This window comes from Pseudooceanicola sp. NS-SX9 (assembly GCF_057380705.1).
On record NZ_CM170818.1, the window covers coordinates 3,205,226 to 3,415,000 of the forward strand.

Annotated in this window: 203 protein-coding genes, 1 tRNA gene, 2 rRNA genes, 1 other RNA gene, 3 pseudogenes and 3 riboswitches (2 of these 213 only partly in view); of the genes and pseudogenes, 102 read left to right on the top strand and 108 right to left on the bottom strand. The window is 67.2% G+C overall.

The window, feature by feature from the left end:
- Positions 1 to 853: the 5' portion of a DUF808 domain-containing protein gene (locus AC2ITM_RS15225; protein ID WP_486467475.1), read on the bottom strand. The gene continues 83 nt to the left of window position 1, outside the view; the window shows 853 of its 936 coding nt (coding positions 1–853); the start codon lies at positions 851 to 853; its stop codon lies off the left edge, out of view.
- Between the two features lie 235 nt (positions 854 to 1,088).
- Between AC2ITM_RS15225 and AC2ITM_RS15230 the strand changes: the two genes are divergently transcribed.
- Positions 1,089 to 1,490 carry an acyl-CoA thioesterase gene (locus AC2ITM_RS15230; protein WP_486467476.1) on the top strand — a complete coding sequence of 134 codons (402 nt, stop codon included), beginning with the start codon at positions 1,089 to 1,091 and terminating at the stop codon, positions 1,488 to 1,490.
- A gap of 106 nt (positions 1,491 to 1,596) precedes the next feature.
- On the opposite strand, the gene AC2ITM_RS15235 is transcribed toward AC2ITM_RS15230, so the two are convergent.
- Together AC2ITM_RS15235 and AC2ITM_RS15240 are read right to left on the bottom strand one after the other, a co-directional pair.
- Positions 1,597 to 2,142, bottom strand: a complete 546-nt coding sequence (locus AC2ITM_RS15235) for a sugar O-acetyltransferase (RefSeq protein ID WP_486467477.1) — start codon at positions 2,140 to 2,142, stop codon at positions 1,597 to 1,599.
- Positions 2,143 to 2,281: 139 nt separating this feature from the next.
- Complete coding sequence (locus tag AC2ITM_RS15240; RefSeq protein WP_486467478.1) at positions 2,282 to 3,058, bottom strand: 23S rRNA (adenine(2030)-N(6))-methyltransferase RlmJ; 777 nt, start codon at positions 3,056 to 3,058, stop codon at positions 2,282 to 2,284.
- A gap of 193 nt (positions 3,059 to 3,251) precedes the next feature.
- Here AC2ITM_RS15240 and AC2ITM_RS15245 point away from each other — a divergent pair, with 193 nt between their 5' ends.
- From AC2ITM_RS15245 to AC2ITM_RS15270, 6 genes are all read left to right on the top strand, one after another.
- Complete coding sequence (locus tag AC2ITM_RS15245) at positions 3,252 to 4,298, top strand: rod shape-determining protein (protein WP_486467479.1); 1,047 nt, start codon at positions 3,252 to 3,254, stop codon at positions 4,296 to 4,298.
- A 105-nt stretch (positions 4,299 to 4,403) separates the two neighbouring features.
- Complete coding sequence (mreC, locus tag AC2ITM_RS15250; protein ID WP_486467480.1) at positions 4,404 to 5,327, top strand: rod shape-determining protein MreC; 924 nt, start codon at positions 4,404 to 4,406, stop codon at positions 5,325 to 5,327.
- Positions 5,320 to 5,868 (top strand): rod shape-determining protein MreD, encoded by a 549-nt coding sequence (locus AC2ITM_RS15255; RefSeq protein ID WP_486467481.1) that lies wholly within the window; start codon positions 5,320 to 5,322, stop codon positions 5,866 to 5,868. The genes mreC and AC2ITM_RS15255 overlap by 8 nt, the downstream gene beginning before the upstream one ends.
- The gene (gene mrdA / locus AC2ITM_RS15260) at positions 5,865 to 7,808 is read left to right on the top strand and encodes a penicillin-binding protein 2 (protein ID WP_486467482.1); all 1,944 of its coding nucleotides are present in this window, start codon (positions 5,865 to 5,867) and stop codon (positions 7,806 to 7,808) included. Before AC2ITM_RS15255 ends, mrdA begins: the two co-directional genes overlap by 4 nt.
- The gene (gene rodA, locus AC2ITM_RS15265; protein WP_486467483.1) at positions 7,805 to 8,944 is read left to right on the top strand and encodes a rod shape-determining protein RodA; all 1,140 of its coding nucleotides are present in this window, start codon (positions 7,805 to 7,807) and stop codon (positions 8,942 to 8,944) included. The genes mrdA and rodA overlap by 4 nt, the downstream gene beginning before the upstream one ends.
- A 61-nt stretch (positions 8,945 to 9,005) precedes the next feature.
- Positions 9,006 to 9,935, top strand: a complete 930-nt coding sequence (locus AC2ITM_RS15270; protein ID WP_486467484.1) for a 2-hydroxyacid dehydrogenase — start codon at positions 9,006 to 9,008, stop codon at positions 9,933 to 9,935.
- A 181-nt stretch (positions 9,936 to 10,116) separates the two neighbouring features.
- On the opposite strand, the gene proS is transcribed toward AC2ITM_RS15270, so the two are convergent.
- A complete protein-coding gene (proS, locus tag AC2ITM_RS15275) occupies positions 10,117 to 11,454 on the bottom strand; it encodes a proline--tRNA ligase (protein ID WP_486467485.1) in 1,338 nt (445 codons plus the stop codon).
- 138 nt (positions 11,455 to 11,592) lie between these two features.
- Here proS and AC2ITM_RS15280 point away from each other — a divergent pair, with 138 nt between their 5' ends.
- From AC2ITM_RS15280 to AC2ITM_RS15290, 3 genes are all read left to right on the top strand, one after another.
- A complete protein-coding gene (locus AC2ITM_RS15280) occupies positions 11,593 to 12,675 on the top strand; it encodes an AI-2E family transporter (RefSeq protein ID WP_486467486.1) in 1,083 nt (360 codons plus the stop codon).
- A 125-nt stretch (positions 12,676 to 12,800) separates the two neighbouring features.
- Entirely contained in the window at positions 12,801 to 14,981 is a 2,181-nt protein-coding gene (locus AC2ITM_RS15285) for an RNA degradosome polyphosphate kinase (RefSeq protein WP_486467487.1), read from the top strand.
- A gap of 52 nt (positions 14,982 to 15,033) precedes the next feature.
- Positions 15,034 to 16,581 carry a Ppx/GppA family phosphatase gene (locus AC2ITM_RS15290; RefSeq protein ID WP_486467488.1) on the top strand — a complete coding sequence of 516 codons (1,548 nt, stop codon included), beginning with the start codon at positions 15,034 to 15,036 and terminating at the stop codon, positions 16,579 to 16,581.
- Positions 16,582 to 16,932: 351 nt separating this feature from the next.
- On the opposite strand, the gene AC2ITM_RS15295 is transcribed toward AC2ITM_RS15290, so the two are convergent.
- The 4 genes from AC2ITM_RS15295 to AC2ITM_RS15310 all read right to left on the bottom strand — a co-directional run bounded on the left by AC2ITM_RS15295 (position 16,933) and on the right by AC2ITM_RS15310 (position 20,095).
- Positions 16,933 to 17,397 carry a hypothetical protein gene (locus tag AC2ITM_RS15295; RefSeq protein WP_486467489.1) on the bottom strand — a complete coding sequence of 155 codons (465 nt, stop codon included), beginning with the start codon at positions 17,395 to 17,397 and terminating at the stop codon, positions 16,933 to 16,935.
- Positions 17,398 to 17,786: 389 nt separating this feature from the next.
- On the bottom strand, positions 17,787 to 18,809 hold the full coding sequence (locus tag AC2ITM_RS15300; RefSeq protein ID WP_486467490.1) for an endonuclease/exonuclease/phosphatase family protein: 1,023 nt from the start codon (positions 18,807 to 18,809) through the stop codon (positions 17,787 to 17,789).
- Positions 18,810 to 18,858: 49 nt separating this feature from the next.
- Positions 18,859 to 19,539 carry a TerB family tellurite resistance protein gene (locus tag AC2ITM_RS15305; RefSeq protein ID WP_486467491.1) on the bottom strand — a complete coding sequence of 227 codons (681 nt, stop codon included), beginning with the start codon at positions 19,537 to 19,539 and terminating at the stop codon, positions 18,859 to 18,861.
- 61 nt (positions 19,540 to 19,600) lie between these two features.
- The gene (locus AC2ITM_RS15310; RefSeq protein WP_486467492.1) at positions 19,601 to 20,095 is read right to left on the bottom strand and encodes a GNAT family N-acetyltransferase; all 495 of its coding nucleotides are present in this window, start codon (positions 20,093 to 20,095) and stop codon (positions 19,601 to 19,603) included.
- 189 nt (positions 20,096 to 20,284) lie between these two features.
- Here AC2ITM_RS15310 and AC2ITM_RS15315 point away from each other — a divergent pair, with 189 nt between their 5' ends.
- Positions 20,285 to 20,926: a TetR family transcriptional regulator C-terminal domain-containing protein gene (locus AC2ITM_RS15315; RefSeq protein WP_486467493.1), complete on the top strand. Its 642-nt coding sequence runs from the start codon at positions 20,285 to 20,287 to the stop codon at positions 20,924 to 20,926.
- A 694-nt stretch (positions 20,927 to 21,620) separates the two neighbouring features.
- On the opposite strand, the gene scpA is transcribed toward AC2ITM_RS15315, so the two are convergent.
- The 7 genes from scpA to AC2ITM_RS15350 form a co-directional block, all read right to left on the bottom strand.
- The gene (scpA, locus tag AC2ITM_RS15320) at positions 21,621 to 23,750 is read right to left on the bottom strand and encodes a methylmalonyl-CoA mutase (protein WP_486467494.1); all 2,130 of its coding nucleotides are present in this window, start codon (positions 23,748 to 23,750) and stop codon (positions 21,621 to 21,623) included.
- Entirely contained in the window at positions 23,747 to 24,637 is an 891-nt protein-coding gene (locus tag AC2ITM_RS15325) for a hypothetical protein (RefSeq protein WP_486467495.1), read from the bottom strand. The genes scpA and AC2ITM_RS15325 overlap by 4 nt, the downstream gene beginning before the upstream one ends.
- A gap of 147 nt (positions 24,638 to 24,784) precedes the next feature.
- Positions 24,785 to 26,830, bottom strand: a complete 2,046-nt coding sequence (locus tag AC2ITM_RS15330; RefSeq protein ID WP_486467496.1) for an acetyl-CoA carboxylase biotin carboxylase subunit — start codon at positions 26,828 to 26,830, stop codon at positions 24,785 to 24,787.
- A gap of 156 nt (positions 26,831 to 26,986) precedes the next feature.
- Positions 26,987 to 27,202 (bottom strand): hypothetical protein, encoded by a 216-nt coding sequence (locus AC2ITM_RS15335; protein WP_486467497.1) that lies wholly within the window; start codon positions 27,200 to 27,202, stop codon positions 26,987 to 26,989.
- 355 nt (positions 27,203 to 27,557) lie between these two features.
- Complete coding sequence (locus AC2ITM_RS15340; protein ID WP_486467498.1) at positions 27,558 to 27,956, bottom strand: hypothetical protein; 399 nt, start codon at positions 27,954 to 27,956, stop codon at positions 27,558 to 27,560.
- A gap of 117 nt (positions 27,957 to 28,073) precedes the next feature.
- Positions 28,074 to 28,430 (bottom strand): hypothetical protein, encoded by a 357-nt coding sequence (locus AC2ITM_RS15345; protein ID WP_486467499.1) that lies wholly within the window; start codon positions 28,428 to 28,430, stop codon positions 28,074 to 28,076.
- Between the two features lie 7 nt (positions 28,431 to 28,437).
- Positions 28,438 to 29,970 (bottom strand): acyl-CoA carboxylase subunit beta, encoded by a 1,533-nt coding sequence (locus AC2ITM_RS15350; RefSeq protein WP_486467500.1) that lies wholly within the window; start codon positions 29,968 to 29,970, stop codon positions 28,438 to 28,440.
- A 224-nt stretch (positions 29,971 to 30,194) separates the two neighbouring features.
- Here AC2ITM_RS15350 and AC2ITM_RS15355 point away from each other — a divergent pair, with 224 nt between their 5' ends.
- Together AC2ITM_RS15355 and AC2ITM_RS15360 are read left to right on the top strand one after the other, a co-directional pair.
- Entirely contained in the window at positions 30,195 to 31,418 is a 1,224-nt protein-coding gene (locus tag AC2ITM_RS15355) for a multidrug effflux MFS transporter (protein WP_486467501.1), read from the top strand.
- A gap of 82 nt (positions 31,419 to 31,500) precedes the next feature.
- The gene (locus tag AC2ITM_RS15360) at positions 31,501 to 32,901 is read left to right on the top strand and encodes a helix-turn-helix domain-containing protein (RefSeq protein ID WP_486467502.1); all 1,401 of its coding nucleotides are present in this window, start codon (positions 31,501 to 31,503) and stop codon (positions 32,899 to 32,901) included.
- Here the strand turns inward: AC2ITM_RS15360 and AC2ITM_RS15365 are convergent.
- The 3 genes from AC2ITM_RS15365 to AC2ITM_RS15375 all read right to left on the bottom strand — a co-directional run bounded on the left by AC2ITM_RS15365 (position 32,886) and on the right by AC2ITM_RS15375 (position 35,197).
- Positions 32,886 to 33,137: an HP1242/YdcH family protein gene (locus AC2ITM_RS15365; RefSeq protein WP_486467503.1), complete on the bottom strand. Its 252-nt coding sequence runs from the start codon at positions 33,135 to 33,137 to the stop codon at positions 32,886 to 32,888. The two genes, AC2ITM_RS15360 and AC2ITM_RS15365, sit on opposite strands and share 16 nt — an antisense overlap.
- A 144-nt stretch (positions 33,138 to 33,281) precedes the next feature.
- A complete protein-coding gene (locus AC2ITM_RS15370; RefSeq protein ID WP_486467504.1) occupies positions 33,282 to 34,187 on the bottom strand; it encodes a DMT family transporter in 906 nt (301 codons plus the stop codon).
- 146 nt (positions 34,188 to 34,333) lie between these two features.
- A complete protein-coding gene (locus tag AC2ITM_RS15375) occupies positions 34,334 to 35,197 on the bottom strand; it encodes a glycosyltransferase family 2 protein (protein WP_486467505.1) in 864 nt (287 codons plus the stop codon).
- 111 nt (positions 35,198 to 35,308) lie between these two features.
- On the opposite strand from AC2ITM_RS15375, the gene miaB reads away from it, so the two are divergent.
- From miaB to trmB, 9 genes are all read left to right on the top strand, one after another.
- Entirely contained in the window at positions 35,309 to 36,637 is a 1,329-nt protein-coding gene (gene miaB, locus AC2ITM_RS15380) for a tRNA (N6-isopentenyl adenosine(37)-C2)-methylthiotransferase MiaB (RefSeq protein ID WP_486467506.1), read from the top strand.
- 103 nt (positions 36,638 to 36,740) lie between these two features.
- Positions 36,741 to 37,352 carry an OmpA family protein gene (locus tag AC2ITM_RS15385; protein ID WP_486467507.1) on the top strand — a complete coding sequence of 204 codons (612 nt, stop codon included), beginning with the start codon at positions 36,741 to 36,743 and terminating at the stop codon, positions 37,350 to 37,352.
- Positions 37,353 to 37,361: 9 nt separating this feature from the next.
- Positions 37,362 to 37,703, top strand: coding sequence for a hypothetical protein (locus AC2ITM_RS15390; RefSeq protein ID WP_486467508.1), 342 nt, complete (start codon positions 37,362 to 37,364; stop codon positions 37,701 to 37,703).
- Positions 37,704 to 37,913: 210 nt separating this feature from the next.
- On the top strand, positions 37,914 to 38,924 hold the full coding sequence (locus AC2ITM_RS15395) for a PhoH family protein (RefSeq protein WP_486467509.1): 1,011 nt from the start codon (positions 37,914 to 37,916) through the stop codon (positions 38,922 to 38,924).
- 78 nt (positions 38,925 to 39,002) lie between these two features.
- On the top strand, positions 39,003 to 39,527 hold the full coding sequence (gene ybeY, locus AC2ITM_RS15400; protein WP_486467510.1) for an rRNA maturation RNase YbeY: 525 nt from the start codon (positions 39,003 to 39,005) through the stop codon (positions 39,525 to 39,527).
- A 195-nt stretch (positions 39,528 to 39,722) separates the two neighbouring features.
- Positions 39,723 to 40,604 carry a hemolysin family protein gene (locus tag AC2ITM_RS15405; RefSeq protein ID WP_486467511.1) on the top strand — a complete coding sequence of 294 codons (882 nt, stop codon included), beginning with the start codon at positions 39,723 to 39,725 and terminating at the stop codon, positions 40,602 to 40,604.
- 9 nt (positions 40,605 to 40,613) lie between these two features.
- Positions 40,614 to 42,110, top strand: a complete 1,497-nt coding sequence (gene lnt, locus AC2ITM_RS15410) for an apolipoprotein N-acyltransferase (RefSeq protein ID WP_486467512.1) — start codon at positions 40,614 to 40,616, stop codon at positions 42,108 to 42,110.
- Positions 42,111 to 42,151: 41 nt separating this feature from the next.
- Positions 42,152 to 42,203: riboswitch (SAM-SAH riboswitch) on the top strand.
- 7 nt (positions 42,204 to 42,210) lie between these two features.
- Complete coding sequence (gene metK, locus AC2ITM_RS15415) at positions 42,211 to 43,392, top strand: methionine adenosyltransferase (RefSeq protein ID WP_486467513.1); 1,182 nt, start codon at positions 42,211 to 42,213, stop codon at positions 43,390 to 43,392.
- A 281-nt stretch (positions 43,393 to 43,673) separates the two neighbouring features.
- Entirely contained in the window at positions 43,674 to 44,411 is a 738-nt protein-coding gene (gene trmB, locus AC2ITM_RS15420; RefSeq protein WP_486467514.1) for a tRNA (guanine(46)-N(7))-methyltransferase TrmB, read from the top strand.
- Positions 44,412 to 44,656: 245 nt separating this feature from the next.
- Here trmB and AC2ITM_RS15425 read toward each other — a convergent pair whose 3' ends face one another.
- Together AC2ITM_RS15425 and mce are read right to left on the bottom strand one after the other, a co-directional pair.
- Entirely contained in the window at positions 44,657 to 44,929 is a 273-nt protein-coding gene (locus AC2ITM_RS15425; RefSeq protein ID WP_486467515.1) for a DUF1467 family protein, read from the bottom strand.
- Positions 44,929 to 45,333: a methylmalonyl-CoA epimerase gene (gene mce, locus AC2ITM_RS15430; RefSeq protein ID WP_486467516.1), complete on the bottom strand. Its 405-nt coding sequence runs from the start codon at positions 45,331 to 45,333 to the stop codon at positions 44,929 to 44,931. Before mce ends, AC2ITM_RS15425 begins: the two co-directional genes overlap by 1 nt.
- 153 nt (positions 45,334 to 45,486) lie before the next feature.
- Here mce and AC2ITM_RS15435 point away from each other — a divergent pair, with 153 nt between their 5' ends.
- Entirely contained in the window at positions 45,487 to 46,194 is a 708-nt protein-coding gene (locus AC2ITM_RS15435) for a response regulator (RefSeq protein ID WP_486467517.1), read from the top strand.
- 318 nt (positions 46,195 to 46,512) lie between these two features.
- Here AC2ITM_RS15435 and AC2ITM_RS15440 read toward each other — a convergent pair whose 3' ends face one another.
- From AC2ITM_RS15440 to AC2ITM_RS15455, 4 genes are all read right to left on the bottom strand, one after another.
- A complete protein-coding gene (locus AC2ITM_RS15440; RefSeq protein ID WP_486467518.1) occupies positions 46,513 to 47,106 on the bottom strand; it encodes an NAD(P)H-dependent oxidoreductase in 594 nt (197 codons plus the stop codon).
- Between the two features lie 105 nt (positions 47,107 to 47,211).
- Positions 47,212 to 47,766, bottom strand: a complete 555-nt coding sequence (locus tag AC2ITM_RS15445; RefSeq protein ID WP_486467519.1) for a 2OG-Fe(II) oxygenase — start codon at positions 47,764 to 47,766, stop codon at positions 47,212 to 47,214.
- Between the two features lie 151 nt (positions 47,767 to 47,917).
- Positions 47,918 to 48,220 (bottom strand): ScoMcrA-related endonuclease, encoded by a 303-nt coding sequence (locus tag AC2ITM_RS15450; protein ID WP_486467520.1) that lies wholly within the window; start codon positions 48,218 to 48,220, stop codon positions 47,918 to 47,920.
- A 193-nt stretch (positions 48,221 to 48,413) separates the two neighbouring features.
- Entirely contained in the window at positions 48,414 to 50,072 is a 1,659-nt protein-coding gene (locus AC2ITM_RS15455; RefSeq protein ID WP_486467521.1) for an NAD+ synthase, read from the bottom strand.
- 196 nt (positions 50,073 to 50,268) lie between these two features.
- Between AC2ITM_RS15455 and AC2ITM_RS15460 the strand changes: the two genes are divergently transcribed.
- On the top strand, positions 50,269 to 51,834 hold the full coding sequence (locus tag AC2ITM_RS15460; protein WP_486467522.1) for an MORN repeat-containing protein: 1,566 nt from the start codon (positions 50,269 to 50,271) through the stop codon (positions 51,832 to 51,834).
- 645 nt (positions 51,835 to 52,479) lie between these two features.
- Here the strand turns inward: AC2ITM_RS15460 and AC2ITM_RS15465 are convergent.
- Entirely contained in the window at positions 52,480 to 53,220 is a 741-nt protein-coding gene (locus tag AC2ITM_RS15465) for a YebC/PmpR family DNA-binding transcriptional regulator (protein ID WP_486467523.1), read from the bottom strand.
- Positions 53,221 to 53,380: 160 nt separating this feature from the next.
- On the opposite strand from AC2ITM_RS15465, the gene AC2ITM_RS15470 reads away from it, so the two are divergent.
- The 3 genes from AC2ITM_RS15470 to AC2ITM_RS15480 all read left to right on the top strand — a co-directional run bounded on the left by AC2ITM_RS15470 (position 53,381) and on the right by AC2ITM_RS15480 (position 55,833).
- Positions 53,381 to 55,153, top strand: coding sequence for an SLC13 family permease (locus AC2ITM_RS15470; protein ID WP_486467524.1), 1,773 nt, complete (start codon positions 53,381 to 53,383; stop codon positions 55,151 to 55,153).
- Positions 55,154 to 55,266: 113 nt separating this feature from the next.
- Complete coding sequence (locus AC2ITM_RS15475) at positions 55,267 to 55,527, top strand: DUF6455 family protein (protein ID WP_486467525.1); 261 nt, start codon at positions 55,267 to 55,269, stop codon at positions 55,525 to 55,527.
- A 51-nt stretch (positions 55,528 to 55,578) separates the two neighbouring features.
- Positions 55,579 to 55,833, top strand: a complete 255-nt coding sequence (locus AC2ITM_RS15480; RefSeq protein ID WP_486467526.1) for a DUF6455 family protein — start codon at positions 55,579 to 55,581, stop codon at positions 55,831 to 55,833.
- A gap of 335 nt (positions 55,834 to 56,168) precedes the next feature.
- Here the strand turns inward: AC2ITM_RS15480 and rimO are convergent, their stop codons facing one another.
- Complete coding sequence (rimO, locus tag AC2ITM_RS15485) at positions 56,169 to 57,569, bottom strand: 30S ribosomal protein S12 methylthiotransferase RimO (protein WP_486467527.1); 1,401 nt, start codon at positions 57,567 to 57,569, stop codon at positions 56,169 to 56,171.
- A 171-nt stretch (positions 57,570 to 57,740) separates the two neighbouring features.
- Between rimO and AC2ITM_RS15490 the strand changes: the two genes are divergently transcribed.
- Positions 57,741 to 58,916 (top strand): mechanosensitive ion channel family protein, encoded by a 1,176-nt coding sequence (locus AC2ITM_RS15490; RefSeq protein WP_486467528.1) that lies wholly within the window; start codon positions 57,741 to 57,743, stop codon positions 58,914 to 58,916.
- 50 nt (positions 58,917 to 58,966) lie between these two features.
- Here the strand turns inward: AC2ITM_RS15490 and AC2ITM_RS15495 are convergent, their stop codons facing one another.
- The 4 genes from AC2ITM_RS15495 to meaB all read right to left on the bottom strand — a co-directional run bounded on the left by AC2ITM_RS15495 (position 58,967) and on the right by meaB (position 63,237).
- Entirely contained in the window at positions 58,967 to 59,560 is a 594-nt protein-coding gene (locus AC2ITM_RS15495; protein WP_486467529.1) for a GcrA family cell cycle regulator, read from the bottom strand.
- A gap of 145 nt (positions 59,561 to 59,705) precedes the next feature.
- The gene (argF, locus tag AC2ITM_RS15500) at positions 59,706 to 60,632 is read right to left on the bottom strand and encodes an ornithine carbamoyltransferase (RefSeq protein WP_486467530.1); all 927 of its coding nucleotides are present in this window, start codon (positions 60,630 to 60,632) and stop codon (positions 59,706 to 59,708) included.
- A gap of 62 nt (positions 60,633 to 60,694) precedes the next feature.
- Positions 60,695 to 61,870, bottom strand: coding sequence for an acetylornithine transaminase (locus tag AC2ITM_RS15505; protein ID WP_486467531.1), 1,176 nt, complete (start codon positions 61,868 to 61,870; stop codon positions 60,695 to 60,697).
- Positions 61,871 to 62,256: 386 nt separating this feature from the next.
- A complete protein-coding gene (gene meaB / locus AC2ITM_RS15510) occupies positions 62,257 to 63,237 on the bottom strand; it encodes a methylmalonyl Co-A mutase-associated GTPase MeaB (protein ID WP_486467532.1) in 981 nt (326 codons plus the stop codon).
- A 182-nt stretch (positions 63,238 to 63,419) separates the two neighbouring features.
- On the opposite strand from meaB, the gene hrpB reads away from it, so the two are divergent.
- The 4 genes from hrpB (at position 63,420) to AC2ITM_RS15530 (ending at position 67,244) form a co-directional block, all read left to right on the top strand.
- The gene (hrpB, locus tag AC2ITM_RS15515; RefSeq protein WP_486467533.1) at positions 63,420 to 65,846 is read left to right on the top strand and encodes an ATP-dependent helicase HrpB; all 2,427 of its coding nucleotides are present in this window, start codon (positions 63,420 to 63,422) and stop codon (positions 65,844 to 65,846) included.
- 145 nt (positions 65,847 to 65,991) lie between these two features.
- The gene (gene rpmB / locus AC2ITM_RS15520; protein ID WP_486467534.1) at positions 65,992 to 66,279 is read left to right on the top strand and encodes a 50S ribosomal protein L28; all 288 of its coding nucleotides are present in this window, start codon (positions 65,992 to 65,994) and stop codon (positions 66,277 to 66,279) included.
- A gap of 93 nt (positions 66,280 to 66,372) precedes the next feature.
- Positions 66,373 to 66,717: a hypothetical protein gene (locus AC2ITM_RS15525; RefSeq protein ID WP_486467535.1), complete on the top strand. Its 345-nt coding sequence runs from the start codon at positions 66,373 to 66,375 to the stop codon at positions 66,715 to 66,717.
- Positions 66,718 to 66,746: 29 nt separating this feature from the next.
- A complete protein-coding gene (locus AC2ITM_RS15530; protein ID WP_486467536.1) occupies positions 66,747 to 67,244 on the top strand; it encodes a copper chaperone PCu(A)C in 498 nt (165 codons plus the stop codon).
- Positions 67,245 to 67,300: 56 nt separating this feature from the next.
- On the opposite strand, the gene AC2ITM_RS15535 is transcribed toward AC2ITM_RS15530, so the two are convergent.
- The 5 genes from AC2ITM_RS15535 to AC2ITM_RS15555 all read right to left on the bottom strand — a co-directional run bounded on the left by AC2ITM_RS15535 (position 67,301) and on the right by AC2ITM_RS15555 (position 71,338).
- Positions 67,301 to 67,996 carry an N-acetylmuramoyl-L-alanine amidase gene (locus tag AC2ITM_RS15535; protein ID WP_486467537.1) on the bottom strand — a complete coding sequence of 232 codons (696 nt, stop codon included), beginning with the start codon at positions 67,994 to 67,996 and terminating at the stop codon, positions 67,301 to 67,303.
- A gap of 3 nt (positions 67,997 to 67,999) precedes the next feature.
- Positions 68,000 to 68,770 (bottom strand): hypothetical protein, encoded by a 771-nt coding sequence (locus tag AC2ITM_RS15540; RefSeq protein ID WP_486467538.1) that lies wholly within the window; start codon positions 68,768 to 68,770, stop codon positions 68,000 to 68,002.
- 84 nt (positions 68,771 to 68,854) lie between these two features.
- A complete protein-coding gene (gatA, locus tag AC2ITM_RS15545; RefSeq protein ID WP_486467539.1) occupies positions 68,855 to 70,333 on the bottom strand; it encodes an Asp-tRNA(Asn)/Glu-tRNA(Gln) amidotransferase subunit GatA in 1,479 nt (492 codons plus the stop codon).
- Positions 70,334 to 70,375: 42 nt separating this feature from the next.
- The gene (gatC, locus tag AC2ITM_RS15550; RefSeq protein ID WP_486467540.1) at positions 70,376 to 70,663 is read right to left on the bottom strand and encodes an Asp-tRNA(Asn)/Glu-tRNA(Gln) amidotransferase subunit GatC; all 288 of its coding nucleotides are present in this window, start codon (positions 70,661 to 70,663) and stop codon (positions 70,376 to 70,378) included.
- A 33-nt stretch (positions 70,664 to 70,696) separates the two neighbouring features.
- The gene (locus AC2ITM_RS15555; RefSeq protein WP_486467541.1) at positions 70,697 to 71,338 is read right to left on the bottom strand and encodes a ceramidase domain-containing protein; all 642 of its coding nucleotides are present in this window, start codon (positions 71,336 to 71,338) and stop codon (positions 70,697 to 70,699) included.
- Between the two features lie 70 nt (positions 71,339 to 71,408).
- On the opposite strand from AC2ITM_RS15555, the gene AC2ITM_RS15560 reads away from it, so the two are divergent.
- A complete protein-coding gene (locus AC2ITM_RS15560) occupies positions 71,409 to 72,101 on the top strand; it encodes a metal-dependent hydrolase (protein ID WP_486467542.1) in 693 nt (230 codons plus the stop codon).
- 138 nt (positions 72,102 to 72,239) lie between these two features.
- Here the strand turns inward: AC2ITM_RS15560 and AC2ITM_RS15565 are convergent, their stop codons facing one another.
- From AC2ITM_RS15565 to AC2ITM_RS15595, 7 genes are all read right to left on the bottom strand, one after another.
- Positions 72,240 to 72,587, bottom strand: a complete 348-nt coding sequence (locus tag AC2ITM_RS15565) for an H-type lectin domain-containing protein (protein ID WP_486467543.1) — start codon at positions 72,585 to 72,587, stop codon at positions 72,240 to 72,242.
- Positions 72,588 to 72,718: 131 nt separating this feature from the next.
- Entirely contained in the window at positions 72,719 to 73,147 is a 429-nt protein-coding gene (locus AC2ITM_RS15570; protein WP_486467544.1) for a F0F1 ATP synthase subunit epsilon, read from the bottom strand.
- An 11-nt stretch (positions 73,148 to 73,158) separates the two neighbouring features.
- The gene (gene atpD, locus AC2ITM_RS15575) at positions 73,159 to 74,580 is read right to left on the bottom strand and encodes a F0F1 ATP synthase subunit beta (protein WP_486467545.1); all 1,422 of its coding nucleotides are present in this window, start codon (positions 74,578 to 74,580) and stop codon (positions 73,159 to 73,161) included.
- 20 nt (positions 74,581 to 74,600) lie between these two features.
- Positions 74,601 to 75,473: a F0F1 ATP synthase subunit gamma gene (locus tag AC2ITM_RS15580; protein ID WP_486467546.1), complete on the bottom strand. Its 873-nt coding sequence runs from the start codon at positions 75,471 to 75,473 to the stop codon at positions 74,601 to 74,603.
- Between the two features lie 18 nt (positions 75,474 to 75,491).
- Positions 75,492 to 77,030 carry a F0F1 ATP synthase subunit alpha gene (gene atpA / locus AC2ITM_RS15585; RefSeq protein WP_486467547.1) on the bottom strand — a complete coding sequence of 513 codons (1,539 nt, stop codon included), beginning with the start codon at positions 77,028 to 77,030 and terminating at the stop codon, positions 75,492 to 75,494.
- Positions 77,030 to 77,596 (bottom strand): F0F1 ATP synthase subunit delta, encoded by a 567-nt coding sequence (locus AC2ITM_RS15590; RefSeq protein WP_486467548.1) that lies wholly within the window; start codon positions 77,594 to 77,596, stop codon positions 77,030 to 77,032. Before AC2ITM_RS15590 ends, atpA begins: the two co-directional genes overlap by 1 nt.
- Positions 77,597 to 78,171: 575 nt before the next feature.
- Positions 78,172 to 78,933 (bottom strand): class I SAM-dependent methyltransferase, encoded by a 762-nt coding sequence (locus AC2ITM_RS15595; protein WP_486467549.1) that lies wholly within the window; start codon positions 78,931 to 78,933, stop codon positions 78,172 to 78,174.
- A 60-nt stretch (positions 78,934 to 78,993) separates the two neighbouring features.
- Between AC2ITM_RS15595 and gloB the strand changes: the two genes are divergently transcribed.
- Complete coding sequence (gloB, locus tag AC2ITM_RS15600) at positions 78,994 to 79,758, top strand: hydroxyacylglutathione hydrolase (RefSeq protein ID WP_486467550.1); 765 nt, start codon at positions 78,994 to 78,996, stop codon at positions 79,756 to 79,758.
- Between the two features lie 173 nt (positions 79,759 to 79,931).
- On the top strand, positions 79,932 to 82,271 hold the full coding sequence (clpA, locus tag AC2ITM_RS15605) for an ATP-dependent Clp protease ATP-binding subunit ClpA (RefSeq protein WP_486467551.1): 2,340 nt from the start codon (positions 79,932 to 79,934) through the stop codon (positions 82,269 to 82,271).
- Between the two features lie 233 nt (positions 82,272 to 82,504).
- On the opposite strand, the gene AC2ITM_RS15610 is transcribed toward clpA, so the two are convergent.
- The 3 genes from AC2ITM_RS15610 to AC2ITM_RS15620 form a co-directional block, all read right to left on the bottom strand.
- The gene (locus AC2ITM_RS15610; RefSeq protein WP_486467552.1) at positions 82,505 to 84,385 is read right to left on the bottom strand and encodes a peptidoglycan -binding protein; all 1,881 of its coding nucleotides are present in this window, start codon (positions 84,383 to 84,385) and stop codon (positions 82,505 to 82,507) included.
- A gap of 3 nt (positions 84,386 to 84,388) precedes the next feature.
- Entirely contained in the window at positions 84,389 to 85,576 is a 1,188-nt protein-coding gene (locus AC2ITM_RS15615) for a magnesium transporter CorA family protein (RefSeq protein WP_486467553.1), read from the bottom strand.
- A 67-nt stretch (positions 85,577 to 85,643) separates the two neighbouring features.
- Positions 85,644 to 86,174, bottom strand: coding sequence for a gamma-glutamylcyclotransferase (locus tag AC2ITM_RS15620; RefSeq protein WP_486467554.1), 531 nt, complete (start codon positions 86,172 to 86,174; stop codon positions 85,644 to 85,646).
- 63 nt (positions 86,175 to 86,237) lie between these two features.
- On the opposite strand from AC2ITM_RS15620, the gene AC2ITM_RS15625 reads away from it, so the two are divergent.
- A complete protein-coding gene (locus AC2ITM_RS15625; protein WP_486467555.1) occupies positions 86,238 to 87,245 on the top strand; it encodes a DUF2125 domain-containing protein in 1,008 nt (335 codons plus the stop codon).
- A gap of 145 nt (positions 87,246 to 87,390) precedes the next feature.
- Here AC2ITM_RS15625 and AC2ITM_RS15630 read toward each other — a convergent pair whose 3' ends face one another.
- From AC2ITM_RS15630 to AC2ITM_RS15650, 5 genes are all read right to left on the bottom strand, one after another.
- The gene (locus AC2ITM_RS15630; protein WP_486467556.1) at positions 87,391 to 88,314 is read right to left on the bottom strand and encodes a prephenate/arogenate dehydrogenase family protein; all 924 of its coding nucleotides are present in this window, start codon (positions 88,312 to 88,314) and stop codon (positions 87,391 to 87,393) included.
- Positions 88,311 to 89,402, bottom strand: a complete 1,092-nt coding sequence (gene hisC, locus AC2ITM_RS15635) for a histidinol-phosphate transaminase (protein ID WP_486467557.1) — start codon at positions 89,400 to 89,402, stop codon at positions 88,311 to 88,313. Before hisC ends, AC2ITM_RS15630 begins: the two co-directional genes overlap by 4 nt.
- Positions 89,403 to 89,648: 246 nt before the next feature.
- Positions 89,649 to 90,269, bottom strand: a complete 621-nt coding sequence (gene rpsD, locus AC2ITM_RS15640; RefSeq protein WP_486467558.1) for a 30S ribosomal protein S4 — start codon at positions 90,267 to 90,269, stop codon at positions 89,649 to 89,651.
- 192 nt (positions 90,270 to 90,461) lie between these two features.
- Positions 90,462 to 90,710, bottom strand: a complete 249-nt coding sequence (locus AC2ITM_RS15645) for a hypothetical protein (protein WP_486467559.1) — start codon at positions 90,708 to 90,710, stop codon at positions 90,462 to 90,464.
- Positions 90,711 to 90,808: 98 nt separating this feature from the next.
- Positions 90,809 to 90,994, bottom strand: coding sequence for a PLDc N-terminal domain-containing protein (locus tag AC2ITM_RS15650; RefSeq protein WP_486467560.1), 186 nt, complete (start codon positions 90,992 to 90,994; stop codon positions 90,809 to 90,811).
- 123 nt (positions 90,995 to 91,117) lie between these two features.
- Between AC2ITM_RS15650 and AC2ITM_RS15655 the strand changes: the two genes are divergently transcribed.
- Entirely contained in the window at positions 91,118 to 91,255 is a 138-nt protein-coding gene (locus tag AC2ITM_RS15655; protein ID WP_486467561.1) for a hypothetical protein, read from the top strand.
- 385 nt (positions 91,256 to 91,640) lie between these two features.
- Here AC2ITM_RS15655 and uvrB read toward each other — a convergent pair whose 3' ends face one another.
- Positions 91,641 to 93,827, bottom strand: coding sequence for an excinuclease ABC subunit UvrB (gene uvrB, locus AC2ITM_RS15660; RefSeq protein ID WP_486467562.1), 2,187 nt, complete (start codon positions 93,825 to 93,827; stop codon positions 91,641 to 91,643).
- A 171-nt stretch (positions 93,828 to 93,998) separates the two neighbouring features.
- Here uvrB and AC2ITM_RS15665 point away from each other — a divergent pair, with 171 nt between their 5' ends.
- From AC2ITM_RS15665 to AC2ITM_RS15685, 5 genes are all read left to right on the top strand, one after another.
- Positions 93,999 to 94,310, top strand: coding sequence for an ETC complex I subunit (locus tag AC2ITM_RS15665; protein ID WP_486467563.1), 312 nt, complete (start codon positions 93,999 to 94,001; stop codon positions 94,308 to 94,310).
- A 599-nt stretch (positions 94,311 to 94,909) separates the two neighbouring features.
- The gene (locus AC2ITM_RS15670) at positions 94,910 to 95,842 is read left to right on the top strand and encodes an IS5 family transposase (protein ID WP_486466497.1); all 933 of its coding nucleotides are present in this window, start codon (positions 94,910 to 94,912) and stop codon (positions 95,840 to 95,842) included.
- Positions 95,843 to 95,898: 56 nt separating this feature from the next.
- Entirely contained in the window at positions 95,899 to 96,294 is a 396-nt protein-coding gene (locus AC2ITM_RS15675; RefSeq protein WP_486469448.1) for an alpha/beta family hydrolase, read from the top strand.
- Between the two features lie 404 nt (positions 96,295 to 96,698).
- Entirely contained in the window at positions 96,699 to 96,824 is a 126-nt protein-coding gene (locus AC2ITM_RS15680) for a hypothetical protein (RefSeq protein WP_486467564.1), read from the top strand.
- A 45-nt stretch (positions 96,825 to 96,869) separates the two neighbouring features.
- A tRNA-Arg gene (locus tag AC2ITM_RS15685) sits at positions 96,870 to 96,946 on the top strand.
- Positions 96,947 to 97,026: 80 nt separating this feature from the next.
- Here AC2ITM_RS15685 and AC2ITM_RS15690 read toward each other — a convergent pair.
- Positions 97,027 to 98,193, bottom strand: a complete 1,167-nt coding sequence (locus AC2ITM_RS15690; RefSeq protein WP_486467565.1) for a DUF2793 domain-containing protein — start codon at positions 98,191 to 98,193, stop codon at positions 97,027 to 97,029.
- Between the two features lie 221 nt (positions 98,194 to 98,414).
- On the opposite strand from AC2ITM_RS15690, the gene AC2ITM_RS15695 reads away from it, so the two are divergent.
- Positions 98,415 to 98,978 carry a L,D-transpeptidase gene (locus tag AC2ITM_RS15695; RefSeq protein WP_486467566.1) on the top strand — a complete coding sequence of 188 codons (564 nt, stop codon included), beginning with the start codon at positions 98,415 to 98,417 and terminating at the stop codon, positions 98,976 to 98,978.
- A gap of 43 nt (positions 98,979 to 99,021) precedes the next feature.
- On the opposite strand, the gene AC2ITM_RS15700 is transcribed toward AC2ITM_RS15695, so the two are convergent.
- Entirely contained in the window at positions 99,022 to 99,450 is a 429-nt protein-coding gene (locus AC2ITM_RS15700) for a thioredoxin family protein (protein ID WP_486467567.1), read from the bottom strand.
- Positions 99,451 to 99,541: 91 nt separating this feature from the next.
- Between AC2ITM_RS15700 and AC2ITM_RS15705 the strand changes: the two genes are divergently transcribed.
- The 3 genes from AC2ITM_RS15705 to AC2ITM_RS15715 all read left to right on the top strand — a co-directional run bounded on the left by AC2ITM_RS15705 (position 99,542) and on the right by AC2ITM_RS15715 (position 101,898).
- Positions 99,542 to 100,429: an alpha/beta fold hydrolase gene (locus AC2ITM_RS15705; protein ID WP_486467568.1), complete on the top strand. Its 888-nt coding sequence runs from the start codon at positions 99,542 to 99,544 to the stop codon at positions 100,427 to 100,429.
- Between the two features lie 6 nt (positions 100,430 to 100,435).
- Entirely contained in the window at positions 100,436 to 101,584 is a 1,149-nt protein-coding gene (locus AC2ITM_RS15710; RefSeq protein ID WP_486467569.1) for a geranylgeranyl reductase family protein, read from the top strand.
- Positions 101,585 to 101,694: 110 nt separating this feature from the next.
- The gene (locus AC2ITM_RS15715) at positions 101,695 to 101,898 is read left to right on the top strand and encodes a cold-shock protein (RefSeq protein ID WP_486467570.1); all 204 of its coding nucleotides are present in this window, start codon (positions 101,695 to 101,697) and stop codon (positions 101,896 to 101,898) included.
- Here the strand turns inward: AC2ITM_RS15715 and AC2ITM_RS15720 are convergent.
- Entirely contained in the window at positions 101,879 to 102,502 is a 624-nt protein-coding gene (locus AC2ITM_RS15720; RefSeq protein WP_486467571.1) for an arylesterase, read from the bottom strand. The two genes, AC2ITM_RS15715 and AC2ITM_RS15720, sit on opposite strands and share 20 nt — an antisense overlap.
- Positions 102,503 to 102,575: 73 nt before the next feature.
- Between AC2ITM_RS15720 and AC2ITM_RS15725 the strand changes: the two genes are divergently transcribed.
- The 4 genes from AC2ITM_RS15725 to AC2ITM_RS15740 all read left to right on the top strand — a co-directional run bounded on the left by AC2ITM_RS15725 (position 102,576) and on the right by AC2ITM_RS15740 (position 107,109).
- On the top strand, positions 102,576 to 103,247 hold the full coding sequence (locus AC2ITM_RS15725; RefSeq protein WP_486467572.1) for an ABC transporter ATP-binding protein: 672 nt from the start codon (positions 102,576 to 102,578) through the stop codon (positions 103,245 to 103,247).
- Positions 103,244 to 105,766, top strand: coding sequence for an ABC transporter permease (locus AC2ITM_RS15730; RefSeq protein WP_486467573.1), 2,523 nt, complete (start codon positions 103,244 to 103,246; stop codon positions 105,764 to 105,766). The genes AC2ITM_RS15725 and AC2ITM_RS15730 overlap by 4 nt, the downstream gene beginning before the upstream one ends.
- Before the next feature lie 98 nt (positions 105,767 to 105,864).
- Positions 105,865 to 106,074, top strand: a complete 210-nt coding sequence (locus tag AC2ITM_RS15735) for a hypothetical protein (RefSeq protein ID WP_486467574.1) — start codon at positions 105,865 to 105,867, stop codon at positions 106,072 to 106,074.
- Positions 106,075 to 106,101: 27 nt separating this feature from the next.
- The gene (locus tag AC2ITM_RS15740; RefSeq protein ID WP_486467575.1) at positions 106,102 to 107,109 is read left to right on the top strand and encodes a DUF6976 family protein; all 1,008 of its coding nucleotides are present in this window, start codon (positions 106,102 to 106,104) and stop codon (positions 107,107 to 107,109) included.
- Positions 107,110 to 107,215: 106 nt separating this feature from the next.
- Here the strand turns inward: AC2ITM_RS15740 and gcvP are convergent, their stop codons facing one another.
- The 4 genes from gcvP to AC2ITM_RS15760 all read right to left on the bottom strand — a co-directional run bounded on the left by gcvP (position 107,216) and on the right by AC2ITM_RS15760 (position 112,473).
- Positions 107,216 to 110,065 carry an aminomethyl-transferring glycine dehydrogenase gene (gene gcvP, locus AC2ITM_RS15745; RefSeq protein WP_486467576.1) on the bottom strand — a complete coding sequence of 950 codons (2,850 nt, stop codon included), beginning with the start codon at positions 110,063 to 110,065 and terminating at the stop codon, positions 107,216 to 107,218.
- A 152-nt stretch (positions 110,066 to 110,217) separates the two neighbouring features.
- A complete protein-coding gene (gene gcvH, locus AC2ITM_RS15750; protein ID WP_486467577.1) occupies positions 110,218 to 110,577 on the bottom strand; it encodes a glycine cleavage system protein GcvH in 360 nt (119 codons plus the stop codon).
- A 19-nt stretch (positions 110,578 to 110,596) separates the two neighbouring features.
- A complete protein-coding gene (gene gcvT / locus AC2ITM_RS15755; RefSeq protein WP_486467578.1) occupies positions 110,597 to 111,727 on the bottom strand; it encodes a glycine cleavage system aminomethyltransferase GcvT in 1,131 nt (376 codons plus the stop codon).
- 150 nt (positions 111,728 to 111,877) lie between these two features.
- Positions 111,878 to 111,966, bottom strand: a riboswitch (glycine riboswitch).
- 57 nt (positions 111,967 to 112,023) lie between these two features.
- Positions 112,024 to 112,473 carry an RrF2 family transcriptional regulator gene (locus tag AC2ITM_RS15760; protein WP_486467579.1) on the bottom strand — a complete coding sequence of 150 codons (450 nt, stop codon included), beginning with the start codon at positions 112,471 to 112,473 and terminating at the stop codon, positions 112,024 to 112,026.
- Positions 112,474 to 112,616: 143 nt separating this feature from the next.
- Here AC2ITM_RS15760 and AC2ITM_RS15765 point away from each other — a divergent pair, with 143 nt between their 5' ends.
- Entirely contained in the window at positions 112,617 to 113,174 is a 558-nt protein-coding gene (locus tag AC2ITM_RS15765; protein WP_486467580.1) for a gamma-glutamylcyclotransferase family protein, read from the top strand.
- Positions 113,175 to 113,275: 101 nt separating this feature from the next.
- Here the strand turns inward: AC2ITM_RS15765 and gltX are convergent, their stop codons facing one another.
- The 4 genes from gltX to mgtE form a co-directional block, all read right to left on the bottom strand.
- Complete coding sequence (gene gltX / locus AC2ITM_RS15770) at positions 113,276 to 114,607, bottom strand: glutamate--tRNA ligase (protein ID WP_486467581.1); 1,332 nt, start codon at positions 114,605 to 114,607, stop codon at positions 113,276 to 113,278.
- 27 nt (positions 114,608 to 114,634) lie between these two features.
- Positions 114,635 to 115,693, bottom strand: coding sequence for a zinc-binding metallopeptidase family protein (locus AC2ITM_RS15775; protein ID WP_486467582.1), 1,059 nt, complete (start codon positions 115,691 to 115,693; stop codon positions 114,635 to 114,637).
- A 143-nt stretch (positions 115,694 to 115,836) separates the two neighbouring features.
- A complete protein-coding gene (locus AC2ITM_RS15780; RefSeq protein ID WP_486467583.1) occupies positions 115,837 to 116,397 on the bottom strand; it encodes a 5-formyltetrahydrofolate cyclo-ligase in 561 nt (186 codons plus the stop codon).
- Positions 116,394 to 117,785, bottom strand: coding sequence for a magnesium transporter (gene mgtE, locus AC2ITM_RS15785; protein WP_486467584.1), 1,392 nt, complete (start codon positions 117,783 to 117,785; stop codon positions 116,394 to 116,396). The genes AC2ITM_RS15780 and mgtE overlap by 4 nt, the downstream gene beginning before the upstream one ends.
- 135 nt (positions 117,786 to 117,920) lie before the next feature.
- On the opposite strand from mgtE, the gene guaD reads away from it, so the two are divergent.
- Positions 117,921 to 119,216, top strand: a complete 1,296-nt coding sequence (gene guaD / locus AC2ITM_RS15790; RefSeq protein ID WP_486467585.1) for a guanine deaminase — start codon at positions 117,921 to 117,923, stop codon at positions 119,214 to 119,216.
- 86 nt (positions 119,217 to 119,302) lie between these two features.
- Here the strand turns inward: guaD and AC2ITM_RS15795 are convergent, their stop codons facing one another.
- From AC2ITM_RS15795 to AC2ITM_RS15810, 4 genes are all read right to left on the bottom strand, one after another.
- The gene (locus tag AC2ITM_RS15795; RefSeq protein ID WP_486467586.1) at positions 119,303 to 119,689 is read right to left on the bottom strand and encodes a CAP domain-containing protein; all 387 of its coding nucleotides are present in this window, start codon (positions 119,687 to 119,689) and stop codon (positions 119,303 to 119,305) included.
- Positions 119,686 to 121,026, bottom strand: a complete 1,341-nt coding sequence (locus tag AC2ITM_RS15800) for an 8-oxoguanine deaminase (protein WP_486467587.1) — start codon at positions 121,024 to 121,026, stop codon at positions 119,686 to 119,688. The genes AC2ITM_RS15795 and AC2ITM_RS15800 overlap by 4 nt, the downstream gene beginning before the upstream one ends.
- The gene (gene hisN / locus AC2ITM_RS15805) at positions 121,026 to 121,841 is read right to left on the bottom strand and encodes a histidinol-phosphatase (protein ID WP_486467588.1); all 816 of its coding nucleotides are present in this window, start codon (positions 121,839 to 121,841) and stop codon (positions 121,026 to 121,028) included. The genes AC2ITM_RS15800 and hisN overlap by 1 nt, the downstream gene beginning before the upstream one ends.
- A gap of 125 nt (positions 121,842 to 121,966) precedes the next feature.
- Positions 121,967 to 122,335 (bottom strand): helix-turn-helix domain-containing protein, encoded by a 369-nt coding sequence (locus AC2ITM_RS15810; protein ID WP_486467589.1) that lies wholly within the window; start codon positions 122,333 to 122,335, stop codon positions 121,967 to 121,969.
- A 333-nt stretch (positions 122,336 to 122,668) separates the two neighbouring features.
- On the opposite strand from AC2ITM_RS15810, the gene AC2ITM_RS15815 reads away from it, so the two are divergent.
- Complete coding sequence (locus AC2ITM_RS15815; RefSeq protein WP_486467590.1) at positions 122,669 to 123,625, top strand: NADPH:quinone oxidoreductase family protein; 957 nt, start codon at positions 122,669 to 122,671, stop codon at positions 123,623 to 123,625.
- Positions 123,626 to 123,631: 6 nt separating this feature from the next.
- Here the strand turns inward: AC2ITM_RS15815 and AC2ITM_RS15820 are convergent, their stop codons facing one another.
- Positions 123,632 to 124,609, bottom strand: coding sequence for a LysR family transcriptional regulator (locus AC2ITM_RS15820; RefSeq protein ID WP_486467591.1), 978 nt, complete (start codon positions 124,607 to 124,609; stop codon positions 123,632 to 123,634).
- Positions 124,610 to 124,734: 125 nt separating this feature from the next.
- Between AC2ITM_RS15820 and AC2ITM_RS15825 the strand changes: the two genes are divergently transcribed.
- Both AC2ITM_RS15825 and AC2ITM_RS15830 read left to right on the top strand, forming a co-directional pair.
- The gene (locus tag AC2ITM_RS15825; RefSeq protein ID WP_486467592.1) at positions 124,735 to 124,953 is read left to right on the top strand and encodes a DUF1127 domain-containing protein; all 219 of its coding nucleotides are present in this window, start codon (positions 124,735 to 124,737) and stop codon (positions 124,951 to 124,953) included.
- 286 nt (positions 124,954 to 125,239) lie between these two features.
- On the top strand, positions 125,240 to 125,977 hold the full coding sequence (locus AC2ITM_RS15830; protein WP_486467593.1) for a Bax inhibitor-1/YccA family protein: 738 nt from the start codon (positions 125,240 to 125,242) through the stop codon (positions 125,975 to 125,977).
- A 127-nt stretch (positions 125,978 to 126,104) separates the two neighbouring features.
- Here AC2ITM_RS15830 and AC2ITM_RS15835 read toward each other — a convergent pair whose 3' ends face one another.
- From AC2ITM_RS15835 to rnpB, 4 genes are all read right to left on the bottom strand, one after another.
- Positions 126,105 to 126,701: a GNAT family N-acetyltransferase gene (locus AC2ITM_RS15835; RefSeq protein WP_486467594.1), complete on the bottom strand. Its 597-nt coding sequence runs from the start codon at positions 126,699 to 126,701 to the stop codon at positions 126,105 to 126,107.
- 106 nt (positions 126,702 to 126,807) lie between these two features.
- Entirely contained in the window at positions 126,808 to 126,975 is a 168-nt protein-coding gene (gene rpmG, locus AC2ITM_RS15840; protein ID WP_007799108.1) for a 50S ribosomal protein L33, read from the bottom strand.
- A 198-nt stretch (positions 126,976 to 127,173) separates the two neighbouring features.
- On the bottom strand, positions 127,174 to 127,848 hold the full coding sequence (locus AC2ITM_RS15845; protein WP_486467595.1) for a PRC-barrel domain-containing protein: 675 nt from the start codon (positions 127,846 to 127,848) through the stop codon (positions 127,174 to 127,176).
- Positions 127,849 to 128,069: 221 nt separating this feature from the next.
- Positions 128,070 to 128,483: RNase P RNA component class A (gene rnpB, locus AC2ITM_RS15850), an RNA gene on the bottom strand.
- Positions 128,484 to 128,604: 121 nt separating this feature from the next.
- Here rnpB and AC2ITM_RS15855 point away from each other — a divergent pair.
- The 10 genes from AC2ITM_RS15855 to AC2ITM_RS15900 all read left to right on the top strand — a co-directional run bounded on the left by AC2ITM_RS15855 (position 128,605) and on the right by AC2ITM_RS15900 (position 137,617).
- A complete protein-coding gene (locus tag AC2ITM_RS15855) occupies positions 128,605 to 129,060 on the top strand; it encodes a universal stress protein (RefSeq protein ID WP_486467596.1) in 456 nt (151 codons plus the stop codon).
- Positions 129,061 to 129,148: 88 nt separating this feature from the next.
- The gene (locus AC2ITM_RS15860) at positions 129,149 to 129,712 is read left to right on the top strand and encodes a NifU family protein (RefSeq protein WP_486467597.1); all 564 of its coding nucleotides are present in this window, start codon (positions 129,149 to 129,151) and stop codon (positions 129,710 to 129,712) included.
- A gap of 76 nt (positions 129,713 to 129,788) precedes the next feature.
- A complete protein-coding gene (gene tsaB, locus AC2ITM_RS15865; protein WP_486467598.1) occupies positions 129,789 to 130,427 on the top strand; it encodes a tRNA (adenosine(37)-N6)-threonylcarbamoyltransferase complex dimerization subunit type 1 TsaB in 639 nt (212 codons plus the stop codon).
- Positions 130,424 to 130,837 (top strand): GNAT family N-acetyltransferase, encoded by a 414-nt coding sequence (locus AC2ITM_RS15870; protein ID WP_486467599.1) that lies wholly within the window; start codon positions 130,424 to 130,426, stop codon positions 130,835 to 130,837. The genes tsaB and AC2ITM_RS15870 overlap by 4 nt, the downstream gene beginning before the upstream one ends.
- Positions 130,838 to 130,994: 157 nt before the next feature.
- Positions 130,995 to 132,002, top strand: coding sequence for a BMP family lipoprotein (locus AC2ITM_RS15875; protein ID WP_486467600.1), 1,008 nt, complete (start codon positions 130,995 to 130,997; stop codon positions 132,000 to 132,002).
- A 115-nt stretch (positions 132,003 to 132,117) separates the two neighbouring features.
- Positions 132,118 to 133,722: an ABC transporter ATP-binding protein gene (locus AC2ITM_RS15880; protein WP_486467601.1), complete on the top strand. Its 1,605-nt coding sequence runs from the start codon at positions 132,118 to 132,120 to the stop codon at positions 133,720 to 133,722.
- Complete coding sequence (locus AC2ITM_RS15885) at positions 133,715 to 134,809, top strand: ABC transporter permease (RefSeq protein ID WP_486467602.1); 1,095 nt, start codon at positions 133,715 to 133,717, stop codon at positions 134,807 to 134,809. The genes AC2ITM_RS15880 and AC2ITM_RS15885 overlap by 8 nt, the downstream gene beginning before the upstream one ends.
- Position 134,810: 1 nt before the next feature.
- The gene (locus tag AC2ITM_RS15890) at positions 134,811 to 135,776 is read left to right on the top strand and encodes an ABC transporter permease (protein ID WP_486467603.1); all 966 of its coding nucleotides are present in this window, start codon (positions 134,811 to 134,813) and stop codon (positions 135,774 to 135,776) included.
- 153 nt (positions 135,777 to 135,929) lie between these two features.
- A complete protein-coding gene (locus AC2ITM_RS15895) occupies positions 135,930 to 136,838 on the top strand; it encodes a sulfite exporter TauE/SafE family protein (RefSeq protein ID WP_486467604.1) in 909 nt (302 codons plus the stop codon).
- Positions 136,835 to 137,617 carry a TIGR02186 family protein gene (locus AC2ITM_RS15900; RefSeq protein WP_486467605.1) on the top strand — a complete coding sequence of 261 codons (783 nt, stop codon included), beginning with the start codon at positions 136,835 to 136,837 and terminating at the stop codon, positions 137,615 to 137,617. Before AC2ITM_RS15895 ends, AC2ITM_RS15900 begins: the two co-directional genes overlap by 4 nt.
- A 129-nt stretch (positions 137,618 to 137,746) precedes the next feature.
- Here the strand turns inward: AC2ITM_RS15900 and AC2ITM_RS15905 are convergent, their stop codons facing one another.
- The 7 genes from AC2ITM_RS15905 to AC2ITM_RS15935 are packed head-to-tail and all read right to left on the bottom strand — an operon-like array spanning position 137,747 to position 143,057.
- Positions 137,747 to 138,622: a lysophospholipid acyltransferase family protein gene (locus AC2ITM_RS15905; RefSeq protein ID WP_486467606.1), complete on the bottom strand. Its 876-nt coding sequence runs from the start codon at positions 138,620 to 138,622 to the stop codon at positions 137,747 to 137,749.
- Positions 138,623 to 138,669: 47 nt separating this feature from the next.
- A complete protein-coding gene (locus AC2ITM_RS15910) occupies positions 138,670 to 138,948 on the bottom strand; it encodes an HPr family phosphocarrier protein (RefSeq protein ID WP_486467607.1) in 279 nt (92 codons plus the stop codon).
- A 10-nt stretch (positions 138,949 to 138,958) separates the two neighbouring features.
- On the bottom strand, positions 138,959 to 139,351 hold the full coding sequence (locus tag AC2ITM_RS15915; RefSeq protein WP_486469449.1) for a PTS sugar transporter subunit IIA: 393 nt from the start codon (positions 139,349 to 139,351) through the stop codon (positions 138,959 to 138,961).
- 32 nt (positions 139,352 to 139,383) lie between these two features.
- Positions 139,384 to 140,283 (bottom strand): RNase adapter RapZ, encoded by a 900-nt coding sequence (gene rapZ, locus AC2ITM_RS15920; RefSeq protein ID WP_486467608.1) that lies wholly within the window; start codon positions 140,281 to 140,283, stop codon positions 139,384 to 139,386.
- Positions 140,284 to 140,322: 39 nt separating this feature from the next.
- Positions 140,323 to 140,739, bottom strand: coding sequence for an HPr kinase/phosphorylase (locus tag AC2ITM_RS15925; protein ID WP_486467609.1), 417 nt, complete (start codon positions 140,737 to 140,739; stop codon positions 140,323 to 140,325).
- Entirely contained in the window at positions 140,739 to 142,340 is a 1,602-nt protein-coding gene (locus AC2ITM_RS15930; RefSeq protein WP_486467610.1) for a sensor histidine kinase, read from the bottom strand. The genes AC2ITM_RS15925 and AC2ITM_RS15930 overlap by 1 nt, the downstream gene beginning before the upstream one ends.
- Before the next feature lie 12 nt (positions 142,341 to 142,352).
- A complete protein-coding gene (locus AC2ITM_RS15935) occupies positions 142,353 to 143,057 on the bottom strand; it encodes a response regulator (RefSeq protein WP_486467611.1) in 705 nt (234 codons plus the stop codon).
- Between the two features lie 394 nt (positions 143,058 to 143,451).
- Here AC2ITM_RS15935 and AC2ITM_RS15940 point away from each other — a divergent pair, with 394 nt between their 5' ends.
- The gene (locus AC2ITM_RS15940; protein WP_486467612.1) at positions 143,452 to 145,050 is read left to right on the top strand and encodes a phosphoenolpyruvate carboxykinase; all 1,599 of its coding nucleotides are present in this window, start codon (positions 143,452 to 143,454) and stop codon (positions 145,048 to 145,050) included.
- 131 nt (positions 145,051 to 145,181) lie between these two features.
- Positions 145,182 to 145,736: a DUF3859 domain-containing protein gene (locus tag AC2ITM_RS15945; protein ID WP_486467613.1), complete on the top strand. Its 555-nt coding sequence runs from the start codon at positions 145,182 to 145,184 to the stop codon at positions 145,734 to 145,736.
- Positions 145,737 to 145,831: 95 nt separating this feature from the next.
- Here AC2ITM_RS15945 and AC2ITM_RS15950 read toward each other — a convergent pair whose 3' ends face one another.
- Positions 145,832 to 146,596 carry a sulfite exporter TauE/SafE family protein gene (locus AC2ITM_RS15950; protein WP_486467614.1) on the bottom strand — a complete coding sequence of 255 codons (765 nt, stop codon included), beginning with the start codon at positions 146,594 to 146,596 and terminating at the stop codon, positions 145,832 to 145,834.
- Between the two features lie 154 nt (positions 146,597 to 146,750).
- Here AC2ITM_RS15950 and AC2ITM_RS15955 point away from each other — a divergent pair, with 154 nt between their 5' ends.
- On the top strand, positions 146,751 to 148,439 hold the full coding sequence (locus AC2ITM_RS15955; protein ID WP_486467615.1) for an acyl-CoA dehydrogenase family protein: 1,689 nt from the start codon (positions 146,751 to 146,753) through the stop codon (positions 148,437 to 148,439).
- Positions 148,440 to 148,804: 365 nt separating this feature from the next.
- The gene (locus tag AC2ITM_RS15960) at positions 148,805 to 149,914 is read left to right on the top strand and encodes a Hint domain-containing protein (RefSeq protein ID WP_486467616.1); all 1,110 of its coding nucleotides are present in this window, start codon (positions 148,805 to 148,807) and stop codon (positions 149,912 to 149,914) included.
- Here the strand turns inward: AC2ITM_RS15960 and AC2ITM_RS15965 are convergent.
- The 7 genes from AC2ITM_RS15965 to AC2ITM_RS15995 form a co-directional block, all read right to left on the bottom strand.
- Positions 149,826 to 150,176, bottom strand: a complete 351-nt coding sequence (locus AC2ITM_RS15965) for a hypothetical protein (RefSeq protein ID WP_486467617.1) — start codon at positions 150,174 to 150,176, stop codon at positions 149,826 to 149,828. The two genes, AC2ITM_RS15960 and AC2ITM_RS15965, sit on opposite strands and share 89 nt — an antisense overlap.
- Before the next feature lie 101 nt (positions 150,177 to 150,277).
- The gene (cobM, locus tag AC2ITM_RS15970) at positions 150,278 to 151,060 is read right to left on the bottom strand and encodes a precorrin-4 C(11)-methyltransferase (RefSeq protein WP_486467618.1); all 783 of its coding nucleotides are present in this window, start codon (positions 151,058 to 151,060) and stop codon (positions 150,278 to 150,280) included.
- A 166-nt stretch (positions 151,061 to 151,226) separates the two neighbouring features.
- Entirely contained in the window at positions 151,227 to 153,041 is a 1,815-nt protein-coding gene (gene cobJ, locus AC2ITM_RS15975; protein ID WP_486467619.1) for a precorrin-3B C(17)-methyltransferase, read from the bottom strand.
- On the bottom strand, positions 153,032 to 153,733 hold the full coding sequence (cobI, locus tag AC2ITM_RS15980; protein ID WP_486467620.1) for a precorrin-2 C(20)-methyltransferase: 702 nt from the start codon (positions 153,731 to 153,733) through the stop codon (positions 153,032 to 153,034). The genes cobJ and cobI overlap by 10 nt, the downstream gene beginning before the upstream one ends.
- 43 nt (positions 153,734 to 153,776) lie before the next feature.
- The gene (gene cbiE / locus AC2ITM_RS15985) at positions 153,777 to 154,973 is read right to left on the bottom strand and encodes a precorrin-6y C5,15-methyltransferase (decarboxylating) subunit CbiE (RefSeq protein WP_486467621.1); all 1,197 of its coding nucleotides are present in this window, start codon (positions 154,971 to 154,973) and stop codon (positions 153,777 to 153,779) included.
- Positions 154,970 to 155,608, bottom strand: coding sequence for a precorrin-8X methylmutase (locus tag AC2ITM_RS15990; RefSeq protein ID WP_486467622.1), 639 nt, complete (start codon positions 155,606 to 155,608; stop codon positions 154,970 to 154,972). The genes cbiE and AC2ITM_RS15990 overlap by 4 nt, the downstream gene beginning before the upstream one ends.
- 65 nt (positions 155,609 to 155,673) lie before the next feature.
- Positions 155,674 to 156,861: a sirohydrochlorin chelatase gene (locus tag AC2ITM_RS15995; RefSeq protein WP_486467623.1), complete on the bottom strand. Its 1,188-nt coding sequence runs from the start codon at positions 156,859 to 156,861 to the stop codon at positions 155,674 to 155,676.
- 440 nt (positions 156,862 to 157,301) lie between these two features.
- Between AC2ITM_RS15995 and AC2ITM_RS16000 the strand changes: the two genes are divergently transcribed.
- Complete coding sequence (locus AC2ITM_RS16000) at positions 157,302 to 158,300, top strand: glutathione S-transferase family protein (protein WP_486467624.1); 999 nt, start codon at positions 157,302 to 157,304, stop codon at positions 158,298 to 158,300.
- Between the two features lie 15 nt (positions 158,301 to 158,315).
- Here the strand turns inward: AC2ITM_RS16000 and AC2ITM_RS16005 are convergent, their stop codons facing one another.
- A complete protein-coding gene (locus tag AC2ITM_RS16005; RefSeq protein ID WP_486469450.1) occupies positions 158,316 to 158,711 on the bottom strand; it encodes a response regulator transcription factor in 396 nt (131 codons plus the stop codon).
- Positions 158,712 to 158,957: 246 nt separating this feature from the next.
- On the opposite strand from AC2ITM_RS16005, the gene AC2ITM_RS16010 reads away from it, so the two are divergent.
- From AC2ITM_RS16010 to AC2ITM_RS16025, 4 genes are read left to right on the top strand one after another with little or no spacing between them, the layout of a single operon-like run.
- Positions 158,958 to 159,335 (top strand): DUF1636 family protein, encoded by a 378-nt coding sequence (locus tag AC2ITM_RS16010; RefSeq protein ID WP_486467625.1) that lies wholly within the window; start codon positions 158,958 to 158,960, stop codon positions 159,333 to 159,335.
- Entirely contained in the window at positions 159,335 to 160,270 is a 936-nt protein-coding gene (locus AC2ITM_RS16015; RefSeq protein ID WP_486467626.1) for a threonine-phosphate decarboxylase, read from the top strand. The genes AC2ITM_RS16010 and AC2ITM_RS16015 overlap by 1 nt, the downstream gene beginning before the upstream one ends.
- Positions 160,267 to 161,178 (top strand): adenosylcobinamide-phosphate synthase CbiB, encoded by a 912-nt coding sequence (gene cbiB / locus AC2ITM_RS16020; RefSeq protein ID WP_486467627.1) that lies wholly within the window; start codon positions 160,267 to 160,269, stop codon positions 161,176 to 161,178. The genes AC2ITM_RS16015 and cbiB overlap by 4 nt, the downstream gene beginning before the upstream one ends.
- Before the next feature lie 57 nt (positions 161,179 to 161,235).
- Positions 161,236 to 162,420, top strand: coding sequence for a lytic murein transglycosylase (locus tag AC2ITM_RS16025; RefSeq protein WP_486467628.1), 1,185 nt, complete (start codon positions 161,236 to 161,238; stop codon positions 162,418 to 162,420).
- Positions 162,421 to 164,598: 2,178 nt separating this feature from the next.
- On the opposite strand, the gene AC2ITM_RS16030 is transcribed toward AC2ITM_RS16025, so the two are convergent.
- Positions 164,599 to 168,054 (bottom strand): chromosome segregation SMC family protein, encoded by a 3,456-nt coding sequence (locus AC2ITM_RS16030; protein ID WP_486467629.1) that lies wholly within the window; start codon positions 168,052 to 168,054, stop codon positions 164,599 to 164,601.
- A 215-nt stretch (positions 168,055 to 168,269) separates the two neighbouring features.
- Positions 168,270 to 168,492, top strand: a riboswitch (cobalamin riboswitch).
- 34 nt (positions 168,493 to 168,526) lie between these two features.
- Here AC2ITM_RS16030 and AC2ITM_RS16035 point away from each other — a divergent pair.
- The 6 genes from AC2ITM_RS16035 (at position 168,527) to AC2ITM_RS16060 (ending at position 175,547) form a co-directional block, all read left to right on the top strand.
- Positions 168,527 to 169,204 carry an energy-coupling factor ABC transporter permease gene (locus AC2ITM_RS16035; protein WP_486467630.1) on the top strand — a complete coding sequence of 226 codons (678 nt, stop codon included), beginning with the start codon at positions 168,527 to 168,529 and terminating at the stop codon, positions 169,202 to 169,204.
- Positions 169,205 to 169,287: 83 nt separating this feature from the next.
- The gene (gene cobW, locus AC2ITM_RS16040; RefSeq protein WP_486467631.1) at positions 169,288 to 170,367 is read left to right on the top strand and encodes a cobalamin biosynthesis protein CobW; all 1,080 of its coding nucleotides are present in this window, start codon (positions 169,288 to 169,290) and stop codon (positions 170,365 to 170,367) included.
- A complete protein-coding gene (locus AC2ITM_RS16045) occupies positions 170,367 to 170,825 on the top strand; it encodes a GNAT family N-acetyltransferase (protein ID WP_486467632.1) in 459 nt (152 codons plus the stop codon). Before cobW ends, AC2ITM_RS16045 begins: the two co-directional genes overlap by 1 nt.
- A 100-nt stretch (positions 170,826 to 170,925) precedes the next feature.
- The gene (gene cobN, locus AC2ITM_RS16050; protein WP_486467633.1) at positions 170,926 to 174,660 is read left to right on the top strand and encodes a cobaltochelatase subunit CobN; all 3,735 of its coding nucleotides are present in this window, start codon (positions 170,926 to 170,928) and stop codon (positions 174,658 to 174,660) included.
- A 24-nt stretch (positions 174,661 to 174,684) separates the two neighbouring features.
- Positions 174,685 to 175,092 (top strand): GFA family protein, encoded by a 408-nt coding sequence (locus tag AC2ITM_RS16055; RefSeq protein WP_486467634.1) that lies wholly within the window; start codon positions 174,685 to 174,687, stop codon positions 175,090 to 175,092.
- Positions 175,089 to 175,547, top strand: coding sequence for a GNAT family N-acetyltransferase (locus AC2ITM_RS16060; protein ID WP_486467635.1), 459 nt, complete (start codon positions 175,089 to 175,091; stop codon positions 175,545 to 175,547). The genes AC2ITM_RS16055 and AC2ITM_RS16060 overlap by 4 nt, the downstream gene beginning before the upstream one ends.
- A gap of 85 nt (positions 175,548 to 175,632) precedes the next feature.
- Here the strand turns inward: AC2ITM_RS16060 and AC2ITM_RS16065 are convergent, their stop codons facing one another.
- A complete protein-coding gene (locus AC2ITM_RS16065; RefSeq protein ID WP_486467636.1) occupies positions 175,633 to 175,944 on the bottom strand; it encodes a hypothetical protein in 312 nt (103 codons plus the stop codon).
- Between the two features lie 79 nt (positions 175,945 to 176,023).
- Between AC2ITM_RS16065 and AC2ITM_RS16070 the strand changes: the two genes are divergently transcribed.
- The 4 genes from AC2ITM_RS16070 to AC2ITM_RS16085 are packed head-to-tail and all read left to right on the top strand — an operon-like array spanning position 176,024 to position 178,539.
- Positions 176,024 to 176,380: a CidA/LrgA family protein gene (locus tag AC2ITM_RS16070; RefSeq protein ID WP_486467637.1), complete on the top strand. Its 357-nt coding sequence runs from the start codon at positions 176,024 to 176,026 to the stop codon at positions 176,378 to 176,380.
- A complete protein-coding gene (locus tag AC2ITM_RS16075) occupies positions 176,377 to 177,093 on the top strand; it encodes an LrgB family protein (protein ID WP_486467638.1) in 717 nt (238 codons plus the stop codon). Before AC2ITM_RS16070 ends, AC2ITM_RS16075 begins: the two co-directional genes overlap by 4 nt.
- A 10-nt stretch (positions 177,094 to 177,103) precedes the next feature.
- The gene (gene cobO, locus AC2ITM_RS16080) at positions 177,104 to 177,712 is read left to right on the top strand and encodes a cob(I)yrinic acid a,c-diamide adenosyltransferase (protein WP_486467639.1); all 609 of its coding nucleotides are present in this window, start codon (positions 177,104 to 177,106) and stop codon (positions 177,710 to 177,712) included.
- 56 nt (positions 177,713 to 177,768) lie between these two features.
- Positions 177,769 to 178,539, top strand: a complete 771-nt coding sequence (locus tag AC2ITM_RS16085) for a FadR/GntR family transcriptional regulator (protein WP_486467640.1) — start codon at positions 177,769 to 177,771, stop codon at positions 178,537 to 178,539.
- 157 nt (positions 178,540 to 178,696) lie between these two features.
- Here AC2ITM_RS16085 and AC2ITM_RS16090 read toward each other — a convergent pair whose 3' ends face one another.
- The 5 genes from AC2ITM_RS16090 to AC2ITM_RS16110 form a co-directional block, all read right to left on the bottom strand.
- On the bottom strand, positions 178,697 to 179,269 hold the full coding sequence (locus tag AC2ITM_RS16090; protein ID WP_486467641.1) for a F0F1 ATP synthase subunit B: 573 nt from the start codon (positions 179,267 to 179,269) through the stop codon (positions 178,697 to 178,699).
- Between the two features lie 5 nt (positions 179,270 to 179,274).
- A complete protein-coding gene (locus AC2ITM_RS16095) occupies positions 179,275 to 179,817 on the bottom strand; it encodes a F0F1 ATP synthase subunit B' (protein ID WP_486467642.1) in 543 nt (180 codons plus the stop codon).
- 92 nt (positions 179,818 to 179,909) lie between these two features.
- Positions 179,910 to 180,146, bottom strand: a complete 237-nt coding sequence (locus tag AC2ITM_RS16100) for a F0F1 ATP synthase subunit C (RefSeq protein WP_486467643.1) — start codon at positions 180,144 to 180,146, stop codon at positions 179,910 to 179,912.
- An 87-nt stretch (positions 180,147 to 180,233) separates the two neighbouring features.
- Complete coding sequence (locus tag AC2ITM_RS16105; protein WP_486467644.1) at positions 180,234 to 181,004, bottom strand: F0F1 ATP synthase subunit A; 771 nt, start codon at positions 181,002 to 181,004, stop codon at positions 180,234 to 180,236.
- Positions 180,994 to 181,344: an AtpZ/AtpI family protein gene (locus tag AC2ITM_RS16110; RefSeq protein WP_486467645.1), complete on the bottom strand. Its 351-nt coding sequence runs from the start codon at positions 181,342 to 181,344 to the stop codon at positions 180,994 to 180,996. Before AC2ITM_RS16110 ends, AC2ITM_RS16105 begins: the two co-directional genes overlap by 11 nt.
- Positions 181,345 to 181,664: 320 nt before the next feature.
- On the opposite strand from AC2ITM_RS16110, the gene AC2ITM_RS16115 reads away from it, so the two are divergent.
- Positions 181,665 to 182,006, top strand: a complete 342-nt coding sequence (locus AC2ITM_RS16115; protein WP_486467646.1) for an ArsR/SmtB family transcription factor — start codon at positions 181,665 to 181,667, stop codon at positions 182,004 to 182,006.
- Between the two features lie 7 nt (positions 182,007 to 182,013).
- On the opposite strand, the gene AC2ITM_RS16120 is transcribed toward AC2ITM_RS16115, so the two are convergent.
- Complete coding sequence (locus tag AC2ITM_RS16120) at positions 182,014 to 182,901, bottom strand: LysR family transcriptional regulator (RefSeq protein WP_486467647.1); 888 nt, start codon at positions 182,899 to 182,901, stop codon at positions 182,014 to 182,016.
- A gap of 154 nt (positions 182,902 to 183,055) precedes the next feature.
- Between AC2ITM_RS16120 and AC2ITM_RS16125 the strand changes: the two genes are divergently transcribed.
- The 12 genes and pseudogenes from AC2ITM_RS16125 (at position 183,056) to rpmE (ending at position 190,569) form a co-directional block, all read left to right on the top strand.
- Positions 183,056 to 183,211 carry a hypothetical protein gene (locus AC2ITM_RS16125; RefSeq protein WP_486467648.1) on the top strand — a complete coding sequence of 52 codons (156 nt, stop codon included), beginning with the start codon at positions 183,056 to 183,058 and terminating at the stop codon, positions 183,209 to 183,211.
- 280 nt (positions 183,212 to 183,491) lie between these two features.
- Positions 183,492 to 185,021, top strand: coding sequence for a signal recognition particle protein (ffh, locus tag AC2ITM_RS16130; protein WP_486467649.1), 1,530 nt, complete (start codon positions 183,492 to 183,494; stop codon positions 185,019 to 185,021).
- A gap of 139 nt (positions 185,022 to 185,160) precedes the next feature.
- Positions 185,161 to 185,715, top strand: a complete 555-nt coding sequence (locus AC2ITM_RS16135; protein ID WP_486467650.1) for a GNAT family N-acetyltransferase — start codon at positions 185,161 to 185,163, stop codon at positions 185,713 to 185,715.
- Positions 185,712 to 186,269 (top strand): GNAT family N-acetyltransferase, encoded by a 558-nt coding sequence (locus AC2ITM_RS16140; RefSeq protein WP_486467651.1) that lies wholly within the window; start codon positions 185,712 to 185,714, stop codon positions 186,267 to 186,269. Before AC2ITM_RS16135 ends, AC2ITM_RS16140 begins: the two co-directional genes overlap by 4 nt.
- A gap of 105 nt (positions 186,270 to 186,374) precedes the next feature.
- A complete protein-coding gene (locus AC2ITM_RS16145) occupies positions 186,375 to 186,695 on the top strand; it encodes a chorismate mutase (RefSeq protein WP_486467652.1) in 321 nt (106 codons plus the stop codon).
- A 73-nt stretch (positions 186,696 to 186,768) separates the two neighbouring features.
- Complete coding sequence (gene rpsP, locus AC2ITM_RS16150) at positions 186,769 to 187,131, top strand: 30S ribosomal protein S16 (RefSeq protein WP_486467653.1); 363 nt, start codon at positions 186,769 to 186,771, stop codon at positions 187,129 to 187,131.
- Between the two features lie 67 nt (positions 187,132 to 187,198).
- The gene (locus AC2ITM_RS16155; protein ID WP_486467654.1) at positions 187,199 to 187,351 is read left to right on the top strand and encodes a hypothetical protein; all 153 of its coding nucleotides are present in this window, start codon (positions 187,199 to 187,201) and stop codon (positions 187,349 to 187,351) included.
- Between the two features lie 20 nt (positions 187,352 to 187,371).
- Complete coding sequence (rimM, locus tag AC2ITM_RS16160) at positions 187,372 to 187,866, top strand: ribosome maturation factor RimM (protein ID WP_486469451.1); 495 nt, start codon at positions 187,372 to 187,374, stop codon at positions 187,864 to 187,866.
- Between the two features lies 1 nt (position 187,867).
- Positions 187,868 to 188,659, top strand: a complete 792-nt coding sequence (locus AC2ITM_RS16165) for a hypothetical protein (RefSeq protein WP_486467655.1) — start codon at positions 187,868 to 187,870, stop codon at positions 188,657 to 188,659.
- A 29-nt stretch (positions 188,660 to 188,688) separates the two neighbouring features.
- Positions 188,689 to 189,465, top strand: a pseudogene (gene trmD / locus AC2ITM_RS16170) (tRNA (guanosine(37)-N1)-methyltransferase TrmD); the annotation flags it as partial.
- A 499-nt stretch (positions 189,466 to 189,964) separates the two neighbouring features.
- Positions 189,965 to 190,336, top strand: a complete 372-nt coding sequence (gene rplS / locus AC2ITM_RS16175) for a 50S ribosomal protein L19 (RefSeq protein ID WP_486467656.1) — start codon at positions 189,965 to 189,967, stop codon at positions 190,334 to 190,336.
- Between the two features lie 11 nt (positions 190,337 to 190,347).
- Positions 190,348 to 190,569, top strand: a complete 222-nt coding sequence (gene rpmE / locus AC2ITM_RS16180) for a 50S ribosomal protein L31 (protein ID WP_486467657.1) — start codon at positions 190,348 to 190,350, stop codon at positions 190,567 to 190,569.
- Positions 190,570 to 190,782: 213 nt separating this feature from the next.
- On the opposite strand, the gene AC2ITM_RS16185 is transcribed toward rpmE, so the two are convergent.
- Entirely contained in the window at positions 190,783 to 191,985 is a 1,203-nt protein-coding gene (locus AC2ITM_RS16185) for an APC family permease (RefSeq protein ID WP_486467658.1), read from the bottom strand.
- A gap of 361 nt (positions 191,986 to 192,346) precedes the next feature.
- On the opposite strand from AC2ITM_RS16185, the gene AC2ITM_RS16190 reads away from it, so the two are divergent.
- Positions 192,347 to 193,156, top strand: coding sequence for a division plane positioning ATPase MipZ (locus AC2ITM_RS16190; protein WP_486467659.1), 810 nt, complete (start codon positions 192,347 to 192,349; stop codon positions 193,154 to 193,156).
- Here the strand turns inward: AC2ITM_RS16190 and AC2ITM_RS16195 are convergent.
- From AC2ITM_RS16195 to AC2ITM_RS16205, 3 genes are read right to left on the bottom strand one after another with little or no spacing between them, the layout of a single operon-like run.
- The gene (locus tag AC2ITM_RS16195; protein WP_486467660.1) at positions 193,153 to 193,956 is read right to left on the bottom strand and encodes a metal ABC transporter permease; all 804 of its coding nucleotides are present in this window, start codon (positions 193,954 to 193,956) and stop codon (positions 193,153 to 193,155) included. The genes AC2ITM_RS16190 and AC2ITM_RS16195 overlap by 4 nt on opposite strands.
- Positions 193,953 to 194,741 (bottom strand): ATP-binding cassette domain-containing protein, encoded by a 789-nt coding sequence (locus AC2ITM_RS16200; protein ID WP_486467661.1) that lies wholly within the window; start codon positions 194,739 to 194,741, stop codon positions 193,953 to 193,955. Before AC2ITM_RS16200 ends, AC2ITM_RS16195 begins: the two co-directional genes overlap by 4 nt.
- Positions 194,738 to 195,220, bottom strand: coding sequence for a transcriptional repressor (locus AC2ITM_RS16205; RefSeq protein ID WP_486467662.1), 483 nt, complete (start codon positions 195,218 to 195,220; stop codon positions 194,738 to 194,740). The genes AC2ITM_RS16200 and AC2ITM_RS16205 overlap by 4 nt, the downstream gene beginning before the upstream one ends.
- Positions 195,221 to 195,318: 98 nt before the next feature.
- On the opposite strand from AC2ITM_RS16205, the gene AC2ITM_RS16210 reads away from it, so the two are divergent.
- A complete protein-coding gene (locus AC2ITM_RS16210) occupies positions 195,319 to 196,242 on the top strand; it encodes a zinc ABC transporter substrate-binding protein (protein WP_486467663.1) in 924 nt (307 codons plus the stop codon).
- A 66-nt stretch (positions 196,243 to 196,308) separates the two neighbouring features.
- Here AC2ITM_RS16210 and AC2ITM_RS16215 read toward each other — a convergent pair whose 3' ends face one another.
- Positions 196,309 to 196,980: a hypothetical protein gene (locus AC2ITM_RS16215; protein ID WP_486467664.1), complete on the bottom strand. Its 672-nt coding sequence runs from the start codon at positions 196,978 to 196,980 to the stop codon at positions 196,309 to 196,311.
- A gap of 227 nt (positions 196,981 to 197,207) precedes the next feature.
- Here AC2ITM_RS16215 and AC2ITM_RS16220 point away from each other — a divergent pair, with 227 nt between their 5' ends.
- Positions 197,208 to 200,486 (top strand): chemotaxis protein CheB, encoded by a 3,279-nt coding sequence (locus AC2ITM_RS16220; RefSeq protein WP_486467665.1) that lies wholly within the window; start codon positions 197,208 to 197,210, stop codon positions 200,484 to 200,486.
- Positions 200,487 to 200,517: 31 nt separating this feature from the next.
- Here the strand turns inward: AC2ITM_RS16220 and AC2ITM_RS16225 are convergent, their stop codons facing one another.
- From AC2ITM_RS16225 to ectA, 4 genes are all read right to left on the bottom strand, one after another.
- A complete protein-coding gene (locus AC2ITM_RS16225) occupies positions 200,518 to 201,942 on the bottom strand; it encodes an aspartate kinase (RefSeq protein WP_486467666.1) in 1,425 nt (474 codons plus the stop codon).
- A gap of 89 nt (positions 201,943 to 202,031) precedes the next feature.
- Complete coding sequence (locus AC2ITM_RS16230) at positions 202,032 to 202,430, bottom strand: ectoine synthase (protein ID WP_486467667.1); 399 nt, start codon at positions 202,428 to 202,430, stop codon at positions 202,032 to 202,034.
- Between the two features lie 5 nt (positions 202,431 to 202,435).
- Positions 202,436 to 203,713 carry a diaminobutyrate--2-oxoglutarate transaminase gene (gene ectB, locus AC2ITM_RS16235; protein ID WP_486467668.1) on the bottom strand — a complete coding sequence of 426 codons (1,278 nt, stop codon included), beginning with the start codon at positions 203,711 to 203,713 and terminating at the stop codon, positions 202,436 to 202,438.
- Positions 203,714 to 203,749: 36 nt separating this feature from the next.
- On the bottom strand, positions 203,750 to 204,265 hold the full coding sequence (gene ectA, locus AC2ITM_RS16240; RefSeq protein ID WP_486467669.1) for a diaminobutyrate acetyltransferase: 516 nt from the start codon (positions 204,263 to 204,265) through the stop codon (positions 203,750 to 203,752).
- A gap of 241 nt (positions 204,266 to 204,506) precedes the next feature.
- On the opposite strand from ectA, the gene AC2ITM_RS16245 reads away from it, so the two are divergent.
- Positions 204,507 to 204,980 carry a MarR family winged helix-turn-helix transcriptional regulator gene (locus AC2ITM_RS16245; RefSeq protein ID WP_486467670.1) on the top strand — a complete coding sequence of 158 codons (474 nt, stop codon included), beginning with the start codon at positions 204,507 to 204,509 and terminating at the stop codon, positions 204,978 to 204,980.
- A gap of 51 nt (positions 204,981 to 205,031) precedes the next feature.
- Here the strand turns inward: AC2ITM_RS16245 and AC2ITM_RS16250 are convergent, their stop codons facing one another.
- On the bottom strand, positions 205,032 to 206,378 hold the full coding sequence (locus AC2ITM_RS16250; protein ID WP_486467671.1) for a hypothetical protein: 1,347 nt from the start codon (positions 206,376 to 206,378) through the stop codon (positions 205,032 to 205,034).
- 293 nt (positions 206,379 to 206,671) lie between these two features.
- Between AC2ITM_RS16250 and AC2ITM_RS16255 the strand changes: the two are divergent.
- A pseudogene (locus tag AC2ITM_RS16255) lies at positions 206,672 to 206,851 on the top strand (helix-turn-helix domain-containing protein); the annotation flags it as partial.
- Between the two features lie 32 nt (positions 206,852 to 206,883).
- Here the strand turns inward: AC2ITM_RS16255 and AC2ITM_RS16260 are convergent.
- The 3 genes and pseudogenes from AC2ITM_RS16260 to AC2ITM_RS16270 form a co-directional block, all read right to left on the bottom strand.
- Positions 206,884 to 207,868 (bottom strand): annotated as a pseudogene (locus tag AC2ITM_RS16260) (IS3 family transposase); the annotation flags it as partial.
- A gap of 480 nt (positions 207,869 to 208,348) precedes the next feature.
- Positions 208,349 to 208,463, bottom strand: a 5S ribosomal RNA gene (gene rrf, locus AC2ITM_RS16265).
- 78 nt (positions 208,464 to 208,541) lie between these two features.
- Positions 208,542 to 209,775, bottom strand: a 23S ribosomal RNA gene (locus tag AC2ITM_RS16270) (it continues 1,593 nt past the right edge of the window).

Below are 209,775 nucleotides of genomic sequence, written 5' to 3' on the forward strand. Positions count from 1 at the left end.
CGATCCAGTCGACCGCGCCCGCCGCCACCGGCACAGCCCCAGAGGCCGCTTCGGCCAGGTGATGGATCGTCTCGTAGGGCAGGCCCCAGCCCAGATCATGCAGACCATGCACGATGATCGAGCCCCCGACCCAGATCATCGCGGCCGTCCCCACCACCACCAGCAGCGCCAGGAACCGCGGCATGCCGCGCACGATCGCCCGGCCCAGGGCCCGCGTCGCCGCCAGCCGCCCGCGCTGCGCCATCGCCAGCCCCAGATCATCGGCCTTCACGATGATCCCCACCGCGCCATAGACCGCGATGGTGATCAGGATCCCGGCAATGGCCAGCGCCCCGGCCTCCTTCCAGACACCCAGCGTCTCGGGCAGGGCCGACAGGGTGATCGTCATGATCTCGGCCGACAGGATGAAATCGGTCTTGATGGCCCCCTTGACCTTCTCGGCCTCCAGCCCCGCGCCCGCAGCCTTCTCCTCCTCTAGGGCAGGGCCGTCATGCGGCCCGGGCCGCAGCACGTGCCAGACCTTCTCGGCGCCCTCAAAGCTCAGGTAGGCGCCGCCCAGCATCAACAGCGGAGAGATCGCCCAGGGCGCGAAATTCGCCAGCAGCAGCGCCAGCGGCAGCAGGATCACCAGCTTGTTGACCAGCGAGCCCCCGGCGATCTTCGCCACGATCGGCAGTTCCCGGTCGGCCGCGAAGCCCTGCACGTATTTCGGGCTGACCGCGGCATCGTCGATCAGCGCCCCCGCCGCCTTCCCCGAGGCCTTCACCGCCTGCCCCATCACGTCATCGACCGAGGCCGCCGCCACCTTGGCGATCGCCGCCACGTCATCGAGAAGTGCCAGAAGTCCGCTCATGCCTGCCCTTTCCTGCCGCGCATCCGCGCGGGCCCTGTCGAAACACCCCGATAAAACATCCCGGCCGCAGGGTGGTTCCCCCGCAGGCCAAGGCGGCAAGACCTGCGAAAACCGCTCCGTTTCACGGCCTTGCCCGTCGCCAGACGCATATCACACTTGCACGTACCGGCCTTGCCGCGACCCGGTGTCGCGCTCTATCTGGTCCGCAACGGGGGGAACGACAAGGAGAAAGACCATGGACACGAATACCCCCGAGGGGATGGAACTGACCCTGCGCACCTTCGCCATGCCGGCCGACACCAATGCCGCGGGCGACATCTTCGGTGGCTGGGTGATGTCGCAAATGGACCTCGCCGCCGCCGTGCGCGCGAACGAACGCTGCAACGGCCGCACCGTGACGGTGGCCGCCGACCAGATCGTCTTCCGCAAACCGGTCAAGGTGGGCGACACGCTCTGCGTCTACACCGCCGTCGACAGCGTCGGCCGCACCTCGATGACCATCCGGATCGAGGTCTGGGCCCGCCGCGGCCAGACCGGTCTGCGCGAACATGTCACGGAAGCCAAGTTCAAGATGGTCGCCGTCGACGAAGAAGGCCGTCCGCGCGCCGTCGACACCCCCCTGACCCGCGCCGCCTGAGCCCCCGAAGACCCACAGGTTCTTTCATCTGACCGGAAATACTCCCGCCGGAGGCTGGCGCGGCCCGCAAGGGACGCGCCATTTTCGCATCGCGACGGCCGCCGCCTCAGGTCATGACCCGGGCCGGAACGCCGGCCACCTTGGCACCGGGCGCCACGTCGCGCGTCACCACGGCCCCCGCCCCCACGATGGCCCCGCTGCCGATGGTCACACCCCCCAGCACCGTGGCGCCGCCGCCGATCCAGACGTCCTCGCCGATGGTGATCGGGCGGGCGATCTCCTGGCCGGCGGCGCGCAGGACCGGATCGTGGTGATGCTCCGGGCACAGCAGCCGCACCTGCGGCCCCAGCATGCTGCGCGCACCGATCCGCACCGGGGCGCTGTCCAGTACCACGCAGCCCGCGTTCAGGTAGACCCCGGCGCCAAGGTGCAGGTTGATCGCATAGGCACAGCTGAACGGCGCCTCCAGATAGGCGCGCGGCCCGAAACCGCCCAGCAGCTCCCGCAGCGCCGGAGCCGCCCCGCCGCGCAGGTCGGGATGCATCTGGTTGTGCTCCCAAACGGCACGGCGCGCCACGTCGCGCAGCCCGTCGACCTCGGGGTCGAAGGTGTTGAACCACGCCCCCGCGCGCATCTTTGCCAGTTCGCTCATCGCCCGTCTTCGCTCATTTCAGGGCCGAGCCTCGCCGGACCGACGGGCCCTTGCCCCGTTCCCTCATCGCCGGCCACCCCGTCCTGGCGCCCATTGCCCAGGACCCGGCCCAAGACCCGTTCGATCATGACCCGTTCGATCATGACCCGGCGAACAGGGCCGCAAGCCGCGCAGCCTCGTCCTCGGTGCCGAAGGGGGCGTTCACCACGAACATGCCGCTGCCCACCATGCCATGGCCCGCGCGCACCGGCGCAAAGGCCACCTCGCTGCGCAAGACCTTGGGCAGGGTCAGCCCCTCCAGCGCGCGCAGCATCCCCTGGTGCCGGCCATCCTTCAGGATCGGATACCAGATCGCCACCACCCCGACATTCCACTTGCGCACCAGCTTCTTCACGAAGGCGGGCACGGCATCGTATTCGCTTTTGACCTCGTAGCTGGGATCGATCAGCAGCAGGCCGCGCCGCGGCTCGGGCGGGCAAAGCGACAGCGCCATCTCGTAGCCATCCTGGCGGTGCACCTTCGCGCGGCTGCCCATGGTGCGGGTCAGCGCCGCGTGTTCCTGGGGGTGCAGCTCGGCCAGGGTCATCGGATCGCCCGGGCGCAGCAGCTCGGCCGCCAGCAGGGGCGATCCCGGATAGGCGCGGGCCCCGTGTTTCGCCCGCACCCGCGCCAGCGCCTGGATATAGGGGTGGTCGGCGGGGAAATCGCCGTCGCGCGCCTCGATTCCCGCAGCCGCCTCGCCGGTCTTCAGCGCCTCGGCACTGGAGAGGTCATATAGCCCCCGCCCCGAATGGGTTTCCATGTAGGACAGGGCCTTGGGCTTTTCGGTCATCCGCAGCAGCATCGCCGCCAGCAGCGCATGCTTGTGCAGATCGGCCGGATTCCCGGCATGGTATATGTGTTGGTACGACAGCATGCCTTCTCCGATACGCCCTGCCCGAGTTCCGCGCAATCTCTCGTGATCCTACGGGAGGCAAGGCAAAATGGTGCCTATTCCGCCACGGCCTCCCCTTTTCCTGTGAGGGCGCCTTGCCTATAAGGGCCCTCGCACCGGAGCGCGTGAATCGTGCTGCGGCATTGGGGCACGGAACATCGGGACGCACGACAACATGGCAATTTTCGACAGACTGCCGGGGATCTTCTCCTCCGACATGGCAATCGACCTAGGGACCGCGAACACGCTCGTCTACGTGAAGGGGCGCGGCGTGATCCTGAACGAGCCGTCTGTCGTCGCCTATCACGTCAAGGATGGCGTCAAGAAGGTGCTGGCCGTCGGCGAAGACGCCAAGCTGATGCTGGGCCGGACCCCCGGCTCGATCGAGGCCATCCGCCCGATGCGCGAAGGCGTGATCGCCGATTTCGACGTCGCCGAAGAGATGATCAAGCATTTCATCCGCAAGGTGCACAAGCGCTCGACCTTCTCCAAGCCCAAGATCATCGTCTGCGTGCCCCATGGTGCCACCCCGGTGGAAAAACGTGCCATCCGCCAGTCCGTCCTGTCGGCGGGCGCCCGTCGTGCGGGCCTGATCGCGGAACCCATCGCCGCAGCCATCGGTGCCGGCATGCCGATCACCGACCCGACCGGCAACATGGTCGTCGACATCGGCGGCGGCACCACCGAGGTCGCCGTGCTGTCGCTGGGCGACATCGTCTATGCCCGTTCGGTCCGCGTCGGCGGTGACCGCATGGACGAGGCGATCATTTCCTACCTGCGCCGTCAGCAGAACCTGCTGGTGGGCGAGGCAACGGCCGAACGCATCAAGACCTCGATCGGCACGGCGCGGATGCCCGATGACGGCCGTGGCGCCTCGATGCACATCCGTGGCCGCGACCTGCTGAACGGCATCCCGAAAGAGATCGAGATCACCCAGGCGCAGATCGCCGAAGCCCTGGCCGAGCCGGTGCAGCAGATCTGCGAAGCGGTGATGACCGCGCTGGAAGCCACCCCCCCGGATCTGGCCGCCGACATCGTCGACCGCGGCGTCATGCTGACCGGCGGCGGCGCGCTGCTGGGCGATCTGGACCTGGCGCTGCGCGAACAGACCGGCCTGGGCGTCTCGATCGCCGAGGAAAGCCTGAACTGCGTGGCCCTGGGCACCGGCAAGGCGCTGGAATACGAAAAGCAGCTGCGTCACGCGATTGACTACGACAGCTAAGGCCCTCACCCTGTCTGGTGAGGTCCCCTCCGCCCTCGGATAACGGGGGCGGAGATTGCTTTTCTGCCCCCCGGCTGGCGGAAATTCCGGAAGGACTCTAGGCACATGGCCCGCGACAGACACCAGGACGAGGACTATATCACCCCGCTCCGGCGGCTGCTGGCGCTTGTGCTGGTGGTGGTGCTGGGCACGATCTTCCTGGTCTGGCGGGTCGACAGCCCGCGGGTCGAACGCTTTCGCAACCAGGTGATCGACCGGGTGCTGCCGTCCTTCGACTGGGTGATGGTGCCGGTCACCGGCGCGGTGAACCTGCTGCGCGATTTCGAAAGCTACCAGCGGCTGTCGGACCAGAACCAGGAACTGCGCCGCGAACTGCAGCAGATGAAGGCCTGGAAAGAGGCCGCGCTGCAGCTGGAACAGGAAAACGCCCGCCTGCTGGAGCTGAACAACGTCAAGCTGGACCCCCGCCTGACCTACGTCACCGGAATGGTGATGGCCGACAGCGGATCGCCCTATCGCGAAAGTGTGCTGCTGAACATCGGCACCCGCGACGGCATCGTCGATGGCTGGGCCGCGATGGATGGCGTGGGGCTGGTGGGGCGCATTTCCGGCGTCGGCCAGAACATCAGCCGGGTGCTGCTGCTGACCGACGTGTCGTCGCGGCTGCCGGTGACCATCCAGCCTTCGGGCCAGGGGGCGATGGTGATGGGCGACAATACCTCGGCCCCGGCACTCGATTTCATCGAGAACCCCGATACCGTGCGCCCGGGCGACCGGGTCGTGACATCGGGCGATGGCGGGGTGTTCCCGGCGGGCCTGCTGGTGGGCCAGGTGGCGCAGGACAAGTCCGGCCGCCTCAGGGTGCGGCTGGCCGCCGATTACGAGCGCCTGGAATACCTGCGCGTGCTGCGCCAGAAAACCGGCGAGAAACTGGGACCGGAAAGCGACCTGGTGGGCCCGCTGCTGCCCGCCGTGCCGGCCCCTGCCCCCGCGCCCGCGCCCGCCCCCAAGGCCAAGACCAATGGCTGATGCAATCCGGGCCTCGTTCGCCCGCATCTGGGGGCTGAGGCTGGTCTACGTGGCGCTCTGCCTTGCCATCATCCTGTTCGCCCTGCTGCCGCTGCAGACCCAACCGCGCCTGTGGGTGGGCCCGAACCTGATGCTGGCGCTGACCTTCACCTGGGCGCTGCGCCGCCCCGAGCTGGTGCCCATTCCGCTGGTCGCCGCGATGTTCCTGCTGTCGGACTTCCTGCAGATGCGCCCGCCGGGGCTGCTGGCGGCGCTCGCGGTCATTGCCACCGCCCGCCTGCAGGGCCGCGCCCGGGCGATGCGCGAACGCTCGATGTTCCGGGAATGGCTGTCGGCGGGGATCGCGGTGCTGATCGTGCTGATCGGCTACCGCCTGGCCCTTGGCCTGTTCTTCCTGGACCGGCCGCAACTTGTCGTGACGCTGAGCCAGGCGGTGATGACCATCGTCTTCCTGCCGGTTATGGTCGCGTTTTCCTCCCTCTTCTTCGGCATCCGAAGGGCGGCCGTGGGCGAGGTGGACAGTCTCGGACACCGCCTATGAAACAGACCCCCAAGGACAGCCAGAATTCCTCGCGCAAGATCTCGCGGCGGGCCCTTCTGCTGGGCACCGCCCAGTTGGGATTCATGGGCGTGCTGGTGGGCAGGATGCATTACCTGCAGGTCGACCAGGCCGACCAGTTCCGCATGCTGGCCGAGGAAAACCGCATTTCCGTCCGCCTGATCCCCCCCACCCGTGGCGAGATCTTTGACCGCAACGGCATCAAGATCGCCAAGAACGAACCGGCCTACCGCATCACCATGGTGCGCGAGGATGCCGGCGACATCGACGCGGTGCTGGACAAGCTGGCGCAGCTGATCCCCATCGACCCCTCCGAGATCGAGCGCGCCAAGACCGAGATGAAGCGCTCGGCCCCCTTCCTGCCGGTGACGGTGGCCGAACGGGTCAGCTGGGAAGACATCTCGAAGGTGGCGGTCAACACGCCCTCGCTGCCCGGCATCACCCCCGAGGTCGGGCTGAGCCGCGCCTATCCGCTGGACAAGGATTTCGCCCATACCGTGGGCTATGTCGGCCCGGTGTCGGATTACGACCTGTCGAAGATCGAGGACCCGGACCCCGTCCTGATGATCCCGCGCTTCCAGATCGGCAAGATCGGCATCGAGAACAAGATGGAGGACCAGCTGCGCGGCACCGCCGGGTCCCGCCGGGTCGAGGTGAACGCGGTCGGCCGCGTCATGCGCGAACTCAGCCGCCAGCCCGGCAATCCCGGCGCCAACCTGCAGCTGACCCTCGACGTGATGCTGCAGAACTACGTGCAGAACCGGCTGGCGGGCGAAAGCGCGGCGGCGGTGGTCATCGACACCACCAACGGCGACATCCTGGCCTGTGTCTCGGCGCCCAGTTTCGACCCGAACCTTTTCGTGCGCGGGATTTCCTCAAGCGATTACAATGCGCTGATGAAGAACGACCACCGGCCGCTGGCGGATAAATCGGTGCAGGGCCTTTATCCGCCCGGCTCGACCTTCAAGATCGTCGTGGCCCTGGCGGGGCTGGAGGCCGGCATCATCGACCCCTCGACCACCTTCTACTGCCCCGGCTATTTCGAGGTCGCCAACCGTCGCTTCCACTGCTGGAAATATTCGGGTCACGGATCGCTCGACGTGGTGGGCGGCATGCAGCATTCCTGCGACGTCTTCTTCTACGAGACCGGTTCCCGGGTGGGGATCGAACGGATCGCCGCCATGGCCGAGCGCATGGGCATCGGCGTCAAGCTGGATCTGCCGCTGTCGGCCGTCGCCACCGGCCTTGCCCCCAACAAGGACTGGAAGCGCGCGACCCAGAACAAGGACTGGCTGATCGGCGACACGATCAACGCCTCGATCGGCCAGGGCTACGTGCTGGCCTCTCCGCTGCAGCTTGCGGTGATGAGCGCGCGGATTGCGACAGGGCGCGCGGTGATGCCGCGGATCATCCGCAGCATCGACGGTGTCGAGCAGCCCTCGGGGCGGGGCGAATCCCTTGGCATTGCCGACAGCAGCCTGCGCGCCGTCCGCCAGGGCATGTTCGAAGTGGTCAACAACCGCCGCGGCACCGCCTACAGCGCCCGCATCATCGAGGACAACATGCGCCTTGCCGGCAAGACCGGCACCAGCCAGGTGCGCAACATCACGGCCGCCGAACGCGCAGCCGGGGTCACCAAGAACCAGGATCTGCCCTGGAACCGCCGCGACCACGCGCTGTTCGTCGATTTCGCGCCCTTCGATGATCCCCGGTTCGCCGTCGCCGTCATCCTCGAGCATGGCTCGGGCGGGGCGGCCTCGGCCTCGCAGATTGCCCGCGACATCACGCTTCAGGCGCTCTACAACGGCGATCCGCCGCTGGATGCCTATCCGGCCAAGGACCGCGACCAGATCCAGGAACAGCAGGAGCGCCTGCGTGCGCTGCGCCCGCAGTACAACGCCGACGCCAGGGGCCGCGCATGAGCTACCTTGAATACCGGGTCAAGACGACTCCCACCGGCTTTCGCAAGATCCTGTTCCTGAACTGGCCGCTGGCGCTGCTGCTGACGGCCGTGGCCTGCGTCGGCTTCCTGCAGCTCTACTCGGTCGCGGGGGGCAGGCTGAACCCCTGGGCGGAACCGCAGATGCAGCGCTTCGGGCTGGGCCTGTTCGTGATGTTCATCGTCGGCATGGTGCCGGTCTGGTTCTGGCGCAATGTCTCGGGGCTGGCCTATGCGGTGTCGCTGATCCTGCTGATCGCGGTCGAGATGTTCGGCAGCATCGGCATGGGGGCGCAACGCTGGATCGACATCGGCTTCATGCAGCTGCAGCCCTCCGAGCTGATGAAGATCTCGCTGGTGATGTTCCTGGCGGCCTATTACGACTGGCTGCCGCAGCGCAAGGTCAGCCATCCCTTCTGGGTGCTGATCCCGGTGCTGATCATCCTGGTGCCGACCTTCCTGGTGATCAAGCAGCCCGACCTTGGCACCGCGATCCTGCTGCTGACGGGGGGCGGCGCGGTGATGTTCCTGGCAGGCGTGCACTGGGCCTATTTCGCCACCGTCATCGGCGCCGCCGCCGGCCTGGTCTGGGCGGTCTTCGAAAGCCGCGGCACCAGCTGGCAGCTGCTGCGCGACTACCAGTTCCGCCGCATCGACACGTTCCTCGATCCCTCCAAGGACCCGCTGGGCGCAGGCTATCACATCACCCAGTCGAAGATCGCCCTCGGCTCGGGCGGCTGGACGGGGCGCGGCTACATGCAGGGCACCCAGTCGCGGCTGAACTTTCTGCCCGAAAAGCACACCGACTTCATCTTCACCTCGCTGGCCGAGGAATTCGGCTTCATCGGCGGGATCTCCCTGCTGACGCTCTATGCGCTGATCATCCTCTTCTGCATCCACTCCGCCATGAGCAACCAGAACCGCTATGCGGCGCTGCTGACGCTGGGGGTGGCGGTGACCTTCTTCCTGTTCTTCGCGGTGAACATGTCGATGGTGATGGGGCTGGCGCCGGTGGTGGGCGTGCCGCTGCCGATGGTCAGCTATGGCGGCTCGGCCATGCTGGTGCTGATGCTGGCCTTCGGCCTGGTGCAAAGCGCCCACGTCCACCGCCCGCGCTGAGCGGTTGCGGCCACGGCCTTGCCTGCTAGGGTCCCCCCCGACCCCGGCAAGGAAAGACCCCATGACCAATGTCCTCTTCGCCTCCCGCTCTCCGGGCTGGCCGACCTACGAACAACCGCTGAAGGCCGCCTTCGCCGAAGCGGGCCTGGAAATCGACATCCGCACCGACTTCGCCCCCGAAGCGGTCGATTACATCGTCTACGCGCCCCAATCAGACCTACAGGATTTCACCCCCTATACCCGCTGCAAGGCGGTGCTCAGCCTCTGGGCCGGGGTCGAGAAGATCACCCCCAACACCACCCTCACCCAGCCTTTGTGCCGCATGGTCGATCCCGGGCTGACCGCCGGCATGGTGGAATGGGTGACCGGCCACACCCTGCGCCATCACCTCGACATCGACTTCTTCCTCGACAACCAGTCGGGCGAATGGATCCAGAAGGTGCCGCCGCTGGCACAGGAACGCCCGGTGACGGTGCTGGGCCTGGGTGAACTGGGCCGCGCCTGCGCCGCCTCCCTCGCCCGCCTCGGCTTCCCCGTCACCGGCTGGAGCCGCACCCAAAGGGACGTCCCCGGCCTCACCACCCTGTCCGGCCCCGAAGGGCTGAAACAGGCGCTCTCCACCGCGCAGATCCTGGTGCTGCTGCTGCCCCTGACGGATGACACCCGCGACCTGATCAACGCCGAAACCCTGGCCCTGCTGCCGAAGGGCGCCACGATCCTCAACCCCGGTCGCGGCCCCCTCATCGTGGACCAGGACCTGGTCGATGCGCTGAACTCCGGCCAGATCCACCGCGCTACGCTCGACGTCTTCCGCACCGAACCCCTGCCCCCCGCTCACCCCTTCTGGGCGCATCCCCGGGTCACCGTCTGCCCCCATATCGCCGCCGAGACCCGCCCCCTGACCGCCGCCCGCGTCATTGCCGAGAACATCCGCCGCGGCGAAGCGGCCGAGCCCTTCCTCTTCCAGGTCGACCGCGCCCGCGGCTACTGACCCCCGCTTTCATCTTTCCCGAAATACGGAAATCCCGACATCTCCACAGGTAAAAGGGGCAGGTCCCGCGACCCGCCCCTTTCATCTTTCCCCAAATATGCCCGCCGGAGGCGTCCTCCGCCGGCACCACGCCCGGGGGATCGGCATGGACCATCGACAGCCCCGCCCCCCCCCTCAGGGATCACAGCGCGGCGTAGATGCCCACGACCTTCTCGATCGCGGCCTCGGGGCTCAGCTCCTCGCTCTCACCGGTGCGGCGGCAGGTCAGTTCGACCACGCCGTTCGCCAGGCCGCGCGGGCCCACGGTGATCCGCCAGGGCAGGCCGATCAGGTCCATGGTGGCGAACTTGCCGCCCGCACGTTCGTTGCGGTCATCGTAAAGCGGCTCCAGGCCCTTGGCGGTGAACGCCTTGTAAAGGCTGTCGCAGGCCGCATCCGCCGCCTCGTCACCCTGCTTCAGGTTCACGATGCCGACGTGGAAGGGCGTGACACCTTCCGGCCAGATGATGCCCTTGTCGTCGTGGTTGGCCTCGATGATCGCACCGATCAGGCGCGACACGCCGATGCCGTGGCTGCCCATCTGCACCGGGACCTGCTTGCCGTCGGGACCCTGCACCGTGGCGCCCATGGCCTCGGAATACTTGGTGCCGAAGAAGAAGATCTGCCCCACCTCGATGCCGCGCGCGGTGCGGCGGCGCTCTTCGGGGACCTGGTTGAAGATCGCCTCGTCATGGGTCTCGTCGGTGCGGGCGTAGCGGCTGGTGAACTCTTCCAGCACGGCCTGGCACTGCTCGCGCGAGTCATAGTCGATCTCGCGGTCGCCGAACTTCAGGTCGGTGATCTCGCTGTCATAGAAGACCTCGCTCTCACCGGTTTCCGCCAGCACCAGGAATTCATGGGTGTCGTCGCCGCCGATGGGGCCCGAATCCGCGCGCATCGGGATCGCCTGCAGGCCCATGCGCTCGTAGGTGCGCAGGTAGCTGACCAGGTGGCGGTTGTAGGCGTGCAGCGCATCTTCCTTGGTCAGGTCGAAGTTGTAGCCGTCCTTCATGAAGAACTCGCGGCCGCGCATCACGCCGAAACGCGGACGCATCTCGTCGCGGAATTTCCACTGGATATGGTACAGGGTCAGCGGAAGGTCCTTGTAGGACTTCACGTAGCTGCGGAAGATGTCGGTGATCATCTCCTCGTTCGTGGGCCCGTACAGCATCTCGCGGTCCTGGCGGTCCTTGATGCGCAGCATCTCGGGGCCATAGGCGTCATAGCGCCCGGATTCACGCCACAGATCGGCGGATTGCAGCGTCGGCATCAGCATCGGCACGTGGCCGGCGCGCTGCTGCTCTTCGTGGACGATGTTTTCCAGCTTGCGCAGCACCTTGAAGCCCAGCGGCAGCCAGGAATAGATCCCTGCGGAGGCCTGCTTGATCATGCCGGCCCGCAGCATCAGGCGGTGGCTGGCAATCTGCGCCTCGGCGGGCGTCTCCTTCAGAACGGGCAGGAAATAGCGCGACAGTCGCATGTCTCGTGGCCTTTTCAGCTTGGGTTGCACGCCGGTTTATTGAAGCACGCGCCCCCCGGCAATGGCCTTCGCGCCCACGCCCGCCTTGAAATCCGCCCGCACCGCCGCAAGATACTGGGAAAACCCGGAGATCCCGCCTTGGCCCTGCCCGTTCGCAAGCAAATGAAGTACTGGGGGATCGCCGCTGCGGTCTTCCTGATCATGATGTGGTGGCTGGGGGGCGTGATCATGCCCTTCCTGCTGGGCATGGCCATCGCCTATTTCCTGGATCCCGTGGCCGACCGGCTGCAGCGCATCGGCTGTTCCCGGGCGCTGGCGACGGCGATCATCATGCTGGGCGTGGTGGTGATCTTCGTGCTGGGGGCACTGATGGTGGTGCCGGCGGCGCTGAACCAGGCGATCCAGCTGTTCGACACCGCACCGCAGCTGTTCCAGAACCTGCAGGAATTCCTGTCGCGCCACTTCCCCGACCTGCAGAACCAGGATTCGGTGCTGCGCGAAAGCCTCTCGGCGGTGGGCAGCACCATCCAGTCGAAGGGCGGGGAACTGCTGCAGACGGCGCTCGGCTCGGTCGGCAGCTTCATCAACATCATGATGCTGTTCGTCATCGTGCCGGTGGTCGCTTTCTACATGCTGTTCGACTGGGACAACATGGTGGCCGAGGTCGACAAGCTGCTGCCGCGCGACCATGCCCCCACCATCCGCCAGCTGGCGCGCGACATCGACGACACGCTGGCGGGCTTCATCCGCGGCATGGGGTCGGTCTGCCTGATCCTGGGCACCTATTATGCGATCGCGCTGATGCTGGCGGGGCTGCAGTTCGGCCTGGTGATCGGCGCCTTTGCAGGCCTGATCACCTTCATCCCCTACGTGGGCGCGCTGCTGGGCGGGTCGCTGGCCATCGGCATCGCGATGTTCCAGTTCTGGGGCGACTGGGTGCATATCGGCATCGTCGCCGGCATCTTCGCCCTGGGCCAGGTGACCGAGGGCAACTTCCTGACGCCCAAGCTGGTCGGCGGATCCGTGGGCCTGCACCCGGTCTGGCTGATCTTTGCCCTGTCGGTCTTCGGCACGCTGTTCGGCTTCGTGGGGATGCTGGCCGCGGTGCCGCTTGCCGCCGCCCTGGGCGTGCTGGCGCGCTTCATGGTGCGGCAATACACCGGCTCCAGCCTGTATCGCGGCACCACGCTGCGCCCCGATGACCTGGACCAGCCCGAGTAATCCCTGATCACCACGCAGCCAGGCCCCGCCCCCGGGGCCTGCTGCGGCTGGCGTTATCGCGGCATCATCCCTAAGGTGAGGACAGTTATAAAAAACTGTTACATTTTCCAGCGATGAAGCGGCCCATGATTGACGCGGATTTCCTCAACACCCCGGTCCCGGAGCCCATTGCGCTGCCGGACCTAGACCCGACTTCGCCGCAGCGCTTCTTCAACAGGGAACTGTCCTGGCTGGGCTTCAACTGGCGCGTGCTGGAAGAGGCCGAGAACCCCCGCGTGCCGCTGCTGGAGCGGCTGCGCTTCCTGTCGATCAGCGCCACCAACCTGGACGAATTCTATACCGTGCGCGTCGCGGGCCTGCGCGAACTGGCCAAGGCCGGCAACACCAACCCCGCCGCCGATGGCCTGACCCCGGCCGAGCAGCTGGTCCAGATCAACGAGAACGCCCGCCGCCTGATGGAGCGCCAGCAAAGCGTGCTGCGCGACCTGCGCGGGCTGATGCTGGCGGAAGGCATCGCCATCCTGGGCAGCGAGGACCTGACCCCCGCTGATCTGGATTTCCTGGGCGACTACTTCCTGCAGAAGGTCTTTCCGGTGCTGTCGCCGCTGGCCATCGACCCGGCGCATCCCTTCCCCTTCATCCCCAACATGGGCTTTTGCCTGGCGCTGCAGCTGGAACGCAAGCGCGACCGCCGCCCGCTGCAGGCGCTGCTGCCGATCCCCGCGCAGATCGCGCGGTTCGTGCCGCTGCCCTCGGGCGATGGCCAGACCCGCTTTCTGCCGCTGGAAGAGCTGGTGAAAGTGCATCTGGAACGGCTGTTCCCCGGCTACCGCGATCTGGGCGCCTGCACCTTCCGGGTGCTGCGCGACAGCGACCTGGAGGTCGAGGAAGAGGCCGAGGACCTGGTGCGCGAATTCGAGACCGCCCTGAAACGCCGCCGCCGCGGCGAGGTGGTGCGGCTGAAGATCTCGGCCCGCGCGCCCGAATCGCTGGCCACGGTGATCATGCGCGAACTGCGCGTCTGGGGCGACGAGGTGATCGAGGTCGACGGGCTGATCGGCATTTCCGCCCTGTCGGAGCTGGTGCTGGACAGCCGCCCCGATCTGCTGTGGCCCAAGTTCACCCCCCGCGTCCCCGAGCGCGTCCAGGATCACGAAGGCGACATGTTCGCCGCGATCCGCCAGAAGGACATGCTGCTGCATCACCCCTATGAAACCTTCGACATGGTGATCCGCTTCCTGCAGCAGGCGGCGCGTGACCCGGACGTGCTGGCGATCAAGCAGACGCTCTATCGCACCTCGAAGGACAGCCCCATCGTCGAGGCGCTCTGCGAGGCGGCCGAGGACGGCAAGTCCGTCACCGCCCTGGTCGAACTGAAGGCGCGTTTCGACGAGGCCGCCAACATCCGCCAGTCCCGCCGCCTGGAACGCGCGGGCGCGCATGTGGTCTACGGTTTCGTCGACTGGAAGACCCATGCCAAGATCAGCAGCGTCGTCCGCCGCGAGGGCGACCGGCTGGTCACATACACCCATTTCGGCACCGGCAACTATCACCCGATCACCGCGCGCATCTATACCGACCTGTCGCTGTTCACCTGCGAAGAGGAACTGGGCCGCGATGCGACGCGGGTCTTCAACTACCTGTCGGGCTATGCCCAGCCCGAGCGGCTGGAAACGCTGTCGATCTCGCCTCTGACGCTGAAGGACGACCTGATCCGCATGATCGGCGACGAGGCCGATCATGCCCGCGCCGGTCGTCCCGCGCAGATCTGGGCCAAGATGAACGCGCTGATCGAACCCGACGTGATCGACGCGCTTTATGCCGCCGGTCAGGCGGGGGTGAAGATCGACCTGGTGATCCGCGGCATCTGCGGCCTGCGCCCCGGCATCGCGGGCCTGTCGCCCAACATCCGGGTCAAAAGCATCATCGGGCGTTTCCTGGAACATTCCCGCATCGTGTGCTTTGGCAATGGCGGCGGGCTGCCCTCGAACGAGGCGCGGGTGTTCTTTTCCTCCGCCGACTGGATGGGGCGCAACCTGAACCGCCGGGTGGAAACCCTGGTCGAGGCCAAGAACAAGACCGTGAAGAACCAGATCGTCCGGCAGATCATGGCCGCCAACCTGCATGACCAGGAACAAAGCTGGGTGATGCAACCCGACGGCCAGTTCCTGCGGGCCGACTTCCCCACCGATGGAACCGCCTTCAATTGCCACCGTTTCTTCATGGAAAACCCGTCCCTTTCCGGGCGCGGCAGTGCCGGTGCGGCGGATGTGCCCGAATTGACACGGGAACTTCAGGCCGGTTGACCGCCCCCCGCCTGCGAAGGCATAACCGGGAAAGTTACAAGAGGTCGGCCTCATGGATGGTGACTCCGTTCAGTCTTCCCCGGATTGGGGGCCTTTCGGGCGTCCGCTCTTCAACGATCCGAAATCGCGCGCCCTGTCGCGCGTCGGCGTTGTCGATGTCGGATCGAATTCCGTCCGGATGGTCGTGTTCGACGGGGCCGCGCGCAGCCCCGCCTATTTCTTCAATGAAAAGATCATGTGCGGTCTGGGGGCCGGGCTGTCGGACACCGGCCGCCTGAACCCCGAGGGGCGCCGGCGCGCGCTGGCGGCGATCCACCGCTTCCAGCTGCTGGCCGCCGGGATGGATGCCACGCCGCTGACCGCAGTGGCCACCGCCGCCGTCCGCGAGGCCAACGACGGCCCCAATTTCGTCCAGGAGGTCGAGGACAAGACCGGCCTGAAGATCCACGTCATCGACGGCCGCGAAGAGGCCCGGCTGTCGGCCCAGGGCGTGCTGCTGGGCTGGCCCGGCTCTTACGGGCTGGTCTGCGACATCGGTGGAAGCTCGATGGAGATCGCGCGGATCCGCGACGGCCAGGTCGGCGAGCGCGAGACCTCGCAGCTGGGTCCGCTGAAGCTGCAGGACGTGCCGGGCGGCGCGAGGGGCCGCAAGGTCTACATCAAAGAGCAGGTCGAACGGCTGGCCCAGGTCATCGGACTGGACCGCAACCGGCTGTTCCTGGTCGGCGGCAGCTGGCGGGCCATCGCCCGCATCGACATGGAGCGCCGCGGCTACCCGCTGCACGTGCTGCACGAATACCGCATGAGCGCGACCTCGATCCGCGACACCGTCCGCTTCATCGAGGGCCAGGACCTGGAGATCCTGCGCAAGCGCTGCGGCATTTCCGCCTCCAGAATGTCGCTGGTGCCGCTGGCCTGCGAGGTCCTGCTGGAGGTCCTGCGCCAGTTCAAGCCGCATGACATCGCGGTGTCCTCCTACGGGATCCGCGAGGGGCTTTTGTATCAGCAGATGCCGCAGGACCTGCGCGACCGCGATCCGCTGATCGAATCGTGCCGCCATGCCGAGCTGAAGGACAGCCGCCACCCCGGTTTCGGCCGCACGCTCTATCGCTTCATCCAGCCCATCTTCCGCAATGCCCGCCCCGAGCGGCAGCGCCTGGTCAAGGCCGCCTGCCTGCTGCATGACGTGACATGGCGGGCGCATCCCGACTACCGCGCCGAGGTCTGCTTTGACAATGCCACCCGCGCCAACCTGGGCGGGCTGACCCATTCCGAACGCGTCTTCCTGGGTCTGTCGCTGCTGCACCGCTACAAGAACAAGCGCGAGGGCACCCAGTTCGCCGAGCTGGTCCGCCTGCTGCCCGAGGCCGACGTCAAGCAGGCCGAGATCCTCGGCAAGGCGATGCGTTTCGGGGCGATGATCTGGCCCGAGAAGGATGCCGACATCGGCCAGCTGCACTGGTACCCGAAAAAGCGCGTGCTGGAGCTGGAGATGGCCGAGGGCGCCTGGCCGCTTTACGGCGAGGTCGCCGAGGCGCGCTTCCGCTCGCTGGGCAGCGCCCTTGACGCCGAGATCGTGCTGCGCCGCATCCCGACCTGATCCGGTCCGTGGCGGGCTGGGTTTTGCGCAAGGCCCGCCTTGCCCTCCACTTAGGGACAGGTTGCCTGGCCCCGGTCCGTGAACTGATCGCGGTCAGGTTCCCCATTATCGGGCCCCGGCACGTGATCCGGTCACGGGCGGCTGTTCTGCCACAGGCCCCGGCAGGCGATCCGGCCACGGGCGGCCGTCCTGCCACAGGCCCCGGCAGGCGATCCGGCCACGGGCGGCTGTCCTGCCACAGGCCCCGGCAGGCGATCCGGCCACAGGCGGCTGTCCTGCCACAGGCCCCGCAGGCGGCCCGGCCACGGGCAGCCCCGGCGCCCCCGCCTTTAAAGCCCGGCGACCCCGCCTTTAAAGATCGACCTGGCCATCCTCGCGCTGACCGGGCACGGGGGGCATGTATTGCGGCGCCCCCTCCTTGCGCTTGATCAGGATGTCGCCATTCGGCAGCACCACGGGGGGCTCGTAATTCGACAGGTCTCCGACCTTGCCGATGGCCTCCTTCAGGGCGGGGCCGAACTGCTCGAAGAACTGCTTCACCTTGGGGCTGGCCTTGTCCGCCAGATCGCCCCAGCTGTCCGACAGACCATCCATGAACAGCTGCAACCCGCGCTCCATCTTCGAGGGGCCCTTGGGGCTGTCGGCGGCGGGAGGTGTCCCGGGATGGGCCTGCGCATCGGGGGCGGCGGGAGGTGTCCCGGGATGGGCCTGCGCATCGGGGGCGGCGGGCGCGGGCTGCGGCACGGGGGCGTCCTGCGCCAGCAGCGGCTGGCCCAGCGGCAGGGCGATCAGGGTGGCAAGAACGATGCGTTTCATGGCCCCAATATAGGGCCGCCCGGCGCCCTGCCAAAGTCCCGCAGCGATGACTTGCCGACACATCTGGATGATGTTCGGATTTCGTCAGCCGGGGCGGGGCCAGGCCCCCAACGGCCAGCCGGCCCCTACCGCACCGCACCGCACCGCACCGCACCGCACCGCACCGCACCGCACCGCACCGCACCGCACCGCACCGCACCGCCAAAGCTGGCCCCCGTGAGACGCCCGGCGCAAGGCCCGTGCTGCCACGCGCCCCGGTGCAACGGGACCTCATCACCACGCCCCCGGTGGCCATTCCAGATGGCCCGGACGCAGCTGCATTCCCCGTTCCCGTTCCCGTTCCCGTTCCCGTTCCCGTTCCCGTTCCCGTTCCCGGAGGACTGTGGCCGTCAGAGGTCGATGTCCAGCGTCACCGGGAAATGGTCCGAAGCCAGCAGCAGCGCGCGCTGCAGTTCGGGGGCGTTCCAGCAGGCCGGATCGTCGAACGGATGCCAGATCCGCCAGACCGGCTGCAGCCGCGCCAGATCGTCCGAGACCATGATGTAGTCCAGCAGCGCCTGCAGATAGCGCCCCTCGCTGGCAATGTGGAACCTGGCCGAGGTCGGCGGCGCCTGAAAGCGGCGGGCGAACACCTGCGCCGCATGGGGATCGAACAGGCAGGGCCCGGCCGAAGAGCTGTCGCCGGTCTCGTCGCCCAGCAGGATCTCGACCGAGGAGCGGCCGAAGAGATGTTCGTATTCATCCAGCCCCGGGCCGTCGTTCAGATCGCCCATCAGCATGACGCTTTCGCCCGCCTCCATCAGCGCCACCAGCCGGCGGCGCAGCCAGATCGCCTGGGCCAGCTGCTTGCGCCGGTTGGCGATCGACAGCCGCATCGCGGATGCCGCGTCATGGGCCCCGTGCGGCGCCTTCGATTTCAGATGCGCGCCGATCATCATGAAGCCGCGGCCGCGGCCGGTCAGCACCGAAAGCTCCAGCGGGGGCTTGGAAAAGCGCACCTCGTCCTCGACCGCATCGACATCCAGATCAATGCGGAACACCCCGTCAAAGCGCGGCGCGGCGGCGCTTTCGCCCGGCGTGTGGGTGACCTGCAGCCGGTCGGGATCATAAAGCAGCGCGATCTCCTGCTGGGTGTCATTGGCAAAGCCGATCACCGCCTTGCGGGCGCGCAGGCCGAAGCCTTCGGCGAAATGTTCCAGCGCGCGGGTGGCCGAGCGGCGCAGGCTGTCGTCGGGCGCCTCGATCACCATCACCGCATCGGCATCAAGCGCGGTGAACACCATCCCCAGGGCCTCGGCCTGCTGGGCGCGCGTCACGTCGCGGCGGCGCGACCAGCGGTCATCGACCTGCAGCTGACCCGCATCATCGAAAAGCGCGTCGAACCATTCGACATTGTAGGTGGCCAGCCGCATGATCGGCCTCCTTCCCCGGGGCAGTTTTCACAGGCGTTTCCGCCGCAGGTCAGACGTGGGCGCTCTGGATGTCTTCCCAGGCGCGGTTGATGTCGGCCATGCGCTTTTCCGCCAGCTTGATCGCTTCGGGCGGCAGGCCGCGGGCCATCATCCGGTCGGGGTGGCTTTCGCGGACGGCCTGTTTCCAGGCGGTGCGGGCCTCGTCCATCGAGGCGCCCCGGGGCAGACCCAGGATCGTGTAGGCATCGCAGCGCGCCTGCGGCACGAAGCGCAGCCGCATCCGCTGGAAATGCTCGGGGTCCATGTGAAAGATCTCGGCCACGCGGGACAGGAAGGCGTCCTCGGCATCGTGGTAATCGCCATCGGCCAGCGCAATGTGGAACAGGCCCTCCATCAGGTCCTCAAGGACCTGGGCATCGGGGCCGAACATCCCGGCGATACGGGCGGCATATTCCTCGAATCCCGCAACGTCCTGGCGCGCCAGGTTAAAGACCCGCGCCGCGCCGTCCTCGTCGCCGGGGGCGATCTGGAACACCTCGCGGAAGGCCGAGACCTCGTTGCGGGTGACGCGGCCATCGGCCTTGGCCATCTTGGCGCCAAGCGCCACCACCGCGATCGTGAAGGCGACCGAGCGTTCGGGCGGCGTGCGCAGCTTCTCGAAGACATGGGACAGGGATTCGCCTTGCGCCAGTGCCTTCAGGGCTTCGGAAATGCGGGACCAGATCGACATGGTGTCAGTTTACCGCGCCGCCGCGCCGCTGTCAGCGTGGCATCATCGCAAATCGTACCGGTCAGAGGAACTTCTGCATCAGCACCAGCTCCAGCCAGCGGTCGAACTTGCGCCCGACCTGCGGCATCCGGCCGGTTTCCTGATAGCCCAGGGCGGCGTGAAAGGCCTGACCGATGGGATTTTCCCCCGACACGCCCGCGATCATCACATGGGCGCCGGCGGCGCGGGCGTGATCCTCGACCGCCGTCATCAGCGCCCGGCCGACGCCCTGGCCGCGCCCTTCGGGGGCCAGGATGATCGTATGCTCCATCGCGCGGGCATAGCCGTCGCCGGCGCGGAACTGGTCGTAGCTGGCAAAGCCCAGGATCTGGCCGTCCGCCTCGGCCACGAAGAATTCGCGGCCCGCAGCCCGACGGCCGTCGATATAGGCGATCAGCGTTTCGGGGGTCTTGGCGAGCGAGGCGAAGGTGATCGTGCTGTCACTGTAGACCGGGGACCAGATCTGCAGCACGCGGGGGTGGTCGGCGGGCGTGACGGGACGAACGAGCGGGCGCATGGCAACCTCCTGAACAGCAACACCATGTTCCCCGCAGCCAAGGGATTGGCAATGCCTGTGGCCACGTCGCCTGCCGCATTTTCGCCCTTGCGCACGCGAAAGCTGACGGCGGGGTCAAACGCGCTCTGGACGCACGGACGGGGGCGCGACAGGATCGGGGAAAACGCCCCGGACAGTGGAAAGACCCAGATGAATGCCAAGGCGCCCGAAACCGAACCGCGCATCCGTGCCCGCAACGAGGCGCTGATCCGCGATGCCGCCACGCGGCTGTTCGCCCGCAAGGGGTTCGAAGGCACGCGGATCTCCGAGATCGCCGAGGCCGCAGGCCTGCCCAAGGCCAATGTCTACTACTACTTCGGCTCGAAAAAGCAGATCTACCGGGCGGTTCTGCTGAAACTGCTGACCAACTGGACCGTGGCGCTGGACCACCTGAGCGAGGACAGCGATCCCTTCGACGCGCTTGAGGGCTATGTGCGCGCCAAGCTGGAACATTCCCGCCGCTTTCCCGACGAGACCCGCGTCTTTGCCACCGAGATCCTGGCCGGCGGCCCCTACCTGACCCCCGAGGACCGAGAGCTGATGCGCGCCGGGATGCTGCGCCCGGTCGAGGTGCTGGAGGCCTGGATCGCCCGCGGCCTGATCCGCCCCGTGCATCCGCGCCACCTGATGATCACGCTCTGGTCCGCCGCCCAGTACTATGCCGATTTCGAGATCATGGCCGCCCATACCCTTGAGGTGAAGAAGCTGACGCGGGCGGATTTCGACGCGGCCGCCGATACCATCGTGCAGACGACGATCCGCGGGCTGCGCCCCGATCCCGTCCCCGCCTAGGCGATCCGGCCCCCGCAGCTGACGCCCCTTTCCTTGGAGGGCAGCTGGCCCTCCGACACCTGTCCGCGCCGCCCGCCGGGCACAGGACAGGCCCCGGGGGATCCACGACCTGCGGGACCGGGGCGGCGCGGCCCGAACCGCGCCCCAACGGCGACAAGATCCCGGCATCGCCCCACCGGACCGGCGCCGAAATGCCCGACCGCCGCCGCGAGAGCATCGAAACGCAGTGGCCGGACAAGTGTGGCGCGGGTGGCCCCGCCAGCCCATCCCACGCGACCTCTGGCAGGCGGTCGGGGCACTGGTGGACCACCGCGCGCAACCCGGGCAGGCGGTCGGGACGCTGGCGGGCCATCGCGCGCAGTCCCGGCAGGCAGCCGGGGCGCTGACGGGCCATCGCACGCACCCCCGGCAGGCAGCCGGGGCGCTGACGGGCCATCGCACGCACCCCCGGCAGGCAGTCGGGGCGCTGGCGGACCATCGTACGCACCCCCGGCGGGTGGCCGGGGCGCTGGTGGACCATCGCACCCAACCCCGGCAGGCGGTCGAGGCACTGGCGGACCATCGCACGCGGCCCGGTCGGACGGTCGGGCACTGGCGGGCCGGACGCCGGTCCGCTGCGTCGTCTCGCCCGCCTTCTCCTTCGGCAAGATGGGCCAGGCGCCCAAGGGCTGTCCCCCGGGGCGCCTGAGCGGGATCAGCCCCGGGTGGCGCGGATCAGTTGCAGGATGTCCTGCGCGGCGGAGGGGATATTGGTGCCCGGACCGAAGATCGCCTTCACCCCGGCTTTCTTGAGGAAATCATAGTCCTGCTGCGGGATCACGCCGCCGCAGATCACCAGGATGTCGCCCGCGTCCTTGGCCTTCAGCGCCTCGATCAGCTGCGGCGCCAGGGTCTTGTGCCCCGCCGCCTGAGAGCTGATGCCGACCACGTGCACGTCGTTGTCGACGGCATCCTGCGCGGCTTCCTCGGGCGTCTGGAACAGCGGCCCCACATCGACGTCAAAGCCGATGTCGGCAAAGGCCGTCGCGATCACCTTGGCGCCGCGGTCATGGCCGTCCTGGCCCATCTTGACCACCAGCATTCGCGGGCGGCGCCCCTCTTCGGTGGCGAAATCCTCGACCGCCTTCTGGATCGCGGCGAATTCCGCATCGCCCTCGTAGGCCGCGCCATAGACCCCGGCGAGGGTCTTCACCTCGGCCCGATGCCGGCCGAATTCCTTCTCCATCGCCATGCTGATTTCCCCTACCGTCGCCCGGGCCCGCGCGGCCTCGACCGCCGCCTCGAGCAGGTTGCCACCGTCCTTCGCGCGTCGCGTGACCTCGTCCAGCGCCGCCTGACAGGCCGCCGCATCGCGGGTCGCGCGGATCTGCTCCAGCCGGGCAATCTGGCTGTCGCGGACCTTCATGTTGTCGACATCCAGGATGTCGATCGGGTCTTCCTTGTCTTTCCGGTACTTGTTGACCCCGACGATGACCTCTTCGCCGCGGTCGATCATCGCCTGACGTTTCGCGGCGCTTTCCTCGATCCGAAGCTTGGGCATGCCGGAGGCCACGGCCTTGGTCATGCCGCCCATCTCCTCGACCTCCTGCATCAGGGCCCAGGCCTTTTCGACCAGATCATTGGTCAGGCTTTCGATGTAGTAGGACCCCGCCAGCGGATCGACCACCTTGGTGACGCCGGTTTCCTCCTGCAGCACCAGCTGGGTGTTGCGGGCGATGCGGGCCGAAAAATCGGTGGGCAGGGCAATTGCCTCGTCCAGCGCATTGGTGTGCAGCGACTGGGTGCCGCCCAGAACCGCGCTCATCGCCTCGTAGGCGGTGCGGATGACGTTGTTGTAGGGGTCCTGTTCCTGCAACGACACGCCCGAGGTCTGGCAATGCGTCCGCAGCATCTTCGAGCCCTCCTTCTTCGCGTCGAAATCGGTCATCACCCGGTACCACAGCGTGCGCGCGGCGCGCAGCTTGGCGATCTCCATGAAGAAGTTCATGCCGATGGCAAAGAAGAACGACAGCCGTCCGGCAAAGCTGTCGACATCCATCCCGGCGCGGATCGCGGCGCGCACATATTCCCGGCCATCCGCCAGGGTATACGCAAGTTCTTGTACCAGGTTCGCGCCCGCCTCCTGCATGTGGTAGCCGGAGATCGAGATAGAGTTGAACTTCGGCATCTCGGCCGAGGTATACTGGATGATGTCCGCAATGATCCGCATCGAGGGTTCGGGCGGATAGATATAGGTGTTGCGGACCATGAACTCCTTCAGGATGTCGTTCTGGATGGTGCCCGAGAGTACGGCGCGGTCATGGCCCTGTTCCTCGCCGGTAACGATGAAGCTGGCGAGGATCGGGATCACCGCGCCGTTCATCGTCATGGACACCGACACCTTGTCGAGGGGGATGCCCTCGAACAGGATCTTCATGTCCTCGACCGAATCGATGGCGACACCCGCCTTGCCGACATCGCCCACCACGCGGGGGTGGTCGCTGTCATAGCCGCGGTGGGTCGCCAGGTCGAAGGCCACCGAAACGCCCTGCTGACCGGCGGCCAGGTTGCGGCGGTAGAAGGCGTTCGATTCCTCGGCCGTCGAGAACCCCGCATATTGCCGGATCGTCCAGGGACGGCCCGCGTACATGGTCGAGCGGACACCGCGGGTAAACGGCGCCTCGCCGGGCAGGGTGCCCATGTGCGGCAGGCCCTCGGTGTCGGCCTCGGTATAGAGCGGCTTCACGTCGATGCCTTCCAGCGTGTGCCAGGTCAGCTGCTCCAGCGGACGGTCGCGCAATTCCTTCTGGGCGCGGGCCTTCCAGGCGTCGGTCTTCTGCGTCATCGCACTGTCCTCTCTCCTGCGGCCGGGCCGGATGTGCCTCCGGGCTGCGGCGCGCCTCCTGTCGTGGGATCGGCCCCGAAGGGCCGGTATCGGGCCAGGCCCCCCGCGCCGGCCGCCAGCCAGGCAAGGTCCTGATCGTACATCTCTTGCAGCGCGGCACGGCCTTCGGGATCGAAGGGGTGCCAGCGGCCTTCGCTGACCGGCAGGCCCAGGCGTTCGGCCGAGGCACTGCGGTTCAGCCAGGCGGGCATTTCCATGCGCGGCGCCTCGGGCGCCTGCAGCATGGCGTTCAGCCGGGCCTGCGGATCGCCCGCGAACCCATCGTGCGGCAGCACCTGCAGCGGCACGCCGGGGGCTGCATGGGCGACTTCCTCGATCACCGCGCGCCAGCCGCGCCCCGACCGGGCGATCTGCCCCAGCAGGGCAGCGTCGGGCAGCGGATGGCCGCGTTCCAGCGCGTAATGCAGGCAGGAGGTCCACCAGCCCTCAAGCCCGCGCACCGACAGCACGATCCGGCTGACGGTGCCGCCAAAGGCCTGCACGTGGCGGGCCACACGGCCGCCCGCATCGGCGTAAAGGCAGCCGTCGCGCAGCGTGCCCCGGGGACTGCCCAGCATGTTCTCGTCACTGACCAGCAGGCGGGACAGCCCCTTGCGGCGCAGCCCCTCGACGTTGATGGCGATGCGGCCGCGGGCGCGGTCGTACTGCTTTTGCGCAGGCAGCGGACCCGGCACCGGCATCACCCCGGTCAGCACCCCGCTGCGGGTGCGCCGGGGATCCCAGACCGCGATCCCCCGCCCCTCGAGCACCCCGCGCGAGGCGCGCAGATAGGCCTGAAAGGAAGTCGTCGCGGTGCGGTGGGCACCGATGTGCAGGATCACGTCCATGAGGGTCCGGGCCTTTGCCAGAGGCGGGACCACGCGACGCGGCCCCGCAGGAAGGAAGGCCGTGATCATGCCCCCCGCCCCGTCACGAAGCGCTTAACCGGGGCGCGCTTTTGCAGCGTCCCGATGTCGCCCGCCCCCGCCATGGACCTATTCGAACTCCATGATGATCTCGTCCACCGCCAGGCTGGAGCCGGGCGTGGCGTTGATCCTGGCGACGATCCCCTTGCGCTCGGCGCGCAGGATGTTCTCCATCTTCATGGCCTCGATGGTGCAGAGCGCCTGGCCCTCCTGGACCTCCTGCCCCTCTTCGACGTCGATCTTCACCACCAGACCCGGCATCGGGCACAGCAGCAGCTTCGAGGTGTCGGGGGGCATCTTCTCGGGCATCAGCAGCGCCAGTTCGGCCTGGCGCGGGTTGCGCACATGGACCTTCAGATCGGCGCCCCGGCTGCGCACGCGGAACCCGCCCGAGATCTTGCCGACCTTCAGCACCAGCGGTTCGCCGTCGACCGTCATGTCCGCCAGCGACTTGCCCGGCGTCCAGTCGCCCGCCACCCGCAGCACCGCGCCATCGGCGAAGGTGATGCTGGCGCCGTCGTGATCGGCGGCGATGGTCAGCTCATAGCTTTGGCCCTGCAGCGTCGCGACCCATGTGTCGCCCACCTTGCGTTCGTGATTGTCCATGCGCCCCGAGATCCGGGTCCGGCGGATTTCCCCGACGCGGTGCATGGCAGTGCAGGCGGCAGCGATCCGGCGCAGCGCCGGTTCCGGCAGGGTGACGCCCTCGAAGCCGCCGGGGTATTCCTCGGCGATGAAGGCAGTGGTCATGTCGCCCGAGACGAATTTCGGATGATCCATCACAGCGGCCAGGAACGGCAGGTTGTGACCGATCCCCTCGACCTCGAACCGGTCGAGAGCGATGCGCATGGCCTCGATCGCCTGGGCGCGGGTCGGGGCCCAGGTGCACAGTTTCGCGATCATCGGATCGTAGTACATGCTGATCTCGCCGCCGTCATAGACGCCGGTGTCGTTCCTGACGGCCGCATCGCCCGCAGGCGCATCGCCATGCCACTTGCCATTGACCAGCAGCGGGCCTGCCGCGGTTTCCACCGGCGGGTTGTAGCGCGTCAGCCGCCCGATCGAGGGCAGGAAGTTGCGGTACGGATCCTCGGCATAGAGGCGGTTTTCAATGGCCCAGCCGGTCAGCTTCACATCGTCCTGGGTGATCGACAGCGGTTCGCCATTGGCGACGCGGATCATCTGTTCCACCAGGTCGATGCCGGTGATCAGTTCCGTCACCGGATGTTCCACCTGCAGGCGGGTGTTCATCTCCAGGAAGTAGAAGTTCTTCGCCCCATCGACGATGAATTCCACCGTCCCGGCGCTGGCATAGCCCACGGCCTTGGCCAGCGCCACGGCCTGTTCGCCCATCGCGCGGCGGGTGGCTTCGTCCAGGAAGGGACTGGGGGCCTCTTCCACGACCTTCTGGTTGCGGCGTTGAATGGAACACTCCCGCTCGCCCAGATAGACGCCGTTGCCATGGGCATCGCATAGCACCTGGATCTCGATATGGCGGGGTTGGGTGACGAATTTCTCGATGAAGATGCGGTCATCGCCGAAGGAATTCGCCGCCTCGTTCTTGGACGACTGGAAGCCCTCGCGCGCCTCGGTGTCGTTCCAGGCGATGCGCATCCCCTTGCCGCCGCCCCCCGCAGAGGCCTTGATCATCACCGGATAGCCGATTTCGCCCGAGATCTTCACCGCCTCGTCGGCATCGGCGATCAGGCCCATGTAGCCCGGGACGGTCGAAACGCCCGCCTCCTGCGCGATCTTCTTCGAGGTGATCTTGTCGCCCATCGCCTCGATCGCCTTGACCGGCGGGCCGATGAAGGCCACGCCCGCATCCGACAGCGCCTGGGCGAATTTCGGGTTTTCCGACAGGAAGCCATAGCCCGGGTGCACCGCCTCTGCGCCGGTCGCGATGATCGCCGCCATCACCTTGTCGATGACGATGTAGGACTGGTTGGCGGGCGGCGGGCCGATATGCACGGCCTCGTCCGCCATGGCCACATGCAGCGCATTGCGGTCGGCGTCCGAATAGATGGCGACAGTGGCGATCCCCATCTTGCGGGCGGTCTTGATGACGCGGCAGGCGATCTCGCCGCGGTTGGCGATCAGGATCTTCTTGAACATGCAGGTCCCTTCCCGGACGGATAGTGCGGCGCGCCCGCTCCGACGGCAGGCGGCAAACACGAAAAACCCCCCGGGGTGCGGCAGCACCACGGGGGGTCGACTGAGATGCCCGTGCCGGTCGCAAGACCGGTGCGGGAAACGCGGATCAGGCGGGCGTTACTTGCAGGCGCGCGGGTTCGACTGGCAGTAGGCCACGTTGGCCGCCGCACCGACCAGCGCACCGGTGCCAAGGCCGCCACCGGTGACAGCTGCGGCGCCGCCGCCCACTGCACCACCGACCAGGGCCTGTTCGCCCACCGTGCGGCCGCAGGCCGACAGCGAGGAGAGACCTGCGACGAGGACGCCAGCGATGATCCAGGATTTCTTGAGCATGACTTCACACCTTCTTGTTGCGCATGTTTCGTCCTCCTAACGCGGAAGACGACAAAACGTTCCAAGAAAGATCGCGCCATCGTGAGGCCGGCGTGAAGGCGCCCATTGCCGCAGCGACAAAGGCAGGGTTCTGCCAGCGGGGCCCGGCACGGGCCGGAAAGGGGCCGGAAAGGCACGGGCAATGCCCAGAAGGGGACGTGGCATTGCCCGTGGGGGGAAGGGTAACGGTATTGGGTCGCTCCCCCTTGGGGAACGGTTTCGATGCTGCCCCGACGGCCCCCCTGCGCAAAGCGCCGATTGGCCGGGGCCGCAGCACCAGCCGGATCTTGCGCAAAACAGGGGGCCGTCGGCAGCATCATGCCCAGTCGTCCTCTTCGTCCTCGTCCTCTTCCTCGAAACCGTCATCCTCGGCGGCGAAGGCCCCGGGGAAGGCGGCGCGGGCAGCGGTTTCGTTGATCACCAGAAGGGCTTCGTAGCTGACCGGATCAAAGGGATCTTCGGCGGCCACGACCTCGCGGCCAAAGACCCACGACAGGCGCCCGGCATCCAGGTTGCCCCGTTCGAAGGGTTCGTCCCCGAAGGCGGCCCAGAGCGCGGCCATGAAGGCCTCGTCGGCGCGGCGGTCGACGGCCTTGCGGTCGCGGTAGCGTTCGCGACGGGTGATCGGCGTCACGCCCTTGGGATTGGCGCGGCGGATGGTGAACTGGAAATCGGTCCCCGGCAGACGGCTGGGGAAGCCACGGTGTTTCAGCATGGCTGAGCTCCTGAGGCAGGCCCGCCCGGCAGATGGACCGGGACGCGGGCAGGTTGCGTTGCAGCCCCTCCCCTACACCGGGCCGCCCTTGCCGGACAGGGGGATGCCATGGGCGCCTCAGCCATGGCGGCGCCCGGCGTGACGCAGCCAGCGCGCGCGGTGCACGGGGCTGTCCAGAAGCGTCGACAGGATGGTGCGCGCGGCTTCGGTCGGGCGGGCGCCGTCCAGCGCGCCGCCCGCGGTGATCCGCACGCCGCCCTCCATGCGCTCGACCCGGACCGCGGGGGCAAAGCCGCGCAGCGACTGCAGCCGGCGCCACATGTCCTGGCGGACCTGGTGCGCGATGGCAGACAGCGACACCGGATCCGCCGCCGCCACCTCGGCCACGACCTTCAGGTCGAAGCGGGGCGGCAGGCGCCGGGTCACGACGACCGCGCCGTCCTCTTTCAGATTGTGCCAGCCGGGACGTGCCATAGGGACCTCAGAGCGGGATATTGTCGTGTTTCTTCCACGGGTTCTGCAGCTTCTTGCCGCGCAGGGACGCGAATGCCCGCGCCACGCGCCGCCGGGTCGAACGGGGCTGGATCACCTCGTCGATGAACCCCTTTTCGGCAGCGACGAAGGGATTGGCAAAGCGGTCCTCGTATTCCTTCGTGCGCGCCGCGATCTTCTCGGGGTCGCCCAGTTCGGAGCGGTACAGGATCTCGGTTGCGCCCTTGGCGCCCATCACCGCGATCTCGGCCGTGGGCCAGGCATAGTTGAAATCGCCGCGCAGGTGCTTGGAGGCCATCACGTCATAGGCGCCGCCATAGGCCTTGCGGGTGATCACCGTGACCTTCGGCACCGTCGCCTCGCCATAGGCGAACAGCAGCTTCGCGCCGTGCTTGATGACGCCGCCATATTCCTGGCTGGTCCCCGGCAGGAAGCCCGGCACATCGACGAAGGTCAGGATCGGGATCTCGAACGCATCGCAGAAGCGGACGAATCGCGCCGCCTTCCGAGAGCTGTCGATATCGAGGCACCCGGCCAGGATCATCGGCTGGTTCGCCACCACGCCGACGGTCTGGCCTTCAAGCCGGATGAAGCCGGTGATGATGTTCTTGGCGTAATCTTCCTGGATCTCGAAGAAGTCCCCCTCGTCCGAGACCTTCAGGATCAGTTCCTTCATGTCATAGGGCGTGTTGGGATTGTCGGGGATCAGGGTATCGAGGCTGGGCTCGATCCGGCCGGGTTCGTCGAAGAAGGGCCGCACGGGCGGCTTTTCACGGTTGTTCAGCGGCAGGAAATCGACCAGGCGGCGGACCTCGGCCAGGGCCTCCACGTCGTTTTCGAAGGCGCCGTCGGCAACGCTGGATTTCTTCGTGTGGGTGCTGGCGCCGCCCAGTTCCTCGGCGGTCACGACCTCGTTCGTCACGGTCTTCACCACGTCGGGGCCGGTGACGAACATGTAGCTGCTGTCCTTCACCATGAAGATGAAGTCGGTCATGGCGGGGCTGTAGACCGCGCCACCGGCACAGGGCCCCATGATGACGCTGATCTGCGGCACCACGCCCGAGGCCATGATGTTGCGCTGGAAGACATCGGCATAGCCCGCAAGGCTGGCCACGCCTTCCTGGATGCGCGCACCGCCGGAATCGTTCAACCCGATGACAGGCGCGCCGTTCTGCATCGCCATGTCCATGATCTTGCAGATCTTCTGGGCGTGGGTTTCGGAAAGCGAGCCGCCGAAGACGGTGAAATCCTGGGAAAAGACATAGACCATGCGGCCGTTGATCGTGCCCCAGCCGGTGACCACGCCGTCACCGTAGGGGCGCTGGTCCTGCATGTCGAAATCGGTGCAACGATGGGCGACGAACATGTCGAATTCCTCGAAACTGTCCGCATCCAGCAGCAGGTCGATGCGTTCGCGCGCCGTCAGCTTGCCCTTGGCATGCTGGGCCGCGATCCGCTTTTCACCGCCGCCGAGCCGCGCGGTTTCGCGCCGGTCCTTCAGCTCCTGCAGGATATCCTTCATCTTTTGCTCCCCATAATGAGCCGCGTCCGGCATCGTGGTGCCCGCGCCGCCAAGGGCGAACCGGGCGTCGCGTCCGGGCCGACCATAGGCCCGGGCCTGCGGCAACCAAAGCGAAAAGGGGCAAATTTGCAAAGGTTTGGCAGAGCCCCGTCTGCAAATTGCAAAGCTGCATAGTACCTGCGGATCACATGGACTTGCCAAGGGCACGGGACTAGCAGAATCCCATGACCTCCTCCCCTGCTCCGCGCTACCTGCACCCCGATTCCGTGCCGCATCTGTCGACCCTGATCCTGCTTGTCGGAACAGGGGCATTGGCCATTAACATCTTCCTGCCATCCCTGCCCAATATCGCCGCGCAATTCGACGCACCCTATGCGCAGGCGCAGTTGCTGATCGCGGGATATCTGGGCGCCAGCGGCCTGATCCAGCTGCTGGCGGGCCCCTTCGCGGACCGCTGCGGGCGGCGGCCGGTCATCCTGTTCGGGCTGATCGTCTTCGTGCTGGCCTCTTTCGGCTGCCTGGTGGCGCCGAACTTTCAGGTATTGATGCTGTGCCGCGTGCTGCAGGCCACCGCCGCCATCGGCATGGCGATCGGCCGCGCCGCGGTGCGCGACATCTACAAGGGCGATGCCGCGACCTCGGCCATGGCCTATGTGATGATGGGGGTCTCGGTGGTGCCGATGATCTCTCCGGCCATCGGCGGGGTGCTGGACCAGGCCTTCGGCTGGCGCGCCTCGTTCTGGATGCTGCTGCTGACCGGGATCGCGGTGCTGCTGCTGTGCTGGCGCGACCTGGGCGAAACCGCCGCGCCGTCGGACAAGTCGATCCTGTCGCAATTTGCCGAATTCCCGGAACTGCTGACCTCGCCACGCTTCCTGGGCTACTGCCTGGCCTGCATGTGCAGCGCCGGCGGCTGGTACGGCTATCTGGGCGGCGCACCCTATGTGGGCACCCAGGTCTTTGGCCTCAGCCCGGCGGTCTTCGGCCTGTGCACCGCAACGCCCGCCTTCGGCTATTTCATCGGCAACTGGTTCACCGGCGCCTTCAGCGCCCGCATCGGGCTGAACCGGATGATCCTGTCGGGCCTGGCCATGATGCTGGTGGTGGCGCTGCTGGGCTACGGGCTGGCCCTGGCGCATCTGTCGACCCCCTTCACCTTCTTCGGGCTGATGATCTTTATCGGCATCGGCAACGGCATGGTGATTCCCACCACCACCACGGGGATGCTGTCGGTGCGCCCCAAGCTGGCCGGCACCGCCGCAGGGCTGGGCGGCGCGCTGATGATCGGCGGCGGCGCGGTGTTTTCCGCCATCGTCGGCGCCCTGCTGGGCCCGGGGCGCAACGAGGCCCCGATGATGGGCCTTTTCGTGCTGCTGATGGCGGCCGGCATCGTACTGATCCTGGGCGTCGTGCGGCGCGAACGCCGGCTGGCCATGGCCGGTCTCTGAGCTGCGGCTCTTTGCACCTTGTTAACCAAGGTTTGCAAACCTAGCCTCCGCATCGAGCATGATCCGAGCGGACAGGTGGGGAATGGGGGCACGCAAACTCTATGCCGGGGCGAAGCTGCGGGAAACGCGGCAGAAGCTGGGGCTGACGCAGAAGGAGTTCTCGGGCAAGCTCGGGATCTCGCTGCCCTATCTGAACCAGATGGAGAACAACAACCGCCCGGTCTCGACCGCGGTGGTGCTGAACCTGGCGCAGGAATTCGGCTTTGACGTGACCGAGCTGACCACCGGCGACAGCGAAAGGCTGGTCTCGGACATGCGCGAGGCGATGGCGGATCCGGTGCTGGCCGATGCCATGCCGCCGCTGGCGGATCTGCGGCTGACGGCCTCGAACGCGCCGGCGCTGGCGCGCGCCTTCCTGCAGCTGCACCGCGCCTACCGGCAGACCCATGAGCGGCTGGCCTCGCTGGACGAGGCATTGGGGCGCGAGGATTCGCGCCAGGCCCCCTCGCCCTGGGACGAGGTGCGCGATTTCTTCCACTATTGCGACAATTACATCGACGCGGTGGACCGCGCCGCGGAACGCTTTGCCGCCCCCGTCCGCCACGAGGAAAACATGCGTGTGCGCGCGGTCTCGGCGCTTGGCAACATCGGGGTGACTGTGCAGTTCCGCGACATGGACCCGCTGCGGATCTACGATCCTGCCAAGCGCGAGCTGTCGCTGTCGCTGCGTACCGCCCCCGAGACCCAGACCTTTCAGCTGCTGCTGCAGGTGGCGCTGCTGGAGCAGGACAAGCTGCTGGAGGCGACACTGGATCTGGCGCGATTCCAGTCCGATGCGGCCCGCTCGATCGCCAAGATCGGGCTGGCGAACTATTTCGCCGGCGCCGCCCTGATGCCCTACATGCGCTTTCTCGACGCCGCCGAGGAGGTCCGCCACGACCTGGAGATCCTGGCCATGCGCTTTGGCGCCTCGGTCGAGCAGGTGGCGCATCGGCTGTCGACGCTGCAGCGCCCGGGCGCCAAGGGCGTGCCCTTCTATTTCGTGCGGGTGGACCAGGCCGGAACGATCACCAAGCGGCATTCCTCGACCCGGCTGCAATTCGCGCGATTCGGTGGCGCCTGCCCGCTGTGGAACGTCCACCAGGCCTTCGAGATGCCCGGCCGCTTCCTGCGCCAGCTGTGCGAGACGCCGGACGGGGTGCGCTATATCAACCTAGCGCGGGACGTATCCAAGGGCCAGGGCCGATGGGGGGCACCGGTGCGCCGCTATGCCATCGCGCTTGGCTGCGAAGTGACCCATGCCGACAAGCTGGTCTTTGCGGACGGCCTCGACATCACCAACCCGAAGGCCTTCGAGCCGATCGGGATTTCCTGCCGGATATGCGAACGCGAGCGCTGTCACCAGCGCTCGGTTCCGCCGCTTGAGCGGCGTCTGACGATCGATGTGAACGCCCGGGGAACCCTGCCTTACGAGGTCGGCTGAAGGTCGCGCAGTTCGGCCCAGATCCGGTCCTTGAGCAGACCACGCTGCTTGCGGGCCTCGATCATGGCCAGATCTTCCATGGGCTCGATATTGTTTTCCCAGCGGTGGATCTTGCGGTTCAGCTCTTCGTAATCCGCGGTCAGCCGGGCGAAATGGGTGTCGCGGGCTTCGAGGTCGGCGATCGCCTCGACATGGGCAGGAAAGTCGTCGGCAAGGGCATGGGGCCGGTGGGTCATCTGTACCTCCTGTATCTGTCCTGAGACCTACTTTAGGCGCCATCGCGGGCAATGACATTGACAGGGATCAAACCGGGCGGGGGCGCTGCCCCCTTGCGCCTGCGGCGCAATTCCCCCGGCATATTTCAGGAAAGATGAAAGGGTTCAGACCTTGGTGGCAAGGCTGGGCGGGGCTAGGGGGCGGCGTTTCAGCACCGCTTCGCGCCAGGAGATGAAGCTGACCGCGCCCAGGATCAGGCCGCCGCCCAGGACCACGAAGGGATCGACCGGTTCGCCGAAGACAAAGACGCCCACCAGCACCGCCCAGACCAGCTGAAGGAAGGTGACAGGCTGTGTGACGGTGATCGGCGCCTCGCGGAAGGCGCGGGTCATGAAGTAATGGCCAAGTGTGGCCAGGACGGCCACCACCAGCAGCTGCGCCACCTGCGGCAGCGTCGGCGTCACCCAGACCGGCACCGTCAGCGGTAGCAGCCCGGCCGAGACGGTCACCGACAGCAGCGCCACGATCATCAGCGGCGGCAACTCGCCCGAGAGACGCTTGGACAGCATGTAGGAGACGGCAAAGCAGGTCGCGGTGCCCAGCATGGCGACATGGCCGGGGCCGATCTCGCGCAGGCCGGGGCGCAGGATGATCAGCGTGCCGATCAGCCCCGCGACCACCGCCAGGATGCGGCGGATCGCCAGCCGCTCGCCCAGGAAGATCGCGGCGCCGATGGTGATCAGGATGGGAGAAAGGTAGTTCATCGCCGTCACGTCGGCGAGCGGGATGCGCGCCATCGCGAAAAACCACAGCGCCACCCCCACGGTATGGATCGCCCCGCGCAGCACGACCAGCTTCCAAAGCCCCGCCGAGACCCGCGTGCGCATCAGTCCCGGCAGCATCGGCACGAACAGCACAAGCCCCAGCGCATAGCGCAGGAAGGCGCTTTCCGTCGAAGGCAGGGCCGTGCCCAGCGCCTTCACCAGGGCATTGACGCCCACGAACATGAACCCTGCGGCCAGCATCCAGGAGACACCGACCAGCGGGCGGGAATTGCGTGCTTCGATCATGCACCTGCCCTATGCTGCGCGCCCCGCCGCCACAAGCCCGCCCGGCACGGACCACCCCCAGATGCCTCTTCTTTCATCTTTCCCCCAATATGCCGGGGGAGTCTCCGCAGGAGACGGGGGCAGAGCCCCCTGCCCGACCATCCACCTTAGAACCACTGCCCGGGCTCCATCAGCCCCAGGTCCAGCAACTGCCCCGACTGCCAGGCGAAGGGCGCCGAATTGTGCCAGCGGAAGCTGCCGATCGCGCCCCGTGACCCTGGGTTGCGCTTCAGCGCCTTGGCCACCCGGAACGAGCAGATGCAGGCCGTAAGGTTGTTGTGCCATGGACAGGCATAGGTGTTGTACTCGGCTTCCGAGAAGGTGAAATCGCCGCGCAGCCGCAGCCCCGGCCGCGCCCGGAACAGCGAGATCCGGTCGATCTTGCGGCGGGCTGCGGGGATGTGCTCCTCGAAGCGCCAGCGCAGGCCACCGTGGAAATCGTACTGCCGCTCCAGCGCGCCGCCCTGCCCGTCGGGCCGTGCCTGGGCGTAGTAGCCCGACCGGTCCAGCCAGGCGTCCTGCAGCGACACCGCATCGGGCGCGGCCTCCAAGTCGCCCGCGTAAAGGTCCACGACGTAGCTCAGCATGGCGTCGCGGCGTTCCTCGGCGTGAAAGGTCAGCAGCTCTCCGACGCTGCGGGTCTCGCAGAAGGGAAAGAACAGGAACTCGGCATTGTGGCAGTAGTACAGCCAGGTGCCCGCGGGCGCCGCGGCCGCGACCAGGTTCACCGCCTGCACCACGGCATCGGGGGCAGCGTTGCTCCAGCCGATGCGCAGCAGGTCGGCGGCCTCGGGGGCGTCCAGCCCGTCGGGCGCGAACAGCAGCAGCCGGTGGAACCCCAGCGCGCGGTGATGCGCCAGCGTCGCCTCCAGCGCCACCGCGTCCTCGGCAAAGATCATCGCCACCGGCCCCTTCGCCAGCGCCGCCTGTGCCCCCAGCCGCAGGAAATCCTCGGTCGTGTCGTAGCGCATCCCCATCCCCTCCCCCTTGCCAGCAAAGCCCGAGGGCCGCCCGCATTGCAAGCCCGCAGCCTTTCGGTGTAGACCGGCGCCCTGATCCACCCCTCGAAAAGGTGCGCGTTCATGTCCGGGACGAAGAAGCTCTACATCCGAACCTATGGCTGTCAGATGAACGTCTACGACAGCGAGCGCATGGCCGAGGCCCTGGGCGGATCCGGCTATACCGAGGTCGCCTCTCCCGAGGACGCCGACATGATCCTGCTGAACACCTGCCACATCCGCGAGAAGGCCGCCGAAAAGGTCTATTCCGAACTGGGCCGGCTGCGGAGCCTGAAGAACGACAACCCCGAGCTGAAGATCGGCGTCGCGGGCTGCGTGGCCCAGGCCGAGGGCGCCGAGATCATGGCCCGCCAGCCGCTCGTGGATCTGGTGGTGGGCCCGCAAAGCTATCACCGCCTGCCCGACATGGAGGCCCGCACCCGCCGGGGCGAAAAGGTGCTCGACACCGATTTCCCCGAAGAGGACAAATTCGCCGTCCTCAAGACCCGCGGCCCCAAGGCCAAGCGCGCGCCCACCGCCTTCCTGACCGTGCAGGAGGGCTGCGACAAGTTCTGCGCCTTCTGCGTCGTCCCCTATACCCGCGGCGCCGAGGTCTCGCGCCCTGCGGAACGCATCCTGGCCGAGGCCCGCGATCTGGTCAGCCGCGGCGTGCGCGAGCTGACGCTGCTGGGCCAGAACGTGAACGCCTACCATGGCGAGGGCCCCTCGGGGCGCGACTGGTCGCTGGCGCGGCTGATCCGCGAACTGGCCGAGATCGAGGACCTCAAGCGCATCCGCTTCACCACCTCGCATCCCAACGACATGCAGGACGACCTGATCGCCGCCCATGGTGATTGCGACAAGCTGATGCCCTACCTGCACCTGCCCGTGCAGTCGGGGTCGGACCGGATCCTGAAGCGGATGAACCGCAGCCACACCCGCGACAGTTACATCGCCCTGATCGAACGCATCCGCGCCGCCCGCCCCGACCTGGCGCTGTCGGGCGACTTCATCGTCGGCTTCCCCGAAGAGACCGATGCCGATTTCGAGGCAACGCTGGATCTGGTGCGGCAGGTGAACTACGCGGCGGCGTTTTCCTTCAAGTATTCCACCCGCCCCGGCACGCCTGCGGCAGAACGTGGCGGCCAGGTCCCGGCCGATGTTGCCCAGGACCGCCTGCAGGCGCTGCAGGCGCTTCTGGGGGATCAGCAGCAGGCCTTCATGCAGGCCATGGTCGGCCGCGAGGTCGGGGTTCTCTTTGAAAAGCCCGGCCGCCATCCCGGCCAGATGATCGGCAAGTCCGACCATCTGCACGCTGTCCATGTCACTGGCCCCGACCTGCACGAGGGCGACCTGCGCCGGGTCCGCATCACCGCGGCCGGGCCGAATTCCCTCGCCGGAGAGCTGATCTGAGCGCGCCCCGGGCAGCGGGCTGAAAACAGACAGTTTTAGGTTCAACCAAGCGTTCACACCTGTGCCCTAGACCGGACCCGAGGCAACCCCCCGGAGGTCCGGCATGTCCCCTTCCCGCATGGCCCGTGCACAGGCGCGCACTGCGCCCGACTGGCGTCAGGCCGCCCTGTTCCTGCTGGCCCTCACCGTGCTGGCCCTGCTGCCGCTGCTGGCCCGCGCCGCCCCGCAAGAGGGGCAGATCCAGGGCTCGGGCTGGAACGAACCCTATGTGCCCGGCGTCTGGATCGACCCCGACGGCTGCGAGCACTGGGTGATGGATGACGGCGCCGAAGGCTACATGTCACCCCATGTCACCCCCGATGGCCGCCCGGTCTGCCACCAGCCGCAGATCTGCGGCATCGTGCAGACCGATCAGGTCTTTGCCACCGACCGCTTCGACATCGCCCCCGCCAGCCGCCAGCGGCTGGAGGCGTTCTTTCGCGAGCGTCTTTCGAACACCTTCCTGATCGAGGGACATACCGACAGCCGCGCCTCGCTGGCCTACAACCAGACGCTCAGCGAACGCCGTGCCCGGGCGGTGGCGCAGATCGCCGAAGGGGTCGGCGCCCGGATCACCGCCGTGCGCGGCTTTGGCGAAACCCGGCCCGCCCGGCCGAACACCTCGGCCGCGAACATGGCCGCCAACCGCCGGGTCGAGATCATCTGCCTGCACTAGGAGGTCCCCATGCGCCTGCCCCTTCTCCTGCTGCCGCTGCTGGCCGCCTGTGCCACCCATCCCGCCGATGTCCCCGGCGACAAGAGCTATGACTACGGCTACGACCACCATCCGCTCTCGGACATGGTGCCGGGCATCTGGGTCGACCCCGAGGGCTGTGATCACTGGATCATCGACGACGGGCTGGAAGGCTACATGTCCGAGCGCATGACCCCCGAGGGCAAGCCGGTCTGTTCCGCCACATCGGAACGCAACATCGCCACCGGCGGCTTCAAGGACGGCTCGAACGTGCCCGACCCCTACCGGACCCGCGCCAATGCCGAAACCCCCGCGCCGGTGATCCTGTACTGACCCGTGGCACGACCGGCAGGGGCGACCGGCCGGATCCCGCCACCCGCATCACATGTATACCCCTGTGGCGACATATTTTTCGCCTTCGCAGGCGCCCCGACGTCCACGACTGCAATCTTGACTTGCCCGCAGCCGCACAGCCTGTCACGCTTTCCATATGGGCCGCTCCGGCCGGACGTTGCCGGCGGCCGCATCGAGAAGGAGCGCTACTTGGCCACAAGCCTGCTGACCCCGGATCCCGACGAATCCGCCCTTGCTGAAGTCTCGGTCGATTTTCCCGACAACTTCCTGCTGATCGAACTGTGCGGCGAATACGACAAGAACCTCGCCCAGATCGAAAAGACCCTCGGCACGCAGATCCTCCGACGAGGCAACCACCTTGTCGCGATCGGTTCGGCGGATGCGGCCAAGGAAACCATCGGGGTCCTGCGCGCCCTCTACGCGCGCCTGGAGGCCGGACGCGAGGTCAGCAGCGGCGACATCGACCGCGAACTGCGCATGAACACCCCCCTCGCCTCGCCCACCCCCGCGGGCGACCAACTGGAAATGTTCAAGGGCGGCCAGGTCGAGATCAAGACCCGCCGCAAGATGGTCGAACCCCGGACCGAGGCGCAGAAGGCCTATGTCCAGAACCTCTTCAAGCACGAGCTGGGCTTCGGCATTGGCCCCGCGGGCACCGGCAAGACCTATCTGGCCGTCGCCGTCGGCGTGTCGATGTTCATCGAGGGCAAGGTCGACAAGATCATCCTGTCGCGCCCCGCCGTCGAGGCCGGCGAAAAGCTGGGCTACCTGCCGGGCGACATGAAGGACAAGGTCGATCCCTACATGCAGCCGCTCTACGACGCGCTGGATGATTTCCTGCCCGGCAAGCAGGCCACCAAGCTGATCGAGGAAAAGCGGATCGAGATCGCGCCGCTCGCCTTCATGCGCGGCCGGACGCTCTCGAATGCCTTCGTGGTGCTGGACGAGGCGCAGAACGCCACGACCATGCAGATGAAGATGTTCCTGACCCGTCTGGGCGAGGGCTCGCGCATGGTGATCACCGGCGACCGCTCGCAGATCGACCTGCCGCGCGGCGTGCAGTCGGGCCTGCGCGATGCGGAACGGCTGCTGTCGCATATCCCCGACATCAGCTTCAACTACTTCACCGCGAAGGACGTGGTGCGCCACCCCCTTGTGGCGAAGATCATCGAAGCCTATGAGGCCGACGAGACAACCTAAACCCATCCGGCCCGGTGGTTCCTTCATCTGGCCGGAAATACTCTCGGGGGTGCGGGGGCAGACAGCCCCCGCTGCGACATGACCACTCTGACCGACACCGTGATCGAGGACGACCGCTGGCAAGCCGCGGATCTTCCTTCGCTTTCCGAACGCGCCGCGCAGGCGACCCTGATGCATCTCGACCTCGAGCCCGAGGATTACGAGATCTGCGTCATGGGCTGCGACGATCCCCGCATCGCCGAGCTGAACGCCGAATTCCGCGACAAGCCCACGCCCACCAACGTGCTGTCCTGGCCCTCCGAGGACCTGGCCCCCGAAGAGGAAGGCGCCCTGCCCGAGCCCCCCGACGACGGCCCGATGGGCGGCGAGCTGGGCGATATCGCGATCTCTTACGACACCTGCCTGCGCGAGGCGCAGGAGCAGGGCATCCCCTTCGCGGACCATGTGACGCATCTGGTGGTGCACGGAATCCTTCATCTTCTGGGCTATGACCACATCCGCGACGGCGATGCGGCTCTCATGGAGGGGACCGAGATCGAAATTCTTGGTAATTTGGGAATTCCTGACCCATATAATCGAGAGACCGGCACAGACGCCGGGTAACCTTGGAAAGGACAGATGGGCGACAGCACCGACGGGTCTTCTAAAGCAGCGCAGCGCGCGCTTTCCAAAGACCCCGACCCCGTGCCTCCCTTGCGGGCAGGCGTGGTCGAATTCCCCGGCCGAGGCGCAGCCGCGTCGCGACACCTTGCAAACGGCACGGCGCCCCGCAGCCTGCCGGCTTTGTCGGGCGGCGCAGTGAACGGCACCCCCGGCCCCGTGACACCGGACCCGCAGCCCGATCCCGGCGCGACAGACAGGCCCACGGGCTTTCTGCGCCGGCTGTTCTCGCGCAGCACGGACCCCGCACCCGAGGCCGGCAGCAGCCTGCCCAGCACCGAGGCCCCGCAGCGGCGGCACTCCCTTCAGAACCTGCGCCGCATGCGGGTCGAAGACGTGGCGATTCCCAAGGCGGAAATCGTCTCGGTTCCGATCACCGCCAGCCAGGCCGATCTGGTGGCCGTCTTCCGCGAAAGCGGCATGACCCGGCTGCCGGTCTACCAGGGCACGCTGGACACGCCCGTGGGCCTTGTGCACCTGAAGGATTTCGCACTGGCCCATGGCTGGAACGCGGGCACCAAGTTCTCGCTCAAGGCGCTGCTGCGGCCACTGCTGTTCGTGCCGCCCTCGATGCCGATCGGGGTGCTGCTGCAGAAGATGCAGACCGAACGGCGCCACATGGCGCTGGTGATCGACGAATACGGCGGCGTTGACGGCCTTGTGACGATCGAGGACCTGATCGAACAAGTGATCGGCGAAATCGAGGACGAACACGACGAGGAAGAGGACGCCCTCTGGACGCGGGAACCCTCGGGCAGCTATCTGGTGCAGGCGAAAACCCCGCTGGAGGATTTCGAACAGGCCATCGGCCGATCCCTGACCGACGACGACAGCGTCGACGAGGAAGAGATCGACACGCTGGGCGGGCTGGTCTTCATGCTGGCCGGCCGCGTTCCCGCCCGGGGCGAGGTCGTGCCGCATCCCGACGGGCACGAGTTCGAGGTCATCGAGGCGGATCCCCGGCGCATCAAGCGCCTGCGGGTGCGGCTGGCCGCCCCCGCCCCTGCCGAAGAGAGCTGACCTGCCAGAATGGCCCTGCCTGTACGTCTGAAATCCTGGTGGCCCGCTGCGGCGGGCCTCCTTGCCGCCTGCGGCGAGGCCCCCCTGAACCTCTGGCCGCTGTCGATCGCGGGCTTTGCCCTGCTGTTCCACGCGCTGCGGCGCTCGGGCTCCGTGAAACGGGCCTTTGGCGCCGGATGGCGCTTTGGCCTGGGCTATTTCCTCTTTGCGCTGTTCTGGATCGTCGATCCGTTCATGGTCGACCCGGCCCGCGACGGCTGGATGGCGCCCTTTGCGCTGTTCTTCATGGCGGCGGGGCTGGCGCTGTTCTGGGGTGCGGGGCTGGCGCTGGCACAGCGCGCCGCCCCCGACCACCGGCTGCGCCAGCTGCTGGCCTTCGCCGGCAGCCTGACCCTGCTGGAGGCCCTGCGCGGCTGGATCTTCACCGGCTTCCCCTGGGCCGAGATCGGCCAGAACTGGATCGGCTCTCCGGCCTTGCCGCTGGCCGCGGTCCTGGGGCCGCACGGGCTGACCTTTGCGATGCTGCTGCTGGCGGGGCTGATCGGGGCCGCGTCGCGCGCGATGGCAGTGCTGGGGGTGGCGGGAACCGCCGCCTTCGTCTTCCTGGCACCGCGCGCCCTGCCCCCCGCCCCCGAGGCCACCGCCGACGCCCCCGTCGTACGCCTGGTCCAGCCCAACGCCACCCAGAGCCAGAAGTGGGATCCCCAGATGATGCCCATCTTCTTCTCGCGCCTGTTGACCTATTCCGCCGAAGGCCCCCGCCCGAACCTGATCCTGTGGCCGGAAACCGCGGTGCCCTACCTGCTGAACGAGGGCAAGCCGCTGACCGACATCCTGGCCCAGCACGCCAACGGCGTGCCGCTGGCCTTCGGCATCCAGCGCCATGACGACCAGGGGCATTACTTCAACTCGCTCGCGCTGATGGACGCCCAGGGCGAGATCACCGAGATCTACGACAAGCACCACCTGGTGCCCTTCGGCGAATACATCCCCGACGGCGCCCTGCTGAAAAAGCTCGGGATCGGCGCCTTTGCCGCGATCATCGGTGACGGTTTCACCGCCGGCCCGGGGCCACGGATGATGCCGGTGCCGGGCGTCGGCGATGCCCTGCCGCTGATCTGCTACGAAGCGATCTTTCCGCGCGACATCCGCGCAGCCCCCAAGCGCCCCGATGTCCTGATGCAGGTCACCAACGACGGCTGGTTCGGCAATCTTCAGGGCCCCTACCAGCACCTGGCACAGGCCCGCCTGCAGGCCGCAAGCCAGGGCCTGCCGTTCCTGCGCGCCGCCAATACCGGGGTCTCGGCGCTGATCGACGCACGGGGCAAGGTGCTGCAATCGCTGCCGCTCGATACCGACGGCTACCTGGACGTGAAGCTGCCGAAACCCCTTCCCGCAACGATTTATGCCCGCACCGGCGACCTTCCGATATTGCTGCTGGCATTTCTCGCGCTGTGCAGTGCTGCACTGGCGTCTGTTCACCGGGCCTTCATCCGCAGGTCATAATACGATTGACCATGCCCCGGTGCGGGCGTACCCAGAATCACGTTCCACCCCAACGGCTTCCTGACGGGGTGGGTCAAGACGTTTATCGGAGCACATTCTCATGACCCGCCAGAACTATATCTTTACCTCGGAATCCGTTTCCGAGGGTCACCCCGACAAGGTCTGCGACCGCATTTCCGATGCAGTTCTGGACGCTCTCATTGCCGAGGAACCCGAGGCCCGCGTCGCCTGTGAAACCTTCGCCACGACCAACCGCGTAGTGATCGGGGGCGAAATCGGCCTGGCCGACAAGCAGAAGCTCAAGCACTACATGGAGAAAATCGACTCCATCGCGCGCGACTGCATCAAGGACATCGGCTACGAGCAGGACAAGTTCCACCATGAAACCGTGGAAGTGACCAACCTGCTGCATGAACAATCGGCCCATATCGCCCAAGGGGTGAACTCGGCCGAGAACAAGGACGAGGGCGCCGGCGACCAGGGCATCATGTTCGGTTTCGCCACCGACGAGACGCCCGAGCTGATGCCCGCGCCGATCCACTACGCGCACCAGATCCTGAAGCGCCTGACCGAGGCGCGCAAATCCGGCGCCGAACCCACCCTGCGCCCGGATGCCAAAAGCCAGCTGTCGCTGCGCTATGAAAACGGCCGCCCGGTCGAGGTCACCTCGCTGGTGCTGTCGACCCAGCACGCCTACGAGACCCAGACCAGCGCCGACATCCGCGCCATCGTCGAACCCTACATCCGCGAGGTCCTGCCCGAAGGCTGGCTGACCGATCGCACCGAATGGTGGGTCAACCCGACCGGCACCTTCGTGATCGGCGGGCCGGATGGCGACGCGGGCCTGACGGGCCGCAAGATCATCGTCGATACCTACGGCGGCGCGGCCCCGCATGGCGGCGGCGCCTTCTCGGGCAAGGATCCGACCAAGGTGGACCGCTCGGCCGCCTATGCGTCGCGCTACCTGGCAAAGAACGTCGTCGCGGCGGGCCTGGCGCGCAAATGCACGATCCAGCTGTCCTACGCGATCGGGATCTCCAAGCCGCTGTCGATCTACTGCGACACCCACGGCACCGGTCAGGTCGACGAAGCGCAGATCGAAGCCGCCGTCGCCCAGGTCATGGACCTGACCCCGCGCGGCATCCGCAACCACCTGCAGCTGAACCGCCCGATCTACCAGCGCACCGCAGCCTACGGCCACTTCGGCCGCGCCCCCGAAGCCGATGGCGGCTTCTCCTGGGAGAAGACCGACCTGGTCGAGGCGCTGAAGAAGGCCGTCTGAGCCCTCGGAGCAGGACAATGAAAAAGCCCCCGCCTAGGCGGGGGCTTTCTGCCATCGGGACACCGGTATGGGACGCGCCCGGTGTCGTCCGGCCTGGGACCCTGCCGGGCCAGGGTCGGCAAACGAAGACCCCGGCAGGAGAGTCGCCGGAGCGGCTCGGGGCGGACCCTGCGCCCGGCTGCGGCCACAGGCCACCCCCTGTTTCGGCCCGGGCGCCTGTGCGATCCTGCAGCGCAGCGCGAGGGAGTTGATCCCGGCCCCGACCGGCGCTAGGAGGCGGCATGAGCAAGCGTGACACCGACACCGGCCCCGAGGCCTCCCATCCCAGCGGCGCCCCCTGGCGCAACTTCTACGGCCGCTTCAAGGGCAAGCACCTGCGCAAGTCGCAGGAGGTCTACCTGGAAGAGGACCTGTCGTCCCTCTCGCCCGGCCCCGTCAGCTGGGAGGCGAACCCCGACCGCATGCCGCTCGACCTGCAGGCGCTGTTCGGCGACCGCGATGTCTGGCTGGAAATCGGCTTTGGCGGCGGCGAGCACCTGGTCCACCAGGCCGCCCGCAACCCGGATGTGGGCATTATCGGCGCCGAGCCCTATATCAACGGCGTCGCCATGCTGCTGGGCAAGATCCGCGACGCGGGCGTGTCGAACCTGGCGGTGCACCCGGGCGATGTCCGCGACCTGTTCGACGTGATCCCCGACGGGTCGATCTCGCGCGCCTTCCTGCTCTATCCCGACCCCTGGCCGAAGGCACGCCACCACCGCAGGCGCTTCGTCACCCCCGGCTACCTGGAGCCACTGTCCCGCAAGCTCAAGCCCGGCTCGATCTTCCGGGTGGCGACGGATATTCCCGACTACGTCCGCCAGACCCTGCAACAGGTGCCCGGGCATGGTTTCGAATGGCTGGCCGAAGGCCCCGAGGACTGGCGCCGCCCCTGGGAAGACTGGATCTCGACCCGCTACGAACAGAAAGCTCTGCGCGAAGATCGCACGCCGCATTACCTGACGTTCCGCAAGCTTTGAGCGCGCCTTTCGGTCAGCAGGCTGACCGAAGCCTCCGGCGGAGGTATTTAAGAACAAGAAAATGAGAAGGGTTTGTTTACCCTCTCGTGCCAAGGTGCTGGTGCGGTACAGGGTGAGGACCCGATGACCGCACAAGGAAATGGCCTCCCGCGCTGGCTGGTGCGGGAGGTTTTCATTTTCTTGTCGATAAATACCTCCGCCGGAGGCACGGCGCGTAGCGCCGTTTCCGGGTGCCGCCAGCAGCCTCAGGCAGGTCCCATGCGGCCGAACCAGTCGAGATCCCGCACCGTGATACAGCCCGACAGGATGACACCAGAGATGATCAGGAACAGCAGGCTCGCGATTGCCGTCGTGATCAGAAGCTTGGGCTTCAGATGATGTACCTCAGGCGCACCGGACTGGGTGCCCGGGGTAACCTGGCCCATGTCCTGCTGGGTACGCAACTTTACCGGCACGACCACGAAAAGCGTCAGCCACCAGATCACCGCGTAAAGGACCAGAGCCGAGGTGATGCCCATCAGAGCTGTTCCAGCTCGATCAGGCAGCCGTTGAAATCCTTCGGATGCAGGAACAGCACCGGCTTGCCATGAGCCCCAATCTTGGGCTCTCCCGTGCCCAGTACCCGCGCGCCCTCGGCCTTCAGCTTGTCGCGGGCGGCCAGGATGTCGTCGACTTCGTAGCACAGATGGTGGATGCCGCCGGAGGGGTTCTTTTCCAGGAAGCCCTTGATCGGGCTGTCTTCACCCAGCGGATACAGAAGCTCAATCTTGGTGTTGGGCAGGTCGATGAAGACCACCGTCACCCCGTGCTCGGGTTCGTCCTGGGGCGCGCGTACCGATGCGCCCAGGGGGCCCGCATATTGCGCCGAGGCCGCCTCCAGATCCGGCACCGCGATGGCCACGTGGTTGAGACGTCCGATCATGCTCTGGTCCTCCTGTCGGTCCGGCCAAGTATCGCGCCGCGATCAGGCCCATGCAACTGTCCGCAGGTCGCAGGTGTTATTAACGTGCCATTAGCCAAGGCCCCCTAGCGTTTCTGACAACGACGACTCCCGACACCAAGGAAAGGTCTGACCATGGATCCGCTGCACACCGTGACCGCCCCGACCGCGAGCCGGCCCATGCTGGGCCTGACGATGCTGGCGGTGGAAGACAGCCTTTATGCCTCGGAGGCGCTGCGCCTGCTGTGCCTGCGATCGGGCGCGCGTATCCGGCGCGCCGATTGCCTGCGATCGGCCCGTCGGCATCTGCAGGTCTATCGCCCCTCGGTCGCCATCGTCGACATGGGGCTGCCGGATGGCTCGGGGGCGGATCTGGTCTCGGAAATGGTGCGGGCCAGTCCGCGGGTCAGCGTGGTCGCGGCGATCTCGGGCGATCCGGGGGCGCTGCACGAGGCGCGGGCGGCAGGTGCCGACGTGCTGCTGTCGAAACCTCTGACCAGCCTGGCGACCTTTCAGGAATCGATCCTGGCCAAGATGCCACCCGAATACCGCCGCAAGGGCCCCCGCCCCCTGCCCGTGGAGGAGGTCGAGCCCGATCCCGTCGCCTATGTCGACGACATGGCCCATGCGGCCGAGATGCTGCAGGAGGGCGCCGAGGACGCGGTGCTGGCCTATCTGGTGCAGTTCCTGCGCGGCGTGGCGCGCTGCGCCGGCGACACCCCCCTGCAAGAGGCCACAGGCCGGCTGGAGGCCGCGCGCAGTGCCGGCCTGCCCCTTCGGGCCGAGCTTTCGGTGCTGGCGGGGATGCTGCAGGATCGCATCGGCGAGCGCATCGCCATCTGAACAGCGAAACCGCCGCCCCGGAACGAGGCGGCGGTTCGGGACAGGCAGGCCGAGAGAGAGCGGCCCTGCCAGAGCGCCTGCCCGGGTCACGGGGATCTGCCGGATGGATCCCTGCCGGGCGGGCGAGAAGGCCCGGGGGCATCCGAAGATGCGATGCCCTCGACCATTTTGGCGTGCCGCCCTGGGCCACCCCAGGGCCACCGGGGCGTCACCCCGGATCCTACGCGGCGCGGCGTTCACGCGCCCCGGATCCCGCTTGCAGCGGAGTCGGGCCAGGTCGGATCACCCGCCATGCGCTGCGTGATCGGCGCCGGGGCCTCAGGCCACCAGTTTCGCGGTGACCTCGACCAACCGCTTGGCCTGGATGGCGACGGCGGTCTTTTTCTCGTCCGTGTAGGCGCCCTGGGTGATCGAGGCACCGTAGGGGTTGCCGCCCGCCTTGTAGAGCTCGGCATCGGTGTAGCCGGGGGTCACGATGATCGAGCCCCAGTGCATGGTCGACTGGTAGAAGCTGAGCAGCGTCGATTCCTGGCCGCCATGGGCATTGCCCGCGCTGGTCGAGGCGGTGACGGTCTTGTTGGCCATGCCGCCCTGGGACCAGACGCCGCCCAGCGTGTCGATGAAGGCGCGCATCTGCGAGGGGGCCGAGCCGAAGCGCGTCGGGAAGGCGAAGTAATAGCCGTCCGCCCAGGCCATGTCGGCGGGGGTGGCGACGGGGATGTCCTTCATCTTTTCCTGCTGGGCGGCCCAGGGCTCTTGCCCGGCGACCACGGCGGCAGGGGCGGTTTCGGCCACCTGCAGCAGGCGGACCTCGGCGCCGGCAGCCTTGGCGGCCTCGGCGGCGTCAAGGGCGACAGCGTGGTTGGTGCCGTAGGTCGAATAGAAGATGATGGCGATCTTGGGGGTGGTCATGGGTCTCTCCCGTATATGCGTTGCTTGACCGGAACCCTATCCCTGACCACCCCAGCCGGGAATTTGGTGTTCTTGCAAGTCTCATGTGCACAGGTGCACGGAAACTTACCTGAATGGCACCCCATGTGCCCAGACGGTCAGCGAATGGCGTTCTCCGGCTGTCACGGGCAGGACCCGGTGCAGCGCGAAGGAGGGGAAGAAGGCCACCGTACCCTGCGCCAGCGGCGCGGTGCGGACGTTCGAATCGAACCAGACCTCGAGCGCCCCGCCCGCGTAGGCGGCCGGATCCGACAGCTGGCAGACCATGGTCAGCTTGCGCCGCGCGGCAAGGCGCCCCTCGCCAATGTCGGAATGCCAGCCGAAATGGCCCTCGCGTTCGGCGCCATAGCGGGCGATCTGCGGACTTTCCGAGAAATCGTCGAGCGCAAAGTCGAACAGGTCGCGGTTGGCTGCGCGCACCAGCTCGACCAGGCGGTCCATCACCCAGTCATGGCCGGGCAGGTCATCGACCCACACCAGGTCGGCGCGGCGCAGGTCATGGTCGCGCGCCTGGCGCACCAGGCCCGCATCGCGGACCATGTCCGAGGTGCGGTGGGCTTCGATCAGGGATTGGCATTCGGAAGGAGAAAAGGCGTCGGGTACGACGTGGAAAGCGATCATCGTCTGCTCTGCTGGTAGACTACACTATAGAGATCGCCAGCTACTGCGCTTCCTTCAGCGCGTCCAGTGGGAGCAGCGGGGAGAGGTCATTAATCGCCTCTCCCGCACCGTCTCCTACCCCGGTCACGACCTGCACCCGAGAGAGGCAGCATCAGGTCACGTCGAAACCGCATCGGCAGAACGCGCGGACGACGCGATCCACCTTCACCGGGTTACCGGTGGTCTGCGAGATCCCCGCCGAAAGCTGCGCGGCCAGGTATCCGGCGGCTTTCAGTGGATAGGCCCGTCCCTTCACGTGCAGCACCCGGGACACAGGCCCTGCACATCCGGTCCGCGCCAGAACCCAGTCCGTTCCGTTCCGATCGATCAGGCGCAACGCCTGCTCAACATCCTCCGTGGTGAGGGCATCGAACGCGGTGACGATCGGATCGGAAGGGGGCTCTAGATCTCGCATGGGACCCATTGGCGCCCCGAGCAGTTAATGAATGGTTAATTCGAAAGTCACGTTTTAAGGGCTGTCGCCGCAGCGCGGCGGGAGCATAGATGCAAGCCCTTGAATGGAATGGCTTTCCCTGCATTTTCCGGGGCTTGCTGCTTTTCTGCACATGCGAAGCCCCGGAGAATGCATCACACATCCTGAAGATGTGTTACCCCTGATCGCGCCACCGGTTGGCGATCGGATAGCGGCGATCCAGCCAGAAGGCGCGCTCGGTCAGGCGGGTGCCGGGGGCGGACTGGAAGCGCTTGTATTCCGAGATGTAGATCAGGTGCTGCACCCGCTTCGCATCCGCCTCCGAGAAGCCCGCGGCGACGCAATCGGCCACCGAGGCCTCGCGGTCCACCAGCAGCTCCAGCAGCGCATCCAGCACCGGGTAGTCGGGCAGAGAGTCGCTGTCCTTCTGATCGGGGCGCAGTTCGGCCGAGGGCGGCTTGGTGATGATGCGCTCAGGCACGACCTCTCCGGCGGGGGCCTTCATCCAGGGGCGGTGGTTGGCATTGCGCCAGCGGCAGGTTTCAAAGACGCGGGTCTTGTACAGGTCCTTGATCGGGTTGTAGCCGCCGTTCATGTCGCCGTAGATCGTGCAATAGCCCACCGCGACCTCGGACTTGTTGCCGGTGGTCAGCAGCATTTCCCCGAACTTGTTCGACAGCGCCATCAGCAGCAGGCCACGCAGGCGGGACTGGACGTTTTCCTCGGTCAGATCGGCATCGCGTCCGGCGAAAAGCGGCGCCAGCGCCTGCGTCACCGCATCGCGCGGGCCGGTGATCGGCAGATAGTCGTAATGCACGCCAAGGGCCTTGGCGCAGGCCTCGGCATCCTCAAGCGAGTGGTCCGAGGTATATTCCGAGGGCAGCATCACGCAGCGCACATTGGCCGGGCCCAGGGCATCGGCGGCGATGGTGGCGACCAGCGCGGAATCGATGCCGCCCGACATGCCCAGCAGCACCTTGCCGAACCCGGTCTTGCCGCAATAGTCGCGCAAGGATTGCACCATGGCGCGGTAATCCTGTTCCCAGGCATCGCCCAGGCGGGCCTTCTCGCCCTCCTGGATGCGCCAGCCCTCGGGGGTGCGGGTCAGGTCGACATGGGACATGCAGGCATCGAACATCGGCATCTGGAAGGCCAGCCGGCCGCCGGGGTTCAGGCCAAAGCTGCCACCGTCAAAGACCTGATCATCCTGGCCGCCCACCATGTTCAGGTAGATCACCGGCAGGCCGGTTTCGACCGTGCGCGCGACCATGTGGTTGAAGCGCACGTCCATCTTGCCGCGGTGATAGGGCGACCCGTTCGGCACCACCAGGAATTCGGCCCCGGTTTCGGCAAGGGTTTCCGCCACTTCCGGGTGCCAGCTGTCTTCGCAGACAGGAAAGCCCACGCGGGTGTCGCCGATGGCCACCGGGCCGGCCAGGGGCCCGCTGTCGTAAAGGCGCACCTCGTCAAAGACCTTGCTGTTGGGCAGGTTGTGCTTGAGCACGCGCTGCACCACCTTGCCGCCCTTGCAGATGTGATAGGCGTTGAACAGCGAGGCCCCCTCGATCCAGGGACCGCCCAGAGCCAGCGCCGGGCCGTCGGAACACCTTTGCGCGAGGGCCTCGATGGCGGCGATGGCGGCCTGGTGGAAGACCGGCTTCTCGATCAGGTCCTGGGTCTGGTAGCCGGTGATGAACATCTCGGGCAGCACGACCAGATCGGCATCGGCCTCGCGGGCGATGGTCCAGGCCTCGAAGGCCTTGAAGGCATTGCCCTCGATGTCGCCCACCGTCGGGTTGTACTGCGCGAGAGAGATGCGGAACCGGTCTGCCATGGATCATCCTCGGGTCTGTCGGGAGGCGGCCCCAAGCGGGACCTGCCCCTGATTAGCGGCCCCTTGCTGCAAGGAAAAGCCGATTTGCCGAAAGGCGTTGTCTCGGCACCGGCTGTCGCTTACCTTTCCCGCGGACCGGCAAGGCAGATCCTGCGGGCGCAGGACCCAGCCGAAACGATACGTCAGGGGACAGTACATGGCATTTCGCCCGGCAGGTTTTCGTCGCAAGCGCCACCACATCCGACTGAAGGCCGCGCTGGCCACGGGGATCATGCTGCTGGGGCTGCCGCTGATGGCCCAGGACAACAATGTCCAGACCAAGCAGTACGACGACGGCGGCATTTACGAAGGCACCTTCAAGAACGGCCTGCAGGATGGCCACGGCAGCTACAAGCTGCCGAACGGCTATGAATATGACGGCCAGTGGGTGCAGGGCCAGATCGAGGGCGAAGGCAAGGCGCGCTTCCCCAACGGCTCGATCTACGTCGGCCATTTCGAGAAGGGCAAGCCGCAGGGCAAGGGCAAGATCACCTTCCCCGATGGCGGCACCTATGACGGCGACTGGGCCGACGGCAAGATGACCGGCCAGGCCACCGCGACCTATGCCAACGGCACCAGCTATACCGGCGGGTTCGTCAACGGGCGCCATGACGGCACCGGCAAGATGACCGACGGCAAGGGCTATACCTATGACGGCGCCTGGGCGAATGGCGTCAAGCAGGGCCAGGCCACGGTCACCTATGCCGATGGCTCGGTCTATGCGGGCGACGTGGTGGCGGGCGAGCGGCAGGGCAAGGGCACGCTGACCATGCCCGACGGCCTGAAATACGTGGGCGACTGGAAGGACGGCCAGATCACCGGCACCGGCACCCTGACCCAGGCCAATGGCGATGTCTACGAAGGCCCGCTGGTCAACGGCAAGCGTCAGGGCCAGGGCAAGGTCACCTATGCCAATGGCGACGTCTACGAGGGCGGCTTTGCCGATGACCAGCGCGACGGCCAGGGCACCTTTACCGGCGCCGACGGCTACAAATACGTGGGCCAGTGGGCCGCCGGCAAGATCGCGGGCCAGGGCAGCGTCACCTATCCCGACGGCTCGGTCTATGTGGGCAGCTTCGCGGGCGACCTGCCCGATGGCTCCGGCAAGATCACCTATCCCGACGGCGCCACCTACGAGGGCGCCTGGAAGGCCGGCCAGATCGAGGGCGAAGGCACCGCGACCTTCCCCTCGGGCGTGGTCTACAAGGGCAGTTTCAAGGACGGCAAGAACGACGGCCAGGGCGTGATGACCCATTCCGACGGCTACCGCTACGAAGGGCACTGGGCCGCCGGACAGCGCGACGGCAAGGGCAAGGCCAGCTATGCCGACGGCATGGTCTACGAGGGCGATTTCAAGGCGGGTCTGCGCGATGGCACCGGCAAGATCACCATGCCCGACGGTTTCAGCTACGAGGGCGACTGGTCCAAGGGCGAGATGACCGGCCATGGCAAGGCCACCTATGCCAATGGCGACACCTACGAGGGCAATTTCGTCGAGGGGCTGCGCCAGGGCGAGGGCACGCTGACCTATGCCAGCGGCGAGGTCCTGTCGGGCACCTGGGAGAACGGCGCGCTGAGCACCACCGACAGCACCAGCACCGGTGCGGCGGCGGTGCAGGGATCGGCGACGGAGGATGCAACGCCCGATGCGGCCTCGGACGGGAGCGCCGAGCAGGAGACCGCGCCCGATGGCGACGATCCCGACGGGATCAACGGCGACTGAGACCGGACGGGGCCCTGCGGGGCCCCTTTCTGCTTTTGGCGAGCCGTGCAGGGGGGCGCTGCCCCCCGGCGCTGCGCGCCTCCCCCCGAGGTATTTGGAACAAGAAAATGGAGGATCGGTCGTCGGGGCGGCATCCGCCATGTCGGCCAGAGCCCGGTCAGAGACACGATGACGGGTACAGGAGAGCCGCCAGCCGGGCCTGCGGCCGATGGGCCTGTTAGGCAGCGGGCCAGGATCGGACGGGCTGGCAGGCGTCAGAGACGGTCGCTGCCCCCATGCATCGCCAGATCTCTTGCAGACGCGCCTTCGTGGCATATTGAAAGCGGCGCCAGAGCATCTCTGGTCAGCCAGAGGGGAATGGCGGACAAGGCGGCCAGCAGCGGGGTGAGGCCCGTGTCCAGAGACCGGCCTGGCATAGGCTGCCAGGATCATTGCAAGTCCCACTGTGACCGACATGCCCTTGAGGGTCACCGGGCTTGTCGCCTTGGCGGAGCGTCTGATGCGCGTCCCAAAGGGAATCTGCCATCGCGCGCATTCCACCTTGCGGGGCCCCGGCAAGCGCAGGGGAACAAGGATCCGGGCCTTGCAGCAAGAAAAAGGGCCGGGGTGTCCCGGCCCTTGGCGAACGATGCGGAGCGCGGCGCGTCAGAGCTGCGCCATGACCTCGTCCGAGGCTTCGAAGTTCGCCGTGACGCGCTGCACGTCGTCGTCGTCTTCCAGCGCATCCAGCAGCTTCATCAGCTTCTGCATGTTTTCCAGATCGAGATCGGTCGTGGTGGTGGGTTTCCAGACCAGCTTGGTCGAATCGGATTCGCCAAGTGCCGCTTCCAGGGCCGTCGCGACCTCGTTCAGGTCGGTGTCGGCGCAGTAGATCACGTGCTCTTCATCGGCGCTTTCGACATCTTCCGCGCCCGCCTCGATCGCCGCCATCATGATGGTGTCGGCATCGCCCGCGGAGGCGGGGTAGACGATTTCGCCCTTGCGGTCGAACATGAAGCCCACCGAGCCGGTTTCGCCAAGGTTGCCGCCGTTCTTCGAGAAGGTCGAGCGGATGTTGGAGGCCGTGCGGTTGCGGTTGTCGGTCATCGCCTCGACGATGATCGCCACGCCGTTCGGGCCGTAGCCTTCATAGCGGATCTCTTCGTAATCGTCGCCCTCGCCCGCCTGGGACTTTTTGATGGCGCGTTCGATCACGTCCTTCGGAACCGAGCTGGATTTCGCTTCCTTCACCGCCAGGCGCAGGCGGGGGTTCTTTTCGGGGTCCGGGTCGCCCATCTTGGCGGCCACGGTGATCTCTTTCGAGAGCTTGGAAAACAGTTTCGACCGGGCGGCGTCCTGCCGCCCCTTGCGGTGCTGGATGTTCGCCCATTTCGAGTGGCCGGCCATCGGTGCCTCCTGATCCTCTATTTCGGTGTCGGGTTCCTATAAGGCAGCAGACCCCTTTCCTGCAAGCAGATGCGGCGTGGGCGCCTTTTCGCCCGCGCGGAAGGGCGCCGCCCCTGCCCCCCCCCTGTTGCAGCGCCCGCACCGCGCTAGCTGATCCGGCATGGACATGGATCAGACCATCCTTTTCGCGCTGTTCGCAGCCGTCTTCGCCCTGCTGCTGTGGGGGCGCTGGCGCTATGACCTGGTGGCCTTCGCCGCGCTGATGGTGGCGGTGGCAACCGGCGTCATTCCCTTCGAGGACGCTTTTGCAGGCTTCGGCCACGAGGCGACGATCATCGTGGCGCTGGTGCTGGTGATCTCGGCCGGGCTGGTGCGCTCGGGGGCGGTGTTCCTGATCACGCGGACGCTGATCGACAGCGGCCGGGCGCTTGGGGTGCATATCGCCATCATGGGCAGCATCGGCGGGCTGCTGTCGGCCTTCATGAACAACGTCGCCGCCCTGGCGCTGCTGATGCCGGTCGACATCCAGACCGCGCGCAAGGCCGGGCGGGCGCCGGGTCTGTCGCTGATGCCGCTGTCGTTCGCCACCATCCTGGGGGGGATGGCCACGCTGATCGGCACGCCGCCCAACATCATCGTCTCGAGCATCCGCGCGCAGTACCTGCACAAGGGCTTTGCGATGTTCGATTTCGCCCCCGTGGGGGTGCTGACGGCGCTGGCGGGGATCGCCTTCGTGGCGCTGGTGGGCTGGCGGTTGCTGCCACAGCCCAAGACCGGCGAAAGCGCCGAGACCGAGATCACCCAATACGTGGCCGAACTGACCGTGCCCGAGGGCAGCAAGCAGCTGGGCCGCCGCCTGCATGATCTGGCCGAAGAGGCCGAGAAGGCCGATGTTGCCATCCTGGGGCTGATCCGGGACGGCAGGCGGATGTACGGACGGGCCCGCAACATGGCGCTGCAGGCGGGCGACGCGCTGGTGCTGGAGGCCGTGCCCGAGGCGCTGGACGAGTTCCGCTCGGCGCTGGCGCTGGCGTTTTCCGAGAAGGAGCGCGAGGAAAAGCTGACCGCCGGGGGCGAGGGGCTGGACGTGATCGAGGTGGTGGTGCCCGCCGAAAGCCGCATCGCCGGCAAGACCGCCGAGGCCCTGGGGCTGGCCTGGCGGCATCCGGCGCTGCTGCTGGGGATTTCGCGACAGGGGCGGCAGATCACCAAGCGGGTGCGCCAGACGCAGATCCGGCCGGGCGATCTGCTGCTGCTGCTGGTGCCCAAGGACACCGGCGCGGGTATGGCCGAGTTCCTGGGCTGCCTGCCGCTGGCCGATCGCGGGCTGACGGTGACGCAGAATTCCAAGGTCTGGGCCGCAATCGGGCTGTTTGCCGCGGCTGTCGCCGCCGCGGCCTTCGGGCTGCTGCAGCTGCCCATCGCCCTGGGTTTCGTGGTGATCGGCTACCTGCTGCTGCGAATCATCCCCGTGCAGGAGCTGTACGACCATATCGAATGGCCGGTGGTGGTGCTGCTGGGGTCGATGATCCCGCTGGGCTCGGCGCTGGAGAAGACCGGCGGCACCCAGCTGATCGCCGAGGGGCTGGTGCATCTGACCCATGGCTGGCCCGCCTGGGCGATCCTGACGGCGCTGATGCTGGTGACGATGACGTTGTCGGATGTCCTGAACAACACGGCCACCGCGATCGTCGCCGCCCCCATCGGCATCCGCATGGCCGAGGCGCTGCATGTCTCGGCCGATCCGTTCCTGATGGCGGTGGCGGTGGCGTCGTCCTCGGCCTTCCTGACGCCCATCGGGCACAAGAACAACACGCTGATCCTGGGGCCCGGGGGATACCGCTTCGGGGATTACTGGCGCATGGGCCTGCCGCTGGAGATCCTGGTGGTCGCCGTGTCGATCCCGCTGCTGCTGATCTTCTGGCCGCTGTGAGGACGCGGGAATGAAGACTCCTGCGTGAAGATTTCGGGGCGCATTTGATCCTGATCAATGTCGCGCTTTGGCGTCACCTTTAGAAGGGGATCACGGACGCAGGGAGCGCACGCATGAACAAGCCTCTGGGAGACATCAAGGAACACCTCTGGCTGGTCCAGCGCATGGCGAAGGCCGTGGGGACGGATCTGCCGGCCGCGATGAGCGAGGGCACCCTGTCGGGCCAGGACTGGTCCGAGATGGTCACCCGCTGCCGGGGCTGCCAGGCGACCTGCGCCTGCAAGAGCTGGCTGGATGCCGCGGAACTGGACGGGGAAACCCGCGATGCCGCGATGCCCGGCTGCGAGAACGGCCTGGTCTTTCCCAGGCTTTGAACGAAACAATCCCGCGGCAGGCACGCTTCGGGTCGGACAGGAGCAGGACGAATGGGATTCTTCGCGAAACTCGACCAGCATGCCGACCTGATGGGGCATATGGCCGACACGCTGGGGACGGATGTCCAGGAGCGGATGGTGCAGGATGCCGCCACCGCCAAGATCTACCGTCAGGCCGTGTTCAACTGCATGCGCTGCGGTCAGTCCGACCGCTGCGAGAAATGGGTTCTGGATCACCAGGTTGCGACCGAAGCACCGCGCTTTTGCCGCAACCGTGACTGGCTGAAAGCCCTGGCCGAAAAGTGATAGGGCCGCCCCTGCGGGGGCTGTCCGAAGGGGTCGTCACGCCGGACCCTCCGTCGTTGGACATCTCGTGGAGAGAGAGCGGGAGATGTCAGGCAGCAATGACGTGATGGGCGCGAGACGCTTGGCGCCGGTGAGCGGATTTCGGTCTGCTCACCGGCGTTTTTTTGTCTGATCGGGGCGCGGCAGGGAACGGGCCAGAATGATCGGCCCGAATGACTGGCCCGAATGACCGGCCCGAATGACTGGGCAGAGGATCGGGCCAGAGGGGGACGGGCCTGCGGCCCGTGCCTCCGGCGGGCATATTTTTCGGAAAGATGAAAGCCCCGTGAGGCGCCTCAGACGAGGCGGCCCCAGAGATCGTATTCGCCGGCCTCGTCGACCTCGACCGTGACCATGTCGCCGGGTTTCAGCGTCTCGTGGCCCTCGTCGATGAAGAGGTTGCCGTCGATTTCCGGCGCATCCGCCATGGTGCGGCAGGTGGCGGCGTCCTCGTCGACCTCGTCCACGATGACCTGAAGGGTGCGGCCGACCTTGGCCTGCAGCTTGGCCTCGGAGATCGCCTGGGCCTTCTCCATGAAGCGGTCCCAGCGGTCCTGCTTGACCTCGGCGGGGACGTGATCGGGCAGGTCGTTGGACCGGGCGCCCTCGACGTTCTCGTATTGGAAGCAGCCGACGCGATCCAGCTGCGCCTCGTCCATCCAGTCGAGAAGGTACTGGAATTCCTCTTCGGTTTCACCGGGATAGCCCACGATGAAGGTCGAGCGCAGGGTGATGTCGGGGCATTGCGCGCGCCAGGCCGCGATTTCATCCAGGGTTTTCGCGGAGGCCGCGGGGCGGGCCATGCGTTTCAGCACCTCGGGGTGAGCGTGCTGGAAGGGGATGTCGAGATAGGGCAGCAGGCCGTTTTCCGGGTCCGCCATCAGCGGGATCAGGTTGCGCACATGGGGGTACGGGTAGACGTAGTGCAACCGCACCCAGGCGCCCAGCTTGCCCATCTCGCGCGAGAGGTCGAGGATATGGCTGCGGACCTCCTCGCCCTTCCAGGGATGCAGGTCATGCTTGCGGTCGACGCCATAGGCCGAGGTGTCCTGGCTGATCACCAGAAGTTCGCGCACGCCGGCCTCGACCAGCTTTTCGGCCTCGCGCAGGACGGCATGGGCGGGTCGCGACACCAGCCGGCCGCGCATGTCGGGGATGATGCAGAACTTGCACTTGTGGTTACAGCCCTCGGAGATCTTGAGGTAGCTGTAGTGGCGCGGCGTCAGCGACACGCCCGTGGCGGGCAGCAGGTCGACGAAGGGATCGGGGCTGGGCGGCACGGCCTGGTGCACCGCGTCCAGCACCTGTTCGTACTGGTGCGGGCCGGTCACGGCCAGCACCTTGGGGTGCACGCCGGTGATGTATTCGGGTTCCGCGCCGAGGCAGCCGGTGACGATGACGCGGCCGTTTTCCTTCAGCGCCTCGCCGATGGCCTCAAGGCTTTCGGCCTTGGCCGAATCAAGGAACCCGCAGGTGTTCACGATCACCGCGTCGGCGCCCTTGTAATCCGGGCTGATCGCATAGCCTTCGGCGCGCAGCCGGGTCAGGATGCGTTCGCTGTCCACCAGCGCCTTCGGGCAGCCCAGCGACACCATCCCCAGCGAGGGCTGCCCCTCGCGACGCGGCGCGGTGCCGAAATCGGGGGCGGGCGCCAGGTCGGGGCGCAGGTTCGGCGGGTTGAGCGGGCTTTGGGACATGACGACACCTCTGGCGGGCGAATGGGCGGCTGGGCCAAGCGTCAGCCCATAGAGCAAAGGCCCTTTCGGCACAAGTCCACCGCCTGCGGGCCGGTTTCTGGCCATGCCGCGCTGCGGCACTAGGTCAAGCGACCTGAGCACACACGACATCCAAGCCAGGCGGGAGGGGCCATGGACCTCGAAGACGTTCTAACCGAAGTGCAGCGCGAAGTCCCGCCCTCGATCTGGCCGTGGTTCATCGTGCTGCTGGGCACGCTGATCGCGCTTGGCCTGCATGGCGTGCTGTGGCGCGCGGTCGAGCGGATGTCGCGTGGCTATTCGGGGCTGGCGGTGCGCATCGTGCGCCGGCTGCACACGCCCACCCGGCTGGTGGTGCTGTTCGGCGCCGCCTCGCTGCTGCTGGAGGCCGCGGCCCTGCCCTCGGACTGGCGGAACGGGCTGCAGCATGCGGCGCTGGTGATGCTGGTGGTGCTGCTGGGCTGGATGATCATCATCGCCATGGATGTCTGGGCCGAACGCTTTACCCGCAAGCTGCAGGCGGTCAGCGATGCCGATGCTGCGGGCCGCAAGCAGGTGACCCAGGTGCGGGTGCTGCAACGGCTGGGGCGGCTGGTGATCATCCTGCTGACCGTCGGCGCGGTGCTGGCGACGTTTGAGGCGGTCAGGAACTTTGGCGTTTCGATGCTGGCCTCGGCCGGGGCGGCGGGGCTGGTACTGGGTCTTGCCGCGCGGCCCTTGCTGGCGAACCTGATCGCCGGCATCCAGATCGCCCTGACCCAGCCCATCAAGCTGGAGGACGTGGTCATCGTCGAGGGCGAATGGGGCTGGATCGAGGAAATCGCCGCGACCTACGTGGTGGTGCGGATCTGGGACCTGCGGCGGCTGGTGGTGCCGCTCAGCTATTTCATCGAAAAGCCGTTCCAGAACTGGACCCGCGACACGACCTCGATCATCGGGCAGGTGGTCTGGTATCTGGACTGGACCGCCCCGGTGACCGAGATGCGCGAGCAGATGACGAAGATCCTGAAGCGGTCCAAGCTGTGGGACGGCAACGTCAACGTCCTGCAGGTGATCGAGACCGATGCCAAGGTGATCCATATCCGCGGGCTGGTCAGCGCCCGGAATTCGCCCCAGGCCTGGGATCTGCGCTGCGAACTGCGCGAGGGGATGGTGGAATGGCTGCAGCGCGAACATCCCTCGGCCCTGCCCCGGCTGCGCGGCGAGATGGTGGAAGGCGCCACCCCCCGCCCCCGGCAGGACTGGCGGATGCGCCGCCCCGTGGGATCTGGCGTCCCCGAGGACGCCGTGCCCGAAAGCGAGGGCGGCCGCGGCCAGACCGTCGAATAGCCATGAAAAAGGGGGCCCCAAGGCCCCCTGATCCCGGTATCGGGCCGCGCTCAGCGCTTGCGGTCGCGGCGCGAGGACATCGGCTGGAAGGCCACGCCCACATGCGCCTCGCAATAGGGTTTGCCCTGCTGGGCGGGCAGGCCGCAGAACCAGAAGTCATCGGTCGCGGGGTCGCCCACCGGCCATTTGCAGGTCTTCTCGGTCAGCTCCATCAGCGTCAGCTTCTTGGATTTCTTCTCGATCTCGTTGACCTTGGCCAGGGCCTCGGGGCTGATCTCGTTGGCCGAGGGCTGCGGCGGCAGCGGCTGGCCTGCGGGGATGATCTTGCGCACCGCGGGCGTCGGCGCCGGGGCGGCCGAGGTGGTGCGGGGTTCCGCCGCGGGCTCGGGCTCGGGGCGGAGGGTGGCGGCGGGGGCCACGGCGGGCTTGGCGGCAGGGGTCACGGTCTTCACCTCGGGCTTGGGAGCAGGTTGGGCCGCCGCGGGAGGCGTGCCGCCGGTGCGGTTCGACAGGCCAAGGCGATGCACCTTGCCGATCACCGCGTTGCGGGTCACCCCGCCCAGCTCCTTCGCGATCTGGCTGGCGGACTGGCCTTCCGACCACATCTTCTTCAGAAGCTCGACGCGTTCATCAGTCCAGGACATGACGCCCTCCTACATTTCCCGTCGGCCGCGTTTCCCCGCGGTCCATGGGGGCGGACGGCGCCGATGCACCGCCCATCCGAAATCCAGGCCCCTATACTAGTCATGGGGGCCATTTGTTCAAGGTCGCCTTGGCGTCGCTGGCGCCTTACAGCCCCAGGCACCAGCGCATCACGGCCTTCTGGGCGTGCAGGCGGTTCTCGGCCTCGTCGAAGATCACCGATTGCGGGCCGTCCATCACGGAACTGGTCACCTCTTCGCCGCGATGCGCCGGCAGGCAGTGCATGAAGAGGGCATCCTCGTTCGCCGCCGCCATCAGCGCGTCGTTCACCTGATAGGGGCGCAGCATGTTGTGGCGCCGTTCCCGCGCCGATTGCGCATCATGCATCGAGATCCAGGTGTCGGTGACGATCAGGTCCGCGCCTTCCACCGCCCGCATCGGATCGCGTTCGATGATCACGCTGGCGCCCTTGTCGCGGGCAAAGCCCACGGCCTTGGGATCGGGATCCAGCTGCATCGGCCCGGTAAAGGTCAGATCGAACCCGAACTGCCCCGCCGCGTGCAGGAAGGACGCGCAGACGTTGTTGCCGTCGCCCGCCCAGACCACCTTCTTGCCCTTGATCGGGCCGCGGTGCTCTTCGAAGGTCAGGATGTCGGCCATGATCTGGCAGGGGTGGGAATTGTCGGTCAGCCCGTTGATCACCGGCACGCTGGCATGTTCCGACAGCTCGTGCAGGATCGATTCGTCGAAGGTCCGGATCATGATCATGTCGACAAAGCGCGACAGGACGCGGGCGGTGTCGGCGATCGTCTCGCCATGGCCCAGCTGCATCTCCTGGCCCGACAGCACCAGCGTCTGCCCGCCCATCTGGCGCACGCCCACGTCGAAGGACACGCGGGTCCGGGTCGAGGGCTTTTCGAAGATCAGCGCCACGATGCGGCCGGCCAGCGCCTGCTCGTCATCGGGCATCCCCTTCGGGCGCCCCTCGCGCGAGGACTTGATCGAGCGCGCATGTTCGATGATCTGCCGCAGTTCATCGGCATCGGTGGTGTGCAGGTCCAGGAAGTGCTTCATCGGTCTCGTCTCCGCCCGGCTGCGCGGGGGCCTTGACGACCCCCGGCCCGGATTTCCTTCAGTTACTTCGCGCTCAGCGCCGCGGCAGCCGTGTCCAGCCGCACGACCGCCTCGGCGATCTCCTCGTCGGTGATGTTCAACGGCGGCAGCAGGCGCACCACGTTGTCGCCGCCCGGCACGGTGATGATGTTGGCCGCATAGCCCGCCTTGACCAGATCGGTATTGGCGACCTTGCATTTCAGCCCGATCATCAGCCCCAGGCCCCGCACGCTGTCGAAGACGTCGGGATGCGAGGCCACCAGCCCCTCCAGCTTCTGGCGCAGCAGGCCGCCCTTGCGCGCGACCTCCGACAGGAAGGCGGGATCGGCCAGGTGCTTCATCACCGCGATGCCCACGGCACAGCCCAGCGGGTTGCCGCCATAGGTCGACCCGTGGGTGCCCGCGGTCATGCCCGATGCGGCCTCTTCGGTGGCCAGCACCGCGCCCAGCGGGAAGCCGCCGCCGATGCCCTTGGCCGACATCATGATGTCGGGGGTGATGCCGGCGAATTCATGGGCAAACAGCCGACCCGTCCGCGCCATGCCGCATTGCACCTCGTCGAGGATCAGCAGGCACTGGCCCTCGTCACAGATCTGCCGCAGCCGCTTCAGGTCGGCATCGGGGATCGGGCGGATGCCGCCCTCGCCCTGGACGGGCTCGATCATGATGGCGCAGGTGGTCTCGCCCACGGCCGCCTCGACCGCGTCCCAGTCACCCCAGGCCATCGGCTTGAAGCCCGGCAGCAGCGGGCCAAAGCCCTTCACCATCTTCTCGGTCGGCGCCGCGGCGATCGCCGCCGAGGACCGGCCATGGAAGGCGCCGTCAAAGGTGATGATCTCGATCTTCTCGGGCTTGCCCTTCCCGTACCAGTACTTGCGGGCCATCTTCACGGCCAGCTCGCAGGCCTCGGTGCCCGAGTTGGTGAAGAACACGGTATCGGCAAAGGTCGCCTCGACCAGCCGCGCCGCCAGCTCTTCCTGCTGGGGAATTTCATAGAGGTTCGACAGGTGCCAGACCTTCTGGGCCTGCTCGGTCAGCGCGGCCACCAGATCGGGATGGGCATGGCCCAGGGCATTCACCGCGATGCCAGCGCCCATGTCCAGGAATCGGCGGCCATCCGCCTCGATCAGCCAGGAGCCTTCGCCTTTGACGAAATGAAGGGGCGCACGGGCGTACGTCGGGAGAACGGCAGGGATCATATCGTGTCCTCTGGATCTGGGAGGCCCTGACTGAGCACGCGGCTCAGGGCCAAGTCAAGTTTTCGGGGATCTGGAAGGGGCGCGCCGCGACATTTTGGGCGCAGGACCTGACGGCAGGCGGAAACACTCCGCCCACGAGGGGGCAGCATCACGCGCGTCGGCGTCGGAGAATCATCTGCAGCGAACAGGTCATGGCCGCTTCATACGCCGCCGCCCCCTCCCCGCATAGCCCCCAGATGGCGCATCCGCGCAACCCCGCCCGCCCGGGAACCGGCTTCCCTGTCATCTGACCCCAAATACTCCGGGGGAGTCCCCGCAGGGGACGGGGGCAGAGCCCCCCGCCCGGGCCGCCCCCTCGCGGGCGCCCCGGCGCAAGGCAGCCCCCCTCAGTCGCCCGCGCCCAGCGCCACCAGCATCTGCCGCGCGGCCAGCGCGGGCGTCATCCGCCCATCCGCCACCTCTGCCGCCAGCGCCTCCATCCGCTGCTTCGCCGGGCCCTGCTCCAGCGCCGCCAGCAGACCTTGCCGGACCTCCTCGGCGAACCAGAACCGCGCCTGCGCGGCCCGCAGGCTTTCCAGCACGCCGGCATCACGGCGCCAGTCGGCAAGCGTCCGCATCTCGGCCCAGGCGGTTTCCAGCCCCGCCTCCTCCAACGCCGAGACGCACATCGCCTTCGGGAAACCCTCCGGGTCCTGCGGCCGGCGCCGCAGCAGCCGCAAGGCGCCCGCGTAATCGGCACAGGTACGCATCGCGGCGGGCTTCAGATCGCCGTCGGCCTTGTTGACCAGGATGATGTCGGCCATCTCCATGATGCCACGCTTGACGCCCTGCAGCTCGTCCCCGCCCGCCGGCGCCAGCAGCAGCAGAAAGAGGTCCGAAAGCTGCGCCACCATGGTTTCCGACTGGCCGACGCCCACCGTCTCGATCAGCACCACGTCAAAGCCCGCAGCCTCGCACAGCGCCACCGCCTCGCGGGTGCGGCGGGCGACGCCGCCCAGTTGGGACTGGCTGGGCGAGGGACGGATGAAGGCAAGGGGATCGCGCGAGAGCCGTTCCATCCGGGTCTTGTCGCCCAGGATCGAGCCCCCCGAGCGTGCCGAGCTGGGATCAACCGCCAGCACCGCCACCCGCAGCCCCTGTCCCGTCAGCATCATGCCGAAGCTTTCGATGAAGGTGGACTTGCCGACGCCGGGCGTGCCCGACAGCCCCAGCCGCAGGGCCTGTCGCCCGCTGCCCGCCAGGCGCTGCAGCAGCCTGGTCGCGGCGTCGCGGTGATCGGGGCGGCTGCTTTCGACCAGGGTGATGGCGCGCGCCAGGGCGCGGCGGTCGCGGGCCAGCAGCCTGTCGGCGAGGGTGTCGAGATCCATGGGCAATCCTCCTGCCCCCGGGATGTAGCGGAGCAGCCCGGCCGGGGTCCAGCGGCAACGCGGTCGCGGGAGGGGGCTCTGCCCCCGTCAGCCTGCGGCTGCCTCCCCCGGAGTATTTATGGCCAGATGACAGGGAACCCGGGCGGGCTGGACGGGGAATCGCCGTGCGGCCATAAGGGGGCATGTTCAGATTGCCGATCGAGGATGCCCTGCCCGAGCTGATCTCTGCGCTGAAGGCGCGGGGGCGGGCCGTGCTGCAGGCCCCGCCCGGGGCGGGCAAGACCACCCGGGTGCCCCTTGCCATGCTGGAGGCGGGCCTGTGCGAGGGCCGCATCCTGATGCTGGAACCCCGCCGCCTGGCCGCGCGCGCCGCGGCCGAGCGCATGGCCGAGACCCTGGGGGAACCTGCGGGGCGGACCGTGGGCTACCGGGTGCGGGGCGAGAGCAGGGTCTCGGACGGGACCCGAATCGAGGTGGTGACCGAGGGCATCCTGACCCGGATGATCCAGACCGACCCGGAGCTGTCTGGCGTGGGCGCGGTGATCTTCGACGAATTCCACGAGCGGTCGCTGAATGCCGATCTGGGACTGGCGCTGTGCCTGGAGATCGCGGGCGCGCTGCGTGACGACCTGATCCTGCTGGCGATGTCGGCGACGCTGGACGCCGGTCCCGTGGCCGCGCTGATGGGCGATGTGCCGATGGTGACATCGCAGGGCCGCGCCTTTGCCGTCGATATCATCCATGCCGATGCCCCCCTGCCCAAGGCGCGCGAACGCTGGCCCGCGCTGGCCGATCTGGTGCTGCGCGCCACCAAAGAGACCCGCGGCGGCGTGCTGGTCTTTCTGCCCGGCGCCGGAGAGATCGCCCGCCTGCAAGGCGCACTGGAGGGGCGTCTGCCCGGCGACTGCCAGATCCGGCCGCTTTACGGTGCGATGAAATTCGCCGATCAGCGCGCCGCGCTGGAGCCTCCGAAACAGGGCCGCAACATCGTCCTGGCGACCTCGATCGCGGAAACGTCGCTGACCATCCCCGAGGTCCGTGCCGTCGTCGATGCCGGGCAGTCCCGACGGGCGCGGTTCGATCCGGGATCGGGGATGTCGCGGCTGGTGACCGAGCGCGTCAGCCGGGCCGAAGCCACGCAGCGCGCCGGTCGGGCGGGGCGTGTCGCCGAGGGGCGCTGCTATCGCGCCTGGACCCGTGGCGAAGAGGGCGCCCTGCCCGCCTTCCCGCCCGCCGAGATCGAGGCCGCGGATCTGGCCGGGCTGGCGCTGGAACTGGCCCTCTGGGGCGCCGGGCCCGGCGCGCTGGCCTTCCTGACACCGCCGCCCGAGGGCGCCTTTGCCGAGGCCCAGGCGCTGCTGCGGATGCTGGGGGCGCTGGATGCGCAGGGGCGCATCTCCGACCATGGCCGCAGGCTGGCGGCGCTGCCGCTGCACCCGCGGCTGGCGCATATGCTGGCCGTTGCAGGCCCCGAGGCCGCACCCCTGGCCGCGCTGCTGGCCGACCGCGATCCGATGACCCGGGGCGCGCCCGTCGATCTGTCGCTGCGGCTGAAGGCGCTGGCGGGCGGTCACGAGCCGCGCGCCGACCGCGCCGCCATCGCCCGCATCCGCACCGAGGCCGCCCGACTGGCGCGCAGCGCAGGCCGCAGCCGCAGCCCTCTTTCGCCACCCGAGATGGCGGCGCTGGCCTATCCCGACCGCATCGGCCTGCGCCGTCCGGGCGATGCGCCGCGCTATCTTCTGTCGGGCGGCAAGGGCGCCGCGCTGCCCCCCGAGGACCCGCTGGCCAATGCCCGGCTGATCGTCGCCACCGATCTGGACGGCGACCCGCGCGAGGCCCGGATCCGCCAGGCCGCCGAGATCTCGGAAAGCGACCTGCGCGCCCTCTTCGCGGACGAGATCACCGAACATGCCTTCTGCGACTGGTCCAGGCGCGAGCGCCGCGTCCAGGCCCGGCTGCAGGAACGCCTGGGCGCCCTGCCACTGTCGGACCGCGCCTGGAAGGACGCCCCCGAAGAGGCCATCGCCCGCGCCATGCTGACCGGTGTGCGCGAGCTGGGCCTGCTGCCCTCGGAAGGGGCGCGGCTGTTCCTGGCCCGCGCCCGGCTGCTGTCCGGGCGGGACGATTTCCCCGATTTCTCGGACACCGCGCTGCTGGACACGCTCGAGGACTGGCTGTTGCCCCATCTGGGCGGCGTGCGCAGCGCCGAAGACTGGAAGCGCTTCGACATTCAGCCCGCCCTGCGCGCCCGCCTCGACTGGGATGCGCAGCAGCGGCTGGACCGCGAGGCGCCGGCGAAATTCACCACCCCCCTCGGCCGCCAGATCCCCATCGACTACGCCGGAGAGGACCCCGCCATCGCCCTGCGCCTGCAGGAACTGTTCGGCCAGACCCGCCACCCCACCGTCGCCGGACGCCCGCTGGTGGTGACGTTGCTGTCGCCCGCCGGGCGCCCGGTGCAGGTGACCCGCGACATCCCCGGGTTCTGGACCTCGTCCTATGCCGACGTGCGCAAGGACATGCGCGCCAGCTACCCCCGCCATCCCTGGCCCGAAGATCCGCGCCAGGCCGACCCGACGCTGCGTGCCAAGCCCCGCGGCAGCTGAATCCACCCCGAACGGACTCCGAAGACTTGACCTTTCGCGCCCTGCCGCGTAAGGACGCGCAACAAGTTTTCAGGCACCGCCTTCGCGGTGTCCTGGCTATTGAACGGGGCGCGACCCGCCCTTCAGACAAGACGAGGATGAAACCATGTCGCGCCGTTGCGAACTGACCGGTAAAGGCCCGATGACTGGCAACAATGTCAGCCACGCAAACAACAAGACCCGCCGCCGTTTCCTGCCGAACCTGAACGAGGTTTCGCTGCGTTCGGAAACGCTGGGCCGCAACATCAAGCTGCGCATCTCGGCGTCGGCTCTGCGTTCGGTCGACCACCGCGGTGGTCTGGACAAGTTCCTGGCCAAGGCCAAGGACGTTGAACTGTCCGACAACGCTCTGAAAATCAAAAAAGAAATCGCGAAGGCCCAGGCAACCGCCTGATCCCTTCCCGCGACGATTTCGTCAGGCGCCTCCTTCCTCGGAAGGGGGCGTTTTTTCTTGGGCGGTACCCGGGGCGCGTGTAACGCTGCGATCATGCTTCGTGCCGCCCTGCCCCTGCTGCTGGCCTGCCTGACCGCCCAGGGCGCGGCCCTGGCCCATGGCCGGATGCCCGCCACCGGCCAGGCCGAGCTGTGCCAGGGTGCCCTGGGCGGCATGGTCCCGGTCGATTCCCGCGGCCACCCGACCGGCCCCGCGCATCTGTGCCCCGATTTCGCGCCGCTGCTGATTCTTGCCCTGGCCCTGCCCCCGGCCCTGCCGCGCCGAATCCCCTGCCGCATCGCCCTGTCGCGGCCCCCCGCCCTGCCGCCCGTTTCAGCACGCACCCACCCGGTACCACGCCAGGCCCGCAGCCCGCCCAACCGCTCCCTCCGCGCCTGACCCCAGCCCCCAGATCTACCGGAGCCCCCATGCCCAAGCGATTCCCGGCCCTCGTCCTGACGGCCACCCTAACGCTGCTACCCTTGGCCGCCCGCGCCGATATCGTCATCAGCGATGCCCATGTGCTGGCCACCAGCCCGATGGCGCGGTCCGCCGCCGCCTACATGACCCTGCAGAACACCGGCCCGCAGGAGGACCGGCTGCAATCCGTCACCGCCCCCGGCGTCGCCCAGGCGATGCTGCACGAAAGCCGCGCGGCCGACGGTGGCGTGATGACCATGCAGGCCCTGCCCGATGGCCTGCCCCTGCCGCCGCAGCAGACCGTGACACTGGCCCCCGGCGGGTTGCACGTGATGCTGATGGGCCTGACCCAGCCCCTGCTGCCGGGCCATGATCTGACGCTGACCCTGCAATTCCAGCGCGCCGGCCCCGTCACCGTCAGCCTGCCGGTCACATCTCCGCTCGACCGCCCGCTGGGCAGCTCAGGAATGACGATGGACCACGGCACGATGAAGATGTCGCAGTAGCCTGCGCCCTTTCATCTTTCCATAAATATGCATTAGCCCGGCCCGGCCCCGGGCGCTCAGCCCTGCCGGACCGGGACCTGCCGCGCCAGCTGCGCCGCGATCCGGCGGTCCGCCTCCTGCAGTGGCCCGCGCCCCCAGGGCCGGAACCGCATCCGAAAGACCTCCAGCAGCAGATCCGCATCCGCGCCCTCGGGCAGCCGATAGCCGATGGTCCGCAGATGCGCCAGGAAATCGCCCGCCGCGGCCTCGCCCTCGGGCCAGACCGACAGGCCCTGCAGCGCCAGCCGCCGCCAGTCGAACCGGGGCCCCGGATCGGCCTTGCGCCCGGGCGCCATGTCGGAATGGCCGATGATCCGCTCGGGGGCGATGCCCCAGCGAGCCATGATCCCCGGCAGCAGCGCCTCAAGACGCGCCATCTGCGGTTCGGCAAAGGGATTGGCGGCGGGGTTGGCCAGCTCGATCCCGATCGAGCGTGAATTCACGTCGCGCACATCGCCCCATTGCCCGGCGCCTGCATGCCAGGCGCGCGCGGCCTCGCCCACCAGCTGCCACAGCCGGCCGTCCTCGGCGATCAGGTAATGGGCAGAAACGGGGGACAGATCCTGTGGCGGATCCGGGTCACACAACCGATGCAGAGCAGCCTCGGCGCTCTGCATCGCGGTGTGGTGCAGGACGATCATGTCCGGGCGGGCGCCGTCCCGACGATCACCGAAATTCGGCGACGGATGCCACAGCGCCCCCGGATCCCCCAAGGCTTACTGCCCGGCGGCCTTGCGGAAGGGCGCCGGATCCCAGGTGCAGGCAAAGCCGTCACCATCGGGGTCCAGGCCCATCGGGTCCTTGTTCGGGCCGCCATCTTCCAGGAAGGCACGCTGCGCCTGGTCCGGCGAGGCATATTTGGCGCAGTTCTTCGTATACTTGTTCTCGGCGTTGAAACCGCTGCGCTTGTACAGCGGCGTGCCGACGGCCTGGGTGGTCTGCAGCGCGTAGGTCACGATATTCGGCCCCCCCGCGTCCGCGCTGCGCTGCGGCAGGGCGGTGGGTTCGATCTGCTGATAGGCCGCGCGGTTCTGCGCGATGAACTCTCGGTCCTGCTGGATCGTGCGCTGTGCCCCCACGGCCTTGAAGTTGTTCTCTTCCGAGATGCCATACTGGTTCACCGCCTCGCCCAGCGGCTGGCCGGATCCGGCCGAGGCATCTGCCACGGCACTGCCCGTGGCCGCCCCAGAGGCCGCACCCGTGGTCGATCCGGTCGAGGCCAGCGCCGCCGATGTCTGCGACGCGATGTCCTGACCATCATTGGCGGCATAGCCCCCATCGGTCTGACTGCTGCCCACCGCGGAAAGCGGCTGGCCCGAGACGGCCGAGGGGCTGGGCAGGCTGCCATTGGCATTGCCCTGCCCGGGGCCGTTCAGAATCATCTCGCGTTCGCGCTGATACTGGCCGAAGGTATTGTAGCCACTCTCCGGAACCGTCGAGCAGCTTGCCACGCCCAGCAGGGCAACGGCCAGGGTCAATGCGCGCATCGGTGTCTCTCTCGCCTTTCAGAACAACCAAGCCATATGCGTCGAAACCGCGTTGAAGCAAGTCAACGCGGTGACACTACCGCGTTACCACCATTTCTGCGGCTTGGAAACGAAACCTGCGGCCTGTTCCAGCGCATAGGCCGTGTTCAGCAGATCGCCTTCCTCGAAGGGGCGACCGATCAGCTGCAGACCCAGCGGCAGCCCTTGGGCATCCAGACCCGCGGGCACCGACACGCCCGGCAGGCCGGCCATGTTCAGCGTCACGGTGAAGACGTCCTGCAGGTACATCTGCACGGGATCGGCATCCTTCATCACGCCCAGCTCGAAGGCCGAGGACGGGGTGGCCGGCGTCAGGATCGCGTCGATACCATCGGCGAAGGCCAGTTCGAAGTCGCGCTTGATCAGCGTGCGGACCTTGCGGGCGCGGTTGTAATAGGCGTCATAGAAGCCCGCCGACAGCACGTAGGTGCCAACCATGATGCGGCGCTGCACCTCGGGGCCGAAGCCTTCGGCACGGGTCTTCTCGTACATCTCGACGATGCCGTCGCCCGCCGAGAGCTTGGCGCGGTGACCGTAGCGCACGCCGTCATAGCGCGCCAGGTTCGAGGACGCCTCGGCGGGCGCGATCACGTAGTAGGCGGGCAGCGCGTATTTGGTATGCGGCAGCGAAATGTCGACGATCTTGGCCCCTGCCGCGGCCAGCATCTCCTTGCCCTTGGTCCAGATCGCGTCGATCTCGGCCGAGAGGCCCTCCAGGCGGTATTCCTTCGGGATACCGATGGTCTTGCCGCGGATGTCGCCGGTCAGCATGGCCTCGAAATCGGGGACCGGCAGATCGACCGAGGTCGAATCCTTCGCATCATGCGAGGCCATGGCGGACAGCATGATGGCGCTGTCGCGCACGGTCTTGGTCATCGGGCCGGCCTGATCCAGCGACGAGGCATAGGCGATGATCCCCCAGCGGGAGCAGCGGCCATAGGTCGGCTTGATGCCCACGGTGCCGGTGAAGGCCGCCGGCTGGCGGATCGAGCCGCCGGTATCGGTACCGGTGGCGCCAAGGCACAGGTCGGCTGCCACGGCCGCAGCCGAGCCACCCGAGGACCCGCCCGGGGTCAGCTGGCGGTCATCGACCTTCCAGGGGTTCACGGCATTGCCGTAGCAGGCGGTTTCGTTGGACGAGCCCATGGCGAATTCGTCCATGTTCAGCTTGCCCAGCATCACCGCCCCGGCCCCGAAGAGGTTCGCGGTGACGGTGGAATCGTATTCGGGGCGGAAGCCTTCCAGGATGCGGCTGGCGGCCTGGCTGGGCACGCCCTTGACGCAGAACAGGTCCTTGATGCCCAGCGGAATGCCGTTCAGCGAGGGGGCGTCGGCGCTCTGGCGGGCGTCGGCGGCCTTCGCCTGCTCCATGGCGATCTCGGGGGTCTTGTGAACGAAGGCGTTCAGGGCACCGGCACCCTCGATGGCGCTCAGGCAGGCCTCGGTCAGCTGTTGGGACGTCACCTCGCCCTTGCGCAGGGCGTCGCGGGCATCGGCAATGGTCAGCGTGTTCAGATCGGTCATGGTCTCGCCTCTCGGGGGCAAATTCTGGGGAAGGTCGGAGGATTACTCGACGACCTTGGGCACGGCGAAGAACCCTTCGCGCGCATCGGGGGCGTTCTTCAGGATCTTGTCCTGCTGGTTGCCCTCGGTCACGACATCCTCGCGCCGTTTCAGCCGCTGCGGGGTGACCGAAGTCATGGGCTCCACGCCCTCGACGTCAACTTCGTTCAGCTGCTCGATGAAGCCCAGGATGGTGCTGAACTCTTGGGCCATGGCCGGAAGCGCGTCTTCTTCCACCTTGATGCGGGCCAGTTTGGCCACCTTGGCCGCGGTTGCCTTGTCGATCGACATCGGAAGCCTCTCTCGCTTGGATCGCGACCGGGTTTAGCGCCCCGGGGGGGCGCTCGCAAGCATGTGGCGCAGGTATGTCCCGATCATCCACGCCAGCATCACCGCATTCGTCAGGTGCCACAGGAAATGGGTGCCAAGGCCATGGGTGGCGGCGCAAAGCGGAACATCGAGCGAGCGGAAGGTCAGCGACAGCAGCAAGAGCCCCGCCCCCACCGCGAGGTTCCCCGCGGTGCGCCTGTCGCGGCGGCGCATCAGCCAGGCATAAAGCGCGATCACCAGCGGCACCGGCAGGTAGGCGGCAGAGACCCCGTAGAGCGGCAGATGCGCGAAGACCGGTGCCAGCAGCGCCATCACCAGCACGAAGCCCAGGGTGATGACCCAGGCGGCAGGCCGGGTCAGCAGCAGGAAATCCCGGCTGGCGATATAAAGGTAGGCCAGGATGAAGGCGAGGATCGGCAGCGTGTCGGCGGCCTCGGCCCAGGGGGTGGCGAAGGTGTGGAACAGGCCCGAGCCCACACCGATCACGAAGAGGATCGCGCAGAGCAGCCGCGCCGGCGGCAGATCGCGCGAGGGCCCCCACATCACCAGCGCCGCCGCCAGGAAGGCGAGGTTCGTTGCCGCATTCACGGGCTCGGCCCAGAGGCCCGGTTCCAGTCTCTCGCAATAGCCGGTCACTTGTGCGTACCTGCCCTTTTCATGGCCGCGCCCTCCGCTAGTGTCTGCCGGGACAAAGCAGGAGCATAGCATGAAAATCATTCCCCTGGGCCATGGCGGGTTCCGCTTCGAGATCGGCAACGAAGTGCTGCTGGTGGATCCCTACCTGACCGGCAACCCCGTCTTCCCGGCCGAGCGTTACGACGAGGCGGTCGAGGGCGTCACCGCGCTGTTCGTCAGCCACGGCCACGGCGACCATACCGCCGATGCCTACCAGATCGCCAAGACCCGCGGCGTGAAGATCTACTGCATTCCGGACCTGGCGGCCTACTGGGGCAAGGCGGGCGAAGTGCAGTGCGTGGGCTTCAACAAGGGCGGCACGATCCGGCTGGACGGCGTCGAGGTGACGATGGTGATGGCGACGCATTCGTCCTCCATTCCGACCGAGAACGGGCCGCTTTATGTCGGCACCGAATCGGGCTTTATCCTGGAGGGAGAGGGCCATTCGATCTATTTCTCGGGCGATACGGACGTGATGGCAGACATGAAGATCTTCCACGATCTGCACGCGCCCGACATCGGCATCCTGTGCGCGGGTGGCCATTTCACCATGGACATGAAGCGCGCCGCCTATGCCTGCAAGACCTTCTTCGACTTCAAGACGGTCATCCCGATGCATTACAAGACCTTCCCGCTGCTGGAGCAATCCGCCGACCTGCTGAAGGCCGAGCTGCCGGGGGTTGCGGTGATCGAGCCCGAGGTGCTGGTGCCGATCGCGGTCTGAGAGCGGGTCATGGGGGAAGAAGGGGGCTTTCCGCCCCCTCTTGCGCTGCGCGCAATTCACCCCCGAAGGTATTTGGAACAAGAAAATGAGGGGCGGGGCCGCAAAATGAAAGGGCGGGGCCGCGGGGCGCCGCCCCTTTCACACGTCCCAGTCGTCTTCGTTCGGCACGGCGCCGATTGCCATCCAGCGGATGCGGACCCGGGCGATGCGGGTATCCCCCCAGGTGCGGAAGACCAGATCGAAGCCGTCTTCGGTGACATCATCCGCCTGGACGTCGGCGCGCAGGTTGGTGGTGGTGTCCATGTCCCACATCGAGAGCGCGCAATGCACCGCAGGCGGCGCCCGGAAGCGTTCGTCGAAGGGGATTCGCTGGCGACGTTCGCGCGGGCCGGAGCCCGTCCACATGGCCCCGCCGTCGCGGAAGTCCGAGAACAGGACCTGTTCGCCCTGGGCGATGCCGATGCGTCTGCTGTCGAGATGTCTCATGAAGGCGGGAAACCGTGGAAGGGTCCGCCTTGGTAACCGGGGGGACGTTAGAAAAACGTTGCGGCCGGGGCCGAAAACGAAGAGGCCCCGGCTGATGCCGGGGCCTGGTCGTGACGCCTGCTTGGGCAGGATCACTCGATATAGTTGGAGTGCTCCGCGTCCAGGCCGATATGGGTGCCCATTGCGACCATATCAGCCATCAACTTTGCGGCATGGGCCACAGCGTTGTCTTCGGTGGCATCTTTCCAGGCGCGGCGGGCCTCGGCGACCCAGTCGTTCAGGATCTCCTGGGTCATCTCGGCCTGGTGCAGCGCGCGTTCCGCGAGGACGGTGACGCCCTCGGCGGAGATTTCGGCGAAGCCGCCGGTGACGACGTAATCGTCCTCGCCCTGCGGCCCCTTGATGTGCAGCAGACCCGGACGCAGCGTGGTGATCATCGGCGCATGCCCGGGCATGGCTGTCAGATCGCCTTCAGCGCCCGGAATCTGCACCTCGGTCACCGGACCGGAGAACAGGCTCCGTTCCGGGGAAACGAGGGCGAAGTCCATGGTGTCTGCCATCAATCAGATCCTCAGGCTGCGTCTGCGGCCAGCTTCTCGGCCTTGGCGATCACTTCCTGGATGCCGCCGACCATGTAGAAGGCTGCTTCGGGGAGGTGGTCGTATTCGCCTGCGACGACGGCCTTGAAGGACGCGATCGTGTCTTCGAGCGGAACCTGAACGCCGTCGGCGCCGGTGAAGACCTTTGCCACGTCGAAGGGTTGCGACAGGAAGCGCTGGATCTTGCGGGCACGGGCCACGGTCAGCTTGTCCTCTTCCGACAGTTCGTCCATCCCGAGGATGGCGATGATGTCCTGGAGCGACTTGTAGCGTTGCAGGATGCCCTGAACGTCACGTGCGACCTTGTAGTGCTCTTCGCCCAGGATCTGCGGATCCATCAGGCGCGAGGTCGAGTCGAGCGGGTCGACGGCCGGGTAGATGCCCAGTTCCGAGATCGCGCGCGACAGCGTGGTCGTGGCGTCGAGGTGGGCGAAGGTCGTGGCAGGCGCCGGGTCGGTAAGGTCGTCCGCGGGAACATAGACGGCCTGGATCGAGGTGATCGAGCCAGCTTTCGTCGAGGTGATGCGTTCCTGCATCGCGCCCATGTCGGTCGCCAGCGTCGGCTGGTAGCCCACTGCGGACGGGATACGGCCCAGCAGTGCCGACACTTCCGAACCCGCCTGGGTGAAGCGGAAGATGTTGTCGACGAAGAACAGAACGTCCGAGCCGGAGCTGTCGCGGAACTGTTCGGCCAGGGTCAGGCCGGTCAGCGCGATACGGGCACGGGCGCCCGGCGGTTCGTTCATCTGGCCGTAGACCAGCGCCACCTTCGAGTCGGACAGGTTGTCCGGCTTGATGACGTTGGATTCGATCATCTCGTGATACAGGTCGTTGCCTTCACGGGTCCGCTCACCCACGCCGGCGAACACGGAGTAGCCCGAGTGCACCTTGGCGATGTTGTTGATCAGTTCCATGATGATAACGGTCTTGCCGACGCCTGCGCCGCCGAACAGACCCACCTTGCCGCCCTTGGCGTAGGGCGCCAGAAGGTCGATCACCTTGATGCCGGTCACGAGGATCTCGGACGAGGTTGCCTGCTCCGAGAAGGCCGGGGCGGGCTGGTGGATCGCGCGGTATTCATCCGCGTTCACCGGGCCCTGTTCGTCAACGGGTTCGCCGATGACGTTCAGGATCCGGCCGAGGGTCGCCTTGCCGACGGGGACCGAGATCGGCTTGCCGGTATCGGTCACCAGCTGGCCGCGGACCAGACCTTCGGTCGCGTCCATCGCGATCGTGCGGACGGTGTTCTCGCCCAGGTGTTGCGCAACTTCCAGAACCAGGGTGTTGCCGTTGTTGTCCGTGGTCAGCGCGTTCAGGATGGCCGGCAGGCCGTCTGCGAACTGCACGTCCACGACGGCGCCGATGACCTGGGTCACTTTGCCATTCAATGCCATGTGTTTCGTCTCCGGTTCCGTTAGAGCGCCTCGGCGCCCGAAATGATTTCGATCAGCTCGTTGGTGATGACCGCCTGACGGGTGCGGTTGTATTCGATCGTCAGCTTGTCGATCATCTCGCCAGCGTTGCGGGTCGCGTTATCCATTGCGGACATCCGGGCCCCCTGCTCCGAGGCGGCGTTTTCAAGCAGGGCGGTGAAGATCTGGGTCGCCACGCCGCGGGGCAGCAGGTCTTCCAGGATCTCGGTCTCGCCCGGCTCGTATTCGTAGACCGTCGAGGGCGCTTCCGCTGCCACTTCGAACTTCGCCGGGATCACCTGCAGCGCGGTCGGCTTTTGGCTGATCACGCTTTTGAATTTCCCGAAGAAGATCGTCGCGACGTCGAATTCGCCCTTGTCGAAGCGGCCCAGCAGTTCGCGCGCGATGCCGAGCGCGTTGTCATAGCCCAGCTTCTTCACCGTGGACAGGTCCACGTGGCCCACGAAAAGATCGCCGTAGGTGCGTTTCAGCTGCTCGCGGCCCTTCTTGCCGACGGTGAGGATCTTCACCGTCTTGCCTTCGGCCTTCAGCTTGTCGGCATGGGTACGGGCCAGCTTCACGATATTCGTGTTGAAGCCGCCGCAAAGACCGCGCTCAGAGGTCATGACGACCAGCAGATGCACCTTGTCCTTGCCGGTCCCCCGCAGAAGCAGGGGCGCCGAATCCGAACTGCCAACGCCCTGGGCAAGCTGGCCCAGGACGGCGCTGAAGCGCTCGGCGTAGGGCCGGGCGGCTTCGGCAGCCTCCTGCGCGCGGCGAAGTTTCGCCGCGGCAACCATCTGCATGGCCTTGGTGATCTTGCGGGTCGATTTGACCGACGAGATCCTGTTCTTAAGGTCCTTCAGAGAAGGCATGTTCTACCTCCCTCGGGCTCAGGCGAAGTCGGCTGCGAATTCGTCCAGCACTGCCTTCAGCTTGTCCGCGGGCTCGCCCTTGATCTTCGGATCGGCGTCGGTGATCCAGGCCAGCACGTCCGCTTTCTTGGTGCGCAGGAACTTCAGCAGCGCAGCCTCGTAGCGACCCACATCCTTCACCGGAACGTTGTCCAGGTAGCCGTTGGTGCCGGCGAAGATCACGCAGACGATTTCCGCGTTGGTCAGCGGCGCGTACTGCGGTTGCTTCATCAGCTCGGTCAGGCGGGCACCGCGGTTCAGCAGCTTCTGCGTTGCGGCATCGAGATCCGAGCCGAACTGCGCGAAGGCCGCCATTTCACGGTACTGTGCCAGCGACAGCTTCACCGCGCCTGCAACCGAGGACATCGCCTTGGTCTGGGCCGAGGAGCCAACGCGCGAGACCGACAGACCGGTGTTCACGGCCGGGCGGACGCCCTGGTAGAACAGTTCGGTTTCCAGGAAGATCTGGCCGTCGGTGATCGAGATCACGTTGGTCGGGATGAAGGCCGACACGTCGCCGCCCTGGGTTTCGATGATCGGCAGCGCCGTCAGCGAACCGGCGCCGAAGTCCTCGTTCAGTTTCGAGGAGCGTTCCAGCAGGCGGGAGTGGAGGTAGAAGACGTCGCCCGGGTAGGCTTCGCGGCCCGGCGGACGGCGCAGCAGCAGCGACATCTGACGGTAGGCGACGGCCTGCTTGGACAGGTCATCATAGATGATCAGCGCGTGGCGGCCGTTGTCGCGGAAGAATTCCGCCATCGCGGTCGCGGTGTAGGGCGCCAGGTACTGCATCGGCGCGGGGTCCGAAGCGGTGGCCGCGATCACCATCGAATATTCGATGGCACCGGTTTCTTCCAGCTTCTTCACCAGCTGGGCAACGGTCGAACGCTTCTGGCCGACGGCGACATAGACGCAGTACAGCTTCTTCGATTCGTCGTCACCTGCCGCGGCGTTGTAGGACGCCTGGTTCAGGATCGCGTCGAGCGCCACGGCGGTCTTGCCGGTCTGGCGGTCGCCGATGATCAGTTCCCGCTGGCCACGGCCGATCGGGATCATCGCGTCGATGGCCTTCAGGCCGGTCGCCATCGGTTCGTGAACCGATTTACGCGGAATGATGCCCGGGGCCTTCACGTCTGCGATGCGACGCTCAGAGAACTCGATCGGGCCCTTGCCGTCGAGCGGGTTGCCGAGCGCGTCCACCACGCGACCCAGCAGGGCGTTGCCACAGGGCACGTCCACGATCGAGTTGGTGCGGGTGACGGTGTCACCTTCCTTGATGTCGCGGTCGGTGCCGAAGATCACGACACCGACGTTGTCGGTTTCGAGGTTCAGCGCCATGCCGCGGATCCCGCCGGGGAATTCCACCATCTCACCGGCCTGGACATTGTCGAGGCCGTGGACACGGGCAATACCGTCACCGACGGAGAGCACGCGACCGACCTCGGCCACTTTGGCATCTTGGCCAAAGTTCTGGATCTGCTCCTTCAGGATCGCAGAGATTTCGGCAGCTTGGACTCCCATTATCCGACCTCTTTCATGACATTCTGGAGTGCGTTCAGTTTCGAGCGGATCGACGTGTCGACCATGCGCGAACCCACTTTGACAACGAGACCGGCGATGAGGCTTTCATCCACGGTCGTGTTGAGTTTCACCGTCTTGCCGATGGTTTCGGCGAGGGCGGCGGAAAGCTTGTCTGCCTGTTCGGCCGAAAGCGGCGTGGCCGAGGTGACCTCGGCGGTCACTTCGCCGCGGGCATCGGCCAGCAGTTCGTTCAGGCGCGTGATCAGCTGCGGCAGCGTGAACAGGCGGCGTTTCTCGGCCATCAGGCCAAGGGTGTTGGCCAGCGCCGGCAGCAGGGCCAGCTTCTGGGCAACGGCGATGATCGCCTGGGTCTGGGCCTCGCGCGCATACATCGGCGATGCGATCATGTCGCGCAGGTCTTCGGACACCTGGAGGGCCTCTGCCAGCGCCGCGACGCTTGCATCAAGATCACCGAGCGTCCCGCCGTCCCGCGAAATCTCGAAGACGGCCTGGGCATAGCGCGAGGCAATGCCGTAGGAAATCGAAGCTGGTTCGGACACGTCCACCCTTCCGAATATCTGGCCCCGCCCCGGCACGGGAAAATTCCCGGAATTTGCACCAACGCAGGGGGTTTGCGGCTCTGGCGCACCAAAGCATCAAAATCGCTGGGGGTGTAGCAGAGGGACCCTCACCCATCAACCCGCTTGAATCCGCGGGTGCCCCCCTTCATCCCCTTCGTTTTACTGGAATTTCCTGTGGATTTCACGGGTTCGTGCGGATGCTTCCGACAGAGGTTTCCGGTAAGTTAATATAATTGGTCAGCTTTTTCGTCCTACCCCCGTGGCGGCATCCACTGCATTATCAAGGAAACCGCGACGATGGCGCGCGGGACAGAAAATTTCGTGTTCCGCGACGTCCTGTCGCGATCCGTCAAACCGTTGCCGTGAATCCCCACAATTCCGTTGCGTGCACAAGTTATCATGGCGCAATTGAAAGTTGATATTCCAGTCCCTACCGCCGAGTAGAGACCAGCAAAATTCGTGACTTGCGGGAGAAGGAGTGGTTTTTTCCCATCTACCGGGACTCGCGCGATCTGTCGCAGCCGCCCTGCGACAGCCTGCCGCACCCCCTGCCCTCGACTTTAGTGCCGGTTGCGATAGGCGGTCTCGGGTTTCGGGGCGGTCAGCCCCTCCAGGACCTTCAGGCCTGGGGTGCGGCGGACCAGGTCCCCGGGATCGCCCGGTGCGGGCACCCGCTTCGACACCTCGACCATCAGCACCCCGCCCGAGACGATCATCGACATCGAGCGCCCCAGCCGTTCCCAGAACGGCGCGGTCTTGCGCCAGAACCGCCGGTGCGAAGGCGGCTGGTAGAGCGTATGGGCGTGACGTTCGGGCAGGAAGGAATGGCGGCGCAGCTGCGCCTCAAGCTGGCTCTGACTGTAGGGGCGGCCAAAGCCGAAGGGCGTGGCGTCGGAGCGCGCCCAGAGGCCGGAGCGGTGCGGCACGATGAACAGCGCCTTGCCGCCCGGCCCCAGCACCCGGAAACATTCCTCCAGCAGTTCCGAGGGGCGCTCGCTGACCTCAAGCCCGTGCATCACCACCAGCTTGTCGACCATGCCGGTTTCGACCGGCCAGAGGGTTTCCTCGGACAATACCGCAACATTGGGCATCCCGGCGGGCCAGGGCATCACCCCCTGCGGCGCTGGCATCAGCCCGATCACCCGCCGGCTTTCGGCCAGGTAGGGACGCAGCAGCGGCACCGCAAAGCCGTAGCCCAGCACGGTCTGGCCCTTGGCCTCGGGCCAGAACTCCAGCACCTGGTTGCGGACATTGGTCTGCGCCGCGCGACCCAGGGTCGAACGATAATAGAAGTTGCGCAGGTCCTGCACGTCCTGGTGCATTGCAAGCCTTCCCCCGTTGCGCTTCACTTGCAGACAATAGCAAGCAAGGATGATTTGAAAATGGCTGTCGACCTCATCACCGTGCCCTGCCTGAAGGACAACTATGCCTATATCGTCCCGGGGCCGAAGGAAACGCGCATCGTCGACGCGCCAGAGGCGGCCCCGATCCTGGCGGAACTGAAGGCCCGCGGGCTGGTGCCGACCCAGCTTCTGCTGACTCATCACCACCACGACCACACCGACGGCGTGGCCGAATTGCGCGCCGCCTACCCCGGCCTGCAGGTGCTGGGCCCGGCGGCGGAAGCGGCGAAGATGCCCGCCCTGGACCATGCCCTGTCCGAAGGCGATTCGTTCGGCGAGGGCGAAGAACTGTGCCAGGTCATCGCCGTGCCCGGCCATACGCTGGGGCACATTGCCTTCCACATGCCCGGGGCCCGGCTGGTCTTCACCGCCGACAGCCTGATGGCGATGGGCTGCGGCCGCGTCTTCGAAGGCACCTTCCCGATGATGCACGACAGCCTGCAGAAGCTGGCGGCGCTGCCCGGTGACACGCTGGTGTGTTCGGGGCATGAATATACGCAGTCGAATGCGCGCTTCGCGCGGACCATTGAACCTGCCAACGCCGCCCTTATATCTAGGTCTGCGGATATTGACGCCGCCCGAGCCGAAGGACGACCGACGGTGCCGTCCCTTCTTTCCCTGGAGCTCTCGACCAATCCGTTCCTGCGCGCGCACCTGCCTGAAGTGGCGCGGGATCTGGGCCTTGACGCCGCGTCGCCCGCGGAGGTCTTCGCCGAGATCAGACGCCGGAAGGATTCCTTCTGACAAACGCCGGATTCACACGCGAACCCGCAACGCTGTCGCCAAATGTGATCCTGCCCGCACAGAAAACCCTTGAAGCGTGTGGGAGATCGACCAAACTTTAATACTGAGAGGCCAAGGTTGGACCCGGGGTCCCCGTTACCCCGCTCCGACATAGATCGAAAAGGAGCCCACAAGTGCCTTCATTCTCGACCACTCTGGAACAGGCCATCCACGCAGCCCTGGCCCTGGCGAATGCGCGTCACCACGAATTCGCCACTCTGGAGCACCTGCTGCTGGCCCTGATCGACGAACCTGACGCCGCGCGCGTCATGAAGGCCTGTTCGGTCGATACCGAAGAATTGCGACAAACTCTTGTCGAGTTCGTGGACGAGGAGTTGCAAAACCTTGTCACCGACGTCGACGGCTCCGAAGCAGTTCCGACCGCGGCCTTCCAGCGCGTGATCCAGCGCGCCGCCATCCACGTCCAAAGCTCGGGCCGGACCGAAGTCACCGGGGCGAACGTCCTGGTCGCGATCTTCGCCGAGCGTGAATCCAATGCCGCCTATTTCCTGCAGGAACAGGACATGACGCGCTATGATGCGGTGAACTTCATCGCGCATGGCGTCGCCAAGGATCCCGCCTATGGCGAGACCCGTCCGGTTACCGGCTCCGAGAACGAGGATCGCCAGGCCTCGGCGCCCAAGGCTGCGACCTCCAGCTCCGAGGGCGACGGCAAGGAGTCCGCATTGGACAAGTACTGCGTCAACCTGAACGCCAAGGCGCGCGAGGGCGATGTCGATCCGCTGATCGGCCGTGCCGACGAGGTCGAGCGCTGCATCCAGGTGCTGTGCCGCCGGCGCAAGAACAACCCGCTGCTGGTGGGGGATCCGGGCGTCGGCAAGACCGCCATCGCGGAAGGCCTGGCGCGCAAGATCGTCTCGGGCGAGACCCCCGAGGTGCTGTCGAACACGGTCATCTTCTCGCTCGACATGGGGGCGCTGCTGGCCGGCACCCGCTATCGCGGCGATTTCGAGGAACGCCTGAAATCCGTCGTGACCGAGCTGGAAAACCACCCCGATGCGGTCCTCTTCATCGACGAGATCCACACGGTGATCGGCGCCGGTGCGACATCGGGCGGGGCGATGGATGCCTCGAACCTGCTGAAGCCCGCGCTGCAGGGCGGCAAGCTGCGCTGCATGGGCTCGACCACCTACAAGGAGTTCCGCCAGCACTTCGAAAAGGACCGCGCCCTGTCGCGCCGGTTCCAGAAGATCGACGTGAACGAGCCCTCGGTCGAGGATGCGGTGAAGATCCTGCAGGGCCTCAAGCCCTATTTCGAGGAACACCACGGCATCCGCTACACCAATGACGCGGTGCGCACCGCGGTCGAACTGTCGGCGCGCTACATCAACGACCGCAAGCTGCCCGACAAGGCGATCGACGTCATCGACGAGGCCGGCGCGGCCCAGCACCTGGTCGCGGAAAGCAAGCGGCGCAAGACCATTGGCGTCAAGGAGATCGAGGCCGTCGTCGCCAAGATCGCCCGCATCCCGCCGAAGAACGTCACCAAGGACGATGCCGAGGTGCTGAAAGACCTGGAGGCCTCGCTGAAGCGCGTGGTCTTCGGCCAGAACGCCGCCATCGAGGCGCTGTCCTCGGCGATCAAGCTGGCCCGCGCGGGCCTGCGCGAGCCCGAGAAGCCCATCGGCAACTACCTCTTCGCGGGCCCCACCGGCGTCGGCAAGACCGAGGTGGCGAAACAGCTGGCGGATACGCTGGGCGTGGAACTGCTGCGCTTCGACATGTCGGAATACATGGAGAAACACGCGGTTTCGCGGCTGATCGGTGCCCCTCCGGGCTATGTCGGCTTCGACCAGGGCGGCCTGCTGACCGATGGCGTCGACCAGCACCCGCACTGCGTGCTGCTGCTGGACGAGATCGAGAAGGCGCATCCGGATGTCTACAACATCCTGCTGCAGGTGATGGACCACGGCAAGCTGACCGACCACAACGGCCGGACGGTGAACTTCCGCAACGTGATCCTGATCATGACCTCGAACGCGGGTGCGGCCGAGCAGGCGAAATCGGCCATCGGCTTCGGCCGTGACCGCCGCGAGGGCGAGGACACCGCCGCGATCGAGCGCACCTTCACGCCGGAATTCCGCAATCGTCTGGATGCTGTCATTTCCTTCGGCCCGCTGCCGAAAGAGGTCATCCTGCAGGTGGTCGAGAAATTCGTGCTGCAACTCGAAGCCCAGCTTCTGGACCGCGGCGTTGCAATCGAACTGACCCGCCCGGCGGCCGAATGGCTGGCGGACAAGGGCTACGACGACAAGATGGGCGCCCGCCCGCTGGGCCGCGTCATCCAGGAGCACATCAAGAAGCCCTTGGCCGAGGAACTGCTGTTCGGCAAGCTCGCGAAAGGCGGCGTGGTCAAGGTCGCCGTCAAGAACGGCGAGATCGACCTGCAGATCAAAGGCCCCGACAAACTGCGCCTGTCGGGCAACAAGCCTCCGCTGCTGACCGCAGACTGAGGGACGATCCCGGAGAAACCAAGGGGCGGATCTTTCCGCCCCTTTTTTGATGCCTGCCTTGTCTGGACCGCCGCATGGGGGGCGCTGCCCCCGTCCGCGCTGCGCGCGGACTCCCCCGGAGTATTTTCGGCCAGATGATAAAGAACCAGTTCCCCTGTCATCTGGCCCCAAATACTCCGGGGTGAATGGCGCCCGGGCACCGGGCGACAGAGGGGCAGAGCCCCTACCCGGCTTCAGCGTTCCGTCAGTTTCAACTCGATCCGGCGGTTCTGGGCCCGGGCCTCGGGCGTCTCGCCCGGCACCAGGGGCTGATACTGGCCAAACCCGTTGGCCGAGAGGCGATCCGGGGGCACGCCGTACTGGATCATGCGGCGCACCACCGACAGGGCCCGCGCTTGGGAAAGCTCCCAGTTGTCGGCGTACTTTCCGTTACCAGACAGCGGCACGTCGTCGGTATGGCCATCGACACGGATGATCCAATCGACGTCCGCGGGCATTTCCTGACTGATTTCCAGCAGCAGCCCCGAGATCTTGCGAATCTGTTCGTCACCTTCCGAGGAAAGCTCTGCCGCGCCGGGCGCGAAAAGCACTTCGGAAGAAAAGACGAACCGGTCACCCACCACACGCACGCCATCCTGACCGGCCAGGACCTCGCGCATGCGGCCGAAGAAATCCGATCGGTAGCGGGCCAGTTCCTCGGCCTGCTGTTCGTATTTCTGGGCCTTTTCCGCCATGGCCCTGGCCTCGGCCTCGGCCTTTTCGCGCTGGCTCTTCTCGATCGCGGCGGCGCGGGCGAGGGCTGCGTTCAGATCCGAGCCCAGCGACTGGATCTGCACCTTGCTGTCCGCGTCGCGCTGCTTGTAGTCGTCAAGCAGAGCCTGAAGGCTGCCCAGCTGAGTCCGCAGCGCCGCCACCTGGCTGTTCAGCAGTGCCGTGCTGCGGGCCTGGTCTGCCGTCTGCGCCTTTTGGTCGGCCAGCGCCTGGTTGGCGGCCTGCAGCAACACCTGGCGCTGCTCGGCCTCGGTCATGCCGGCCTTCGCATCGGCCTCGGCCTTCAGCCGGGCGGCGAGCGCCGCCGCCAGCTGCTGACGAATCGCGTCCTGGTCGGCCGTGCTGCCCTGCGCTGCCGACAGCTGCGCCTGCAGGGATGCCACCTTGTCCTGCAGCGCCGCCTGCGCCTGGGCCTGGTCCGCGGCCTGCGATTGCGCCTGTTGCTGCGCCAGAACCGCCGCGGCCAGCTTGTCGTCCAGATCCGTCTTGGCCGCCTGCGCCGCCGCCAGCAGGGTCAGTGTGTCCTCGGCCTTCTTGCGCTCGGCCTCCAGCGTCAGGGTCATCGCCGTCAGCGCGTCCTGAGAGGATTGCAGCTTGTCCCGCAGGGCCTTGGCGGCTGCGGCCTCGGCCAGCTGGGCCTTCTGGGCCTCCGACAGCTGCGTCTGCAGATCGCTCAGCTGGCCGCCCAGCCCCGTCGCAGCCTGCGCCGCATCGGCGTTCTTCGCCTTCAGGTCGTCCACCAGGGCCTGCAGCGCCTCGCGCCGGGCGGCGTCCAGGCGGGCGGCCTCGGTCTGGGCATCGACCTCCTTGCGGGCGGCCGCCAGCGCGGCCTGCAGCGCCGCCTGGGCCTCCGCCTGCCGGTCCTGCGCCGCCTGCAGATCGCCCACCTGGCCCTGCGCCTGATCCCGCTGGGCGATCAGCGCCGCCACCTGCGATTCGAAATCGGTGATCTTCGCCTGGGCCGCGTTCAGCGCCGTCTGCGCCCCGTCGCGCTGCTGCGTCAGCGCGGCGATCTGCGCCGTCTGCTGGTCCAGCTTGCCCTGCCGATCCGACAGCGTCGCATTCAGCGTGCCGATGTCGGCCTGCAGTTTCGTGTTGCGATCCCGCGCCATCCCCAGGGCGGAACTGAGCTGCGAGACCTGCGCCGACAGCGTGCCCAGCTCGTCCTCCTGCCCGGAGATCGTCTTTTCCTGGCCATTGATCGTGTCCTGCAGCACGAACTGCACCACCATGAAGATGGTCAGCACGAACATCAGCACCATCAGCAGCCCGGTCATCGCATCGACGAAACCGGGCCAGATATTGGCCTGCAGACGCGCCCCGGACCTGCGCGACAGCCCCATGGATCAGCCCTCGTCGCGGCGCAGCGGCACCGGGGTGCGGCTATGCATAATCGCGCGGGCCAGCGAGGCGACCTCGGCGCGCAGCTCGGCCATGGTTTCGTGACGGCCTGCCGAAAGCTCCTCCAGCACCCGCGCCAGCTGCACATCCATCGAGCGCAGCCGCATCCGGCTTTCGGCATCGAACCCGTCGGCCTCGTCCTGGGCCAGCCGCGCCAGCAGCGCATCCTGCCCCGCGGCAATCCGGTTCAGCGCATCGGCGATCGGGCTGGTCACGGCGTTCTGCGCCGCCATCCGGTCGGTCAGACGCTCGATCGTGTCGGCCAGGGTCGAGAGCTTGGCATCGACCTCGGATCGGCCAGCCTCGGCCTGGGCGAAGAGGCGCTGCATGTCCTCCATCCGGTCGCCCAGCGTATCCAGCACCACCACCAGCGCCGAATGATCCCCCGCCCCGTCGCCCTCGGCAAAGCCCAGGCGGGTGATGGTGGACATCCATTCCTCAAGCTCGCGGTAAAAGCGGTTCTGGCCGTGACCGGCGAAGAGTTCCAGCAACCCCACCACCAGCGAGCCCGCAAGCCCCAGCAGCGACGAGGCAAAGGCCACCCCCATCCCCGACAGCTGCCCCTGCAGGCCGCTCATCAGCCTGGCAAAGATCTGGGTGCCGGTTTCGCCGTCATGGGGCGCCAGGCTGCGGATCGTGTCGACCAGCGCCGGCACCGTCGTCGCCAGGCCGTAGAACGTGCCCAGCAGCCCCAGGAAGATCAGCAACGAGGTGATGTAGCGGGTGATCTCGCGCGCCTCGTCGATGCGGGTGGCGACCGATTCCAGGATCGAGGTCGCCGCCCCGGACGGGATCTGCCGCCGCCGCGCCTTGCCCCCCAGCAGCGTCGCCAGCGGCATCAGCAGCCGGGGCGCGCGGTTGGAATCGTCCTCAAGCCCGCCGACGAAGCCCTCGATCCAGCGGACCGAAGCGATCAGCTGGCCGACCTGCCAGAAGCACGACAGCACCCCCACCACGAAAACGCAGGCGATAAAGCCGTTCAGATAGGGGTTGGTCAGGAACACCGGCAGCACCACCGGGGCCGCCACCACGGCGCCCAGCCCCGAGAGGGCCAGCACGATCAGCATCGACATGATCTGCCGGATCGGCTGGGAAAACTGCGCAGTAGCGGTATCGCGCGCCGGCTGGTCCATGCGGCAAGGCCCCGGTGGTGGTTAAGGTCGCCCCGACCCTAGAAGCCCGCCGGTCGCCAGAAAAGGGTTAACGCGAGAGCTGCCGCACCCTTTCCGCCAACCATGTCAAATCCGCATCGGCCAGCCCGATCTCTTCCAGGTGGCGCGCGGTGTTCCACAGATATTCGGAATTCGGCCCCATGCCGCCATGGGCGCGGGCGATCACCTGGGCCTGTTCCTCCAGCGGCAGGCCGCCGCAATACTGCCGGTGCGCCGGGTCGATCACATAGGTCAGGGCGGGCAGACGGCGGCCATCGGTCAGCTCGACCTCAAGCCGCTTTTCCAGATAGGCCGAAGAGACCAGCTCGCGCTCACGCAGGTAGGCCAGCACCTTGTCCTCTTCTCCGGGGCGCACCCGCAGCGCCAGCCCCGTGCAGCCCGCGCCCTCGGCCGGATCGAGCGCCAGCACCAGCCCCGGCTCTTCCTCGGATCCGCGATGGTGGATCGAGGTCATGCAGAACGAACGCGCATAGCCCGGCAGCCGCGCGATGACGCGTTCGGCCGGGTCGAACCCGGGCTTCCACAGCAGCGATCCATAGCCGAAGACCCACATGTCCATCTCTGGTCCTTTCTATCGTTCCATCTATAAACACTCTCTGAAACTGGCCGAAAAGGGGGCCTCATGAAACGCTTCGCCGTCAGCATCTTTGCTCTGGTCGTGGTGCTGGCCCTGGGCTGGGCCGGCTACTGGGCCTGGGGGGCACATGCGCTGAAACAGGGGCTGGAGGGCTGGTTCGCCGCCCGTCGCGCCGAGGGCTGGACCGCCAGCTACGACAGCTTCTCGCTGCGCGGCTTCCCGAACCGCTTCGATGCCGACTGGAAGAACCTGTCGCTGGCGGATCCGGCCTCGAAGATCGCGGTCAAGATGCCGGAATTCGGCCTGTTCACCCTGTCCTACCAGCCCCAGCACGTGATCGCCGTGGCGCCGAAGGAAATCCAGATCGCCACCCCCTATGTCAGCTTCCCGCTGGAAAACGACGACCTGCGCGCCTCGCTGCGCTTCCACCCCGGTCGTTCCCTGCAGCTGGAGCGTAGCCAGATCTCCGGCAGCAACCTGTTCTTCGGCGGCCAGGTGGCGATGACGGTGGGCGGGCTGGACATGGCGGTGGCGCAGGACGACACCGATCCCGCGGACTACCGGCTGGGACTGGACGCCGCCCAGGTGACGCCGCCCGCGCGGCTGCTGAACCGGCTGGGCAAAGACACCTCGCTGCCCCAGGTCCTGGACGAGGTAAAGCTGGACGCCAAGGTGCGCTTCAGCCAGCCCTGGGACCGCCGCGCCCTCGACGGCGCGCGCCCGCAACCCCGCCACATCGACCTGACGCAGGCGCTGGTGCACTGGGGCCCGCTGCAACTCGACGCCACCGGCACGCTCGACATCGACAACGCCGGCCGCCCCGATGGCGAGATCGAGGTGACGGCGCAGAACTGGCGGCAGATGCTGCAGCTGGCGGCAAAAGCCCGCGCGATTACCCCGAAGATGGCCAGCCAGATCGAGGGCGTCCTGGGCTTCATGGCCGGGCTTGGCGGCGATCGCGACACGCTGAAGGCCAAGGTCAGCTTCCGGCAGGGCACGGCCTGGCTGGGCATTCTGCCCTTGGGTCCCGTGCCGCCGCTCTTGCTGCGCTGACAATGCCGCCGCTCGGGCGGCGGCAGCCTGCGGCGCGCATATTTGGGGAAAGATGAAAGGCAGGGGCGCGCCCGGTTCTTTCATCTGACCATAAATACTCCCGCCGGAGGCCTCCGGTTTTCCAGCGGAAAACCGGACCCCCGCGTTACCGGCGCGGCCCGGCGCCGCGGCCGAAATCGGGTGCGGCCGTGTCCTGACCCGCCTCGATGATGCCGCGGCGGATGGCGCGGGTGCGGGTGAAATAGGCATGCAGGTGATCGCCGTCGCCCTGCCGGATCGCGCGTTGCAGCGCGAACAGCTCTTCGGTGAAGCGGCCCAGGATCTCCAGCGTCGCCTTCTTGTTCGACAGGAAGACGTCGCGCCACATCGTCGGATCCGAGGCCGCGATGCGGGTGAAGTCGCGGAAGCCCGCGGCCGAGTATTTCACCACCTCGCTGTCGGTCACCCGGCCCAGGTCATCGGCCACGCCCACCATCGTATAGGCGATCAGGTGCGGCGTATGCGAGGTGACGGCCAGCACCAGGTCATGGTGCTCGGCGTCCATCTCGTCGACATTGGCGCCAAGGCCCTCCCAGAAGGCGCGCACGGCATTGATGCTTTCGGGGCGCACGCCCTCGGTCGGCACGATCAGGCACCAGCGGTTGTCGTAAAGCCCGGCAAAGCCCGCCTCGGGGCCGGAATGTTCCGTCCCGGCCAGCGGGTGGGCGGGGATGAAATCGACGCCCTCGGGCACGAAGGGACCCACGGCCTCGATCACCGCCCCCTTGACCGATCCCACGTCCGACAGGATCGCGCCGGGTTTCAGATGCGGCGCGATCTCGCTTGCGACGCGGCCCATGGCGCCCACGGGCACGCACAGGATCACCAGATCGGCCTCGGCCACGGCCTCGGCCGCGGTGTCGCAGACCTGGTCGCACAGGCCGATGCGGCGCGCGGTCTCGCGCACCTCGGGCGAGATGTCATAGCCCAGCACCCGGGCCAGATCCGCGCGTTTCGCCGACCAGAAGATCGACGAGGCGATCAGCCCCAGGCCGATCAGCGCCACGGTTCCGACCCGGGGCCCGGTCATGCGGGGACCCCGGCCTTGAACTGGCCGATGGCATGGGCGACGCGGCGGCAGGCGGGTTCGTCGCCGATGGTGATGCGCAGGCAGTTGGGCAGGTTGTAGCCCGCCACCTGCCGCACGATCAGGCCGCGCGATTTCAGGTAAGCGTCGCAGGCCTGGGCCTCGGCCGGGTCGGCAAAACGCGCCAGGATGAAGTTGGCGCAGGAGGTGTCCGAGGGCACGCCATGTTCGGCCAGCGCCTCGGCCAGCCAGGCGCGCAGGCGGGTGTTCTCGGAGCGCGAGCGTTCGACATGGGCCGTGTCGTTGACCGCCGCCACCGCCGCCGCGATCTGCGCGGTCGACAGGTTGAAGGGCTGACGGATGCGGTTCAGCACGTCGATCATCTCTTGCGGGCCATAGCCCCAGCCGATCCGCAGCCCGCCCAGGCCGTAGATCTTCGAGAAGGTCCGCGTCATGAAGACATTGTCACGCGCATCGACATGGGCCGCGCCACCGTCGAAGCCCTCGACATATTCGGCATAGGCCCCGTCCAGCACCAGCAGCGCGCCCTCAGGCAGGCCAGCGGCCAGGCGGGCGACCTCGTTGCCGCCGATCATCGTGCCGGTGGGGTTGTTCGGATTGGCGATGAAGACGATCTTGGTCTTCGGCGTGCAGGCCGCCAGGATCGCCTCGACATCGGTCACGCGCTCGCGTTCCTTGACCTCGACCGGCGTGGCGCCGACGGCATGGGCCAGGATCTTGTACATGGCAAAGCCGTGCTCGGTGAAGACGATCTCGTCTCCGGCACCGGCATAGGCCTGGGCCAGCATCTGCAGGATCTCGTCCGAGCCCACGCCGCAGATGATGCGGTTGGGGTCCAGGCCGTGACGCAGGCCGATGGCCGCGCGCAGTTCGGCATGGTCGGTCGAGGGGTAACGATGCAGATCATGCGACGCCCGGCGGAACGCCTCCTTGGCGGCATCACCTGCGCCATAGGGGTTCTCGTTCGACGACAGCTTGACGACGTCGGACACGCCTTCGACCTTGGATGCGCCACCCTGATAGAGCGCGATTTCCATGATTCCGGGCTGCGGGGTAATGGATTTGGACATGGTCTCACCTCTGCAACACGGGACCTTCTAGCGAGCGTGGCCTGCCATTGAAAGGTCAAGTTGCGCAGGGCGGGCGGCGGAAGGCCGGCGCGCGGTGGCAGGGCCACACATCGGCAAGCCTGGCAGGGCGGCGGTGCCTCTCGGATATGTAACAGCCTGAAACACGCGTTCACGCCGGCGGCGCTGACCCATGCGAAAAGGGCCGCCCCTGGGGGCGGCCCTTTCCGTATCGGGATCGGCGCAGGATCAGTTCTGCGCGTAGAATTCGATGACCAGGTGGGGTTCCATCTGGACGGGGTAGGGAACGTCCGACAGGCCCGGGGTGCGCACGAAGGTCGCGGTCATTTTCGAGTGGTCGACTTCCAGGTAGTCCGGAACGTCACGCTCGGTCAGCTGGACGGCTTCCAGCAGGACAACCATCTGCTTCGACTTTTCGCGAACTTCGATGACGTCGCCTTCCTTCACGCGGTAGGAGGGGATGTTCACGCGCTTGCCGTTCACCAGGACGTGGCCGTGGTTCACGAACTGACGGGCAGCGAAGACGGTCGCCACGAACTTGGCGCGGTAGACGACGGCGTCCAGGCGGCGTTCCAGCAGACCGATCAGCAGCTCGCCGGTGTCGCCCTTGCGGCGTTCGGCTTCACCGTAGATGCGGCGGAATTGCTTTTCGGTCAGGTCGCCGTAGTAGCCTTTCAGCTTCTGCTTGGCGCGCAGCTGCAGACCGAAGTCGGACAGCTTGCCCTTGCGGCGCTGGCCGTGCTGGCCGGGGCCGTATTCACGACGGTTGACCGGGGACTTGGCGCGGCCCCAGATGTTTTCGCCCATGCGGCGGTCGATTTTGTACTTGGCAGACGTGCGTTTGGTCACGGCTGATCTCCTTCGGTAGGGTGCACCAGATGGTGCAATGAAGGGCGTTGTCCTCTCCCCGGACCTGAAGCCCTTGCGGGCCAGGCTGCCCGGGTTGACAGGCATCCCCTTGCGGGGGCCACCAACACCAGTGAAGCCGCGCTTATATCGAGGAAACCGCAGGAGTCAATCGCCCCGCGCGGGAAAAGCGCGTCACAGCGGCAGGCCCGGGCCCAGCACGCGAAACCCCGTGCCCGCCCGTCGGATCCGCCAGCGCTGCGCCGCGGTGACCAGGCCCGCGGGCGTGCGATAGGCGGCGACCTGCAGGGTTTCGGGGCCCAGATGCGCCGCCGCCCGGGTGCCGTCGGGAAACCGAAGCACGGCCCTGCCTTCGCCGGTGCCCTCGATGCGGCCGCGGGCCCCGGGGCCAAGGCGCGACTGGAAGGCGTGAAGGATGATCATCGGAACCTCGCGGGAACAGAAGCCCCGAATGCCACGGGGCGGCCACAGCCGCCCCGACGCCAGGTCTTGATGCCCGATGGCCCGGATCGAAACCCGGGTCAGATCCGGGCCGTGCGGCCGCGCGGGCCCGCCACCAGCCACAGGATGAAACCGATGACCGGCAGGATCAGGATCAGCAGGACCCACAGGATCTTGGCGCCCGCCGAAGTGCCCGAGACGGCCACGTTGTACAAAGCATAGATGTCGGCGATCAGGACGATCAGCCCAAGGATACCATATTCCACGGCGAAATTCCTTTCGGATCGGAGTGCGTTCCGGACCCAACGCGCCGTCAGGGCATCCAGATCCACAGGAACCGCGCGGTTTGCGGCCGCGTTGGCAACGAACCGCCGCAGAAAGGGCCCGACATGCGCACCGGAACCACCGTCATCCTGACCCTGGCCGGGTTGGCCATCATCGCCGTCACCGTCTACGTCATGGACCTGGAGCTGAAGGCGCCCCCTGCCCTGCCCGGCCTGCAGGAAGACAGCGCCCAGAATTACTGATACCGCAAATCCCGAAGTCTTGCTGAAAGGTCCGGCGCCACGGCAGGACACGCTGGCCGGCCAGGGGATACGGGCCCCGTCCGAGGCGCGCGGCACGGACCGGGCGTTCCTTGCGGCCCCCCGGCGCGGGCGGCGCCCTTTTCAGCATTTGGCGCGCCCGAAGTTGCGACGCCGCCCGTTCCGGCCCACCTGAACCCGGGCGGGCATTCTCATCCCTGGCGGCGGACTGTCCTTGGCGCTGGCGGCGCGGCCAGCCACGCCCGATGCGGCCCCATCGGACCCCGAGCGGGCCTTTCGCAGCGCGCCGTCCTCGGCGCTGGCAGCGCGCCCGGCACGGATGCCGGGCCACCCCGTTCCGGCCCCTACCCGGGGGGGGCGGGCGTCCTCAGTGCTTGCGGCGCTTGACGTTGCCGCCGCGCTGACCCGCGCGCCCGCCGGTCGAACGCCCGCGCGTCTTCGTCGCCGCTTCGGCGGCGGCTTCGACGGCGCTCTGCCGGGCCATCGGATCGTCGCCCACCGCCAGCTCCACCGCCTCCAGGCGCTTGACCTCGTCGCGCAGGCGGGCCGCGTCCTCGAATTCCAGGTTCTCGGCCGCCTTGCGCATCTGGCTGCGCAGCGCCTCCAGATGGGCCTGAAGGTTGGCGCCGACCATCGGTTTCTCGACCTGCGCCGTGACACGCGACATGTCGGTGTCGCCCTGGTAGAGGCCCGCCAGGATGTCCTCGACGTTCTTCTTGACCGTTGCCGGGGTGATCCCGTGTTCCGCGTTGTAGGCCATCTGCTTTTCCCGCCGCCGGTCGGTTTCCGCCAGCGCCCGTTCCATCGAGCCGGTGATGCGGTCGGCATACATGATGACCCGGCCTTCGGCATTGCGCGCCGCCCGCCCGATGGTCTGCACCAACGAGGTTTCCGAGCGCAGGAACCCCTCCTTGTCGGCATCCAGGATCGCCACCAGCCCGCATTCGGGAATATCAAGGCCCTCGCGCAGCAGGTTGATCCCGATCAGCACATCAAAGGCGCCCAGCCGCAGATCCCGAAGGATTTCAATGCGTTCGATCGTGTCGATGTCGGAATGCATGTAGCGCACCCGGATGCCCTGTTCATGCATGTATTCGGTCAGATCCTCGGCCATGCGCTTGGTCAGCACGGTGCACAGCGTCCGGAAACCCTTGGCCGAGACCTTGCGGACCTCGTCCAGCAGGTCGTCCACCTGCATCTCGACGGGGCGGATTTCCACCTGCGGATCCAGCAGGCCGGTCGGGCGGATGACCTGTTCGGTGAAGACGCCGCCGGTCTGCTCGATCTCCCACTTGCCGGGGGTGGCCGAGACAAAGACCGACTGCGGGCGCATGGCGTCCCATTCCTCGAACTTGAGGGGGCGGTTGTCCATGCAGCTGGGCAGGCGGAAGCCGTGCTCGGCCAGGGTGAACTTGCGCCGGTAGTCGCCCCGGTACATGCCGCCGATCTGCGGCACGCTGACATGGCTTTCATCGGCAAAGACGATCGCATTGTCGGGGATGAATTCGAACAGGGTTGGCGGCGGCTCTCCGGGGGCGCGGCCGGTCAGGTAGCGGGAATAGTTCTCGATGCCGTTGCAGACGCCGGTGGCCTCCAGCATCTCAAGATCAAAGTTGGTGCGCTGCTCAAGCCGTTGGGCTTCCAGCAGCTTCCCCTCGTTCACCAGCTGGTCGAGGCGCTGGCGCAGCTCTTTCTTGATGCCGATGACGGCCTGGTTCATCGTCGGTTTCGGCGTCACATAGTGGCTGTTGGCATAGACGCGCACGCGCTCCATCGTGCCGGTGCGGGCGCCCGTCAGGGGGTCGAATTCGGTGATCCCCTCCAGTTCCTCGCCGAAGAACGACAGCCGCCAGGCGCGATCTTCCAAGTGGGCGGGCCAGATTTCCAGCGAATCGCCCCGCACCCGGAAGCTGCCACGCTGGAACGCCTGATCGTTGCGCTTGTACTGCTGCGCCACCAGATCGGCGATCACCTTGCGCTGGTCATATTCGCTGCCGACGGCCAGGTCCTGGGTCATGGCGCCGTAGGTCTCGACGCTGCCGATGCCGTAGATGCAGCTGACCGAGGCGACGATGATCACGTCGTCACGCTCCAGCAGCGCCCGGGTGGCCGAGTGGCGCATCCGGTCGATCTGGTCGTTGATCTGCGATTCCTTCTCGATATAGGTGTCCGAGCGCGGGACATAGGCTTCGGGCTGGTAATAGTCGTAGTAGCTGACGAAATACTCGACCGCGTTGTCGGGGAAGAATCCCTTGAATTCTCCGTACAATTGCGCGGCCAGGGTCTTGTTCGGCGCCAGGATGATGGCCGGACGCTGGGTCTGTTCGATCACCTTGGCCATGGTGAAGGTCTTGCCCGTGCCGGTGGCGCCCAGCAGCACCTGGTCACGCTCGCCCGACAGGATGCCCGAAGACAGTTCCCGGATGGCGGTGGGCTGATCCCCGGCCGCCTTGAATTCCGTGTGCATCACCAGGGCCTTGCCGCCTTCCAGCTTTTCGCGGGCGCGGATCTCGGCGCCGGTGGGCGTCGACTTGTCGCTGTGGGCATAGGGCATGGCAGACTCCGGCGGCGGGACGGGACTAGAGTTGGGGTGTTTCGCCCCGGGCGCAAGGGGGCGACACCCGCCCTGCTGTCAGGAGGTGTCAGCAGAATGCATCCGATCCTTGCCACCTTGCGAAACGCGGCGAAATTCCTGATAAGAGGTCGCAACCGAAGGAGTCCAGCCATGCGTGCACGCATCTATTGTCCGGCCAAGACCGCCATGCAATCCGGCACCGCCAAGACCCGTCACTGGGTCCTGGAATACTTCCCCGAGACGAATCGGGAAATCGACCCGCTGATGGGCTGGACCAGCGCCACCGACACCCAGGCCCAGGTCAAGCTGCGTTTTGACAGCAAGGAAGCCGCGCTGGACTATGCCCGCGACAATGGCATCGAGGCCGTCGTGACCGAGCCGCACAAGCGCAAGGCCAATGTCCGCGCCTTCGGCTATGGCGAGAACTTTGCCAGCGGCCGCCGCGGCGCCTGGACCCACTGAGCGGTTGTAAATCGGAGCAAAGTTGTCTCGAAATCGGGGCAAAGATCCCGCCAAGCCAAGTTTTTATCAAGATGAAGGGCTCCCAATGGGCGCCTTCTCCATATGTTGATGCCCCCCTCTCATATCGACCGGGCTCAAATTTCGGATGATGAGACCACATGGGGCAGCCAAGCTCTGTTCCGAAGGGCTGGGGTGCATCCTAACTTAACTCGGCTTCGTCGCGCCTCCTCCTGGCAGCTGGTCCAGTGAGGCGCCTTGACCGGCAATACGATCTCGGATGGACCCGCTTGGACAGCGTGCATCTTACGCTGATGAACCCAATGAACTGAGAAGCCGATCGCTTCGGCGTAGAAGTCAGAGACAGCAGGCGAATGCGCAAATGGAAGCATAAGTCTGCGCAGGGGGTGTCGAGGGTTAAACGTCCCGCCCGAGTCCCCTAGGCTACTCTCGGGTAGGCGGTGATGTAGACGCCAAGGGGAGATGCTCCGGCGCCTTTTGCATATGGAGGGGGCGGGACTGGTTGGCTTCAAGATGGCGTTGTTGCAGAACTCAGCCGGTGAAGGATTCACATCGGGAATCCATGCGGTTAGACGCGCTGCATGAGCAAGCCCAAGCCCGCCCGCTACCACACGACAAACTGGTCTACCTACAACGATGCGCTCAGGAAGCGCGGGTCACTGCTGATCTGGCTGAACAAGGAGATGGCCTGGCACGCGCCGCATGAGGGACGCCCAGGGCGCCCGCCAGTTTTCTCGGATGCCGCGATCCAGTTCTGCCTGTCGATCAAGGTGCTGTTCAAACTGCCGCTCAGACAGACAGCCGGGATGGTCGCGAGCCTCCTGCGGCTCGCAGGACTGGACTGGCCCATTCCCGACTACTCGACGCTGTGCCGTAGGCAGAAGACCCTCAAGGTGCAGATCCCCTATCGTCGTGCCGACGGGCCGCTGAATCTGCTGGTGGACAGCACCGGCATCAAGTTTCTTGGCGACGGCGAATGGCAGGCCCGCAAGCATGGTGTTCAGGGTCGTCGCCAATGGCGCAAGGTGCATCTGGCAATGGACACTACCACTTCGGATATCCGGGCCGTTGAGTTCACCCCCAGCCGGGAAGGCGACAGCCCCATCCTGCCAGACCTGTTGGGCCAGATCCCCGAGGACGAGGACATCGGCACCGTGACTGCGGATGGCGCCTACGATACCCGCCGATGTCACAGCGCCATCATCGCACGCGGCGGCTCGGCAATCATACCGATCCGAAGGAACGGTCGGGCTTGGAAAGAGGACTGCCCGGCTGCCAAGGCGCGCAACGAAACCCTGCGCGCCACACGTCACTACGGCCGGGCGTTCTGGAAACGGTGGACCGGATACCACGCTCGCAGCCGCGTGGAGGCCAAGATGCGCTGCATCAAGTCCTTCGGCGAGCGCATCGCTGCAAGGGACCCCGATCGCCAAACCGCCGAAATCCACATCCGCGTCGCTCTTATCAATCGCTTCAACGCGCTCGGCACCGCCGAGGTTGTTCGCGTGGCCTGAGCCTGAACGGGAAAGGGGCACTCACGTCTCAGGCCGCCTTTCTGCAACAACGCCCCCTGCCCAGCGACGGCCCCCTGATCATCGGCGGCAAGTCGATGGGCGGCCGCGTCGCCAGCCTGATCGTCGACACCCTGTGGGACAGCGGCCGGATCGCCGGGCTCTTGTGCCTGGGTTATCCCTTCCACCCTTCGGGCAAACCTGACCAGCTGCGCACCGCCCATCTGTCGACACTGCGCTGTCCGACGCTGATCTGCCAGGGAACGCGCGATCCTTTCGGCACCCTGGACGAGGTCTCCGGCTATTCCCTGTCACCACAGATCACCCTGAGCTGGACCGAGGACGGCAACCATGACCTGGCCCCGCGGGTTTCGGTCACCGGACTGCGCCAGACCGAGGCCCTGAACCGGGCCTGCGCGGCCATTGCCAGCTGGCAGGCCACCCCGGCGCGCTGAAAGGCAGTGGAAAAGCGTGCGAAGGCCCCGGATGCGGGGCGATCCACGGCCCTGACACCGCCAGCGTAACGTAGCGGAATCCGCTCACCCTCTGAGCCTCTGTATCAATCGGCGGAACAACTTCGCCGCGTTCGCGCGCAGACAGCTCCGAAGGCGGGACCTTTTGGCACACAGCCTCGCAAAATACTCAAATGTGAAGGTCCACACATTGATCGTCCCGCCCCAGACGTCATAACTGGAGGTTCAGTATCAAGTTAATTGTTTGATCGCGTCGAGTGCAGCGCCAACCGCCCAAGGGACTGGACGGGAGGCTTATCTGTAGCTGGACATTCTACATTATATTTTGGGAACGGGGCCGGACTATGAAGTTCAGACCTTTTACTTGCCACGAATGTGGCCACAAAATGCGTTTTTCTGGGGGGTTCTGCGGCAAATGCTACGCGCGGAAGGATACGGGACAGCAACCGAACTTCTGGCGCGGCATCCTTCTGGCTGCGGTGATCGTCATTCTGCTGGTGATCGTGCTGTGATCAGCCTTGCCATGGCGCCCTCTTTGGTCAACAAGGCAGGGAACCGGCCCCGTAGCTCAACCGGATAGAGCAGCCGACTTCTAATCGGCAGGTTGAGGGTTCGAGTCCTTCCGGGGTCGCCATGGCCACTTCGCCAGTGTGCCGGACGCAAAAGGGGCGCAGCCGATGGCTGCGCCCCTGTGCATTTCCGCTCTGACGGCGATCAGAACCAGCGGCCGATCTTCAGCTTGGCCCCGTCGATGCTGACCGCCGTTCCGGTGAAGGCCGCCGGATCCGTGGTGATTGCCGCCCCGCCGTTGGTGCAGATCTGGGTGCCATCCGCCCAGCGGGTATATTCGCCATTCGCATTCGAGCCGCTCTCGATCACCGCGCCCGTGGGGGTGCCACCGCTCTGGCTGACAGTGCCCACGGCCGAGGCCTGAGTGAAGACCTGCGACCAGGCAGACCAGCTGCTGCCGGTGTAGCCGCGGCTCCACAGGTGCTGACCGTCGGCGCTGACAAACAGCTGGCGCGGCGTGGCCGCGCCGCCGCGCAGCACCACCAGGCTGCCGCCCGAAGGATCGCCCACCGGCGTGTTGGTCCCCGCCGCGGTGAAGCTGTAAAAACCGCTGACCGTGCAGGCATTGGCATTGTCCGAGGGCGCCGCCAGCCCGCTTGCCGCATCGCCCAAGCCAAAAGCACCGACCGTCATCAGCCGCCCCGCCGTGGCATCTGCGGCCGTGCTCTGGACAGCGGCACCGGTGGCCAGCCCCGTCGCCCCGTCGAAGGCCAGCGCCACCGTCCAGGCCGCGCCATCCGCCGACACCTTGACCGAAAACGCATCCGATCCCGCCAGGCCCATCTCGGCCCGGCCGCTCCAGTTCGACTGGTAAAGCAGGCTGGCAGTGTCCGCGCTGGACGCCTTGTTCAGCTTCAGCTGGTGGCCGTTGCCGGCGTGGTTCAGCAGGCTTGCCGCCGCCGAGACGCTCAGCCGGTTGGTGGTGTCGGCCGTGGCGTTGATCCCCAGCAGCGACACCTCGGCCGGCAGGCCGGTGTCGGTCTGCCAGGCATCGCCGCGCCAGGTGACGATGCCTTCCTCGTCCAGCACATAGGCCCGCCATCCCGGCTGCGGCGCCAGGAACAGCCAGCCGCCGCCGTCATAGGCGGCAATGGCGTCCTCCTGCCCCAGCCAGTCGCCGGTGGCGGGGCCGGCGACGATGTAGCGATCGCCCTCGGCGGGGCTGGCGGGCGGCGCGGTCAGGCTGCGCTGCGCCACCGCCAGCTGCACCAGCGCATCGAGGATCCCGAGCGCCGCATTGTGGGTCACGTGTTTCTGCGCCTGCGAGGGCTGCAGATAGGGCATCGACAGATTGGCGGAGGATTCCGTCATGAGGGCGCACTCCCGGATCAGGTCATCTGGGCGCCGAGGGTCGGGGCTGAGGGTAAATTTCGCCTCAGGGCACCGTGACGGTGGCCCGGCGGGCGTTGCAGACGGGTGACAGGGGGCGTGGAAACGTTCCGGAAACCGGAAACCGGCACAGTCCGTGCTACGTTACACCAACGCGCGGCCGGAATGCCGCTGCCAGACCGATCAGCCAGAGGGAGGGTCCCATGCCCGATCGCCGTCAATTCCTTTGCGCGGGCCTTGCCGCCGGCGCCGTCGCGGCCCTGCCCGGCCTGTCACTGGCCGCCGAGGCCCCGGACATCCTGCGCCCGACCCGCGTGCAACTGCCCGTCAGCTTCGCCAAGGGCGAGATCCTGATCCTGCCGCGCGCCTTCATGCTGTACCACGTCACCGCCCCGGGCGAGGCGATGCGCTATGGCATCGCGGTGGCCAAGCCGGGCCTGGGCTTTACCGGCAGCGCCACGATCCGTCGCAAGGTCGAATGGCCCACCTGGCGCCCCACCCCCGAGATGATCCAGCGCAACCCCGCCGAATACGGCCGTTTCAAGGGCAACGAGGACCGCATGAAGGGCGGCCCCGGCAACCCGCTGGGGGCGCGGGCGATGTACCTCTACCAGGGGGACAAGGACACCTACATCCGCATCCACGGCACCACCCAGCCCAGCTCGATCGGGCACAATGCCTCCTCGGGCTGCTTCCGCATGCGGAACGAGGACGTCATCGCCCTTTACGACACCGTGACAATCGGAACCAAGGTCACGGTGCTCTGATCCCCGCTCCGGGCCGCCATGGCAAAGGGTCAGGCGGATCGTGTCAGATCGCGCGCACCCAGTCGATGATCTGCGGCGCGCGCAGGGCACCGGCCTGGCGCTTGCGTTCCTTGCCGCCGGCGAAGGCGATCATCGTCGGAATGCCGCGGATGCCATAGCGGGTGTTGGCCTGCTGGTGGTCCTCGGTGTTCAGCTTGACCAGCCGGGCGCGGCCCTGCAGATCCCCCGCCGCCCGAGAGAACTCCGGCGCCATCATCCGGCAGGGCCCGCACCAGGGGGCCCAGAAATCCACCACCAGCGGCAGATCGTCGTTGCGGGCGGCCTTTTCCAGGATCGCCGGATCGATCTCGGCCACCTTGGGGGGCATCAGCCGGGCGCCGCAGGTGCCGCATTTCGGGCCGGACGCCAGACGCGCCTCGGGAACCCGGTTCACCTGCCCGCACTCAAGGCAGGTCAGTTTCAGACCAGACATCGCGTGTCCTCCTGTCGATTTGACCCATATATAGGCTGCCTTGCCGCCCCCCGGTAGGGCCCTGCCCTGCTGCCTGCCACGGGAATCCGACGTGCGACTGATCCGCCTCCTGCCGCTTCTTCTGCTGCCCCTGCTGGCCGCATGTTCCAGCCTGCCCGGCCCCGAGAAGGCCGGCGCATTCCCCCTCGTGCGCTCGCGCGAGGTGCCCGCCCATGCCGACCGGGCGCTGGTGCTGATCCCCGGCGCCTTTGCCTCGCTCGACATCTTCCGGCCCGCGGTCGACTGGCACCTGCCCCGGACCGAGGTCGTGGGCTACCGCTTTCCCGGCATGGATCACCTGCCGCTGGACCACAAGGTGACGATCCGCGGCTCGGCCCGGCTGATCGCCGATTACGTCAATGCCCTCGGGGTGAAACATGTCGACATCATCGGCTATTCCACCGGCGGCCCCATCGCCATCGAGACCGCCGAACGCCTGAACGCCCCCGATATCCGCATCGCACTGGTGTCCTCGGCCACCAGTTTCCCCGGGCCGCTGCTGTCGACGCTGCGCGGCACGCTGGATTTCTGGCGCGCCAGCCTGCGCAGCCATTTCGCCGGGGAAAACGCCACGCTGACAGAGAATTACCGCACCCTGCTCTATGGCGAGAACCACTATTCCGACCCGACCCGCGCCAAGCAAAGCGAGGCGCTGGCGGATCAGCAGCGCGCCACCATGACCGCCCCCTCGCTGAAAGAGACGATGGCCCAGACCGCCTCGCTGCTGCACTGGCGGCTGGAGGACGACCCCGACCTGCACGGCGCGAAGATCCGGCTGTTTCATGGCGGCGCGGACCCGGTCTTTCCCCTGCCCGAGGCGCGCCGCTTCGCCACCCGTCTTCACGCGGATGGCATCACGGTCTATGAGGGTCAGGGACACCTGCTTTACGTGACCGCAGGTGGCCTTTTCGACGACATACGTGATTTCTTCGGGCCCTGAACCGCAATGACTTTCGACATCATCGTGCTTGGCGCCGGCCCTGCCGGGGCCGCGGCCGCCTTTACCGCCGCGCAGGCCGGCCTGTCGGTGGCCCTGGTCGACAAGGCCGCCTTTCCGCGCGAAAAGCTGTGCGGCGGCGGTTTCACCGGCCGCAGCTACCGGTATTTCCAGGACATCTACGGCACCCCCGTGCCCGCCCAGCTGATCGAAACGCACCATTCCGCCAGCTTCCACGCCAATGGCGAACTGCTGGCCCTGCTGCCCGGGATCCCGCCGATCCACCTGGCCATGCGCCGCACCCTCGATGCCTGGATGTGCGCCCGCGCGCTGGAGGCGGGCGCCGCCGATTACACCGGCCAGCGCGTCGCCCGTGTCCTGCCCGACGAATGCACCCTGGAAATGGCCGATGGCACCCGTCTGCAGGCCCGCGTGCTGATCGGCGCCGATGGCGTCAACAGCCAGGTCGCCAAGGCGCTGTTCGGCCAAAGCTTTGATCGCGACCGCATCGGTTTCGGCCTGGAGGTCGAGGCCCCCGCCGCCCCCGACAACCCCGAGGCCCCCCTGCGCATCGATTTCGAGGCCGCCCAATGGGGCTATGGCTGGCATTTCCCCAAGCGCGAAAGCTCGACCATCGGGGTGGGCGGCGTGCTGTCCAGGAACCCCGACATGAAGGCCGAGATGGCGGATTATCTGGCCCTGCTGGGCCACGACCCCGAGATGCCTGTGAAGGGCCATTTCCTGCCCTTCGGCGATTTCCGCAAGATCCCCGGCCGCGGCGCCGTGCTGCTGGCGGGCGATGCGGCGGGCCTCGTTGATCCGATCACCGGCGAGGGCATCGCCTATGCGATGAAAAGCGGCCAGCTGGCCGCCCGTGCCGCGACCCAGGCCCTGGCCGCCAATGATCCCGCCCAGGCCATCACCCGCTACCGCAAGGCTTTGAAACCGCTGCATTCCGCGCTGCGCCAGGCGAACATGATCCGGCAGATCATCTTCTCGCCGCTGTTCCGGCGCGGCTTTCACGGGGCCTTCCGGCGTTCGGGCACGATCCGGCATCTCTACATGCGGCTTCTGGCGGGCGAGATCGAATATGGCACCGTTGCCGTCGCCACCCTGCGCAGGTTGCCCTCGTTCGTGATGGGCGCACTTCGGCCCTGATCAGCGCCACGCGGCAAGATCCCTTGCCTTAGCGTCAATTCGACGCAATATATCCACGACCTCCCTTCGCATCCCGCGACGGGACGGCCAGCAGAGGACCCGAACCGGCCATGCAGGGCGTCGTGAAGTGGTACGACAATTCCAAGGGTTACGGCTTTATCTCGCCCGAGGGCGGCGCGAAGGACATCTTCGTCCATGTCAACGCGCTGCAGCACTCCGGGCTGACGGCCCTTGCCGACAACCAGCGCGTCAGCTTCGAGCTGAAGGAAGGCCGCGACGGCCGCGTTTCGGCGATCAACCTGCGTCTGGGCTGACCCGCGCCAGCAGGGTCTGCACCGCCGGACCCAGCAGCCTCAGCGCATTGCCGACGCCTTCGGCCGTCGGATGCAGCCCGTCGGCCTGCAGATAGGGCCGCATCGCCGCGGGATCGGTCGCCCCGTCCGGTGTCACCCCGGCAAAGTAGCTGGGCAGGAAGACCGTGTCATATTGCTGCGCCAGCGCCGGATAGATCGCGTCGAAGGCCTGCTTGTAATCGGCCCCGTAGTTTTCCGAAGCCTGCATCCCCACCAGCAGCACCGGCAGATGCCGGTCCGAGATCGCCTTCAGGATCCCCTCCAGATTGGCGCGGGTGACCTTCGGATCGGTGCCGCGCAGCATGTCGTTGGCCCCCAGCATCACCATCACCGCGTCGATGTCGGGCGTCAGGCTCCAGTCGATGCGCGCAAGACCGCCCTGCGTGGTGTCGCCCGACACGCCGCCGTTGATCACCGTCACCTGCTGGCCATGCGCCTTCAGCCAGCCTTGCAGCTGCGGCACCAGCCCCTGGTCCTGCGGCAGGCCATAGCCCTGGGTCAGGCTGTCGCCGAAGGCCAGCAGGGTCTCGGCCCGGGCGGGCAGGGCCGAAAGGGTAACCAACATCGCCACGGCCACCTTGCCCCGGACGCGACCGTATCCATATCGAAGGAAACGCAGCCCCTCGGAAAGGCCCCGCATGACCCGGACGGTATTGGAACTGAAGGACCTGGCGCTTTCGCTCAAGGGCAATGCCGGTCTGGTCGACATCCTGCACGGCATCGACCTGACCGTCGCCGAAGGCGAAACGCTGGGGCTGGTGGGGCCTTCGGGATCGGGCAAATCGTCTCTCCTCATGCTGATGGGCGGGCTGGAGCGCGCCACGGGCGGCCGCATCCACGCCCTCGGGCAGGATCTGACAGACCTGTCCGAAGATGCGCTGGCGCGGTTCCGCAGGGATCATATGGGGGTGGTGTTCCAAAGCTTCCACCTGATCCCCACCATGACGGCGCTGGAAAATGTCGCGACGCCCCTGGAGCTTGCCGGCCATCGCGACGCCTTCGACCAGGCCGCCCGCGCGCTGGAGGAGGTGGGCCTGCACCACCGCGCCGATCACTATCCCGCGCAGCTTTCGGGGGGCGAACAGCAGCGCGTGGCGCTGGCGCGGGCCTCGGCGCCGCGGCCCAGGATCCTGCTGGCGGATGAACCCACCGGCAACCTGGACGAGGCCACCGGCACCGCCATCATGGACATGCTCTTTGCGCTGCGCGACCGCCATGGCGCGACGCTGGTCATGGTCACCCATGCGCCCGAGCTTGCCGCGCGCTGTGATCGGATAATCCGCCTGCGCGACGGGCGGATCGAGACATGAGCCCCCTGCCCCAGGCCCTGCGCATTGCCCGCCGGGAACTGCGCGGCGGCCTGTCGGGCTTTCGCATCCTGATCGCCTGCCTGGCGCTTGGGGTGGCGGCGCTGGCGGCCATCGGCTCGGTCCAGGATGCGATCCGGGCGGGGCTGGCGCGCGAGGGCAAGGCGATGCTGGGGGGCGATGCCGAGATTTCCCTGACCTACCGTTTCGCCACCCCGGCCGAGCGCGAATGGATGGCCGATCACGCCACGCAAGTCTCTGAAATCGCGGAATTCCGATCCATGGCCCAGCCCGAGGGCAGCGATGACCGGGCGCTGACCCAGGTCAAGGCGGTGGACGACGCCTATCCGCTGACCGGCCAGCTGCGGCTGGCGCCAGCGATGCCGCTGGCGCAGGCGCTGCAGGGCGCAGGTGGCCTGCCGGGCGCCGTGATGGCCCCGGCGCTGATCGACCGGCTGGCCCTGAAACCCGGAGACCCGATCCGCATCGGCGGCGTCGCCTTCCGCCTGATGGCCGCGCTGGAACAGGAACCCGATGCCAATGCCTCGGGGTTTTCGCTGGGGCCACGGACGCTGGTGGCGCGACAGGCCTTGCAGGGCACCGCGCTGCTGGCGCCGGGGACGCTTTTTGACAGCCGCTACCGGCTGGACCTGCCGCAGGGCGCCCGGCTGCAGCCGCTCGAAGATGCTGCCCGCGCCGCCTTTGCCGACACCGGCATCCGCTGGCGCGATGCGCGCGAGGGGGCGCCCGGGATTTCACAGTTCATCGACCGGCTGTCGGCCTTTCTGACGCTGGTCGGGCTGTCGGGGCTGGCGGTGGGGGGCGTCGGCGTCTCGGCGGCGGTGCGCGGCTACCTGGCGCGCAAGATCCCGGTGATCGCCACGCTGCGCACTCTGGGGGCCAGCCGCCAGGTCATTTTCCTTAGCTATTTCATACAGATATACGCACTGTCTCTACTGGGCATCCTGCTGGGCCTGCTGCTGGGCGCGGCGATCCCGCTGCTGCTGGCCCCCCTGCTGACGGCGCTGCTGCCGATCCCGGCTGATTTCTCGGTCTATCCCGGGGCACTGGCGCAGGCGGCGCTTTATGGTGGGCTGACCGCGCTGATCTTCACCCTCTGGCCGCTGTCGCGTACCGCCGAGATCCGCGCCGCCGCCCTCTTCCGCGACGGCGGCCGCAGCCGCCGCCTTCCGCCCCGCCGAACGCTTGTGATCACAGCCCTTCTGGTGGCGCTTCTGGTGGGCAGCGCGGCGCTTCTGTCAGGCGCGGCCAAGCTGACCCTCTGGGCGGCGGCGGGCAATCTGGCGGCACTTCTGGTGCTGGCACTGGCGGCGGCAGGCCTGCGCCGCCTGGCGGGCCGGATGCGCCCGCTGGTGCGCGGCCGCCCCGCGCTTCGCTGGGCCATCGCCGCCCTCTCGGCCCCCCGGAACGAGGTCCTGCCCGTGGTGCTGTCGCTGGGCCTGGGCCTGTCGGTGCTGGCCTCGGTCGGGCAGATCGACGGCAACATGCGCGCCGCCATCAGCCGGGATCTGCCGGACCGCGCGCCGTCCGACTATATCGTCGACATCCAGCAGGACCAGATCGACGCCGTTCTGACCCGCACCGGTTCCGATCCCGGCATCAGCCGCACCGACAGCGCCCCGATGCTGCGCGGTGTGATCACAAGGATCAACGGCCGCCCCGCGCAAGAGGTCGCCCCCGACAGCTGGGTGCTGCGCGGCGACCGCGGCATCAGCTATGCCGATGCCCCGCCCCGTGGCACCACGATCACCTCGGGCCGCTGGTGGCCAAGCGGCTACGACGGCCCGCCCCAGATCAGCTTTTCCGCAAGGGAAGGCACCGAGATGGGCCTGAAGCTGGGTGACACCATGTCCGTCAACATCCTGGGCCGAGAGATCACCGGCACGATCACCTCGTTCCGCGATGTCGATTTCCGCAATGCGGGCATGGGCTTTGTGCTGGTGATGGATTCCCATGCGCTGGCGGGGGCACCGCACAGCTGGATCGCCTCGGTCTATGCCAGCCCCGCCGCCGAGGCGCCGCTGCTGCGTGATCTCGGCCGGCAGTTCCCCAATATCACCGCGATCAGCGTCGGCGATGCCATCGCCCGGGTCAGCGCGCTGCTGCAGACCATTGCCGCCGCGACCTCCTACGGGGCCTCGGCGACGCTGCTGACCGGCTTCCTGGTGCTGATCGGCGCCGCCATGGCGGGCGAGCGTGACCGCCTGCACGAGGCCGCGGTCCTCAAGACCCTGGGCGCCAGCCGGGCGATGATCCTGCGCAGCCTGGCGCTGCGGTCGGGGCTTTTGGGGATGGGCGCGGGGCTGGTGGCGCTGGCCGCAGGCGTGACGGGCGGCTGGGCGGTCTGCCATTTCGTCTTCGAAACCCGCTTCCAGGTGATCTGGCCCAACGCGCTGGCGGTGGTGGGCGGCGGCCTTCTGGCGAACCTGCTGGCAGGGCTGGCGCTGGCCTGGGGGCCGCTTTCCGCCCGCCCGGCCCGGATCCTGCGCAGCCGCGACTAGGGAACCCGCTGCATCCAAGGCATTTTCCCTGGCCGCGTTAAAGGTCCGGTTAGGACTCCTGTCGTAGGTCTTCCGGCCAGATCCGGAGGGCTTGATACATGATACCTGACCTGAACAATCCCCTGTGGCGCGATGCGCTGCGCAGTTCCTCGGCCCTTGCGGGGGCATCCCTGGCGACCCGCATGGTGGTGGCGCGGCTGCGTGTGCGGGTCTCGAACGACCCGGGGCAGCTGGCAACCGCAGCGAAAGAGCTGCGCGAGTATTTCGTCACCAACAAGAACGCCGTGGGCGAGATCGCCGCGCTGTAAGTGCCGCCATCCAGACCGGAGAGAGCCATGAAAACCGAACTTCTCAGCCCGTCCGAGGCCGCCGATCGCATCCGTGCCGGCGCCACCCTGATCGCTGCCGGGTCCGAAAGCGCCCTGCGCCAGCTGCCCCCCGGCAACTGGATCGGCGGCACCTCGCATTATTTCCTGACCGAAAGCGGCGGCCGGCGCGATGACGTCAACCTGCTCTGCACCATCGTCGAACATGCCGAGGATTCGCTGGTCCGCTTCGTGCCCACCGCCGATCTGCCCGGCCTGACCCAGGGCCGTTTCTCCGGTGGCCTGTCGCTGATCCTGATCCCGGCCTTCTGCCCGGCCCATACGGAATTCGCCATCAACGGCACCGGCTATCAGGGCCTCTTCGACCAGCCACTGATGGGCTGGATCTCAGGCGTGGCGCTGGAGGACATCGGCAAGATCACCCCCAAGGTCTTCGACGGCTCGACCGGCGAAGCCTTCGAGGACGGCGCGGTCGTGATGCATGTCTCGCTGCCCGCCGACCGCCGCCCCGAGATCGACATCGTCAACCTGTTCAGCCAGGACAGCGATCCGGCCCGCGTCTTCCACTTCGCCGAAACCGGCTTCTCGGCCACCACCGTCACGGTCCAGGGCCAGCAGGTCAACCTGGCCGCCTACATCGCCGAACAGGGCATCGACATCCGCCTGCCACTGGTGGCCGATTATGCCGGCGCCATGATCAACGTCTCGGTCCAGTCCGTGGACGAAGCCACCGGCACGGTACATTTCTACGCCCCCGTGGTCGCCGGCGTGGAATACCACCTGGCCAAGCCTGTCTCGGACTATACGGGCGAATTCATGGCCCAGGCCGCAGGCGATGACGGCGCCCGCCAGCTGTCGTGCAACTGCATCCTGAACTACCTCTACGGCGAGCTTGAAGGCCAGCGCACCGGCACCTTCACCGGCCCCGCCACCTTCGGCGAAATCGCCTACATGCTGCTGAACCAGACCATGGTAAAGCTCGACCTGGCGCAGGCGGAAAACTCGGCCGTCGCCTGATATGCGAAAGGGGCGCGCCACCACGGCGCGCCCCCTCTTCAAGCCCCCTGCGGGAGGGCGGGTGGGGCGCCTTGCCCGGAACGGGCAACAGCGTCACCCGCCTGACTTACTCGGCCGCTTCGGCGTAATCAGACATCGGCGGGCAGGTGCAGGTCAGGTTCCGGTCGCCCCAGACGTTGTCCACCCGGTTCACCGGCGGCCAGTACTTGTCGACCCGGAACGCACCCGGCGGGAAGCAGCCCTGCTCGCGCGCGTAGGCTCGGTTCCAATCCGCCGCCACCAGATCCTCGACCGTGTGGGGCGCGAACTTCAGCGGGCTCGCATCCGAGGCAATCCGACCGACCTCGATGTCGCCGATCTCGGCCCGGATCGCCAGCATGGCCTCGCAGAACCGGTCCAGCTCGGCCTTGGTCTCGCTCTCCGTCGGCTCGACCATCAGCGTCCCGGGGATCGGGAAGCTCATCGTGGGGGCATGGAAACCACAGTCGATCAGGCGCTTGGCGACGTCATCCACCGTCACCCCGGCCAGCTTCTCGAAGGGCCGTGTGTCGAGGATGCATTCATGCGCCACCCGACCGCTCGGCCCCTTGTAGAGGACCTCATAGGCCCCCTTCAGCCGCGCCGCGATGTAATTGGCGTTCAGGATCGCCACCTTGGTCGCCTGGGTCAGCCCCGCCCCGCCCATCAGCAGGCAGTAGGCCCAGGAGATCGGCAGGATGGACGGAGACCCGAAGGGCGCCGCCGACACCGCACCGGTGCCGCCGGTGTGGCAATGGCCCGGCAGATGCTCGGCCAGGTGCGCCTTGACGCCGATCGGCCCCATGCCAGGTCCGCCACCGCCATGGGGGATGCAGAAGGTCTTGTGCAGGTTCAGGTGGCTGACATCGCCGCCCAGATCGCCCGGCCGCGCGATCCCCACCATGGCGTTCATGTTGGCCCCGTCGATATAGACCTGGCCGCCATGGTCATGGGTGATCTTGCAGACCTCGCGCACGGTTTCCTCGAACACCCCATGGGTCGAGGGATAGGTGATCATGCAGGCCGCCAGATCCTTGGCGTATTTCTGCGCCTTCTCCAGGAAGTCACCCAGGTCGATATCGCCGTTCTCGCGCGCCTTCACCGGCACGACCGTCCAGCCGGCCATCTGCGCGGTCGCCGGGTTGGTCCCGTGGGCCGAGGTCGGGATCAGGCAGATGTTGCGATGCCCCTGCCCCTGCGCCTTGTGATAGCGCCGGATCGTCATCAGCCCGGCATATTCCCCCTGCGCGCCCGAGTTCGGCTGCATGGAAATCGCCGCGTAACCGGTGATATCGCACAGCTTCGCGCTCAGATCGCCGATCAGCTGGCCATAGCCCGCCGCCTGGTCGACCGGCGCGAAGGGATGCAGCGCGCTGAATTCGGGCCAGGTGATCGGCTCCATCTCGACGGCCGCGTTCAGCTTCATCGTGCAGGAACCCAGCGGGATCATCGCCCGGTCCAGCGCCAGGTCGCGATCCGCCAGACGCCGCATGTAGCGCATCATCTCGGTCTCGGCCCGGTTCATGTGGAAGATCTCGTGGGTCAGGTAGCCGCTTTCGCGGATCAGATCCTCGGGCAGGCGGTATTCGTAGGGCTCCACCACATCGGTGCGCTCCAGCCCGAAGGCCCGCCAGACGGCCTCGATCGTGGCGGGGCGGGTGCATTCATCGACGCTGATGCCGATCTTGGTGGCGCCCACGCGACGCAGGTTCAGCCCCTCGTCCAGCGCCGATTTCATCACCGCCGACTGCAGCGCGCCGACCTCGACATGGATCGTGTCGAAATAGGTCTCGGGGCCGACGGCAAAGCCCGCCTCCTGCAGACCCTTGGCCAGACGCACGGTCTTGCGGTGGATGCGCTGCGCGATGCCCTTCAGCCCCTCGGGGCCATGGAAGACCGCGTACATCGAGGCCATGACCGCCAGCAGCGCCTGCGCGGTGCAGACGTTGGACGTGGCCTTCTCGCGGCGGATGTGCTGCTCTCGGGTCTGCAGGGCCAGCCGGTAGGCCCGGTTGCCACGCGCATCGATCGACACGCCGACGATCCGGCCGGGCATGTTGCGCTTCATCTCGTCCCGGCAGGCCATGTAGGCCGCGTGCGGCCCCCCATAGCCCAGCGGCACGCCGAACCGCTGGGTCGAGCCCACGGCAATGTCCGCGCCCATCGCGCCCGGCTCCTTCAGCAGGGTCAGCGCCATGATGTCGGCGATCACGATGCCGACGGCCTTCGCCTCGTGCAGCGCCGCCATCTGGGCGGTGAAATCGCGCAGATGGCCATGGGTACCCGGATACTGGAAGATCGCACCGAAAACGGCGCCCGCGTCCAGATCCTCGGGCGCACCGACGATCACCTCGATCCCCAGGGGCTCGGCCCGGGTGCGGATCACATCGATGTTCTGCGGATGGCAACCCGCATCGACGAAGAAGGCCTTCGCCTTCGACTTCGCGACCCGCTGCGCCATGGTCATCGCCTCGGCGGCGGCGGTCGCCTCGTCCAGCAGCGAGGCATTGGCAATCTCAAGCCCGGTCAGGTCGCTGACCATGGTCTGGTAGTTCAGCAGCGCCTCCAGACGACCTTGCGAAATCTCCGGCTGATAGGGCGTGTAGGCCGTGTACCAGGCGGGGTTTTCCAGGATGTTGCGCTTGATCGCCGGCGGCGTGATCGTGTCGTGGTACCCCTGCCCGATCAGGCTGGTCAGCACCTTGTTCTTCTTCGCGACGCCGCGCATGAATTTCAGCAGGTCGGCCTCGGACAAGGGCGCGCCGAACTCCAGCGCAGCCTCGGCGCGGATCTGCGCCGGCACGGTTTCCTCGATCAGCGCATCGAGGCTCGGGGCCCCCACGATCTCCAGCATCTTCTCCATCTCGGCGGGCGAGGGCCCGATGTGACGGCGGTTGGCGAAATCATAGGGACGGTAATCGGTGGGAAGGAAGGGCATGACAGCTCCTCTTCAAAGGGCGGACCAGCGCGACAGGGAACGGGAACGGGGGCCGAAGGCGCTTCGGCCGGGGTGGCGCGGCGGGCCTCGTCCGAGGCCCGCGCCGGGGGCGGCAGGTCGATCCTGCCGCCCCCGGCCACCCGGGACAAAGATCAGGAGATCATGTCCTTGTACTCGGCTTCGGACATGTAATCGTCCATCTGCGACAGATCCGAGGGGCGGATCTTGAAGAACCAGCCATCCCCCATCGGGTCCTCGTTGACCTTGCCGGGATCATTGACCAGCACCTCGTTGATCTCGACGATCTCGCCATCCAGCGGCGCCAGGATGTCGGACGCCGCCTTGACGCTCTCGATCACCACGATCTCGTCATCCTTGCTGACGGTCGTGCCTTCCTCGGGCAGTTCGACAAAGACGATGTCGCCCAGCTGTTCGGCGGCATGTTCGGTGATGCCCACGACGATCAGGTCGTCCTCGGCCCGGAGCCATTCGTGTTCTTCGGTAAATTTCATGACGGGGTTTCCCTGGCTGTCAGCGTTTGAATTGGGCGGGCAGGAAGGGCAGGCTGTCAACCGTCACGGCCGCCATCCGGCCGCGCAGCTCGCCTGCGATCTGGGTTCCGGGCCGGGCAAACTCTGCCGGCACATAGCCCATGGACACGGGCGCCTGAAGCGACGGCCCGAAGGCGCCCGAGGTGATGGTGCCGATCCGGGCCGCGCCGTCGTACAGCGCAACGCCCTCGCGCATCGGCGCGCGACCTTCGGGGCGCAGACCGACGCGCAGCCGTGCCGCACCGCCCTCCAGCTCCGCCAGGATCCGTTCGGCGCCCGGGAACCCCCCGGCGCGCAGCCCCCCCGTCCGGCGCGCCTTCTGGATCGACCAGCCAAGCGCCGCCTCTACGGGAGAGGTTTCTTCATCAATATCATGGCCATAAAGGCACAGACCGGCCTCCAGCCGCAGGCTGTCGCGGGCGCCAAGGCCAATGGCCAAAACGCTTTCATCCGCCAGCAGCGCCCGCGCCAGGGCCTCGGCCGCCGCCTCGGGAATGGAAATCTCGAACCCGTCCTCGCCGGTATAGCCCGATCGCGACACCCAGGCCTCGGCCCCTGCCAGCACCACCGTCGCCACATCCATGAAGCGCATCGCCGCGACCTCGGGCGCCAGCCGCGCCAGCGCCGCCTCGGCACCGGGGCCCTGCAGCGCCAGCAGGCAGCGGTCGGTGATCTCGACCACCTCGATGCCCGGCAGCATGGCGCGCATGTAGGCAATGTCGGCCGCCTTGCAGGCCGCGTTCACCACCACGAACAGGTGATCGCCCCGGTTGGCGAACATCAGGTCGTCGCGGATGCCACCGGCGTCATTGGTCAGCAAGCCGTAGCGCTGCCGCCCCTGCCCCAGGCCCAGAACGGCCGCGGGGATCAGGCTTTCCAGCGCCAGCGCCAGCGTCTCGGGATCGGCGCCCTTCAGGATCACCTGCCCCATGTGGCTGACATCGAACAGCCCGGCGGCCGCGCGCGTGTGCAGATGTTCCTTCATCACGCCGGCGGCGTATTGCACCGGCATCTCGTACCCCGCAAAGGGCACCATCTTCGCGCCCAGCTCCGCATGCAGGTCATGCAGCATCAGGCGGCTGAGGGGGGCGTCCGTCTTGGCGTCGCTCATCCGTATCTCCAGGGTCTGGCCCTGGCGCGGCATACGCCCGGGCATCCTCCGCACGGGGCGAAATCCCCCCGTACACCGATGCCCCCTCTGTTCCTTGGCCTGAGATCGCTATCCCTTCGGCGGACCCGTCCGGGCCTCTCTCCAGAGTGTAAATATCGGAAGGTCCTGGCGCCTGAGAGTTTCCGGGGCGGTTGCTCCTTCGGCACCGGCACTGGGCCGGTTCTCCCGTTCCGATGGCGCCTCCTTATCCAAGCGCCCCGCGACTTGGCAAGAGGGATGTCGCTTTCGGATCGCGATCAGGCGCTTTGTGCCACCGGGATCATGATCTGGGCCAGGCCGCCGTTCTCGGCCACCAGCTCCTCCAGCGTCACCTTGTCCAGCGCGCGATAGAACGCCTCGGTGGCGCAGCCGATCACGTCGCGCAACCGGCAGACGCCGCGCAGCGGACAGGTGTTCTCGTCCTCGCCGGCAAAGCATTCCGCGATCGGCACCGAGGCCTCGGTGGCCCGGAACACCTCTCCCACGTAGATCTTCGACGCCGCCCGCCCCAGCGTCATGCCGCCGTTGCGCCCCCGCTGCGTCTGCAGAAAGCCCAGCTGCCCCAGCCGGTTGATCACCTGCGCCAGGTGATTCTCGGAAATATTGCAGGCCTCGGCGATCTCGCCCTTGGTGACCAGCCGGTCCGGGTTGACGGCACAGTACATCAGCACCCGCATCGAGATATTGGTCCGTTTCGTCAGCCGCATCTGCCGTCTCCTGTGCACAAGGCCCTGGCCACCGGCACCCCGGCCTGCCCTCCTGTCGTCCCGGCCTCGCCCCGCGCGGCCCCGGCCTGTATGACGGGCCCCGGGCAAGATGTATTTGACCTGTATCAAAGGAGGATGCCGCAGTGACCACCGACCCGCATTTCTTCGGCTACGGCAGCCTGGTGAACCGCCGCACCCATGGCTATGGCGATGCCCATCCCGCCACCGCCCACGGCTGGCGCCGCCTCTGGCGCCACATCCAGGGCCGCGACACCGCCATCCTGACCGCCGTCCCCCACCCGGACACGCAGATCGAAGGGCTGATCGCCGCCGTCCCCGGGGCCGACTGGGCCGCCCTCGACGCCCGCGAAGCCTTCTACGACCGCCGGCCCGCCACCCCCGCCATCACCCATCCCCTGCCGCACCGGCCCGACATCGCGATCTACACGATCCCCGCCACGAAACATCCGCTGGCGCCCCGTCCCGCCCCGATCCTGCTCAGCTATCTCGACGTGGTGGTCCAGGGCTACCTGGCCGAATTCGGCCCCGAGGGCGTCTCCCGCTTCTTCGCCACCACCGACGGCTGGGACGCGCCGATCCTGAACGACCGCCAGGCCCCCCTCTACCCCCGCGCCCAGACCCTCCCCCCCGCCGAAACCGCGCTGGTCGACCACCACCTCGCCCGGCTCCGCCGAACATGAAAAAAGGCGCCCGCCCCCCGGCGCGCGCCCTTCCCCATTTTCTTGTCGGCAAATACCTCCGCCGGAGGCACGGCGCGCCAGCGCCGTCCCCCGCGCGCGGCTCACACGCCTTCGCGCGCCCGGATCACCTGCAGCAGCGGCAGCACCTGCGACATGTCCGGCCCATGCGCCTGACCGGTCAGCGCCTTGCGCAGCGGCATGAACAGGCCCTTGCCCTTGCGCCCGGTCGCAGCCTTCACCTCGGCAGTCCACTTGCCCCAGCTCTCTCCGTCAAGCGGCCCCTCGGGCAGCAGCGTCATCGCCTCGGCGATGAAGGCGCGGTCCTCGTCGGCCACATCGGGCTCGGCGCCATCGCGGAACAGCGCCCACCAGCCGTCGATCTCCGACAGCACCTGGATGTTGTCGCGCACCACCAGCCAGAACTGCCCGGCCAGCTCCTCCGGCACACCCGCCTCCAGCACCCGCGCCTTCACCGCCTCCAGCGGCTTGGCCTGCAGGATATGGGCGGTCAGCGGCAGCAGGTCCTGCTCGTCGAACTTGGTGGGCGCGGCGCCGAACTGCGACAGGTCGAACCCCTCCGCCAGCTCCTCGATCGAGGCCCGCAGTTCCACCGGCTGGGACGAGCCCAGCCGCGCCATCAGGCTCAGCAGCGCCATCGGCTCGATGCCATTCGCGCGCAGGTCGCGGATCGACAGCGCGCCCAGGCGCTTCGACAGCCCCTCGCCCCCCGGACCCGTCAGCAGCGAGTGATGCGCAAAGGACGGCGCCGTGCCGCCAAGCGCCTCGATGATCTGGATCTGGGTCGCGGTATTGGTCACGTGGTCGGCACCGCGCACGATATGGGTCACGCCCATCTCGACGTCATCGACGACCGAGGCCAGCGTGTAAAGGATCTGCCCGTCCGCCCGGATCAGCACCGGATCCGACACCGAGGCCGCATCGATCGAGATGTCGCCCAGGATGCCATCCGTCCAGTCGATGCGCTTCTGATCCAGCTTGAAGCGCCACACGCCCGGGCCGCGCTCCTCGCGCAGGGCGGTCTTCTCGTCGTCGCTCAACGCCAGGGCGGCACGGTCATAGACCGGCGGCTTGCCCATGTTCAGCTGCTTCTTGCGCTTCAGGTCCAGTTCGACCGGGGTCTCGAAGGCCTCGTAGAACCGGCCCATCTGGCGCAGCTGCTCGCCCGCCTCGCGGTAGCGGTCCAGGCGCTTGGACTGGTATTCCAGCCGGTCCCATTCCAGGCCCAGCCATTCCAGGTCCTGCATCAGCCCGTCGATATATTCCTGTTTCGAGCGTTCCTGGTCGGTATCATCGATCCGCAGGATGAACTGGCCGCCGGCCTTGCGGGCGATCAGGTAGTTGAGCAGCGCGGTGCGCAGGTTGCCGACGTGGATATAGCCGGTCGGCGACGGGGCGAAACGGGTAACGATCATGGCAGGACTCCTGTTGGCCTGCCAATGTCACAGGGCAGCGCCTTTGTCCAGAAATCCGCCCCCCGAAGCCTGCAAAACCACGCTGTGCACATGGGCCAGCTTCGCCTCGACCGGTTCCGGGATGGCGGCGGTGGCAAAATCCAGCAATCCCATCTCGCGGTTCAGCTCGTTCAGCACCAGCCCCAGGCGCCGGTAGCGCAGCAGCATCTCCCTCATGCCGCGCGCGCCCTCGGCCCCCGCCAACCCCAGGCTGCCGGCCGTGTCCAGCACGCTGACGATATCGAGATACAGCGCCCAGGTCTCGGCCCAGTCTTCCCAGGGGTGCATGGTGGCATAGGCGCTGACATGGGCCTGTGCCCAGTCGGCCGGCGCCCCTTCGGCATAGTGCCGCTCCAGCGCCTGCGCATAGGGCGGATCGTCGGGATCCCCGAAGACCGCCACGAAATCCGCCCGCGCCTGAGGATCATCGCGGATCAGCAGGTCCCAGTAGTAATGGCCGACCTCGTGGCGGAAATGGCCGATCAGGGTGCGATGCGCCTCGCCCATATCGACGCGGATCTGCTCGCGTTCGGCCGGATCGGCCTCGCGGATGTTGATGGTGATCAGCCCGTCGGCATGGCCGGTATAGACGCGCTCGGCCTCGCCCGCGCTGCGCCACAGCCCGGCATCCTGCGGATCGCCCATGAAGGCAAAGGCCAGCCCCGGATCGGCCTCCCCCGGCGCGCCATGCGGCAGCCCCAGCCGGTCCAGCGCATAGATCAGCCGCCGCTTGGCGGCCTCCAGCCGCGCCCATTTCTCACGGTTTCCCGGCACGCTCATGTCGGGCACCGTGGCATTGTGGCGGCAGCAGTCGCAGAACGCTCCGCCCCCCACCGGCACGGTCCGGTTGCACACCGCCTCGACCGCGTAATTGCGGCACAGCGCCACCTCTGCCCCGCAGCCCGCGCAGCGCCAGTGATCGCCCTCGGGCTCCAGCGCACAGACCGCGCCGCAGCCGGCGCACCAGCCCGCCGTCCGCCCGCAGGCCGTGCACAGGCTATTGTCGAAAAACAGCGTATTGCCGCAGCTACAGTCGAACAGGCGCATCGGGTCGGGCCTCCGGGCTTTCATCTTTCCCCAAATATGACGGGGGAGTCGCGCAGCGACGGGGGCAGAGCCCCCTGCCCGGTTCATCGCCCAAGACCCCGCCGGGGTTCCCGCCCCACCCGAAGAAACCCGCCCCCCCCGGATCACTCCGGAACGATCACCCGGCTTTCGGTGACGATCAGATCCAGCGGCTGGTCGGTCGCCTCCAGCGGCAGCCCCTCGGCCTCCTGCGCATCATAGGCAAAGCCCACCGCCAGCGTCGCGCGCCCGGCCCGCAGCCCTTCCAGCGTGCGGTCGTAAAAGCCGCCGCCATAGCCCAGACGTCCACCTCGGGCGTCGAAGGCCACCAGCGGCACGATGACGATCTCGGGCACCATCCACTCCAGCCGCGCCGGCACATGGGCGCCGTAGTCGCCCGCCACCATGGCGCAGCCCGGCTCCCACAGGGCAAAGCGCAGCGGCAGCCCCGGGCCCTCGATCACCGGCAGGCCGACGGGACCATGGGCGGCGGCCTCTTCCAGCGCGGCGGTGGGCGGGATCTCGGTGCGGATCGGCCAGTAGCCCGCCAGCGGCACGCCGCGATAGCCCGCCAGCACCGATGACAGCATCCCCGCCCGGCCGGGCCCGGCCCCGGCATGGGCCGCGGCGCGGCGTGCGAAGGCCGCCTTGCGGGCCGCAGCCTTCCGCGCGGCCAGCTCGCTCAAAACAGCACCAGCACGGCAAAGCCCAGGAACGAGAAGAACCCGCAGACATCCGTCATCGTCGTCACGAAGGTCCCCGAGGCCAGCGCCGGATCGACCCTGAGGCGGTTCAGCACCACCGGGATCACCGTGCCCGCCAGCGCCGCGACGAACAGGTTGACGATCATCGCAGCCCCGATCACCAGCGCCAGCTTCAGCTGGTGGAACCACAGGAAGGCGATCACCCCCATGATGATCGCAAAGCTGACGCCGTTGACCACCCCCACCGCGGCCTCGCGGCGCAGCACCCGCCAGACGTTGGCGGGCGTCAGGTCCTTGGTGGCAATGGCGCGCACCGCCACCGTCAGCCCCTGGGTCCCGGCATTGCCGCCCATCGAGGCCACGATCGGCATCAGCACCGCCAGCGCCACGATCTTGGAAATCGCGTCCTCGAACAGGGAAATCACGCTGGCCGACAGGATCGCCGTCGCCAGGTTCACCGCCAGCCAGGGCAGGCGCTGCTTGACCGTTGCCGTGAAGCGGTCGTTCAGCGACCCCTCGCCGACACCGGCCAGACGCAGGATGTCTTCCTCGTGTTCCAGATCCAGCACGATCATCGCATCGTCGATGGTGATCACCCCCACCAGGCGCTCGTCCTCGTCCACGACCGGCGCCGAGATCAGGTGGTACTGGTTGAACGCATAGGCCACGTCGCCCTCGTCCTGCAGCGCCGGGATGGTGCGGAAGCCGGGTTCGGTGATCTCGCGCAGGGGGGTCTTGCGGGGGCTGGCCATCAGCTTGCCCAGCGTCACATGGCCGACCGGGCGCATCTTGGGATCGACCAGGATGACGTGGTAGAACTGCTCGGGCAGGTCCTCGCGTTCGCGCATCATGTCGATGGCCTGGCCCACGGACCAGAACTCGGGCACCGCGACGACCTCGCGCTGCATCAGGCGACCGGCCGATTCCTCGGGGTAGGTCAGCGCCTGTTCGACCGCGACCCGGTCGGCGATCTCCAGCGCCTCCAGGATGGCTTCCTGCTGCGGCTCTTCCAGGTATTCGACCAGATCGACCACGTCGTCCGAATCAAGCTCCCGGACGGCTTCCTTCAGCACCTCGGGCGTCAGGTACTGGATCACCTCGTCGCGGATGCTGTCGTTCAGTTCCGACAGGATCTCGCCGTCGAATTCCTTGTCGTACAGTTCCACCAGGCGGCGGCGGTCATGCGCCGAGACCTGTTCCAGCATGTCGGCGATATCGGCCGCGTGCAGCGGTTCCAGCAGGGCGACCAGCTCTTCGCGATTGCCCGTCTCGACGGCCTCTAATATCGCCGCGACCGTCTTGCGATCCAGCGAATAGGCGGCCTCCTCGTGGCCGATGTCGTCATCGATGTCGGTGGCGGGTTCGGTCATGGGCGGCCCTCTCTCGGTCTCCGGGACCATAGAGGACGCCGGGACGGGGAAACAATGCTGCGGGGTGCGATTTACGCGCGCTTGCGGCGCCGGTACCCTGTCCGCCGGTGAGAGTGCAAGAGAGAAGGACAGCCGATGGGTGACAAGGTTCTGCTGACGGGGCGCGTGCTGGATTTCACGGGCGATCCCTTCGTGCAGCCGTGGGAGGACTGCGTCCTGCTGGAAGAGGACGGCGGCGTCCTGCTGGAAGGCGGTCTGATCCTGGCGCGCGGCCGGGCCGGGGCGCTGCGGGAGGCCCATCCGGGCGTGCGCGAAGTGCCTTACGGCAAAGGGCTGATCCTGCCGGGCTTCGTCGATGCGCATGTGCATTTCCCGCAGACAGCGATGATCGCCAGCTGGGGCAAACGGCTGATCGACTGGCTGAACAGCTACACCTTCCCCGAGGAAATGCGCTTTGCCGATCCCGCCTATGCCGAGGAGATCGCCTCGCGCTATCTTGATCTGACGCTGGCGCACGGGACCACCTCGATGGTGAGCTTCTGCACCATCCACAAGGCCTCGGTCGAGGCGTTCTTTGCCGCGGCCGAAGCGCGCGGGCAGCGGGTGGTGGCGGGCAAGACCTGCATGGACCGCAATGCCCCCGAAGGGCTGCGCGACACCGCGCAATCGGCCTATGACGACAGCAAGGCATTGCTGGAGAAATGGCACGGGCGGGGGCGGATTTCCTATGCGATCACGCCGCGGTTCTCTCCGACCTCGACGCCCGGGCAGCTGGCGGCGATGGGGGCGCTGTGGGCCGAGCATCCCGAGTGCCTGATGCAGACCCATCTGAGCGAGCAGACCGACGAGATCGCCTGGGTGAAATCGCTGTTCCCGGAGGCGCGCGACTATCTGGACACCTACGAGGCGCATGGGCTGCTGGGGGCGAACGGGCTTTATGGCCATGCGATCCACATGGAACCGCGCGAGATCGACCGGCTGGCCGAGGTGGGGGCCGCGGTGGTGCATTGCCCGACCTCGAACACCTTCATCGGCTCGGGGCTTTTTGACATGATGGGGATGAAGGGTGCGGGCATCCGCGTGGGTCTGGCGACGGATACCGGGGGGGGATCGGATTTCTCGATGCTGCGGACGATGGGGGCGGCCTACGAGATCGGCCAGCTGAAGGGCACGCCGCTGCATCCGGCGCAACTGCTGTGGCTGGCGACCGCCGGATCGGCCGGGTCGATCGGCATGGCGGACCGGATCGGCACGCTGGCGCCGGGATCCGAGGCCGACATCGTGGTGCTGGACCTGGAATCGACCGCCGCCATCGCGCAGCGGGCAGAGCGGGCGCAGGATCTGTGGGAGGCGGTCTTTCCGACCATCATGATGGGCGATGACCGGGCGGTGCAGGCGGTCTGGATCGGCGGGCGGAAGGCCCTGGGCTGAGAGGGCGGCGGGGGCGCTGCCCCCATCGTCGCGTACCGCGCCGATTCCCCCGGAGTATTTTCGGCCAGATGACAGGGAACCGGGGATCAGAGGGGGGCCGCGAAGACCGCCGCACGGTAGGGGCCGAGGGCGCCGGTTTCGGTGGCGGTGCCGAGGTGGATGGCCTGGGGCGCGAGGATATTGGCGCGGTGGCCGGGGCTGTCCATCCAGCCGGCCACCGTGGCTTCGGGGTCGGGGTAGTTGAAGGAGAGGTTTTCCGCGACGAAGGACCAGCGGTAGCCGGTGCGTTCGAGGCGTTGCGCAGGCCCCGTGCCGTCGCTGCCGCCATGGCCCATGAAGCGGTTCTGCGCCATGTCGCGGGCCTGGTCCCGGGCCGCCCGTTCAGCATGGGGATCATGGGCGAGCGGGCCCAGGCCGTGGGAGGCGCGCGCCGCGTTGATGGCGGCGAAGGTGCGGGCCTCGTCCTCGGTCATGCGGCAAGCCGGGCGGCAAGGGCGGTCTGGCGGGCCAGGATTGCCGGCAGGTCGAGATGCGGCAGGGTGCCGTTCTGGACGATGTGGCGGCCTTCGACCAGCAGGTCGCGGACCTTCATCGGGCCCGCGAGCAGGAAGGCGGCGCGGTCCCAGGAGCCCGCGGCCTCGATTCCGGTCATGTCCCAGAGGGCGATGTCGGCGCGTTTGCCCGCTTCAAGGCGGCCGCAGTCGGGGCGGCCCAGCACATCGGCACCGCCGCGGGTGGCGATTTCCAGCGCCTCGCGGGCGCTCATCGCATCGGCGCCGTAGCGCACGCGCTGCAGGAGCATCGCCATGCGGGCCTCGGCCGCGAGGTTGCCGCTGTCGTTGCTGGCCGATCCGTCGACGCCCAGCCCCACCTTGACGCCCGCATCGCGCATCGGGCGCACCGGAGCGATGCCGGATCCCAGCCGGCAGTTCGAGCAGGGACAATGGGCGACACCGGTGCCGCTGCGTGCGAAGAGGTCGATTTCCGTCGTGTCGAGTTTGACGCAATGGGCGTGCCAGACGTCATCGCCCGTCCAGCCCAGCTCCTCGGCATACTGGCCGGGGCGGCAGCCGAAGGTGGCCTCGGAATAGGCGATGTCCTCGTCGTTCTCGGCCAGATGCGTGTGCATCATCACGCCCTTGTCGCGCGCCAGGATCGCCGCGTCGCGCATCAGGTCGCGCGAGACGGAGAAGGGCGAACAGGGGGCGACGGCGACGCGGATCATGGCACCTTCGGCGGCATCGTGGAAGCGGTCGATGACGCGGATGCAGTCCTTCAGGATCGCGGCTTCGGATTCGACCAGCGCATCGGGGGGCAGCCCGCCCTGGCTTTCGCCGATCGACATGGCGCCGCGGGTGGCGTGGAAGCGCAGGCCCACCTGCTGCGCGGCGGCGATGCTGTCATCCAGGCGCGCGCCGTTCGGGAAAAGATAGCAATGATCCGAGCTGAGCGTGCAGCCCGACAGCGCCAGTTCCGCCAGCCCCGTCAGTGCCGAGACATGCATTTCCTCGGGGCCGAAGCGCGACCAGATCGGATAGAGCGTCTGCAGCCAGCCAAAGAGCAGCGCATCCTGCCCGCCCGGCACCGCGCGCGTCAGCGTCTGGAAGAGGTGATGGTGCGTGTTCACCAGGCCGGGCGTGACCAGGCAGCCCTTCGCCTCGAGGATCCGCGCGCCTTCGGGGGCCGGCAGGGCGGGGCCGATGGCGCGGATCACCCCGCCTTGGACCAGGATGTCGGCACCGGTCTGTTCGGACCGGGTGTCGTCCATCGTCAGGATGTGGTCGGCGTTGCGGATCAGGATCGCGGTCATCAACCCTCCGGGATGGTCGAGAGGATCGCCAGCGCCGCCGCGTGCAGCGTGGGGTTTGCCGCCGCCAGAACCCGGCCGCCCATCAGCGCCGGGCCGCCCTGCCAGCTGGTGACGATGCCGCCGGCGGCCTCGACCACGCCGATGGGGCCCTGGATGTCGTAGGAATTCAGCCCCGCCTCGATCACCAGATCGACCGTGCCGATGGCCAGCAGCGCATAGGCATAGCAGTCCATGCCGTAGCGCGTCAGCTTGACCTGCTTCGCGACCTGCGCGAAGGCCGCGCCCTCGGCCCGGGTGCCCACTTCGGGGAAGGTGGTGAACAGCACCGCCTGCGACAGCTCCGTCGTGGCCGAGGTCGCAAGGGCGCGGTCGCCATGCGGGCCGGTCAGGCGGGCCTCGCCGAAGCCACCCCAGAAACGTTCGCGGGTATAGGGCTGGTCCACCATGCCCAGCAGGACGTTTTCGCCGTCCATCAGGCCGATCAGCACGCCCCAGGTCGGGGTGCCGCTGACAAAGCCGCGGGTGCCGTCGATCGGATCCAGCACCCAGGTCAGGCCGCTGGTGCCTGCGGCGGTGCCGAATTCCTCGCCCAGGATGGCGTCCTGGGGGCGGCGACGGCCCAGAACGGCGCGCATCGCCTGTTCGGCGGCGCGGTCGGCCTCGGTCACGGGGTCATAGCCACCGGCCAGCTTGTTGTCCTCGGACAGGTCCGCCTGGCGGAAATAGGGCAGGATCACCGCCGCTGCGGCATCTGCCATCTCGTGGGCACAGGCCAGCAGATCCGCCGCCTCTGCCATGTCGCGTTCCGCCACCATTGCGCCTCACCTTCCGGATAACAGATGGCAGCAGGGCTAACGCCCGGCAGCGCGCCTGACAAGCGCGCCCCGGCGAGAGGACGCATCGAGAGGGCGGTCTTGCCCCCGCCCCCGACAGGATCGCCTCAGGCGACGTCGCTCAGCACGCGGGCCAGTTCGAACAGGCGGCGGCGCTGATTTTCCGGAATCGCGTAGTAGGAGCGGATCAGCTCCAGCGCTTCCTTGTCGCCCATCACGTCCGCGGGCACGGAATCGCCGTGCAGCGAAGCGTTCTCGGCCTCGAGACCTTCGAAGAAGAAGCTGACGGGCACTTCGAGGGCATCTGCAATATCCCAAAGACGCGAGGCGCTGACGCGGTTGGCGCCGGTCTCGTATTTCTGGATCTGCTGGAACTTGATACCGACGCGTTCCGCGAGCTGCTGCTGGGTCATGCCCACCAGCCACCTGCGATGACGAATGCGTTTACCAACATGTACATCCACCGGATGAGTCATTCCTGGCTCCTGAATAGGCCCGGCCTGCTGTCGCCGATTGGGGAAACCGGCGCGTACCACGCAGGGCTAAGGTTGCAAATATAGACGCCGCGCATCCCTACAGCGTGTCCGGATGTTAACAGCTTTCAACCAAGACGCAAGTTGCACCCCGTCAGCAACACACCCGGAATTGTTGGTAATTCAATTTTCGACGGCACTTCAAGCCTGCGCCTATCGTCCCTGTTGTGCCATCCGCCGCGATGCAGCATCGTCGTGATTGCCGCACTGCGGCGGAACGTGCGTTTACCACGCATCTCTATCCTTAAGAAAACGCTAGGAAATGGGAGGATCTTCATGCGCGCCCTACGCTGCAACGCTCCGGGAAAGGCGCCGGTGCTGGAACGGATCGCGCTTCCGGCGCACGGTGAAAATGACGTGGTTGTGAAGATATGCGCGGCCGGGTTGAACTTTGCCGACACGCTGATGATCAGGGGCACGTATCAGGACACGCCGACTCATCCCTTCACGCTGGGTCTGGAATGCGCGGGCGTGATCGAAGCCGCCGGTTCAGGCAGCGGATTTACAATCGGAACGCGAGTCGCCGTGTACAGCGGCCAGGGCGCCCTGGCAGAAAAGGGCGTGTTTCCCGCCAGCCGCGCCGTCGCCCTGCCCGATGCCGTCCGCTATGTGGACGCGGCCGCCCTGCAGATCGCCTATGGCACCAGCCACCTTGCCCTGTCGCATCGCGCCCGCCTGCAACCCGGCGAAACCCTGGTCGTGCTGGGGGCCACCGGCGGCGTCGGCCTGACCGCCTGTGAACTGGGCCGGTTGATGGGGGCCACGGTGATCGCCGTGGCTTCGGGGGCGCAAAAAGAGTCTGTCGCCCGCGCCGCGGGCGCCCATTATTTCATCGACAGTACCACCCAGGACGTGCGGGCAGGCATCCTGGCCCTGGGCGGGGCCGACGTGGTCTATGATCCGGTGGGCGGCGCCCTCTTCACCGAGGCCTTCCGCGCCTGCAAGCCGCAGGCCCGGGTGCTGCTGATCGGCTTTGCCTCGGGCGACCTGCCCCAGGTCCGCCCGAACCACATGCTGGTCAAGAACATCGACCTGCTGGGGGTCTACTGGGGCGCCTACTATACCTTCGCCCCCGAGGTCGTCACGGCCTCGGTCGCGCAGCTGATGGCCTGGCTGGCCGAGGGCCGCCTGCATCCGCATGTCAGCGACACCTTCCCGCTGGACCGCGCGATGGAGGGCATCGCCCTGCTGCAGACCCGCCAGGCCACCGGCAAGGTCGTGATCACGATGTAAGGCAGCTCACACCCGGGTGCCGTTGCGCCGCGCCCGCGCCAGTTCCTGCTGCCAGGAATGCCGCCGCAGGCTGGCCGAGGGCCCGGGTTCGGTCATCTCGGCCTCGCGGCGCGGTGCGGGCGGCGGCCCGGCATCGGCGACGGCATAGCCCATCTTCAGCAGCTCGGCCATGCGGGCCGCGACCTCTCCGGCGCCCCGGTCCTGCACATAAAGGCAGATCAGCTGGGTCCCCAGCTCGGGCAGTTCGCCGCCGTGGTCGATCACCTGCAGCATCGGCGGCTCGGTCCCCTCGATCATCACGCTGATGGCCAGATCGGCCGAGACCGTGGCCTCGACCGTCCGGTCCGATGCGGTATCCACCGCGTTCTCCCAGTCGATGCCGCCCTGCTCCATCATGCGGATGGCATGGGGCCGAAACAGGCAGTTGCGCCCCGAGGCAAAGCGCAGCGGCCGATGCCGCCAGGCCTGGCCGCCATGACCGCCGATCCAGGCCAGCGGCCGTTCGTCCAGGATGGTGGCCCGCGGCCCCGGTTCCCGTTCGGTGGTCAGGATGATGTCGATCTCGCCGCGCTCGAACTGCTCCTTCAGGCTGCGGGTATAGCCCGAGACCAGCTGCACCTTCATCCGCGGAAATTCCGACACGAATCTCTGCAGCACGCCCGGCACCACCGGATAAACGATGTCATGCGGCACCCCGAGGACAAATTCCCCCTCGTAATTCTTGCTGGTCAGCCGGGTCAGCGCCTCATCATTCATTTCGATGATGCGTCGGGCATAACCCAGCAACTGCTCTCCGGCCGAGGTCAGCGCGATACGCCGGCTGGAGCGGTCCAAAAGCTCGATCCCAAGCATTTCCTCCAGCCGTTTCAACTGCATGGACACAGCCGACTGGGTAAAATTCAGGATCCCCGCGGCCTTGGTGACACCGCCGTGATCCGCCACCGCGACGAAGCTGCGCAGCGAGGTCATGTCCAGATTCCGCATATCATCAAATCCCGTGATGTTGTTTCGCAGAAACATTCATTTCCAATATTGATCATACTCCGCCATATCCATCAACGGAAATCATGAAGACAGACGGATAGATCAGCGCCCTGAAAGGAAACGACATGAGCACGCGCCTTCTGACCACCGACCTGTCCCGGACGGCCCCAGCCAAGCGCTCGCCGTTCGAGACCTTTGCAACCTTCCTGCAGATCCGCCGCGAGCGCCGCGCCCTGGCCCACCTCAGCGACGAGATGCTGGCCGACATCGGCCTGAGCCGCGACACCGCCCGCACCGAGGCGGCCCGCCGGATCTGGGACGCACCGCGCCGTCTGGCCTGCTGAAGGCCCCTGCCGCCCTAGGCGGCCCCCTTTGTCCCGGAACTTGCCCCGCTCCCGTTTGGCAAGTCTCCCCTTGTGCCCGCGGTCTCCCCGACCCCCGGCACATACTCGACCCGCCGGGCCCCTTCCCTGACCGGAAGGACACACGCGCCCCGCGGGTCTTTTTTTCGTCACGACGCCTCACAAGGCTATTTGTTCCGATCAACTATCTTGAAATGCCGGACCGGCTTCCCGATATTCAGTGCAAACACGCCACACGGGCGTGAAGCAGATTCAATCGGAGGCTCTCATGGCTGATTTCAGAACGATGCGCACGGCGGCGGGCAGCCGCGCCGCGTCCATCGACGCGGGGCTGCGCGCCCACATGAACAAGGTGTACGGCACCATGTCCGTGGGGATGCTCATCACCGCGCTGGTCTCCTGGGCCGTGGGCACGACACCGGCGCTGATGGCCGTCTTCCGCAACATGGAAACCGGCCAGATGACGATCCTGGGCTGGGCCGTGATGTTCGCCCCGCTGATCATGGTCTTCGCCTTCGGCGCCGCGATCAACCGCCTGTCGGTGGCGGGCGCACAGCTCTTCTTCTACGCCTATGCGGCGGTGATGGGCCTGTCGCTCAGCTGGATCTTCCTGGCCTTCACCGGCATCTCGATCGCCCAGGTCTTCCTGGTCACCGCCATCGCCTTCGCCGGCCTCAGCCTCTACGGCTACACCACCAAGAAGGACCTGTCCGGCATGGGCACCTTCCTGATGATGGGCGTGATCGGCATCCTGGTGGCCTCGGTGGTGAACATCTTCCTGGGCAGCCCGGCGCTCTACTTCGCCATCTCGATCATCGGCGTGCTGCTCTTCGCGGGCCTGACCGCCTATGACACCCAGAACATCAAGACGACCTACATCCAGCACGCCCGCGTCGCCGACCAGGAATGGCTGGGCAAGGCCGCGATCATGGGCGCCCTGCAGCTCTACCTCGACTTCATCAACATGTTCATGTTCCTGCTGCAGATCTTCGGCAACCGCGACTGACGCGCCCGCCACCGAAACGCCGAAGGGCCGGTCACATCGACCGGCCCTTTCTCGTTTCCGCCCCATTTTCTTGTTCCAAATACCTCGGGGGAATCGACCGCAGGTCGATGGGGGCAGCGCCCCCTCTTCACTCCCCACGGGCCTCCCACCGCATCTGGATGGCCGGGAACAGCAGGCCGTTGGGCAGCCGCACCTCGATCCCCGCCTTCGGCTCGAACCCAAGCGCCGCATAGAACGGCGCCGCCGTCAGCGTCGCCTGGACGTGCAGCACCCGGATCCCCGCCGCCCGGGCCGAGCGCATGACCCGCGCGATCACCCGCCGCCCAAGCCCCTGCCGGATCGCATCGGGATCGGTGGCGACATGGCGGATATGGGCCTCGCCGCTGCGCCCCGGCGCTCCGTGCGGCGACGAATCGGTCCATCCGCCCCCCGCCAGCACACGCTCGTCGATCTCGGCGATGAAATAGGTCCCGCAGGTCAGCACCCCGGGCCGGGCGCGGCCGATCAGCGGCAGCGCCTCGCGCAGCAGTTCGGGCGGGTAGTCGGCCGCCAGAAGCGCCCGGTACGACCGCTGGATCATCCGGCCGACGGCCTCGGTATCGGCGGGCAGCGCCGGGCGGATCAGCAGCCGGTCATCGGCCAGCAGGGCCTGCGGCAGCCGCGGCGGCCGGGCATCGGCCGGCCGGGCGTAGGGGGGTAAGTCACAAGGTGGAAGGGGGGACATGAGGGGGCTCCGATCACGGGTCTGTCTGGGGGAAGACAGGGCGCGGCCCCAAAAGAAAAAGCCGCGCTCTGCGGCGCGGCTTTCTGCATGGTCGTCGAAGGGGATCTTACTTGATCTTGCCTTCTTTGTACTCGACATGCTTCCGCACCACCGGGTCGTACTTTCGTACGGTCATCTTCTCGGTCATGGTACGCGCGTTCTTCTTGGTCACGTAGAAATGGCCCGTGCCCGCGGTCGAGTTCAGACGGATCTTGATAGTCGTCGGCTTCGCCATTGTTTCTCTCCTGCATCAGACGCAGGACGCCCACGGCGGGCACCTCGTCCTTCTCGAAAACTCTTGAAGCCCGGCTTCTACTTGAACGCGGCCCCGAGTCAACTGCGAATCTCGGGGGCTTCCGCGCTTTTTCACCAAAAAGGGCGGCCGCAGCCGCCCTTTTCCGTGCCGGGGATCAAATCCCGCCAGCCAGACCCCTTACTGGGTCGCCGTGGCGCTGCCGGTCGAGGCCCCGCTCATGTCAGTGCCCTTCGGCGCGGCATCATCCGATTTCTTCTGCTCGTCCTTGGTGACGAAGGCCGGGGCGGCCTCCAGGTCGTCCTTGGTGGACGAGGTGATCAGCCGCGGCTTGCCCTGGTCATCGTTCTGGACCTGCAGGCTGGCCATCTGGATGGCGACATGCTTTTCGCCCATCCCCAGGAAGCCGCCGACGCCGATCACCACGCCCTTCACCTGGCCATCCATCGAGATGATCAGATCGTCGATGCTGCCGACCTTGTCATCAGCGCTGTTGAACACGGTCGAGCCGATCAGGTTGTCCGCCAGGATCGTGTTGTCATCCTGCATGGTGATCTGGCCATCGACCGGCTGCGTCTGATCCTTGGCATCCGCCATCGTCTCGGCCGGAGCCGAGGGATCGGTGCCCTGCGCCATGTCGGTCGAAGTATCGCCCGTGGTCGAGGTCACGGTGGCGCCGCTCGGGTCGGTGGTGGTGGTGGCGTCGGCCGTGGCGCTGCCGTCCGCCGTGGCGCTGGCCGAGGCCGAGGGCTTCGGTGCCGTGGCATCCTGGGTCGCGGCAAAGCCTGCAAGCGGCGCCGAGGCGACAAGGGCGATCAGGGCGGCGGTGCTGGTGGTGCGGAACAGCTTGGTCATGGTCTCACTCCTTCAGGTCTGCGGCGACCCGTCCGGGGGTGCCGCCTTCTGGGGGATCAACCCGCTGCCCCCGGGGCGACGTTCCATCGCCCGCCCGGCCCCATCGGCGGATCCCGGCCTGCTGCAGCGCGGCGGATGCGCGGGTTCCCTCTGGCGGGAAAAATCTGCCGTCCGGCAACCGCCGGACGAAAGGCCGTCAACCGAAAGGCCAGTGGATGGAAATGCGCGGAGGGCCTGTAAGCCGGATTTTGTTCCCCGGGTCGCCCCGGTTCGATGATCATTCATCTCGGACCACGGTTACCCGTGGCCTCTAGCTGCCAACCCGGACTTCCGGGCCAGGACGGCCCTGCGGTGACACCAGGTGCCCCGCGTGAAGTCCCTATTCGGCATTGCTCCCGGTGGGGCTTGCCATGCCGGTCCGGTTACCCGTCCCGCGGTGCGCTCTTACCGCACCGTTTCACCCTTGCCCCGGACCTTCCGAAGAAGCTGTCCCATGCGGGACGACCGGGGCGGTCTGTTCTCTGTGGCGCTGTCCCTGGGGTTGCCCCCGCCGGGCGTTACCCGGCACCGTTGCCCTGTGGAGTCCGGACTTTCCTCGACGGGGGTACCCCCGACGCGATCATCCGGCCCTCCGCGCCCGCGCCCCTTAGCGGGCCGCGCGGCGCCGGTCAATCACCCGCGGCCATCCCGGGCCAAAGCAATTCCGTTGCCCCGGCTTCGGGCTTGGGTCATGATCCGCGCGAAAGGACCATACCCATGCGCAAGTTTCTCGTCGTCCTGGACGACAGCCGCGAATGCCTGAACGCGATGCGCTTTGCCGCCATGCGCGCCGCCCATACCGGCGGCGGCGTGACGGTTCTGTCGGTCATCGAACCCGAGGAATTCGGCCACTGGATCGGCGTCGGCGACCTGATGCGCGCCGAGGCCCGCGAACGCATCGAGGCCCATTTCGAGGTCTTCGCCAAATGGATGCGCGACCGCCAGAAGGTCCAGCCCGAACTGGTCATCCGCGAAGGCGAACCCTACGAGCAGATCCTGGCGCAGATCCGCGAGGACCCCGAGATCGGCGTGCTGGTGCTGGGTGCGGCCAAACACAAGGCCGGCCCCGGGCCGCTCGTCTCGGCCATGAGCCGCAACGCGGGTTCGCTGCCGGTGCCCGTCACCATCGTTCCCGAAGACCTCTCGAAAGAGCGCCTCGAGGCCATCACCTGAGGGCGCGCGCCGCACCTTAGAATGGTTCCAAAGATTGACAGCGGCCCGCCGAAAGCGCATATCGGGGGCTGACAGAAAGGGCCTGCCGATGTTCATCCAGACCGAATCCACGCCGAACCCCGCCACGCTGAAATTCCTGCCCGGTCAGACCGTGCTGGACATGGGCACGGCGGATTTCCCCTCGGCCGCCACGGCCGACACCTCTCCGCTGGCGAAACGGCTGTTCAGCGTCGATGGCGTCACCGGTGTCTTCTTCGGCACCGATTTCGTCACCGTGACCAAGGCCGACACGCTGGAATGGGACCACCTGAAGCCCGCGCTGCTGGGCGCCATCATGGAGCACTTCCAGTCGGGAGAGCCGGTGATGGGCGGTTCCGCCGCGCCCGCCTCGGGCCATGCCGACCATGACGGCCCCGACGAAGAGATCGTCGGCCAGATCAAGGAACTGCTCGATACCCGCGTGCGTCCCGCCGTGGCGCAGGACGGCGGCGACATCACCTTCCACGGCTTCGACCGTGGCGTCGTCTATCTGCACATGCAGGGCGCCTGCGCGGGCTGCCCCTCTTCGACGCTGACGCTGAAGATGGGGATCGAGAACCTGCTGCGGCACTACATCCCCGAAGTGACCGAGGTCCGTCCGGTCGCCGTATAAGGCGCCGCCCCTCGCTTTGGATCTTCCCGGCCTGCCGAAGCCCCCTTCGGCAGGCCGTTTCACGAAAGCACGCCCCTTGCCCTGCGATCCGACCGCCGCCCTGATCCTTGCCATCGACACCTCTGCCCCGCATTGCGCCGCGGCGCTGTTGCGCGGCGACACGCTGCTGGCCGAACGGCTGGAGCCCATGGCCCGCGGCCAGGCCGAACGCCTGGTCCCCCTACTGGAGGAGCTGCTGGCCGAGGCCCGCTGCAGCTGGGCCGATCTGGACGCGCTGGCGGTGGGGGTGGGGCCCGGCAACTTCACCGGCATCCGCATCGCGGTGGCGCTGACGCGCGGGCTGGCACTGGCGCTGAAGATCCCCGCCATCGGCATCACCGGCTTCGAGGCGCTGGCCCTTGCTGCCCCCCGCCCGGCGCTGGCCACCCTGCCCGCGCCGCGCGACCAGATCTACGGCCAGCTGTTCGACACGACGGGCACGTCCCCGGCGCAGCTGTTCGATGCAACCGCGATCCCGGCCGAGCTGACCCCCGCAGGCACCGTCGTGCTGGGCGCCGCCCCCGGCGCGCAGCCCGCCGCCCCGAACCCCGCCCCGGCGCTGGCGCTGGCGGCACGGGCCCGGCTGGGCCAGGACCACGCGCCCCCCGCCCCCTTCTACCTGCGCCCCGCCGATGCCGCCCCGCCGCGCGACGCGCCGCCCCGGATCATCCCATGACCCCCGAGGATCTTGCCCACCTGCACGCGCTGTGCTTTTCCACGCCGCGTCCATGGACCGCACCGGAATTCGCCCAATTGCTGGGCGACCCCGCGAATTTCATCGTCACGGAACCCTCGGGCTTCCTGCTGGGCCGGGTCATCCTGGACGAAGCCGAGGTGCTGACGCTGGCCGTCGATCCCGCCGCGCGACGCCAGGGCACCGGGCGGGCGCTGATGACCCGCTTTGCCGACGAAGCCCTTGCCCGCAACGCCGCAAATGCCTTTCTCGAGGTCGCTTCCGATAACGAAGCTGCCATCGGCCTCTATCTTGCCGCAGGGTTCCGGTTGACCGGCCGCCGTCCGCGCTATTACCGCGCGCCCGATGGTTCGTCCAAGGACGCCGAAATCATGGGCAAGAGCCTGGCCTGAGGCGTGCAGCGCGCCACACCGGTTCAACCAAACGGTCAGGAAATTCTATTGACCGGATGTGGGGCCTCTGTCCTAAATCGAGAGGATCGTTCCGATCCTCAAGGCTAGGGCCGCAGCCGACCGGACGACAAGACGGCCAAGCAAACGGGAGACACGCATGACCCTCAAGACCACTTTCCTCGGCGCTGCCGCGACTGCCCTCGTGATGGCGGCCTCCGCGGCCGTGGCCGAACCCGCCCTGATCTATGACCTGGGCGGCAAGTTCGACAAGTCCTTCAACGAGGCCGCCTATCACGGCGCCGAACAATGGGCCAAGGACACCGGCGGCAAGTACAAGGACATTGAGATCAGCTCGGAAGCGCAGCGCGAACAGGTCCTGCGCCGCTTTGCCGAAGAGGGTTTCACCCCGATCATCACGACCGGCTTCTCGTTCTCGACCCCGATCGCGAACATCGCCGCCGACTATCCCGACATCAAGTTCGTGACCATCGACGGCTATGTCGACCCGGATGCGCATCCGAACGTGCTGTCGGTGCTGTTCAAGGAAGAAGAGGGGTCGTACCTGGTGGGCGTGCTGGCGGCGATGAAATCGACCACCGGCACCGTGTCCTTCGTCGGCGGCATGGACATCCCGCTGATCCGCAAGTTCGGCTGCGGCTTTGCCCAGGGCGCCAAGTCGGTCAACCCCGACATCAAGGTCATCGCCAACATGATCGGCACCGATCCCTCGGCCTGGAACGACCAGCTGAAGGCATCCGAGCTGACCAAGGCGCAGATCGCGCAGGGCTCTGACGTGATCTTTGCCGCTGCCGGCGCCTCGGGGCTGGGCGTGCTGCAGACCGCCTCGGACGAGAACGTCTATGGCATCGGCGTCGACGCCAACCAGAACTACCTGCATCCGGGCCATGTGCTGACCTCGATGCTCAAGCGCGTCGACCTGGCCACCTACGAGGCCATGAAGGAAGGCGATGCCCTGAAGACCGGCGTGTCGGTGCGCGGCCTGAAGGAAGACGGCGTGGGCTACGCCGTGGACGACAACAACAAGGACCTGATCACCCCCGAGATGGCCGCCGCCGCCGAAAAGGCCAAGGAAGGCATCATCGCGGGCACGATCAAGGTGCACGACTACTCGACCGACAACACCTGCCCGGCGCTTCAGTTCTGAGGCACGCCGCCGGCCGGGGCCCCTGCCCCGCCGGACGCAGGATGAGCAGGGGCCGCAAGACCCGCGGCCCCTGTTCCGCATTCCGCACCCACCATGCACGCACGGGACGCCGCATATGACAGACATTGCCCCCGCCATCGAGCTCAAGGGGATCTCGAAGGCCTTCGGCCCGGTGCAGGCCAACAAGGACATTTCCATCCGCGTCATGCCGGGAACCATTCATGGGATCATCGGTGAAAACGGCGCGGGCAAGTCGACCCTGATGTCGATCCTCTACGGCTTCTACAAGGCCGATGCGGGCGAGATCTGGATCGACGGCAGAAAGACCGAGATCACCGACAGCCAGGCCGCCATCGCCGCCGGCATCGGGATGGTCTTCCAGCACTTCAAGCTGGTCGAGAACTTCTCGGTCGTGGAAAACGTGATCCTGGGCGCCGAGGACGGCGCCTTCCTGCGCCCCTCCGTGTCCAAGGCCCGCAAGACGCTGAAACAGCTGGCCGAGGAATACGAGATGCACGTCGACCCCGACGCGCTGATCGAACATCTTTCCGTCGGCCACCAGCAGCGGGTCGAGATCCTGAAGGCCCTCTACCGGGAGGCCAACATCCTGATCCTGGACGAGCCGACGGGCGTGCTGACGCCCGCCGAGGCCGACCACCTGTTCCGCATCCTTGCCAACCTGCGCAAGGAGGGCAAGACCATCATCCTGATCACCCACAAGCTGCGCGAGATCATGGAGATCACCGACACGGTTTCGGTGATGCGGCGCGGCCAGATGACCGCCACCGTCAAGACCGCCGAGACCTCTCCCGAGGAGCTGGCCGAGCTGATGGTGGGCCGCAAGGTGCTGCTGCGCGTCGACAAGACGCCGCCCGTCCCGGGCGAGGTGGTGCTGTCCGTGAAGGACCTGCACGTCACCGATGACAAGGGCGTCGAGCGCGTCAAGGGCATCTCCTTCGACATCCGCGCCGGAGAGATCCTTGGCATCGCGGGCGTCGCCGGCAACGGCCAGTCGGAACTGATGAACGTGCTGGGCGGCATCATGGAAGGCACCGGCCAGATCACCATGATGGGCGCGCCCCTGCCGCTTTCGGGCAAGGGATCGGACGGTCATGCCCGGCGCGAGGCCTCGATCGGCCACGTCCCCGAGGATCGCCAGCGCGAGGGCCTGATCATGGAATTCTCCGCCTGGGAGAACACCGTCTTCGGCTATCACCTGGATCCGCAGTGGCAAAAGGGTCTGCTGATGGACAATGCCGCCATCCGCAGAGAGGCGGCGGCCAAGATGGACCGTTTCGACGTGCGGCCCCCCGACCCCGAACTGAAGGCCAAGAACTTCTCGGGCGGGAACCAGCAGAAGATCGTCCTGGCGCGCGAGATCGAGCGCAACCCCGACCTGCTGCTGATCGGCCAGCCGACGCGCGGCGTCGACATCGGCGCGATCGAGTTCATCCACCAGGAAATCGTCCGCCTGCGCGACGCGGGCAAGGCGGTGCTGCTGGTCTCGGTCGAGCTGGACGAGATCATGTCGCTATCGGACCGCATCGCGGTGATGTTCGACGGTCAGATCATGGGCGAACGCCTGCCCGGCCAGACCACCGAACGCGAACTGGGCCTGCTGATGGCGGGCATCGCCGGCGAACCCGGCAAAGAAGACTGGAAGGCGGTCGAGGAAAGCCTCGCGGCCGTGGAACAAGAAGGGGCTTCCCAAAATGGATAGGATGCCTGCCTGGGCCGATGTGGTCCTGGTCCCGCTGATCTCGGTGCTGCTGGCGGCGCTGATTTCCGCCATTGCCATCGTGCTGATCGGGGAAAACCCCTGGGAAGCCTTCAAGATCATGGTCGAGGGCGCGCTGATGAAGTCCTCGGGCTGGGGCTATACGCTCTACTATGCCACGAACTTCATCTTCACCGGCCTTGCAGTGTCGGTGGCGTTCCATGCGCGGCTGTTCAACATCGGCGGCGAAGGCCAGGCGGTGCTGGGCAGCCTGGGCGTGACCCTGGTGTGCCTGTTCATCCCCTGGCCGAACTGGGAACTGGCGATCCTGGGATCGACGGTGGCCGCGGCGGTCTTCGGGGCGCTGTGGATGCTGATCCCGGCCTATCTGCAGGCCAAGCGCGGCAGCCATATCGTGATCACCACGATCATGTTCAACTTCATCGCGGCGGCGCTGATCAACTACCTGCTGGTCAACCACCTGCGCCCGATGGGCTCGATGGAGCCGGCATCCGCGGTCTTCCCTGCCGCCACCCACCTGCCCAGCTTCCATGACATGTTCTCGTTCATGGGGCCGAAGATGTTCCGCGGCTCGCCGGCGAACGTCAGCTTCTTCCTGGCGATCCTGGCGGCGGTTTTCGTCTGGCTGCTGATCTGGCACACCCGGCTGGGCTACGCGATCCGTTCGCTGGGGTTCTCGGAATCGGGGGCGAAATACGCGGGCATCTCTCCGGTCAAGGTGATGATAATCGCGCTGCTGATCTCGGGCGGGCTGTCGGGCCTGATGGGCGTCAATGCCACGCAAGGCGAGGCCGAACGGCTGATCCTGAACTCGGCCGAGGGCGCGGGCTTCATCGGTATCGCCGTGGCGCTGATGGGGCGCAACCACCCGCTGGGCGTGGTGCTGGCCTCGATCCTGTTCGGCTTCCTGTATCAGGGCGGCGCCGAGCTGGCCATGTGGACCTCGATCCCGCGCGAGCTGATCATCGTCATCCAGGCCCTGGTGATCCTGTTCACGGGGGCGCTCGACAACCTGGTGCGCTGGCCGCTGGTCAGCCTGTTCGCAGCCCTGCGCCGGAAGGAAGGCTGACATGGACCTGAGCACAATCATCGAAATCCTGGGCTCGACCATCCGGCTGGGCACGCCGCTGCTGCTGATGTGCCTCGCGGGGCTCTTTTCGGAGCGCGCGGGCGTCGTCGACATCGGCCTTGAGGGCAAGGCGCTGGTCGCGGCCTTCTTCTCGGCGGCGGTGGCCTATGTGTCGGGCTCGGTCGTGCTGGGGCTTCTGGCGGGCATCGCCGCCTCGCTGGTGTTCTCGCTGATCCATGGCCTGGCCTCGATCACCTTCCGCGGCAACCAGCTGATCTCGGGGGTGGCGCTGAACTTCCTCGCCTCGGGGGTGACGGTTCTGATCTCTCAGACCTGGTTCGGCCAGGGCGGGCAGACGCCGACGCTGGGCAACGTGCGCTTCCTGCCCGTCACCCTGCCCTTCGCCGATGCCATCGAACCGGTGCCGGTGCTGGGGCCGATCTACCACGACCTGATCTCGGGGCATTCGATCCTGGTCTACGTGGCCTTCCTGCTGGTGCCGGTCACCTGGTGGATCCTCTACCGCACGCGCTTTGGCCTGCGCCTGCGCGCCGTGGGCGAGAACCCCGGCGCCGTCGACACCGCCGGCGTCTCGGTCGCGCGGCTGCGCTTCAGCGCGGTGCTGATCGCGGGGCTGCTGTGCGGCCTGGCGGGCAGCTACCTGTCCACCGCCCTGCAGGCGGGCTTCGTCAAGGAGATGGTCGCGGGCCGCGGCTACATCGCCCTGGCGGCGCTGATCTTCGCCAAGTGGCGGCCCTGGTACGCGCTGTCGGCCACGATGCTGTTCGGCCTGCTGCAGGCGGTGGCGCTGCGCTACCAGAACATCAACCTGGGCGACGGCATCGTCATCCCCGTGCAGTTCATGAACGTGCTGCCCTACATCCTGACGATCATCATCCTGGCCGGATTCGTCGGCGCCGCGGTCCCGCCGCGCGCCAGCGGCGAGCCCTACAGCAAGGAACGCTGAGGCCGCACGGCCACGCATGCGGAATTGAACGCCCCGCGGACTTGTCCGACGGGGCGTTTTTCGTGCAAGCGAAAGCTGTTCGCCGGAGGAGGAACGGGCAGGCGGATGCGCGTCGCTGTTGCGCGCGCGCCCCGCTTGACGCTAGGAATAGCCATGATCTACCTGCCCATCGCCGAGGTCTCCGTGAACATCTACCTGCTGCTGGGCCTTGGCGGCCTGGTGGGGGTTCTTTCGGGCATGTTCGGTGTCGGCGGCGGGTTCCTGATCACGCCGCTGCTTTTTTTCGTGGGCATCCCGCCGTCGGTGGCGGTGGCGACCTCGGCGAACCAGATCGTCGCCTCGTCGGTCTCGGGGCTGTTCGCGCATCTGAAACGCAAGACCGTCGATCTGAGGATGGGCGTGCTGATGCAGGCCGGCGGCGTCGCCGGGGCCGCGATCGGCGTCTTCATCTTCAAGATGCTCAAGCAGCTCGGCCAGGTCGATCTGCTGGTCAACCTGTGCTACGTGGTCTTCCTGGGCGCCATCGGCGGGCTGATGTTCGTCGAAAGCCTGCGCGCCATCCGCCGGGCCGGGCGCGGCGGCCCGGTGCCCAGGCGCAAGCAGCGCGGCTGGGTGCATACCATGCCGCTGAAGATGCGCTTCCGCACCTCGGGCCTCTACATCTCGGTCATTCCGCCGGTGCTGGTGGGCTTCTTCGTGGGGGTGCTCTCGGCCATCATGGGGGTGGGCGGCGGCTTCATCATGGTGCCGGCGATGATCTACATCCTGCACATGCCCACCAAGGTGGTGATCGGCACCTCGCTGTTCCAGATCATCCTGGTGGCGGCCTTCACCACCTTCCTGCATGCCGTCACCTTCCACACGGTCGATATCCTGCTGGCGCTTTTCCTGCTGATCGGCGGCGTCATCGGCGCCCAGATCGGCACCCGCATCGGTGCGAAACTCAAGGCCGAACAGCTGCGCATCCTGCTGGCGATGCTGGTCCTCGGGGTCTGCCTGAAGCTCGCCTTCGGCCTCTTCCTGCCGCCCTCCGACGTCTACTCGATCACGGCCCTGCAATGACCCGCTTCCTGCTTGCCCTCGCCCTGCTCCTGTCGCCGCTGGCAGCCTTTGCCCAGGCGTCAAAGACCCCCGACGAACAGGTTGTGCTGGGCCTCAGCCAGAACCGCGTCGCCATCACCGCCAATTTCGACGGATCCGAGCTGCTGATCTTCGGCGCCGTCAAACGCGAGCAGCCCGCCAGGGTGCCGCCGCTCGATGTCATCATCACCGTCGCCGGCCCCTCGGAAACGCTGGTCATCCACCGCAAGGCGCGCCGCGCCGGGATCTGGGTGAACACCGACCAGGTGACGATCCGCTCGGCCCCCAGCTTCTACGCCGTGGCCACCTCGGCGCCGCTCGACACCTCGCTCACCGCCACCGAGGACCTCCGCCACCGCATCACCATCCCAAGCGCGATCCGCTACATCACCTCGCGCGACGATGTCCTCGACGAGGACAACTTCGTCGACGCCCTGATCCGCATCCGCGAGCGCAACCACCTCTACCTGGTCAACGAACGCTCGGTCCGCTTCGACGAACAGACGCTGTTCCGCACCTCCATCGCCCTGCCCTCGAACCTCGAGGAGGGCGATTACACCGTGCGCGTCTTCCTGACCCGCGAAGGCCACGTCGTCTCGACCCACGAAGCCCGGCTGCATGTCGGCAAGGTCGGCCTGGAACAATGGCTCAACAGCCTCTCGCGCGACAACGCGACGCTCTACGGCCTGCTGGCGATCCTGATCGCGGTGCTCTCGGGCTGGGCCGCCTCCGAGGCCTTCCGCCTGCTGCGCCGCCAGTAACGCGCCCCTGGCCCCCGATGCCCACACCCTCCATTTTCTTGTCCTGAAATACCTCGGGGGAGTCAGCCACAGGCTGACGGGGGCAGCGCCCCCTGCCCGGCCCACAGTCAAGGCCCCGTCAAACCCCGCTCAAAGCCCCAGCGTATGGTCCCGCAGCCAGGCCATGAAGCCGCGCGGATCGGCCTGCAGCTGCGCCATGCGCTCGGGGCCCACCACCTCGCCCACCACCGGCGTCTGGGGGCGGTTCAGCGTATGGACGATCTCGTGCAGCAACAGCCCCTGCCTCAGCACCCCCGAGATCCGGTTCGCCACGTGGTAGGCCCGGGAATTCGCCCCGGTAAAGTGGATCGGCACGACCTGCGCTCCGCTGCGGCGGATCATCTGGGCGGTAAAGACGTTCCATTCGGCCTCGACCACCGGGCCGAACATCGTGGCCGAGGTCGCAACCACCCCCGACGGAAACACCGCCACCAGCCCGCCCTGCTTCAGATGCGCCATGGCCTTCGCGCGCATCTCGACCATCTTTGGCTGCGCCTCGGGGTCATGGGGGAACGGCACGGTGATCATGAACGACGACGCCACCTCGTCCAGCCCGTCCAGCACCGAGCGCGTCAGGATCCGGTAATCCTGACGCCGCCGGCCGATCAGCTCGGCCAGGATCATGCCATCGACCAGCCCGTGCGGGTGATTGGCCACCACCACCACAGGGCCGGTCCTGGGGATATGCGCCAGCTGGTCCTCGGGCGTGGTCACGGGAATGCCCATGACATCCAGGCAGCCCTTCCAGAAGGCCTGGCCGCGCGGGCTGCCCATGCGCTCGAACCGGCGGATCAGCCGCAGGATCGTCAGCTTGCCGGTCATCCACTCCATCGTGCGGATGACATTGCGCTTCAGCGGATCCTCGAAGGTGGTGGAATAGGTCAGCGTGCGCCGGTCGTAACGGGTGACGCCCGGCGCCTGCCCCCGCCCCGTCAGGGCACCATGATCCTGGGAACTGTCCACCACCGGCCTTCACCCGTCCTTGCACTGCCGGACCGCGCTGCGGCCCGCGGTTACATGTCCTCGCCGAAGCGGTTCGCCACCAGATGCGCCAGTGCCTCGGCCAGCGCCACGGCATCGGGCCCCGAGGTCTCGACCTCGATGGTGCTGCCCTTGCCGGCCGCCAGCATCAGCAGGCCCATGATGCTGTCACCGGATGTCGAATCGCCATCCCGGCTGACCTCGGCGCGGGCATCGAAACCCTCGACCACTTCCACGAACTTGGCCGAAGCCCGGGCATGCAGCCCCTTTTCGTTGACGATGGTCAGCGTCCGCAGAACGTTCTCGGTCATCTCCCCTCCCTCAGCCTCCGCTCAGGTTGCGGCTGTCGATATATTTGCGACCCGCTTCCGTCGCGTCGCGCACAGCCTCCGGGAGCGACTTATGGCGCGACTTCGCCAGCTTGATCAAGGCCGGAAGATTGACACCGTAAAGGATCCGCCTGTCGTCCGGCCGGCAGGCCATCAACGACAGATTGCTGGGAGAGCCGCCGAACATGTCGGTGACGACGACAACACCATTGCCCTGGTCGACCAGGTTGGCGGCGGCGCAGATCTCCTGCTCCTTGCCGGCGCGGCTGTCATCCACCCCGATCGAGATCGCCTCGATACCGGGTTGCATGCCCACCACATGTTCCACCGCGGCCTTGTATTCACGGGCCAGCCCGCCATGGGCAACGATGACAATTCCGATCAATGCCGGGATCCCTTCCGCTTTCCGGGCCACGGTCATCCCTTGCCGCCCCCGAGCTGGCGTCCTTCCTGCTCTCGGTGCCTAATTGACACTTGCCAGCCGGCCTCCGCAAGGGCCTGCCCCAGCCTTTCCGCCAAAGTGACGGAACGGTGCTTGCCCCCGGTACAGCCGAACCCGATCGCCAGATGCGCCTTACCCTCCTCGATATAGGCCGGCAACAGCATCAGCGTAAGGTCCGTGACCTTCTGCAGGAACGGATCAAAGCGCGGATCCGCCGCCACATAGGCCTGCACCGCCGGGTCCATCCCCGTCAGGTCGCGCAGCGTGGGTTCCCAGTAGGGATTGCGCAGGAAACGCACGTCGAACACCATGTCGATGCCGCGCGGCAGGCCACGCTTGTAGCTGAAGCTCTGCAGGTTGATCGCCATGCCCTGCGCGCCCTCGGCGGCGAACAGGCGGCCGATCTCGGCGCGCAGGTCGTGGATCGTCATGTCCGAGGTATCGACCAGCACGTCGGCGCGCCCCCGCACCGGCCCCAGCAGGTCGAATTCACGCGCGATGCCGTCCTCGGGGGTTTCGGCGGGGGCCAGCGGATGGCGGCGGCGGGTCTCGGAAAAGCGGCGCGACAGGACCTCGGCCCGGCAATCGAGGTACAGCACCTCCAGCGGCACGCCCTGGCGGCGGCGCAGGTGGTCGACCAGTTCCGTCAGCCCGGCGGTCGAGAAATCCCGGTTGCGCACATCCACCCCAAGCGCCAGAGGCCCCGGCGGCGGACCGTCCAGCAGCCTTGGCAGCAGCGACAGCGGCAGGTTGTCGATGGCCTCGAATCCCAGATCCTCCAGCGCGCGGATCGCGGTGGAGCGGCCGGCCCCGGACGGGCCCGTCACCAGCACGAGGCGCGGCTGCAGGCCGGGCATGTTATGTCCATTGGGCATGGGTGCCGCCGGTCAAGGTACCTTTGCAGCGTCGGGACGCTAATGGGCACGTCCCCCCCGCAGATATTGCAGAATCGCCGCCGGAAAGGCGACATTTCCACTATTGTGGAGCAAGGTTAAGGAAACCCCCAGCAAAATCGTGCTGCGATGCGGCGGAAGCCTGTCGGATTCCGGGGTTGCAAGATCGACAACCAGCGCAACCGGGGTCGGTCCGGCGGGATCGGCGTGCAGGATTCCGACGCCGCGGGCCTCGATCAGGCCCCGGATCGTGTCGGGGGCCTCGGCGATCAGCGCTTCGCCCTGTCGGGTCAGGATCACCCGGTCATCGGCCACCAGCTGCGCGCCGCGCGCCATCAGCTCCAGCGCCAGGGCGGACTTGCCGCTGCCCGAGCCCCCGAGGATCAGCACCCCCTGCCCGGCCAGCGCCACGCAGGAGGCATGGATCGTCCCCGCCATCAGATCGGCAGCCCCACCACCACCCGCGCGCCCAGGGGCGTCGAGGCCGGATCGTCCTCGGTCGGGCGGATGTTCTCGGCCCAGATGACGCCGCCATGGGCCTCGACGATCTGCTTGGCGATGGCCAGACCCAGGCCGGAATGTTCTCCGAAGGCCTCGCCGGGGCGGTCGGAATAAAACCGGTCAAAGATCTTTTGCAGGGCGGTTTCGGGGATGCCGGGGCCGGTGTCCTCGACCACGACCAGCACGCGGTTCTCGCGGCGGCGCGCCCAAAGGCGGATCGCATCGCCCGGCTCGCTAAAGCTCAGCGCATTGGCGATCAGGTTGACAAAAACCTGCGCCAGCCGCCCCTCCATGCCCAGGATGCGGATCTCTTCCTGCGGCAGGTCGGTGATGAATTCGACCCCTTCGGCGGCGGCCTGGTCGCGGGAATAGTCGGCCAGCCGGGTCAGGGTTTCGATCAGGCCGAATTCCTCCTGCTCTTCGCGGACCAGCTCGGCATCGAGGCGCGAGGCGTTGGAAATGTCGCTGACCAGCCGGTCGAGGCGACGCACGTCATGCTCGATCACCTCCAGCAGGCGCGCGCGCTGGTCGGGCCGCTGGGCGATGCGCAGGGTGCCGACGGCCGAACGCAGCGAGGCAAGCGGGTTCTTGATCTCGTGCGCGACATCGGCGGCGAAACGTTCGTTGGTCTCGATCCGGTCGTAAAGCGCCGACAGAAGACGCCGCAGCGCGCCCGACAGGCGGCCGATCTCGTCACCACGGGCGGACAGGTCGGGCAGGCGGACCCGGGCGGCCTCGCGCCGGGCGGCGGGGCTTTCGCCCGCCTCGGTCGCCCGCACCAGCCGGTCAAGCGGCGCCACCAGCCAGGCCGACAGCGCCAGCGACAGCCCTGCCGCCGCCAGGAGGCACAGCAGGAAAAGACGCAGCCGCCGCTCGGTGCCAATACGGGCCAGGGCCTCGGTCGGGGCCAGCGGCGCGGTCAGCGCCAGGCTGCCCAGAGGCTGCCCCCCGGCCGCCAGCGGCAGGACCGCCAGCAGATAGCGCCCGGCACCGTCGCGCGCCTGGCGCAGTTGCAGGCCGTCGCCCGCTGCCAGCGCCTGAAGGGCGGCCTCGGGCGGGGGGGCCAGGGGCGTGCGGGGCACCGCAAGACGCCGCCAGATCGCCAGCAGCGCATCGGTCAGGGGGGTACGCGGGACGGCAGCCGGATCGGGCACCAGGCCGGCGATCCGCGCCACCAGCTGCCTGTCGGGATCGAACAGCAGAACCTCGCGGCCCTGTTCCAGCGGCAGGTCCCGCAGCGCCTCCGCGGGCGGCAGGCCCGCCGCTGCCCGGATTTCCACCAGCCGCGCGGCCATTGCGGCCTCGTCCTTCAAAAGCGCGCCACGCTGCGCCACCAGCGAAGACCGGTCCGCGCCGCTCAGCAGGAAACCCGCCGCCATCAGCAGCAGGGCCAGCAGGTTGAAGGCAAAGATCCGGCGGGTCAGTGGCGAGCGCAGCAGCCGCTTCAGCCCGCGCCGGTCGCGCAGCAGGTCCCGCGCCCCCTCGGGCGGGGTGGTTGCAGCCCCCTCGGGCAGGGTCGGTCGGTCGGCAATCATCATGGCGATCGGCGCTCAGGTCTCATTGAACCTGTAGCCGATCCCATAGAGGGTCTCAATCGCGGAAAACCCTGCATCAACCGACCGGAGCTTCTTGCGCAACCGCTTGATGTGGCTGTCGATCGTACGGTCGTCGACATAGATCTGGTCATCATAGGCCACATCCATCAGCTGGTCACGGTTCTTCACAAAGCCCGGGTTCTGCGCCAGACACTGCAGCAGCAGGAATTCCGTCACCGTCAGCGTCACCGCCTCGCCCTTCCAGGTGACGGCATGGCGCAGCGGATCCATCCGCAGCGCACCGCGTTCCATCACCCGGGTCTCGGGGGTTTCGGGCACCACCACGCCGCCGGCCGCGACCTCCTGACGGCGCAGCAGCGCCCGGATCCGCGCCACCAGAAGGCGCTGGCTGAACGGCTTGCGGATGTAATCGTCAGCCCCCAGGCGCAGGCCCAGAAGCTCGTCCACCTCGTCATCCTTGGAGGTCAGGAAGATCACCGGCATCTGGCTGGTGCGTCGCAGCTGCTGCAGCAGCTCCATCCCGTCCATCTGCGGCATCTTGATGTCGAACACCGCAAGGTCCGGCTGATCGCGGCCGAACCCATCCAGCGCCGCAGCCCCGTCACCATAGCAGGAGACGTCAAACCCCTCGGCCTCCAGCGTCATCGACACCGAGGTCAGGATGTTGCGGTCATCGTCCACGAGCGCGATCCTGGCCATCCCACCCCTTTCAGCCCCCGTTCGGGAAAGTTGCATCACTATTCCCCATTATTGCCTTTACAAGCAATCCCGATCTCCGAATCGCCCGCCCCGTCCCGAAAATGTGGCGAGAGTGTCTTATCAATGCCTGAATCTCTCCGACATTTTCCCAAGGACAACGGATGTTTGCGGTCACGCCAAAGGGAAACTTCCCTTACGGAGGCATCATTCCGCAGGTGGTGGCGCTAAACCGAAAATGGTTGCGCTAACCGTCCGGCGGGGCCCTGTTCAGGCTTGGAACAAGCGTGTTAAGAGGCCCAATATTCGAGGCGCAAGAGCCCCGAAGCCGGCCAACCACGCGGCGCGCCGGCGGTGGAGGACTACCGCGACTGCCGCGGACAAAGGAGTGTGACGCATGGCAACTGGACGGGTGAACCCGCACTTCAAGCTTGAAGATCAGGGCATCGAAGGGCTGGGCAATGTCTTTTACAACTACCTGGAGCCGGCGCTGATCGAGGCCGCCCTGAAGCGGAATGAAGGCACGCTGGGCCAGGGCGGCACCTTCCTGGTGACGACCGGCAAGTACACCGGTCGTTCCCCCAAGGACAAGCATGTGGTCAAGACCCCCTGCGTGGCTGACAAGATCTGGTGGGAAAACAACGCCGAGATGTCCCCCGAGGGCTTCGATGCGCTTTATGCCGACATGCTGGAGCACATGAAGGGCAAGGACTATTTCGTGCAGGACCTGATCGGCGGCGCCGACCCGTCCTATGCGATCAATGTCCGCGTGGTCTCGGAACTGGCCTGGCACAACCTGTTCATCCGCCACCTGCTGCGCCGCCCCGACCGCGAGGCGCTGAACGACTACGTGGCCGACTTCACCATCATCAACTGCCCCAGCTTCAAGGCGGATCCCGCCAAGCATGACTGCCGCACCGACACCGTGATCGCGCTGAACTTCGCCAAGAAGCTCATCCTGATCGGCGGCACCGAATATGCGGGCGAGAACAAGAAATCCGTCTTCACCCTGCTGAACTACATCCTGCCCGAGAAGGGCGTGATGCCGATGCACTGCTCGGCCAACCACGCCAAGGGCAACCCGGTCGACACTGCGATCTTCTTCGGCCTGTCGGGCACGGGCAAGACGACGCTGTCGGCCGATCCCTCGCGCGTGCTGATCGGCGATGACGAACACGGCTGGTCGGACCGCGGCACCTTCAACTTCGAAGGCGGCTGCTACGCCAAGACGATCAACCTGAGCGCCGAGGCCGAGCCGGAAATCTACGCCACCTGCTCGATGTTCGGCACCGTGATCGAGAACATGGTCTATGACGAAGAGACCATGGAGCTCGACTTCAAGGACAGCTCGCTGACCGAGAACATGCGCTGCGCCTACCCGCTCGAGTACATCTCGAACGCGTCGCCCTCCGCGCTTGGCGGCCACCCCAAGAACATCATCCTGCTGACCTGCGACGCCTATGGCGTGCTGCCGCCGATCGCGCGGCTGACCCCGGCGCAGGCGATGTACCACTTCCTGTCGGGCTTCACCTCCAAGACCCCGGGCACGGAACGTGGCGTGGTGGAACCGCTGCCGACCTTCTCGACCTGCTTCGGCGCCCCCTTCATGCCGCGCCGCCCCGAGGAATACGGCAAGCTGCTGCAGGACAAGATCGCCAAGCACGGCGCCACCTGCTGGCTGGTCAACACCGGCTGGACCGGCGGCGCCTTCGGCACCGGCTCGCGGATGCCGATCCGCGCCACCCGCGCCCTGCTGACCGCCGCCCTCGACGGCTCCCTGAACGAGGCCGAGTTCCGCAAGGACGCCAACTTCGGCTTCGAGGTCCCGGTCTCGGTGCCGGGCGTGGCCGAGGTCCTGCTGGATCCGCGCCGCACCTGGGAAGACGAGGCCGCCTATGACGCCCAGGCCGCCAAGCTGGTCACGATGTTCTCCGAGAACTTCGAACAGTACCTGCCCTATATCGACGAGGATGTGAAAGCCGCCGCCATCGGCTGATCCGCCCTCAGGTCTGACCGCACACGCCCCGCCCCTCCGGCGGGGCGTGTCGCATCCGGGCCCTGCAACCTTGACGTGGGCCCCCCCGCCGTCGCATGACAGGGCATCCCGCCGGCAAGAGGCCCGCACCGATGCCCATTCCGCTGCCCCCGCACATTGCCCTGCTGCTGGCCCTGACCACCGGCCCGGCCCTGGCGCATGGCGCGGAACCGGCCGATTTCGCCACCGCCCCGGTCCAGCTTCAGGAAGCGGGCATCTACTGCGGCACCGATCCCGTCGCCACCCGCCCCGCCCCCGGCACCGAAAGCGGCTACATCCTGGTCGTCTCCGGCAGCCAGCAGGCGGTCTCGCTCAACCGCCGGGTTCCCGCGGAACTGGGCATCTCCTTCGGGGTCCGCATCCGCCTGGCCGAAAACGCCCCCCCCGGACCCTACCGGATGATCGTCACCCACCCCCCGATCGGTCCCGAGGGCATCACCCGCGAAACCTGGGACCCGAACCTCGGCCCCGATTACGGCGTCCGCAGCTTCCTCTTCGAACACGAGCGTGAACTCCAGCCGGGCCTGTGGTCCTTCGCGGTCGAACACGATGGCCAGCTCCTGCTGCACCAAAGCTTCCAGGTCGTCCCCGCCGCCCAGGCCCCCGAAGCCATCGACCTCTGCTTCGGCCAGGACTATACCTCCTGACGCCCGCGCACATTTTCTTGTTTCAAATACCTCGGGGGGGTCAGCCGCAGGCTGACGGGGGCAGCGCCCCCTCCCGGCCCGCCGCGAGGCCCCGCCTATCCCGCCAGCACCGCCCGCCGCAGCAGGTTCAGCCCGGCCAGCAGCAGCACCGCCAGGGTGATCCGCCGGAACAGCGCCTGGTCGATCCGCTCATGCACCCGCCCGCCCATTGCCATCCCCGCCAGCGCCGCCGGCACCAGCACCAGCGACAAGGGCAGGCTCTGCGCGTTGACCACCCCCGATCCCGCATGGGCCCCCAGCAGCAGCACCGAGGCCAGGCCGTAGATCACCCCCTGGATCCGCACCTGGTCGCCCTTGGGCGTCTCCAGCGCCGTCAGATAGGCCACCGTCGGCGGCCCCCACACCCCCGAGATCCCGCCGATCCCGCCCGCCAGCGCCGCCACCAGCACCTCGACCCGGCGCTTCGGCGGATGGCCCAGCCGCAGCGGCCGTCCCAGCAGCTGGCTGGCCGCGAAGGCCACCACCAGCGCCCCGATGCCGCCCAGCATCAGCCCCTCGGGCAGGCGATGCACCAGCTGCGCGCTCAGCAGCAGCATGACGCCGCCGATGCACAGGAACAGCCGAAACCGCCGCACCACTTCCCAGGCCGCCCGCGGCCCCTGCCGCAGCGCCTGCCAGGCATTGGTCGCCAGGGTCGGCAGAATCAGCCCCGCCAGGGCCAGCTCGGGCGGAATCAGCGCGCTCAGCCCGGAAATCATGATCATCGGCATGGCAAAGCCCACCAGCCCCTTCACCACGCCGGCCAGAAGCGCCACGGCCAGACAGGCCGCCAACAGGAAGGGATCGGAAAACACGTCCATTCCCAAGGGGTAACCTGCGGATGCCCAGGGGGAAACATAAAACATCAAGGTAATATATGACCATTTCGTCGCAGCATTGCGCATATTAATTGCGCTGCACCTGCGAAATGACTATATCAACCCGGACCGGAGGACCCCCGAGGAGGACAGTGCGATGCCCCGTGACGGACAAGACAGGACCATGCCCCCCGCCCCCATGCTGGAGGATCTGCTGACGCTGACCGGCGCCACGCTGGCTCCGCTGGCCGCTCTGCGCGATCGCGCCCGCGCCGTGGTGCGCACAGGCGTCGAACGGGACGGCCGCGTCTCGGCCCGGGCGGTCGAGGCCGCGCAGACCGCCACCCATGGCCTGGCCTGGCTTGCCACCTATGTCACGGCCCTTGAACAGATGCAGGCCTGGGCCACCCGCCTTCAGGACCAGGGCCGCCTGACCGAGACCGAGCAGCTGATCCACCAGATCGCCTTCGGCGAATACCTGGGCCAGATCCGCGGCGGCATCCCGATGTCCCAGAACGAGACCGTCCGCCTGGCTGACCTCGGCCTGTCGGAAGACGACGAGACGCTTCTCGACACCCCCGAGATCCGCACCCTGACCCGTCAGGGCAACAGCCAGGACGCGCGCTCGCGCCTCGCGCAGCTGATGGTCGAGGCCCAGGGCGCGGGCATCTACGGCGCCTCCGGCCTCGATGAAGAGCTGGAGATGATCCGCGACCAGTTCCGCCGCTATGCCGCCGAAAAGATCGCCCCCGTCGCCCATGAATGGCACCTCAAGGACGAACTGATCCCCATGGAGGTCATCGAGGAGCTGGCCGAGATGGGCGTCTTCGGCCTGACCATCCCGGAAAACCTCGGTGGCTTCGGCCTGCCCAAGGCCGCCATGGTCGTCGTCTCGGAAGAGCTTTCTCGCGGCTATATCGGCGTCGGCTCCCTTGGCACCCGGTCGGAAATCGCGGCGGAACTGATCCTCTGCGGCGGCACGGATGAACAGAAATCCCACTGGCTGCCCCGCATCGCCTCGGGCGAGATTCTGCCCACCGCCGTCTTCACCGAACCAAACACCGGCTCCGACCTGGCCGCACTGCGCACCCGCGCGGTGAAAGGGGCCAATGGCGACTATGCCGTCACCGGCAACAAGACCTGGATCACCCATGCTGCACGCACCCATGTGATGACGCTGCTGGCGCGCACCGACCCGAACACCACCGACCACACCGGCCTGTCGATGTTCCTGGCCGAAAAGACCCCCGGCACCGATGAAAACCCCTTCCCCACCCCCGGCATGACCGGTGGCGAGATCGAGGTCCTGGGCTATCGCGGCATGAAGGAATACGAACTGGGCTTTGACAATTTCCAGGTCGCAGGCGGCAACCTTCTGGGCGGGGTCGAGGGCCAGGGCTTCCGCCAGCTGATGCAGACTTTCGAAAGCGCCCGCATCCAGACCGCCGCCCGCGCCATCGGCGTGGCCCAGGCGGCGCTGGATTGCGGGATGCAGTATGCGCTGGACCGCAAGGCCTTCGGCGGGCCGCTGATGTCCTTCCCGCGGGTCTCGGGCAAGCTGGCCATGATGGCGGTCGAAATCACCATCGCCCGCCAGCTGACCTACTTTGCCGCCTATGAAAAGGATCACGACCGCCGCTGCGACCTGGAGGCCGGCATGGCCAAGCTGCTGGGCGCCCGCATTGCCTGGGCCTGTGCCGACAACACCCTGCAGATCCACGGGGGCAACGGATTCGCGTTGGAATACCTGGCCTCGCGGCTGCTGTGCGACGCCCGCATCCTGTCGATTTTCGAAGGCGCGGCCGAAATCCAGGCCCAGGTCATCGCCCGGCGCATTCTCTCATAGGTTGCGCATCGTCCCGCGCGCGATGCAAAAACGGGCGCAAAACATGCATTCAGGGTGAAGCGCTTGGTCCCAGGTCGCTTTGCACGTGACGTCGGGTCACAGCAATGCCATGGTTAAGATATCTTAAGCAATGGCTTTGTCGGGATCCTCCCAACCGGTCCTTGATGCATTTATAGACAAAGGGCTTGCACGGCCCGCAGGACCGTGCCGCCCGAGGTGCAATTTCGCCGTTCCGAGGGCTCCCCTCGTTGGCCGCGGACCCAGGTCCGCGGCCTTTTGTTTCCCGCCCTGGCCCGCTTTAGCCATATATTAAGCATCTTGCCCATTAAGGTTAACAATACACAACCTATACAGGCATTCCTTCCTTGGCACGGTTCTACGAGGTCTTTCGCACAGACCTGACCGACGGCATTGCCGATTCTCCCTCGCAGCTGATCCTCATGGTCGTCTATGGCGCGACGGAACCGGTCGACCCTGCCGACGGGGCGGGGCTGCGCATCATCGACCAGAATGACGATGGCCGGATCTCGCCCGACGACTTCCGCGACGCCACCGGAGGCGGCGGGCTGGGGCTGAACCTGGGCGGCGAAGTTCTGCTGTTCGACGGCGCACCCCCGCTGAACGACTTCACCGGTACGCTCTATGGTCCCGCCCCGGTGGCCGCTGGTGTCGATGTCTCGGCCTATCTGACGCTTTTGACGACCAACTTCGCAGCCCTGCCGGCCGAGAACCTGGAAACCGGCAATCCTGACCAGCCGCCCGGCACGGATCCCACGGCCTCGACCCCGGTCTGCCTGGCCGCCGGCACGCGCATCCTGACCCCCAAGGGCCCCCGACGGATCGAAGATCTGCGCCCCGGAGACCTGGTCCAGACCGCCGATCACGGCGCCCGGCCGATTCTGTGGACCGCAGGGCACCGGGTCAGTGCCGGCCAGCTGGCGCTGCACCCGCCACTGGCCCCGGTGCACATCGCCCCCGGCGCCTTGGGGCCAGGCTGCCCGACCGGGGCCCTGACGGTCTCGCCGCATCACCGCATCCTGCTGCGCTCGGCCATTGCCGCCCGGATGTTCGGCACCCCCGAGGTCCTGCTGCCCGCCCGCCATCTGGCCGGCCTGCCCGGCATCACCCGGGTGCTGCCCGCCCAGGGCATCCTCTATCTGCACCTGCTGCTGGAACGGCACGCCCTGATCTCGGCCGAGGGCGCCTGGACGGAAAGCCTGCTGCTGGGGGAACAGGCCCTGCGCCATCTGGGCCCCCTGGCCCGTCGGCAGATCGCAGGCCTCGGCCCGCCGGCACAGGATCCGGTCCGCCCCCTGGTCGAGGGGCCCCCCGCGCGCCAGCTGCTGGCCCGCCACCTGCGCCACCGCCGGGCATTGTGGCTGCCGATCACATCCGTTCGATCAACCCCGCTGGGGCATCCTCATCACGCTGGAAATCCAGCGGCGGCGCATCCCGCACGGGGGTCGATCGCTTGAATTCGTACCGCATTTCGCCGTCCTCCTCTTCCGAGGCGATGATCAGGCAGCACGCCAGCAGCCGCGTGCCCTCGAACAGCTCGACCATGCCGCGCAACGGCGGCACCACCCCGGCCTCGACGGCAAAGCCCCCATCCCAGCGGCGCAGCACCGCATGGCGCTTCCCATCGGCCTCGACCCGCAGCCGCGAGGCCTTCCGCTCGGCCTCGCGGCGGGCCCGGATCAGTTCGGCGGCGATCTCTTCAGGAAGGATCTCGGTCATGGTTCAGTCCTGTCTTCCGGCCGGGAAAGGCCCCGGCCTGACAAGAATGTGAGCCGAATCAGCTTAACGTCAAGCAACCGCCGCCGCAGAAACCCAAGGCCTCAGGCGCTGTTCCCCGAACGCGACAGCCGCGGGCGCAGCACATGCGGCCGCCCCGGATCATACAGCGCCGAGTCCTTGAAATCGCTGACTTCTCCCAGAACAGGCCCGACCATGACCAGCGCCGTGCGGGTGATCTTCTCGGCCCGGACCTTCTCGTGGATGTCCGACAGCGTCCCGCGGATAAAGGCCTGATCCGGCCAGCCCACCCGATAGGCCACGACGACCGGGCAATCGGCGCCGTAATAGGGCGCCAGCTGACGCTCGATCTCGCGCAGGTGGCGAATGCCCAGATGAATCGCCAGCGTCGCGCGCGAGCGGGCAAAATTCTCCAGCGTCTCATGTTCCGGCATCGAGGTGCTCTTCATGCTGATCCGGGTCAGCACGATCGACTGGGCGATCTCCGGCACCGTCAGCTCCTGCCCCAGCGCCGCTGCGGCCGCGGCATAGGCCGGCACGCCGGGCACGATCTCGTAGGCAATACCGTCGGCGCGCAGCCGCCGGATCTGCTCGGCGATCGCGCCGTAAAGCGACGGGTCCCCCGAATGCACCCGCGCCACATCCTCGCCGCGGTCCCGCGCCGCCAGGATCTCAGCATGGGTCTCCTCCAGCGTCATCGGCGCAGTATCCATCACCCGCGCCCCATCAGGCGCACCGGCCACCACCTCGGCCGGCACCAGACTGCCAGCATACAGGCAGACCCGACATTGCCCGATCAGCCGCTGCGCCTTCAGCGTCAACAGTTCCGGATCCCCCGGCCCTGCGCCGATAAAATAGACCTTCATCTCATCCATCCCGGCAAGACCGCGGCCCCGCCCATTTTCTTGTTCCAAATACCTCGGGGGAGTCGCCAAAGGCGACGGGGGCAGAGCCCCCTTCCCTTCTGTCTGTCGCGCAACGCGCGACGGGGGCGGGGCCCCTTCCTTTCTGTCTGTCGCGCGACGGGGGGCTCTATCCTTTCACCGCAAGGTCGCCGTCGATCCGCCGGGCATAGCCCCTCGGCGTGTACATCCGCGCCCCCTCGCCCAGTGCCGCCAGCTTCGAATTGCTTGACCCCACCAGCACCACGGTCAGCATGTCGACCTCATCGACCTCCAGCGCATCCAGTCGCCGATACCGCAGCTCCTCCTCGGGCCGCCCCAGGTTGCTGGCCAGCATCACCGGCGTGTCGGCCGGGCGGTGCTGCAGCAGGATTTCGCGCGCCTCGGCCAGAAGCGTCCGGCGGGTCTTCGACACCGGATTGTAGAAGGCGATGACGAAATCGCCCTCCGCCGCCGCCTTCAGCCGCCGCAGGATATCGGCGCGCGGCGTCAGCAGGTCCGACAGAGAGATCGCGCAGAAATCATGTCCCAAGGGCGCACCTGCCCGCGCAGCCGCCCCCTGCAGGGCCGAGACGCCGGGCGAACAGATCACCTCAACCCGCCGCGCCGCATCGCTCACCCCCATCTCCTCGGGACCACGGTCCAGCAGTTCAAAGACCAACGCGCCCATGGCGTAGATCCCGGCATCCCCCGAACAGACCAGCGCAACGTTGCGCCCCTCGCCCGCACGTTCCAGCGCATAGCGGCAGCGCGCCTCCTCGCCGCCCAGCGGGAAATCGCTGCGCGTCTTGCCCAGGGCCAGCGGCCCCAGCAGATCGATATAAAGACCATAGCCCACCAGCTCCTCGGCCTCCGAGACCAGCCGCGACACCTCGGGCGTACGCCAGCTGGCCTGACCGGGGCCGATCCCGACCACCGACAGCCGACCGCGCGGACGCCCCGTCAGCGCGGTGATGGGTTCGGGCGCGCGGGCCAGCGCGCAGGTCGCATTGGCACTCTTCACCTTGACCTGCGCCAGCACCGCCTCGGCCCCCGCGCCTGCCAGAGCAGCCCCCTCGGCCACGCCATGGCAGCCCACCTCGGCAAAGACCACCTCCGAGGGCGTCGCCAACCGCACGGCCTCGGCCTCCAGCTCCGCCGCGGTATAGACCCTGAGCGGCACGCCCAGTTTCGCGGCCAGCGCATTCACCGCAGGCTCGTCGGCCTTCAGATCCAGCGTGCAGAGCGCCGCAATCGCCCCCGGCGCCACGCCGTTCTGCTCCAGCACGCCCTGAACCAGCGCGTCCAGTTCCTCGGCCGCGCAGTTGCGCGCGCAGCCCACCCCCAGGGTGAAGACCTGCGGATGAAAGGCCAGAACGCCCTCGGGCTGCGGCCCGACATCGACACCGATCGCCACATCCCCCGCAGGCAAGACAGACAGCCACCCGGCCCGATCCGCCCAGGCACCCGACACCGTCGCCCCGGCCCCCGACAAAAGCCGCGCCATCGCCCCCTGCGCCAGTTCCGGCGTGCCCAGGGCCCAACCCGCAGGCGGCTCGTCCAGCGCCAGGCCCAAGGTCACGTCGCCCGCAGTGGTCACGGCCGCAACCGCCTCCAGCGCCTGGGCGATCTGGCGCGCCAGACGGTTCGCCCCACGATGCCCGCCCAACAGCGGCACCACCACGGCGCCATCATCGCTGACGGAAATCACCGCAGGCTCTGCCTTCTTGTCGGCCAGCAACGGCGCCACGGCGCGGATCAGGATGCCGCTGGCGCAGATCCCCACCACGGGACGCCCGGCGGCAAACATCTCACGCGCGAAATCCAGCGCATTGGCAAAGGTGGCATCCGCCCCGGCCACGCGCCCGGCGCGCCCGTGCAGCGGCACGCCCAGAGCATCCGCCACCTTGCGGCCGACGGCCTCTCCCGCGCCCGAGACGCACATCACAACCGGAGTCACAGCCAAGGATCATTCCCCTTACGAACCAGAATCATCGAAAAATAAGGCGCCACATCGGGCGCCTGCGCCAAGGGCACCACCACCTCTTCGGGCAGGGTGGCGCGCTCGACATAGACGGCGCGGCCCTCCAGCCCCAGACCGGCCAGCACGGCGCGGATCTTCGCCAGATGCCGCCCGACCTTCATGATCGCGACACTGTCAGCCTGCGCGATGCGCGCCGCCATCTCGGCCTCGGGCAGCGGGCCGGGGATCACCTCCAGCCGCTCGTTCCGGGCCACCAAGGGCAGCCGCGCCCGGGCCGAAGACGCGGAAACAGAGGTCACGCCCGGCACGATCTCGACCGCAAAGCGGCCCTCAAGACGCGCGAACAGATACATGAACGAGCCATAGAAGAACGGGTCGCCCTCGCACAGGCACACCACGTTCTCGCCCGCAGCCAGCGCCTCGGCAATCGCCTCTGCCCCGGCATCATAGGCGGCCTGGGCGGGCCCGCGCTCGACCACCATGGGCACATCCATGACGATTTCCCGCACATCGGGCGCGATCAGCCCGGCGGCAATGCGGCGCGCAAAACTCTCGGCGCCCGCCAGCGTCGGATAGGCAATGACCCGCGCCGCGCCGATCAGCCGCGCGGCCTTCAGCGTCACCAGTTCCGGATCGCCCGGCCCCAGTCCAACGCCATACAACCGACCGCTCATGCCGCCGCCCCTTTCATCTTTCCCCAAATATGCATTCGCACCATCAGCGTTTCAGCACCGACCATTGGGTCACGCCCATCTGCGGCTTCCATCCGCGCAACCGCCCCACGGGGGCCATGCGCGCAACATTGACCCGCACCAGATCCCCGCCCAGATCGGCCTGAACCTGCGCCAGCAGCGCCTCGCTTTCCAGGGTCACGGCATTGGCAACCAGCCGGCCAAAGGGCCTCAGCGCGGCCCAGGCCTGCGCCACGGTGTCCGCAGACAACCCTCCACCGATGAAGACCGCATCGGGGGCGGGAAGCCCGGCCAGCGCGTCCGGCGCGCGGCCCTCGACCAGTTGCAGGCGCGGCGCGCCCAGCCGCAGCGCGTTCTGCGCCGACAGCGCCCGGCGGTCGGCACGCGGTTCGATCCCGATGGCACGGGCATCGCGCGCCCCGCGCATCCATTCCACCCCGACGGACCCGCAGCCCGACCCGATGTCCCACAGAAGCTGCCCCCGCATCGGCATCAGCTTTGCCAGCGTCAGCGCCCGCAGCTCCTGCTTGGTAAAGTTGCCGTCATGGACAAAGGCCTCATCCGGCAGGCCCATGCGCGGCAGGACCTGCGCATCCGGCCCCGCGATGCAGTCAACCGCGAGGGTATGGAAGGCCGGCACCTCGGCGTCCCAGCTTTCGGCCAGACCGTCAATGTAGGCCTCCTCCGCGCCGCCCATATGGGCCAGAACGCTCAGGCGCGACGCCCCGTACCCGCGATCCCGCAGCAAGGCGGCGATCTGGCCCGGCGTGTCAGACCCGGCGGTCAGCAGCAGCAGCCGCGCTCCGGGTTCGACGTAGGGCAGCACCTGCTCGGCCGGGCGGCCATGCACCGTCAGCGTTTCCACATCCGCCAGCGACCAGCCCATCCGGGCCGAGGCCAGCTGAAACGCCGACAGCTGCGGATGATAGGTGATTTCCGACACCGGGATGTCGCGCCCGATCCGCGCGCCGACGGAATACCAAAGCGGATCGCCCGTCGCCAGAACCACCACCCTGCGGCCCCGATGCGCCAGCAGCGTCGCGATCATCGCATCGAAGGGCGAGGGCCAGGCCAGACGTTCCGCCGTGGCATTGCCGCAAAGGCCATGATGGCGGGCACCGCCCAGGATGACCTCGGCCTGCGCGACCACGGCGCGGGTGGCAGAGGACAGGCTGTCCTCTCCGCTCGCGCCAAGGCCGACGATATGCAGCCAGGGGGTCACGCGGGTTCGCCCGGCAGACCGGCGGCCAGCGCATTGACCGCCGCCGAGGCCATGGCCGAGCCGCCCTTGCGGCCCCGAAGCGCCACGAAATCGCAGCCGCGCGGATTGGCGGCCAGTTCCGCCTTGCTTTCGGCCGCGCCGACAAAGCCCACCGGGAAGCCCAGGATGACCGCCGGTTTCGGCGCGCCCGCATCCAGCGCCTCGAGCAGGTGGAAGAGGGCGGTCGGCGCGTTCCCGATGGCCACGACAGCGCCATCGAGACGGTCGTGCCACAGCTCGACCGCCGCGGCCGACCGCGTGGTCCCCAACTGCGCCGCCATCGCGGGAACGGAAGCGTCGTTGAGCGTCACGATGACCTCGTTCCCGGCTGGCAGGGCGCGGCGGATGATGCCCGCGCCCACCATTTCGCAATCGCACAGGATCGGCGCGCCGGCCCGCAGCGCGGCATGGCCCGCCGCATAGGCATCGGCGGAAAAGGCCAGACGATCGGCGATTTCCACCATGCCGCAGGAATGAATGAGCCGGATCGCCATCCGGTCGAGACCCGCCGGGAAACGATCCAGCCGCGCTTCTCGGCGGACGGTGGCAAAGCTTTCCGCATAGATGGCGGCGGGGTCCTTCAGATAGGGACGCATCGGGGGCCTCATGGGGCGCCGGAGGGGGGGCCTCCGGCGGGCATATTTAGGGAAAGATGAAAGGCTCAGGTCTTGCGCCGGGCGCTTTCGGGGCCATGCGGGTGTTTCGCATGGGGATATTCGGGGTGCGCGTGATCATGGGCGTGGTGGCCGTGGTCATGGGCGTGGCCGTGGTCATGATCGTGGTGATGATGCCCGTGATCGTGGTCATGATCATGATGGTGGTGATCATGATCGTGGTCATGCCCGTGATGGTGGTGATGGCCATGGGCGTGATCATGGCCATGGTGGTGATGCCCCATGTCCAGACGGCATTCCCCGGTGCAGAACGTGTCGCACAGGGTGCAGTCCTCGACATTCGAACCCGGCGCCGAGGCGCCCTGGCCCTCGACATGGTGGTGGTGGCTTTCCTGCGGGCTGCCGACCTCGGCCTCGAAGCCCAGGATCTGGGTGCGGTACTTGCAGGTGGCGCAGTTCGGCGGCGGCACTTCGCCCACCTGTTCGGTGACCCGTTCCGCGAAGGTTTCCAGCACCTTGGGATGGTCGTTCAGATAGCCCGCCTTGACGAAGCGGATGTCGGGGTGGCGCGCTGCCACCTGATCGGTAAAGCCGTAGATGCGGTCGATCAGGATCCCGGTGAAGAGGAAATAGGGGAAGACCACGACACGCTTGTAACCCAGCTTGACCACGTGATTCAGGCAAGGCTCGACCAGGGGGAAGGTGACGCCGGAATAGCCGACCTCGAGCCAGCCAAAGCCCATGCCTTCCTGCAGCATCCGGGCGATCTTGGCGACGTTGCCGTTGGCATCGGGATCCGAAGCACCCCGGCCGATGACCACCAGGCAGGTGTCTTCGAGGGCGACGGCGCCGTCTTCGGCATCGGCGGCGGCGATGGCGCGGCCGATGCGGTCGGCGGCAGCCGCGATCATCTTCGGATCGACGCCCAGTTCGCGGCCATAGGTGATCTCGATCCCATGCTTGGCCGCATAGGTGTTCAGCACCGTCGGGATGTCGTTCTTGGCATGCATCGCCGCGAACAGCATCCCCGGCACCGCCAGGATCCGCTCGCAGCCGGCGTCGCGCAGCCGGTCCAGGCCGTCACGGATCACCGGGTTGGCGAATTCCAGATAACCATAGTCCACCAGCCAGTCCTGCGGCAGCAGCGCCGGCAGCTTTTGTGCCAGCACCGCGAATTCGTCCACAGCAGCCTGGCTGCGCGACCCGTGGCCGCAGATCATCACGCCGGTCTTCATGCGCCGAGACCTTTCGGGAAGGGGAAACGGATGGACATGGAGGACTCCTTTCCTGTCGGGTGGCCCGGGGGCCTGATGGGTCAGGCGGGCGGACAGGCGCAAGGCGCCCCCGCCGGGCGGGGACGTGATCCTGACGATGCGCTCCCTGCCCCCGGTCTGGGTCGGCGGACCGCGCACTCCTCTCCGGCCCGCAGCGGGCTCGTCTGGACCCGTCTATAGGCGAGGGCGCCGCGACGCGCAATCAAGCCTTCGTCGCAGATCCCCCCCGGGGGCCGTCCCCCGGGAAGATCGGGACAGAAAGGCACAATTCACAGGAATGTCATGGTGGCGCTGTGCACCCATGCACCCTTCCTGCGCGCCCGCAGGGCTTGGCCCGTGGGGCTGCAGGCTCTAGCTGAAGGGCAGAACGAAGTCACACAAACGCAGGGAGGGCCTTCCCGATGGGTCTACTGGTCGACGGCACATGGCAGGACAAGTGGTACGACACCAAATCGACGGGCGGCAGCTTCGTGCGCACGGTGGCGCAGTTCCGCAACTGGATCACCGCGGACGGGGCGCCGGGGCCTTCGGGAACGGGCGGCTTTGCGGCGGAAAGCGGGCGCTACCACCTTTATGTCTCTTACGCCTGCCCCTGGGCGCACCGGGCGCTGATCTTCCGCGCGCTGAAGGGGCTTGAGGACCACATCAGCGTCTCGGTCGTGCATCCGCACATGCTGGGCGAGGGCTGGACCTTCGATGCCGATTTCGACGGCGCCACCGGCGACACGCTGATGGGCCTGCGCTATCTGCGCGATGTCTACCTGAAGGCCGATCCCGCGATCACCACCCGCGTCACCGTGCCGGTGCTGTGGGACAAGCAGCAGCAGGTCATCGTGTCGAACGAAAGCTCGGAAATCATCCGCATGCTGAACGCGGCCTTCGACGGGATCACCGGCAACCACGACGACTACTGGCCGGTCGGCCTGCGCCCCCAGATCGAGGCGCTGAACAGCCGCATCTACGACACCGTCAACAACGGCGTCTACAAGGCGGGCTTTGCCACCAGCCAAGAGGCCTATGACGCCGCCGTGGGTCCGCTGTTCGACAGCCTGGACTGGCTGGAGGGGATCCTGTCGCAGAACCGCTACCTGCTGGGCGACACCCTGACCGAGGCCGACTGGCGCCTGTTCACCACGCTGATCCGCTTTGACAAGGTCTACCACACGCATTTCAAATGCAACCGGAGGCTGATCCGGGAATATCCCGCGCTCTGGGGCTATGTGAAAGAGCTGTACCAGCTGCCCGGCATCGCCGCGACGGTGAATTTCGACCATATCGTGCACCACTATTACTACAGCCACGACACCATCAACCCGCACCGCATCATTCCGGTGACCCCGGATCTGGACCTGATGGCGCCGCATGGCCGCGCCGCCCTGACGCGCTCGGCCGCGGAATAGGATGCAGCGGGGCGCCTAGAGCGCCCCGTAATGTTCGACCATCGCCGCCAGATCGGCGGGCGGGGCGCCGCTGTTCAGCAGCGCGCAGGCATTGGTCGCATAGCGAAAGATCGACCCGTCCGAGAAGAACCCCGTATTGGTGACAAAGATCACCCGCGCCGCGGGCTGGCGGTAGTTCGCGTAATCGGCAATCGCCAGCGCCGAGCCCTCGTCCAGCACCAGATCCAGCACCAGGACCTCGAACGGGCGGGCGCCCAGCAGCGCGATGGCGGCCTCCTGGCCATGCACCAGCTCGACCTGCATGCCCTGCCGGTCCAGATGGCGCTTCCACAGCCAGCCCAGATTGGGCTCGCTCTCGACGATCAGGACGCGGGGGGCTTCGCCCCTGTCCCCGTCCTCTCCGACGGGCACGACGCCCAGCCGATAGGCCGCGATATCCCGAAAATCCTGCACCCTTGTTACCCATTGCCCCGCACGCCCCGGCCCTGTGACCGGTGTTCTACGCGTTGTGAGGATGAGTGTCGGTCGGAATGGCTAACAAATTCTTAATCAAGCCCGGCAGATTAACCTTTCATTGCCACTCAGATAAGGATTTGCCTTTTTGCCGTGCCTGGGGTGAAACGAGGCCCGGCACCGCGCCATCGGAAGGACCTGTTCATGACCAGCTGGATCACCATCTGCGACACCTGCAAGACCGAAGGCTGGGATGCCGCCTCGGGGCGCACCGACGGCGAGGCCCTGGCCGCCCTGATCGAACCCGCCGCCGCCGCCCGCGGCGTCAGGACCCGGCGGGTGTCCTGCCTGATGGGCTGCAGCCAGGGCTGCAACGTGGCGATCCAGGGGCGGGACAAGCTGAACTACACGCTGGGCCGGTTCGAGCCCACCGCCGAAGCCGCCGAAGCGATTGCCGACTATGCCGCGCTGCATGCCGCAAGCGCCACCGGCCAGGTGCCCTTCCGAACCTGGCCGCAGGGGGTGAAGGGGCATTTCGTCACCCGTCACCCGCCGCTCCCGCCCGAGGGGGACGACGCCTGATGGCCCGCGATCACGGCGGCAACCTGGCAGCGGCCCAGGCCCTTTACGGTGGCGCGCCGCAGGATTGGTGCGACCTGTCGACCGGCATCAACCCGGTGCCCTACCCCCTGCCCGCCTTCGACGCCACCGACTGGACCGCCCTGCCGGATGCCCCCGCGCAGGACGCCCTGCTGGCCGCCGCCCGCCGCTTCTGGCAGGTCCCCGACCGGGCCGCGATCCTGGCGGTGCCGGGATGCTCGGCCGCCATCGCGCGGATCCCGGCGCTGGCCGATCCGGCCCAGGTCCATATCCCCGGCCCCACCTACAACGAACATGCCGCAGCCTTCCGCAGCCAAGGCTGGCAGGTCCTTGACGATGCGCCCCAGGCGCCCGCCCGCGTCATCGTCCATCCCAACAACCCCACCGGCGCCTTCCACCCCGCCCCGCCGCCCGCCGTGCTGACGGTGATCGACGAAAGCTTTTGCGACATCGCCCCCGAACGCTCGCTGATCGGGTTGGCGGCGCGGCCCGACGTGCTGGTGCTGAAAAGCTTCGGCAAGTTCTGGGGCCTCGCCGGGCTGCGGCTGGGCTTCGTCATCGGCCCGCCGGCGCGCATCGCGGCGCTGGCCGCGCGCCTGGGCCCCTGGGCGGTGTCGGGACCGGCGCTGCGCACCGGCACGGCGGCACTGTCGGATCCGCTTTGGGCCGATGCCACCCGGGCGCGCCTGACCGCCGATGCCACGCGCCTTGATACGCTGATGGCGGGGGCAGGCGCGGCCCCGGTGGGCGGCACGCCCCTCTTCCGCACCTACGACTGCGCCGATGCCGCCGCCCTGCAGGACCGCCTGGCCCGCGCCCGCATCTGGAGCCGCATCTTCCCCTATTCCAGCCGCTGGATCCGCCTTGGCCTGCCCGCGCCGGACCGCTGGGACCAGATCGCGCAGGCCCTCGCATGACCCATGCCGCCGTCCTTATGCTGGCGCTGCTTCTGGATGCGGCCCTAGGCGAACCCGCCTGGCTGTGGTCCCGCCTGCCGCATCCGGCGGTGCTGATGGGGCGGCTGATCGGCGGCGCCGATGCCCGGATCAACGCCGGCGCCTTCCGCAAGGCGAAGGGCATCGCGCTGGTCGCCGGGCTGGTGATCCTGGGCTGGGCCATCGGCACGATGATTGCGGCCCTTGGCTGGCTGCCGCAGGTGGTGCTGGCGGCGATCCTTCTGGCGCAGAAATCGCTGGTCCAGCACGTGCAGGCGGTGGCCGCCGCGCTGCGCCGGTCCCTGCCCGAGGGCCGCGCCAGCGTCGCCATGATCGTCGGCCGCGACACCGCCGACATGGATCCCCCCGCCGTCGCCCGTGCCGCCATAGAAAGCGCGGCCGAGAACATGTCCGACGGTGTCACCGCCCCCGCCTTCTGGCTGCTGCTGGGCGGCCTGCCGGGGCTGGTGATCTACAAGCTGGTCAACACAGCCGACAGCATGATCGGCTATCGCACGCCGCGCCACGCGGACTTCGGCTGGGCGGCGGCGCGCCTCGATGACGTGCTGAACCTGATCCCGGCGCGCCTGACCGCGCTGATCTTCGCCATCCTGGGCCGCTGCATGGACGACTGGCGGGACATCGTCCATGACGCCCGCCTGCACCGCTCGCCCAATGCCGGCTGGCCCGAGGCCGCCCTGGCCCGGGTGCTGGACGTGGCGCTGTCGGGGCCGCGCTCCTACCACGGGGAACGGCGCGACTTTCCCTTCGTCAATCCCGACGGAGACCGCGCCCCGGGCCCCGATCAGATCGAAACTGCCTGCCGCGTGCTCTGGCAGGGCTGGGCAGTGCTGCTTACAGGCGCCTTCCTGCTGGCGCTCCTGTGGTGATCATTTGCCACCACGCATTCCCCTGCTAGCTTGCGCGCCAAGTCAGGAGAGAGTCCCATGCCGTCCATGTCCGTCCGTCTCTGTGCGACCCTCGCCGCGCTTGCCCTGCCCGGCCCCCTGCTGGCCCAGCCCTGCGGCGGCGATTTCGGCAGCTTCGTGCAGGGCCTCTCGCAGGAAGCCATCGCCAAGGGGCACGACCCGCAGACCGTGGCACAGTTCTTCGCCACCGTCCGCCAGGACCCCGAGGTCATCCGCGCCGACCGCCGCCAGGGGGTGTTCCAGCTGGATTTCACCGCCTTCTCGCGCAAGCTGATCTCGCAGAACCGGTTGCAGACCGGCCGCGCCAAGGCCAAGAGCCTCGCCCCGGTCTTCACCCGCATCCAGCAGACCTACGGCGTGCCCCCCGGCATCCTGCTGGCCTTCTGGGCCTTCGAGACCGATTTCGGCGGCTTCCAGGGCAATTTCAACACCGCGAACGCGCTGGTGACCCTGGCCCATGACTGCCGCCGCCCCGAGCTGTTCCAACCCCAGGTCCTGGCGGCCCTCACCCTCTACGAACATGGCGATTTCGACCCTGCCTCGACCACCGGCGCCTGGGCGGGGGAAATCGGCATGGTGCAGATGCTGCCCCGCGACATCCTGCTGAACGGCGTCGATGGCGACGGAGACGGCCATATCGACCTGAAATCCTCGGCCCCCGATGCGCTGATGTCGGGCGCCAAGATGATGAGCGCCCTCGGCTGGGCCCCCAACCAGCCCTGGCTGCAGGAGGTGACGCTGCCCGCGCAGATGGACTGGTCGCAGGCCGGCCTGCAGAACCGCCTTTCCCCCGAGGCCTGGCAGGCCATGGGCGTGATGCCGCGTTCGGGCAGCTGGGAAAGCAGCCGCCTTCCGGCCTCGCTGGTACTGCCGCAGGGCCGCCACGGCCCGGCCTTCCTGGCCTATCCGAACTTCTCGGCGCTCTTCGAATGGAACCAGAGCTTCACCTACGTGCTGACCGCCGCCTACCTGGCCACCCGGTTCGAGGGCGCCCCCGCCTTCGCCCCCGGCCACCCCGACAAGGGCCTCGATGGGCCCCAGATGATCACGCTGCAGAAAAAGCTGCAGGCCCTGGGCTATCACGTCGGAGAGGTCGATGGCATCCTGGGCGCCAACACCCGTGACGCGGTACGCGACGTGCAGCAGAAACTGGGCCTGCCGGCAGATGCCTGGCCCACGCCCGAATTGCTCTCGCGCCTCTAGGGGCTGCGGCCCGGCATCCGGTGGATCGGGGGCAGGATGAAAACCGTCCGGCCCGGATGCCCGGATCTTGCAGATGACATCGGGCGGCGCGAAGCAGCCGAGGGTCTGGCGCCTGCGCGCAAAGGTGCAGGTAACGCGGGCAAAGACGGTCGTCCCGGGGGCCGGCCGCGCCCACGCAAAGGGACGTCAGGGCGGTATATTCGCAGCTGGCCACGGGCCCGTCTGGATGGACAGGGGCCTGCTTGATTTTGCGGCCCCTGCATTCGACCGGGCCGTCCCCGGGGGGCAAAGGCCACCCCCGGACCTTTTTTCCGATCCTCGGGGGGCCGGGCAAGACTGGGCTTGCGCCCTTGCCCTGTCCCGCTGCCCGCCAAGTCCTGTCACAGCGCATCGGAGCGGAGGGGATGGCATGACGGTTCCGCCACGGCTTTGCGCATTGGATGCCCGGATCACCGGGACGGCAGTAAAGCTGATGGCAAACGGCATCGGGCATCTGCGGAAGGCCCTTCAAGGCTGCCTTTCCATCCACCGTCGCAACGCGTTGGGACAGGACGAACGGGCACGTGTGGTCATGCCGAAAAGCCATGGGGTTTGCCTTCAGCGGGCTGAACATCGGGTCGGCAATGTGGAAATAGCCCCCCCCCTTTGGCAGATTGCCTTGCAATCGCCTGGCGGGCAGCGCCTGAACATCAGCCGCACCGGATTGTCGCTGCCCATGTCAGCCAGACCCGGGCAGGCATGTCGCCGGAAGCAGTACGGATCGCGGCCACGGGGGCTGCGTCGCGGCAGAGGCAGGCAGGCGGCAAAGGGCGCAGGCGCCGGACAGCCATGATCGCCGCCTCGTCATCTGCGCGCAGGATTGCAGAGCGCGGTTCGACGGGAGCGCCGCGCGTCTGCACCCCTTCACAACGGTCCTGGGCGGGCAAGCTGCGCAGGCGACGCTTGCCCCTCTCGGGACAGTGCAGCAATGCCCTACCGGCAAAGGATCACCCTATTGCAGCGCGGACCAGGGGCGGGGACGCGGCATCGCCGTCACGCATGTGTCCTCCGGGACATTCTTCCGATCCAAGGAACGGATCGCAGCCTCAGACCTTGGGATCAAATACCCAGCTCATGGTGACAAATGGCAGGGCAAGATGTGAACCAAGGTGATGCCGACAACCCCCCGCCCCCTTTGGCTGTCCTGTCATGACCTGTCGCGATGCCATCGGGCCGTCCCGAGCTTTTCGCCACAGCGCCCGGCCCGGTCTCCCAGACGACAGACAGCAATGCGGTCCGGCGCATCGAGGCATCGCGCGGGCCCATACCCGCCCGCATGCTGTTGGGGCCATATCCACGCTCTGCCGGCAGCCCCCTGGGACCGGGGCCGGGGACCCGCCATCCGCAGATCAAATCCTGGATGCCCCCCGCCTGCCCCGCGTGATCCCGTCCGCATGACGAGGCCTTACGTCCTGACGAGAAGGTAGAGCCTGCCGGCAAAGTGACAGGCGGCCTGCACAACACTCCTGGGGATCGTTGTCCCACCGAATGCTCTTGAGCGCCCGAAACCCTGTTGTAGGCGCCCCCTTTTGCGCTCGCAGCCTGATGGCGGACGCGGGGCACGGTGCGACCCATCAATTATCCAGCGCTCGGCCCGGCCCCGCTTTGGTCCAGGCCCTCCATGGTCTCGGCCCGGAGCCCGGCCAACGTCCGGCGCCGGAATGGCCGACAGACGCTCGGCCATGTTTCGAACTGACAGCGCGGATCGCGCCATGACGCCCCGGCTCTTGCGCTCAGGTATATGCCCTCCGAAACGCGCCACCAGCCGGCGGGTTCACATACGCTCGGGGCGCAGACACCGGACATGAACATTTTTCAGGAAGTCCCATTCCCTGCCCGACACAAGGCACCGGACCAATCGGGTCTCTTTCGGCGATACCAGCCCGGCTCAGGCCCAAAGCCTGACGCGCGCCCCTATGGTCAACGCGACGCAGGCCTTTCATCTTTCCAAAAATATGCATTCCAGACAGCGAGCTCAGGCGCCCGGCTGGCCGTTTCATCTTTCCCCAAATACGGATGTCGAAACCGCGGGACCGGGTGACCGGCGGGGGTGGGGGGCGCTGCCCCCGCGCCTGGCGGCGCTCCCCCGGAGTATTTATGGCCAGATGACGGGGAACCCGCGCCCGTGGCAGCCTGCGCTCAGGCGACCAGCTGTTCGGCTTTCTTCAGATCGACCGAGACCAGTTGGCTGACGCCCTGCTCCTGCATCGTCACGCCGAAGAGGCGGTCCATCCGCGCCATGGTAACGGCGTGGTGGGTGATGATCAGGAAGCGGGTTTCCGTGCGGCGGCACATCTCGTCCAGGAGGTCGCAGAACCGCGTGACGTTGGCGTCGTCGAGCGGCGCGTCGACCTCATCCAGAACGCAGATGGGGGCCGGGTTCGCGAGGAAAACCGCAAAGATCAGGGCCATGGCGGTGAGGGTCTGTTCGCCGCCTGACAGCAGCGACAGGGTAGAGAGCTTCTTGCCCGGCGGCTGGCACATGATTTCAAGGCCCGCATCGAGGGGGTCTTCGCTTTCCACCAGTTCCAGCTTGGCCTCGCCGCCGCCGAAGAGGTGCCGGAAGAGGGTCGAGAAGCTGGCGTTGACCTGTTCGAAAGCCGTCAGCAGGCGTTCGCGACCCTCGCGGTTCAGGCCCGAGATGCCGTTCCGCAGGGCGCGGATGGCCTCTTCCAGGTCGGCCTTTTCGGTGACCAGGGTGTCATGTTCCTCGCGCACTTCGCGGGCGTCTTCCTCGGCGCGCAGGTTCACGGCCCCAAGCGCGTCGCGCTGGCGTTTCAGGCGGTTCACCTCGGCCTCGATCTGATCCGAGGGCGGCATGGCGTCGATGCCCATGTCGAGGCTGTCCAGCAGCTGCTTCGGCGTCATCTCCTGCGCCTCGGAGATGCGTTCGGCGGCCTGGGTCACCGCCTCGGAGGCGGCATCGGCGCGGGCCTCGGCGCGGGCGCGGGCCTCGCGGGCCTCGGAGGCGGTGCGTTCCAGGTCGCGTTCGGTGGCGGTGGCCTCGCGGGCGGTGGCTTCGGCGGCGGCCAGGGCATCGGCGGCGGTGGCGCGGCGCTGGTCGGCCGCGGCGATGGCCTCGGTCAGCTCTTCGCGTTTGGCGGCCAGCTCCTCGGGGGCGGCCATGGCCTCGTCCAGCTGGGCCTCGGCCTCGGTGCGGCGCTCGTCCAGTTCCGCGATCCGGCGGTCGGCGCTTTCAAGGCGCAGCCGCCAGCCCGAGACCTCCTTGGTGATTTCCTGCGAACGGCGGGTGCGGGCCTCGCCCTCGCGGCGCAATTCGTCATGGGCGGCGCGGCGCGACATCATCGCCATGCGCGCGGCCTCGACCGCCATGCGGATCTGCTCGATCCCGGCGCGGGCCTCGTCCAGATCATCGAGACCGGCAACCGTCGCCTCGGCATCGGCCAGCTGTTCGCGGGCGGTGGTGGCGTCGGCCTCGTGGCGGGTGACGGCCAGCCCGAGGCTTTCGAGCTTCGAGGCCGAGAGGTTGCGTTCGGCCTCGGCGCGCGACAGGCGGCGGGCGGCATCCGAAACGGCGCGGTCGGCCTCGGTGCGGGCCTGGCGGGCGGCCTTGTCGGCAGCGGTCAGCGCCGAGAGCCGTTCGGCCAGGGTGTCATGGGCGGCGCGGGCGGTTTCGGCACGGGCCTCGGCCATGTCCAGATCGGCGCGCAATTCTTCCAGCCGGTTCAGCTGCTCAAGGCGCAGGGCGGCGGCCGAGGGGGTGTCCTCGGCGCCGGCGCGGTAGCCGTCCCACCGCCACAGATCGCCCTGGACCGTCACCAGACGCTGGCCGGGGCGCAGGGCGGGGTGCAGCGCCGCCCCCTGATCGGCCGACACCAGGCCGATCTGCGACAGGCGGCGGGCCAGCACCGCAGGCGCGCTGACGTGATCCGAGAGCGGCACGGCACCGACGGGCAGCGGCTGGGTCGCGTCATAGCCCGGCAGTTCCAGCCAGCCCGAGGGGTCGGTCCCGGTGATCACCGGGGCGCGCAGGTCATCGGCCAGCGCCGCGCCAAGCGCCTTTTCATAGCCCGGCGCCACCCGCAGCAGATCCAGCAGCTGGCCGCCCTCGACCGCATCGCGCTGGACCAGACGGGCCAGCGCCGCGACCTCGGCCTGCAGGGCCTTGACCTCGCCCTCGGCCGAGGAGCGCGCGGCGCGGGTGTCGGCCTCGGCGGACTGGGCCTCGGCGCGGGCGGCTTCGGCGGTGGCCAGGGTCTCTTCGGCCTCTTCGGCGCGGCCGCGGGCGATCTCCTCGGCTTCGGCGGCGGCCTCGGCCTCTTCGATGGCATGGGCGGCGGCACCGCGGGCCTCGGCCACGGCTTCGCGGGCGCGGCCTGCCTCGGCCTCGCTGCGGGCCAGCATCTTGCGGCTGTCATCCAGAAAGCGCGTGGCGGACTGGTGGCGGGCGGCCAGGCGCGCGACATCCTCGGTCAGGGTCGACAGATCGCCCTCGCGTTCGCCCAGCACCTCGGCGGCTTCCAGCGCCAGCTCCTGCGCCTCGGCCAGGGCATCGGCATGGCCATCGCCCGCCTTGGCCAGTTCGCGGGCCTCCCAGTCGAGGCGTTCGATCGTCTCGCCCGCGTCGCGGTTCAGGCCCGCCTCGCGCTCGCGGTCGCGCGAGAGCTGCTCGATCCGGCTGCGCAGGGTGGCAATGGCCTGCAGGGCGCGGGCCTGCTGGTCCGACAGGCTGTCGCGCTGGACGGAAAGGCGCTGCAGGATGGCGGCGGCGATGGCCTCTTCCTCGCGCAGGGGCGGCAGGGCGTCATCGGCGCGCAGGCGGGCCTCGGCGGCCTCGCGGGCCAGGCGTTCGGCCTGGGCGGTGTTGGTCGCAGCGCCGCGCAGGGCGGCGATGGCAAGGTTGCGCGCCTCGTCGGCCTCGCGCCAGCGGCGATACAGCAGCATCCCCTCGGCCTGGCGCAGATCGGTACCGATGGCGCGGTAGCGCGCCGCCTGACGCGCCTGACGTTCCAGCGACGACAGCTGCTGGGCCATCTGTTCGACCACGTCATCGACGCGGGCCAGGTTCTGTTCGGCCCCCTTCAGCTTCAGCTCGGCCTCGTGGCGGCGCTGATAGAGGCCCGAGATCCCCGCGGCCTCTTCCAGGATGCGGCGGCGCGCCTTGGGCTTGGCGTTGATCAGTTCGGAAATCTGCCCCTGCCGCACCAGCGCCGGCGAATGCGCCCCGGTCGAGGCATCGGCGAACAGCATCTGCACGTCGCGCGCCCGCACGTCCTTGGCATTGGCCTTGTAGGCCGATCCCACGTCGCGGGTGATCCGGCGGACGATCTCCAGCTGGTCGGCATCGTTGAAGCTGGCGGGCGCCAGCCGGTCCGAATTGTCGATGGTCAGCGCGACCTCGGCAAAGTTGCGGGCGGGCCGGGTCGAGGCCCCGGCAAAGATCACGTCTTCCATCCCGTCGCCGCGCATCGCGGTGGGACGGTTTTCGCCCATCACCCAGCGCAGGGCCTCCAGCAGGTTCGACTTGCCGCAGCCGTTCGGCCCCACCACCCCGGTGAGGCCCGCGTTGATCACCAGCTCGGTCGGGTCGACGAAGCTCTTGAAGCCGGTGAGACGGAGGCGGGAAAAGCGCAACGGAAGGGCCCTTCTACGTCAGGTTGCATTCGGAAACTTGCGACAAAGGTGCGGCTGCGGGGCGGGGCTGTCAACGTCCGGCTTACCCGATATGGGATCGTCCACAGGCTTCTCCCCAAGATATTGCGGGTTTCGGGGGGTATCTTCTGCGGTTTCCCGCCCTTTCCGCGCGGGCAGCGGCGGCAAAGCGCCTTGACGCCGGGGGGGCCTGCACGCCACAAGATATCCCATACGGTTCCCGACACGGCGCCCAAGCGCCTCGGGATGAAACGGGAATGCGGAACGGGTGACCCAACCAGGGGCCTGCAGCCGCAGCCGCCCCCGCGACTGTGAAGCGGAGAGCGCCCTCAAAGACGCCACTGGTCCCTCCGGGCCGGGAAGGCAGAGGAGCGCCACGACCCGCGAAGCCAGGAGACCGGCCGTGTAGAGAAACCGAACCGGCTGTCGGGTGTGACGGCCCAAGGAGTGCGATATGCATATCGAACCGGGGCTGATCAGCCCCGCAAAAATGATCCTGTCCTATGCAACGGCCGCAGGCGCCGGCGCCTACTGGCTGAAGACCGCCGCGGCGGGCCTGAAGGAAAAGGGCCTGGCGTCCCTGGCGGCACGCGGTGCCGTGGCAACGGCGGCCGTCTTCACTTTCTTCCAGGTGCTGCCGCACTATCCGGTGGGCATCTCCGAGGTGCATTTCATCCTCGGCTCGACCCTGTTCCTGATGCTGGGCGCGGCGCCCGCGGCCTTTGGCCTGGCCTTCGGGCTGCTGCTGCAGGGCGTCTTCTTCGCCCCCTTCGACCTGCCGCAATATGGCGCCAACGTGACGACCCTGCTGGTGCCGCTCTTTGCGCTGAAGGCGCTGGCCGACCGGCTGATCCCGCGCTCGACCGCCTATGTCGACATCAAGTACCGCGACGCGCTGGCGCTCTCGACAGCATATCAGGGCGGCGTGGTGCTGTGGGTGGCGTTCTGGGCCTTCTACGGGCAGGGCTTCTCGGCCACGACCACGGCCTCGGTCTTCAGCTTCGGCGGCGCCTACATGCTGGTCGTGCTGGTGGAACCGCTCGCAGACCTCGCGGTGCTGGCCGCGGCCAAGTCGCTGAAGGGCCTGCGCGGCTCGGGCCTGACGACGCCCCGCCTCTACGACGCGGCCTGATCGCGCCTTCCCCCTGTCGCGGCGGGTCCCCAAAGGGGGGCCCGCCGTTTCCGCTTCTGATCCGTTCCCTTCGGGAGGCTTCCATGCCCGCAAAGATCCCCGCCACCGTCATCACCGGCTTCCTTGGCGCCGGCAAGACGACCCTCGTGCGCCACATGCTGCAGAATGCCGGCGGCAAGCGCATTGCCCTCATCATCAACGAATTCGGCGACCTGGGCGTCGACGGTGACATCCTGCGCGGCTGCGGCGACGCCACCTGCCGCGAAGAAGACATCATGGAGCTGTCGAACGGCTGCATCTGCTGCACCGTCGCCGAAGACTTCATCCCTACGATGGAGAAACTGCTGGCCCGTCCCGACCGCCCCGACCATATCGTGATCGAGACCTCGGGCCTTGCCCTGCCCCAGCCGCTGATCCGCGCCTTCAACTGGCCGGCGATCTCCACGAAGGTCACCGTCGATGGCGTTGTCACCGTGGTCGACGGCAAGGCCGTGACCGAGGGCCGCTTTGCCCAGGACGAGGCCGCCGTGGCCGCCGCCCGCGAAGCCGATGACAGCATCGACCACGACACCCCCCTGTCTGAACTCTTCGAGGACCAGCTGGCCTGCGCCGACATGATCGTCGTCAACAAGGCCGACCTGATGAGCGACGCAGAGCTGCTGGCCACCATGGCCACGCTCAGGGACGGCGCCCGCGACGCGGTGCAGGTGGTCTCCTCCTCCATGGGCGCCCTGCCGGCCGAGGTGCTGCTGGGCATGAACATCGCCGCCGAGGCCGACATGGAAGCCCGTCACGAGATCCATCACCATCATCACCACCATGATGACGACGACGACGATGATCACGACGACCACCACGATCACGACCATGACGAATTCGAAAGCTTCGTCGTGCCGCTGCCGGAAATCCGCGATCCCAAGGCCTATTGCGATCACCTCTCGCAGGTCATCCGCACCCATGACATCCTGCGCCTCAAGGGCTTTGCCGCGGTCGAGGGCAAGCCGATGCGCCTGACGATCCAGGCCGTGGGCCCCCGGATCGACCATTACTACGACCAGCCCTTCGGCACGGCGCCCCGCATGACGCGGCTGGTGGTGATCGGCCTCGCCGGTCTCGACCGTACCGCGATCGAGGCGGCGCTTGCGGAACCGGTGACCGCCTGATGGTCACCGTCGAACGCACCGATCCCGGTCACCCCGGGGTCGTCCGCCTGCTCGAGGCCTCGCACGCGCTGATGCGCAGCCTCTACTCTCCCGAGGAAAACCATTTCCTCGGGCACGAGGCCCTGGCCCGTCCCGACATCCGCTTCTTCGCGGCCCGCGACGCCCAGGGCACGATCCTTGGCTGCGGCGCGCTGCAGGTCAAGGACGGCTACGGCGAAGTCAAAAGCTTCTTCACCGACACCGCCGCCCGCGGCCAGGGCGTCGGCTCGGCGCTGCTCGCCGCGATCGAGGCCCAGGCCCGCGCCGATGCCCTGCCCCTGCTGCGGCTCGAAACCGGCGACAAGCTGGCCGAGGCCTGCCGCCTCTACGAACGCCGCGGCTTCACCCGCCGCGGCGCCTTCGGAGACTACCCCGACAACGGCGTCTCCGTCTTCATGGAGAAACCCGTCGCCGCCTGACGGTTCTCTCATCTGACCAGAAATACTCCGGGGGGAGGCAGCCGCAGGCTGACGGGGGGCAGCGCCCCCCTCTCGCCCCGGGCCCCATCCGGACGCCCTCATGCATCTTCTCGCCGCCACCCCCGGTCGCATCGACGACGGAACCGAGGCCGTCGACCTGAACCAGACCCCCGCCGATCTGGTGATCCTCTCGGCCGCCGATACCGAACTCGCGGCGCTGTCGCAGGCCCATGCCGCGCAGCACGACGCCCCCTCCCTGCGCCTTGCCCGCCTGACCGACCTGACCCACCCGATGTCGGTGGACCTGCACCTCGACACCTGCGCCACGAAATCCCGGCTGGTCATCGCCCGGGTGCTGGGCGGCATGGGCTACTGGCGCTACGGGATGGAACAGTTCTCGGCCCGCCTGCACGCGGCCGGCGTCCCCTTCCTGGCCCTGCCCGGCGATGACAAGCCCGACCCCGAACTGCGCGCCCTCTCGACCCTGCCCGATGCCGATTACGACGCCCTCTGGTCCTACCTGGTCGAAGGCGGCCCGGCGAATACCGCGGCCTTCCTCGATTACGCCCGCGCCCTGCTGGAGGAGACGGAAAAACCCGGCCCCGCCGCGCCGCTGCTGCGCGCCGGCCTGCACTGGCCAGGCGAGGCCACGCCCTCCCTCGCCACGCTCCGCGCCCACTGGCATCCCGGCGCCCCGGTGGTGCCCCTGGTCTTCTACCGCGCACTGGTCCAGGGCGCGGGCCTTGCCCCCATCGACGCCCTGACCCACGCGCTGCACCGGCGCGGCCTGAACCCGCTGCCGGTCTTCGTGGCCTCGCTCAAGGATCCGGTCTCGGCCGCCACGCTCGACGACCTCCTGGCCGAAACCGCCCCGCAGGTGATCCTGAACTGCACCGCCTTCGCCACCGGCTCGCCCCATGGCGAGGCAGGCGATGCCAACCCCTTCACGAAACCTTCCGCCAACCGCGCCCCGGTCTTCCAGGTCGTCCTCGCCTCCTCCTCCGAAGAAGCCTGGTCCGACGGCCTCTCGGGGCTTTCCGCCCGCGACATCGCCATGAACGTGGCCCTGCCCGAGGTCGACGGACGCATCCTCTCCCGCGCCATCTCCTTCAAGGGCCAAAGCCATTACGACGCCGCCACCCAATGCTCCATCGCGGCGCCCATGCCGCGCGCCGACCGGGTGGATTTCGTGGCCGACCTCGCCGCCAACTGGGCCCGCCTGCGCGCCACCCCGGCCGCAGAGCGCCGCGTCGCACTGGTGCTGGCGAACTACCCCAACAAGGACGGGCGGCTGGCGAACGGCGTCGGCCTCGACACCCCCGCCGCCACCGTCCATGTGCTGAAGCTGCTGCAAACCGCAGGCTACACCATCGACAAGGCGCCCGAGACCTCGGATGCGCTGATGCAGGCGATCCTTGCGGGCCCCACCAACTGGCTCACCGACCGCGCTCAGACGACGGGCGGAGAATTCCTCCCCCTCGCCACCTACCGCACCCATTTCGACGCCCTGCCCGAAACCACCCGCCAGCAGATCCTCGACCGCTGGGGCCCCCCCGAGGACGACCCGTTCTTCATCTTTCCCCAAATATGCCCGCCGGAGGCCACCGCCGCAGGCGGTTTCAAGCTCTCCATCCTGCGCCACGGCAACGCGGTGGTCGGCATCCAGCCCGCCCGGGGCTACAACATCGACCCCGATGAAACCTACCATGCGCCCGACCTTGCCCCGCCGCACGGCTACCTGGCCTTCTACATCTGGCTGCGCGAGGCCTTCGGCGCCCATGCGATCACCCACATGGGCAAGCACGGCAATCTGGAATGGCTGCCCGGCAAGGCCATCGCGCTCTCCGACGCCTGCTTCCCCGAGGCCGTCTTTGGCCCCCTCCCGCATATCTATCCCTTCATCGTCAACGACCCGGGCGAAGGCACCCAGGCCAAGCGCCGCACCCAGGCCGTGATCATCGACCACCTGACCCCGCCGCTGACCCGCGCCGAAAGCTACGGGCCGCTCCGCGACCTCGAGGCACTGGTCGATGAATATTACGAAGCCGCGGGCCTCGATCCCCGCCGCATCGAACATCTGCGCCGGGAAATCCTGTCGCTGACCTCGGTCACGGGCGTCGACCGCGATGCGGGCTTTACCGGAGACGAGGACACCGATCTGGCCAAGCTCGACGCCTGGCTCTGCGAGCTGAAGGAGGCGCAGATCCGCGACGGGCTGCACATCTTCGGCCAAAGCCCCGAGGACCGGCTGTTCCGCGACCTGCTGCAGGCGCTGGTGCGCATTCCGCGCGGCGCGGGCAAGGGCGGCGATGCCTCGCTGCCGCGCGCGCTGGCCGCCGATCTGGGGCTGAGCTTCGACCCGCTCGACTGCGACATGGCCGCCCCCTGGACCGGCCCGCGCCCCGAGGCGCTGAACCTCACCTCCGACAGCTGGCGCAGCAACGGCGACACGGTCGAGCGGCTGGAGCTGCTGGCCGCCGCCCTGCTGGACGGTGACACCCCGCCCCCCGGCCCCGCCAGCGCCGCGGTGATGCAGGCGGTGCACGACACCATTGCCCCCACCCTGCAGGCCTGCGGACCGGACGAGGGGGCGGGGCTCCTCACCGCCCTTGCGGGGCAGTTCGTCGCCCCGGCGCCCTCCGGCGCGCCCACCCGGGGTCGCCTGGACACCCTGCCCACGGGGCGGAACTTCTTCTCCGTCGACAGCCGGGCCGTGCCCACGCCCACCGCCTGGGCCCTCGGGTGGAAATCCGCCAACCTGCTGATCGAACGGCATCTTCAGGATCAGGGCGACTGGCCGCGCACGCTGCTGCTGTCGGCCTGGGGGACAGCCAACATGCGCACCGGCGGCGATGACATCGCGCAGGGGCTGGCCCTGATGGGGGTAAAGCCGCAATGGGACGCCGCCAACCGCCGCGTGACCGGGTTCGAGATCCTGCCCCTTGCCACCCTCGACCGGCCCCGCGTCGACGTGACCTTGCGGATCTCGGGCTTCTTCCGCGATGCCTTCCCGCAGCTGATCGCCCTTTTCGACAGCGCCGCCCGCGCCGTCCAAGCCCTGGACGAGCCCGCCGACCTGAACCCTGCCGCCGCCCGCGCCCGCACGGGCGAAACACAGGCCCGCATCTACGGCGCCAAGCCCGGCGCCTATGGCGCGGGCCTGCAAGCGCTGATCGACGAACGGATCTGGTCCGACCGCGCCGATTTCGCCCGCGCCTATCTGGAATGGGGCAGCTACAGCTACGGCACCGCGGACGAGGGCACCCGAGACACCGCCGGGCTGACCGCCCGCCTCAGCCAGGCCCAGGCCATCGTGCAGAACCAGGACAACCGCGAACACGACATCCTTGACAGCGACGACTACTACCAGTTCGAAGGCGGCGCCGCGGCCGCCGTCGCCACCCTGCAGGGCGCCGACGTGCCGCTTTACCATAACGACCACTCGCGCCCCGAACGCCCCGTCATCCGCACCCTGGACGAGGAAATCTCCCGCGTCATGCGATCCCGCGTGGTGAACCCCAAGTGGATCGAGGGGGTGAAACGCCACGGCTACAAGGGCGCCTTCGAGATCGCCGCCACCGTCGATTACCTGTTCGCCTTCGCCGCCACGACCCGCGCGGTAAAACAGCACCATTTCGACCTCTGCCACGAGGCCTTTCTGGAAGACGAGGACACCCGCACCTTCATCGAGACCCACAACGCCCCCGCCCTGCGCGAGATCGCCCAACGGCTGAACGAAGCGATCGAGCGCGGCCTCTGGCAGCCGCGTTCCAACTCCGCCCTTGCGCGGATCGCGGCGCTGACGGGGCTCGACGCCGACAGGCCCCGGACCTAGCCTGCCGGGCAGGAGGGCCCAACCATGACCGCCAAGACCTACCGGGGGCACTGCCTCTGCGGTGCCGTCACCTACGAATGGCAGGACGCCCCGGGCGCCGTCAAATGGGTGGGCCACTGCCATTGCGAAAGCTGCCGAAGGGCGACCGGATCGCCCTTCACCACCTTCGTCAGCACCTGGGACCATGCCTTCCGCTGGACCGGGGCCGAGCCCGCCAGCCACGCCTCCTCCCCCGGTGTCAGCCGCCTGTTCTGCCCGACCTGCGGCACCCCCGTCGCCTACCGCGCCACCCGGGTACCGGGCGAAACCCATACCTACCTTGCCAATCTAGACGACGCGCAGGGCCTGCCCCCCACGATCCACTACTACTGGAACGAGCGCGTCACCTGGCTGGTCCATCCCGATGACGGCCTGGAGCACCACGAGGAATGATCCCCGAACGCCTGCCCGCCGACAGCCCCGGCATCCCCGCCGTCCTTGCCCTGCTGCGCACGGCCTTCGCCTATATGGAGGACCGGATCGACCCACCCTCCTCGCTGCATCGCATGACCGAAGCCCGCCTGCGCGACACCGCCCGCGACGCGGAACTGTGGATCCTGCCCGGCCCGCTGGCCTGCATGATCCTGACACCGCATCCCGATCACCTCTACCTGGGCAAGCTGGCCACCGCCGCCCGGGCCCGCGGCCAGGGCCATGCCCGCCGCCTGATCGCCCATGCCGAAACCCGCGCCCTCGCCCTGCACCTGCCCGCCCTGCGCCTGGAAACCCGGATCGAACTGACGGAAAACCACGCCGCCTTCACCCGCCTGGGCTTTGCCGAGATCGCCCGCACCGCCCATCCCGGCTTTGACCGCCCGACCTCCCTCACCTTCGAGAAACGCCTGTAACCCTTTCATCTTTCCCCCAATATGCCGGGGGGAAGGCCGCAGGCCGCGGGGGGCAGCGCCCCCCGGCACCGTTCGCACCCCGGGCCTAATCGCAGGCCAGCACGCCCAGCACCATCGCCGCATCGCCCAGCACCAGGCCCACCCGGCACCCGGTCGCCGCCCCGATCGCCGCCTGTGCAGGCCCCGCCACCGATTTCAGGTTCGGCGCATAGCGCGCGTTCACCCGGATCGCCTCGGCCATGGCGCCGCGGCGGCGCACCTCGAACCGGTCTTCCCCGACCGAGACCCGCGTCACCGCCTGGCCGTTGAAATAGGGATCGGGCCGGTCGCAGCCCGCAACGCCCGCCACAAGGACCGACAGCACCAGTGCAAAAGGGATCGACAGGGTGTATCTCATGCCCCAGCCTCGCGCAGGGACAGTTAAGAAACCGTTCCGCCCCACCAGATCCTCCTGCCTCCCCCCTCCCGGAGCCCCCATGATCCGACATCTCTTCCTGCTGCTCTTCTACCAGCTGGCCGGCGAAAGCCTGGCCCGCGGTCTGACCCTGCCGCTGCCGGGCCCGGTGCTGGGCATGGTGCTGCTGTTCCTGACCTTCCTCGCCGCGCCGCAGCTTTACGAGGCGATGCGCGGCACGGTCTCGGGGCTGCTGTCTCACCTGTCGCTGCTCTTCGTGCCGGTGGGCGTGGGGGTGGTGCAGTACCTCGGGCTGATGCGCGACGAAGGCGTGCAACTGGCGATCGTGCTGGTCGTTTCGACGGCGCTGGCCATCGCCGTGGGCGCGCTGGTCTTCCACTGGCTGCTGCGCGCCACCGGACAGGAGGAACGCCCGTGACTTCGCTCACCGACATCTGGAGCTACCTCGCCCAGGGGCCGCTGCTGTGGCTGGGCCTGACCCTGGGCGCCTATATCATCGCCGACTGGGTCTTCATGAAATCCGGGCGCTTTCCGCTGTGCAACCCGGTGCTGCTGTCGATCATCTTTCTGGCGCTGATGCTGGTCATCACCCATACCCGCTATGACACCTATTTCGAGGGCGCCCAGTTCGTCCACTTCATGCTGGGCCCGGCGACGGTGGGGCTGGCGGTGCCGCTCTTTGCCAATGTCCACCACATCCGCAAGACCGCACTGCCGATGGCCGCGGCCCTGCTGGCGGGGTCAACCACGGCGGTGGTCTCGGCCCTGCTGGTGGCAAAGGCGCTCGGCATCCACGGTCAGGTGCTGATCTCGCTCGCGCCGAAATCGGCCACGGCGCCGGTTGCCATCGGGATCTCGGAACGGATGGGCGGGCTGCCGACGCTGACCGCGGCGCTGGTGCTGATGACGGGGATCATCGGTGCCATCGTGGCGCCCCACTTGCTGAACGCGCTTGGCGTGCGCGACTGGCGCGCCCGCGGTTTCGCGGTGGGCGTCGCGGCCCATGGCATCGGCACCGCCCGCGCCTTCCAGGCGCATGAGCGCGCCGGCGCCTTCGCCGGGATCGGCATGGGCCTCAATGCCTTGCTGACCTCGGTGCTTGCCCCCTATGTTCTGCACCTGATCAACTAAGGAGCCCGCCATGACCGAGGACACCGACCGCCACGCGATGAAGATGGCCAAGAAGAAGGCCGCCCGCGACAAGATCATGGCGACCAAGACCGATGAAAAGGGCCTGGTCATCGTCCACACCGGCAAAGGCAAGGGCAAGTCGACCGCCGCCTTCGGGATGATCTTCCGCTGCATCGCCCATGACATGCCCTGCGCCGTGGTGCAGTTCATCAAGGGCGGCATGTCGACCGGCGAACGCGACCTGATCGAGAAACATTTCTCGGACACCTGCGAATTCCACACCATGGGCGAGGGCTTTACCTGGGAAACCCAGGACCGCTCGCGCGATATCCAGATGGCCCAGGCGGCCTGGGAAAAGGCCAAGGAACTGATCCGCGACCCCGCTCACCGCATGGTCCTGCTGGACGAGATCAACATCGCCCTGCGCTACGACTACCTGGACGTGGCCGAGGTGATCGCCTTCCTGCAGACCGAAAAGCCGCCCATGACCCATGTCGTGCTGACCGGGCGCAACGCCAAGGAAGAGCTGATCGAGATCGCCGACCTCGCGACCGAAATGGAGCTGCTGAAGCATCCCTTCCGCGCCGGCATCAAGGCCCAGATCGGCGTCGAATTCTGATCCTTGCCGCGGGGCGGCTCCGGTCATAAAATCTGACCAATTCAGCCGGAGCCCCCATGCCCTTCCAGCCCATCCCCCCCGAGAAACGCTCGGACGCGGTGGTCCGCCAGATCGAGCTTCTGATCCTGCGGGGCCTGCTGCGCCCCGGGGAGCGCCTGCCGGCGGAACGTGACCTGTCCGAGCGGCTGGCCGTCTCGCGCCCCTCGCTGCGCGAGGCCCTGGCCGAGCTGCAGGAACGCGGCCTGCTGGAAACGCGGGCGGGATCGGGCGTCTATGTGGCGGACCTGCCGGGCACGGCCCTGGGCCCCGCCCTGCTGGCGCTGCTGTGCCGTCACGAAGAGGCGGTCTTCGATTTCCTCTCGTTCCGCCGCGACCTGGAGGGCCAGGCCGCCGAACGCGCCGCCGCCGAGGGGCTCGACGCGGATCTGGCGCTGCTGGACCTGCTGATGACCCGGCTGCGCGCGGCCCATGCCGCCGGCGACCGCGCTGCAGAGGCCCGGATCGATGCAGAGTTCCACCTGGCCATCCTGGAGGCCAGCCACAACATCATCCTGCTGCACCTGATGCGCAGCACCTTCGCACTGCTGCACGAAGGCGTCTTCAGCACGCGCGCCCGGCTGTTCGAGCGCGCCTCGGTCCGGGACGAGATCCTGGCCCAGCACGACGCAATCAACGCGGCCCTGCAGGCCCGCAACGGTGCCCGCGCCCGCGCCGCGGTAGAGGCCCATCTGGATTACGTTCACGCCGCCTTTACCGCCCATCTGGCGGAAGACCGCCGGGCCGAAATCGCGGGCCAGAAACTGGACCGGGAACGCGAGCGGAAATGACGGCAGGGGGCTCTGCCCCCGTCTCCTGCGGAGCCTCCCCCGAGGTATTTCAGAACAAGAAAATGAAGAAGGGCGCGGCCGGAGAGATCCGGGCGCGCCCTTATGATTTCATCTTTCCCCAAATATGCATCGCGACGGATGCAGCGGGGCAGCGGCCTCAGTTAAGGCGGGTCTTGACGGTCTCGATCGAGCTGTCGAGCAGCGCTGCGGCATGGGCCGGGGTCATCTGCTTGGTGATCACGTCGCGGGCGGCCGAGATCGACACGGCGATGGCGCGATCACGGACTTCCTTGACGGCAGCGGCTTCGGCAGCGGCGATCTGCTCTTCGGCGGCGGCAAGGCGGCGGGCGATGGCCAGCTGCAGGTCCGCCTTGGCCTGTTCGGCCACGGCGGAGGCATCGGCCTTCGCATCCGCAACGATGCGGTCGGCCTGGGCCTGGACTTCGCGCTGTTTGCGCTCGTAGGCGGCAAGCAGGGTCTTGGCTTCCTCGCGCAGGGCGGCGGCCTCTTCGAGCTCGGCGCGGATGCCCTTGGCACGCTTGTCGAGCAGGCCGGCGATCAGGCCCGGGACCTTGAAGTACACCAGGACGCCGACGAAGAGGATGAAGGCCACCAGCACCACGAAGTTGGTGTTGTGCAGCGAGAAGAACGGGCCGGTGGCGGCCTGTGCGGGGGCGCCGGCCAGGGCTGCCACGGCGGCGGCGGGCAGGATCAGGGCAGTCTTGCGCATGGATCTCATCCTTTCAGCCGGGCGGAAACGGCACTGTCGATCTCGGTCTCGGGGGCGGTGAAGCCCAGCGAGGCGATGACGGCAGCGGTCGTGTCCTTGGCCACGGTCTCGGCGGCTTCGAGGGCACCGGCGCGGATCTCGGCGATCGCCTTTTCGCCTTCGGCGACCTTGGCGGCGATCTCGGCGTCGGCCTTTGCCGTGGCGGCTTGGATCTCTTTCTGGATCTCGGCCTTGGTCTCGGCGACGATGCGGGCCGCTTCGGAACGGGCATCGGCAAGGGCCTTGTCATAGGCCGCTTCCGCGTCCTTGGCCTTTTGCTTCAGCTCTTCCGCCGCGGCGATGTCATTGGCGATCGTTCCCGCGCGATCCGCCAGAACCGCCCCCACACGCGGCAGCGCCACGCGGGACAGGATCAGGTAGATCACGACCAGGGTCACGATCAGCCAGAAAATCTGGTTGCCCCAGGTCGAGAAATCAAGCTGCGGCATACCGCCAGCATTATGCGTTTCTGCGCCGAGCTGGGTGAGCTCAGGGGTTTCGGTCGCCATCAGTCAACTCCGGGAACTGGATCAAGTCTGGATATTACCACGGGTGGGCCCATAAGGGACCCACCCGCACGTAAGGATCTGTTCCGGATGCCTTAGACGGCGAACATCAGCAGCAGAGCGACGAGGAACGAGAAGATCCCCAGGGCTTCTGCGAAGGCCATGCCGATGAACAGCGTGGCGGTCTGGGACGCGGCAGCCGAAGGGTTGCGCAGGGCGCCGGCCAGGAAGTTGCCTGCGACGTGGCCCACACCGATGGCGGCCGCGCCGGAACCGATGCCTGCAAGGCCAGCACCGATGAACTTGCCCAGGTCTGCGATATTGCCTTCCATGTCGTGTTCTCCTTACGTTGGAATTGGCGGGTGTTTCGACCGGGACACCGAGGCGTCCCGGAATGAACGGGGTCCTGGCAGCGAGCCTCAGTGGCTCGGGTGCAGGGCGTCTTTCAGGTAGACGCAGGTCAGGATCGTGAAGACGTAGGCCTGGATGAAGGCCACCAGGATCTCAAGGCCATACATGCCGATGATCGCAAGGATCGAGATCGGCGAGACCAGGGTGATCGCGGCGAAGCCGGCGAAAACCTTCATCACGGCGTGGCCTGCCATCATGTTACCGGCAAGACGGATCGAATGGCTGACGGGGCGCACGAAGTACGAGATCAGTTCGATCACGGCCAACAGCGGGCGGATCGCCAGCGGCGCCGAGGTGACCCAGAACAGGCCGAGGAACTTGGCGCCGTTCAGCACGAAGCCCATGATCGTCACCGTCAGGAACACCGCCAGTGCCAGGATGATGGTCACGGCGAAATGCGAGGTGGTGGTGAAGCTCATCGGGATCAGGCCGAGCGTGTTCGAGAAGACGATGAACATGAACAGCGTGAAGACATAGGGGAAGAAGCGCAGCGCGTCCTTGCCGGTGACGTCCTCGATCATCTTGTAGACAAAGCCATAGGCCATTTCGGCGACCGACTGCAGGCGCGAGGGGACGCGGTTGCGGCCCGACGTGCCCAGAACCATCAGCGCGACGATCGCCAGGATCGCGATCGCCATCCACAGCGTCACGTTGGTGATCGTGTACCAGTGCACCTCGGTGCCACCGAACAGCGGCTTGACGATGAACTGGTCCATCGGGTGGAAAACCAGCCCCGAGCCCTCGTGGGCCGCTTCTGCACCGTGCGCTTCAGTCGCCATCGTTTTCCCTCGTCTCGTTCCCGGCGTGTCCGGGCGTTTTGTCCTGCAGCTCCTTTGCGGAGCGCATCATCGTCTTGATCCCGGCAATGAAGCCGAGCAGCGTGAACAGGATCATCATGATCGGCAGGGTGCCGAACAGCCAGTCCAGCCCGTAGCCGATCCCGAACCCGATCCCCAGCCCCGCCACCAGTTCCGTCACCATCCGCCAGCCCACCTGGGCGGCCGAATAGTGATCCTGATGCTTCGCCCCCTCGGGGACGTCGATCCCGGCCCGGGTCTTGGCAGCCGCGATCTTGCGATCGAGATCGGCCATCTTTTCCCGGTTTTCCGGCGTGGTCATGGGGGTGATGTTCCCGCTCTTGTTAAGGTTGGTGCTATGCGCTGAACCCCTCTGAGTCAACGGCGCGTGATCGGGCAGCGTGTCGCGGGCTAAGGCGTTGTTTTTGCATATTTATGGAAAGATGAAATGGGCGAGAAATCATCCAGTTGACCCCGAAGGGGCGGGTTTGGGGGCCGAAAGGCATTCTTAACCGTGCGGTTGAACGTCGGGACCCGGGCGCGAAAGCGGGGTCAAGATGCGGGGCGGACTGGGGAAAATGCTCAACCCGTTCGTTGAGCGTTTCGATTGACGCCCCCCCTGCCCCGGCCCTAACTGGCGCCATGGCCGCTTCGCTTGATACCGTCTTTGCCGCGCTTTCGGATCCCACCCGCCGGGCGATCCTGTCGATGCTGCTGGAAGACGACATGGCGGTGACCGACGTGGCCTTCCCGTTCGAGATGTCGCTGGCGGCGATCTCGAAGCATCTGGGCATCCTGGCGGCGGCCGGGCTGATCACCCAGGAAAAGCGCGGCCGGGTGAAATGGTGCAAGCTGGAGCCCGACGCCCTGCGCGAGGCCAGCGTCTGGATGCAGGGCTTTGGCCAGTTCGAACCGGTGAACCTGGAGGCCTTCGAACGCTTCCTGGAGGCCGAGCTGGGTGCCAGCGGGGACGATCAGCCCTGAGGGGCCTTCAGATGCTGTCGCCGCGCAGGTGTTCGGTGTGGTCCTTGAGGAACTTCAGGAAGGCCTGGACCTTGGTGGTGCGGTGCAGATCCATGTGGGTGACCAGCCACAGGCGGCTTTCCCATTCCTCCAGCGGCGGGTGGACCTCGACCAGATCGTCGCGGCGTTCGCGTTCATAGGTGCCAAGGAACCCCAGGCCCACGCCCGACAGCACCGCCTGGCGCACCGCCCGCGTGTCCCCCGAGCGGAACACGACCTGATGACCAGGGATGTTGTCGCGCATCCAGCGCGCGGTGGGGGCGCGGCTGGCCTCTTCGTCGAAGCCCACGAAGCGGTGGCCCGCCATCCGGCCGGGCAGCTGCGGCATTCCGTAGCGCTCGATATACGAGCGGCTGGCATAGATCGCCTGGCGCAGCCGCAGGAAGGGCTGGACCACGTTGTCGGGCTGCTGCGGCGGATTGCCGGCGCGGATCGCCACATGGGCCTCGCCGTATTCCAGCCGGAACAGCCGCGAGGAGGTCAGGTAATGCAGCTGCACATCCGGGTATTCGGCCTGGAATTCCGACAGGATCGGCACCAGCAGCTGGCTGAGCCCGCCAATCGTCGTCACCACCAGCTCTCCGGCGACCTCGTTGCCGCGGCCCTTGATGCGGGCGGACAGCTGGCTGAACTGATCATCGGTGGCCTGGGCCACGCGCAGCAGGTCGGTGCCGGCCTCGGTCGGGGTGTAGCCGCGGGTGTGACGCTGGAACAGCTTGACGCCCAGGCGGCGCTCCAGCGCGTCGATGTGACGGATCACGGTGGCATGGTGCACGCCCAGAACATCCGCCGCCCCCGAGACCGTCCCCACGCGCGCCACCTGGTATGCCGTGCGGATCTCGTCCCAATTGTCCATGCCAGACCTGTGCAGATTATTACGAGTTTCCCCAGAGATTGCGCTAATCGTGCACGGATGCAAGGGGGAAGCCAGCGACAGCCGTGGCGGAACGATGCCCGCCTTTCACGCGTTGGTCTGACACCGAACGCTTTTCCGAAAGGGATGAAACCTCATGCTGTCCGCCTCGACCCTGCCGAATCCGGCCCTGGTGGCGCTGGCCTGCGCGCTGGCCTTCGTCATCCTGGCGCGCCATGCGCTGCTGAGCCGTCGCCCCACCCGCCGCGAGGCCATCCGCCTGGAGGCCCGGGACCGCCCGCCCCGCCGCTAGAACGCCCGCCGCGCGTCCCTTGGACCGTGACACAGGCCCTGCCCGGCGGGGCCTGTTTTCCTTGACTCCCTCCCCCTCCGCCTCTACATCCCGCAGCAATTCCCGGAATCCGTGATGATTCCGGTCCCATCGCTATTGCGGGGATCGCCACCAGTCAGCGCGTTGCGCCCACTGGTGCCTTCGGGCTATGCGCTGTTCCCGCGAGAGGTTGTGCTTTTCGCCGTCACCGCCCAAGTAGCGGGGACACCACGTCAGTCAGAGGCCATTGGAGGGCCGGGGCATGTTTGAAAATCTATCCGAACGCCTCTCCGGCGTCTTCGATCGTCTGACCAAGCAGGGCGCGCTGTCCGAAGAGGACGTGCGCACCGCCCTGCGCGAGGTCCGCGTCGCCCTGCTGGAGGCCGACGTGTCGCTGCCGGTGGCACGCAACTTCATCAAGTCGGTCGAGAAGAAGGCCACCGGCCAGGCCGTCACCAAATCGGTGACCCCGGGCCAGCAGGTCGTCAAGATCGTCCATGACGAGCTGATCGCGACCCTGACCGGCGAGGCCGATCCCGGCAAGCTGAAGATCGACAACCCGCCGGCGCCGATCCTGATGGTGGGCCTTCAGGGCTCGGGGAAAACCACGACCACCGCCAAGCTGGCCAAGCGCCTGAAGGAACGCGAGGGCAAGAAGGTCCTGATGGCCTCGCTCGACGTGAACCGTCCGGCGGCCATGGAACAGCTGCAGATCCTCGGCGTGCAGATCGGCGTCGACACCCTGCCCATCGTCAAGGGCGAGGATCCGGTGGCGATCGCGAAACGCGCCCGCACCCAGGCCAGCCTTGGCGGCTATGATGTCTACATGCTGGACACCGCCGGCCGCCTGCACATCGACGCCGAGCTGATCCAGCAGGCCGCCGACGTGCGCGATGCCGTCAACCCGCGCGAAACCCTGCTGGTGGTCGACGGCCTGACCGGTCAGGACGCGGTGAACGTCGCGACCGAATTCGACGCCAAGATCGGCGTCTCGGGCGTGGTGCTGACCCGGATGGACGGCGACGGCCGCGGCGGTGCGGCGCTCTCGATGCGCGCCATCACCGGCAAGCCCATCCGTTTCGTCGGCCTCGGCGAAAAGATGGAGGCGATCGAAACCTTCGAGCCCCAGCGGATCGCCGGCCGGATCCTCGGCATGGGCGACATCGTGGCGCTGGTCGAGAAGGCCCAGGAAGTCCTGGAGGCCGAACAGGCCGAGCGCATGATGAAGCGCTTCACCAAGGGCCAGTTCAACATGAACGACCTGCGCACCCAGCTTGAGCAGATGCAGAAGATGGGCGGCATGGAAGGCATCATGGGGATGATGCCCGGCATGGGCAAGATGGCCAAGCAGGTGCAGGAAGCGGGCTTTGACGACAAGGTCATCAGCCGCCAGATCGCCCTGATCCAGTCGATGACCAAGCGCGAACGCGCCAACCCCGACCTGCTGCAGGCCAGCCGCAAGAAACGCATCGCGGCCGGTGCCGGCATGGATGTGTCAGACTTGAACAAGCTTCTGAAAATGCACCGCCAGATGGCGGACATGATGAAGAAGATGGGCAAGATGGGCAAAGGCGGCATGATGAAACAGGCCATGCGCCAGATGATGGGCAAGGGCGGCGGCCTGCCCGGCGGCATGGACCCCTCGCAGATGGACCCGAAAGCCATGGAAGAAGCCGCCAAGGCGCTTGGCGCCAAGGGCGGCCTCGGCGCGCTCGGCAAGGGCCTGGGCGGTCTTGGCGGCATGGGTGGCGGCCTGCCCGGGGGCCTCTCGGGCTTCGGCAAGAAGAAGTGACCGGCGCCCCCATCATATCGCGCCCGGCGCCCCTCGGCGCTCCCCGGCCCGCCCCCCGCGGGACCGGGCTCTTTCAGCTTTCCGCAAATATGCCCGCCGGAGGCTTCGGCCGCAGGCCGAACCCGCGTGGAGCCGCCGCATGATCGCCGCCGCCTCCGCCTTTCCGGTGATCGAATCCGACCGCCTGCGGCTGATCTGCCCGGCGTCGCCGGATTTCGACGCCACGGCCGCCTACCTCGGCAAGGACAGCCCCGCCTTCATCGACCAGCACCCCGATCCCGAGGCCGCCTGGTGGTCCATCGCCACCATCGTCGGCCATTGGCACCTGCGCGGCTACGGCCATTTCGCGGTGACGGAAAAGGACGGCGGCGCCCATGTCGGCCTGGTCGGCCCCTGGTTCCCGCATGGCTGGCCGGAACCCGAACTGTCCTGGCAGCTGCTGGAAGGCGCCGACGGCAAGGGCTACGCCACCGAGGCCGCGCGCTGCGTGCTCGACTGGCTGTTCCAGGAAAGGGGCTGGGCCTCCTGCATCAGCCTGGTGGATCCGGGCAACACCCGCTCCGTCGCCATGGTCCGCCGCCTCGGCGCCCGGGCCGAAGGCACCTTCAGCCACCACATGACCGGCGAGCTGCGGATCTGGCGGCACCTGCCGCGCACCGCCGCCGGCCGCAAGCTGCTGGAGGGCCTCGCATGACCCGGCTCGGCCAGATCGCCATCCCGACGCTCGAAACCGCGCGCCTCGTGCTGCGGGCGCCTGCGGCGCGCGATGTCGAACCGCTGACCGCCTTCTATGCGGATGCCCGCTCGGGCTTCGTCGGCGGCCCGATGGATGCCGTGCAGACCTGGCGCCACCTCGGCACCGAAATCGGCCACTGGACCCTGCGCGGCTACGGCCGCTGGATGGTCGACCTGCGCGACAGCGGCACGACGGTGGCCATGGTCGGCCTGTGGAACCCCGAAGGCTGGCCCGAACCGGAACTCGGCTGGGACGTGATGAACGGCCACGAAGGCCATGGCTACGCGACCGAGGCCGCCCTTGCGGCCCGCGCCTTCGCCTATGACGTGCTGGGCCTTGCCACGCTGATCTCGGTGGTCAATCCCGCCAACGGCGGCTCGGCCCGTGTGGCGCAGCGCCTTGGCGCCACGCGCGACGGCCAGTGGACCCATCCGAAATACGGCCCCCTCGACATCTGGCGCCACCCCGCGCCCGAAACCCTCTCCGAGGGCGGCGCGGAGGCCTACGCATGACCCGGCGCATCCCTCTCATGGCTGCGGGCGGGTGGGCCGTCGCGGCACGCGCGGGTCACCCGGTCGCGGCCGGGCCCACGCCGATGACCCCGAAAGGAGACGCCCGTGACTGAGACCGCATCCCCGATCTCGACCGATGACGTGACCCGCGCCGCCGCGTTGCTGAAAGAGCACCGCGCCAGCATCGACCGGCTGGACGCGATCCTGGTCTACACCCTGGGCGAGCGCTTCAAGCACACCCAGGCGGTGGGCAAGCTGAAGGCCGAACATGATCTGCCCCCCTCCGACCCCGCGCGCGAGGAAACCCAGATCGCCCGGCTCGAATCCCTCGCGACCGAGGCCGATCTCGACCCGGTCTTCGCGAAGAAATTCCTGAATTTCATCATTCAGGAGGTGATCCGGCATCACCGGCAACACCAATCCTGAGGGGCTCGCCCCTCGCCCCGACTGACCGGCGGAGAACCCCGCCAAACCAACGCCATTACAAGGAGATACCACAATGGCCATGAAAATCCGTCTCGCCCGCGGCGGCTCCAAGAAGCGCCCCTTCTACCGTGTTGTCGCAGCTGACGCCCGCATGCCGCGCGATGGCCGCTTCATCGAGAAGCTGGGCACCTACAACCCCCTGCTGGCCAAGGACAGCGAAGACCGCGTGAAGCTGGACGTCGAGCGCATCCAGCACTGGCTGGCCCAGGGCGCACAGCCGACCGACCGCGTTGCACGCTTCCTGGAAGCGGCCGGTATCGTCGCCAAGAAAGAGCGTTCGAACCCGAAAAAAGGCACCCCGGGCAAAGCCGCTCAGGAACGTGCCGCTGCCAAGGCCGAGAAGGCCGCCGCAGCCGAGGAAGCCGCAGCCGAGTGATCGCTGCCTTTCCGGAAAGGTCCGGGCCCCGCGCCCGGACCTTTTCTGCCTTCCTGAAGGACCCCCGATGATCTTCCGCCTGTTCCGCCTGCCATTCCTGCTGGCCGCGGCCTTCATCGCGGGGGTTCTTTACGAACGCAGCAACTCGGTCCAAGACTGCAGCAGCGGTGGCGAACAGGCCGCCGTCTGCGAGCTGGACAACCCCGGAGTCGAACGGTGAGCACATCGCCCGAAAAGGAAATGGTCTGCGTCGGCGCCGTGGCCGGCGCCTTCGGCGTGCGCGGAGAGATCCGCCTGAAAAGCTTTTGCGCCGAACCCGAGGCGATCGCGGATTACGCGCCCCTCTCGGACGAGACCGGCGCCCGCAGCTTCACGCTGGAGCTGACCCGCGCCATCAAGAACGGCTTTGCCGCCCGCCTGGGTGGCATCGAGACCAAGGAAGAGGCCGACGCGCTGAAGGGCCTGCGCCTCTATGCGCCGCGTGACCGCCTGCCGGCGCTGCCCGATGACGAATTCTACCATGCCGACCTGATCGGCCTGACCGTGGTCGACACCGGCGGCACCGAACTGGGCCAGGTGCGCGCCGTCATGGACCACGGCGCCGGCGACCTGCTGGAAATCGCCGGCCCCGGCCTGACGACGCCGGTGCTGCTGCCCTTCACCCGCGAGGCCGTCCCCACCGTCGATCTGGCTGCCGGGCGCATCGTCGCCGACCCGCCCGAGGGCCTGTTCTGAGATGACCCGCCCGCCGCGCCTGATCGTGCACGCGGGCTTTCACAAGACCGGGACCTCCAGCATCCAGCAGGCGCTGCGCCGCAACCGCACCCTGCTGGAGCCGCATCTGCGCATCTTGCTGAAACCCGGGATGGAGGCCCTGTGCGAAGCCGCCCGCGCCTTCGATGCCGCCCCCTCGGCACTGACGCTGACGCTGTTCGCCCACGAGGCCGCGGCCCTGGCCGAAACCCTCGATCCCGCCGATCCGCGCCCCCTGCTGCTGTCGTCCGAGGACCTCTCGGGGCATATCCCCGGCCGCCGCGACCGCCGCGGCTATCCGAACGCCGCCCCGCTGATGACGCGGCTGGCACAGGTCTTCGCCCAGGTCCTGCCCGCACAGATGACCTTCGTCTACACCACCCGCGGCGCGCAGGACTGGATCCGCTCGTGCCATGCGCAGCACCTGCGGGTCAGCCGGATGAAGCAGGACCTGGCGCGCTACAGTGCCCGCCAGCGCGACCATGCGGACCTAGAGGCCATCGCCCGCCGCATCGCCGATGCCCTGCCCTGCCCGCTGCTGACCTTTCCGCTGGAACGGACGCGCGCCCTGCCGCAGGGGCCGCTGACGCCGCTGCTGGATCTGGCGGGCCTGCCGCAGGCGATCCGCGATGCCCTGCCCGCCCTGCCCGCCGCCAATGCCGCCGCCCCCCCCGAGGTGCTGGAGCAGTTCCTGGCCCTGAACCGCGCCGGCCTGCCCCGCGATGAACTGCGCGCCCGCAAACAGGCGTTGATCCCGCGCCCGTCAAAAGGCTAAACCGCGCTCCGCAACAGGAAGGACCTGCCATGTCCCAGGACACGCCGCTGAAATCCCATGGCCGCAAGGCGATCTCGGCCAGCTTCAAGCCCCGCTCGCTGATGGAGGACGCACAGCTGGCCGGTGTCTGGACCGCGCGGATCATCACCCTGCTGCCGCAGGCCTTTCCCGGGATCCTGGGCGAAAGCCTGACCGGCAAGGGGCTGAAGGAAGGCAAGTGGCAGCTGGAAACGGTGAACCTGCGCGACTTCGGCCTGACGAAACACCGCAACGTCGACGACACCCCCGCCGGCGGCGGCGCCGGCATGGTGCTGCGCGCCGATGTGATGGGCGCGGCCATCGACCATGCACTGGCCCAGGCCAAGGGCCGGATGCCGCTGATCTACCTCAGCCCGCGCGGCCCCCGTTTCGACCAGAAGATGGCGCGCGACCTGGCCCGCGCCGATGGCGTCACGCTGATCTGCGGCCGGTTTGAAGGCCTCGATGAACGGGTCATCGAACATTACGGCATCCAGGAGGTGTCGCTGGGCGATTTCGTCATGACCGGAGGCGAGATCGCCGCCCAGGCGCTGATCGACGCCACCGTGCGGCTGCTGCCGGGCGTGCTGGGCAATGCCGAATCGACCGAAGAGGAATCCTTCTCGGAGGGGATGCTGGAGCATCCGCAATACACCCGCCCCGCCGAATGGGAAGGCCGCGCCATCCCCGACGTGCTGATGTCCGGCAACCATGCCGAGATCGCCAAATGGCGCCGCCGCATGTCCGAGGCCCTGACCCGCAGCCGCCGTCCCGACCTGTGGTCGGCCCTGCGCGCCGGCCTGCTCGACGATGACGTGCGCGCGGTCCATGATGCGGCGACGCTGGCGGCCTTCCTGGCACAGGCGGGCGTCGCGGCCCCGGCGACGGATCTGGCGGCGCTGGCGGCTGGCCTGCAGGACCAGCCCGGCCTGTCGCTGCCCGCAAACCCCTGGCAGGGGGTGGCCCAGCTGGTGCGGGCCCTCGCCTAGGGGCCTTTCCGCGCCGGGCCTTGCCAGACAGGGCCCTGCGGCCCTCTCGGGGGTTGATTGCCGTCCCCTTATCGACTATCAGCCGCCTGTCCGGGGCCGGAATCGGTCTGCCGGACTGCCTTCGCATTTCCTCAAGGGCCGACCGGCGACAGCGGCCCGGAACGCGAAGGCCCAGCAATGACGACCTGAACCTCCGACAGGGAGCGCGGATCCTCCGCCCGGCCCTGGCTGACCGCGGCGGAGCTCTGAGGCGACAACCACCTTCGCGGGAGAACCGCGAGCAGTCAGGAGTATGGCGATGGATCTTATCGCACAACTCGAGGCGGAACAAATCGCCTCGCTGGGGAAAGAGATCCCCGATTTCAAGGCCGGCGACACCATCCGCGTCGGCTACAAGGTGACCGAAGGCACCCGTACCCGTGTGCAGGCCTACGAAGGCGTGTGCATCAGCCGCAAGAACGGCTCGGGCATCGCGGGTTCGTTCACCGTCCGCAAGATTTCCTTCGGTGAAGGCGTCGAGCGCGTGTTCCCGCTCTACTCGACCAACATCGAATCCATCGAGGTCGTCCGTCGTGGCCGCGTCCGTCGCGCCAAGCTGTACTACCTGCGCTCGCGTCGCGGCAAATCCGCCCGTATCGCCGAGCAGTCCAACTACAAAGCCAAGGCCTGAGGAGCGTCGTCATGAAAAAGGATATCCATCCCGACTATCACTTCATCGACGTGAAGATGACCGATGGCACGATCATCAAGATGCGTTCGACCTGGGGCAAGGAAGGCGACACCATGTCGCTGGACGTCGACCCGACCGTGCACCCGGCCTGGACCGGTGGCTCCTCGCGTCTGATGGATGCCGGCGGCCGCGTCTCGAAGTTCAAGAACAAATACGCAGGCCTGGGCTTCTGATCGCCCGCCCGCAAGGGCAGCCACCGTATTCCGGAAAACGCCGCATCCCCGATGCGGCGTTTTTTCTTGCCCGAAGGACGGCCCGCCCCGCTCTCGCACAGGCGCGCGCCCTGCTTTCATCTTTCCCCAAATATGCCCGCCGGAGGCGCCCTCCCTCCGCGCGCGCCCGCCTGATCTTCGCCCGCAGACGCAGCCCCGGACCGGAAAGCCCGCTCAGGACCCCTCGACCGATTGGCCGAACACCGCGATCGCCAGCCCCAGCAACCCAAGCGCCCCCCAGCCCGCCCGCCGCAGCCCCTGCGCATGACGCGCGGCAATCCCCGCCTGCACGGCATAGTAAAGCGCGAAGGCCCGCGACGCATAAGAGATGATCTGGAAAACGTCTGCCACCCAGGTCAGCCCCACCCCGATCACGCACAGCACCGCATAGCCCTGCCGCGCGCTCAGCCGCCGGCCCGTCAGCTCCTCCAGCAGCCCGCCCGAGCCGCCGGTATCGGCCACCGCCGCGCTGAACTGCGCCGCCAGCGCCGCCAGGATCAGCAGCCCCGGCAGGATCGGAGAGACATCGCGCATCATGTCGATCACCGCGGTCTCGCTCAGGCCGCCCTGCGGCACCTTGTGGGCATAGACCAGCAGCACGACGTAAACCACGTAGATCGCCGCCGACAGCCCCTGCGCCAGCCGCATCGAGCCGATCCGCGTCTTCGCATCATAGCTGTCGCCCAGGTAGCGCGAGGTCTCGAAGCCCTGCACCGTGACCAGCAGGCCAAAGCCCATGGCGACGGCCTGCCAACCGGTAAAGCTGGCCACTGGATCGAACAGCTGCCCGGCCCGCGCCGCGCCGCCAAAGAACCAGGCCAGCCCCGCGATCAGCGCCGCGATGATCGCAAGCTTCAGCGAGACCGAGATGTATTCGGCGCGTTCCAGCAGGGTGAACCCCCGGCCATAGCCCATGGCCAGCACGATCACGAACATCGCCGTGGTCACGATGCGCCCGGCCACCGGTCCCTGCCAGGGCGTCAGTCGCACCGCAAAGGCCCCGAAAAGGTTCAGGTAATAGGCGACCGAGATCACATAGGCGATGGCCAGAAGCAGCGCCGAGAGGGTCTCGGGCTTCGAGGGCGCCTCGCGGTCGTCCCCCAGCCGGGCCATGTTGCTGCGGATGGCGGCACCGAAGGCCCAGGCGAAAAGGCAGAGCGCCGCCATCACCGCCGGTGCCCAGCCGCCGTAGCCATGCGCCAGAACCGGCCCCAGGACCAGAAAGCCTGATCCGATGATAGAGGCCAGCGGCGTGACCATGGCGCGCCACAGATCCCAGCGGCGCAGCTGCGGCAGAGCCAGCAGCCCGCCCGCAAGACCTAAGGTGGCCAGGACAAGAAGCGTGGTGGGAAGGTTCTGACCGAAGAATGCGGACATCGAGGGTTCCTTTGCCGGACGATGCTACCTAACGCGCGACGCCGGGCTTGGGTACCAGTGGATTGTACCGAGGCCGAAAGAGAGCCGGTTCAGACGGTGGAAAGCGCCTCTGGCGGTCGGCTTTTCCAGACAGATGACAGCGCAGGCCCGATGGAAGGCGCCTCCGGCGGGCATATTTGGGGAAAGATGAAAGGCGCGCGCGAGGGGGCTACTGCGGGCCGGCGGGAGCCCGCCCGCGGCCAGTCACCTTCCGGGCACACATGCGCGCAGGATGCACGCAACCATGCTTCCCCCGTTTCCGCACCCGCCCTAAGGTGCCCGGGCCGGGTCCCTTTGCCCGGCCGGGACGAAGGGGACAGCCTTGGCACATATCATCGTGGTCGGGAACGAGAAGGGCGGCGCGGGCAAATCCACCGTCGCCATGCATGTCGCGACCGCCCTGGTACGCATGGGACACCGGGTTTCGGCGCTGGATCTGGACCTGCGGCAACGCAGTTTCGCCCGCTATGCCGCGAACCGCGCCGCGACGCTGGAAAAGGACGGGCTGGATCTGCCCTCGCCGCAGTTCGTCGAACTGCCCGAGGTCGCCCCCGAAGACCTGGCCCCGGGCGAGAACATCTATGACCGCCGTATGGCCGAGGCGATCGCGCAGCTGGATCCGGTCTGCGATTTCATCCTGGTGGATTGCCCCGGGTCGCATACCCGCCTGAGCCAGGTGGCGCATTCGCTGGCCGATACGCTGATCACGCCGCTGAACGACAGTTTCGTCGATTTCGACCTGCTGGCGCATATCGATGGCGAGGGCGAGCAGATCCTGGGCCCCTCGGTCTATTCCGAGATGGTCTGGGCCGCGCGGCAGTTGCGGGCGCAATCGGGGTTGAAGCCCATCGACTGGGTGGTGCTGAGGAACCGCGTGGGGTCCCAGGCGATGGTCAACAAGCGCAAGATGGAGGATGCGATCAACCGGCTGTCAAAGCGCATCGGCTTTCGCGTGGCCCCGGGGTTTTCCGAGCGGGTGATCTTTCGCGAGCTGTTCCCGAAGGGGCTGACGCTGCTGGATCTGAAGGACATCGGCGTGACCAGCCTGAGCATCTCCAACATCGCCGCCCGGCAGGAGCTGCGCGACCTGATGCGCGCGCTGGATCTGCCGGGGGTCGAGGTGAACCTTTAGGCCGCGCGGCGGCGCAGCGCGGCGGCCAGGCTGGTCAACACGAAGACCACCGCCGCGCAGCACACGATTGAGGGGCCAGCGGGCGTGTCGAGATGCAGCGAGCCCTCAAGCCCGGTCACCGTTGCCAGCACCGCGATCAGGGCGGCGATGCCGGCCATGCGCTCGGGCGTGGTAGCAAAGGGGCGGGCGGCGGCGGCGGGGATGATCAGCATGGCGGCGATCAGCAGCGTGCCCACCACCTTGATCGCCACCGCCACCACGATGGCCAGGGCGACGGTCAGCACCATCTGCTCGCGCCGGGGATCGAGGCCCGAGGCATAGGCCAGGTCGGGGTTCAGCGTGGTGGTCAGCAGCGCCGACCAGCGCCAGCGCACCAGCGCCAGTACCAGCACCGCGCCGCCCCAGATGATCGCCAGGTCAAGGCGGCTGACGGCCAGGATGTCTCCGAACAGATAGCCCATCAGGTCGATGCGGACGCCGTGCAGGAAGGACACCGCCACCAGGCCGAAGGCGATGGCCGAATGCGCCATGACGCCCAGCAGGGTATCCATGGCAAAGCCCCGCCCCGACAGGCCAGAGACCGCCGTGGCCATCGCCAGCGCCACCGCCAGCACCCCCGCGAAGACCGACACCTGCAGGGTCAGCGCCAGCGCCACCCCCAGGATCGCCGCATGGGCCGTCGCATCGCCGAAATAGGCCATCCGGCGCCACACCACGAGACATCCCAGCGGCGCCGCCGCCAGCGCCACGCCGATCCCCGCCAGAAGGGCGCGCAGGAAGAAATCGTCAAGCAGGCTCATTTTGCGGCCTCATCATGGGCGTGATCGTGGTGGTGGTTGTGATCACAGGCCTCGCCGGGGTCGTGGTTGTGGTCATGTTCGTGCCGGTAAAGCGCCAGCGCGCCGCCGGTCCCCGACCCGAACAGCGCCCGGTATTCCGGCGCCGAGGCGACATGTTCCGGGGCGCCTTCGCAGCAGACATGGCCGTTCAGGCAGACCACCCGGTCCGAGGCCGCCATCACCACATGCAGTTCGTGGCTGACCATCAGCACCGCGCAGCCAAGGTCGCGGCGCACGGATTCGATCTGGCGGTAGAACGCGGCCGAGCCCGGCTGGTCGAGGCCCTGCGTCGCCTCGTCCAGGATCAGCAGGTCGGGCTTCGACAGCAGCGCACGCGCCAGCAGCACGCGCTGGAACTGGCCGCCCGACAGGCCGGACATCTGGCGATCCTCAAGCCCCGCAGCCCCGGCCTGTTCCAGCGCGGCGCGGGCATCGGCCAGCGGCACCTTGTGGGGCAGCGACAGGAAGCGGCGCGCGGTCAGCGGCAGGGTCTGGTCGATATGCAGCTTTTGCGGCACGTAGCCGATGCGCAGCCCCGGCGCACGCCGGACGCGGCCCTGGGCGGGCTTCAGCGCCCCCACGATCACCCGCATCAGCGTCGACTTGCCCGACCCGTTGGGGCCGACGATGGTGACGATCTCGCTGCGGTGCAGGGCGAAATCGACGCCGCGCAGCACCTCGTGACCGCCCAGGCGCACGGCGACGCCGCTCAGCCGGACCAGGCTGTCGTCCTGGTGGTCCCTCATTTCGGGGCGCTCTCCTGGCAGGCGGGGCACAGGCCCTCGGCCTCGACCACGGCGCGTTCGATGCGGAAGCCGATGGCCGCGGCCGAGCGGCCCAGCATGTCCGAAGCCGGGTCGGCCTCGCCTTCCGCCACGCGGTCGCATTTGCGGCAGATCAGGAAGGCGGGAGAATGGTCGGCGCCGGGATGGCAGCAGGCGACGAAGGCGTTCAGACGTTCGATCCGGTGGGCAAAGCCGTTCTTGACCAGGAAATCCAGCGCCCGATAGGCAACCGGCGGCTGTGATCCCAGCCCCTCGTCGCGCAGGGTGTCAAGGATGTCGTAGGCACCAAGCGCACGGTGCCCGGCCAAGAGCAGCTCCAGCACGCGGCGGCGCACCGGGGTCAGCTGCAATCCTTCCTGCCGGCAGCGTTCATCCGCCGCCTCGACGCCGTCGCGGATGCATGCGGTGTGGTCGTGCCGTTCGAAGCCCTGCAACTCCATCTCTCGCCTCCGTCAAAAGGTCGGGCCTTGATATGTTATACCATCCCCGATAACAAGCGCCGTGAATTCTGTTATGTTATCACATCCGGAGAGAGAAGATGCGGAAATCCCTTCTGGTCGCGGGCGCTGCCGCCCTGGCGCTTGGCGCGGGCATGGCGCGGGCCGATGCGCCGCAGGTTGCCGTCGACATCGCGCCGCTGCAGTCGCTGGTGGCGCGGGTGATGGAGGGGGTCGGCCAGCCCGAGGTGATCCTGCCGCCCGGCGCCGAGCCGCATGACTACGCCCTGCGCCCCTCGGAGGCGCAACTGCTGAGCCAGGCCGACGTCGTCTTCTGGGTCGGCGACGCGCTGGAGCCCTGGCTGGACAAGGCGCTGACCTCGCTGGCGCCGAAGACGCCGACGCTGGCGATGCTGGATGTGAAGGGCACCCAGACCCTGCCGTTCCGCAGCGGGCTGGACGATGGCGACCATGACCATGACCACGCCGGGCATGACCACGACCACGGGTCGGGCATGGATCCGCATGTCTGGCTGGACCCCGAGAACGCCCGCGCCTGGCTGCCCGCCATCGCCGAGGAACTGGCCAAGGTCGATCCCGAACATGCGCAGGTCTATCGCACCAACGCCGCCGAGGCCGCTTCGGACCTTGGCGATGTGGAAAGCTCGATCAGCGACATGCTGAAAGGGCCGAAACCGCTGGAAATCGTCGTCTCTCACGATGCCTTCCAGTATTTCGAGCACCGCTTCGGCCTGAAGAATGCCGGCGCCATCACCGATGCCGACGACACCCCCGCCAGCGCCGCGCGCTATTCCGAGATCAGCAATACCGTGGTCGCGGACAAGGTGACCTGCTTCCTGTCGGTGCCGGGTCAGGAAAAATCCGTGCAGTCCCTGCCCCCCTCGGGCACGACCGACCATGTGCTGACGGTGGATCCGCTGGGCAGCAGCTTTGCGCCGGGGCCGCAACTGTACAGCGATATGCTGATCGACATCGCGACCAAGCTGTCGGTCTGCCGCGACTGATCCCGGATCGGGCGATCCCTGGCCGGCAAGCGCGGAACCAGGGGCGCCCGATAGCGAAAGCGGTGATCAGGTGCCGGTGCGGCCCAGCTTCTTGGCAGGGTCGGCCAGCACTTCCAGCACCGTGCCCTCCTGCGCGGGAAGGCCGGGATCCTGCGACTGGATCAGCCGCTTGACCAGCTCTGCATACATGATCAGGTCGTCCGCCTCCTGGATGAGGCGGGCGGCGTAATCGTCGAAGACCTTGACGTTCTGGCGCGTCTGGATACCCGTGCGCGCCGCCGCCACCACGTTCAGCGCCGGGATCAGTACCCGGTCCATGGCCTGAATCGCCAGATTGTTGACCGGATCCATCGGCGGCATCTTCGCCAGCGGCTCGGCATATTGCAGCAGCGCCGACAGCGGCTGCCCCTCGAAGCTGGAAAACCAGAAGCTGGCCTCGTAGCCGCGGGTGGCGTTGAAATTCGTGTGCATCCGGATCTTGCAGAACCGCGCCTGGCCCAGGGACAGCGCGAAATCCGAATTGGCGAACATCTCGCCCTCGGGATCCATGCGGCCCAGATAATCCACCAGAACCTCGGCCATCTCGGGCACGAAGATATCCACCAGCGGGGGCATCTCGGGGTAGGTCAGCTTGTGCAGAACCCCGGTGTGACTGATATCGAGCGAGCGCACACGCCAAGCGTGGCTGCCTTCGTCGAAGGACAGGTAGCCCGCGAATTTTGTGGTATCCGATTGCAACAGCTCGGTCCCTTAGCCTGTGGTCGCTTGTCATGCCTCTTCTAAACAATCGGGCAAGGTCGGTTAAGTAAATGTTAACAACGCCGCACATTGGCTGAGACATGGCAGTAAGGCTGGCACCGGGGGGGGATCTGCGGCTAAGGTAAGCCTGCTATCCCCTTCGGGAAAAATATCTTTTCAGTGCACCTTCGGGGGTGCCAAAACACTTGGCAGCGAGACGCGCGGGCATGACGGGACAGAAAGACGCAGGTCAGATTGCAGAAAATGCATCGGAAAATCGCAGTTCCGACAGTGCCCTTCGAATCGTCGGCATCGCTGCTTCGGCCGGCGGGCTGGAGGCAACGTCGCTTCTGGTGCAGAATCTGACGGCCAGCGTGAACGCGGCCTATGTGATCGCCCAGCACATGTCGCCCACGCACAAAAGCCTTCTGACCTCGCTGATCTCGCGCGAGACGAAGCTGCCCGTGGTCGAACTGCACGAGGCCGTCAGCCCCGTCCCCGGCACGATCTACGTCACACCGCCCAACAGCGACGTCATCATGCGCGAGGGCCAGATGACCCTGGTCGAGCCCTTCGGCCATCCTGCCACGCCGAAACCTTCTGCCGACCGGCTGTTCAAGAGCCTCGCCGATGAATGCGGCGAGAATGCGGTGGGAATCGTGCTTTCCGGGACGGGATCGGACGGCAGCTATGGCGTGCAGGCGATCCGCGAGGCCGGCGGCGTCACCATCGCCCAGGAGGTCGACAGCGCCAAATACGACGGCATGCCCAGTTCCGCCATCGCCACCGGCTGCATCGACCTGACCCTGACCCCCGAACGCATCGGCCAGCAGTTCGAAAAGATCATCGGCCGGCCCCGCGATTTCGGCGACCTGCAAGCGATCAGCCAGCAGCCCTCGAGGCTGGCGGACCTGTTGCAGATCCTGCTGGCGCGCACCGGCGTCGATTTCCGCGGCTACAAGGAAAGCACCGTCAACCGCCGCATCGCGCGCCGGATGAACACCCTGTCGATCGACACCTACATGGATTACGTCGATTACTGCCGCACCAGCCAGGACGAGGTGGACGCGCTTTACAAGGATCTGCTGATCTCGGTCACACGGTTCTTCCGCGATCCCCGACAGTTCGACCAGCTGAAGACCCAGATCGACCAGCTGGTCCAGCGCGAGGGCAAGCGCCAGCTGCGCGTCTGGGTCACCGGCTGCGCCACGGGCGAGGAAGCCTATTCGATCGCCATCCTCTTCGCCGAGGCCCTCGGCGGGCCGAAGATGCTGAAGAAAAGCCAGGTGCAGATCTTTGCCACCGATATCGACGACCGGGCCCTCGACGTGGCGCGGCGCGGCGTCTACCCGATCTCGGCCGCGCAGGACGTGCCGACGCATCTGATCTCGCGCTACTTCGAGATGAGCGGCAACGAACTGCGCGTGGTGCGCGAACTGCGCGACGTGACGCTGTTCTCGCGCCACAACATCTTCCAGGATCCGCCGTTCATCAACCTGGATCTGGTGTCGATCCGCAACCTGCTGATCTATTTCGAACCGGCCCTGCAGGAACGCGTCCTGTACCGCATCCACTATGCGCTGGCCCCCGAGGGGCTGCTGTTCCTGGGCACATCGGAAACCGTCGGCCCCATGGAGGCGCATTTCGAAACCCTGGCCGGGGCCGAAAAGATCTTTGGCAAGCGCCGCAGCGCGCGGATGACCAACTACCGCTTCCCCGAACTCAGCACATCGGGGCTGTATCGCGCCGGCGCCCAGCAGGAGCCGCCCGAGGCCAAGAAGACCACCGAGGCCGGCCAGGACGTGATGTTCGACAGCCTGGTGCGCGCGGTGGCCCCCAACGGCTTTATCGCGACGCGCTCGGGCGATATCGTGCGGGTGATCGGCGACATCTCGGCCTATATCTCGATCAACGAACATGGCCCGCTGGCGATGAACACGCGGATCCTGAAAAAGCCGCTGCGGGACGAGGTGATCAGCCTGATGGCGATTTCCCTCAAGACCTGGCGGCAGCGGGCCTCGCGCTGGCATGAATTCCCCCTGCCCGATGCCAATCGCGTGCAGTTCCAGTGCTATCCGCTGTCCAGTTCGACCGGGGCGCAGGACAACTGCCTGATCGCCATCCACACGAAACAGGAAGACGCCCGCGTCCTTGAGAAAAGCGTCATGGACGGCGAGGAGCGCGCCTATATCGAGCGGATGGAGCAGGACATGCGCTCGACCCAGGAGGCGCTGCAACAGACGGTCGAGGAATTGCAGACCACCAACGAGGAACTGCAATCCGTCAACGAAGAGATGCAATCGACCAACGAGGAACTGCAGGCCACCAACGAGGAACTGGAGACCTCGAACGAGGAACTGCAATCGGCGAACGAGGAACTGATCACCGTCAACGAAGAGCTTCAGATCAACTCGGCCGAGCTTCAGGCCGTGCTGGCGGATCTGGACGCGATCCTGAAGGACGTGCCCTTCGTGGTGCTGGCGGTGGATACGGCGCTGATGGTGCGGCGGGCCTCGGACATGGCGCGGCAGTTCTTCGGCATCGGGGAAATCCCCGCGACCGGCCTGCACCTGTCGCAGCTGGCCATCCCCGAGGGCTTCCCGAACCTGTCGAAACCCGCGGCCGAGGTGTTCAACCTGCGCCAGCCCAAGGAATTCCTGGTCGATTCCAACAATTCGAACTACCGGCTGGCCTTCGCGCCCTATTCCGATGCCAAGATGGACCTGTCGGGGCTGACGATCTCGGTGCTGGACCGAGAGATGGCCTCGATCCGCGAGGTCGCCCAGCTGATGCATGCGCTCTCGGGGCGGGCGCATTGGCGCTACAACATCCATTCCGGCCTGATGACCTGGTCGGACGAGATCTACCGCCTGCACGGCATGTTGCCCGGCAAGGATCAGGTGCCGATGCTGGAGGACGTGATCGCCGATTACCAGGCCGACGACCAGCCGCTGCTGCGCGCCGCCATGGACCGCGCCATCGCCCGCGGCGAGGGCTTCAGCCTGGAGGCGCGGCTTGCGGTGCCCGGCCAGCCCGTGCGGCACGTGCGCACCGAGGCCTCGGTGCTGCAGGATGGTCAGGGGGAACCGGCCTATGTGCTGGGCACGATGACCGACATCGGCGCCACGATCGACAACCAGCTGCTGCTGGAAAGCCTGTCGGACCTGCGCGAGGACGTGCAGATCGGCGTCTATTCCATCGACCTGGCGAATGACCTGGCCCATTGGAGCGGCAAGCTGTGCGGCACGCCCGCGGGCGATGCGCATGCGGTGCAGCAAAGCCATGACTGGCTGGGCCTGTTCACCGAGGCCGACCGGGACGAGATGAAGACGCTGCTGACCGGCGCGGCCGAGAAGGGCGTGCCCTTCATCGCCCATGTCCGGCTGGCGCGGGATGGCGATCCGGTGAGGGTGCGCTGCACCGGCCATGCACGGCGGGCGCCCGATCATCGCATCACCCATGTCTACGGCAGCTTCGCCACCGAAGAGGCCACGCCCCGGGGCTGATCCCCGGGGCGCCCATCGGCGGGTCGGCCGTTCAGGCGGCCTGCTGCGCCGGCGGGTCGGCCTCGACAAAAGCCTTGTGCAACAGGGCGGTTGCACGGTCGCTGTCGTCCTGCGCCACCAGCAGCTGCACATCGACGCTGCCCGGCACATATTGCACCGATTGCACCCGGATGCCGCCCTCGCGCAGGGCGGTCAGGCTGCGCTCGGCGACGCAGAGCCCCTCGAGGTTGCGGCCGATGACCGACACCAGCGCCTGCCGGTGCAGCCGCACCCGCGCATTCGGGAAGGCCGCCACCACGTCGCGTTCAACCTTGCGGACGGTGTCCAGGGGCGCGGTCAGGAAATGCGTGATCGTGTTGGCATTGGTGCATTTCGACACAATGTAGACCCGGTGCCGGGTCAGCACGTCCAAGATGCCCTGGTCATAGCCCTTCACCCCCACCATGTCCTGTTCGAAGACCTCGAAGGCGGTGACCGGCAGGCCGGTGACGATCTCGACCGCGGGGGTGCGGGCGGGGGTGTCGTCGATCAGCGTGCCGGGGTCCTGCGGTTCGAAGGCATTGGCGACGCGCAGCGGGATGCCCGCGCGGCGCAGGATCTTGGCGGCCTTGGGATGGATCGCCTCCATCCCCAGGTTCGACAGCTGGTCGGCCACGTCGTAATTCGTCTGCCCCAGCTTGCGCACCGCATCGACGCCCACCAGCTTCGGATCGGCCGAGGACAGGTGGAATTCCTTGTGGATGATCGCCTCGGCTGCGCCGGTATGGGCAGCGATGGTGGCAAAGGTGACCTCGGAATAACCACGGTCGAATTCCCGCATCAGCCCCTCGCGGCACTGGGCATAGCCTGTGACGATGGGCATCTCGGTCGTCAGGTCCACCTGATCGAGGCCCGCGGCGATGCGGCCCCGCAGGTCCAGCTCGGTTTCATCCCGCCAGCCCGACAGGTCGACCGCCCGGGCCTGCACCCCGGCGCGCTGCAGCATCAGCACGGTGACATGGGCCGCATGGCTTTCCCCCAGCCCCGACAGCAGTTCGCGGATCGACATCATGTGATCGGCCAGCCGGAAATGCCCGTAAGAGCACAGCCGCTGCAGGTCGAACAGGCACGAGCGCGCGCCCTCGATCCGCTCGCGGACGAATTCGTCGGCGGCGTGGATGTCGGCCGGGTGCTCCAGCACGGCGGCATGGGCGGCGCGCATGGCGGTCGCGACCTCGGTCAGGGCATCCAGCCAGCCATGGGCGTTGTCGTCATTGGCAAACAGGGCATAGACCCCGGGGCGGCCGGATTTCTTGTGCTCCAGCAGCAGATTGGTGATGCCGCCGAAGGCCGAGACCACGAAGATGCGGCCATAGGGATCGGCGCCGGAACGGATCAGCAGGCTGTCGCGCAGCGTGTTCAGCTTGCTCATGGAGGTGCCGCCGATCTTCTCGACGGTATGGGCGGGGAAGGTCACGATGGGTCTGTCCCGGGGCGCGTCTGGCCCGGGCCTCCTTTGGGAAATGGTCAGGGCGCGGGGCCGGCCCTTCGGCCGGCCGCCGGGCCTCAGGCCAGTTCTTCGGCCGGCGCGTAAGAGCCATCCTCGCGGTGCACCTCGGTGCCGGTGACGGGCGGGTTGAAGCAGCAAGCCATCACCAGTTCCTCGTCGGCCACCAGGGTGTGGCGGTCATGCTCGTTCAGCGCATACATCACGCCGGGGCGGATCTCGTGCGTCTGGCCGGTGGCCAGATCGGTGATCCGGCCCTTGCCCTTCATGCAATAGACGCTCTCGAAATGGTTCTTGTAGTGGAAGGTGTGTTCCGAACCGGCCTCGAGGAAGGTGATGTGGAACGAGAACCCCATGCCGTCATCCGCCAGCAGCATCCGCACGCTGGTCCAACGGGCGTCCGAGGTGACGCGGGCTTTTTCGGTTTCGACGATCTTGTTGAAATCACGAACAATCATATTGGTTACTCCGCTGCAATCCGGGTTTCGGTGGCCTGCGCGGCGGTGGCCTGCCGCAGGATGGTCAGACCCTTTCGGAAGGTCTCGACCGGGATGGTGAGGGGGGCCAGCACCTTGACGACCTCGTCCTCGGCGCCCGATGTCTCGATGATCAGGCCGCGGCGGAAGGCCTCGGCGCAGATCGCGCCCGCCAGTTCCCCCGAGCCCACATCGACCCCCTGCATCATGCCACGCCCCTTCAGGTGGGCGCCGGGGATGTCCTTGGCCAGATCCTTCAAGGCCTCGGTCAGGATCGCGGATTTCTCGGCGATCTGCGTCTGGAAGGCATCGTCGCTCCAGAATTTCTCGATCGCGACGCGGGCGGTGACGAAGGCATGGGTGTTGCCGCGGAAGGTGCCGTTGTGCTCGGCCGGTTTCCACTGGTCATGTTCGGGCTTCACCAGCAGGGCGGCAAAGGGCAGCCCCATCCCCGACAGAGATTTCGCCAGCGGGATCAGATCGGGTTCGATCCCCATCCCCTCGAACGAGAAGAACGTGCCGGTGCGGCCGATGCCGGCCTGGATGTCATCGACGATCAGCAGCGCACCCAGCCGTTTCGCCAGCCGCGCGATGCCGCGCATCCATTCGGGCGACGCGGCGTTCAGGCCGCCCTCGCCCTGGACGGGTTCCAGCAGGAAGGCGGCGGGCGCGTCAATGCCCGAGCTGCCGTTCAGCAGCATCTGCTCGATGATCGCCAGCGTATCGACCCCTTCGCCCAGCGACCCATCAAAGGGCATCCGGGTGACGCCCTGCAGGGGCAGGCCCGCGCCGCCACGTTTGCCCCGATTGCCGGTCGCGGCCAGCGCGCCCAGGGTCATGCCGTGAAAGCCGTTGGTGAAAGCCACGATATTCGTGCGCCCGGTCACCTTGCGCGCCAGCTTCATCGCCGCCTCGACCGCGTTGGTGCCGGTGGGGCCAACCATCATCACCTTGTGGGTCATGTTGCGCGGACGCAGGATCTTCCGTTCGAAGGCCTGCAGGAAGGCCTGCTTGGTTTCCGTATGCATATCAAGACCATGCGCGATCCCGTCATGCGCGATATGGTCGATCAGCGCCGCCTTCATGTCGGGGTCGTTATGGCCGTAGTTCAGCGACGAACAGCCCGACAGGAAGTCGATGTAGCTGCGCCCCCGGGCATCGGTCATCTGCGCGCCCGAGGCGCTGGTGAACACCGTGTCGAAGCTGCGGCAATAGCTGCGGACGGCGGATTCGCGGCGGGCAAAGATGGTGGTATCGGTGGACATGAACGTTCCTTTCGTTCCGGGCCTGAGACGCGGCGGTCAGGCTGCCTGGACCTGCGGCAGGGTGATGGTCACCATGTGCTCGGTCGGGTGCAGGCCGTCGAAATGGCGGGTTTCGGTGAAATGGGGGTGCGCGGTCAGATCGGCACCGCTGCGCGCGGCAAAGCCGCGGAACAGCGCCCAGGAGGCCGCGTTGTCCTCGGTGATCGTGGTGCGGATGCGGCGCAGCTGCAGACCGGGACGCGCCGCCAGATGCGTCAGCATCCGCCGGCCCAGCCCCCTGCCCCGTGCGGCATCCGACACCGCCACCTGCCAGACGAAAAGCGTGCCCGGCTCTTGCGGGATCATGTGCCCCGAGACCCAGCCCATCAGACCGGCATCATCCGCCGTTTCCGCCACGACACAGGTGTCCGAGAAATGCTCGCACTGCACGAGGTTGCAATACATCGAATTCTCGTCCAGCGGCTTGCAGTCCCGCACCAGCCGCCAGATCGCGGCCCCGTCACAGGCCCGCGGCGGTCGCAGCGTCAGCTCTGTCTCGTCGTCTTTCGGCATGGGAGATCACCCCTCCATTTGCTTCGCTTATCAAAGTAGTTGATCGATAAAACTCTTCAAGCCCCCTAAGCAATATTCCTCCCCTCCCTCGCAAAGTACCGACAAAGTCATTGACTTAAATGTGGAAAATGGATTCCCCCAGTGGATAAGGCTACGAATTTTACTAAGTAAAATCGAATAATTGCCTTTGTTATTCCGGGGTGCGAATATGGCCCCTCTTCAGAATCGGGGTTTGGGCGGCATGGATCGGACGGACGACAGTTTGATTGCCTTGCGACGCATCCTGCGCGCGACGGAGTTGTTCGGAAAGGAACTGGCCCATGCAGCCGGCCTGTCCCCCGTGCAGTTCCGCGTGCTGCAGCTGGTGACGGAACAGGGGATGAGCACGCCCAAGGCGATTTCAGTGCAGATGGGGGTGACGCAGGCGACGATCACCGCGCTGCTCGACCGGCTGGAGAAGCAGGGCATGATCTCGCGCGAGCGCAGCCAGATCGACCGCCGCCAGATGAACATCGCCGTCACCGAAAAGGGTCGCGCCACCGTGGCCCAGGCCCCCGACCCGCTGCAACAGCGCTACGTGCGCAAGTTCGAGGCCCTGAAGGATTGGGAACAGGCGCAGATCGTGGCCTCGCTTGAACGGGTCGCGGCGCTGCTGGATGCCGAGGATATCGATGCCTCGCCGGTGCTGCACAGCGGGGCGATCCACCCGGCCTGACATGCAAAAGGGCGGCCCCGAGGGACCGCCCTTTCCGTCGTTGCGGGATGTTCAGGCGTCCGCCAGCCGGGCCTCGGGTTCGCTCGACAGCCGGGGCTGGGTGTCGAAGACCGACGGCCGCACCCGCGCCTTCAGCACCTTCTGCCCGTAATCCGCATCCGGCGCCGTGCCCGGACCCGGATGGAAGCCCCAGATAAAATCGAGCTCGGTCCCCGGTTCGGCATGCACCCCCTCGACCAGCGCCAGCGACAGCACCGCGCCAAGCGGCCCGATTCGTGCCGTGCACAGGGTCAGCCCCACCAGTTCGCCGTTGCGTTCGATGCGGAAGCGGCCATGGTTCAGCAGGTAATCCTCGGGGCCACCCAGTACGCGGGCGGCTTCTTCGGCGTCGATCTCCAGCGTCACCTTGCGACGGGTATCGCGCGCCCGACGGGCCAGCATCGCCTCGCGGCCGTTGAAGTCACGGCCAAGCGCCATCACCTTGCCAAAGCCCATCTCGAACGGCGTGACGTAGTAATCCTCGATCCGTTCGGAATAGAAGCTGCCGTAGATCGGCTTGTGTTCGCGGATCGCATCCACCGAAAGCGTCGCACGATAGCCGTTCAGGCAGGCCTGGTAGATCGCCGGCACCGGCACCGGCAGCCAGCCGCTTTCGACCGCCCCGGCGGCATGGGCCAGCGCGCCCACCTCGGCCATGCGCATCGCCCGGCCGGCCTTGCGCAGATCCTCGCGCAGCACTTCGCCCACGGCCCATTTGCCGACGAATTCATAGCCCGGCTGCCCCATCTTCGACTGGCGCAGCACGCGGACTTCGCCATCGGCATAGGGCAGGCTGGTCGAATGCAACAGCTCCAGCTCTGGCAGGGCAGCGCCCAGGACCTTGCGGGTCAGCGCCTCGGCCATGGGGCCCTGCAGGCGGAAGCGGAACAGTTCCGGCGGGCCGGAGCGGCGGCGGGAATCGTCCACGAAATGGGTGTCGATATCGTAATATCCACATTCCGACTTGTAGAGCAGCCAGTGATGGATCGGCGGCGCCCCGGTCAGGATGTAGCGGTTTGCGGCGGTCCGCAGCGCGATGCATTCCCCGATCAGATATCCGTCCTCGCTGATGGGAATAAAGCTCTTGGCCTGGCCGATGGCGAAATCGGTGAAATCGGTCGCGCTGTATTGCGACAGGAAGTGCGTCGCCTCCTTGCCAGAGACAAAGAGGTCCGACATGTGGTGCGACAGGTCGATCAGCGCGACCCTCTCTCGCCAGGCGGCCTGCTCCTCGCGCCAACCCGAGATCTCGGGCGGTACCACGGGCCGCGTCCAGGCCTTGGGGTGATCCGTCCACAGAAGCCGAACAGCCGATCCGGCTTCGGCAATGGCAGTTTCCAGCGACTTGGCGGTAAGCATCAGTCCTCCCTCCGATTCAACATGCGAGCGGCCTCCCGTCCGAGTCGCATGACCGACAAAGCTATGACCAAAATGCATGTCCGTTATGCGTTCTGGCAAGAGCTTTCTCAGGTTCGGCAGGGATATGCCCTAAAACCGTAAGAGCACGGATCACCCTGCCCCGCCCTGATTCAGGTCAAGATGATCCGAAATCGGAGACCTCGTCTTGCTCCTGTATTGACCCATCTGTCCACTTAACCTTCTTTCCGTGCTATTTTTGGAAAGGAGGATCGGCTCATGGATCAGTCCTCGAAAGGAAAGACCCCGCGGATACCAAGCTTGCTCAGAACCGGCTGAGCGTCCTGGAGCTGGTGAAGGAGCTCGGCAATGTCGCCGAGGCCTGACGGCAGAGGGGGCTGGACAGGACCAGCGTCTACAAGTGGAAACGGCGGTTCCAGACCCAGGGCTTCGATGGGCTGAAGGACCTGTCGCCGAGATGACCTGCTCCCCATAGAGTCCGGGTTCTTTAGTTCGCTCTGTTCAGGGTTCGGTCCTCTACTGACCGTTGGTGATACTCCCACGGGGTGAGCCCGTCGAGGCTCGCGTGGGGGCGGTGGTGGTTTTAGTCGTCGCGCCACGCCTCTATCAGGTCGCGGGCGTGGCGCAGATTGGCGAACAGGTGCTCGTTGAGGCACTCGTCGCGCAGCCGTCCATTGAAGCTCTCGACGAAGCCATTCTGCATGGGCTTTCCCGGAGCGATGTAGTGCCATTCGACCCGGCGCTCCTCCTGCCATTTGAGGATGGCGTTCGAGGTCAGCTCCGTGCCGTTGTCGCTGACCACCATGGATGGATAGCCGCGGACCCGAGCGATGCTGTCGAGCTCACGCCCAACGCGCTGCCCTGATAGCGAGGTGTCCACGACCGCGGCCAAGCATTCCCGGCTGAAGTCGTCGATGACGCAGAGCACCCGGAAGCGGCGACCATCGGACAGGCTGTCTGACACGAAGTCCAGCGATCCCATTGCCCGGCAGGCGATTTGCAGAGCAAATCTGCCGAGAGGGGGCGCTGGTTCGGCCCCTGCGGGATCGCCATGGGCGCCCTGGTCCCCAGGGCCCGCTTGCGACCGCCCCGTTTACGGACTGTTAAGCCTTCTTCTCGGTAGATCCGGTAGAGCTTCTTCCAGTTCACCTTCCAGCCTTCGCGGTCAAGAAGCAGGTGCAGCCTCCGATAGCCGAAGCGACGCCGTTCGCTGGACAGCTCCTTCAGCCTCTCTCGCAGCTCGGTGTCCGCAGCTCTGGTTGATCGCCGCCTGTAAACGCGCGGATCAATCCCGGCGAAGGCACAGGCCTGTCGCTGGTTGTAGCTCTTCTCTGTCATGGCCCAGTCTACTGCTCGTCGCCTTGCACCGGGCTTCAGAAGTTTTTTCCCAGCATCTCCTTGAGCGTGGCGACATCCAGCATATGCTCCGCGAGCATCTTCTTGAGCTTCGCGTTCTCGGCCTCAAGCGCGCCCGGCCTTTTTCGTGCCGATCCTGGGATGTTCCTCGGGGCTGCGCTGTGCGTCACCGGAGGTTGATGCGCGCCGGGGCGGTCATCCGGCGTGTGCCCTGGGTGGCGGGGGTGCGCTTCCGATGAGGGTCTCCTCTGGCGCGCCGGGATCGGTCCGCAGGGTCAGTGTCCGAAGAGCTGGTGTCATTTCGACGCCGCTGCCGGTGTGATCCCGGGTGGCGATCGAGGTGTAGGGTTGAGGTGTCGTTTCGAGGCCTCACCCCCAAGCCATGGGAAGACCGGCAAGACGACCGATCTCCAACCCGCAGAGCCTGGTCATGAACGAGGGATCGGCGGGGGCTGGTCAGTCTCCTCTGGCGCTCCGGGATCTTCGGGGTCTGTCGGATCGGCATCCCGGCCCTGGGGTTGTTTAGCAAGCAAGAAGGCCCCGAGCGATTTGCTCGGGGCCTTCTTGTTATTGGACATCGTTCAGGTTTTTTCTAGGTCTGGCGGTGACTTACTCTCCCACGCCTTGAGGCGCAGTACCATCAGCGCGACGGCACTTAACTTCCGGGTTCGGGATGGGACCGGGTGTATTGCTCGTGCTATGACCACCAGACCAAGGAAAAACCTTTGAGGGATACAATCAACGTGTCCGAAGTGTGTGCTTCTGATCTTGGTCTGTTTTCTACTGGTTCAGATCAAGCCTATCGGGCCATTAGTACCGGTCAACTGAATGCATTGCTGCACTTACATCTCCGGCCTATCGACGTGGTGGTCTACCACGGCCCTCAGGGATACCTTGTTTTGAGGGGGGCTTCCCGCTTAGATGCCTTCAGCGGTTATCCTTTCCGAACATAGCTACCCAGCACTGCCGTTGGCACGACAACTGGTCCACCAGTGGTTCGTTCACCCCGGTCCTCTCGTACTAGGGGCAACTCCTCTCAAGTATCCTACACCCACGGCAGATAGGGACCGAACTGTCTCACGACGTTCTAAACCCAGCTCACGTACCTCTTTAAATGGCGAACAGCCATACCCTTGGGACCTGCTCCAGCCCCAGGATGAGATGAGCCGACATCGAGGTGCCAAACACTGCCGTCGATATGGACTCTTGGGCAGTATCAGCCTGTTATCCCCAGCGTACCTTTTATCCGTTGAGCGATGGCCCTCCCACTTGGGACCACCGGATCACTATGGCCGACTTTCGTCTCTGCTCGACTTGTCAGTCTTGCAGTCAGGCTGGCTTATGCCATTGCACTCAACGGGCGATTTCCGACCGCCCTGAGCCAACCTTCGCGCGCCTCCGTTACGCTTTAGGAGGCGACCGCCCCAGTCAAACTACCCGCCACACAGGGTCCCGGCACCGGATGACGGTGCGCGGTTAGACATCAAGCAAAGCAAGGGTGGTATCTCAAGGGAGGCTCCACAGGAACTGGCGTCCCTGCTTCAAAGCCTACCACCTATCCTGCACATGCTTGGCCTGATGCCAGTGTGAAGCTGTAGTAAAGGTGCATGGGGTCTTTCCGTCTAACCGCGGGAAGCCTGCATCTTGACAGGCAATTCAATTTCGCTGAGTCGATGTTGGAGACAGCGGGGAAGTCGTTACGCCATTCGTGCAGGTCGGAACTTACCCGACAAGGAATTTCGCTACCTTAGGACCGTTATAGTTACGGCCGCCGTTTACCTGGGCTTCAATTCGGAGCTTGCACCCCTCCTTTTAACCTTCAGGCACCGGGCAGGCGTCAGACCCTATACGTCGTCTTGCGACTTCGCAGAGCCCTGTGTTTTTAGTAAACAGTCGCCACCCCCTGGTTTGTGCCCCCGGCTCCAAGTTGCCTTAGAACCGGGCCTCCTTCTCGCGAACTTACGGAGGTATTTTGCCGAGTTCCTTCAACATCGTTCTCTCAAGCGCCTTGGTATTCTCTACC

What these genes read in the sequence shown, in the direction of transcription:
- AC2ITM_RS15230 (WP_486467476.1), top strand. Translation starts at nt 1,089, where the DNA reads ATGGACACGAATACCCCCGAGGGGATGGAACTGACCCTGCGCACCTTC.
- AC2ITM_RS15235 (WP_486467477.1), bottom strand. Translation starts at nt 2,142, where the DNA reads ATGAGCGAACTGGCAAAGATGCGCGCGGGGGCGTGGTTCAACACCTTC.
- AC2ITM_RS15240 (WP_486467478.1), bottom strand. Translation starts at nt 3,058, where the DNA reads ATGCTGTCGTACCAACACATATACCATGCCGGGAATCCGGCCGATCTG.
- AC2ITM_RS15245 (WP_486467479.1), top strand. Translation starts at nt 3,252, where the DNA reads ATGGCAATTTTCGACAGACTGCCGGGGATCTTCTCCTCCGACATGGCA.
- mreC (WP_486467480.1), top strand. Translation starts at nt 4,404, where the DNA reads ATGGCCCGCGACAGACACCAGGACGAGGACTATATCACCCCGCTCCGG.
- AC2ITM_RS15255 (WP_486467481.1), top strand. Translation starts at nt 5,320, where the DNA reads ATGGCTGATGCAATCCGGGCCTCGTTCGCCCGCATCTGGGGGCTGAGG.
- mrdA (WP_486467482.1), top strand. Translation starts at nt 5,865, where the DNA reads ATGAAACAGACCCCCAAGGACAGCCAGAATTCCTCGCGCAAGATCTCG.
- rodA (WP_486467483.1), top strand. Translation starts at nt 7,805, where the DNA reads ATGAGCTACCTTGAATACCGGGTCAAGACGACTCCCACCGGCTTTCGC.
- AC2ITM_RS15270 (WP_486467484.1), top strand. Translation starts at nt 9,006, where the DNA reads ATGACCAATGTCCTCTTCGCCTCCCGCTCTCCGGGCTGGCCGACCTAC.
- proS (WP_486467485.1), bottom strand. Translation starts at nt 11,454, where the DNA reads ATGCGACTGTCGCGCTATTTCCTGCCCGTTCTGAAGGAGACGCCCGCC.
- AC2ITM_RS15285 (WP_486467487.1), top strand. Translation starts at nt 12,801, where the DNA reads ATGATTGACGCGGATTTCCTCAACACCCCGGTCCCGGAGCCCATTGCG.
- AC2ITM_RS15290 (WP_486467488.1), top strand. Translation starts at nt 15,034, where the DNA reads ATGGATGGTGACTCCGTTCAGTCTTCCCCGGATTGGGGGCCTTTCGGG.
- AC2ITM_RS15295 (WP_486467489.1), bottom strand. Translation starts at nt 17,397, where the DNA reads ATGAAACGCATCGTTCTTGCCACCCTGATCGCCCTGCCGCTGGGCCAG.
- AC2ITM_RS15300 (WP_486467490.1), bottom strand. Translation starts at nt 18,809, where the DNA reads ATGCGGCTGGCCACCTACAATGTCGAATGGTTCGACGCGCTTTTCGAT.
- AC2ITM_RS15305 (WP_486467491.1), bottom strand. Translation starts at nt 19,539, where the DNA reads ATGTCGATCTGGTCCCGCATTTCCGAAGCCCTGAAGGCACTGGCGCAA.
- AC2ITM_RS15310 (WP_486467492.1), bottom strand. Translation starts at nt 20,095, where the DNA reads ATGCGCCCGCTCGTTCGTCCCGTCACGCCCGCCGACCACCCCCGCGTG.
- AC2ITM_RS15315 (WP_486467493.1), top strand. Translation starts at nt 20,285, where the DNA reads ATGAATGCCAAGGCGCCCGAAACCGAACCGCGCATCCGTGCCCGCAAC.
- scpA (WP_486467494.1), bottom strand. Translation starts at nt 23,750, where the DNA reads ATGACGCAGAAGACCGACGCCTGGAAGGCCCGCGCCCAGAAGGAATTG.
- AC2ITM_RS15325 (WP_486467495.1), bottom strand. Translation starts at nt 24,637, where the DNA reads ATGGACGTGATCCTGCACATCGGTGCCCACCGCACCGCGACGACTTCC.
- AC2ITM_RS15330 (WP_486467496.1), bottom strand. Translation starts at nt 26,830, where the DNA reads ATGTTCAAGAAGATCCTGATCGCCAACCGCGGCGAGATCGCCTGCCGC.
- AC2ITM_RS15335 (WP_486467497.1), bottom strand. Translation starts at nt 27,202, where the DNA reads ATGCTCAAGAAATCCTGGATCATCGCTGGCGTCCTCGTCGCAGGTCTC.
- AC2ITM_RS15340 (WP_486467498.1), bottom strand. Translation starts at nt 27,956, where the DNA reads ATGCTGAAACACCGTGGCTTCCCCAGCCGTCTGCCGGGGACCGATTTC.
- AC2ITM_RS15345 (WP_486467499.1), bottom strand. Translation starts at nt 28,430, where the DNA reads ATGGCACGTCCCGGCTGGCACAATCTGAAAGAGGACGGCGCGGTCGTC.
- AC2ITM_RS15350 (WP_486467500.1), bottom strand. Translation starts at nt 29,970, where the DNA reads ATGAAGGATATCCTGCAGGAGCTGAAGGACCGGCGCGAAACCGCGCGG.
- AC2ITM_RS15355 (WP_486467501.1), top strand. Translation starts at nt 30,195, where the DNA reads ATGACCTCCTCCCCTGCTCCGCGCTACCTGCACCCCGATTCCGTGCCG.
- AC2ITM_RS15360 (WP_486467502.1), top strand. Translation starts at nt 31,501, where the DNA reads ATGGGGGCACGCAAACTCTATGCCGGGGCGAAGCTGCGGGAAACGCGG.
- AC2ITM_RS15365 (WP_486467503.1), bottom strand. Translation starts at nt 33,137, where the DNA reads ATGACCCACCGGCCCCATGCCCTTGCCGACGACTTTCCTGCCCATGTC.
- AC2ITM_RS15370 (WP_486467504.1), bottom strand. Translation starts at nt 34,187, where the DNA reads ATGATCGAAGCACGCAATTCCCGCCCGCTGGTCGGTGTCTCCTGGATG.
- AC2ITM_RS15375 (WP_486467505.1), bottom strand. Translation starts at nt 35,197, where the DNA reads ATGCGCTACGACACGACCGAGGATTTCCTGCGGCTGGGGGCACAGGCG.
- miaB (WP_486467506.1), top strand. Translation starts at nt 35,309, where the DNA reads ATGTCCGGGACGAAGAAGCTCTACATCCGAACCTATGGCTGTCAGATG.
- AC2ITM_RS15385 (WP_486467507.1), top strand. Translation starts at nt 36,741, where the DNA reads ATGTCCCCTTCCCGCATGGCCCGTGCACAGGCGCGCACTGCGCCCGAC.
- AC2ITM_RS15390 (WP_486467508.1), top strand. Translation starts at nt 37,362, where the DNA reads ATGCGCCTGCCCCTTCTCCTGCTGCCGCTGCTGGCCGCCTGTGCCACC.
- ybeY (WP_486467510.1), top strand. Translation starts at nt 39,003, where the DNA reads ATGACCACTCTGACCGACACCGTGATCGAGGACGACCGCTGGCAAGCC.
- lnt (WP_486467512.1), top strand. Translation starts at nt 40,614, where the DNA reads ATGGCCCTGCCTGTACGTCTGAAATCCTGGTGGCCCGCTGCGGCGGGC.
- metK (WP_486467513.1), top strand. Translation starts at nt 42,211, where the DNA reads ATGACCCGCCAGAACTATATCTTTACCTCGGAATCCGTTTCCGAGGGT.
- trmB (WP_486467514.1), top strand. Translation starts at nt 43,674, where the DNA reads ATGAGCAAGCGTGACACCGACACCGGCCCCGAGGCCTCCCATCCCAGC.
- AC2ITM_RS15425 (WP_486467515.1), bottom strand. Translation starts at nt 44,929, where the DNA reads ATGGGCATCACCTCGGCTCTGGTCCTTTACGCGGTGATCTGGTGGCTG.
- mce (WP_486467516.1), bottom strand. Translation starts at nt 45,333, where the DNA reads ATGATCGGACGTCTCAACCACGTGGCCATCGCGGTGCCGGATCTGGAG.
- AC2ITM_RS15435 (WP_486467517.1), top strand. Translation starts at nt 45,487, where the DNA reads ATGGATCCGCTGCACACCGTGACCGCCCCGACCGCGAGCCGGCCCATG.
- AC2ITM_RS15440 (WP_486467518.1), bottom strand. Translation starts at nt 47,106, where the DNA reads ATGACCACCCCCAAGATCGCCATCATCTTCTATTCGACCTACGGCACC.
- AC2ITM_RS15445 (WP_486467519.1), bottom strand. Translation starts at nt 47,766, where the DNA reads ATGATCGCTTTCCACGTCGTACCCGACGCCTTTTCTCCTTCCGAATGC.
- AC2ITM_RS15450 (WP_486467520.1), bottom strand. Translation starts at nt 48,220, where the DNA reads ATGCGAGATCTAGAGCCCCCTTCCGATCCGATCGTCACCGCGTTCGAT.
- AC2ITM_RS15455 (WP_486467521.1), bottom strand. Translation starts at nt 50,072, where the DNA reads ATGGCAGACCGGTTCCGCATCTCTCTCGCGCAGTACAACCCGACGGTG.
- AC2ITM_RS15460 (WP_486467522.1), top strand. Translation starts at nt 50,269, where the DNA reads ATGGCATTTCGCCCGGCAGGTTTTCGTCGCAAGCGCCACCACATCCGA.
- AC2ITM_RS15465 (WP_486467523.1), bottom strand. Translation starts at nt 53,220, where the DNA reads ATGGCCGGCCACTCGAAATGGGCGAACATCCAGCACCGCAAGGGGCGG.
- AC2ITM_RS15470 (WP_486467524.1), top strand. Translation starts at nt 53,381, where the DNA reads ATGGACATGGATCAGACCATCCTTTTCGCGCTGTTCGCAGCCGTCTTC.
- AC2ITM_RS15475 (WP_486467525.1), top strand. Translation starts at nt 55,267, where the DNA reads ATGAACAAGCCTCTGGGAGACATCAAGGAACACCTCTGGCTGGTCCAG.
- AC2ITM_RS15480 (WP_486467526.1), top strand. Translation starts at nt 55,579, where the DNA reads ATGGGATTCTTCGCGAAACTCGACCAGCATGCCGACCTGATGGGGCAT.
- rimO (WP_486467527.1), bottom strand. Translation starts at nt 57,569, where the DNA reads ATGTCCCAAAGCCCGCTCAACCCGCCGAACCTGCGCCCCGACCTGGCG.
- AC2ITM_RS15490 (WP_486467528.1), top strand. Translation starts at nt 57,741, where the DNA reads ATGGACCTCGAAGACGTTCTAACCGAAGTGCAGCGCGAAGTCCCGCCC.
- AC2ITM_RS15495 (WP_486467529.1), bottom strand. Translation starts at nt 59,560, where the DNA reads ATGTCCTGGACTGATGAACGCGTCGAGCTTCTGAAGAAGATGTGGTCG.
- argF (WP_486467530.1), bottom strand. Translation starts at nt 60,632, where the DNA reads ATGAAGCACTTCCTGGACCTGCACACCACCGATGCCGATGAACTGCGG.
- AC2ITM_RS15505 (WP_486467531.1), bottom strand. Translation starts at nt 61,870, where the DNA reads ATGATCCCTGCCGTTCTCCCGACGTACGCCCGTGCGCCCCTTCATTTC.
- meaB (WP_486467532.1), bottom strand. Translation starts at nt 63,237, where the DNA reads ATGGATCTCGACACCCTCGCCGACAGGCTGCTGGCCCGCGACCGCCGC.
- hrpB (WP_486467533.1), top strand. Translation starts at nt 63,420, where the DNA reads ATGTTCAGATTGCCGATCGAGGATGCCCTGCCCGAGCTGATCTCTGCG.
- rpmB (WP_486467534.1), top strand. Translation starts at nt 65,992, where the DNA reads ATGTCGCGCCGTTGCGAACTGACCGGTAAAGGCCCGATGACTGGCAAC.
- AC2ITM_RS15525 (WP_486467535.1), top strand. Translation starts at nt 66,373, where the DNA reads ATGCTTCGTGCCGCCCTGCCCCTGCTGCTGGCCTGCCTGACCGCCCAG.
- AC2ITM_RS15530 (WP_486467536.1), top strand. Translation starts at nt 66,747, where the DNA reads ATGCCCAAGCGATTCCCGGCCCTCGTCCTGACGGCCACCCTAACGCTG.
- AC2ITM_RS15540 (WP_486467538.1), bottom strand. Translation starts at nt 68,770, where the DNA reads ATGCGCGCATTGACCCTGGCCGTTGCCCTGCTGGGCGTGGCAAGCTGC.
- gatA (WP_486467539.1), bottom strand. Translation starts at nt 70,333, where the DNA reads ATGACCGATCTGAACACGCTGACCATTGCCGATGCCCGCGACGCCCTG.
- gatC (WP_486467540.1), bottom strand. Translation starts at nt 70,663, where the DNA reads ATGTCGATCGACAAGGCAACCGCGGCCAAGGTGGCCAAACTGGCCCGC.
- AC2ITM_RS15560 (WP_486467542.1), top strand. Translation starts at nt 71,409, where the DNA reads ATGAAAATCATTCCCCTGGGCCATGGCGGGTTCCGCTTCGAGATCGGC.
- AC2ITM_RS15565 (WP_486467543.1), bottom strand. Translation starts at nt 72,587, where the DNA reads ATGAGACATCTCGACAGCAGACGCATCGGCATCGCCCAGGGCGAACAG.
- AC2ITM_RS15570 (WP_486467544.1), bottom strand. Translation starts at nt 73,147, where the DNA reads ATGGCAGACACCATGGACTTCGCCCTCGTTTCCCCGGAACGGAGCCTG.
- atpD (WP_486467545.1), bottom strand. Translation starts at nt 74,580, where the DNA reads ATGGCATTGAATGGCAAAGTGACCCAGGTCATCGGCGCCGTCGTGGAC.
- AC2ITM_RS15580 (WP_486467546.1), bottom strand. Translation starts at nt 75,473, where the DNA reads ATGCCTTCTCTGAAGGACCTTAAGAACAGGATCTCGTCGGTCAAATCG.
- atpA (WP_486467547.1), bottom strand. Translation starts at nt 77,030, where the DNA reads ATGGGAGTCCAAGCTGCCGAAATCTCTGCGATCCTGAAGGAGCAGATC.
- AC2ITM_RS15595 (WP_486467549.1), bottom strand. Translation starts at nt 78,933, where the DNA reads ATGCACCAGGACGTGCAGGACCTGCGCAACTTCTATTATCGTTCGACC.
- gloB (WP_486467550.1), top strand. Translation starts at nt 78,994, where the DNA reads ATGGCTGTCGACCTCATCACCGTGCCCTGCCTGAAGGACAACTATGCC.
- AC2ITM_RS15610 (WP_486467552.1), bottom strand. Translation starts at nt 84,385, where the DNA reads ATGGGGCTGTCGCGCAGGTCCGGGGCGCGTCTGCAGGCCAATATCTGG.
- AC2ITM_RS15615 (WP_486467553.1), bottom strand. Translation starts at nt 85,576, where the DNA reads ATGGACCAGCCGGCGCGCGATACCGCTACTGCGCAGTTTTCCCAGCCG.
- AC2ITM_RS15620 (WP_486467554.1), bottom strand. Translation starts at nt 86,174, where the DNA reads ATGGACATGTGGGTCTTCGGCTATGGATCGCTGCTGTGGAAGCCCGGG.
- AC2ITM_RS15625 (WP_486467555.1), top strand. Translation starts at nt 86,238, where the DNA reads ATGAAACGCTTCGCCGTCAGCATCTTTGCTCTGGTCGTGGTGCTGGCC.
- AC2ITM_RS15630 (WP_486467556.1), bottom strand. Translation starts at nt 88,314, where the DNA reads ATGACCGGGCCCCGGGTCGGAACCGTGGCGCTGATCGGCCTGGGGCTG.
- hisC (WP_486467557.1), bottom strand. Translation starts at nt 89,402, where the DNA reads ATGTCCAAATCCATTACCCCGCAGCCCGGAATCATGGAAATCGCGCTC.
- AC2ITM_RS15645 (WP_486467559.1), bottom strand. Translation starts at nt 90,710, where the DNA reads ATGATCATCCTTCACGCCTTCCAGTCGCGCCTTGGCCCCGGGGCCCGC.
- AC2ITM_RS15655 (WP_486467561.1), top strand. Translation starts at nt 91,118, where the DNA reads ATGCGCACCGGAACCACCGTCATCCTGACCCTGGCCGGGTTGGCCATC.
- uvrB (WP_486467562.1), bottom strand. Translation starts at nt 93,827, where the DNA reads ATGCCCTATGCCCACAGCGACAAGTCGACGCCCACCGGCGCCGAGATC.
- AC2ITM_RS15665 (WP_486467563.1), top strand. Translation starts at nt 93,999, where the DNA reads ATGCGTGCACGCATCTATTGTCCGGCCAAGACCGCCATGCAATCCGGC.
- AC2ITM_RS15670 (WP_486466497.1), top strand. Translation starts at nt 94,910, where the DNA reads ATGAGCAAGCCCAAGCCCGCCCGCTACCACACGACAAACTGGTCTACC.
- AC2ITM_RS15680 (WP_486467564.1), top strand. Translation starts at nt 96,699, where the DNA reads ATGCGTTTTTCTGGGGGGTTCTGCGGCAAATGCTACGCGCGGAAGGAT.
- AC2ITM_RS15690 (WP_486467565.1), bottom strand. Translation starts at nt 98,193, where the DNA reads ATGACGGAATCCTCCGCCAATCTGTCGATGCCCTATCTGCAGCCCTCG.
- AC2ITM_RS15695 (WP_486467566.1), top strand. Translation starts at nt 98,415, where the DNA reads ATGCCCGATCGCCGTCAATTCCTTTGCGCGGGCCTTGCCGCCGGCGCC.
- AC2ITM_RS15700 (WP_486467567.1), bottom strand. Translation starts at nt 99,450, where the DNA reads ATGTCTGGTCTGAAACTGACCTGCCTTGAGTGCGGGCAGGTGAACCGG.
- AC2ITM_RS15710 (WP_486467569.1), top strand. Translation starts at nt 100,436, where the DNA reads ATGACTTTCGACATCATCGTGCTTGGCGCCGGCCCTGCCGGGGCCGCG.
- AC2ITM_RS15715 (WP_486467570.1), top strand. Translation starts at nt 101,695, where the DNA reads ATGCAGGGCGTCGTGAAGTGGTACGACAATTCCAAGGGTTACGGCTTT.
- AC2ITM_RS15720 (WP_486467571.1), bottom strand. Translation starts at nt 102,502, where the DNA reads ATGTTGGTTACCCTTTCGGCCCTGCCCGCCCGGGCCGAGACCCTGCTG.
- AC2ITM_RS15725 (WP_486467572.1), top strand. Translation starts at nt 102,576, where the DNA reads ATGACCCGGACGGTATTGGAACTGAAGGACCTGGCGCTTTCGCTCAAG.
- AC2ITM_RS15730 (WP_486467573.1), top strand. Translation starts at nt 103,244, where the DNA reads ATGAGCCCCCTGCCCCAGGCCCTGCGCATTGCCCGCCGGGAACTGCGC.
- AC2ITM_RS15735 (WP_486467574.1), top strand. Translation starts at nt 105,865, where the DNA reads ATGATACCTGACCTGAACAATCCCCTGTGGCGCGATGCGCTGCGCAGT.
- AC2ITM_RS15740 (WP_486467575.1), top strand. Translation starts at nt 106,102, where the DNA reads ATGAAAACCGAACTTCTCAGCCCGTCCGAGGCCGCCGATCGCATCCGT.
- gcvP (WP_486467576.1), bottom strand. Translation starts at nt 110,065, where the DNA reads ATGCCCTTCCTTCCCACCGATTACCGTCCCTATGATTTCGCCAACCGC.
- gcvH (WP_486467577.1), bottom strand. Translation starts at nt 110,577, where the DNA reads ATGAAATTTACCGAAGAACACGAATGGCTCCGGGCCGAGGACGACCTG.
- gcvT (WP_486467578.1), bottom strand. Translation starts at nt 111,727, where the DNA reads ATGAGCGACGCCAAGACGGACGCCCCCCTCAGCCGCCTGATGCTGCAT.
- AC2ITM_RS15760 (WP_486467579.1), bottom strand. Translation starts at nt 112,473, where the DNA reads ATGCGGCTGACGAAACGGACCAATATCTCGATGCGGGTGCTGATGTAC.
- gltX (WP_486467581.1), bottom strand. Translation starts at nt 114,607, where the DNA reads ATGATCGTTACCCGTTTCGCCCCGTCGCCGACCGGCTATATCCACGTC.
- AC2ITM_RS15775 (WP_486467582.1), bottom strand. Translation starts at nt 115,693, where the DNA reads ATGCGCCTGTTCGACTGTAGCTGCGGCAATACGCTGTTTTTCGACAAT.
- mgtE (WP_486467584.1), bottom strand. Translation starts at nt 117,785, where the DNA reads ATGACCGAACCCGCCACCGACATCGATGACGACATCGGCCACGAGGAG.
- guaD (WP_486467585.1), top strand. Translation starts at nt 117,921, where the DNA reads ATGGGTGACAAGGTTCTGCTGACGGGGCGCGTGCTGGATTTCACGGGC.
- AC2ITM_RS15795 (WP_486467586.1), bottom strand. Translation starts at nt 119,689, where the DNA reads ATGACCGAGGACGAGGCCCGCACCTTCGCCGCCATCAACGCGGCGCGC.
- AC2ITM_RS15800 (WP_486467587.1), bottom strand. Translation starts at nt 121,026, where the DNA reads ATGACCGCGATCCTGATCCGCAACGCCGACCACATCCTGACGATGGAC.
- hisN (WP_486467588.1), bottom strand. Translation starts at nt 121,841, where the DNA reads ATGGTGGCGGAACGCGACATGGCAGAGGCGGCGGATCTGCTGGCCTGT.
- AC2ITM_RS15810 (WP_486467589.1), bottom strand. Translation starts at nt 122,335, where the DNA reads ATGACTCATCCGGTGGATGTACATGTTGGTAAACGCATTCGTCATCGC.
- AC2ITM_RS15815 (WP_486467590.1), top strand. Translation starts at nt 122,669, where the DNA reads ATGCGCGCCCTACGCTGCAACGCTCCGGGAAAGGCGCCGGTGCTGGAA.
- AC2ITM_RS15820 (WP_486467591.1), bottom strand. Translation starts at nt 124,609, where the DNA reads ATGCGGAATCTGGACATGACCTCGCTGCGCAGCTTCGTCGCGGTGGCG.
- AC2ITM_RS15825 (WP_486467592.1), top strand. Translation starts at nt 124,735, where the DNA reads ATGAGCACGCGCCTTCTGACCACCGACCTGTCCCGGACGGCCCCAGCC.
- AC2ITM_RS15830 (WP_486467593.1), top strand. Translation starts at nt 125,240, where the DNA reads ATGGCTGATTTCAGAACGATGCGCACGGCGGCGGGCAGCCGCGCCGCG.
- AC2ITM_RS15835 (WP_486467594.1), bottom strand. Translation starts at nt 126,701, where the DNA reads ATGTCCCCCCTTCCACCTTGTGACTTACCCCCCTACGCCCGGCCGGCC.
- rpmG (WP_007799108.1), bottom strand. Translation starts at nt 126,975, where the DNA reads ATGGCGAAGCCGACGACTATCAAGATCCGTCTGAACTCGACCGCGGGC.
- AC2ITM_RS15845 (WP_486467595.1), bottom strand. Translation starts at nt 127,848, where the DNA reads ATGACCAAGCTGTTCCGCACCACCAGCACCGCCGCCCTGATCGCCCTT.
- AC2ITM_RS15855 (WP_486467596.1), top strand. Translation starts at nt 128,605, where the DNA reads ATGCGCAAGTTTCTCGTCGTCCTGGACGACAGCCGCGAATGCCTGAAC.
- AC2ITM_RS15860 (WP_486467597.1), top strand. Translation starts at nt 129,149, where the DNA reads ATGTTCATCCAGACCGAATCCACGCCGAACCCCGCCACGCTGAAATTC.
- AC2ITM_RS15870 (WP_486467599.1), top strand. Translation starts at nt 130,424, where the DNA reads ATGACCCCCGAGGATCTTGCCCACCTGCACGCGCTGTGCTTTTCCACG.
- AC2ITM_RS15875 (WP_486467600.1), top strand. Translation starts at nt 130,995, where the DNA reads ATGACCCTCAAGACCACTTTCCTCGGCGCTGCCGCGACTGCCCTCGTG.
- AC2ITM_RS15880 (WP_486467601.1), top strand. Translation starts at nt 132,118, where the DNA reads ATGACAGACATTGCCCCCGCCATCGAGCTCAAGGGGATCTCGAAGGCC.
- AC2ITM_RS15885 (WP_486467602.1), top strand. Translation starts at nt 133,715, where the DNA reads ATGGATAGGATGCCTGCCTGGGCCGATGTGGTCCTGGTCCCGCTGATC.
- AC2ITM_RS15890 (WP_486467603.1), top strand. Translation starts at nt 134,811, where the DNA reads ATGGACCTGAGCACAATCATCGAAATCCTGGGCTCGACCATCCGGCTG.
- AC2ITM_RS15895 (WP_486467604.1), top strand. Translation starts at nt 135,930, where the DNA reads ATGATCTACCTGCCCATCGCCGAGGTCTCCGTGAACATCTACCTGCTG.
- AC2ITM_RS15900 (WP_486467605.1), top strand. Translation starts at nt 136,835, where the DNA reads ATGACCCGCTTCCTGCTTGCCCTCGCCCTGCTCCTGTCGCCGCTGGCA.
- AC2ITM_RS15910 (WP_486467607.1), bottom strand. Translation starts at nt 138,948, where the DNA reads ATGACCGAGAACGTTCTGCGGACGCTGACCATCGTCAACGAAAAGGGG.
- rapZ (WP_486467608.1), bottom strand. Translation starts at nt 140,283, where the DNA reads ATGCCCAATGGACATAACATGCCCGGCCTGCAGCCGCGCCTCGTGCTG.
- AC2ITM_RS15925 (WP_486467609.1), bottom strand. Translation starts at nt 140,739, where the DNA reads ATGGCGGGGACGATCCATGCCTCCTGCGTGGCGCTGGCCGGGCAGGGG.
- AC2ITM_RS15930 (WP_486467610.1), bottom strand. Translation starts at nt 142,340, where the DNA reads ATGATGATTGCCGACCGACCGACCCTGCCCGAGGGGGCTGCAACCACC.
- AC2ITM_RS15935 (WP_486467611.1), bottom strand. Translation starts at nt 143,057, where the DNA reads ATGGCCAGGATCGCGCTCGTGGACGATGACCGCAACATCCTGACCTCG.
- AC2ITM_RS15940 (WP_486467612.1), top strand. Translation starts at nt 143,452, where the DNA reads ATGGCAACTGGACGGGTGAACCCGCACTTCAAGCTTGAAGATCAGGGC.
- AC2ITM_RS15945 (WP_486467613.1), top strand. Translation starts at nt 145,182, where the DNA reads ATGCCCATTCCGCTGCCCCCGCACATTGCCCTGCTGCTGGCCCTGACC.
- AC2ITM_RS15950 (WP_486467614.1), bottom strand. Translation starts at nt 146,596, where the DNA reads ATGGACGTGTTTTCCGATCCCTTCCTGTTGGCGGCCTGTCTGGCCGTG.
- AC2ITM_RS15955 (WP_486467615.1), top strand. Translation starts at nt 146,751, where the DNA reads ATGCCCCGTGACGGACAAGACAGGACCATGCCCCCCGCCCCCATGCTG.
- AC2ITM_RS15965 (WP_486467617.1), bottom strand. Translation starts at nt 150,176, where the DNA reads ATGACCGAGATCCTTCCTGAAGAGATCGCCGCCGAACTGATCCGGGCC.
- cobM (WP_486467618.1), bottom strand. Translation starts at nt 151,060, where the DNA reads ATGAAGGTCTATTTTATCGGCGCAGGGCCGGGGGATCCGGAACTGTTG.
- cobI (WP_486467620.1), bottom strand. Translation starts at nt 153,733, where the DNA reads ATGAGCGGTCGGTTGTATGGCGTTGGACTGGGGCCGGGCGATCCGGAA.
- AC2ITM_RS15990 (WP_486467622.1), bottom strand. Translation starts at nt 155,608, where the DNA reads ATGCGTCCCTATCTGAAGGACCCCGCCGCCATCTATGCGGAAAGCTTT.
- AC2ITM_RS15995 (WP_486467623.1), bottom strand. Translation starts at nt 156,861, where the DNA reads ATGAAGACCGGCGTGATGATCTGCGGCCACGGGTCGCGCAGCCAGGCT.
- AC2ITM_RS16000 (WP_486467624.1), top strand. Translation starts at nt 157,302, where the DNA reads ATGGGTCTACTGGTCGACGGCACATGGCAGGACAAGTGGTACGACACC.
- AC2ITM_RS16010 (WP_486467625.1), top strand. Translation starts at nt 158,958, where the DNA reads ATGACCAGCTGGATCACCATCTGCGACACCTGCAAGACCGAAGGCTGG.
- AC2ITM_RS16015 (WP_486467626.1), top strand. Translation starts at nt 159,335, where the DNA reads ATGGCCCGCGATCACGGCGGCAACCTGGCAGCGGCCCAGGCCCTTTAC.
- cbiB (WP_486467627.1), top strand. Translation starts at nt 160,267, where the DNA reads ATGACCCATGCCGCCGTCCTTATGCTGGCGCTGCTTCTGGATGCGGCC.
- AC2ITM_RS16025 (WP_486467628.1), top strand. Translation starts at nt 161,236, where the DNA reads ATGCCGTCCATGTCCGTCCGTCTCTGTGCGACCCTCGCCGCGCTTGCC.
- AC2ITM_RS16035 (WP_486467630.1), top strand. Translation starts at nt 168,527, where the DNA reads ATGCATATCGAACCGGGGCTGATCAGCCCCGCAAAAATGATCCTGTCC.
- cobW (WP_486467631.1), top strand. Translation starts at nt 169,288, where the DNA reads ATGCCCGCAAAGATCCCCGCCACCGTCATCACCGGCTTCCTTGGCGCC.
- AC2ITM_RS16045 (WP_486467632.1), top strand. Translation starts at nt 170,367, where the DNA reads ATGGTCACCGTCGAACGCACCGATCCCGGTCACCCCGGGGTCGTCCGC.
- cobN (WP_486467633.1), top strand. Translation starts at nt 170,926, where the DNA reads ATGCATCTTCTCGCCGCCACCCCCGGTCGCATCGACGACGGAACCGAG.
- AC2ITM_RS16055 (WP_486467634.1), top strand. Translation starts at nt 174,685, where the DNA reads ATGACCGCCAAGACCTACCGGGGGCACTGCCTCTGCGGTGCCGTCACC.
- AC2ITM_RS16060 (WP_486467635.1), top strand. Translation starts at nt 175,089, where the DNA reads ATGATCCCCGAACGCCTGCCCGCCGACAGCCCCGGCATCCCCGCCGTC.
- AC2ITM_RS16065 (WP_486467636.1), bottom strand. Translation starts at nt 175,944, where the DNA reads ATGAGATACACCCTGTCGATCCCTTTTGCACTGGTGCTGTCGGTCCTT.
- AC2ITM_RS16070 (WP_486467637.1), top strand. Translation starts at nt 176,024, where the DNA reads ATGATCCGACATCTCTTCCTGCTGCTCTTCTACCAGCTGGCCGGCGAA.
- cobO (WP_486467639.1), top strand. Translation starts at nt 177,104, where the DNA reads ATGACCGAGGACACCGACCGCCACGCGATGAAGATGGCCAAGAAGAAG.
- AC2ITM_RS16085 (WP_486467640.1), top strand. Translation starts at nt 177,769, where the DNA reads ATGCCCTTCCAGCCCATCCCCCCCGAGAAACGCTCGGACGCGGTGGTC.
- AC2ITM_RS16090 (WP_486467641.1), bottom strand. Translation starts at nt 179,269, where the DNA reads ATGCGCAAGACTGCCCTGATCCTGCCCGCCGCCGCCGTGGCAGCCCTG.
- AC2ITM_RS16095 (WP_486467642.1), bottom strand. Translation starts at nt 179,817, where the DNA reads ATGGCGACCGAAACCCCTGAGCTCACCCAGCTCGGCGCAGAAACGCAT.
- AC2ITM_RS16100 (WP_486467643.1), bottom strand. Translation starts at nt 180,146, where the DNA reads ATGGAAGGCAATATCGCAGACCTGGGCAAGTTCATCGGTGCTGGCCTT.
- AC2ITM_RS16105 (WP_486467644.1), bottom strand. Translation starts at nt 181,004, where the DNA reads ATGGCGACTGAAGCGCACGGTGCAGAAGCGGCCCACGAGGGCTCGGGG.
- AC2ITM_RS16110 (WP_486467645.1), bottom strand. Translation starts at nt 181,344, where the DNA reads ATGACCACGCCGGAAAACCGGGAAAAGATGGCCGATCTCGATCGCAAG.
- AC2ITM_RS16115 (WP_486467646.1), top strand. Translation starts at nt 181,665, where the DNA reads ATGGCCGCTTCGCTTGATACCGTCTTTGCCGCGCTTTCGGATCCCACC.
- AC2ITM_RS16120 (WP_486467647.1), bottom strand. Translation starts at nt 182,901, where the DNA reads ATGGACAATTGGGACGAGATCCGCACGGCATACCAGGTGGCGCGCGTG.
- AC2ITM_RS16125 (WP_486467648.1), top strand. Translation starts at nt 183,056, where the DNA reads ATGCTGTCCGCCTCGACCCTGCCGAATCCGGCCCTGGTGGCGCTGGCC.
- ffh (WP_486467649.1), top strand. Translation starts at nt 183,492, where the DNA reads ATGTTTGAAAATCTATCCGAACGCCTCTCCGGCGTCTTCGATCGTCTG.
- AC2ITM_RS16135 (WP_486467650.1), top strand. Translation starts at nt 185,161, where the DNA reads ATGATCGCCGCCGCCTCCGCCTTTCCGGTGATCGAATCCGACCGCCTG.
- AC2ITM_RS16140 (WP_486467651.1), top strand. Translation starts at nt 185,712, where the DNA reads ATGACCCGGCTCGGCCAGATCGCCATCCCGACGCTCGAAACCGCGCGC.
- rpsP (WP_486467653.1), top strand. Translation starts at nt 186,769, where the DNA reads ATGGCCATGAAAATCCGTCTCGCCCGCGGCGGCTCCAAGAAGCGCCCC.
- AC2ITM_RS16155 (WP_486467654.1), top strand. Translation starts at nt 187,199, where the DNA reads ATGATCTTCCGCCTGTTCCGCCTGCCATTCCTGCTGGCCGCGGCCTTC.
- rimM (WP_486469451.1), top strand. Translation starts at nt 187,372, where the DNA reads ATGGTCTGCGTCGGCGCCGTGGCCGGCGCCTTCGGCGTGCGCGGAGAG.
- AC2ITM_RS16165 (WP_486467655.1), top strand. Translation starts at nt 187,868, where the DNA reads ATGACCCGCCCGCCGCGCCTGATCGTGCACGCGGGCTTTCACAAGACC.
- rplS (WP_486467656.1), top strand. Translation starts at nt 189,965, where the DNA reads ATGGATCTTATCGCACAACTCGAGGCGGAACAAATCGCCTCGCTGGGG.
- rpmE (WP_486467657.1), top strand. Translation starts at nt 190,348, where the DNA reads ATGAAAAAGGATATCCATCCCGACTATCACTTCATCGACGTGAAGATG.
- AC2ITM_RS16185 (WP_486467658.1), bottom strand. Translation starts at nt 191,985, where the DNA reads ATGTCCGCATTCTTCGGTCAGAACCTTCCCACCACGCTTCTTGTCCTG.
- AC2ITM_RS16195 (WP_486467660.1), bottom strand. Translation starts at nt 193,956, where the DNA reads ATGAGCCTGCTTGACGATTTCTTCCTGCGCGCCCTTCTGGCGGGGATC.
- AC2ITM_RS16200 (WP_486467661.1), bottom strand. Translation starts at nt 194,741, where the DNA reads ATGAGGGACCACCAGGACGACAGCCTGGTCCGGCTGAGCGGCGTCGCC.
- AC2ITM_RS16205 (WP_486467662.1), bottom strand. Translation starts at nt 195,220, where the DNA reads ATGGAGTTGCAGGGCTTCGAACGGCACGACCACACCGCATGCATCCGC.
- AC2ITM_RS16210 (WP_486467663.1), top strand. Translation starts at nt 195,319, where the DNA reads ATGCGGAAATCCCTTCTGGTCGCGGGCGCTGCCGCCCTGGCGCTTGGC.
- AC2ITM_RS16220 (WP_486467665.1), top strand. Translation starts at nt 197,208, where the DNA reads ATGACGGGACAGAAAGACGCAGGTCAGATTGCAGAAAATGCATCGGAA.
- AC2ITM_RS16230 (WP_486467667.1), bottom strand. Translation starts at nt 202,430, where the DNA reads ATGATTGTTCGTGATTTCAACAAGATCGTCGAAACCGAAAAAGCCCGC.
- ectB (WP_486467668.1), bottom strand. Translation starts at nt 203,713, where the DNA reads ATGTCCACCGATACCACCATCTTTGCCCGCCGCGAATCCGCCGTCCGC.
- ectA (WP_486467669.1), bottom strand. Translation starts at nt 204,265, where the DNA reads ATGCCGAAAGACGACGAGACAGAGCTGACGCTGCGACCGCCGCGGGCC.
- AC2ITM_RS16245 (WP_486467670.1), top strand. Translation starts at nt 204,507, where the DNA reads ATGGATCGGACGGACGACAGTTTGATTGCCTTGCGACGCATCCTGCGC.
- AC2ITM_RS16250 (WP_486467671.1), bottom strand. Translation starts at nt 206,378, where the DNA reads ATGCTTACCGCCAAGTCGCTGGAAACTGCCATTGCCGAAGCCGGATCG.